At 44.8% G+C, this 170080-nt stretch carries 156 protein-coding genes and 1 tRNA gene; 120 read left to right on the top strand and 37 right to left on the bottom strand.

Going from position 1 to position 170080, the window contains the following annotated elements; genetic code table 11:
* The 7 genes from O3A65_04640 to O3A65_04610 form a co-directional block, all read left to right on the top strand.
* Nucleotides 1-873 (top strand): 2-isopropylmalate synthase (locus O3A65_04640; protein MDA1331759.1); only part of this gene is annotated, 873 nt, incomplete at its 5' end.
* 174 nt (nucleotides 874-1047) lie between these two features.
* Nucleotides 1048-2370, top strand: coding sequence for a TolC family protein (locus O3A65_04635; GenBank protein ID MDA1331758.1), 1323 nt, complete (start codon nucleotides 1048-1050; stop codon nucleotides 2368-2370).
* A gap of 10 nt (nucleotides 2371-2380) precedes the next feature.
* Entirely contained in the window at nucleotides 2381-3442 is a 1062-nt protein-coding gene (locus O3A65_04630; GenBank protein ID MDA1331757.1) for a hypothetical protein, read from the top strand.
* Nucleotides 3443-3514: 72 nt separating this feature from the next.
* Entirely contained in the window at nucleotides 3515-6625 is a 3111-nt protein-coding gene (locus O3A65_04625) for an efflux RND transporter permease subunit (GenBank protein MDA1331756.1), read from the top strand.
* Nucleotides 6626-6682: 57 nt separating this feature from the next.
* Complete coding sequence (trxA, locus tag O3A65_04620) at nucleotides 6683-7051, top strand: thioredoxin (GenBank protein MDA1331755.1); 369 nt, start codon at nucleotides 6683-6685, stop codon at nucleotides 7049-7051.
* A 186-nt stretch (nucleotides 7052-7237) separates the two neighbouring features.
* On the top strand, nucleotides 7238-8326 hold the full coding sequence (locus tag O3A65_04615; GenBank protein ID MDA1331754.1) for an efflux RND transporter periplasmic adaptor subunit: 1089 nt from the start codon (nucleotides 7238-7240) through the stop codon (nucleotides 8324-8326).
* A 56-nt stretch (nucleotides 8327-8382) separates the two neighbouring features.
* On the top strand, nucleotides 8383-11460 hold the full coding sequence (locus O3A65_04610) for an efflux RND transporter permease subunit (GenBank protein MDA1331753.1): 3078 nt from the start codon (nucleotides 8383-8385) through the stop codon (nucleotides 11458-11460).
* A 69-nt stretch (nucleotides 11461-11529) separates the two neighbouring features.
* Here the strand turns inward: O3A65_04610 and boxB are convergent, their stop codons facing one another.
* Genes boxB through O3A65_04595 form a run of 3 tightly spaced genes read right to left on the bottom strand, consistent with a single transcriptional unit; the run spans nucleotide 11530 to nucleotide 15623 of the window.
* Nucleotides 11530-12942 (bottom strand): benzoyl-CoA 2,3-epoxidase subunit BoxB, encoded by a 1413-nt coding sequence (gene boxB / locus O3A65_04605; protein ID MDA1331752.1) that lies wholly within the window; start codon nucleotides 12940-12942, stop codon nucleotides 11530-11532.
* A 44-nt stretch (nucleotides 12943-12986) separates the two neighbouring features.
* Complete coding sequence (gene boxC, locus O3A65_04600) at nucleotides 12987-14675, bottom strand: 2,3-epoxybenzoyl-CoA dihydrolase (protein MDA1331751.1); 1689 nt, start codon at nucleotides 14673-14675, stop codon at nucleotides 12987-12989.
* 12 nt (nucleotides 14676-14687) lie between these two features.
* Nucleotides 14688-15623 carry a helix-turn-helix transcriptional regulator gene (locus O3A65_04595; protein MDA1331750.1) on the bottom strand — a complete coding sequence of 312 codons (936 nt, stop codon included), beginning with the start codon at nucleotides 15621-15623 and terminating at the stop codon, nucleotides 14688-14690.
* A gap of 205 nt (nucleotides 15624-15828) precedes the next feature.
* Here O3A65_04595 and O3A65_04590 point away from each other — a divergent pair, with 205 nt between their 5' ends.
* From O3A65_04590 to O3A65_04540, 11 genes are all read left to right on the top strand, one after another.
* A complete protein-coding gene (locus O3A65_04590; GenBank protein ID MDA1331749.1) occupies nucleotides 15829-16302 on the top strand; it encodes a flavodoxin domain-containing protein in 474 nt (157 codons plus the stop codon).
* A gap of 115 nt (nucleotides 16303-16417) precedes the next feature.
* Nucleotides 16418-17956: a benzoate-CoA ligase family protein gene (locus O3A65_04585; protein MDA1331748.1), complete on the top strand. Its 1539-nt coding sequence runs from the start codon at nucleotides 16418-16420 to the stop codon at nucleotides 17954-17956.
* A gap of 30 nt (nucleotides 17957-17986) precedes the next feature.
* On the top strand, nucleotides 17987-19168 hold the full coding sequence (locus O3A65_04580; protein MDA1331747.1) for an ABC transporter substrate-binding protein: 1182 nt from the start codon (nucleotides 17987-17989) through the stop codon (nucleotides 19166-19168).
* Between the two features lie 131 nt (nucleotides 19169-19299).
* Nucleotides 19300-20568 (top strand): hypothetical protein, encoded by a 1269-nt coding sequence (locus tag O3A65_04575; protein ID MDA1331746.1) that lies wholly within the window; start codon nucleotides 19300-19302, stop codon nucleotides 20566-20568.
* Nucleotides 20569-20576: 8 nt separating this feature from the next.
* On the top strand, nucleotides 20577-21473 hold the full coding sequence (locus tag O3A65_04570) for a branched-chain amino acid ABC transporter permease (protein MDA1331745.1): 897 nt from the start codon (nucleotides 20577-20579) through the stop codon (nucleotides 21471-21473).
* Nucleotides 21474-22424 (top strand): branched-chain amino acid ABC transporter permease, encoded by a 951-nt coding sequence (locus O3A65_04565; GenBank protein ID MDA1331744.1) that lies wholly within the window; start codon nucleotides 21474-21476, stop codon nucleotides 22422-22424.
* Nucleotides 22421-23173 (top strand): ABC transporter ATP-binding protein, encoded by a 753-nt coding sequence (locus O3A65_04560; GenBank protein ID MDA1331743.1) that lies wholly within the window; start codon nucleotides 22421-22423, stop codon nucleotides 23171-23173. The genes O3A65_04565 and O3A65_04560 overlap by 4 nt, the downstream gene beginning before the upstream one ends.
* Entirely contained in the window at nucleotides 23166-23879 is a 714-nt protein-coding gene (locus tag O3A65_04555) for an ABC transporter ATP-binding protein (protein MDA1331742.1), read from the top strand. Before O3A65_04560 ends, O3A65_04555 begins: the two co-directional genes overlap by 8 nt.
* A gap of 42 nt (nucleotides 23880-23921) precedes the next feature.
* Nucleotides 23922-24719: an alpha/beta hydrolase gene (locus O3A65_04550; GenBank protein ID MDA1331741.1), complete on the top strand. Its 798-nt coding sequence runs from the start codon at nucleotides 23922-23924 to the stop codon at nucleotides 24717-24719.
* Nucleotides 24712-24840, top strand: a complete 129-nt coding sequence (locus O3A65_04545) for a hypothetical protein (GenBank protein MDA1331740.1) — start codon at nucleotides 24712-24714, stop codon at nucleotides 24838-24840. The genes O3A65_04550 and O3A65_04545 overlap by 8 nt, the downstream gene beginning before the upstream one ends.
* A 50-nt stretch (nucleotides 24841-24890) precedes the next feature.
* Nucleotides 24891-25325: a CDGSH iron-sulfur domain-containing protein gene (locus O3A65_04540; protein MDA1331739.1), complete on the top strand. Its 435-nt coding sequence runs from the start codon at nucleotides 24891-24893 to the stop codon at nucleotides 25323-25325.
* Nucleotides 25326-25332: 7 nt separating this feature from the next.
* Here the strand turns inward: O3A65_04540 and O3A65_04535 are convergent, their stop codons facing one another.
* The 5 genes from O3A65_04535 to O3A65_04515 are packed head-to-tail and all read right to left on the bottom strand — an operon-like array spanning nucleotide 25333 to nucleotide 30179.
* A complete protein-coding gene (locus O3A65_04535; protein ID MDA1331738.1) occupies nucleotides 25333-26313 on the bottom strand; it encodes a metal-dependent hydrolase in 981 nt (326 codons plus the stop codon).
* Nucleotides 26314-26331: 18 nt separating this feature from the next.
* Entirely contained in the window at nucleotides 26332-27717 is a 1386-nt protein-coding gene (locus O3A65_04530; protein MDA1331737.1) for an FAD-binding protein, read from the bottom strand.
* Nucleotides 27718-27744: 27 nt separating this feature from the next.
* Nucleotides 27745-28107 (bottom strand): ArsC family reductase, encoded by a 363-nt coding sequence (locus O3A65_04525; protein ID MDA1331736.1) that lies wholly within the window; start codon nucleotides 28105-28107, stop codon nucleotides 27745-27747.
* 14 nt (nucleotides 28108-28121) lie between these two features.
* Nucleotides 28122-29213 (bottom strand): mandelate racemase, encoded by a 1092-nt coding sequence (locus tag O3A65_04520; GenBank protein ID MDA1331735.1) that lies wholly within the window; start codon nucleotides 29211-29213, stop codon nucleotides 28122-28124.
* Nucleotides 29214-29243: 30 nt separating this feature from the next.
* Nucleotides 29244-30179, bottom strand: a complete 936-nt coding sequence (locus O3A65_04515; GenBank protein ID MDA1331734.1) for a 2-dehydropantoate 2-reductase — start codon at nucleotides 30177-30179, stop codon at nucleotides 29244-29246.
* 95 nt (nucleotides 30180-30274) lie between these two features.
* On the opposite strand from O3A65_04515, the gene O3A65_04510 reads away from it, so the two are divergent.
* From O3A65_04510 to O3A65_04440, 15 genes are all read left to right on the top strand, one after another.
* Nucleotides 30275-31468: an aminotransferase class I/II-fold pyridoxal phosphate-dependent enzyme gene (locus tag O3A65_04510; GenBank protein MDA1331733.1), complete on the top strand. Its 1194-nt coding sequence runs from the start codon at nucleotides 30275-30277 to the stop codon at nucleotides 31466-31468.
* A gap of 56 nt (nucleotides 31469-31524) precedes the next feature.
* Nucleotides 31525-32388, top strand: a complete 864-nt coding sequence (locus tag O3A65_04505; protein MDA1331732.1) for an alpha/beta hydrolase — start codon at nucleotides 31525-31527, stop codon at nucleotides 32386-32388.
* Nucleotides 32389-32431: 43 nt separating this feature from the next.
* Nucleotides 32432-33313, top strand: a complete 882-nt coding sequence (locus O3A65_04500) for a tetratricopeptide repeat protein (protein MDA1331731.1) — start codon at nucleotides 32432-32434, stop codon at nucleotides 33311-33313.
* A 30-nt stretch (nucleotides 33314-33343) separates the two neighbouring features.
* On the top strand, nucleotides 33344-33934 hold the full coding sequence (locus O3A65_04495) for a hypothetical protein (protein MDA1331730.1): 591 nt from the start codon (nucleotides 33344-33346) through the stop codon (nucleotides 33932-33934).
* 161 nt (nucleotides 33935-34095) lie between these two features.
* Nucleotides 34096-35253, top strand: coding sequence for an epoxide hydrolase (locus O3A65_04490; GenBank protein ID MDA1331729.1), 1158 nt, complete (start codon nucleotides 34096-34098; stop codon nucleotides 35251-35253).
* Between the two features lie 141 nt (nucleotides 35254-35394).
* Nucleotides 35395-36474: a TRAP transporter substrate-binding protein gene (locus O3A65_04485; GenBank protein ID MDA1331728.1), complete on the top strand. Its 1080-nt coding sequence runs from the start codon at nucleotides 35395-35397 to the stop codon at nucleotides 36472-36474.
* Between the two features lie 174 nt (nucleotides 36475-36648).
* The gene (locus tag O3A65_04480) at nucleotides 36649-37734 is read left to right on the top strand and encodes a TRAP transporter substrate-binding protein (GenBank protein MDA1331727.1); all 1086 of its coding nucleotides are present in this window, start codon (nucleotides 36649-36651) and stop codon (nucleotides 37732-37734) included.
* Between the two features lie 71 nt (nucleotides 37735-37805).
* Nucleotides 37806-38384, top strand: a complete 579-nt coding sequence (locus O3A65_04475) for a TRAP transporter small permease subunit (protein ID MDA1331726.1) — start codon at nucleotides 37806-37808, stop codon at nucleotides 38382-38384.
* Nucleotides 38381-39766, top strand: a complete 1386-nt coding sequence (locus tag O3A65_04470; GenBank protein ID MDA1331725.1) for a TRAP transporter large permease subunit — start codon at nucleotides 38381-38383, stop codon at nucleotides 39764-39766. The genes O3A65_04475 and O3A65_04470 overlap by 4 nt, the downstream gene beginning before the upstream one ends.
* Before the next feature lie 63 nt (nucleotides 39767-39829).
* Complete coding sequence (locus O3A65_04465; GenBank protein MDA1331724.1) at nucleotides 39830-39952, top strand: hypothetical protein; 123 nt, start codon at nucleotides 39830-39832, stop codon at nucleotides 39950-39952.
* 66 nt (nucleotides 39953-40018) lie between these two features.
* Complete coding sequence (locus O3A65_04460; GenBank protein ID MDA1331723.1) at nucleotides 40019-40231, top strand: acyloxyacyl hydrolase; 213 nt, start codon at nucleotides 40019-40021, stop codon at nucleotides 40229-40231.
* Nucleotides 40232-40321: 90 nt separating this feature from the next.
* Nucleotides 40322-41236, top strand: a complete 915-nt coding sequence (locus O3A65_04455) for a 3-hydroxyacyl-CoA dehydrogenase NAD-binding domain-containing protein (protein MDA1331722.1) — start codon at nucleotides 40322-40324, stop codon at nucleotides 41234-41236.
* 114 nt (nucleotides 41237-41350) lie between these two features.
* Nucleotides 41351-41833 carry a CoA-binding protein gene (locus O3A65_04450; protein ID MDA1331721.1) on the top strand — a complete coding sequence of 161 codons (483 nt, stop codon included), beginning with the start codon at nucleotides 41351-41353 and terminating at the stop codon, nucleotides 41831-41833.
* A 20-nt stretch (nucleotides 41834-41853) separates the two neighbouring features.
* Entirely contained in the window at nucleotides 41854-43146 is a 1293-nt protein-coding gene (locus tag O3A65_04445) for an O-acetylhomoserine aminocarboxypropyltransferase/cysteine synthase (protein MDA1331720.1), read from the top strand.
* A gap of 69 nt (nucleotides 43147-43215) precedes the next feature.
* A complete protein-coding gene (locus tag O3A65_04440; GenBank protein ID MDA1331719.1) occupies nucleotides 43216-44397 on the top strand; it encodes an MFS transporter in 1182 nt (393 codons plus the stop codon).
* A 21-nt stretch (nucleotides 44398-44418) separates the two neighbouring features.
* Here the strand turns inward: O3A65_04440 and O3A65_04435 are convergent, their stop codons facing one another.
* Entirely contained in the window at nucleotides 44419-45285 is an 867-nt protein-coding gene (locus O3A65_04435) for an alpha/beta hydrolase (protein MDA1331718.1), read from the bottom strand.
* Between the two features lie 86 nt (nucleotides 45286-45371).
* Here O3A65_04435 and dnaE point away from each other — a divergent pair, with 86 nt between their 5' ends.
* On the top strand, nucleotides 45372-48827 hold the full coding sequence (dnaE, locus tag O3A65_04430) for a DNA polymerase III subunit alpha (GenBank protein MDA1331717.1): 3456 nt from the start codon (nucleotides 45372-45374) through the stop codon (nucleotides 48825-48827).
* An 11-nt stretch (nucleotides 48828-48838) separates the two neighbouring features.
* Here dnaE and metG read toward each other — a convergent pair whose 3' ends face one another.
* Nucleotides 48839-50938, bottom strand: coding sequence for a methionine--tRNA ligase (metG, locus tag O3A65_04425; protein MDA1331716.1), 2100 nt, complete (start codon nucleotides 50936-50938; stop codon nucleotides 48839-48841).
* 126 nt (nucleotides 50939-51064) lie between these two features.
* On the opposite strand from metG, the gene apbC reads away from it, so the two are divergent.
* The 3 genes from apbC to O3A65_04410 all read left to right on the top strand — a co-directional run bounded on the left by apbC (nucleotide 51065) and on the right by O3A65_04410 (nucleotide 54195).
* Complete coding sequence (apbC, locus tag O3A65_04420; protein MDA1331715.1) at nucleotides 51065-52150, top strand: iron-sulfur cluster carrier protein ApbC; 1086 nt, start codon at nucleotides 51065-51067, stop codon at nucleotides 52148-52150.
* Nucleotides 52151-52209: 59 nt separating this feature from the next.
* Nucleotides 52210-52782, top strand: coding sequence for a dCTP deaminase (gene dcd, locus O3A65_04415; GenBank protein MDA1331714.1), 573 nt, complete (start codon nucleotides 52210-52212; stop codon nucleotides 52780-52782).
* 231 nt (nucleotides 52783-53013) lie between these two features.
* Nucleotides 53014-54195 carry a type III PLP-dependent enzyme gene (locus tag O3A65_04410; GenBank protein ID MDA1331713.1) on the top strand — a complete coding sequence of 394 codons (1182 nt, stop codon included), beginning with the start codon at nucleotides 53014-53016 and terminating at the stop codon, nucleotides 54193-54195.
* A 20-nt stretch (nucleotides 54196-54215) separates the two neighbouring features.
* Here O3A65_04410 and O3A65_04405 read toward each other — a convergent pair whose 3' ends face one another.
* Both O3A65_04405 and O3A65_04400 read right to left on the bottom strand, forming a co-directional pair.
* Nucleotides 54216-54707: a dihydrofolate reductase gene (locus O3A65_04405; GenBank protein MDA1331712.1), complete on the bottom strand. Its 492-nt coding sequence runs from the start codon at nucleotides 54705-54707 to the stop codon at nucleotides 54216-54218.
* 13 nt (nucleotides 54708-54720) lie between these two features.
* Nucleotides 54721-55515, bottom strand: a complete 795-nt coding sequence (locus O3A65_04400; protein MDA1331711.1) for a thymidylate synthase — start codon at nucleotides 55513-55515, stop codon at nucleotides 54721-54723.
* Between the two features lie 168 nt (nucleotides 55516-55683).
* On the opposite strand from O3A65_04400, the gene aroC reads away from it, so the two are divergent.
* The 16 genes from aroC to purF all read left to right on the top strand — a co-directional run bounded on the left by aroC (nucleotide 55684) and on the right by purF (nucleotide 72966).
* On the top strand, nucleotides 55684-56793 hold the full coding sequence (gene aroC / locus O3A65_04395) for a chorismate synthase (GenBank protein ID MDA1331710.1): 1110 nt from the start codon (nucleotides 55684-55686) through the stop codon (nucleotides 56791-56793).
* A gap of 81 nt (nucleotides 56794-56874) precedes the next feature.
* A complete protein-coding gene (locus O3A65_04390; GenBank protein MDA1331709.1) occupies nucleotides 56875-58020 on the top strand; it encodes an MFS transporter in 1146 nt (381 codons plus the stop codon).
* Between the two features lie 87 nt (nucleotides 58021-58107).
* On the top strand, nucleotides 58108-59520 hold the full coding sequence (leuC, locus tag O3A65_04385; GenBank protein ID MDA1331708.1) for a 3-isopropylmalate dehydratase large subunit: 1413 nt from the start codon (nucleotides 58108-58110) through the stop codon (nucleotides 59518-59520).
* 34 nt (nucleotides 59521-59554) lie between these two features.
* Complete coding sequence (gene leuD / locus O3A65_04380; GenBank protein ID MDA1331707.1) at nucleotides 59555-60196, top strand: 3-isopropylmalate dehydratase small subunit; 642 nt, start codon at nucleotides 59555-59557, stop codon at nucleotides 60194-60196.
* A 92-nt stretch (nucleotides 60197-60288) separates the two neighbouring features.
* Nucleotides 60289-61353, top strand: a complete 1065-nt coding sequence (gene leuB / locus O3A65_04375; protein ID MDA1331706.1) for a 3-isopropylmalate dehydrogenase — start codon at nucleotides 60289-60291, stop codon at nucleotides 61351-61353.
* A 59-nt stretch (nucleotides 61354-61412) separates the two neighbouring features.
* A complete protein-coding gene (asd, locus tag O3A65_04370; protein MDA1331705.1) occupies nucleotides 61413-62525 on the top strand; it encodes an aspartate-semialdehyde dehydrogenase in 1113 nt (370 codons plus the stop codon).
* Between the two features lie 71 nt (nucleotides 62526-62596).
* Nucleotides 62597-64489, top strand: coding sequence for a hypothetical protein (locus O3A65_04365; protein MDA1331704.1), 1893 nt, complete (start codon nucleotides 62597-62599; stop codon nucleotides 64487-64489).
* Nucleotides 64490-64591: 102 nt separating this feature from the next.
* Complete coding sequence (truA, locus tag O3A65_04360; GenBank protein MDA1331703.1) at nucleotides 64592-65395, top strand: tRNA pseudouridine(38-40) synthase TruA; 804 nt, start codon at nucleotides 64592-64594, stop codon at nucleotides 65393-65395.
* A 9-nt stretch (nucleotides 65396-65404) separates the two neighbouring features.
* A complete protein-coding gene (locus O3A65_04355; protein MDA1331702.1) occupies nucleotides 65405-66064 on the top strand; it encodes a phosphoribosylanthranilate isomerase in 660 nt (219 codons plus the stop codon).
* Nucleotides 66039-67250, top strand: coding sequence for a tryptophan synthase subunit beta (trpB, locus tag O3A65_04350; GenBank protein ID MDA1331701.1), 1212 nt, complete (start codon nucleotides 66039-66041; stop codon nucleotides 67248-67250). The genes O3A65_04355 and trpB overlap by 26 nt, the downstream gene beginning before the upstream one ends.
* A 56-nt stretch (nucleotides 67251-67306) precedes the next feature.
* Nucleotides 67307-68107 (top strand): tryptophan synthase subunit alpha, encoded by an 801-nt coding sequence (trpA, locus tag O3A65_04345; GenBank protein MDA1331700.1) that lies wholly within the window; start codon nucleotides 67307-67309, stop codon nucleotides 68105-68107.
* Nucleotides 68104-68976: an acetyl-CoA carboxylase, carboxyltransferase subunit beta gene (gene accD / locus O3A65_04340; GenBank protein ID MDA1331699.1), complete on the top strand. Its 873-nt coding sequence runs from the start codon at nucleotides 68104-68106 to the stop codon at nucleotides 68974-68976. The genes trpA and accD overlap by 4 nt, the downstream gene beginning before the upstream one ends.
* Nucleotides 68977-69019: 43 nt before the next feature.
* Nucleotides 69020-70306 (top strand): bifunctional folylpolyglutamate synthase/dihydrofolate synthase, encoded by a 1287-nt coding sequence (locus tag O3A65_04335; protein ID MDA1331698.1) that lies wholly within the window; start codon nucleotides 69020-69022, stop codon nucleotides 70304-70306.
* A 22-nt stretch (nucleotides 70307-70328) separates the two neighbouring features.
* Entirely contained in the window at nucleotides 70329-70901 is a 573-nt protein-coding gene (locus tag O3A65_04330; protein ID MDA1331697.1) for an SPOR domain-containing protein, read from the top strand.
* Nucleotides 70902-70916: 15 nt separating this feature from the next.
* Nucleotides 70917-71417 (top strand): CvpA family protein, encoded by a 501-nt coding sequence (locus tag O3A65_04325; protein MDA1331696.1) that lies wholly within the window; start codon nucleotides 70917-70919, stop codon nucleotides 71415-71417.
* 49 nt (nucleotides 71418-71466) lie between these two features.
* Nucleotides 71467-72966 (top strand): amidophosphoribosyltransferase, encoded by a 1500-nt coding sequence (gene purF / locus O3A65_04320; protein ID MDA1331695.1) that lies wholly within the window; start codon nucleotides 71467-71469, stop codon nucleotides 72964-72966.
* 48 nt (nucleotides 72967-73014) lie between these two features.
* On the opposite strand, the gene O3A65_04315 is transcribed toward purF, so the two are convergent.
* Both O3A65_04315 and O3A65_04310 read right to left on the bottom strand, forming a co-directional pair.
* Nucleotides 73015-73749, bottom strand: coding sequence for a UDP-2,3-diacylglucosamine diphosphatase (locus O3A65_04315; GenBank protein MDA1331694.1), 735 nt, complete (start codon nucleotides 73747-73749; stop codon nucleotides 73015-73017).
* A gap of 28 nt (nucleotides 73750-73777) precedes the next feature.
* Complete coding sequence (locus O3A65_04310; protein MDA1331693.1) at nucleotides 73778-74278, bottom strand: peptidylprolyl isomerase; 501 nt, start codon at nucleotides 74276-74278, stop codon at nucleotides 73778-73780.
* A gap of 265 nt (nucleotides 74279-74543) precedes the next feature.
* Here O3A65_04310 and cysS point away from each other — a divergent pair, with 265 nt between their 5' ends.
* Complete coding sequence (gene cysS, locus O3A65_04305) at nucleotides 74544-75917, top strand: cysteine--tRNA ligase (GenBank protein ID MDA1331692.1); 1374 nt, start codon at nucleotides 74544-74546, stop codon at nucleotides 75915-75917.
* Here the strand turns inward: cysS and dnaJ are convergent.
* The 3 genes from dnaJ to grpE form a co-directional block, all read right to left on the bottom strand.
* A complete protein-coding gene (gene dnaJ / locus O3A65_04300; protein ID MDA1331691.1) occupies nucleotides 75914-77035 on the bottom strand; it encodes a molecular chaperone DnaJ in 1122 nt (373 codons plus the stop codon). The two genes, cysS and dnaJ, sit on opposite strands and share 4 nt — an antisense overlap.
* 96 nt (nucleotides 77036-77131) lie before the next feature.
* Nucleotides 77132-79054: a molecular chaperone DnaK gene (dnaK, locus tag O3A65_04295; GenBank protein MDA1331690.1), complete on the bottom strand. Its 1923-nt coding sequence runs from the start codon at nucleotides 79052-79054 to the stop codon at nucleotides 77132-77134.
* A 67-nt stretch (nucleotides 79055-79121) separates the two neighbouring features.
* On the bottom strand, nucleotides 79122-79709 hold the full coding sequence (grpE, locus tag O3A65_04290; protein ID MDA1331689.1) for a nucleotide exchange factor GrpE: 588 nt from the start codon (nucleotides 79707-79709) through the stop codon (nucleotides 79122-79124).
* 135 nt (nucleotides 79710-79844) lie between these two features.
* Here grpE and O3A65_04285 point away from each other — a divergent pair, with 135 nt between their 5' ends.
* A complete protein-coding gene (locus tag O3A65_04285) occupies nucleotides 79845-80435 on the top strand; it encodes a DUF922 domain-containing protein (GenBank protein ID MDA1331688.1) in 591 nt (196 codons plus the stop codon).
* 25 nt (nucleotides 80436-80460) lie between these two features.
* On the opposite strand, the gene hemH is transcribed toward O3A65_04285, so the two are convergent.
* Together hemH and hrcA are read right to left on the bottom strand one after the other, a co-directional pair.
* A complete protein-coding gene (gene hemH / locus O3A65_04280; GenBank protein ID MDA1331687.1) occupies nucleotides 80461-81564 on the bottom strand; it encodes a ferrochelatase in 1104 nt (367 codons plus the stop codon).
* A gap of 30 nt (nucleotides 81565-81594) precedes the next feature.
* The gene (gene hrcA, locus O3A65_04275; GenBank protein MDA1331686.1) at nucleotides 81595-82611 is read right to left on the bottom strand and encodes a heat-inducible transcriptional repressor HrcA; all 1017 of its coding nucleotides are present in this window, start codon (nucleotides 82609-82611) and stop codon (nucleotides 81595-81597) included.
* Nucleotides 82612-82706: 95 nt separating this feature from the next.
* On the opposite strand from hrcA, the gene O3A65_04270 reads away from it, so the two are divergent.
* Both O3A65_04270 and recN read left to right on the top strand, forming a co-directional pair.
* Nucleotides 82707-83576, top strand: a complete 870-nt coding sequence (locus O3A65_04270; protein ID MDA1331685.1) for an NAD(+)/NADH kinase — start codon at nucleotides 82707-82709, stop codon at nucleotides 83574-83576.
* Nucleotides 83577-83595: 19 nt separating this feature from the next.
* Nucleotides 83596-85254, top strand: a complete 1659-nt coding sequence (gene recN / locus O3A65_04265) for a DNA repair protein RecN (GenBank protein MDA1331684.1) — start codon at nucleotides 83596-83598, stop codon at nucleotides 85252-85254.
* A gap of 20 nt (nucleotides 85255-85274) precedes the next feature.
* On the opposite strand, the gene fur is transcribed toward recN, so the two are convergent.
* Complete coding sequence (fur, locus tag O3A65_04260; GenBank protein MDA1331683.1) at nucleotides 85275-85706, bottom strand: ferric iron uptake transcriptional regulator; 432 nt, start codon at nucleotides 85704-85706, stop codon at nucleotides 85275-85277.
* 78 nt (nucleotides 85707-85784) lie between these two features.
* Between fur and O3A65_04255 the strand changes: the two genes are divergently transcribed.
* The 5 genes from O3A65_04255 to greA all read left to right on the top strand — a co-directional run bounded on the left by O3A65_04255 (nucleotide 85785) and on the right by greA (nucleotide 92106).
* Nucleotides 85785-86135, top strand: a complete 351-nt coding sequence (locus tag O3A65_04255; protein MDA1331682.1) for an outer membrane protein assembly factor BamE — start codon at nucleotides 85785-85787, stop codon at nucleotides 86133-86135.
* Between the two features lie 61 nt (nucleotides 86136-86196).
* Complete coding sequence (dapB, locus tag O3A65_04250) at nucleotides 86197-87000, top strand: 4-hydroxy-tetrahydrodipicolinate reductase (GenBank protein ID MDA1331681.1); 804 nt, start codon at nucleotides 86197-86199, stop codon at nucleotides 86998-87000.
* A 203-nt stretch (nucleotides 87001-87203) separates the two neighbouring features.
* The gene (gene carA, locus O3A65_04245; protein MDA1331680.1) at nucleotides 87204-88361 is read left to right on the top strand and encodes a glutamine-hydrolyzing carbamoyl-phosphate synthase small subunit; all 1158 of its coding nucleotides are present in this window, start codon (nucleotides 87204-87206) and stop codon (nucleotides 88359-88361) included.
* Nucleotides 88362-88380: 19 nt separating this feature from the next.
* Nucleotides 88381-91587, top strand: a complete 3207-nt coding sequence (gene carB / locus O3A65_04240) for a carbamoyl-phosphate synthase large subunit (GenBank protein ID MDA1331679.1) — start codon at nucleotides 88381-88383, stop codon at nucleotides 91585-91587.
* A gap of 42 nt (nucleotides 91588-91629) precedes the next feature.
* Nucleotides 91630-92106, top strand: a complete 477-nt coding sequence (greA, locus tag O3A65_04235) for a transcription elongation factor GreA (GenBank protein ID MDA1331678.1) — start codon at nucleotides 91630-91632, stop codon at nucleotides 92104-92106.
* Between the two features lie 46 nt (nucleotides 92107-92152).
* On the opposite strand, the gene yhbY is transcribed toward greA, so the two are convergent.
* Entirely contained in the window at nucleotides 92153-92437 is a 285-nt protein-coding gene (gene yhbY / locus O3A65_04230) for a ribosome assembly RNA-binding protein YhbY (GenBank protein ID MDA1331677.1), read from the bottom strand.
* Between the two features lie 71 nt (nucleotides 92438-92508).
* Here yhbY and O3A65_04225 point away from each other — a divergent pair, with 71 nt between their 5' ends.
* From O3A65_04225 to O3A65_04095, 27 genes are all read left to right on the top strand, one after another.
* Nucleotides 92509-93123, top strand: coding sequence for an RlmE family RNA methyltransferase (locus O3A65_04225; GenBank protein MDA1331676.1), 615 nt, complete (start codon nucleotides 92509-92511; stop codon nucleotides 93121-93123).
* A 91-nt stretch (nucleotides 93124-93214) separates the two neighbouring features.
* Nucleotides 93215-95104, top strand: a complete 1890-nt coding sequence (gene ftsH / locus O3A65_04220) for an ATP-dependent zinc metalloprotease FtsH (GenBank protein MDA1331675.1) — start codon at nucleotides 93215-93217, stop codon at nucleotides 95102-95104.
* Between the two features lie 18 nt (nucleotides 95105-95122).
* Entirely contained in the window at nucleotides 95123-95977 is an 855-nt protein-coding gene (gene folP, locus O3A65_04215) for a dihydropteroate synthase (GenBank protein MDA1331674.1), read from the top strand.
* A complete protein-coding gene (gene glmM / locus O3A65_04210; GenBank protein ID MDA1331673.1) occupies nucleotides 95974-97341 on the top strand; it encodes a phosphoglucosamine mutase in 1368 nt (455 codons plus the stop codon). The genes folP and glmM overlap by 4 nt, the downstream gene beginning before the upstream one ends.
* Nucleotides 97342-97570: 229 nt before the next feature.
* A complete protein-coding gene (locus tag O3A65_04205) occupies nucleotides 97571-98608 on the top strand; it encodes a substrate-binding domain-containing protein (protein ID MDA1331672.1) in 1038 nt (345 codons plus the stop codon).
* Nucleotides 98609-98687: 79 nt separating this feature from the next.
* Entirely contained in the window at nucleotides 98688-100073 is a 1386-nt protein-coding gene (pstC, locus tag O3A65_04200; GenBank protein ID MDA1331671.1) for a phosphate ABC transporter permease subunit PstC, read from the top strand.
* Nucleotides 100066-101379, top strand: a complete 1314-nt coding sequence (pstA, locus tag O3A65_04195; GenBank protein ID MDA1331670.1) for a phosphate ABC transporter permease PstA — start codon at nucleotides 100066-100068, stop codon at nucleotides 101377-101379. The genes pstC and pstA overlap by 8 nt, the downstream gene beginning before the upstream one ends.
* Before the next feature lie 21 nt (nucleotides 101380-101400).
* Nucleotides 101401-102243, top strand: coding sequence for a phosphate ABC transporter ATP-binding protein PstB (gene pstB, locus O3A65_04190; GenBank protein MDA1331669.1), 843 nt, complete (start codon nucleotides 101401-101403; stop codon nucleotides 102241-102243).
* Between the two features lie 159 nt (nucleotides 102244-102402).
* Nucleotides 102403-103167, top strand: coding sequence for a triose-phosphate isomerase (gene tpiA / locus O3A65_04185; protein MDA1331668.1), 765 nt, complete (start codon nucleotides 102403-102405; stop codon nucleotides 103165-103167).
* A gap of 16 nt (nucleotides 103168-103183) precedes the next feature.
* Nucleotides 103184-103543: a preprotein translocase subunit SecG gene (gene secG / locus O3A65_04180; protein ID MDA1331667.1), complete on the top strand. Its 360-nt coding sequence runs from the start codon at nucleotides 103184-103186 to the stop codon at nucleotides 103541-103543.
* 49 nt (nucleotides 103544-103592) lie between these two features.
* Nucleotides 103593-103677: transfer RNA gene (locus O3A65_04175), tRNA-Leu, on the top strand.
* A 104-nt stretch (nucleotides 103678-103781) separates the two neighbouring features.
* A complete protein-coding gene (locus tag O3A65_04170; protein MDA1331666.1) occupies nucleotides 103782-104150 on the top strand; it encodes an NADH-quinone oxidoreductase subunit A in 369 nt (122 codons plus the stop codon).
* 12 nt (nucleotides 104151-104162) lie between these two features.
* Nucleotides 104163-104639: an NADH-quinone oxidoreductase subunit B gene (locus O3A65_04165; GenBank protein MDA1331665.1), complete on the top strand. Its 477-nt coding sequence runs from the start codon at nucleotides 104163-104165 to the stop codon at nucleotides 104637-104639.
* Nucleotides 104640-104677: 38 nt separating this feature from the next.
* On the top strand, nucleotides 104678-105265 hold the full coding sequence (locus O3A65_04160) for an NADH-quinone oxidoreductase subunit C (protein MDA1331664.1): 588 nt from the start codon (nucleotides 104678-104680) through the stop codon (nucleotides 105263-105265).
* Nucleotides 105266-105303: 38 nt separating this feature from the next.
* A complete protein-coding gene (locus O3A65_04155; protein ID MDA1331663.1) occupies nucleotides 105304-106557 on the top strand; it encodes an NADH-quinone oxidoreductase subunit D in 1254 nt (417 codons plus the stop codon).
* Nucleotides 106554-107048 carry an NADH-quinone oxidoreductase subunit NuoE gene (nuoE, locus tag O3A65_04150; protein MDA1331662.1) on the top strand — a complete coding sequence of 165 codons (495 nt, stop codon included), beginning with the start codon at nucleotides 106554-106556 and terminating at the stop codon, nucleotides 107046-107048. Before O3A65_04155 ends, nuoE begins: the two co-directional genes overlap by 4 nt.
* A complete protein-coding gene (nuoF, locus tag O3A65_04145) occupies nucleotides 107045-108352 on the top strand; it encodes an NADH-quinone oxidoreductase subunit NuoF (GenBank protein MDA1331661.1) in 1308 nt (435 codons plus the stop codon). The genes nuoE and nuoF overlap by 4 nt, the downstream gene beginning before the upstream one ends.
* Nucleotides 108349-110697, top strand: a complete 2349-nt coding sequence (gene nuoG / locus O3A65_04140) for an NADH-quinone oxidoreductase subunit NuoG (protein MDA1331660.1) — start codon at nucleotides 108349-108351, stop codon at nucleotides 110695-110697. The genes nuoF and nuoG overlap by 4 nt, the downstream gene beginning before the upstream one ends.
* Nucleotides 110694-111719, top strand: a complete 1026-nt coding sequence (nuoH, locus tag O3A65_04135; protein MDA1331659.1) for an NADH-quinone oxidoreductase subunit NuoH — start codon at nucleotides 110694-110696, stop codon at nucleotides 111717-111719. Before nuoG ends, nuoH begins: the two co-directional genes overlap by 4 nt.
* A gap of 25 nt (nucleotides 111720-111744) precedes the next feature.
* Entirely contained in the window at nucleotides 111745-112236 is a 492-nt protein-coding gene (nuoI, locus tag O3A65_04130) for an NADH-quinone oxidoreductase subunit NuoI (GenBank protein MDA1331658.1), read from the top strand.
* A gap of 44 nt (nucleotides 112237-112280) precedes the next feature.
* Complete coding sequence (locus O3A65_04125; GenBank protein MDA1331657.1) at nucleotides 112281-112898, top strand: NADH-quinone oxidoreductase subunit J; 618 nt, start codon at nucleotides 112281-112283, stop codon at nucleotides 112896-112898.
* Nucleotides 112895-113200 carry an NADH-quinone oxidoreductase subunit NuoK gene (nuoK, locus tag O3A65_04120; protein ID MDA1331656.1) on the top strand — a complete coding sequence of 102 codons (306 nt, stop codon included), beginning with the start codon at nucleotides 112895-112897 and terminating at the stop codon, nucleotides 113198-113200. The genes O3A65_04125 and nuoK overlap by 4 nt, the downstream gene beginning before the upstream one ends.
* Nucleotides 113201-113207: 7 nt before the next feature.
* Complete coding sequence (gene nuoL, locus O3A65_04115; GenBank protein ID MDA1331655.1) at nucleotides 113208-115175, top strand: NADH-quinone oxidoreductase subunit L; 1968 nt, start codon at nucleotides 113208-113210, stop codon at nucleotides 115173-115175.
* 19 nt (nucleotides 115176-115194) lie between these two features.
* Nucleotides 115195-116682, top strand: coding sequence for an NADH-quinone oxidoreductase subunit M (locus O3A65_04110; GenBank protein MDA1331654.1), 1488 nt, complete (start codon nucleotides 115195-115197; stop codon nucleotides 116680-116682).
* 40 nt (nucleotides 116683-116722) lie between these two features.
* On the top strand, nucleotides 116723-118183 hold the full coding sequence (gene nuoN, locus O3A65_04105; protein MDA1331653.1) for an NADH-quinone oxidoreductase subunit NuoN: 1461 nt from the start codon (nucleotides 116723-116725) through the stop codon (nucleotides 118181-118183).
* 250 nt (nucleotides 118184-118433) lie between these two features.
* Nucleotides 118434-120347, top strand: coding sequence for a molecular chaperone HtpG (gene htpG / locus O3A65_04100; protein MDA1331652.1), 1914 nt, complete (start codon nucleotides 118434-118436; stop codon nucleotides 120345-120347).
* A gap of 91 nt (nucleotides 120348-120438) precedes the next feature.
* A complete protein-coding gene (locus O3A65_04095) occupies nucleotides 120439-120999 on the top strand; it encodes a CDP-alcohol phosphatidyltransferase family protein (GenBank protein MDA1331651.1) in 561 nt (186 codons plus the stop codon).
* A 43-nt stretch (nucleotides 121000-121042) separates the two neighbouring features.
* Here the strand turns inward: O3A65_04095 and O3A65_04090 are convergent, their stop codons facing one another.
* On the bottom strand, nucleotides 121043-121852 hold the full coding sequence (locus O3A65_04090) for an enoyl-CoA hydratase (GenBank protein ID MDA1331650.1): 810 nt from the start codon (nucleotides 121850-121852) through the stop codon (nucleotides 121043-121045).
* Nucleotides 121853-121974: 122 nt separating this feature from the next.
* Between O3A65_04090 and O3A65_04085 the strand changes: the two genes are divergently transcribed.
* Both O3A65_04085 and O3A65_04080 read left to right on the top strand, forming a co-directional pair.
* A complete protein-coding gene (locus O3A65_04085) occupies nucleotides 121975-122694 on the top strand; it encodes a DUF599 family protein (GenBank protein MDA1331649.1) in 720 nt (239 codons plus the stop codon).
* 36 nt (nucleotides 122695-122730) lie between these two features.
* On the top strand, nucleotides 122731-123111 hold the full coding sequence (locus O3A65_04080) for a cupin domain-containing protein (GenBank protein MDA1331648.1): 381 nt from the start codon (nucleotides 122731-122733) through the stop codon (nucleotides 123109-123111).
* 7 nt (nucleotides 123112-123118) lie between these two features.
* Here the strand turns inward: O3A65_04080 and O3A65_04075 are convergent, their stop codons facing one another.
* A complete protein-coding gene (locus O3A65_04075; protein MDA1331647.1) occupies nucleotides 123119-123637 on the bottom strand; it encodes an ACP phosphodiesterase in 519 nt (172 codons plus the stop codon).
* 248 nt (nucleotides 123638-123885) lie between these two features.
* On the opposite strand from O3A65_04075, the gene O3A65_04070 reads away from it, so the two are divergent.
* The 13 genes from O3A65_04070 (at nucleotide 123886) to O3A65_04010 (ending at nucleotide 136429) form a co-directional block, all read left to right on the top strand.
* Complete coding sequence (locus tag O3A65_04070) at nucleotides 123886-124935, top strand: hypothetical protein (protein ID MDA1331646.1); 1050 nt, start codon at nucleotides 123886-123888, stop codon at nucleotides 124933-124935.
* A gap of 38 nt (nucleotides 124936-124973) precedes the next feature.
* The gene (locus O3A65_04065; protein MDA1331645.1) at nucleotides 124974-125657 is read left to right on the top strand and encodes an SDR family NAD(P)-dependent oxidoreductase; all 684 of its coding nucleotides are present in this window, start codon (nucleotides 124974-124976) and stop codon (nucleotides 125655-125657) included.
* A gap of 55 nt (nucleotides 125658-125712) precedes the next feature.
* The gene (locus O3A65_04060) at nucleotides 125713-126708 is read left to right on the top strand and encodes a serine/threonine protein kinase (protein MDA1331644.1); all 996 of its coding nucleotides are present in this window, start codon (nucleotides 125713-125715) and stop codon (nucleotides 126706-126708) included.
* Between the two features lie 71 nt (nucleotides 126709-126779).
* Nucleotides 126780-127751, top strand: coding sequence for a quinone oxidoreductase (locus O3A65_04055; protein ID MDA1331643.1), 972 nt, complete (start codon nucleotides 126780-126782; stop codon nucleotides 127749-127751).
* 133 nt (nucleotides 127752-127884) lie between these two features.
* Nucleotides 127885-128640 (top strand): SDR family oxidoreductase, encoded by a 756-nt coding sequence (locus O3A65_04050; GenBank protein ID MDA1331642.1) that lies wholly within the window; start codon nucleotides 127885-127887, stop codon nucleotides 128638-128640.
* 78 nt (nucleotides 128641-128718) lie between these two features.
* Complete coding sequence (locus O3A65_04045) at nucleotides 128719-129741, top strand: NAD(P)-dependent oxidoreductase (GenBank protein ID MDA1331641.1); 1023 nt, start codon at nucleotides 128719-128721, stop codon at nucleotides 129739-129741.
* 49 nt (nucleotides 129742-129790) lie between these two features.
* The gene (locus O3A65_04040) at nucleotides 129791-130570 is read left to right on the top strand and encodes an aldolase/citrate lyase family protein (protein MDA1331640.1); all 780 of its coding nucleotides are present in this window, start codon (nucleotides 129791-129793) and stop codon (nucleotides 130568-130570) included.
* A 158-nt stretch (nucleotides 130571-130728) separates the two neighbouring features.
* Complete coding sequence (locus O3A65_04035) at nucleotides 130729-131502, top strand: ferredoxin--NADP reductase (protein MDA1331639.1); 774 nt, start codon at nucleotides 130729-130731, stop codon at nucleotides 131500-131502.
* 244 nt (nucleotides 131503-131746) lie between these two features.
* On the top strand, nucleotides 131747-133051 hold the full coding sequence (locus O3A65_04030) for a hypothetical protein (GenBank protein MDA1331638.1): 1305 nt from the start codon (nucleotides 131747-131749) through the stop codon (nucleotides 133049-133051).
* Nucleotides 133052-133289: 238 nt separating this feature from the next.
* Complete coding sequence (locus O3A65_04025; GenBank protein ID MDA1331637.1) at nucleotides 133290-134090, top strand: fumarylacetoacetate hydrolase family protein; 801 nt, start codon at nucleotides 133290-133292, stop codon at nucleotides 134088-134090.
* 133 nt (nucleotides 134091-134223) lie between these two features.
* Nucleotides 134224-135087 (top strand): phytanoyl-CoA dioxygenase family protein, encoded by an 864-nt coding sequence (locus O3A65_04020; GenBank protein MDA1331636.1) that lies wholly within the window; start codon nucleotides 134224-134226, stop codon nucleotides 135085-135087.
* Nucleotides 135088-135124: 37 nt separating this feature from the next.
* Nucleotides 135125-135952, top strand: coding sequence for a phytanoyl-CoA dioxygenase family protein (locus O3A65_04015; protein ID MDA1331635.1), 828 nt, complete (start codon nucleotides 135125-135127; stop codon nucleotides 135950-135952).
* A gap of 60 nt (nucleotides 135953-136012) precedes the next feature.
* A complete protein-coding gene (locus O3A65_04010; protein MDA1331634.1) occupies nucleotides 136013-136429 on the top strand; it encodes a hypothetical protein in 417 nt (138 codons plus the stop codon).
* A 137-nt stretch (nucleotides 136430-136566) separates the two neighbouring features.
* Here the strand turns inward: O3A65_04010 and O3A65_04005 are convergent, their stop codons facing one another.
* A complete protein-coding gene (locus tag O3A65_04005; GenBank protein MDA1331633.1) occupies nucleotides 136567-137271 on the bottom strand; it encodes a dienelactone hydrolase family protein in 705 nt (234 codons plus the stop codon).
* Nucleotides 137272-137784: 513 nt separating this feature from the next.
* Here O3A65_04005 and O3A65_04000 point away from each other — a divergent pair.
* From O3A65_04000 to O3A65_03985, 4 genes are all read left to right on the top strand, one after another.
* Nucleotides 137785-138888 (top strand): hypothetical protein, encoded by a 1104-nt coding sequence (locus tag O3A65_04000; GenBank protein ID MDA1331632.1) that lies wholly within the window; start codon nucleotides 137785-137787, stop codon nucleotides 138886-138888.
* A 116-nt stretch (nucleotides 138889-139004) separates the two neighbouring features.
* Nucleotides 139005-139772, top strand: coding sequence for an SDR family NAD(P)-dependent oxidoreductase (locus O3A65_03995; GenBank protein ID MDA1331631.1), 768 nt, complete (start codon nucleotides 139005-139007; stop codon nucleotides 139770-139772).
* Between the two features lie 33 nt (nucleotides 139773-139805).
* Nucleotides 139806-140648: a class I SAM-dependent methyltransferase gene (locus O3A65_03990; GenBank protein ID MDA1331630.1), complete on the top strand. Its 843-nt coding sequence runs from the start codon at nucleotides 139806-139808 to the stop codon at nucleotides 140646-140648.
* 24 nt (nucleotides 140649-140672) lie between these two features.
* On the top strand, nucleotides 140673-141461 hold the full coding sequence (locus O3A65_03985; GenBank protein ID MDA1331629.1) for a crotonase/enoyl-CoA hydratase family protein: 789 nt from the start codon (nucleotides 140673-140675) through the stop codon (nucleotides 141459-141461).
* A 3-nt stretch (nucleotides 141462-141464) separates the two neighbouring features.
* Here the strand turns inward: O3A65_03985 and O3A65_03980 are convergent, their stop codons facing one another.
* From O3A65_03980 to O3A65_03945, 8 genes are all read right to left on the bottom strand, one after another.
* The gene (locus O3A65_03980; GenBank protein MDA1331628.1) at nucleotides 141465-143570 is read right to left on the bottom strand and encodes a YgiQ family radical SAM protein; all 2106 of its coding nucleotides are present in this window, start codon (nucleotides 143568-143570) and stop codon (nucleotides 141465-141467) included.
* Nucleotides 143571-143613: 43 nt separating this feature from the next.
* Nucleotides 143614-144165, bottom strand: a complete 552-nt coding sequence (locus O3A65_03975) for a pseudouridine synthase (protein MDA1331627.1) — start codon at nucleotides 144163-144165, stop codon at nucleotides 143614-143616.
* A gap of 369 nt (nucleotides 144166-144534) precedes the next feature.
* Nucleotides 144535-145902, bottom strand: coding sequence for a hypothetical protein (locus tag O3A65_03970; GenBank protein MDA1331626.1), 1368 nt, complete (start codon nucleotides 145900-145902; stop codon nucleotides 144535-144537).
* Nucleotides 145903-145910: 8 nt separating this feature from the next.
* Nucleotides 145911-146726 carry an outer membrane lipoprotein-sorting protein gene (locus O3A65_03965; protein ID MDA1331625.1) on the bottom strand — a complete coding sequence of 272 codons (816 nt, stop codon included), beginning with the start codon at nucleotides 146724-146726 and terminating at the stop codon, nucleotides 145911-145913.
* Complete coding sequence (locus tag O3A65_03960; GenBank protein MDA1331624.1) at nucleotides 146723-149326, bottom strand: MMPL family transporter; 2604 nt, start codon at nucleotides 149324-149326, stop codon at nucleotides 146723-146725. The genes O3A65_03965 and O3A65_03960 overlap by 4 nt, the downstream gene beginning before the upstream one ends.
* 99 nt (nucleotides 149327-149425) lie before the next feature.
* Entirely contained in the window at nucleotides 149426-150079 is a 654-nt protein-coding gene (locus O3A65_03955) for an RraA family protein (GenBank protein ID MDA1331623.1), read from the bottom strand.
* 56 nt (nucleotides 150080-150135) lie between these two features.
* The gene (locus tag O3A65_03950; protein MDA1331622.1) at nucleotides 150136-151260 is read right to left on the bottom strand and encodes a zinc-dependent alcohol dehydrogenase family protein; all 1125 of its coding nucleotides are present in this window, start codon (nucleotides 151258-151260) and stop codon (nucleotides 150136-150138) included.
* Between the two features lie 26 nt (nucleotides 151261-151286).
* A complete protein-coding gene (locus O3A65_03945; GenBank protein MDA1331621.1) occupies nucleotides 151287-152021 on the bottom strand; it encodes an SDR family NAD(P)-dependent oxidoreductase in 735 nt (244 codons plus the stop codon).
* Between the two features lie 201 nt (nucleotides 152022-152222).
* Here O3A65_03945 and O3A65_03940 point away from each other — a divergent pair, with 201 nt between their 5' ends.
* Nucleotides 152223-153173: an acetaldehyde dehydrogenase (acetylating) gene (locus tag O3A65_03940; GenBank protein ID MDA1331620.1), complete on the top strand. Its 951-nt coding sequence runs from the start codon at nucleotides 152223-152225 to the stop codon at nucleotides 153171-153173.
* 16 nt (nucleotides 153174-153189) lie between these two features.
* Nucleotides 153190-154221: a 4-hydroxy-2-oxovalerate aldolase gene (dmpG, locus tag O3A65_03935; protein MDA1331619.1), complete on the top strand. Its 1032-nt coding sequence runs from the start codon at nucleotides 153190-153192 to the stop codon at nucleotides 154219-154221.
* A gap of 50 nt (nucleotides 154222-154271) precedes the next feature.
* On the opposite strand, the gene O3A65_03930 is transcribed toward dmpG, so the two are convergent.
* Nucleotides 154272-155384 carry an NAD(P)/FAD-dependent oxidoreductase gene (locus O3A65_03930; protein MDA1331618.1) on the bottom strand — a complete coding sequence of 371 codons (1113 nt, stop codon included), beginning with the start codon at nucleotides 155382-155384 and terminating at the stop codon, nucleotides 154272-154274.
* Between the two features lie 81 nt (nucleotides 155385-155465).
* Here O3A65_03930 and O3A65_03925 point away from each other — a divergent pair, with 81 nt between their 5' ends.
* The 5 genes from O3A65_03925 (at nucleotide 155466) to O3A65_03905 (ending at nucleotide 159852) form a co-directional block, all read left to right on the top strand.
* Nucleotides 155466-156290 (top strand): DUF3025 domain-containing protein, encoded by an 825-nt coding sequence (locus O3A65_03925; GenBank protein ID MDA1331617.1) that lies wholly within the window; start codon nucleotides 155466-155468, stop codon nucleotides 156288-156290.
* Nucleotides 156291-156549: 259 nt separating this feature from the next.
* Entirely contained in the window at nucleotides 156550-156972 is a 423-nt protein-coding gene (locus O3A65_03920) for a rubrerythrin family protein (GenBank protein ID MDA1331616.1), read from the top strand.
* Nucleotides 156973-157072: 100 nt separating this feature from the next.
* Nucleotides 157073-158407 (top strand): heterodisulfide reductase-related iron-sulfur binding cluster, encoded by a 1335-nt coding sequence (locus O3A65_03915; GenBank protein ID MDA1331615.1) that lies wholly within the window; start codon nucleotides 157073-157075, stop codon nucleotides 158405-158407.
* A 17-nt stretch (nucleotides 158408-158424) separates the two neighbouring features.
* Nucleotides 158425-159012: a DUF3501 family protein gene (locus O3A65_03910; protein MDA1331614.1), complete on the top strand. Its 588-nt coding sequence runs from the start codon at nucleotides 158425-158427 to the stop codon at nucleotides 159010-159012.
* 216 nt (nucleotides 159013-159228) lie between these two features.
* Nucleotides 159229-159852, top strand: coding sequence for a hypothetical protein (locus tag O3A65_03905; GenBank protein MDA1331613.1), 624 nt, complete (start codon nucleotides 159229-159231; stop codon nucleotides 159850-159852).
* Nucleotides 159853-159874: 22 nt separating this feature from the next.
* On the opposite strand, the gene proB is transcribed toward O3A65_03905, so the two are convergent.
* The 4 genes from proB to rplU all read right to left on the bottom strand — a co-directional run bounded on the left by proB (nucleotide 159875) and on the right by rplU (nucleotide 162741).
* Nucleotides 159875-160975 carry a glutamate 5-kinase gene (proB, locus tag O3A65_03900; GenBank protein MDA1331612.1) on the bottom strand — a complete coding sequence of 367 codons (1101 nt, stop codon included), beginning with the start codon at nucleotides 160973-160975 and terminating at the stop codon, nucleotides 159875-159877.
* Nucleotides 160976-161016: 41 nt separating this feature from the next.
* On the bottom strand, nucleotides 161017-162060 hold the full coding sequence (gene obgE / locus O3A65_03895; GenBank protein ID MDA1331611.1) for a GTPase ObgE: 1044 nt from the start codon (nucleotides 162058-162060) through the stop codon (nucleotides 161017-161019).
* A gap of 73 nt (nucleotides 162061-162133) precedes the next feature.
* Complete coding sequence (rpmA, locus tag O3A65_03890; GenBank protein ID MDA1331610.1) at nucleotides 162134-162391, bottom strand: 50S ribosomal protein L27; 258 nt, start codon at nucleotides 162389-162391, stop codon at nucleotides 162134-162136.
* Between the two features lie 35 nt (nucleotides 162392-162426).
* Nucleotides 162427-162741, bottom strand: a complete 315-nt coding sequence (gene rplU, locus O3A65_03885; protein MDA1331609.1) for a 50S ribosomal protein L21 — start codon at nucleotides 162739-162741, stop codon at nucleotides 162427-162429.
* Nucleotides 162742-162936: 195 nt separating this feature from the next.
* On the opposite strand from rplU, the gene O3A65_03880 reads away from it, so the two are divergent.
* The 5 genes from O3A65_03880 to O3A65_03860 form a co-directional block, all read left to right on the top strand.
* On the top strand, nucleotides 162937-163899 hold the full coding sequence (locus tag O3A65_03880) for a polyprenyl synthetase family protein (protein MDA1331608.1): 963 nt from the start codon (nucleotides 162937-162939) through the stop codon (nucleotides 163897-163899).
* Nucleotides 163900-164291: 392 nt separating this feature from the next.
* Entirely contained in the window at nucleotides 164292-164861 is a 570-nt protein-coding gene (gene ampD, locus O3A65_03875; GenBank protein MDA1331607.1) for a 1,6-anhydro-N-acetylmuramyl-L-alanine amidase AmpD, read from the top strand.
* Nucleotides 164862-165222: 361 nt separating this feature from the next.
* Nucleotides 165223-168069 carry a ribonucleoside-diphosphate reductase subunit alpha gene (locus O3A65_03870; protein ID MDA1331606.1) on the top strand — a complete coding sequence of 949 codons (2847 nt, stop codon included), beginning with the start codon at nucleotides 165223-165225 and terminating at the stop codon, nucleotides 168067-168069.
* Between the two features lie 231 nt (nucleotides 168070-168300).
* Entirely contained in the window at nucleotides 168301-169407 is a 1107-nt protein-coding gene (locus tag O3A65_03865) for a ribonucleotide-diphosphate reductase subunit beta (protein MDA1331605.1), read from the top strand.
* 475 nt (nucleotides 169408-169882) lie between these two features.
* A partial coding sequence (locus tag O3A65_03860) for a hypothetical protein (GenBank protein MDA1331604.1) occupies nucleotides 169883-170080 on the top strand: 198 nt, incomplete at its 3' end.

The raw sequence follows: 170080 nt of genomic DNA, 5'->3' as shown, positions 1-170080 counted from the left end.
CGTCAAATTGAGTGCACAGTCAATGGGCTTGGGGAGAGGGCAGGCAATGCGTCTTTAGAAGAAATCGTGATGGCTGTCCGGACAAGACAAGATTTTTTCCAATGTGACACTAGGATTGATGCGACTCAAATTGTTCCTGCCTCTAAATTGGTGTCTGCGATAACTGGGTTCCCGGTACAGCCGAATAAGGCAATTGTCGGTGCTAATGCATTTGCGCACGAGTCAGGGATTCATCAGGATGGGGTGCTTAAGCATCGCGAAACCTATGAAATTATGAAGGCCGAAGACGTTGGTTGGTCTAAGAATAAATTAGTACTCGGCAAACACTCTGGGCGTAATGCATTCAAGCAAAGATTGATCGAGCTCGGTATCGAAGTGAGTGGCGAAGAGGTTATGAATGCCGCATTCGCACGTTTTAAAGAATTGGCGGATAAGAAGCATGAAGTTTTTGATGAAGATCTGGTCATGTTGATCTCATCAGACGAGGCGATCAATGTGAACGATGAGCGTTTTAAGTTACTGTCTTTAAAGGCCTCTTTTGAGACTGGTGAGGCGCCTAAGGCAACAGTCTTTTTGTCAGAAGGCGACGAGGAAAAGAGTGCTCATGCATCTGGTAGCGGACAAGTGGATGCTACATTCAAGGCGATCGAGTCAATTGTTACTAGTGGAGCGGATCTTCAGCTATATTCTGTTAATGCCGTTACGAGTGGAACAGATTCTCAAGGTGAGGTAAGTGTACGGCTTGCTAAAAACGGTAAGATTGTGAACGGACATGGAGCTGATACAGACATCGTAGTTGCTTCAGCCAAAGCTTATTTGAATGCCATCAATAAGCTACAGTCTGGTGTCGAGAAAGTTAATCCACAAGTTTAGCGATGTCCATAGAGCCCGCGTCGATTGACGAGGAGCTGTGTTACGGACTTCGATCAACTTAAAAACAGCGAGTTTATTCACAAAATGCCCGGAGCCTGGATGCGCAGTTATTGTCATGTCGCGCCATATTTCTTTTTGGGTATTTTTTGCCTAGTTCTTTTTGGATGCGGGCACATGAAGAGCTATGTTCCCGATACGCCCAAAAAAGCGCAAATAACGCAAGATTTTGAGTCTAGGGAGGTAATGCTTAATAATTTGGCTAGTTTTGTGACTGAGTCGGGCTATGGCCGATCTTGGCCGCCTGACCGATGGGGGCTTGAGGAGCTCATGTATGCGGGGCTCTACCTCAGTCCGAGGCTTGAGGTTGCTCGAAAAAATATAGAGTTGTCTGAGGTTTCAGCCCAATCGTCGGGTCTAGGGGTGTGGCAAAAAGTCCAAGTGGCTACTGAGTACCATACAAAGGAAGTAAATGGGCAAGAGCCTTGGGGAGTGGGGTTCGCGGTAGATTTACCGTTTTTCTCGAAAAAAAAACGAGAGGCTTTGTCGCAAAAGTCATTGTTCTATTTGGATGGAGCAGCGCTCGAGCTTACTCAAGAAATATGGTCGCTGCATTCGTCCCTGCGCAATAATTTATTCCGTTTGGCTGCAAATGAGGCTAAACGAAAACTCTATGTTCAGAAAATAAAGTTAGCGGAAGAGTTAAATGGGCTTATTGAAGCTAGATTTTCTTATGGCTTCACAGATCGACAGGAGTTAGATAAAAGACGGTTTGATCTGGGACTATTTCGTGAGCTTGAGCTAGATCTTGAAATGGAAAGACTCGAGATTATTTCTTTGATGGCTGGCTTGATAGGCATTTCTGCGGCTGACTTGCAAAAACTTGATCTCGAGACGTCTGATTTTGATCAGATCTTCACAATGGAAGCTCTAGATTTTAGGGGTGCTGCGTTACGTAATCGTATTGATTTACAAAAATCTCTTATTGATTTCGGTATTGCCGATGTTGAATTGAAGCTGGCTCTTATCAAACAGTACCCCGAGATATCGATAGCTCCAGGCTATTTTTGGGATCAGGGAGACAATATTTGGAATTTTGCATTGGGATTGGTTTTACCAAATCATGCTGATGCATTCATTTCGCAGGCGGAGGCCTCGAGGTCGCTGAAACATCTGCAAGTTAAGGAAAAGCAAATTAATATTCTTGTTGAGATTGATCGAAATCATGCCGCTGCCCTGTCTGCTCAAGATAGGTTGCAACAGAGTAGCTTAAATTTACGCCGAGCCCATAGCATGTTTTCCGGTAAAGAAGACGGATTTAGCGCGGGAGATATCAGCCGAGTTGAACTCTACGATGCACGTTTAAATTATATTCAGATAGCAGAACGGTTTATTGACAATAAAGTTACCTTTTTTTCTGCAGTCGCTGAACTTGAGGATTCGTGTCAAACTCCATTAGTTTTTAAGTATCGGTTCCCGATGGTTATGAATAAACACTAGAGGCATTGACTTGAATACGCGTCAATATAATTTGGTCATTGGTGGCCTTACGCTATTTATCGCTGCACTTTTATTTGTCCTCGTGACATTTAATCGAGACGATTTCTTACTCAGCGAGTCTGATTATGACGAAGAGATAGAGACTAGGGATTTGACCGATTACGAAGATGGGGTCTCACTGGTTAGGCTGGCTCGCGAGGATCAGGATGCGGCTGGGATTGAATTGATAAAGCTGGAAGTCATGCATCATCAAGTTGAATATCAACTGTTCGGAGAGATTCTCGATATCTCTGGGCTGTTAGAAATCAAAGAGCGTTTGATTACTTTTTTAAATGAGGATCGTGCTAAAGCTATCGAAGAGGCGCATCTAGCAGAATCGTACAAGCGGGCTAATCTGTTATTTGAAGATCGCCAAAATATTTCAAGACGTGAGTTAATGGAAAGTGAGTATCAGCTCGATGCCGTTAGAATGCATCGACTTAATTTGCGTAGAAATTTAGCGTCATTAAGGCATTCTGCGAGCGCAATATGGGGCTCTGAAGTGATTGACTGGTTGCTTAATGACGATTCTTCTGATTTTAAAAGTTTGGTAACTCGAAAAGCGAGTCTTGTACGATTATTTGTCAGGGATGCTGCGCTATCTGCTGCAGGAACTGGTACTGTTGATATTGCTCCCGTGGGCTTCCCAACTCAGAAAATATCTGCGCGTTATGTCTCGGAGGCCCCAAGTGCACAATTTGGTACTGGGGCAGCAGATAAATTTTTTATGGTTGATGAGCAAATTCCAACCGGTACTCGAGTCGTTGTTTCATTATCTAAAAATTTAGAAGAGGTCTCAGGTGTTTTTATACCTGGTGAGGCGGTTTTATGGCATGCGGGTAAACCGTGGGTGTTCAAGCGGCTTAGTGATGGGGTTTTTGCTCGATTAAAAATTGAAGCCGATGTTGATTTGGGAATGGGTTGGTTCGAGGTTAATGCGTTTGTGCCGGGAGATCAGATCGTTGTGTCGGGCGCACAACTTCTGTTATCAGAAGAGTTGAAATACCAAATACGTAACGAGAATGAGGACTGAAACTCAGTCTCTGGGTCGCGTAGCGTGGGGGTGGCATCACGCTATTTCTATAGATGATGGAAACGAAACCTCATGATTGTCGGAATCGTTCGTAATTCGATCAAATATGCTGGGGTCGTTGTCACTCTCGCAATTACCGTTATCAGCTATGGTTTGTATACCATTTCTAATGCCAACTTAGATGTTTTTCCTGAGTTTTCGCCAAGCCAAGTTGTTCTTCAGATAGAGGCTCAAGGCTATTCTTCCGAATTAGTTGAGAAGTTAGTAACGCAGCCGATAGAAAATGCCTTAATGGGAATCCCGGAGCTAGCGAATATCCGTTCCCAGTCAATACCCGGATTGTCGGTTGTAACCGTAATTTTTAAGGACGGTAGCGATGTTTATCTCAACAGGCAGGTGGTTGGGGAGCGCATAGCGGCCCTAGCAATCGAAATGCCACGAGGGGTAGACGCCCCAACCATGACCCCTCTGACCTCTTCTGCCAGTACGGTTTTAGGTATTGGCGTGACCTCAGACAAACGTTCTCTTTCTGAGTTGAGGACTATAGTGGATTGGAGCATACGCCCTCATTTATTGGCTGTCCCTGGTGTCGCTGAAGTTAACGTTTTCGGTGGCGATGTTGAGCAGTGGCAAATTCAGGTGGACCTTCAAAAATTAGAACAGGCCAATGTTTCATTTCAACACTTAATAGATGCCGCAAAATCTGCGACAGGTATGGTGGGGACGGGTTTCATTAAGACACCTAACCAACATGTGAATATTCAAATGGATGGGCAGCCAAGAGATTTGGGGGATCTTGAGCATTTGATCGTTGAGTCGCGTGCTGGAGTCAATATTCATCTTGGAGATTTGACCAAGGTTATCGCTGGCCCTGCGCCATCTATTGGCGCTGCGTCCATTGATGCGCAGCCTGGTGTTTTTTTAATGATACAAGGGCAGCTAGGTGCCAATACGTACGCGGTCACGCAAGACCTAGAACGGGCGATATTAGAACTTGAACCATTAATTAAGAGAGAGGAAATTACTCTTCACAAGAATCTTTTTAGGCCAGCGAATTTTATAGAAACAGCAGTTGAAAATGTACAGCGTGACGTGCTAATTGGTTCGGTCCTTGTGATTGGTATTTTGTTCCTATTCCTCTATAACGTGCGTACAGCAATCATATGCGCCGTCGCTATGCCAGTATCTTTACTGTCCGCAGTGATTGTTCTCGATGCACTTGATGTGGCACTCAATGTGATGGTTATTGGAGGCTTAGCAATTGCTCTTGGAGAGGTGGTAGATGATGCCATTATTGATACAGAGAATATCTTTAGACGGCTGAGATTAAATCAAATTGCAGGCGGGGGACAAAGAGTATCTGACGTGGTTTTGGAAGCCTCAGTGGAGGTGAGGAGTTCGGTAGTTTATGCCACCTTTATTGTCGTTTTGGCGTTCGTACCACTTTTAACTTTGTCAGGTATTGCAGGCAAACTTTTTGCACCGCTTGGGCTCGCTTACATATTTGCCATATTGGCATCTTTAGTGACGGCAGTAACGCTCACTCCCGCTTTGTGTTATCTACTTTTAGGTAGCAGTAACTTATCAGCAGATGATCCTCCAGCAGTTTCATTTATTCGGCCTCAGTATGAGAAGCTTTTGGTTTGGTTTGAGGGGAAATTCGCGCGTAATCTTACGGTGGTTATCGTTCTCGTTATCTCTGGCATCTGTGTTTTCCCATTATTTTCTGGCGAGTTTATTCCCGCCTTGAAGGAGGGGCACTATATTGCTCATATGACGGCTGTTCCTGGCACATCAGAGAGAGAGTCGTTGAGAATTGGTGATCGAGTATCTGCGGCATTGGGTGAAATTGATGGGGTCGAATCTGTAGCACAATGGGTAGGGCGCTCTAAAAATGGTGCAGACACTTTTGGAACGCATTACAGTGAATTTGAGATAGAAGTTGGCGCTTTAGATGGAGACGAACAAGAACGAGTTCTCTCTGAAATACGGGATGTGCTTGGTGGGCAGAAAGTTGGACATTTTCCTGGATTAAGTTTTGGTGTTAATACATTTTTGACAGAGCGTATCGAAGAGACGATCACTGGTTTCGCTGCCCCGTTTGTCGCTACGATTTATGGGTCCAATCTCGATACTTTAGATCGTGATGCGCGTCAGGTTGCCGCTAGCTTAAATCAAGTCTATGGTTCAGAAGATGTTCAGATACAGGCGCCCGCTGGTACGCCGCAGCTGGATATTAGACTACGACACGCCCGTTTGTCGGCATTGGGCGTGACGCCAGGTGAGGTGCTTCAGGTGGTCAGTGCGGCATATGACGGTGAAGTAGTGGGCCAGATTAGAAAGGAAAACCGGGTTGTCGATATTGTCGTAATTCTTGAAGATTCACTCAGGCAGAACGTACGCTTGTTGTCTGACTTATTGATTAAGAAAATTGGGGATTCTGTCGTTCGGTTGTCAGATGTTGCCGATATTAGCTTGATTGGTGGTCGATATAAAATACTGCATTCTGATGGTCGCCGAGTACAAACGGTCACTGCGAGATTCTCGGGCCGAGACTTGGGTTCCTTTGGATTTAGAGCGAAAGAGAAAATTTTGGCTGATGTGGTGCTCTCACCCGGCAATTATGTTGTCTTTTCTGGGACTGCTGAATCCGAGCGGAAGGCAAAGGCGGATTTAGTGGTTCATTCGTTGTTAGCCGGAGTCGGCATCTTCATACTCCTTTATATTGCTTTTAATCAACTGCATAATATGGCGATCACCTTCTTGAATTTACCTTTTGCTCTTGTTGGTGGGGTAATTGCAGTGATATTCTCCGGAGGTTGGCTATCTCTAGGCTCCTTGGTGGGATTTGTGACTTTGTTTGGCATTACGCTCAGGAACTCCATCATGCTGGTATCTCATTATCAATACCTTGTTGAAGTTGAGAAAGTTGCTTGGAATTTCGATACAGTCGTAAGAGGGGCTTCTGAGCGACTAACTTCCATTCTGATGACCGCTCTAGTGACTGGTCTTGCCTTATTGCCGCTAGCCCTAGGGACTGGAGAGCCTGGTCGAGAAATTGAGGGGCCCATGGCGACCATTATTGTAGGTGGACTCTTTACGTCAACCCTTTTGAATCTTCTTGTGCTTCCTACCATTTTGTATCACTTTGGTAGGTTCCATCGCTCAAGCTCTTTAGTATAAATGTTTACAAAATGCTAACATGAGGAAATAAATGTTTAGCCTAATGGGTGTAGAAACATGTCAGTAGCTGACTTGACTGGTGATACGTTTGACCAAGCCGTTAAAGAAAACGAAATGGTTATTATCGATTTTTGGGCGCCCTGGTGTGGGCCATGCAAGACGTTTGCGCCAGTGTTTGAGGCTGCCTCGGAGAAATATACAGGGGTATATTTTGCCAAAGTGAATTCTGAAGAAGAGCAGGAGTTAACCTCTACCTTTGGGATCCGTTCCATCCCTACGTTGGTAGTTATTCGGGAGCAAGTTATCCTTTACTCAAAGCCAGGAGCTGTTCCAGCTTACTCGCTTGAAGGGCTGCTTGACCGAATGGGTAAGCTGGATATGGCTCAGGTACGTGATGAGATCGAAAGATCGCAGTCAAAATCTTAAGTGCTAATTGCAATATGGAGTTTTAGAATCTCCAATTATTCTGATTTTTTGAACAGTGTTAGTGGGCTTTATAAAATTTTGTACTGTGGGGTATATTATTTTTTTCTGATTAATGTGCATTATTAAAGATAATTTAGGATTCTATTGTCGGCTTTATGTAGTCTTTTAAAATTTTAAGGGGGTAAGTTGTTGAAAACAAAAAGTCGCTTAGCGTTTTGGGTAGTGATTCTGGCCGCAGTATTGGGCTTGTTTGTATATCTAAATTGGCCCTTTGGAGAGGTTGAGAACACGCCTGAAAAAGTTGAACAAGCCGCCCCAGCTAAACCTCAAGGTTTGCCCGTGCAGGCGGTGCCTGTAATTGTTAGTGATCTATTAGATGAGATTGCCGCTATTGGTACTGTAGAGGCGAACGAATCAGTTCGAATTAGGACGGAGATTAATGGTCGCCTCTTGAAATTGAATTTTGAAGAAGGACAGAAGGTTCAAAAAGGTCAGTTGCTCGTGGCCTTAGATGACGGAGAGCCCCGCGCCCAACTCGCAGCAATTAACGCGGAGCTTCGAACAGAGAAGCAAAGATTCTTGAGGTCTAAAGAACTGTATGAGCAAAAGTTCATCAGTAAGGAAGCTCTGGATTTACAAGCAGGTACAGTTGACCGTTTGGCTGCAATGGTTCAAGAGGCGGATGCGCGTCTGAAAAAAACAGTAGTTACGGCACCATTTTCGGGTGTAATAGGTCTGCGTAAAGTCAGTCTCGGGGCTTATCTGCAGGCTGGTGACGACATTGCAAGATTAGAGGATATTAGCTCGGTAAAAGTAGACTTTAGAGTTCCTGAAGTGTATCTCGCTAAAGTTAGTCCCGGTCAATCTATATCCGTAGTCGTTGACTCTTTTCCAAATGCTGTATTTGAAGGGAAAGTGTATGCAATTGAAGCTGGTATGGACACAGAGACAAGGACGGCGCTCGTGCGTGCGAAATTAAGTAACAAGGCAGGTCAATTACGCTCCGGGATGTTTGGGAGGGTATCCCTTATTATGGCCAAAAAGAAAGATGCGGTATCAGTTCCCGAGCAAGCGCTTTGGCCGCAAGGCGCGGAGAACTTTGTTTACAAGGTTATAGACGGCAAAGTGGCACTCACGAAGGTAGAGCTCGGGCAGAGAAGTCCTGGGCAGGTTGAGGTCCTCGAAGGATTAATGCCTGGTGACATTGTTGTGACCGAAGGGCAGATGAAAATTCAAGATGGTGCGCCAGTGACAGTATTAGGTGGTGCGAAATAATAATACGAGCGCCATTCGTTGCGTAAAGAAAAATTTATTTCTAGCTTTAGAGACTTATGATCCTTTCTGAGATTTCCATACGTAGACCGGTGCTGGCAACAGTACTTAGTTTGATGATTGTGCTGTTGGGCGTCGTATCGTTCGATCGCTTATCGGTTCGAGAATATCCAAAAATAGATCCGCCGGTTGTTTCTGTCAGAACTGTTTTTAAGGGGGCGACCGCTCAGGTGGTCGAGAGCGTTATCACCACGCCAATCGAGGATGTCTTGTCTGGCATTGAAGGCGTCAACACCATTAGATCCAAGAGTAAAGAGGAAGTCAGTGAGATTACGGTTACGTTTGTAACGGATCGAGATGTCGAGGCTGCTGCGAATGACGTTAGAGATAGAGTGGCTCGTATACAAACCTTGTTGCCAGAAACCGCCGCCGATCCAGTGGTGTCTAAAATTGAGGCTGATGCGTTTCCTGTGATGTGGCTCGCGTTGAAAAGCGATCGGCACACTCCAATGGAGTTGACCGATTATTCGGATCGGTATTTAACGGACCCCTTGAAAACTCTTCCTGGTGTCGCTACGGTGATTATCGGTGGCGAACGTCGTTATGCGATGCGGGTGTGGATTGACCGAGAAAAATTAGCAGCACGAGGATTGACAATTCAAGACGTGGAAGTCGCGTTAAGGCAGCAAAACTTAGACTCCCCAGGTGGGCGTATTGAGAGTAACGATAGAGAACTAACGGTCATGACTGAAACTGACCTTAAGAGTCCCGAAGCATTCAATAATATGATCATTCGGGAATCGGCGGGATATCCAATACGAATTAGAGATGTGGGGCGCGCTACACCGGCACCCTATGAGAATCGAAAAATCGTTAGGATTTCTGGTGAAGAAGCGCTTGGCCTGGGGATTGTCAAACAGTCTACAGGGAATACCGTTGCACTCGCCCAAGCAGTTAGAGATATTCTTCCTCGGCTTATTGCGGGTCTGCCTGAAGGGATGTCGTTGAAGGTTGCGGTTGATACGTCTGAGTTTATATCTGCTGCTATTGATTCGGTGTACCAGGTGCTCATTGAGGCGCTGATCTTGGTTGTTCTTGTAATTTTTGTCTTTCTGCGCAGTGTTCGTGCGACTTTAATTCCTATTGTCACGATACCGATTTCACTCATTGGTTCGTTCTTTTTCCTCTACGTACTTGGTTTCTCAATCAACGTTTTGACGCTTTTGGGAATCGTGCTTTCGATTGGACTGGTGGTTGACGATGCAATTGTTATGTTAGAAAACATTCACCGTCATATTGAATCTGGAATGAATCGATTTGAAGCTGCTATGAAGGGCGCAAAAGAAATTGGTTTTGCCGTTGTTGCGATGACAATCACACTGGTTGCGGTATTTGCGCCGCTCGTATTCATAACAGGTCGAGTAGGTCAACTATTTATTGAATTCGCACTAACTGTAGTTTCTGCAGTATTGGTTAGTGGTTTTGTTGCCTTAACGTTAACACCTATGATGTGTTCCATTTTGTTAAAGGGGCGAGAGAGTCATGGCCCTTTGTACAAAATGAGCGACTTGTTTTTTGAAAAAATGAATAATGGTTATGCGGCCATTTTAAGATTCATGCTAAGAGGTTGGTATGTTGTGCTCGGTGTTTTTGTCATCGCTATGTTTGCCATGGTCGGTTTGTTCCTTCAGTTGAAGCCAGAGCTGTCTCCCCTAGAGGATCGGGGCTTCTTAATGGCATTTGCGGTTGCCCCGGAAGGAGCAACAATGCAGTACACCGATCGTTATATGAAACAAATTGCAAGCGTTTTAGATCAAAATGTTCCTGAAATAGAGACCCTCTTTGAGGTGGTGGCGCCAGGCTTAGAGCGGCCGAATCCCGTGAATTTTGGGATTGGTTTTGCCGTACTTGAGCACTGGGATACACGGAAGAGAAATCAACTCGATATCGCTAAAGAAATCACACCCAAGTTGTATGGTGGCATTCCCGGTGTAATTGCTTTTGCGATGAATCCGCTGTCTTTAGGGCAGAGTTTTTTGTCTAAGGAAATCGAATATGTAATTTATGGAAATTCATATGAGGAATTGCAAGGTTACGTAGATAAAGTGAAGGCAAAGTTGAGTAGTTATAAGGGCATTACCGGACTTGATACCGACCTTAAGCTTAATAAGCCTCAACTCAGAGTCAACATTGATCGTGACAAAGCGGCCTCAATGGGCATATCAATGGCTGCAATTGGTAGGACGGTAGAGATGTTATTGGGTGGGGTTGACGTAACACGCTATAAGCGAGAAGGAAAGCAGTATGACGTTGTTTTACAAATGGAAGATGAAAAGCGGCGGCAACCAACGGATTTAACCTCTATTTATGTCAGAGCGAGGAGTGGTCAGCTGGTTCAGTTATCAAATCTTGTGACCATAGAGGAGACGGTTACGCCGAAAGAGTTGAATCACTTTAATAAATCCCGTGCTGCGATCATTAACGGAAACGTAGATCCCAGCGCTAGTCTAGGACAGGTGCTCGACCACATCGATTCCATTGTGGCTCAGGAGTTACCCAAAAATGTGGCAACTGATCTGAATGGAGCATCGAGAGAATTTAGGGAAAGTGGGGACGATATGAAAGTAACTTTGGTACTTGCCCTCATCTTTATTTACCTTGTTCTAGCTGCTCAGTTTGAGAGCTTTGTTGGACCGTTGGTTATTATGCTGACGGTGCCTTTGGGATTCCTCGGCGCTCTTTTTGTGATGTGGCTTAACGCTAAACTCGGAGATGGGGGCACCTTAAATATTTATAGTCAAATTGGCTTAGTCATGTTGGTTGGTTTGATTACTAAGAACGGGATTCTCATTGTGGAGTTTGCAAATCAACTGCGCAGAGCGGGAAAGGAAAAAGTAGAGGCAGTCTTAGAGGCATCAATTTTAAGATTGCGCCCTATTTTGATGACTGCATTGGCAACGTCACTGGGCGCCTTGCCATTAGCGCTATCTTCTGGTGCCGGGGCTGAATCCAGACGAGCGATTGGTTGGGTGATTGTTGGGGGTGTTTCTATTGGAACTTTGTTGACATTGTTTATTATCCCTGTGGCGTATTCTTTAATTGTTAGAAGTACACCTCGTATTAGGGATGGCACATAGCAGGCTATAGGGAATCACGCTTCTTTATTAGACGCACAAGTAAAAAAGGGAAGCTAGTGCTTCCTTTGTTTACTTAAGGCGAACATATTCATATTCAACTGGATTGTTATTAATTCCCCTATCGGGCGGTGCTATCCAACCGGCCATTTTCCCCGGTTCAGTGACGCGTTGCATTAAGCTGCGAATAAAGCCTCGGTCTTCTTCAGTCGGTAACCAGGTTGGAATTCCTTTATCGTATTCTGGTTGAGTGATCACATGTCCGAGAGGGTCGGTTGTTTGATTGGTCCAGCTTCCAATTGTTCTGTGGAATCGAGTGCTGGGTAGCGACAAGGTCACGTCAAAATTGGCTCTTTTAATCATCATGTTCCAACGTTTAATACCGATTTCACAATCTTTGACGTAAGCTTCACGGGTCACCTCATTCATCGCATTTCGGAGGCTGACTTTCTCGATTCCATCAGGTGTATCAATGTCGTAGATTGAATCAAGACACAGGTGATCTTCGAATCGGCTTTCATCAGGTCGTCCTTTGATCCCATTTGCGAAGGAAGTCGCCGCGTTAGAAGATATCTCAGAGCCAAAAAGATCAAGTGATGAGGTAAACCAAAAGTTTAAATATTTTTGAATTGTATCGAGGTCAACGGCACCTTGTTCTCGAATAGCGGTTGATTCGTCTGTCCCAATTTCATTCATTACCTCAAGGGTGCGCCTGACTACACGGCCTACTCCAGTTTCACCAACGAACATGTGATGGGCTTCTTCAGTAAGCATGAATCGACAAGTTCTCGCAAGAGGGTCAAAGCCTGATTCGCTAAGGCTTTTGAGTTGGAACTTACCATCTCGGTCGGTGAAATAGGTAAACATAAAAAAGGATAACCAATCAGTAATTGGTTCGTTGAATGTTCCCAAAATCCGTGGGTTGTCAATATCTCCAGAGTGTCTTGCGAGAAGCTCTTCAGCCTCTTCTCTGCCATCTCGGCCAAAGTAGCAATGAAGGAGATAAACCATTGCCCATAAATGGCGACCTTCTTCAACATTGACCTGGAATAGATTTCTTAGGTCATAGAGTGAGGGGCAGGTAAGCCCTAGTAATCTTTGTTGTTCTACTGAAGCTGGCTCGGTGTCCCCTTGGGTGACGATAATTCGACGAAATTGAGACCGCAATTCCCCGGGAACTTGTTGCCAAACAGGCTCTCCGAAGTGATCGCCAAAGCCAATTTTTCTATCAGGGATTTGGTCGGCAAGAAATATTCCCCAGCGATAATCAGGCATCTTTACGTGTCCGTAGCTCGCCCATCCTTTTGCGTCAACGCCTACGGCGGTTCGTAAATAAACATCGTTTGACTGAAAATCCTTTGGGCCTTGTTCGTCCCACCACTTAAGGAAGTGTGGCTGCCAGTGTTCAAGCGCTCTTTGAAGTTTTCTGTCCGTCGTGAGATTTACGTTATTTGGAATTTTTTCACTGTAGTTAATGTCCATGATTCATTCGCCTGTTATTTGTCTTTTGAAGTAGTTAAGTCTTATCCTTAAATTCTTTGCCAGTTGAAGTCTGGTTTTTTTCCGCTTCCGTATAACTTAAGGGCTCCCTGGTCTCCAACCGCATTAGGCCTTATGAATATCCAATTTTGCCAAGCAGATAATCTGGTAAAGATGCGCGTTTCCATCGTTTCAGGCCCAGAAAATCTGAGATTCGCTTCCATCCCTGTTAGGGCGTCTGGCGATAAGCTGTTACGTTCTTCTATCGCGAGGCGTAGCTCGTCATCCCAATCTATATCATCGGGAGTATATGTTACGAGCCCGATGTTGAGCGCCTCTTCCGCGTCTAATAACTTGCCCTCAAGGGATGTCACTTCTTGAAGTTGATGATCATGACCATAAAATCGGTTTTGTAATCGAGATAGATGATTGATCATTGGAAAGCTGCCAAAATTTAATTTCGATAGACCGATGGTAGGGTGCTCTCCGTCCTCCGTCTCTGAAAGCATAAAAATTCTGTCTGCAGCGAGAGCAATTTCAAAAAGTGTTCCCGCAAAGCATGAGCCTTCGCCGATGAGCGCAAACATCGTTCTTGAGGAAACATCTAGGCGCGCTAAAGTTCTGCGTAAATATCCGATTGTTTCCTTCACGAACCAATCTTCTTGATACTCTAAGATGATGGCATCCATTTTGAGGACGTCGCTACAATTTCCAACCGTTCGAAATATCCAGGTGCCAATCTCAAGTTCATTGGTTCGCAATAGCAAAATCCCGTCATCTAACTCTCGAGCGAATGTTAATGGCCACCAATCGCACCCTTGTTGGTGAATGGATTCTAGACTCTCTCCCGTTATCGTTGATGGCACGTTGATTACGATTGTTGCAGTTCGAGCCGAGCGATTAATAGCGATGTCTACAGTTGAGTAGTGCATGCCTGCACTATCTATTGTTCGTTTTAGTTGTGTTAGACCTACGCCGGTCGCCCCTTCTGGGCGCGAGCTTTTTGAGGACAGTTCTTTGACGATATTTTTTTCAACTGCACTAAAGTCATTTGGTTTGGCAATTACGTCTACAAGACCCCATGCCTGCGCACGGTCTGCTCTGACTCCTTCAGTTGTGGAGCAAAACACATCGGCTAAATCTCTCCGGACCTTTCTTTTATCGATAACGCGAGTAAGTCCTCCGGTTCCTGGTAGGACACCTAGAAGGGGCACCTCTGGGAGGCTTACACTGGAGGATCGATCGTCGATCATGAGGAGTTTGTCGCAGGCAAGCGCGAGTTCATAGCCTCCGCCGGCAACAGTGCCGTTAATTGAGGCAATAAATTTTAAGCCGTCGTACCGGCTCGAGTCTTCGATACCATTTCTGGTTTCATTGGTGAATTTACAAAAGTTAACTTTCCAAGAGTACGTTGACTGTCCGAGCATATAAATATTAGCGCCAGAACAAAACATTTTTTCTTTTGCTGATGTAATCACAACGCATTTGACATTGGGGTGTTCAAATCTGATTCTGTTGATGGCGTCATAGAGTTCGATGTCAACGCCGAGATCGTATGAGTTGAGTTTCAGTTTGTAGCCGGGCTTCAGGCCGGCATCTTCATTCACGTCCATATGCAGTGTCGCAGTACTTTCACTGACGGAGAGAGACCAATGCCTGTAGAGTGTTGGATGAGTATCAAAAAAAACCGTCTGAGCTTGGCTCGATTCTGTTTCTTGATGTGAAGGTTGGGCAGTCATAAGGAGTCTTGATCAGTGCGTATGTTGTATTAATTTTCGAAGGGTTCGATCCGCTAAGATTTGGCTTGCAATGACGTGAGGGGCTTTCCCGTCAGTCGCCAATGTCACATCCGCTTTTTCATAGCTGGATTGTCGTTTGGCAAGAATATCTTTAAGTTGCTCCATCGCTCTACTGTTACCAGCGATTGGCCGTAAGTCACCTTGAGCCACGACTCGATCCATGTGTTCTCTGGGGGAAGCTTTAAGCCACACTGTGTAACAAGTTGCCAGAAGTAAGTCATAAGTAGGCTGCTCTTGTACAATACTACCGCCAGTAGAAATGATGCAGTTATCCCCATTACTCAGTACATTTTCAAGGCACGTTTTTTCTAAATTTCGATAGCCTTCTTGGCCATAGGTAATAAAAATTTCTGATAGTGGAGCATTAACTAGTTTCTCTATTTCCCGATCAATCTCAACAAAAGGAATGCCTAAGATCGCGGACAGTCTCTGTCCCACCGTAGTTTTGCCAGCTCCCCGCAGGCCGATTAGAGCAATGCGGTAACTTCGGCTTGCCGGAGAATTGCGAAGCTCTCCTAGTAATTGATCTTTAAATCTAAGTCGGTCACTACTCGATAGGCCGGCTAACAGTCCCAGCAAGAGTCGTGACTCGGCGTTAATCGGTGCCGAATTTGATATGAGAGTCTCTGGCTCGACATCAAGGGATTGCGCTACTTGCCGTAGCAGAGCAATGGACACATTCCCTTGGCCCGATTCGAGCAGCGCAAGATATCGTTCCGACACGCCGGATTTCTCCGATACGAGCTTTCTGGTTATTTTCTTTTCTTTTCTAAGCTTTTTTAGTCTCGAACCGACTGATCGTAGAAATTCAGTGTTCATTGATTCTCGAGAGGGTTGTGGATCGGCTGATTTACTACTGATTTCATTAGGATGCGCTGTTTTAAGCATGCTTTAGGTCTTCCTTTTGCTGTAATTATTTACATTACCAGTGGTAGTAGACTCAGTTGATGTCATCAAGTTCATCATTATTAGAAATATATTTCTTAATACAATGAATCATACCGCATTATTGGTTTGTCTATATAATGGGCAAAAAAATAGTACATTATATGCAATATATTACACTTTAATACATTAGTTTGGAACTCAATAAATGACGAAGCAGATCAAGATCCTGATTGGCACCATGACCGGTAACGCTCAGTCAGTAGCAAAGGAATTAGAGTTGAGATTTGACGGTGAGGGGATTCAAGTCGATACGGTAGACATGGATAAGCTGACTACCGATATCTTTGATCCGGATAGCATCTATTTGATTTGCACATCGACTTATGGACAAGGCGATGTGCCTGACAATGCTAGGGGCCTTATAGCTGCACTTAAAGAATCGAAACCAAATTTGCAAAATATACGCTACGGCTTGATTGCTCTCGGTGATCGAACTTATGCGGAAACATTTTGTTTCGGCGGTAAGCACTTTGATGATGTCTTGCGTCAGTGCGGGGCTGAGCGAATCGGGGATATACTGATGCACGACGCCAGCTCTGGCACAATGCCGGAAGAGGAAGCGGCTGATTGGTCCGAGGGATGGCTGAAATTATGTGATCTTGTTTTTTCAGATGATTGAGCAAAAATAATCCGGTTAACAATCTACAGTGAAGAGAACTAGTGTGTCAAAAACCAATACAAGCGATGTGAACTTGTATACGTCCGATCACTCAACGAGTCCTCCGACCATCAATATGCCTCGACTGTTCAATGCGGCGCACGATTTGTTAGAGAGAAATATCGTAGAGGGGCGAGCGGCAAAAATTGCATACATTGACGATGGTGGACGCTACACATTTGCAGAACTGTGTGTACGTGCAAATCAGTCAGCGAACGCGTTACAAAAACTAGGCTTGGAGATGGAGGATCGAGTGATGGTTGTGCACTCTGACACCATCGATTTCCCATCAGTATTTCTCGGCGCTATAAAAGCAGGAATCATTCCTGTTGCTGTCAATACGCTACTGACTCCGGAAGATTACGAATTCATGATGGAGGATAGCCGGGCGAAGGCACTGATTGTGACCTCATCGTTATTGGAAAAGTTGGGTAGCGCAATTACGAAGTCTAAATATCTGCAACACGTTATTGTTTCAGGAGAGCTCAACTCAGAATATCATCACTTGCAAAGTCTTCAAAGCCAAGCTAGCAAAGATTGCGAGCCTGCACGCACCTCATGCGATGATGTTTGTTTTTGGCTTTATTCATCTGGCTCAACTGGTAAGCCTAAAGGAACAGTCCATATTCATTCGAGTCTGGCTTACACGGCGGAACTCTATGCCAAACCAATTTTAGGGATAAAGGAAGACGATATCGTTTTTTCTGCTGCCAAATTATTCTTTGCTTACGGGCTGGGTAATGGATTGACATTCCCGCTCTCTGTAGGGGCGACAACGATTTTAATGTCAGAGAGGCCAACACCTGATTCCGTGTTTAAAAGAATTAAAGATCATCAACCCACAATATTTTATGGGGTCCCAACGTTATTTGGAGCCATGTTAGCTAGTGATGACTTGCCCAGTAGGGACGAAGTTTCAGTTCGCATAGCGACCTCGGCTGGTGAGGCGCTTCCTCCACAAATTGGAGAACGTTGGACGTCTCATTTTAGCAGCGAAATATTAGATGGAATTGGATCAACTGAAATGTTGCATATCTTTTTATCAAATCGACCAGGAGAGGTGCGATACGGGACCACTGGCAAACCCGTCCCAGGCTATGAGATACGGTTGGTGGGCGAAGATGGTCGAGACGTTCCTATAGGGGAGCTAGGGGAGCTTCAAATTAAGGGTCCTTCAGCAGCAAATTTATATTGGAATCAAAGGCAGAAGTCTAGAGAGACCTTCTGTGGTGAGTGGACTCGAGCGGGAGATAAGTATAGTTGTGATGAGCAAGGGTTTTATACTTACGGTGGACGATCAGACGATATGCTTAAGGTGAGCGGATTGTATGTTTCCCCCTTTGAGGTTGAGGCGGTTTTAATGTCCCACCCTGCTGTGCTCGAAGCGGCAGTTGTCGGTGACGAAGACGAAGATAAGCTTACTAAACCGCGAGCTTTTGTTGTATTGACCAGTGGTTCAGATGCCAGCCAATCACTGGTTGATGAATTGAAAGATTATGTGAAATCTAAGCTTGCTTCATTCAAGTATCCGAGGTGGATTGAGTTCGTTGAAGTGCTACCAAAGACTGCGACTGGTAAAATTCAACGGTTCAAGTTACGTCAAAAAAACACATGAGCACAATAAAAAATTAACAAGGGGGGCAAGATGTCAATCATTAATCGTCGTGAATTTATGGCTGGAGCTTCGGCTTTAGCTGGCTTATCTTTTTTGTCATTAGCTGGATGTAACAAGACTGATAACGCTATTCGCGTGGGATTCATGCTTCCGTATACAGGGACATTTGCAGAGCTTGGGATGGCCATTGAAAATGGATTTAGGCTGGCTTTGGCTGAATTGGGGGATAAACCATACGGAAAATCTATCGAATTTTTCACCGTCGATGATGAATCAGATCCCGCAAAGGCGACCGATTATGCGAACAAGATTATGACGCGGGATAATGTCGACGTAGTCATTGGTACCGTACATTCAGGTGTCGCTATGGGAATGATCAAAGTAGCGAAGGAAACAGGAACTTTAGTGATCATTCCGAATGCTGGAGCGAACGCGGCTACGGGTTCGATGTGTGCACCTAATGTATTTCGTACCTCATTCTCTAATTGGCAACCTACTCACCCTTTGGGAAGAGTCATGGTTGAAAATGGACACAAAAAATCGGTTTTTGTGACTTGGAAGTACGGTGCAGGGGAAGAGGCATTAGCGTCATTTCGAGAGGGATTCGAAGCTGCGGGCGGTGAGGTCATTAAAGAATTATTCTGTCCCTTTCCTGACGTTGAGTTCCAAGCGATTCTTACCGAAATAGCTTCTCTAAAACCTGATGCGGTTGCTTGTTTCTTCGCTGGCGGTGGAGCTGTCAAGTTTGTTAAGGATTACACAGCAGCAGGACTCAAGTCTTCAATCCCGCTGTACGGATCAGGTTTCCTGACAGAGGGGGTGCTTGATGCTCAGGGGGAGGCTGCTGAGGGTATTACAACAACGCTTCACTATGCTGATGGACTTAAAAATGTTAAGAATCTCGCGTTCCGAGAGGCTTACCGAACAGCATACAATCAAGAGGCTGACGTTTATGCGGTTCAGGGCTATGACGCTGGTCTTTTGTTGATCAAGGCTCTTCAGGAAACATCCGGTGATTTATCTCTAAAGACCCAGGCAATTAAGGCTATGGAGGGTGCGGAGATTGACAGCCCACGTGGGCGTTGGAAAATGTCGAAGTCCCACAATCCCATACAAAATTTTTATACTTTGAGGGTGGAAAATGGTATCAATACTGTGATTGGTACGGCATGGGAGAGTTTAGAAGATCCTGGTGTCGGTTGTAGTCTCTAAGTTTTAGGCAGTGCTGATGACCAAAACTAGAAGGGGACCAAGAAGATTTTTCTTGGTTGTCATTTAGAATGATTGGCAATATTACTAGCCATATCTTATCTCCTATATATGTTTGGTCTTAGCGTGAATGTATGGTTTTTTCTCAGCTTGATTTAGCTAGTCAGATAAATACGCTCTTTGATCTGTGTGTCGACCTCGAATGTGATTCGTCAGGTGACTTGAGTGTTGTTCGCGGGAAGCTTGACGCAAACTCCGTGGTGATTGTTGGGTTTGATTTTAATCTTGTAGGAGGGTCCATTGGATCGTCGGAAGCGAGCCAGCTGCGAGTTGCTATAACGGCAGCCGAACAAATGACCTTGCCGCTGATTATGTTACTGAATACTGGAGGCGTTCGAGTTCCGGAAGGTGCTGATGCTCTAGGAGCCTTTCGTTTCGCCTTTAGAGATTTACTTGACGCCAAATTGAGAGGTTTACAAGTTATATCCCTAGTGACCCAGCACTGCTACGGAGGCGGTAGCATGCTCGCCGCAGTTAGTGACAGCGTGTTGGTGAATGTGGAGTCGCAATTTTCGATGTCTGGCTTGAGGCTGATTCAAGCATTGAGTCAATACGCGGGTGAGGGCGAGGTAACGACTGATCAGGCTAGGTTGATTTTGAGTGGGGAGAGTCGGGTTAGCACATCGAGTCGATTTCAATTGGTCAAAGACGAGGTAGAAGATTATCGACGAGGCTTGCAGCATTTGCTATCTTCTTCCGAAAATCTAAGGCCGTCTATCAATCAATCTCTCCTTGACTTGGAGCGCAGATTTGTTTCAAACGGAGTGATACGTAGCATTCCGTTTAGCGCTAAAGAGTCTATTCATCCGTTAATTGATAGGAGCAAGTTTGGTCGCGAGAATTCGTGGTCTGGAAAAGCTTCATTATATGTGCAGGACATTCAGGTTGGTTCTACAACAGCAGTTTATGCTTTAGTAGCAGATTATTTTGCGGACGCTGAGAGTATTTATGATTTAGTAAAAACTATTAATACTTTGCCCAACTCAGTCTTAAATATTAATATTTTTATTGACTGCCCTAGCCATTCCCCCAGCCTGATCGATGAAGCGTTACTCTTGTCAGAGCACCTTGCGATGTTGGCTCTTGTTGTGAGGTTAAAACACTTGAGTGGAGTTTACGTGCATGTTTTGGTGATAGGTTCTTCAGGAGGTGGAATTTTTGCTGCGTTATCTGCTGCGGCCTCACGGATGAGTGTGCTCTCGACGGGATCAGTCCAAGTATTACCGCGAGCGGCGCTCAACGTAATGCATCGTCCTAATGAGAGATTGATAAATACGAAGCAATTACTTGAGTCAGGAGCAGTTGACGATATGATTGAAGATCTCTCAAGTGTTTTGAGTTAGGAATTCGAATGGATGCGGCCACACTTCTCATACAGACCATGAATGGTATTCAATACGGCCTACTTTTATTTTTGGTGGCCAGTGGTTTGACGTTGATATTTGGCATTATGGGTGTAATCAATATTGCTCATGGTAGTTTTTACATGATTGGGGCTTATCTAGCCTGGTCATTAACGGGGTGGGTTGGAAATTTTTGGATTGGCCTTGTCGCTGGGGTCGCGGTCGCATTACTGCTCGGGTTGGTTTTAGAGTGGTTGTTTATAAGGTTTTTGTACGACCGGGACCATCTACAGCAAGTACTAGTTACGTATGGGTTAATACTTATTTTTTCTGAGTTGAGAAGCATGATCTGGGGAGATAGTGTGCATAGCGTTCCTATTCCGGAACTCTTGAATGGATCAATACAATTAACGGAAAATTTATCTTATCCGATCTATCGTCTTTGGTTGTCTTGTGTGTGTATTGTTATCGCGATACTGATGTTTTTCGGGATACAATATACGCGATTGGGAATGATGATTCGCGCTGGCGAATCAGATAGAGAAATGACAAAAGCTCTAGGCATAAATATTGGGTTGGTCTACCGATTTATATTTGCTTTAGGCGTGTCGCTAGCCGCTTTTTCGGGGATGATATCTGCTCCGATTTCGTCAGTATTTCCAGGGATGGGTAATCAAGTACTGATTGTTAGTTTTGTGGTCGTCGTCATAGGTGGTTTAGGCTCGATCAAGGGGGCAATGATTGCAGCTTTATTGGTTGGATTGATTGATACCTTTGGGAAAGTTATTCATTTGGATATTTTTGGAGTGAACATTTTTCCAGAGATGTCGGGAATGAGTATTTTCGCATTGATGGCGTTGATACTGATGTTACGTCCTAAAGGCCTATTCGGCAGGGAGCATTGATTGAACGCTGTATTTAGAAATGCTCTTTTGTTGGTACTGCTCCTAATGCTAATCTTGATTCCCGTCTTCGGAGAACGTTTTTACGTTCAATTCGCTTCGAAGATTTTAATCATGATTATATTCGTGAGTAGTCTTAATTTATTAGTTGGTTTCACTGGATTAGTGAGCTTAGGACACGCTGCATTTTTCGGTTCTTCTGGCTACGTTCTTGCTATTTTGAGCCCCATCGGGACATCAGTGAATTTATTTGTAGCACTTCTGGCTAGTATGCTGTGTGTAGGTGTTCTGGGTATTGTATTTGGAGCCTTAGTATTGCGTACAAAAGGCATATTTTTCATCATGTCTACGTTAGCTCTTGGTGAGATGCTGTTTTATTTCTTACACGATACAGCTTTTGCAGGTGGTTCGGATGGTATCTTCATTTACGACCGACCGAGTTTTGATCTGTTTGGTTGGTGGCAACTCGATTTATCTAATGCGAGCCATTTTTATTATCTGGCGTTGATACTGGTATGTTTGGTTTTAATGTTGATCAAGAGAATTATGAATTCACCATTTGGCCGAGTTATCTCTGGAATTCGTGTTAATGAACATAGAACTGAAGCTCTTGGATATCAAACCTATAAATTCAAGTTGGTGTGTTTTGTCATTGCGAGCATGATTGCGGCTATCAGTGGATTTTTAGCTGCGGTTCAGTTCGGTGTTGTTAACCCAGAAATGGTTGGGTGGCATGCGTCAGGGCACGCTCTTATGATGGTTATTCTTGGTGGTAAAGGATCGATATTAGGGCCTGTGCTCGGCACGACAACACTTATGCTTATTGAGGAAATCTTTCAGGCCGCAACCAAGCATTGGCAACTACTGACGGGAATCGTAGTGGTTTTGGTCGCCTTGTTTTTTCCGAATGGGTTAGCTGGATTGAAGTTTCCCAAAAAGAGACTTAAAACATGAGCGCGGTGATTGAGGCCAGAGGTTTGACAAAACGCTTTGCCGGATTGACGGCGGTGTCGGATGTTTCACTTTCCTGCGAGCGTGGGGTGATTCACGCCGTAATCGGCCCTAATGGAGCTGGGAAAAGTACGCTCATAGATTTGTTGTCAGGTGACTTAAAGCCAACAAGTGGAAAAATATTAATTGATGGGCTTGATGTTACGGGTTCTGGATCGTCGCAAATGAGTCTGCTGGGGGTGGGTCGGAGTTATCAGCGTAGTAATATTTATCCTAGCCTGACCGTCGTTGAGAATTGCAATATTGCCGTTCAGTCTCGTGCTGAAATTTCTATGCGCTTTTTGGGAGCTGTCAGCGCTTATCCTGAAGTTGAGGTTGGCACTAAGCGTGTCTTGGAACGAGTACGACTCGAATCTGTTGCGCATAAAAGAGTAAGCGAATTGTCCCATGGGGAGCAGAGGCAGGTCGAAATTGCCTTAGCGCTTGCAACAAAACCAAAGGTATTGCTTTTGGATGAGCCTTTATCGGGCATGGGGGCAGAAGAGTCATTAAGGATTGTCGAATTACTTAGGAGTATTCGATCGGAGTTTGCAGTTATATTGGTTGAGCATGAGATGGATGCGGTATTCGCTTTGGCGGACACGCTGACAGTGATGTTAAATGGCTGCGTGATTGAAGCCGGCTTACCTCAAGACATTCGTTCTAGTGTTCGGGTTCAAGCCGCCTATCTTGGAGAGGACTTTAGTGGCTGATGCGTTAGTGAACGTCACAGATCTTCACTCTCATTACGGATCAAGTCATGTACTTTATGGCGTGAGCTTGGAAATTAAACCTGGTGAAACAGTAGCGCTGATGGGTCGGAACGGAATGGGTAAAACGACGCTCCTTAAATGTCTTATGGGTTTGGTGCCTACTACTTCTGGCTCAATTCGGTTTCGAGGGCAGGATATCAAATTATTGGCCACTCACTTACTCGCTCTTCAAGGTATTGCGTATGTTCCAGAGGGGCGTGGTATTTTTGGGAACCTGTCCGTTAAAGAAAACTTACTTTTAGCTGCGCGATCGGGGTTTGAGGGTCGAATGGATTGGACTTATGATCGAGTGCTTGATAATTTTCCTCGACTTAAGGAGCGTTTGACCCATGGCGGGCAGCAGATCTCTGGGGGTGAGCAACAGATGTTAAGTATTGGTAGGGCGTTACTAACCAACCCGGATTTGTTGATATTAGATGAGGCAACAGAGGGGCTCGCACCGCTAATTGCTCAACATATCTGGAGCATAATTAACATCGTTAAAACGTCTGGTATCTCATGTTTAATTGTCGACAAAAACTTTAGCGCTCTTGCAAAAATATCGAACCGAAGTGTTGTAATGGTTAAAGGTGGCATTGTGTTTGATGACGTTCCGTCTAAATTAATAGAGCAGCCAAAAAAACTTAAACATTGGTTGGGAATTTAAGAATTCAAATGAGCCGAACATTTTTTTGAAAGAATTGCAGGCATGAGAATTACGAATAGCGTTTTTGATATCGATGACAAGCGGTTAGAGTATAGATGCATTGAGCCTAATAATTCGACTTCGACAACAGACGCACTTGTTATGCTGCATGAGGGCCTTGGTTCTATTGAATTATGGAAGAGCTTTCCTGAGGATCTGGCTAAAGCAACGGGATGTCGTGTTTTTGTATATTCGAGATATGGGTATGGTAGGTCCACACCTCTTTCTGAAAAGCGGCCGGTGGAATATATGCATTACGAAGCCTTAAATATTCTGCCTAATTTTTTAAAGCATATTGGAGTCGTGTGCCCCATATTGATTGGGCACAGCGATGGGGCTTCCATCGCACTCATTCATAATGGCGGTGGACATGACGTTAATGGTTTAGTATTAATGGCTCCTCATGTGTTTGTAGAGGATCGGGCGGTGCAAAGTATTGAGCAGGCTCGGGTAGCTTTTGAAAAAACGGAGTTGCCAAAAAAATTAGATCGCTATCACGATAATGTTGAATCCGCCTTTTGGGGTTGGAATGACGTTTGGTTATCGTCTGAATTCAAAAGTTGGAATATAGAAAAATACGTTGCAAATGTTAGTTGCGAATCGTTACTTATTCAAAGTGATACTGACCCTTATGGGACATTGGCTCAAATTGAAATCATCGAGAAGTTATCACCAGCACCCACTCAGAGAGTGCTGTTAGAAGATTGTGGACATTCCCCGCATGTTGATCAACCCAGGATCACCTTGGAGAACATTGTTCATTTTGTTGAAGATATTTTGAATGAGGCAAAGGATGAATAGACGAAAAGTCGTTGTGATTGCGGGCTCTACTTCAGGTATTGGTGCAGTAATTGCGAGGACTTTTGCATCGAATGGGTATGACATTGGCCTTAACGGATTTAGTAGCGAAGAAGATATTTAGGTGATTCCTATCGACAGCTGGACTGCTCATCAGTCATACCGTTATCGTCCATGCTGAAGATTAGAGTCATTAGAGATGGCCCCTTGTATTTTGATACTCCATTTACTTATATTGATGAGCGGGGAGTGTCGCGGAAATACGATGGCGCCCCATTGAGTCTATGTCGCTGTGGCAGGATGAGTAGAGCTCCATTTTGTGATCAATCTCACAGTTCTTTTCCATTTACAACAGATGATCACCTCAACGTCGAATATAAAGTCAGTCATGAGAATTCCGTTTCGTTAGAAGAACCCAGTCTTGTGAAGGCAATCGAGGATGGGCCTCTCTATATATCCGGGTCGGTATCCATCGTCGATGAAAGTCATGTAAGTTGGGAAGGGAATCGAGTGAAGTTATGTCGATGTGGCTACTCGCAGATAAAGCCGTTTTGCGATGGGGCGCACAAGAGTGTGTATTCAGTTTGTAAGGAACAGTTAAGTTTGTAGGTAAGAACTAAAGCATCTCGAAGATTTCTTTTAACCGTTCTTGGTTGTAGCGTGTCCCTTTCTTTACAGGTTTGATCGCTTGCCATGTGCCCGACGTTTTATCAGCAATTGCGAAACGAAAAACATAATCTGGCTCCGAGCCCATGCGTAAGTCGCTGATTATCAGTTCATCTTCGATGATCTCTGCTTTAAGAAATCCGTGTGAAAACCATTTGAGCTTTTCAAAACTTATGTAATTAGACGCAGCAGCTCGCGCTTCAGGCTCGATATTTACTTGTCGAAACTTAATCTCTTGTTCAGGTTTTCTTAAGGAGTAAAAGCCTTCGCGATATCCTTCGGCGTTAATCACAACGACACGCCAAAGTAATGTATTAAATGGCGTGGGGACAGTGAAGTATTTTTGTGTCTCAGTGATATTGAGGTTTAGCGCCAAGGCCACTTTATGATCTACTATGCTTTTCCCTACCCACGACCAAGCCAGATATCCGGAGCTTATTAGAAGTCCTATCGTCAGCGTTGTTTGGATGTGTTTCCATTGGGGTGCGTACATTACGAGAACGGTAGCGAGGACGAGTGGGAGCGTGTATGCCGGATCGATAATGAAAATTGTGGACCACATTATCGGTGGTGTATGGAGAGGCCAAAGTAGTTGTGTTCCGTAAATCGTATGGGCATCTAGAATCGCATGTGTTACCAGAACGAGCGTGATCGAGGCTAGCCAACGATAGGGGTCGCTTGAAACGCAATTACTGAGCTTCCTAGCAATAAACCAAATTAATAGTGCTAGCGAAACCAGTACGAGAAGCGAGTGACTGAACCCTCGATGCTTGATGAAGTTGTCGATGGGGTCAGCGTAGCGGATCAGTATATCTAAGTCTGGCAGTGTGCCTAGCGCTGCACCCGTCACCGCTGCGCGGCGCTTATCTTTTGGGGATACGCATACTGAGCCGACAGTAGCCCCAAGAGCCATTTGAGTCAGCGAGTCCAAAGAGGTAACTTCAGTGTGTTATACGGTGAAAATTTTTCCGGGATTCATGATGTTTTTTGGGTCAAGTGCCTTTTTAATAGTGCGCATTACAGACACACCTTCACCGTGCTCTGCAGTTAAAAATTTCATCTTCCCAAGTCCAATGCCATGCTCCCCGGTGCATGTGCCGTCCATAGCAATAGCGCGCATGACTAATCGGTCGTTCAATCTTTCTGCTTCTTTTAGCTCGTGCTCCTCTTCTCTCTTAATTACGAAGCCAAGATGAAAATTTCCATCTCCAACGTGACCGACGAGTGGTGCTATCAAAAAGCTATCCGCTAGATCTTTTTTGGTTTCTAAAATGCATTCGGCAAGTCTTGAAATGGGGACGCAGACATCGGTTGCCCACACTTCTGCTCCGGCTCTCAAGGCCTTAGTGGCATAAGTAACGTCGTGCCGTGCTGCCCACAATTTATTTCTATCTTCTGGTTTAGTAGCCCATTTGAATTCTCCACCAGAGTTCTCTGCTGCAATGCTTTGTACGGTTTCCGCGTACTCCTGAACACCAGCTTCACTGCCGTGAAATTCTAAAAATAAGGTATCTTTTACCGGATAGTCGAGTTGCGAATAAGCGTTCACCGCGCCCATTTGGACATCATCTAGTAATTCAATTCTAGCGACAGGGACGCCTAGTTGTATCGTTTGTATTACGGTATTAATTGCGCCCTCGAGTGAATCAAAAGAGCAGACGGCTGCTGCCATGGCTTCCGGAATGCCGTAAAGCTTTAAAGTAACTTCTGTAATAATTCCAAGGGTTCCTTCGGAGCCAACAAACAGACGAGTTAAGTCATAGCCAGCAGCAGATTTGCGTGCCCTTCTTGATGTGCGAATAACGCGCCCGTCTGCTAGGACGACGGTGAGCGCTAAAACATTCTCTCGCATCGTTCCATATCGAACGGCGTTTGTCCCTGATGCCCGTGTGGCCGCCATGCCGCCTAATGAAGCATCCGCCCCAGGATCAATTGGAAAAAACAGTCCTTGGTCTCTAATGAATTCATTCAGTTGCTTTCGTGTCACTCTTGCTTGCACAGTACAGTCCAAGTCCTCGGCATTGACACGTAATACTTGATTCATGTGCATGAGGTCTACGACGATGCCTCCGTTATGCGGAATGACGTTACCCTCAAGGCTGGTGCCTGTTCCATAGGCTATAACAGGGATCTCGAACTCAGAACATATCTTTACAATTTCTGATACTTCTTCAGTGGTTTTTGGAAAAACCACGACGTCAGGTCGGTGTGGATGGTGCCACGACTCGTCTTTTCCGTGGGTGTCTCTGACAGAAGTATTGGTTGAAATCCTATCGTTGAGTAAGTTGGATAATTTATCGAGTATGGTCTGCGAATCGTTTGCTGGAAGAGCCATTTTTTACACCTGTCACTAAGTTTTAAGTTAAGTCTTACGTACAAACTTTATCTGTTGGTATTGAGTTTCAGAAAATCCGACATAAACCTGGCCAGAGTCATCAATTAAAATCGGTCTTTTTATTAACGAAGGATATTGCTTCATTAGTGTACATGCTTTTTCTTTGACAACGTTGGCGCGTTCATCGTCACTTAGTTTACGCCAACTTGTACCATGATTATTGAGTAGGGTGTCCCAGGGCACTAGCTTACACCAGGCTTTGAGCCAAATCTCATTGACCCCCTCCTTTTTATAGTCGTGAAACTGGTACTTCACTTCATGTAGAGAAAGCCAATTCATAGCTTTTTTCATCGTGTTGCAGTTTTTAATACCAAAAATTTGGACGCCCATTTAATTTTCTATTGTTAAGGCACCAAATACTGCTTTACGACTTTTTCATCCCACGAGATTCCGATCCCTGGTCGATCTGGTGTTATCGCCATTCCGTTGACAATTTTGATGGGCTCTTGCATCACGCTAGCTCCCCAGTCCACGTATTCGAGCCAGTGTCGTGTGGGTGAGATAGAAAGAAGGTGGCAACTAATTTCAGGGAATAAATGACTGGAGAGGTCTAACGCGTTTACTTGGGCTAAGGCCGCAGCCCTAAGCCATCCAGTGACACCCCCGATTCTTTGCACATCAGGCATATAAAAATCCCCAGCCTCTGCATCGATTGCTTTTTTCATCTCTAGCGAGTTGAGTAGGTTCTCTCCAATTTGAATCGGGGTGTCAATCGATACGCGGACTTTCGCGCAACCTTCGTAGTCATCGTGACGAATAGGATCTTCTATCCAATAAAGTCCTTCATAATCAAGTGCTTGGCAACGTTTTATGGCTTCATTCAATGACAGTGATTGATTAATGTCAGCCATCAGGCCAATGTCATCACCAATTTCTTTTTTTACAGCTCGAATGGCAGCAAGATCTAGGTTGAAGTCAGGTCGTCCAATCCGCATTTTTACAGCTTTGTAATCCCCGCTGCGAATGAGTTCTTGTGCTTGTTTTGGCAGAGTGTCTGCAGTTTCATTGGTCCAAAGTCCACAGCTGTTGTAGGCTTGGATTGAGGTCGGGCTACCGCCGAGCGCGGCGGCCAACGGAAGCTCTAGGCTTTTTGCAAAAATGTCCCAAACTGCCATGTCAATGCCTGCAAGTACTTGACCTAAAATCCCGTGAGCATCGTATAACGTGAATTGTCTTCTGAGTTTACCTTCAATATCCAAGGGAGACACTGTATCTCCTACGATAAGCTCGCAAACGGCATTGAAGCAGTCCACAGTAGGTTTAAGCATACTCTTCGAGAAAGTGAATAAGTACGTGTGTCCCGTGATCCCTTCATTAGTTTCTATATCGATAAGAACAAGGCTGGCTGTATCGATCGAACCGCTCGCAGGACGAGGAGGGTATTTGATCGGGGTGGCTACGGGCCGAGCTCGGAACCCTGCAATCGTTATTGGCATGGTTATCTCCTGTGTTAATTTTATTAGGACTTAAATTTGAGCTTCTTCGGGTTTCCCGTTTTCAAAGAGTTTTAATGCTGTATATACGAATGCATTCGCAGGAGTTGGAACGTTGAGTACTTCTCCGAGTTTTGCCACCATCCCTGAGAACCAAGGTACTTCGAGTCGGTATCCTCTTCGTAAATCTCCACACATTGATGCCACCATGCTCGGTGGATAATTGTCGATGATGGATAATTGTTCGTCAACAATATTTTCGCCAAATGCTAATCCTTTAGCTTTGGCGACGTCGATAATTTCTGAGAGTATTTGAATGAGGAGATTCCGTGTCGCAGGGTCACTTCGTATTGGGCCGATGGGCATTCTGCAAAGTGTAGTTATGGCTGACATGGTGACTAAACGTATATATTTTTCCCAAATCGCGCGATTAATATCTTTAGGTATTTCTACATTGATATTCGCGGCCTTGCATGAGTTAAACAATTTTTTTGCCCGTTCTGATGAAGAGTTATCTAGTTCTCCAAAAACTAGACTGGCCATATTCCCGTTGTGTCGAATGACTCCCGGTTTTTCTATTAATGCGGCGATGTTGGCGACTCCGCCCATGACATATTTTCCCGGGTAGACTTCTTTTAATTTGTCTTCCGCTACGATGCCGTTTTGAAGCGAGATGATTCCCGTTTCAGGTTTCAGTAAAGGCTTGACAGCCTTTATGGCTTCATCAGTAGCCCATAATTTTACTGCGATTATTACAATGTCTACTGGTCCTATTTCGTGTGTGTCATCAGTGCATTGGACATTGGTCAAGTGCATGTCCCCGAGTGCTGAATAGACTTTGAGGCCTTTGCACCTGATTGCAGCTAGATGCTCACCTCGAGCTATAAATACAATATCTTCACCGGCTTCGCTGAGCCGCGCACCAAAATAACCACCAACGCCGCCTGCGCCAACCACTGCTATTCGCATTTTTTTCCCTCAAAAAATAGAGCAATATGTGTTTCAATCCGCATTACTTGTATCGACGAGTACAATTATATATTTGAAGCGTAAAGGTTATGAATATGGACCATGCACAAACGTTGCGCAATGAATTACAGTTAAAAAAGGCATCACGGTTGGGGCATATTGAACCGTTCCATGTCGTCCGTATCATTACGCGCGCAATGGAACTTCAGGCAGCAGGGGTGGATATAGTGAATCTGGCGGTTGGGGAGCCTGATTTTGCGACCCCTCCGTTGATTGTTGATGAGGCGGTTCGTTCGCTCCGGGCGGACAGTATGCGTTACTCGCCTTCTCTAGGAAGGGATGAATTACGCGCAGCAATATCGCAATGGTATCGGCAAAGATATGGCCTCGATATTTCTAAAAACCGCATTGCGGTCACGACGGGCTCGTCTGGCGCTTTATTGCTTACTATGGGTGTCCTTTTATCTCCAGGAGATGAAATTCTCATGCCGGATCCAAGCTACCCGTGTAATCGTTATTTTGTCGCGGCGATGGAGGGTCGATCTACGTTGGTCCCTGTTGGTCCCGATACTGATTATCAGTTAACCGCAGAATTAGTCGAACGGTATTGGACTGAGAGAACTGTAGGCGTGATGGTAGCAAGTCCCTCTAATCCGACCGGCACGTTGATTAAAAAAGACGTTTTGCGAGATATCCATCGTGTTGTGCAAGCAAATCAGGGGACCTTAATTGTTGACGAGATTTATCATGGACTTACCTACGGGGAGGAAATTTCATCTGCGCTTGAGCTGGCGGATGACTTGTTTGTTATCAACAGCTTTTCTAAATATTTCGCAATGACGGGATGGCGATTGGGTTGGGCTGTTTTGCCAGAAGGGTACGTCAATGATTTTGAGAAATTGGCGCAAAACTTATATATTTCAAATCCCGATATTGCGCAGAGAGCTGCAATCGCTGCTTTTCATCCTGAAACTATTAAAGCGTTGGAGGCGAATCGCTTAAGTTATCGAGAGCAGAGAGATTTTTTATTATTTGAATTGAAAAAGATTGGTTTTAATATTCCTGTTGACCCAATGGGTGCGATATACATTTACGCTGACTGTAGTAAATTCACGAAGGATAGTTTCGGTTTTTGTCAGGATTTACTTGAGAACGCGGGTGTGGCTGTTGCTCCCGGGCTAGACTTTGGTGTTAATCGGGCGAGTGAGCATATTCGTTTTTCTTATCCCAAGCCGATTGCCGTACTTGCTGAAGGAGTGCGTAGAATAAAGGATCATTTGGGTTGCTGAAATTTGATGAGGCGTGTGAGTACAATTAATTCTGATTAGTTGCGAGAGAGATAAGTATGTCTGATTTTATGGTGGGAATGAGGCGCTCAACAGTTCGTGCTAACGGTATTCGAATGAATGTTTGGACAGGTGGTGAGGGGCCTACCTTGGTTTTGCTGCACGGATGGCCACAAACAGGGCAGATGTGGCATAAGGTGTCGCCGCATTTGATGAGGCAATTTAATTTAATTATTCCTGATTTGAGAGGATACGGAGACTCAGAAAAAGCTCGTACCGGGTTTGATAAAAAAACCATGTCGAGAGATATTGCCTGTCTAGCCAGTGAGTTAGGCCACGAAAAATTTTATGTCATGGGTCATGACCGAGGCGCTCGAGTTGCTCATCGTTTAGCACTTGATTTTTCAGAGCGGGTTGAAAAACTGGCTGTTTTGGATGTCGTGCCAACCCACACTGTTTTCAGTCAGATGGGGCGAGAGTTAGCTACCGCCTATTGGCATTGGTTTTATTTTCAAGCGCCAGATCTTCCGGAAATTATGATCAGAAACAGTGCGGAACCGTTTCTGCAGACAATATTTCAGTCTCTCAGTTGGAGAACAGATGCGATCGATGATGCCTTATTTGCGGAGTATCTCCGAGCCTTCACTTTGCCTGGAACCATTCGTTGTAGTTTGGAGGATTATCGAGCAGCAGCAACGATCGATTATGAAGATGACGAAAAAGAGCTAGGAACTAAACTTTCCTGTCCGGTCTATACAATATGGGGCCAATTTGGCAAGCTGGACTCGTTGTTCAATGTTGTGGATACCTGGAAAGAAAAAGCTGATGACGTAATAGGTAAATCGCTGCCTTGTGGGCATTTTATTCCTGAGGAGGCTCCCGAAGAGTTGTTACAGGAGGTCGTACCATTCTTCCTTGGCTAGCTGTTGTGATTTGGTGTTCTGATTAGAATTTAATGAGGAAAGTATGACTACTAAATATTTTGTTATGGGTCTTCTGGGTGTTCTTTTTGGATTGAGTTTTGGAGTACATGCAGACGAGCCTTCCCGCCCACGAGCAGATACCTTCACGGACCTCGACTCCAATAAGGATATGCTTGACCCATATAACCTGGGCTTACTTGTGGAGCGCGGGGACGTGAAAGCGATGAATAACGTCGGATTGTTGTGGGCTACAGGATACAACGGAAAGCAAAGTTTTGAAGAAGCTGTGAAGTGGTGGACTGAGGCAGCTAAGCGAGGGTACCTCCTTGCGATGAATAATCTTGGTCTCGCATACGCTAATGGGCAGGGAGTTAAAAAAGATATCAAGCAGGCTTTTGATTGGTGGCTTAAGGCGGCAATAGGAGGTAGCGCCTGGGCGATGAACTCGGTTGGTGATTGCTATGAGACTGGAGATGGCGTTACGCAAGACTATATTTTGGCGATGACTTGGTATAAAACCGCAGCGGATGCCGGAGACCCGCTTGCTCATTACAATGTTGGAGCGCTTTATCAAAATGGTCGGGGGTTAGATAAAAATTTTGAATCCGCACACCAGTGGTTTTTGGCCGGCTCGGAGCTGGGAGATCCCTACTCAATGTTGTCTTTGTGTGGGTTGTATCGCGATGGTTTGGGTACTACAAAAAATCTTGTTGAGGCCTTGGCTTGGTGTCAGATTTCGAGCGTCAGGCTAGATCCTCAAGATGGGGATAGTCTTCATCTTGCTGAGAGGGAAACTCGTTCTATCGAGAGTGAGTTAACGGATGAGCAACGAACGGAGGCCGCGAGTCGTTTGGAATTCATGAAAAAGTTTACAGCACCTCAAGAGCCTCAGAAGAGTTTGGATGAAGGCGAGTCACGCATCTAGTGTTAAGACCGTAAACATCTTGTGGTAGCCATGTTGTATCGATGGCTTCTCGTCTGGGTGCTGACGGGCTTGTCTTTAATTGGTTGCGTGTTCTCTACTTTGGTGGTGGCACAGGAGGCGACTTCTAACAATCCGAGTGTATACAGTAATCATCCTTCCGATGGCGGTCGAAATCTGAGTCAAATATTAGGCGAAACGCACCACATACCGATGGAAAAGCTTTTGCCGTATCTCCTTGTGGCGCTTGATCAAATCACCAAATATCGGATACCTGATACGCCTCCTTTAATAAGAAAGGTACCGGGCTCTTTGGTGCAGCAATATGCGTGCCAGAAGCCATGCGGCGCTCTTGCGGTTTATCGGACGGGTGAAGGCGTTTATCTTGATGAATCAATGGAGCCTGAGACGAATGTCTTCGCACGTTCGGTGTTATTTCATGAACTTGTTCACTATGTGCAGGATATGGATAAAGAGCTGGTCGACATTAAGGAGTGTGAACGTTGGTACCGACGTGAGCAGGAAGCTTATGCGCTTCAAAAACGTTTCTTAGAAATTGTTGGTAGCCTAATAAGAGTGGCTTACACTCAAGGCCAAGCCTGTGATCCTGATAGGGACGAATAGCTTGTGGTGTCTTTGCCGCAACCTCTGAGGCATTGAGTTGGCTCAGCTTTAGCAATCCTCAGCATGTCGTGGTTGTTCGCCTCATCCTGACTTTCGTCAATTTTTTTGGGAAAGGATTTTCTGTTAAGGTAAATCTTTACTGAATCTTATGATGAATCCATATGCGCAATAAGCACCTGACACCATTCACACTTTCGGTCCCGGATGAGGTTTTAGTTGACTTGAGGCGGCGATTGGAGAATACGCGCTGGCCAGATGAAATTCCCGATAACAATTGGGCTTACGGGACGGATTTGGGATATTTAAAAGACCTTTGTGCGTACTGGGTGAATGAATATGACTGGCGAACACATGAGAGGGTCATCAATCGGTTTAAACAATACAAGGCTAAGGTCGCTGGTATCGACTTGCACTTCATATACGAGGAGGGTAAAGGGGCAAACCCCTTGCCATTACTGCTGTCGCACGGTTGGCCAGGGTCTGTGTATGAGTTCCATAAGATACTGCCGATGCTCACTGACCCTTTGTCTCATGGCGGATCTGCCGATGATTCCTTCACTGTTATCGCACCGTCTTTACCCGGTTATACGTTTTCTTACCAACCGGGCCAAGCTCGTTTTTCAGTAGAGCAGATTGCCGATGCGTTTGCCGAGCTGATGACTAAAGTCTTGGGTTTTGACTCTTTCGTTGCACAAGGAGGAGATTGGGGGGGCTTTGTGACCTCGCGTATGGGTTTTGTTTACCCCGAATTGTTAAAGGCGATACACCTAAATTTTCTTGCGGTTCGAAGAGATCCAAGCATTGTTGAGAACCCTTCGGCGGAAGAGGCTGATTTCTTAAAGCAGCTGAATAAGTTTTTGAAAGACGAAACTGGATATCAATGGATTCAGGGTACTAAGCCACAAACATTGGCTTATGGTTTGACTGATTCTCCGGTGGGTTTAGCGGCTTGGTTGGTAGAAAAATTTCATACTTGGACTGATCATCGGGGTGACCTAGATGGTTATTTTGGTCGTGACACAATGCTCACTGACATCATGCTCTACTGGATTACGGGCGCTATCGGTTCTTCGTTTTGGCCTTATTACGCCAGAATGCACAGTCCATGGCCGATCCCAATCGGTAAAACTGTTGATGTCCCGATGGGGTACATTCAATTCCCAAAAGAGCTTCTCTCCCCTCCGCGATCAGTTGCAGATTTGTTTTATTCTGATATTCAAAGTTGGACCAATTGCGATAAGGGTGGACATTTCGCAGCCTTAGAGCAACCAGATTTGTTAGTAGAGGATATGCGTCAATTTTTCAGGGCTTTCCGTTAGGAGAGTCCTGCAGGCATAAGTAATGTGCAACTTTCTTTATTGTTGGTCAGTGTGCTAGGATAAAGATGAACAATATAAAAAAAACAGGGCTATAACAACTTTAAGTTTTAAAAAAAATACAATACTTTTGGGGGAGAACCAATGAGAGTAAGTAATCGTTTGTCCGGTCTTTTGGCGCTTGTAATCGTACTCGCAATGAGTGGTTGTGGTGGCAGCGATGGAGATTCAGCTGAGTCCTCAAAAGCACAGCAAAAAGTCAAACTGAATATGGCTAGTGCGTTCCCAGGCTCTCTTGAACTCATTGGTGAGAGTGGAAAACGTGTATCAAAAACCATTGAGGAAATTTCTGCGGGGACTTTAGACATTAAGTTTTTTGAGCCGGGAGCGCTGGTTCCCCCGCTGGAGGCGATTCCAGCGGCGTCGAAAGGCTCTGTCGATGTCGCGTGGTCAACTTCCGGATTTTATGCGGGTAATGATTTAGCGTTTAGTTTTTTTACATCAGTCCCCTTTGGCGCCGCTGCCGATGAACTTATCGCTTGGCTTGATTATGGTGGCGGAAATGAGCTCGCTGATGAAATGTACGCGAAACACAACATAAAAGCGGTACTTTGTATGGCGACCCCACCAGAGGCTTCGGGTTGGTTCAAGGAAGAAATCAAGTCCCTAGATGATCTAAAGGGTTTGAAGATGCGCTTCTTCGGTTTAGGTGCCAAAGTGATGGATAAACTAGGTGTCTCGACACAGTTGATTGCGGGCGGCGAAATATTTCAGGCGCTGCAGTTAGGCACTATTGATGCAACCGAGTTCTCAGTACCTACAGTAGATGAGAGTTCGAACTTTTATCAAGTTGTGAAACATTATTATTTTCCTGGTTGGCACCAAGCCACAGCAGCTGGACACTTATTTTTCAACATGGATGTATGGAATTCTCTCTCCCCCTATCATAAACGGGTTGTAGAGGTTGCCTGTGGTGAAAATGTCAAACATATGATTGCAGAGGGGGAGGCTACTCAGGCGCCTGCACTCCGCAGAATGGTGGAAAAACATGGCGTCAAAATACATTATTGGAAACCTGAGTTTTTGGCAGCTTTTAAGGGTGCGTGGGATGAAGTTGTTAAAGAGGAGTCCGCAAAGAATCCAAATTTCAAAAAAGTACATGATTCCTACACAAAGTTTAGAGAGGAGTACAAACTTTGGGGTGAAAATGGTTATATGAAATAGCCCTTAGCTGGACAGGCGCTCTTTAGTATGGAGCCTCATGTTGCGGTCGAGAGGCTGGATCGCAATAAGGTATAAACAATTAGTGGTTTATTTGGTGTTAGTGGATCTTGTTTTAAAGTCTTGGAAATGATACTCGCAGCCAAAATATGACATTCGGTGTATGAGGAGGAGTTTATGATTAAGTTTAGAGCTGTTTTGGCTTTGGGTCTAGTTGGCTTGTTTGTTTTGGCTGGCTGTGGTGGAGATGGAGATGGGGTAGTTAACACTACTAGTAAAGGTGGTGAGGGATCAAAAAAAGTTAATTTAAAGATGGCAAGTGCATTCGTGGGTTCGTTACCACTATTGGGCGTTGCAGCTGTTGATTGGACGAAAAAAGTTGATAGCGTGTCTGGCGGCACGTTGGACATAGATTTTTTTGAACCTAATGCGTTAGTTCCAGGTTTAGAGGCTATACCAGCGGCGTCTAAAGGGTCAGTCGACATGGCGTGGGCTAGTTCCGGATATTTCCAGGGAATTAATACCGTGTTCAGCATGTTTACGACGCTACCGTTTGGAGCCAATGCGACTGAGTTTTTGGCCTGGTATTACTACGGAGATGGTTCTAAGTTCGCCGATGAACTGTATGGCGCACACAACATTAAGTACATACCGTGCCATATGATTCCACCGGAGGCCTCCGGATGGTTTAAAAAGGAGATTAAGAATCTAAACGACCTTAAAGGCCTTAAGATGAGGTTCTTTGGATTGGGCGCGAAGGTTATGGAGAAGCTTGGCGTTTCTACACAGCTCTTAGCCGGTGGTGAAATCTACCAAGCGTTGCAGTTGGGTACGATTGATGCAACTGAATTTGCTATGCCATCCGTTGACCAGGGCATGGGTCTTTATCAAGTGGCAAAACATTACTATTTCCCAGGCTGGCATCAACCGGCATCTTTTAATGGAGTGTTTATTAATCTCCCCGTCTGGAATAGTCTATCTAAGCAACATCAAGCGATAATTGAGGTCTCGTGTGGGGACACTATACGTGATGGTTTAGCCCTTGGGGAATTCTCTCAGCCAGCGGCAATAGATAAAATGGTTAAGCAAGGGGTTAAAGTGCATTATTGGAAACCTGAGTTTTTGGCAGCTTTTAAGGGTGCGTGGGATGAAGTTGCAGCAGAAGAGAGCGCGGTGAATCCTGAGTTTAAACGGGTATATGAAAATTACGTGGCATTTCGTAAACAGTTTGCTACTTGGCGAGACCTTGGATATCTCAAATAAGAGGTGGGAGGCTGAGTAGACGAACTCAGTTCCACTGTTCAAATTGGTTTTTCAATATTGTGTGGTGATTTATGAAATCTATGCTGGATGTCAGTGACCGTATCGATAAAGTGCTTGACCGTGTTGCAAACGCCTCGGGATGGCTATTTGTTCTTACAACTATCGTGATTGCTTTTGATGTTTTGACACGAAAAATTGGTTATCAAATACCTGGAGTAGGCTCTACCAAGTTACAAGAACTCGAATGGCACTTGCATACTGCGTTATTCGCGTTATGGCTTGGGGCGGCCTATATACACAATTCACATGTTCGTATCGATATTGCATACATAAATGCAAAACCAAGAACGCTTGTTATTGCGGAGTTTATAGGATGCTTATGCTTCGCGATTCCCTATTGCTTACTCGCAATATATTTTAGTGCTGATTATACTTGGGAAGCGTGGGTTGATAATGAGGGTTCATCGTCTTCGAATGGTTTACCTTTTAGGTGGATACCAAAGGGCTGCCTGACTTTGGGATTAATTTTGCTTTTTGCTGGCGTTATTTCGGTTTTGATGCGTTCGATAGTTTATTTGTTTGGTGATGCAAGTCTGCGTGAGCGAGCAACACCAGCCTTGATTGTCAAGCAAATGGAGGCTTCATCATGAGTTGGTTTGCACATCATATTTCTTTGTTTTTATTCCTCGTTTTAGCAGTCGCGCTATTTTGCGGTTTTCCAGTAGCATTTGTACTTGGCGGTGTAGCAATGTTGTTTGGTGGGATTGGCATATTGCTCGACATTTTTCATCCGATACAATTTTTTAACATGATGCCACGTATCTGGGGGACAGCCGCAGCGAACCCGATTATTGTTGCAGTACCTATGTTTATTTTCATGGGCACCATGCTAGAGCGAAGTGGTGTAGCAAAGGAATTGTTGTCGATACTTCAAATTTTGACCAGACGGATTCCTGGTGGTTTGGCGATGTCAGTCACATTGATGGGCACGATTATGGCAGCAACAACTGGAATCGTAGGCGCGTCTGTTGTCATGCTGACGCTGATTGCATTACCGACAATGATGGAGCGTGGATATTCTAAGGAATTGGCAACTGGTACGATCGCTTCCGCTGGAACCCTTGGAATTTTAATTCCGCCCTCAATCATGCTGGTGATTATGGGTGACCTGTTGTCTGTCTCAGTGGGAGCCTTATTCGCGGCAGCTATCGTGCCAGGATTTTTACTTGCGGTCCTTTATCTTGTTTATATAGGCTATGTTAGTTTTAAACATCCTGACAGAGCGCCACCATTGCCAGATGACATCGGGCCTGATTCTAATGCCGAGTTAATTGTTCTAGTTGCTAAGAGTTTTTTTCCGCCGTTATTGCTCATCACTTTAGTTTTAGGGTCTATTTTTGGTGGGTGGGCAACACCAACGGAAGCTGCAGGTATTGGTTGTATTGGTGCCATATTCCTCGCTTGGATGAATAAGAAACTCAGTATGCAGACCATGAGAGGCGTTATTCGTCTAGCAGGATTAACGAACGCGATGGTCTTCTTTATATTTTTTGGAGCGCAGTTATTCAGTTATGTGTTTCGGGCGCTTGGTGGAGATGATCTGATTGTCGAACTCCTGGGTGTCATCGGTATTGATACAGGATGGGAAATTTTGATATTCATGTTATTACTAACGTTTTTACTCGGGTTCTTTTTTGACTGGATTGAAATCTGCTTAATCGTATTGCCCGTTTTTGCGCCAATACTTCAACTGGTTGACTTTGGCCCACATATTGGGGAAGGCGGACCGATCGTATTCCTTGTTTGGTTCTGTGTGATGTTATCAGTGAATCTGCAAACGTCATTCTTGACACCACCTTTTGGCTTTGCGCTCTTCTACATGAAGGGTACTGTCCCGCCGTCGATTAATATGGGGCATATTTACCGAGGAATAATTCCTTTTGTGTTGCTACAAATATCGGGACTTGCTTTAATAATTTCGTTCCCCGAGCTGGTGCTTTGGTTACCGAGGGCCGCTGGATTCTTAATGTAGTCTCGTGCGGGAGCTTAACCACTCCCGTACGTCACTGAGTGCTTTTTGAAGGTTCGAGAGGCTATGTCGTCTCAATTAGTTCTAGCTCTGTCTCGCTGTCTTCTTAATGCTTTGCTTCCTCAAAATATTGTTGTTGTGGCTGGTTTCGATCCCGACGCTAAAGGTGGTCGTATGGTCTTCGAGTAACATAAAGCTGGTGAGTTTTCTGGTTAGGTAAAGAATTGGCGATGGGCGACAGCGATTTGAGTTATCGTGCCGATTTTTTTTGAGGCGAGTTTTATGTCTGGATATTACAACTTAGACGACACAGATTTGGGCAGAAATATTTATTTTCAACCATTGGCTGGGTTCGGTGTGCGGTTAGGCAGTGATTCTACCTCCTCAATGAGTGTCGATCATTTGTCTAGTGGTGGTTTAACAACCAGTAATCTGGGCTCGCAGCTAGTCACGGTTCGTTATACTTAGGCCTATTAGTCTTAGGAAATTGGCTTCTTTCATAGAGCCTTAAAAGGTTAAGTACAATTCGGCCGATGGGGCACCATTTAAAAAAATAAAGTGAATTTTAAACATATCGTAATTATCGGGGCGGGTACCATGGGTACCGACCTAGCCGTCAAGCTGTCGGCTTCAGGAGCCCGCGTCACTGTTGTCGGTCGACCCGGTGGGCGTGCAGAGACTTTTAGTGATCGTGCGCTCAGTGCAGCTCGGGATTTGGGTGTGTCGCTCGAGAGTCTAGAGTTGCAGTTGATATCAAACTTGGTGTCTGTAGCTTGGTCTTCAGCTGATCTCATTATTGAGAATGTCACTGAGGACCTAGCGATTAAACAGAGCATATTCAAACAGGTAGTTGCCCTGGCGAATGCGGAAGCCATCATTACGAGCAACTCATCCACGTTCGGCATCTCATTGATTGCGAATGGCTTAGGTCAACAGAGTCGTTTTTTTGGGCTACATTTTTTTATGCCTGCACATTTAGTACCACTAGTTGAGGTTGTCATGTCTGCAAACTCTGATTTAGCGATAGCTGAAGAAATAAAATTGTATTTGTCTTCTCGTGATTTTGTTCCAGTTATTGTTCGTAAAGATGTGCCAGGATTTTTGGCAAATCGTATTCAAGCGGCCTTGATGAGAGAGGTATGGCATATATTAGAGCGTGGCATTGCTACGCCTGAAGATGTAGATAAGGCAGTTATGTACGGGTTTGGATGTCGCTTTCTTGCCGCAGGGCCAGTCATGCAAAAAGAAATTTCAGGGTTAGATGTTACGTATTCAGTCAATACGAACTTATTCCCAGACTTGAGTAATGCAGATAAGCCACCGTCATTTTTAGCAGATAAAGTTAAGCGCGGTGAGATTGGCATGAAATCTGAGGTAGGGTTTTGGACTTGGAATCAAAAGTCGATTCGTGAAGCTCGTGATCGATATATGCAAAGACTAAAAGCTGCGATTAAGATACTTTCAGATAATTAATAAAGATCGATATTCTTGTGAAACAAAAGCTCATCAATTAGACAATGCTAGAATGCTGACTCAAAAATCTCTATTCCATTAATGAAGATTAAACTAAATCTGGATCAGAAACTGATGAGTGATGGCCACGGTATTAATGAGCTGAGACTAATTTTGAGGGAGTCTAAGACTATTGCAGTTGTTGGACTTTCAGCAAATTGGTACCGGCCTAGCTACTTTGCGGCGAAATATATGCAAGAACATGGGTACAAAATAATTCCTGTCAATCCTGCATACGAGGGGCAAGAGGTTCTTGGCGAACGTTGTTATGCATCGCTTAGTGATATTGACGGATCGGTTGATATAGTTGACTGTTTTAGAAAAAGCGAGGATATAGAGCCAATCGCTGAACAGGCGGTCGCTATTGGAGCTAAAGTGCTTTGGTTGCAGCTTGGGGTGAGGAATGAAGAAGCGAGTCGAATCGCAGAAAAAGCTGGCATGACCTATGTACATGATCGTTGTGTCAAGATTGAGCACGGCAGATTATTTGGAGGTTTAAATTGGGTGGGTGTTAATACTAAGGTGATCTCCTCTAAGCGACCTAGATGGTTACCTTAAAGAATGAGGAAGATTAGATAATGGCGGACCGAGAGTATGGGGTTGGAACCCTTTGTTTGCATGCAGGCCAAATTCCAGATGCGGTGACTGGGTCAAGGGCCGCCCCGATATATCAAACTACGTCTTACGTTTTTGATTCTGCGGAGCACGCGGCTAGCTTATTTAATTTACAAACATTTGGGAATGTTTATTCCAGATTATCCAATCCAACCGTGTCGGTTCTAGAAGAACGTGTGGCCGCACTTGAGGGTGGAAGAGCTGCACTTGCGGTGAGCTCTGGGCAGGCAGCACAAATGTGCGCGATTCTGACGCTACTTGGCGAGGGAGACGAATTGGTCTCTGCGAGTACCTTATACGGTGGAACATATTCGCAATTTGATGTTACGTTTAGGCGTTTTGGTATTAATACGATTTTTGTTGATCCCAGCGACCCGCAAAATTTTAAGGCGGCGATCAATCCTAAAACTAAAGCGATTTATGCGGAGACGATGGGGAACCCTCAGATCAATGTTCTCGATATTAGTGCGGTAGCAGATATCGCGCATGAGGCTGGAATACCTTTAGTTATCGACAATACGTTTGCGTCGCCTTATTTGTGCCAACCAATTAAGCATGGAGCAGATATTGTTGTGCAATCTGCCACAAAATTTATTGGAGGTCATGGTACGACAATGGGTGGTGTGATTGTGGAGTCTGGAAATTTCCCTTGGGATAATGGTAATTTCCCTTCGATTACAGAGCCATCTAAGGGGTACCATGGTGTTCGTTTCTACGAAACCTTTGGTGATTTTGGATTCACGATGAAGGCTCGAATGGAAACTTTAAGAACGCTCGGTCCCTCTCTGTCGCCTTTAAGCGCATGGCTTCTTTTACAGGGTCTAGAGACGCTACATGTGCGTATGGATCGTCACGTCTCCAATGCCCTTGCGGTGGCGAACTTCCTAGAGTCTCACGGTAGTGTTTCTTGGGTTAATTTTCCAGGTTTGGCTTCAAGCCCTTATGCCTCGCTTGGTAAAAAATATATGCCTAAAGGTTGTGGATCGATTATGACGTTTGGTATTAAAGGTGGTCTTAAGGCTGGTGAGCAATTCATTGAGGCACTTGAGTTTGTCTCTCATCTAGCCAATGTAGGTGATGCAAAGTCGCTTGTGATTCATCCTGCGTCAACGACGCACAGGCAATTGTCTGAGGAAGATCAACTGAAGGCAGGCATATTTCCAGACATGATTCGTCTATCGGTTGGCATTGAAGATATAGATGATGTCCTCTGGGATCTTGATCAAGCTTTACGCAAATCTACCGCTGTATCTTGATTTTTGAGCGCGTCAGCAATGCCGCTGTGGCGTTAATCTAGGGGCTTTTATTTACTCCGAATTGCATGCATGTCTTTATTCTTAGCCTCTTTGTTGGTTACTTTAGCGGTTCAAATTCAGGCTTCTTTAGTTGTTTTTACACCGCCAATCTTGGCGCCCGTTGCTCAGGGAGATGTTGGCGTCAATGCGGCATCGGTCGGTCTTGTAACTGCTCTGATCTACCTGTCATCTGTTCCATCTGCCCTATTTTCTGGTGTATTGATTAACCGTCTTGGTGCTATCCGAGTGAGTCAGTTGTGTGTGTTGTTCGCGTCTATAGGCATCGCCTTAATGTCAACGGGGGATGTTTTAATCATTGCTTTGGGCGCTCTTGTTGTTGGGTTAGGTTACGGCTCGGTAACGCCTTCGTCGTCAACCATACTCGCTGATCAAGCTCCAAATAATATGCGCTCTTTGATTTTTTCAATCAAGCAGTCAGGGGTGCCAATCGGCGGGGCGATTGCGGGGGCTCTCGTGCCATATTTAATGTATCGGTTTGGCTGGAGAGAGACCTCAATCATTATTGGTTTGATCGGTTTTGCGGTTATCTTATTCGCCCAACTCATACAGAAAAAGGTCGATTGCCAATCCCTTAGTACCTTGCATGAGGTGCAATCACTGAGCTTTCATGAGTCGTTGCGTCTTGTGTTTTCGCATACCAAGTTGCGAGAGCTGGCCATATCGTCGTTTGCATTTTCTGGCATGCAGATGAGCCTGGGTTCGTATCTGGTTGTCATGTTAACGGAGAAGGCTTTACTTACAGTCTCTGTTGCTGGATCGGCCCTTTCAATTGCAATGATCGCTGGTATTTTTGGGCGTTTGTTTTGGGGTGTGCTCGCTGATTATGGTGTCTCACCGCGTTCAGTCTTGGGTTTTCTTGGGCTGTTAATGGGCGTTTCAGCAGGCACTATGTGTTTCGTGCATGCATCATTTCCGATAACCTTTATTTATATTTTTTCTTTTTTCTTTGGTGCCTCTGCTGTCGGATGGAATGGGGTTTATCTGGCTGAGGTCGCTCGAATCGCTCCAGCGGGTCAAGCTGGAACAGCAACTGGAGCATCCCTCGCAATGACCTATTCTGGGGTTGTATTGTTGCCAACGTTATTTTGGCTCATCTATTTGGTTACAGAGAGTTATGTATGGGGATTTTTAGCCTTAGGTTTTATTACTGTGTGGCGCGGTTTATCATTTTTCAGAAAGACCGAGTCATAATAGGTGCACTAAAAAGTTGATTCAGGTAATGAACGATTCAATGGCCCAAGCAAATTTTTTCGGCTGCGCGTGATGCATCATGTGAGACGATTCAGTAATGGTCTCCTCCCTTAGATTTTGGTAGTTTGATCGATACTCATCGATTGTTGCGTAATCATTTTTCATGAAGCGACAAAGCCAACCGCTATCGCTGTGTAACCAAAGTGTGGGGCAGGAAATATGCTTCCAAAAATAAGACGCCTCGACTGACCGATAGATTATCGGGTTGACCATCTTATGCTTAGGGTCCGCTCGGAGGTTGAATTCGCCATTGGGTTGTTGAGCAGACCATTGCTCTGCTAGAAATAATGCCTGCTCCTCTGTTAGCGCAGGGGTGTTTTTGATGAGCCTTTGAGCTACTTCTTCGAGCGAATTGTAAGGCTTCAGGGATGGGCTTTTTTCCTTTTGCTCAAGCCATCTTTTGAGCCGATTAGGGGCTTCGCTTGCATCCCGAGGGGGCATGCCAAAACCTTCGGCCAAGATTAGTTTTTGTACTTTCTCTGGGTAAACGCCTGTGTAAAAGCCAGCAATATTTCCGCCCATGCTATGTCCAACCAGATTAATTTCTGCATCCGGTGAAAATATATTGATGATTCCTGATAGATCGGCAACATAATCTGGGAACCAATAACCTTGTGGGGCCCACTCGCTGAGCCCAAAACCTCTCCAGTCCGGAGCGATGACAAACCAGTCTTTAGTGAATTCATCTACTGTGAATTGAAAGGAGGCGGACATATCCATCCATCCGTGCATCAGATATAGGTGCTTAGATTTTGGATCGCCCCAGGTTCTAATATGATATTGCAGCCCGTTTATATCTGAAAAGTGGCTTTTTGATGCTGAGTGCAATGGTCTGCCTTCTTTAATTATGAATATTCGAAAGGGTGCTTTTCAATCTTTGGATATCATACCGATACACATCGTACAATAATGGCATGAGCATTTCTCAATTTATACATTTAAGAACGCACAGCGAATACTCGATTACTCAGGGTATGGTTCGTATACCTGAGTTATGCGACCGCGCTCTTGAGTATGGTATGCCTTCGGTTGCACTTACTGACCTTGATAACTTATTTGGGGTCGTTAAGTTTTATCGTGCAGCAAGAAAGCGGGGCCTCAAACCAATAGTAGGCTGTGATGTGTCGGTACTGACGCCGACCGGTAAAGCCCCTATGCGCTTATTGCTTTTGGTTCAGAACACTGAGGGATATTTGAGACTGAGTCGTTGGTTAACGCGTGCATATGTTGGTAGCGATAGGGGAGCTCGGGTGGCTATTCATAGTGAATGGATTGAAGCCGAAGGTTCCAAGGGGCTAATTGCCCTATCGGGTTGGAGGCAGGGAGATGTTGAACGGTCACTAATGGACGGCGATATTCATGAGGCTACTGAAAAGCTTAAGTATTGGGGCGCTTTGTTTGATGGGCGTTTTTATCTCGAAATACAACGGTCAAATGGCGAGATTAGAGGCTCATTGGAGACGGCCGTAATGCGTCTCGCAAAACAAGAAAATATTCCGGTGGTGGCGACTCATCCTGTGGAGTTTTTGGTGCAAACAGAATTCATGGCTCATGAAGTCCGATACTGTATTGCGGAGGGGTTTTTGCTTGCTGACCAGAATAGACGGAGCCCCTTCAATGAGGAGCAGTATTTTAAATCTGCGGTGCAGATGTGTGAGCTCTTTTCGGATTTGCCGGGCGCAATTGAAAACGCTTTAGAAATTGCTCAGCGATGTTCTTTGGAGTTTGATTTAGGCAATCCGCAACTGCCTAATTTCCCTACGCCTTCTGGGGTGTCGCTTGAACAGTTTTTGGAGGCTCAAGCTTCTGATGGTCTTGATAAGCGCATGAGGCGTATTCGTAGTGGTGACATTGAAGAGGCGATTGTTACTAAAGGGTATCGAGATAGATTGAAGTTTGAGATTGACACGATCGTAAATATGGGTTTCGCAGGATACTTCTTGATCGTTGCTGATTTCATTAACTGGGCCAAGAATAACGATGTGCCTGTTGGCCCCGGTAGAGGATCTGGCGCTGGATCCTTGGTTGCGTTCTCACTTGGTATTACTGATTTAGATCCTATTCAATATAACCTGCTCTTTGAGCGTTTCTTAAATCCAGAGCGGGTGTCAATGCCAGATTTTGATATTGATTTTTGTCAAGATGGACGAGATCGTGTCATTGACTATGTACGCGAAAAATATGGGTCAGAATCGGTGTCACAAATTGTGACGTTCGGAACAATGGCAGCAAAGGCTGTTGTGAGAGATGTGGCTCGAGTTATGGATTGGAGTTATGGCCGGGCTGACGAACTTGCAAAGTTAATCCCCTTTCAGCCAGGGCAACTCATCACGTTGGATCTCGCGAGGGAAATGGAGCCTCGTTTCAAAGAAAGAGAGGACTCGGATGAAGAGACTCGAGAGCTTCTTGCGTTAGCGAGGCAGTTGGAGGGCATCACCCGAAACGTTGGGATGCACGCTGGAGGTGTTTTGATTGCGCCTTCAGCACTTAGCGATTTCTGCCCGCTGTATTCGGCCGATGGTTCTCATAGCGTTATTTCTCAGCTGGACAAAGATGATGTTGAACATATCGGTCTGGTTAAGTTTGATTTTCTTGGTCTAACCACGCTAACAGTCATTGATTGGACTTTAAAATTTATCAAGAGATTAGATCCTGATAAGATCATTGATTTGGCTGAAATACCGCTTGATGATTTAGAGACGTATCGTATTTTTTCAAGTGGAAATAGTGCCGCCGTTTTTCAGTTTGAATCGCGAGGGATGACAGATTTAATTGAAAGGGCGCAGCCAGATCGCTTTGAGGATATTGTCGCGTTAGTGGCGCTCTTTAGGCCAGGTCCGATGGATCTGATTCCGGATTTCGTTGAGAGAAAACATGGCCGCCAACAGGTTAATTTCCCTGATGAGCGTGTCAAAGCCATTTTGGATGAGACCTATGGAATTATGGTTTACCAAGAGCAAGTAATGCAAATGGCCCAAATCATCGGAGGGTATTCACTTGGCGGAGCTGATCTTTTACGTCGTGCCATGGGTAAGAAAAAACCAGAAGAGATGGCGCAGCATCGTCAATTATTTTTGGAAGGGTCGAAGAGGAATGGATTGAGTGAGACTAAGTCAAATGAAATCTTTGATTTGATGGAAAAGTTTGCCGGGTATGGGTTCAATAAATCGCATGCGGCGGCGTACGCGTTAATAGCGTATCAAACGGCTTGGTTTAAATGTCACTATATTTCCGCGTTTATGGCGGCGAATATGTCTGCTTCGATGGACGATACTGATCGAATCCAACATTTGTTTGCAGACTGTATTAAAAATAATTTAACACTTTTGCCGCCGGATATTTATGAGTCAGAGTATCGATTTGTACCGGTATCAGACACGCAGATACGATACGGTCTAGGCGGAATTAGGGGGACAGGAGAGGCGGCTATTGAACATATCCTCCATATTCGAGCAAATGGTGCATTTGAGAGTTTCTTTGATTTTTGTTGCCGCGTGGATAGGCGCGTCGTTAATAAACGTAGCGTTGAGTCTTTAATAAGGGCTGGTGCGTTTGATAGCTTGGATGCTAATCGTGCCAAGTTGCTAGCTTCAGTGCACTCTGCCATAGCAGCAGCCGAGCAACAAGATAGAGATCTTTCTCAGGTGAGTTTGTTTGATGACGACATCAAGTCTGTGGGTGAGGCTGCAATGACTGAGGCGCGCCATTGGGCTGATTATGAGCAACTTCAGAACGAGAAAGTGGCCTTAGGTTTTTATTACAGCGGTCATCCCTTTAAGAGTTTTGAGCAAGAATTATCGTTAGTCGTGTCCAGTCGCCTCAATGCGATTTCTGTTCCGGTTCCAGGTGAAGGTGTCCGTCAAATGTTGCTAGCTGGGATTGTTGATTCGACCCGCATACAAAAGACCAACAATGGACGAATGATGGTTGTAACTATCTCGGATGGTTATGGTTCTGAAGAAGTTGTGCTTTATGATGAGTTCTTGGATCGATTCAGAGATCTTGTAAAAGAAGATGCAATCGTCGTTTTTGAGGCTAAGATTCGTTCCTATCGTCGAGGATCGGAGTTGAATGAGGCATCTATTTTTTCTAGAATTGCGGCAGAAAACGTTTTCAGTTTGGCGGCTGTACGAGAGCGGTTTGGTAAAATTCTGAAGTTGCGTATGAATCGAGGGGCTGATGCAGAACAACTTAAAACAATTCTCGCTCAGTATCGTGACGGTCCTATTCCGGTAAGAGTCTTGTATCAAGGTCCGAGTGGTGAGGCTGAAATTGATCTGGGAGAAGAATGGCGTGTTCGCCCAGAAGACTCGTTGTTTAGTGAGTTGAGTGAATGGCTGAGTCCAGAGGCTGTCAGTCTTACGTATTAGAGCGCTGCGGCTTATTTAACCCGCATACCCGGAACCGCACCTGATTCCGGGGAAATTAAAAAAATCCCTGAATCTTCCCCGCTGGCTGCTAGGACCATACCTTGAGATTCACCAAAACGCATTTTTCTAGCCTTTAAGTTTGCAACCACAACGACAAGCTTTTGCTTAAGGTCTTCTGGGTTGTATGCTGATTTGATTCCCGCGAATACTTGTCTTTGTTCTGTGCCAAGGTCAATTTGCAGACGTACTAATTTATCTGCGCCCTCAACATGTTCAGCTTCGATAATTCTTCCGACCCGGAGGTCTATGTTGTTAAATGCATCAATCGTAATCTCATTAGGTGCTTTATTTTCGGCTTCTTTTGTATTGTCATCAGTCATTTTATTTTTGTTTCTCTTCGTCGGTTTAGATGCGGCGTCAACAGGCTTCTGAATATTTACGGCTATTAATTTGTCAATCAGCTTGGGGTCGATGCGAGCTATTAAATGGTTATAAGCGTTGATGTGGTGTTTTGGAGGGAGACTTCTCTCGCTATCGGGCCACTGAAGTTCCTTGATATTGAGAAAGTCTTCGACTGCAGTTGCGACCTTCGGTAGCACAGGTTTCAGATACACAGTGAGTATTTTGAACAAATTAACGGCTACTGAGCATACCTCTTGAAGCTCTTTGGAATCAGATTCTGATTTGGCTAACTCCCAGGGTTTTTTTGCATCAATATAACTATTTGCCCGGTCCGCAAGCGACATAATCTCTCTAAGGCCCTTGCTGTATTCTCGCGCTTCATACGCATCAGAAATATTTTTCGATCGGCTGAAAAAATATTGTAATAGGTCGTGCTGATCCAGCGAAACGTCGCTTAAGTGCCCATCAAATTTTTTAGCGAGGAAGTTCGCTGCACGGCTAGCAATATTGATGTACTTGCCGACTAAATCACTGTTAACGCGCGCCATGAAATCAGTCAGATTAAGATCAATATCTTCCATTGAGGCGTTTAGCTTGGCCGCGTAATAATAACGGAGCCATTCCGGTTCGAGTCCGCTCTCTAAGAAGCTCCTCGCAGTAATGAATGTGCCGCGAGATTTAGACATTTTTTGTCCGTTTACGGTCAAGAATCCATGTGCATATATCTTCGTCGGAGTCCTGAATCCGGAGAACTCGAGTACGGCTGGAAAAAAAAGCGCATGGAAGTAAAGAATATCTTTGCCGATGAAGTGTATAAGCTCTGTGTCCCCTCCTGGTTTAAGAAAGTCACGAGTCAGGTTTGCTCTGTCTTCCGACTGGTAATTTGCAAGGTAGTTTAGAAAACTTCCAAAATATCCTATAGGAGCATCCAGCCAAACATAAAAGAATTTGGTTTGATTCGTTCCGGGTATCGGAAAGCCAAAGTATGGCGCGTCTCTAGAAATATCCCAGTCAGATAACTTACTTTGCCCGGCTTCCCCAAGCCATTCTTTCATTTTGTTGGCGGCTTCCGGCTGCAGTCTGTGTGCGTTTTGTGTGAACCCCCTTAAAAATTCTTCGCAGCGTGTATCCGAGAGTTTGAAAAATAGATGAGTAGATCTTTTTCGATCTGGTTTCGCACCAGAAATAGTTGAATAGGGTTCGATTAGTTCTGTAGGAGAGTATGTCGCACCGCAGACCTCACAAGAGTCGCCATATTGATCTGATGCGCTACATTTTGGACAGATTCCTTTGACATATCGGTCAGGGAGAAACATTTTTTTGATCGGATCATAGAATTGTTCGACCTCTTTTTCGACAATAAGACCAGCCTCAGATAATGAATTAAATATTTTTTCGCAAAGCTCCTGATTCTCAGGTGAGTTGGTGGTGTAATAGTTGTCAAAGCGGACACCAAAGTCATTGAAGTCTAAAGAGTGTTCTTGATGTACTCTTTGTATCAGTTGCTCGGGAGAGATATTCTCTTGTTCGGCTCTCAGCATTACTGGAGTACCGTGTGTATCGTCGGCACAGACGTAATGCACTTCATGCCCAAACATCTTTTTCGCTCTAACCCAAATGTCTGTTTGAATATATTCGACTAAGTGACCCAGGTGAATGCTGCCATTCGCATATGGGAGGGCTGATGTAACAAGGATTCTTCTGGTCATTTTTTTTGTTGGTTACGATTCTTAGTCTTCTACCTTCGGATTTTAACAAACCAAGCGGTAAAGGGCGTACAACTGCGACTAGGTTTTGGTTAGAATAGGTATTAAAGAATGAAAGTGTAAATCATAATGATAACTAACGAAGCTATTAAAGAAGAAGTTTTAAAAATTCAAAACCCTGCTACGGGTGAGATGATTGGTCAATGTGGCGAAAAAGTAGCCGTTGAAACTGACGAATCTCTGATTAAAATTACGCTTCTTGTGGGTTATCCTATGAGAAGTTTTGAGTCGATTCTGTCTCAACTTATCGTAGAAGACCTCGGTGAGCTTGCAGGTGAAAAACAAATTGAGGTGATTTTTGAACTGAGAATTGTCGCGCATGCTACTCAACCTGGATTGAAGCTGCTCCCAAACGTACGCAATGTGATTGCGATTGCATCAGGTAAGGGTGGGGTTGGTAAATCGACGACCACAACGAATCTTGCCCTTGCTTTATCTGCTGAAGGCGCTCGTGTCGGAGTCTTAGATGCTGACATTTACGGGCCTTCTCAACAAATCATGTTAGGGCTTAAGGGTAGGCCTGAATCTGCTGATGGTAAGACCATATCGCCAATGGAGGCTCATGGCGTACAAGCTATGTCGATTGGAGTGCTTGTTGATGTCGATCAACCGATGGTATGGCGAGGACCAATGGTTTCTCAAGCACTGGAGCAGTTATTAAGAGACACAATGTGGTCCGATTTAGATTATTTATTGATTGATTTACCCCCTGGTACTGGGGATATTCAGTTGACCTTATCTCAAAAAGTACCCCTTACAGGAGTTGTTATTGTTACCACTCCTCAGGACATTGCCTTGATTGATGCAAGGAAGGCGCTGAAGATGTTTGAAAAGGTCCACGTACCGATATTGGGCATTATCGAGAATATGAGTGTTCACGTATGTTCTCAGTGCGGCCACATTGAGCATATTTTTGGCCAAGGCGGAGGGGATGAAATGTCTAGAGACTATGATGTTGATGTGCTTGGCGCGTTGCCTCTAGACATAAAGATCCGACAAGCTTTGGACGCAGGGACGCCAACATTAATTTCTGATCCAGATGGGCCCGCTAGTGAGATTTATAAAAAGATTGCTCGAGATGTTGGGCTCAAGCTTGCTAAAAGAAAGCGCGATTATAGCCAGACGTTCCCAAAAATTAGAGTGGATAACAATTAAGGGTTGGTAATTGCGAGCGTGAAACTGATTGCAGTGAATATATAGGATGGAGTGAGCGAATGAGTATTAAGTCTGATCGATGGATTCGGCAAATGGCTAAAGAGAAGGGGATGATCGAACCCTTTGAGCCTGAACAAATAAAGTCTGTAAATGGAGAGCGGGTTGTTTCTTATGGAACTTCAAGCTACGGATATGATATTCGGTGTTCCAGTGAATTTAAGATTTTCACCAACATTAACTCGACAATTGTGGATCCTAAAAATTTTGATTCAGACTCTTTCGTAGATTTCCTAGGGGATGTTTGCATTATTCCGCCAAATTCATTTGCGCTTGCGCGGACTGTGGAATATTTTCGTATTCCGCGAGATGTTTTAACGATTTGTTTGGGTAAATCGACGTATGCGCGCTGCGGGATTATTGTCAATGTCACGCCGTTTGAGCCTGAGTGGGAGGGTTTTGTGACCTTAGAGTTCTCGAACACTACTACTTTGCCGGCAAAAATTTATGCCAATGAAGGTGTGGCCCAAGTGATATTTTTTCAGGCAGATGCTGCAGACGTTTGCGAAACGTCTTATCGCGACCGTGGTGGAAAGTATCAAGGACAGTCCGGAGTAACTTTGCCAAAGGTTTAACTGATTGTATATATGTTGTTTTTTTTAAAAATTTGGAGATTTGCTTTTTTAGGCGATTTTTCTTGATTCTTGGCCGAGAGTGCCTATAATTGCGCGCGTCAAATTGCATATTTTTATCCTCGATCGTCCGTACGATGATGTCTGGCTTGTGTGACTTGAAAAAGCTTTGATAGGAGCGGGGGCCTTGTCCTCTCTGGTGAATCACTGACGTGTATTTTTTTGGGGGATAAGATGACCATCCAAGCAGCGCTCAATCAGCAAGTTGAATTGGAAAGTTTATTTGATTCACATGAAGAGGTGAGTCTTGACGTCGCGCGCGTCGATGACCTGTTAAAGGTTGGATACGATCAACCTGTTCTGATTCTGGATCTTAATATTGTGCGCAAAAAATACCATCGGTTTCAGTCAGCAATGCCCCGTATCACACCTCACTACGCGGTTAAAGCCAATCCAGATATACGCGTGCTTCAAGCGCTAAAACACGAGGGGTGTCAATTTGAGATTGCATCGATAAAAGAGCTTGATTTGTTGTTATCCATTGGCGTAGATGCTTCCACGATTCAGTACAGCAACCCTGTAAAGCCGAGCTCATTCATTCAGTATGCGGCGTCTAAAGGGGTGCGGTGGTTCGTTTTAGATAGCGAAGAGGAGCTCGTAAAGATTCATACTATAGTCCCAGATGCAAAGTTATATTTACGTTTTGATACGCCTAATATTGGCAGTGACTGGCCTCTTTCGGGTAAGTTTGGAGTCAAACCTCGAGATATAGACAGTATTTTAGATGTGGCAGTTGAGAGGGGTGCTGATCTTTGTGGTCTGACTTTTCACGTGGGTTCTCAATGCCGGAACATTGAGAATTGGAATCAAGCAATTGAAACCTCAAAGCGTATTTTTAAAAGTATGCAGGCTAAAGGTTTAAAGCCTGAATTGTTGAATATCGGTGGCGGCTATCCGGTTCGTCTCACAAAGCCAATACCATCAATCGAGTACATTGGTCGTGCCATTGAAGATGCACTGGACGGCATTGGCGATGAAGTTCGAGTTACCGCTGAGCCTGGCCGATACATGGTGTCCGACGCAGCCTACTTTGTATGCCAAGTCATTGGAACGGCAACCAAGGGGGACGAGAGGTGGATGTATCTGGACGCTGGTATATTTGGTGGGCTTATGGAGTGCTCACAGGGTATTCAGTATCAGATTGAGGTTAATAACAAAGCAGGGAATGAAGTTCCATGGTATGTGGCAGGGCCGAGCTGCGACTCAGTGGATGTGCTGGCGCGGGAGCAAATGTTACCCGCGACAACTATTGAGGGCGATCTTTTGTATTTTCCTAATGCGGGCGCCTACACGACCGTGTATGCAAATGAGTTTAATGGCTTTCCACTACCTAAGGTGCTCGTGATTAACGAATAGGCTCATTCCAGCTCTTTCAGTTAGCGCGCAATTATTCGTTGGTATGTGACGAATGAGTAGGACAAATCAGATGTTTCATCATGATGTTGCGTGTTACTTAATTCATGCCAGCTCGTGAAATCAATATCTGGGAAAAAGGTGTCTCCCGGCACCTCTTTATGAATTAAAGTCATCTCGATTGTGCTGACGAGTGGTAGAGCGAGCTTATAAATTTCAGCGCCGCCTATGATGAATTTTTCTAATCCCTCGGGCGCCATGTGAATCGCCTCCTCGAGATTTGAGGCGGTTTGGGCTCCATTAAGAGCTATGTGTGCTGATCGGGTAATTATTATATTGTGCCTGTTAGGAAGTGGTTTCCCTATTGAATCCCAGGTCTTTCTTCCCATGATTACTGTGTTCCCGGTGGTTAACTGTTTGAAGCGTTTTAGGTCCGCTGACAGATGCCACGGCAGCGTGCCGTTATTACCAATAGTTCTATTTAGAGCCTTAGCTACAATGATTGTGATACCCATTGGATTATCCTAACTATACTGCGATGGGAGCTTTAATCAGGGGATATGGATCGTAGTTCTCAAGGGTGAAGTCGGCGTAACTGAAATCAAAAATATTTTTGATATTTTTGTTGATATTCATTTTTGGCAGTGTGCGAGGTGTGCGGGAAAGTTGTTCATTAGCTTGGTCTAAATGATTGATGTACAGGTGACAATCACCAAAAGTGTGCACGAAGTCACCCACTTGAAGGCCGCACACCTGAGCAACCATCATATTTAATAAAGCATACGACGCTATATTGAAGGGCACGCCAAGGAAAAAGTCTGCGCTTCGTTGGTAGAGTTGACACGATAGTTTACCGTCTGCAACATAAAACTGGAAAAAAGTATGGCAGGGTGCTAAAGCCATCTTATCGATCTCGCCGACGTTCCAAGCAGAAACTATGAGGCGACGTGAATTCGGGTTTCCCTTGATGTCTTGAACGACTTTTTTGATTTGATCAATATGCTTTCCGTTAGAAGTTGGCCAAGAGCGCCATTGTTGGCCATAGACTGGACCTAGATTCCCATGCTCGTCTGCCCATTCGTCCCAAATGGTTACGCCGTTGTCTTTGAGGTATTTGATGTTCGTGTCTCCACTTAAGAACCACAACAATTCATGGATGATCGATTTTAGATGAACCTTTTTCGTGGTAAGCAGTGGAAAACCCTCCTTGAGGTCGAAGCGCAATTGGGCCCCAAACACGCTTAATGTTCCCGTGCCGGTTCGATCCCCTTTTGGGGTTCCGTTATTACGAATGTGTTCCATGAGGTCAAGGTATGATCGCATCGATGTTCCTGGTGATTGGAGTTAAGCCACTTGATGCCTAGGCGCCTAAGTTTATCAACTAATTTCCAAGCCAGCACTCAATTTCTTGAGCCTCGGAAAGCGGGTGCTGTGTTAAACTGAAGCGTACAAATCTTTTTTTTATTAATTGATAACTGTGTTGAACTGATAATGGCTGGTAACACAATCGGAAAAGCTTTTTGCGTGACATCATTTGGAGAGAGCCATGGCCCCGCTATTGGATGCGTCGTCGATGGGTGTCCGCCTGGATTGAGTATTTGTGCAGAAGACATACAAAAAGAGCTGGATCGAAGAAGGCCCGGTACCTCGCGTCATGTCACGCAAAGAAGAGAACCTGATACTGTTGAGATTTTGTCTGGAGTTTTTGAAGGCCGTACAACTGGGGTTCCTATAGCGCTTCTTATTCGTAATGTTGACCAGCGATCAAAGGATTACGGCAATATAGCCGACCAGTTTCGTCCTGGCCACGCTGATTACACGTATTGGCAAAAATATGGTGAGCGTGATTTTAGAGGTGGTGGGCGATCGTCAGCTCGGGAGACTGCAGCTAGAGTTGCGGCTGGGGCAATTGCGAAAAAATGGTTGCGGGAACGTTACGGCGTAGAGGTACGGGGATACATGTCTCAAATTGGCCCTATCAAAATTGATTTTAAGACGTGGGATATTGTGGATCAAAACCCATTTTTTTCGCCTGATCCAGTAATTGTGCCGGAGCTGGAACAGCATATGGATCAATTGAGGAAATCCGGTGATTCTTGTGGTGCCAAGATAACAGTGGTGGCGACTGGGGTTCCGGTTGGTTGGGGTGAGCCAGTTTTTGATAAGCTTGATGCGGACCTTGCCGGAGCATTGATGGGAATCAATGCGGTAAAGGGAGTTGAGATTGGTGCTGGATTCGAGTCAGTAGTTCAATCAGGTACGACTCACAGCGATCAAATGACGCCAGACGGGTTTTTAAGTAATCATTCGGGTGGCGTGCTTGGTGGAATATCCACTGGTCAGGACGTGGTCGCCCGAATCGCGATAAAACCCACTTCGAGTATTCGTCTAGATCGCCAATCGATCGATAAAGATGGCTCTTCAGTTACTGTGAATACGTATGGACGTCATGACCCTTGTGTGGGTATAAGGGCAACGCCTATTGCAGAAGCTATGGTTGCTTTGGTCCTTATTGATCATGCGTTAAGACATCGAGGTCAGAACGCAGATGTTGAAACGACGACGCCAAAATTGTCTAGCCAAAATCGTGCACTAGATTGACGTTAAAAGGGTTGGTCTTCAGCTTCTCGGCTAGACTCATTAATTCCACGCAATAGGGTTGGTTACGGGATTTTATTGCCTATGACGTCTTTGTTTGGTCGATTATCAAATTTTTACTTTTGGTACTTTGCCTTTGTAGGCGCCTTCGGACCATTCTTTGCTTTGTATCTCCAAAGGCGAGGGTTTGCCCCTCTTGAAATAGCAGTCTTGTTGGGAATCAGTCCTACCTTAAGGATTATTGTTCCTTTTTTTTGGGCTTGGTTAGCCGATCATTGGGGGCACAAATATAAGCTTCTTAGGATTCTCGCATTCATTAGTCCGGTACTTTTCGCGCTCATGATCGCGAAGGGATCATTTTTTTCCGTCGCAGGCGTATTAATTATTTGGGGTCTGCTTTGGTCGGGAATTCTCCCCATTGCGGAGGCTCTCTGTGTTGAGGCTTTGGGAGAAGAAATATCAATCTATGGGCAGATTCGTGTTTGGGGCTCGATTGGTTTTATCTTGGTGGTGGTCAGTGGAGGCTACCTCTTTGAATGGTTAGATGTCCTTTATTTGGACTGGATTATTTGCGCTATGCTGCTGATTATCCTAAGCGCCGTTTTGATGCTTCCTCGTGATAACGAAGCACCAGTGTGTGCCAATGAGCTTGCAAAACCTATCTATTTTCTGAAAGATCAACGGATTATTGCGTTAATGGTTTGTTTTTTTATCATGCAGTTCGCTCATGGGGCATACAACACATTTTTTTCAATTTTTGTAGTTAGCCTTGGCCATAGCAACTCGACAGTTGGTTGGTTATGGGCGATTGCAGTCATCGCCGAAATTTTTATTTTCTTATTGATGCCTCGTCTTTTTAAGAGATTTAGCATCAATGATTTGTTTTTGTTTTGTTTTTTTATTGCGGCCTGTAGATTCTTTATCTTTCATGTTGGCCACGATAGCTTAATGTTGCTTGCCATCGCGCAAATGATGCATGCCATTACTTTCGGTTTGTTTCATGTCGCTGGTATTGTGGCGACAAACAAGTTGTTTACAGGAGCTTATAGATCGAGAGGCCAAGCGCTCTACTCTAGTATTGGTTTTGGCGCCGGAGGCGCATCAGGAACTCTTGTTTCTGGCGTTGTGTGGGAGAACTGGGGCGGCGCAGCTACCTTCGCTGTGTCTGCACTGACAAGCCTATTAGGGCTCATTTTGATACTTTGGCTTCGTAATAGATTTGATGGTTAGGGCTTTAAGCCCTCATGATTGAACTCAATCTGTGTGTCATAATCCTGTCATTAAGTCTTAATCAGTTAGCCGATAGGTGTAATCATAATGTTGAAAACCCTGTATGACAAACTTTGGGATAGTCACGTTGTTAGAATGGAAGACGACGGTACTGCGCTCATTTACATTGACAGACATTTGGTGCATGAGGTGACGAGCCCGCAGGCGTATGAAGGGTTGAAACTTGCTAAACGTCGCCCTTGGCGCATTGATTCAATAGTCGCTACGGCAGACCACAATACACCGACCACTGATTGGGATAAGGGTATAGAAGATCCTATTTCTAAGCTTCAGGTTGATACGCTCGACCAAAATATCAAGGAGTACGGATCCAAGGCTTACTTTCCTTTTCTTGATCCAAGGCAGGGTATTGTTCACGTCATAGGGCCAGAGCAGGGTGCAACATTGCCAGGAATGACCGTTGTTTGTGGAGACTCTCACACGAGCACACATGGCGCGCTAGCCTGCTTGGCGCACGGAATTGGCACGTCTGAAGTCGAGCACGTGCTGGCAAGTCAGTGTCTGGTTCAAAAGAAGATGAAGAACATGCTGGTCAGAGTGGAGGGAAAACTACAGGCTGGAGTGAGCGCAAAGGACATTGCGCTTTCTCTTATTGGAAAAATTGGGACTGCGGGTGGAACGGGCTATGCAATTGAGTTTGCTGGCCCAGCGATTGAATCGTTAACCGTCGAGGGGCGGATGACGTTGTGCAATATGGCGATTGAGGCGGGCGCGAGAGCTGGGATGATAGCTGTTGATCAAATTACGATCGATTATCTTCGGGGTCGTACTTTTGCGCCAACCGGCGATCTTTGGGATCGGGCCGTCTCGTACTGGAGAACTTTAAGATCTGATCCAGATGCGGTGTTTGATTTGGTCGTCACATTAGATGGTAGTGTGCTTATTCCGCAGGTTACTTGGGGAACTTCTCCTGAGATGGTGCTGGATGTGAATGGTCGCGTTCCAGACCCAGACCAAGAAAAAGATGCAGAAAAGCGAGAAGGTATTGAGCGTGCGCTTAAATATATGGGTCTGGAGCCTAATACCCGGATCACAGATATTCATGTTGATAAAATATTTATTGGCTCATGTACGAACTCACGTATTGAGGATCTGCGGATTGCGGCGAAGGTGGTAGCAGGAAAGCGTATCGCATCAAATGTTCGGTTGGCGATGGTAGTGCCAGGTTCTGGTCTTGTTAAGGCGCAAGCAGAACAGGAGGGGTTAGATAAGGTTTTTATTGCTGCAGGGTTTGAATGGAGACAACCGGGTTGCTCCATGTGTCTTGCGATGAATAATGATCGTTTGGAGTCCGGGGAGAGATGTGCTTCGACGTCTAATCGTAACTTTGAAGGCCGTCAAGGTGCAGGTGGACGGACCCATCTGGTGAGCCCTGCGATGGCAGCGAGCGCAGCCATAGAAGGTGCTTTCGTCGACGTGCGCAGCATGATGAGTGAGTAAATATTTAATATTTTACTTTTTAATGGATTAAGCCATGGAAAAATTTGTTGTATACCAAGGGCTCGTTGCTCCTCTAGATCGTGCCAATGTGGACACGGACGCTATTATTCCAAAACAGTTTCTTAAGTCGATCAAAAGATCTGGTTTTGGTGTGAATTTGTTTGACGCTTGGAGATTCTTGGACGTTGGACAGCCTGGCATCCCGCGGGCAAAAAGGCAGCCGAATCCCGACTTTATCTTGAATGAGACCAGATATCAGGGGGCATCCATTTTGCTTGGACGAAAGAATTTTGGTTGTGGTTCTTCACGCGAGCATGCGCCATGGGCTTTAATGGATTATGGGTTTAAGGCTGTCATTGCCCCTAGTTTTGGTGAAATATTCTTTAATAATTCATTGAAAAATGGACTCCTACCCATTGTGCTTTCAGAGACTGAGGTAGACACCTTGTTTCACGATGTGTTTGGTTTCCCTGGGTTTAAATTAACGGTTGATTTAGAAAATCAGCGAGTATCAAATATGGATGTGAGTAAAAACTTTGATTTCGACATGGATCCATTTCGTAAGCATTGTCTTTTAAATGGACTAGACGACATTGCCTTGACGTTGCAGCATGTTGATGAAATTAAAAAATTTGAAGCGCAGCATCAATTAAATCAGCCTTGGTTATTTGGCTAGGCATGAAAGTTGCGTCTGGGTCAATAGTCAAAAAATATAACCGGTCAAGATCTATTGATTGTTTAAATTAATAAAGAATTTTAAGGGTATACATGAAGATAGCAGTGCTTCCAGGGGATGGAATTGGTCCTGAGGTTATTGATCAAGCGTTGCGAGTACTTGACGCGTTAAAGGCCAATGGTATGGGTATAGAGTATGAGATGGGAGCCATTGGTGGTGCCGGATACGACGAGGCGGGAGACCCTTTGCCGGATCGAACTGTTGCGCTGGCTAAGAAAGCTGACGCAGTGCTTCTTGGTGCGGTTGGAGGCCCACAATATGACGTATTGCCTCGCGCAATGAGACCTGAGCAGGGATTGTTGCGTATCCGTAAAGAACTGGGTTTATTTGCCAACCTCCGTCCAGCCGTGGTTTATCCTGAATTGGCTGCAGCTTCCAGCTTAAAGTATGAATTGGTAGAGAACCTCGATCTCATGATCTTGCGGGAGTTGACGGGGGACATATACTTCGGACAACCGCGCGGCCGACGTCAAACTGAGTCCGGTGAGGATGAGGGATTTGATACGATGAAGTACTCGGTCTCTGAGATTGAGAGGATTGCTCGAGTTGCTTTTGACATAGCTGAAAAACGTAGTCGTAAGTTGTGTTCGGTAGATAAAGCGAATGTCCTGGACACAAGTATTCTTTGGAGAGAAGTTGTTACAAAAGTTTCTGCTGAGTATCCAACGGTTGAATTGAGTCACATGTATGTTGACAATGCGGCGATGCAATTAGTCCGAGAGCCTAAGCAATTCGATGTGATTTTAACGGGCAACATCTTTGGCGATATTTTGTCCGATGAGGCTTCAATGTTAACCGGATCAATTGGGATGCTTCCTTCAGCCTCTATGGATGTCAACCGCAAAGGACTATTCGAACCTATCCATGGGTCTGCGCCAGATATCTCGGGCAGAAATGTCGCCAATCCGTTAGCAACAATCTTGTCGGTATCAATGATGCTGAAATACACTTTCAATGAAATTGAGGCGTCGGAGCGTGTTGAATTGGCTGTAAAGTCTGTGCTTGCGCAAGGTTTCAGGACGGCAGACATCTTCCAAGACGGCACACAGCGCGTGGGTACACGTGAGATGGGTGATGCGGTTATTCGAGCGATGTAGTATTTATAATTGTCTTTTTTTGAGTATGTTTTTTCTCTGAGTTTCAAGGGTTGACTAAAATGCAAGTAGGGTTGGTTGGTTGGAGAGGAATGGTAGGGTCTGTGCTCATGCAACGTATGAATGTGGAGAAGGATTTCGATAAGATAACCCCCGCATTTTTCAGCACGTCTCAGGTGGGGCAGCTAGCTGTTCCGTTGGACGGCGCAGAGGTTGTTTTGCGCGATGCTAACAGCCTGAGTCAGTTGTCAGAGATGGATGTAATTATTTCTTGTCAGGGTGGTAATTACACGAAACAGGTACACGGGCCCCTTCGAGAATCAGGCTGGTCGGGTTATTGGATAGATGCCGCCTCGACGCTTCGCATGTCACTAGACTCTATCATTATCCTGGATCCGATCAATGGCGGTGATATCGATGTCGCATTAGGTAACGGAAAAAAAGATTTCATTGGTGGTAATTGTACGACGAGTCTCATGATGCTCGCGATGCACGGATTATTTCGAGAAGGATTGGTTGACTGGATTTCTACGATGACGTATCAGGCTGCTTCTGGTGCGGGGGCGCAAAACATGCGCGAATTAATACAGCAGATGGGCTCGATTTACGATGCTGCTGAAAATGAGTTGGCCTTATCGTCAGGGCAAATATTGAACATTGATGCGCTCGTACTTGATCGGATGAGGGCCCAAGAGTTTCCCACTGAGCATTTTGGCGTTCCCTTAGCCGGAAGCCTTATTCCATGGATAGATTCTGACTTAGGCAATGGGCAGAGTAGAGAGGAGTGGAAGGCGCAAGCGGAGGCTAACAAAATATTAAATAGAGAAGAAAATCCAATTCCTATTGAGGGTATTTGTGTGAGAGTGGGAGCAATGAGATGTCATAGCCAAGCCCTGACTTTTAAGCTCTCTAAATCAATCTTAGAGTCTGAGATAGAAATGATTTTAGAGCAAGCCAACGATTGGGTGTCAGTGGTTCCAAATCAAAAAGCGCACACGATTTCGATGCTTTCACCGACTAATGTTACCCGGACTTTGAATATTCCAATCGGACGAATTCGAAAATTAAATCTTGCTGATAATGTCTATTCAGCGTTCACTGTGGGCGATCAATTGCTTTGGGGGGCCGCTGAGCCTCTGAGAAGGATGCTACGTATTTTGATTGCGCGAAGGTAATAGAGATCCAGAACTCGGCATGCTATTGTGCGGTTATTAAGAATATGGAATGATTAGAGAGGTTAGTAAGTTTGTTTAAGAAGATCATATATGTTGCCCCAGTACTTGTTGCATTAGTCCTTGTTTTGCAGGGCTTAACGGCCCATGCGGTCCGCATGGGCCCTTTATCGGTGGACTCAGCTCTTGGCGAGCCATTAAAAGCATCCATTGTGATTTACGATGCCGCAGAGCTCGATGCGCAGATGATTACTGTTTCAATGGCATCGCCGTCGTCCTACGATCTGCTGGGCTTAATTTACAATGATCTAATCTCAAGAATTAGTCTCCGCTTCGAAAACACTGCGAATAAGGCAGTAGTTCATTTGTCAACGGAAGATGCCGTTAACGAAGTGGTTATTGATCTGCAAGTTGATCTTGTTGGTCCACAAGGAAAAGTCAGCCGAACCTATGTCGCGTTTATAGATCCTCCACTTCTCGTTGTGGAGCGTCTTTCTCTGTCCCCGTTGGAGAAGGTCCCCTTCATTGACGAGCCTACTTTTGCGAAGGTGAAGCCTGAGATTATTAAAAATGAGGTTGCGAGAACGAAGGATGTAGGTGGTCCTGTGGGTAATGAAGTTGTTTCATTACCAACGGACGTAGAGGGCCTGCCTGAATTCGTTGATCCAAAGCAAAATTCTAAGGTAGATGAAGAAGTTGTTAATGCCGTGATCGAGCCGAAATCCGTGCGGCAGATTGTTACGCGTCCGGGGGATACGTTGATAAAAATTGCTCAGCAAGAGCGGTTATCTGGATTTTCACTTGAGCAAATGCTAGTCGGTATTTTTCGTAAGAATAGAGAGGCATTTTTAGGCGACAACATGAACCGTCTTCGAGCAGGAAATGTGATTCGGATACCCGGCGACAATGAATTGCAAACCATTTCTTCTTCGGAGGCGAGCAATGAGATCCGTATACAAATGGCGGACTGGCGCGCCTACCGAGATAATCTGGCCGCTCGGGCTAGCGACCAGGGCCAAAGTATAGTCGATCAAGCAGACCGAACTGAGTCGGGTCGAGTTGAATCTTCTACTGATAGAGTCAATATCCAAGACAGTTCTCAGAGTTCTCATGTGGTTAAAATTTCCAAAGGCAATGTTTCTGAAAATGCGGCGGCGGAAGGTTTACAAGAGAGGCTGCTTGCCACAGAGAAGGCCCTAGAAGAGCAAAAGAGGCGAGCCGATGATCTTGCAAAAATAATTGCTAACCTTAAGTTGTTGACACAAAAGCAAGAGGCAGGTGGCTCAGCACTCAATGTTGAAGATTCTCCCAAGGCGATCTCGGTACAGGATGCTCCTGTTACCCAAAAAGTCGAGGTGGACTCCTGGGAGGCTAAGCTCATTGAGACGATTTGGGCTCAGCCGTTATACCTTTTTATCCCAGTTGCACTTTTACTCATCATTGGCTTATGGGGTTCTAAACGTTTGAAGCAGATGGAGAGCGTAAATGATTTACATGAAGCGCATCATCAATTCGAGGGCGCCGTGAATAAAGTGAATCCAATAAGAGTTGCTGATGTCGATGGGCGTACAGATGTGGAGGTCAGTAGTGTGCCTCTTAATCAGGATTGTATTGAGGATGCTGATATTTTTCTTGCCTATGGGCGGTACCGCCAGGCGGAAAAAATTCTCAAGGAAGTTTTGGTGCTTGAGCCGGAGAGACTCGATGTCTTACTCAAACTGGCAGAGGTTTATTCGGGGCAAAAAGATTTACTGTCTTTTGATGATGTCGCGCAGATTGTTTCTGAGATTACCAATAAAACGGGCGCCGCTTGGGAGCGGTTATTAGCACTTGGCTACTTGATTAATCCGATTGATGAGCGGTACGCTGATGGTAAGTTTGCGAGCAAGGGGCAGCCTGTGACTAAGCCACTTGACCTTTCATCGATTGATTTAAATCTCGGGAATTCGCCGCCATCGAAGCCCTAACTCATTCGAGAAGTACACCCTATTATCACGTTTGACACCGGTTTAACAGTCTTTTTAATATAGAGCTTCTTAGGCAAAGTCCTAGAAGTTTTTGAAGAGGTCATTGTGAGATTAGCTTTGGGTATTGAATACGATGGTTCATCTTTTTCCGGTTGGCAGATACAACCCGAGACGTCCACAATACAGGGGGAAATTGAAAGAGGATTGAGTCAGATTGCTGCAGCGCCGATTCATATTTTTTGTGCCGGACGCACCGATACGGGAGTTCACGCGACATATCAGATTGTTCACTTTGACACCGAGGTTGTTCGTCCTGACGGAGCCTGGGTGCGCGGATTAAATGCATTAATATCAGACGATATTGCGGCACTTTGGGTTGCAGAGGTAGCCCCAGATTTCCATGCCCGATTCTCGGCTTTGCGACGAACCTACCGTTATTTTTTATTGAATAGGGAGCAGCGTCCCGCATTGCTTGCGAAAAAAGTCGGTTGGTACCATAGAAAATTGGATGTTGATGCGATGAATCGCGCCGCGCCAGCGTTGATCGGCCAACACGATTTTTCGGCATTCCGGTCATCTGAATGTCGGGCTAAGAGTCCTGTTAGGACGGTTGAGGCCTTTTCCGTTCGCTCATTTGGAGATATCATTATTTTCGACATCACGGCAAATGCTTTTTTGCATCACATGGTGCGGAATATTATCGGCACTCTGGTTTATATTGGAGCGGGGAAGCATTCAGTCAGCTGGATGGAGGAGGTGCTCAACTCGAGAGATCGTAGTGTCGCGGCGCCAACATTTAGTCCCAATGGACTATACTTGATATCAGTTGATTATGATCCTCAGTGGAAGCTTCCAAGCTCTCGAATGTTATCTAGTTGCGCCGTTGATATTGCTTACTTTGTTTAAAGTGTATTTATGATAATTAAGAATGATATTACGGGGATCAAGATTTGTGGTTTAACCTCATTGGAGAATGCCCTTGGCGTGGCGAGCCTTGGTGTTGATGCGATCGGGCTGATATTTTATTCCCAAAGCCCTCGGAAAGTTGATCTTGAAGTGGCTCGAAAAATAGTCACGAACTTACCTCCATTTGTTTCTTCGGTCGGGCTCTTTGTGAATCCTACTCGAGATCAGGTGTTGCAGACCTTGGAATCTGTAGATTTGACTCTATTACAGTTTCATGGAGATGAAGAGCCAGAGTTCTGTTCAGGGTTTCACAAGCCGTATATAAAGGCTGTGCGTGTTACCGATGACGTTGATTTGATAGAATGTGGCAGAATGTATGCAGAGGCATCCGGACTGTTGCTGGATGCTTATTCTCAAGGATCAGCGGGAGGCACCGGAGAAACGTTTGACTGGGGTCTCATACCCTCTGAATTAGGGATTCCAATTGTCTTGGCGGGAGGATTGAAGCCAGATAACGTTGCTGCAGCAATCGACTGCGTTGAACCTTGGGCGGTTGATGTGAGCTCTGGGGTAGAAGGTGCACAGAAAGGTTTAAAGGAACTTGCATTCGTGCGGGATTTTATTAATGAGGTAAAAAATGCAGATGCACGAAGAATTACGAAATTATAATTTTCCTGATGATAAAGGCCACTTCGGTCCCTATGGCGGCGTGTTTGTGCCCGAGACGTTAATACACGCACTCGAGGACTTAAAAGATAATTATGAAAAGTTGAAGAACACTCCAAGTTTTATCAAGGAATTGCATAATGATTTGAAACATTTTGTTGGGCGGCCAAGCCCAGTTTATTATGCTAAGCGTTTATCTGAAATGCTCGGAGGTGCGCAGATCTGGTTCAAGCGTGAAGACCTTAACCATACTGGCGCTCATAAGGTTAACAATACGGTCGGTCAGGCATTGTTGGCTCGTCATATGGGTAAAAAGCGCATCATCGCTGAAACGGGTGCTGGTCAGCATGGAGTAGCAGCCGCGACAGTTGCAGCGAGGTATGGCATGGATTGTGTCGTATACATGGGATCGAAAGATGTTAAACGTCAAGCCAGTAATGTTTACCGAATGCGGTTGCTTGGCGCAGAGGTTGTTCCGGTAGAAAGTGGTTCGAAGACGCTTAAGGATGCGCTCAACGAAGCCATGCGGGACTGGGTAACCAATGTAGAGAACACCTTTTACATCATAGGTACGGTAGCAGGACCACATCCTTATCCGATGATCGTACGGGATTTTAATTCGGTAGTCGGAGAAGAGTTAAGAACCCAAATGCCAGAAATGATTGGTCGCCAGCCGGACGCTGTCATCGCGTGCGTCGGGGGAGGGTCCAACGCGTTAGGTGTTTTCTATCCGTACATTAAAGATTTAGGTGTTCGTCTTATTGGCGTAGAGGCTGGCGGAGCCGGCATTCATACTGGGAAACACGCAGCGCCACTTGCCTCGGGTACGCCAGGTGTTTTGCATGGAAATCGTACGTATCTGATGCAAGATGATAATGGACAGATTATCGAGACGCATTCTATTTCCGCAGGATTAGATTACCCGGGTGTCGGACCAGAGCATTCCTGGCTGAAAGATATAGGGCGAGCTGAATATGTTTCGGCTAATGATGATGAGGCCTTAGAGGCGTTCCATAAGTTGACAAAGATTGAGGGCATAATGCCGGCACTGGAAACTGCCCATGCAGTAGCTCATGCTATGAAAATAGCCCCTGAAATGAGTGCCGACCAAGTGTTACTTGTTAATCTTTCTGGTCGAGGCGATAAGGACATGGAAACGGTCGCAACGGCTTCAAATATTAGCTTTTAGCCACACATCGATTCAGATGTTTAACTAGCTTTTTATTCAGTTCTCTACTTCACCTAATGTCACGAATCTCAAAAAAATTTCAAGAGTTATCAATAACTGGTCGCAAAGCGCTTATTCCCTTTATAACAGCAGGAGATCCTGATTTAGAAACAACTCTGAGTTTGCTGTCCGCCTTGGTTCGTAGTGGCTCAGATATTATCGAATTGGGTATTCCTTTTTCAGATCCGATTGCTGATGGCCCAACCATTCAAAGGGCGAGTGAGCGCGCTCTAGCCGGAGGCGCTAGTTTGAGCAAAGCGCTAGATTTGGTTCAAAGGTTTCGTGAGACAAATCAAGATACGCCGATCGTTCTAATGGGGTATGCAAACCCAATAGAAGCCCTTGGTATTGACCAATTTGTAGGTCGAGTAGTTGAAGCGGGCGTGGATGGTGTTCTTGTGGTTGATTATCCCCCAGAGGAGAGTGGTCCCTTAAACGTCGCACTTAAAGAGAGGCAGATTGATTCTATTTTTCTTTTAGCCCCAACCACGCTTGAGTCAAGGATTTTGGAAGTGGCACGTTTGGCCACTGGTTATGTTTACTACGTTTCACTCAAGGGAGTTACGGGAGCTGGCCATTTAGACTTAGATGATGTTTCGATGCGAGTTAGGGAAATAAAGAAGCATGTAAAGGTTCCCGTTGGTGTTGGTTTTGGTATCAGAGATGGTAAGACGGCCAGCGCGGTGGCGCAGCTATCGGATGCCGTGGTGATTGGTAGTCGGTTGGTGGAGGAAATTGAAAAATCGAATCCCAATAATGTGGTAACTAATGTTGAAAATTTTATTCGTTCTATTCGTGTGGCTATAGATAAAAAATGAGCTGGCTTCAAAAAATATTACCACCAAAAATTAATACGCTTGATACTTTTAAGACTCCTCGTAAGTTGGTTCCAGAGGGGTTGTGGAGTAAGTGCCCTGCGTGTGAGGCTGTTCTCTATCAATCTGAATTAGAGGAAAATCTACAGGTATGCCCTAAATGCTCACATCATGGTCGATTGAATGCGCGGCAAAGGCTAGACTCAATTTTTGATGAGGGTCAGCGTATCGAGGTTGGACGGAATATACAACCTGTAGATTTTCTTAAGTTTGTTGATATTAAAAAATACAAAAATCGACTCACTGAGGCTCAAAAATCCACATCTGAAGCGGATGCTCTCGTCGTCGAGCAAGGATCCATAAAAGGAATTGCTGTAGTCTGTGCGGCGTTTGAGTTTTCGTTTTTAGGGGGTTCAATGGGCTCCGTAGTTGGAGAGCGCTTCGCCGCTGGAGTGCGACACAGTTGTGATAAAAAAATTCCTTTTGTTTGTTTTTCAGCAAGCGGTGGCGCCCGTATGCAGGAAGGTTTGACCTCTCTGATGCAAATGGTGAAAACGACAGCAGCCATCTCACAATTATCTGCTCAAAGTTTACCTTTCATATCGGTGTTAACGGATCCTACAATGGGTGGTGTCTCAGCTAGTTTTGCTATGATTGGTGATGTTGTTATCGCTGAGCCCGACGCTTTGATCGGCTTTGCCGGGCCGCGAGTGATAGAGCAAACTGTAAGACAGACCTTGCCGGATGGGTTTCAGCGCTCGGAGTTTTTATTGGAACACGGTGCGATAGATATAATCATTGATCGTCGAGAAATGAAGGATCGATTAGGCAACCTACTGTCATTGTTCACACGTATTCGAACATCAGAATAGCCTTATTAATTTGTATGTCTATTAATTTTCTATTTTATAGGCCTTGAGTAAGTCGCTCGCAGATTGGTTGTGCCGCATCAACTCGGTACATCACAAAGAGATCGATTTAAGTCTGGATCGACTTCAAAAAGTTATCCAAGATCTGTCGCTTCGTCCGCGATGCCCTGTCATTACTGTTGGGGGTACTAACGGAAAGGGGTCTACGTGTGCAATGCTGGAAGCGATTTATACGAAAGCAGGTTACCGCGCGGGTGTGTTTGCATCACCGCATTTATTACGTTTCAATGAAAGAATAAGATTGGCTAATGCCGAGGTTGATGATGACGCCATTATTTCTTCATTTGTAAGAATAGATTGTGCCCGAGGCGATGTTAGTCTTACATATTTTGAATTTTCATTTCTTGCGGCTTTGGACATTTTTCTTGCACAAGACGTTGATTTAATTATTTTAGAGGTCGGTCTTGGAGGACGTTTCGATGCGACGAACGTTTTGGACCCTATTTGTGCCATTGTTACGAACGTGGGACTCGATCATATGGAGTATTTAGGGGAGACTCGAGAGAAGATCGGTGCTGAGAAAGCTGCAATTTTTCGAGGCGGTGACGCGTACTCAATATGTGGAGATGAAGACCCGCCTCAATCGATCTTAGATACTGCTTCTGCTATAGACACAGACTTGCAATTGATTGACAGAGATTTTGGTTTTGTAAGAGATTCATCTAGTTGGAAATTTTGGTCTACAGATGGATCTCGGATGAATTTAGCCTTTCCGCTGATGCAAGGCGAGCATCAATTAGCAAATGCGAGTGTGTCAATTCAAGCGGCTACTCTCCTCAAAAATATGCTGCCTATCGATGCTGCTGCAATCCGAGAAGGGCTATTAACAGCGAAAAGATTGGGACGGTTTCAAGCGCTGCCGTCACGCCCATTGGTCGTGTTGGATGTGGCGCATAATGTGGCATCTATAACCATTTTAGTCAGAGAGTTGAAGCGCGCGCCCTTTAAGGGTAAGACAAGAGTCATTTTTGGAGTGATGGCGGATAAGCAATACGTCGAAATGATAACTTTGTTAACTTCTGTTGCTGATCAGTTATTCGTGTGTGCGCTTGAGGGAGAACGGTCGGCTGATCCAGATGTTGTTGTAGCTCGGGCGACTATAAGTCTAGGTAGCGATCAATTAATATCATGGAGCTCGGTAGCTAAGGCTATGGATAAGCTACTGGAGATCAGTGGCTCGGATGATAGAATTGTGATTTGCGGGTCATTTTTGACTGTATCGGCTGCGTTAAATCACCCATTTGTTTCCGGCTTAGTACATAATAGAATCTAAAGGAAGGTGCTTAACACGAATTATGCTGGCAGGAGAAGAAGCGGGTGAATTGGAACTCAAGAAGCAAGCGAGACGGAGGCTAGTTGGAGCCATTGCGTTGGTTCTTCTTGTGGTCACGCTGGTTCCATTATTGTTAGATAATGAGCCCAAAAAAATTTCTGACGACGTGGAAATAAATATAATTTCTACATCTGGATCAGTGAAATCATCGGAGGTTGCAAGTTTGAGCCGAAACGCTGGGCTTGATCGCGGTCACCAATCGCCAGATCTGCCGAAGTCTATTGCCTCTGCGCAGGATGGGGGTGTTAATTCAAAAAATTCAAGTTTGTCTCAAGCGAATGTTGAGACGGATTCGGGGTATGTCGTGCAGTTGGGAGCATTTTCAAAGGAAAAAAAAGCCCTAAGTCTTGTGAAGAAGCTTCAGGATAATGGGTTTTCGGTAATTTCTGAAAGATTCGAGGGTTCGAGCGGCCCTATGACTCGTGTGTCAGTGGGTGTTTTATCGTCGATGGAGGAAGCGGAGAACACCCGCAAGCGTTTGGAGTTTAGAAAGCTGACAGTCGGTGACACCAAAATTACTCGAAGTAAACCGTAGGCTTAATATTTGGGCATGGAACTAAACCTCAATTGGTTTGATTATGGATTCATAGCTGTTTTACTCATTTCAACTATTTATGGGTTTTATCGCGGCTTTACACTTGAGATTTTTTCTCTTTTAACTTGGGTTTTAGCCGTTTGGACAGCTAAAGTTTCTGTTGCTCCTATCTCTGGATTATTTGATCAAGTAATTATTAGTCCAAGGCTTAGGCTAATTGTTATTTTTGTCGTAGTTCTAATTTTAGCGTTGTTTTTATTTCATTTTCTTACGGTTAAGCTTTGCAGATTGATTAAAGCATCGGCGCTCACAGGAATGGATCGGGCGTTAGGGGCTTTATTCGGACTGACTCGGGGAGTTTTAATTTCAGCACTAGCAGTTATTATTTTTAGTTCGACGGAGTTCTCTCGCAAGCATGCGTGGCAGGACGCTCAGCTCCGATTTCCATTGGAGGTCGTTGCTTCGTTTCTTCAAGTAAAAATGCCTGAGCTTGACTGGGATATCTCACCAAAGTAATAGGCACGGTGTATATAATCGCTTTAGAACTTACATAGGGAGATTTTTGATGTGCGGTTTGCTTGGAGCAGTAGCAAAGTCACCAGTTAACCAACTGCTCTACGATGGATTACAGGTGCTCCAACATCGAGGTCAAGATGCGGCGGGCATTGTGACTGCCGATGGACCTAATTTTCATATGCATAAGGGTGGTGGGCTGGTCCGCGATGTGTTCAGAACTCGAAATATGCTGCTGTTAGTCGGAAATTCTGGTATTGGACATTGTCGGTATCCTACAGCGGGATCCGCTAATGCTTTTGAAGAAGCGCAGCCTATGTACGTAAACTCGCCGTTTGGCATTGTTCTTGGGCACAATGGAAATTTAACAAACTCTCAGAGGTTGAAGGTCGAGCTTTTTCGACAAGATCTCAGGCACGTCAATACGAACTCCGATTCTGAGGTTTTATTGAATGTTTTTGCTCATGAATTACAGAAATCTAGTGTTGGCGTTAACTTAACTACCAAGGCTATTTTTGAAGCTGTCAAAGGGGTTCATAAGCGGGTACAAGGTGCGTATGCGGTTGTTGCTATGATTTCTGGCTATGGACTGCTTGCTTTTCGCGACCCGTTCGGAATTAGGCCACTTGTTTATGGCATGAGACAAAAAGGCGCAGATAAAGAGTATCTGGTTGCCTCGGAAACGGTAGCATTAGATACGCTCGGTTTTAAGTATGTCAGAGATGTTGAGCCTGGCGAGGCCATATTTTTTTCAAATGATGGAGTGGTTAGTGAGCAACAATGTGCCTCAAATCCGCAGCGCTATCCTTGTATTTTTGAATTTGTCTACCTAGCCAGGCCTGATTCGGTCATTGATGGCATTTCTGTACACGAGACCAGGATGAGGATGGGGGAGACACTAGCGAAAAAGATTAAATATCAATATTCGGACTTGAAAATAGATGTAGTAATCCCGATTCCGGATTCAAGCCGACCATCGGCAATGGAGATTGCTGATGGGATTGGAGTGCCCTATCGAGAGGGGTTTATAAAAAATCGTTATATTGGCCGTACCTTTATCATGCCGGGTAGAGAAGTTAGAGAAAAATCAGTCCGACAAAAACTCAACGCAATCGGATCTGAATTCCAAGGTAAAAATGTACTGCTTGTTGACGACTCCATCGTGCGAGGGACTACTAGTCGGGAAATTGTGCAAATGGCAAGGGATGCTGGGGCAACTAAGGTATACTTCGCGTCTGCCGCTCCTCCAGTTCGTTTTCCCAACGTGTATGGTATTGATATGCCAAGCTCAAAGGAGCTGATAGCGCATGGTCGGGACGAGGAGGCTATAGCAGCCGAAATTGGAGTTGACCGTATTATCTATCAAACCGTTGAAGACTTGATAGCCGCTTGCGCTTCGTTCAACCCGAAAATTACACAGTTTGAAGCTTCGTGTTTCACTGGGCAGTATGTGACCGGAGACGTATCGGCAGACTATTTAGTTTCTTTAGAGAGTGATCGGAACGATGAGAAGCTCTCATCAGTTTTTCAAGCAACTGCTGACTTAGAGTAGGATGTGATCAGTAGGTGGCGTGAATCGTAAATTGGTTGTGAGCCATCTTCAATATAAGAATTGGTCTAAGCAGCCTGCTTCATTTATCACCAAGGCTTGTCCTCGAGTGTGCCAATCTGCGAGCACGAATCTTTCTAGAATTTGCTCATTAACCAACTGTTTATGATGGGCATGGCGGTGCGTGTGCCCATGAATAATTCTGCGACAGTTGTACATTTCAAATGCCTCTTTTACGCTTTCAATTGAAACATCCATGATTTCAGCAGCTTTGTTTCTTTTTGAGGCCTCACTTTTTTCCCGATAATTTTCTGCTCGTTTGTTCCTCTCGTTAATTGGTAGCTTTAAAACATCATCGATCCACTGCTTAGATCTAATAACTGAACGTATTGCTTGATACTCTTTGTCATCAGTGCACCATTGGTCTCCGTGGCTTAGCAGTGTTTTTTCGCCATGAATCTCAATCAGATACGGATCTGAAAGTATCTCCCCACGCGTCAGCTTGGCTAACTGCTCGCCTATCAAAAAATCTCTATTACCTCGCATGATGCTGAGCTTGGCTCCTGTATTTGTCATATCTCTTAAAGCTGGCACGACAGTCGAAAATAGAGGATTGTTGATGTCATCATCTCCAACCCAGTAGTCGAATAGGTCGCCGAGAATAAATAAGTGATTGGCTGGAGTTGCATATCTCTCTAGTAACCGCAAAAATATATTTGTTTTTTCGGTTGCCAAAGCGGATAAATGTAGGTCCGAAATGAAAATGAAATTTGTATTAGATTTCATTTACTTAGGCAGGGTGTGTCGCATTCCGTCAGATTCGCGCCACATTTTCTATGATGACGGCCTCATTAGGCACATCTTGATGGAATCCACTGGTTCCTGTTGAGACGCCTTTAATTTTATCGACTGTTTGCTCCCCTCCGACGACCTTAGCAAATACACAGTAGCCGTGTCCTTGGGGTGTTTCAGATGAGAAGTTAAGAAAGTTGTTATTAGATACATTAATGAAGAACTGCGAAGTGGCTGAGTGAACGTCGTTGGTTCGAGCCATTGCAAGGGTATAAGTGTCATTCTTCAACCCGTTATTAGCCTCATTTTTGATGGGCGCTTGAGTCTCCTTCTCTTTCATGTTGGCGTCCATACCGCCACCTTGGATCATGAATCCGTTGATAACCCGATGAAAGATTGTGCCGTCATAGAAGCCAGAATCGACATAATGCAGAAAGTTTTCTACTGTTTTCGGGGCTTTTTCTTCATTTAGTTCAATGACGATATCTCCCATTGAGGTTTTTACTTTTACTTGTAGTGCCATTAATTTCTCTCTTTAATGTGGTGTGAATGCGCGTTATTTAATTCACGAACTGGTTTAATACTTCAAAACTTGATGCTGTTCAATGAAATAGTCTGTCTAACGATATCAGAAATGGTACCGGCAAGTCCATGTGAGCTACAATCTGAAGGTATTTTCGAGGCTCAAAAGAGGTGCTCTGCTATACTTCACAGCTCTAAATTATGCATTAGACAAAAGCTTAGTCGATTTTTTTATGTAGTTTTGAGACGTCACTTGTTATCGCAATATGTTAAAAATTTTTAATACCTTGACTCGTAATAAAGAAGTTTTTGAGTCGATTCAAGAAAATACAGTGCGTATGTACGTTTGTGGAATGACGGTTTATGATTTCTGTCATTTGGGCCATGCGCGGGTAATGGTTGTTTTCGATATGGTGCGAAGTTGGCTTCGCTCATCTGGTTACGAGGTGATTTATGTTCGGAATATCACTGATATAGATGACAAGATTATAAATAGGGCGAATGAGAATCAAGAGACGTTCTTAGATTTGACGCAGCGCTATATTCAAGCCATGAATGATGATGCCGCCGCACTTGGCGTCTCCTCACCAGATTTTGAGCCAAAGGCTTCCGATAATATCTCGCAGATGATCGGGCTGATTGAACAGTTGTTTGCAAAAGGACTTGCTTATGCGGGCTCTGCTGGCGATGTCTATTACTCGGTTAATAAATTCAAGGGCTACGGGAGGCTGTCGGGAAAATCACTAGACGATCTTCGAGCTGGCGAGCGAGTGGATGTTAATGTCGATAAGAAATATCCCATGGATTTTGTGCTCTGGAAGGCAGTAAAACCAGGGGAGCCATCTTGGCCATCTCCTTGGGGTGAGGGGAGGCCAGGTTGGCACATTGAGTGCTCAGCAATGAGTGAGAGATATTTGGGCGCATATTTTGATATTCATGGTGGAGGGCAGGATCTTCAATTTCCTCATCATGAGAATGAGATTGCTCAGTCTGAGGGGGCGCATGGTCATAAGTTTGTGAATTATTGGATGCATAACGGGTTCGTCCGTGTCGACGATCAAAAGATGTCTAAATCACTGGGCAATTTTTTTACTGTTCGGGAGCTATTGGCCAAGTATGATGCAGAGGTGATTCGATTTTTCATTCTTCGAGCGCATTATCGAAGCCCATTAAAGTATTCTGACTACCATTTGGATGATGCTAAGTTAGGCTTGACTCGGCTCTATACATCGCTAAAGGATATCACTTTCGACTCTGTTCCTGATGAGGTTGATTGGGACGATTCTCGAGCTAAGAAATTTCGAGACGCATTAGATGATGACCTCAATACGCCTGAGGCGATGTCAGTACTATTTGACTTGGTGAGTGACTTGAATCGAGAGCGGAGTGTTGCTACCGCAAAACTATTGAGGAGTTTAGCGGGAATTTTAGGTCTCCTAGTGCGAGAACCATCTGAGTTCCTCCAGTCCCGAGGGAATTCTGTGTTTTCAGCCGTTGAGATTGAGGCCATGATCAAGCAAAGGGACGAGGCTCGCGCAAACAAAAATTTTAATGACGCAGATGAATTAAGAGATCGACTATTGAAGGCTGGCATTATCCTAGAAGATGCGTCGGGAAAAACCACTTGGCGGAGACCTTAATCTTCAAAAAAACTTTTTACTTTATCCATCCATGATTTTGCCTTTGGGCTGTGTAAATGAGAGTTAGATTGATTGATTTCTTCAAGATCAGCGAGTAATTCCTTCTGCCTGTCAGTTAAATTGACCGGAGTCTCGACAAGGACGTGACACATAAGATCGCCATATCCGCTGCTACGTACTCCTTTTATTCCTTTTCCGCGCAACCTAAAAGTCTTGCCTGTTTGCGTTTCAGAGGAGATTTTTATTTTGGCAGAACCATCAAGCGTAGGAACTTGAATCTCTCCTCCTAAAGCCGCTGTGGTAAAACTGATCGGCATCTCGCAGTGAAGATTATTCCCATCTCGCGTGAAGACTTCGTGCGCCAGCGTGTTAACGACGACATAGAGGTCCCCTGGAGGGCCTCCGTTAACACCGGCCTCACCTTCTCCTGAAAGCCGTATACGGTCGCCTTGGTCTACTCCCGCAGGGATTTTAACTGATAGTGTTTTGTTGTCTCTAATCCTACCTTGCCCGGCACAATCACTGCATGGTGTCCCAATGACTTTTCCAGATCCTTGACAATTAGGACACGTCTGAGCAATGGAGAAGAATCCTTGAGTTACGCGAACCTGGCCCTGGCCTTGACATGTTGAACAGGTGGTCGGTGAGGTTCCTGGTTTGGCACCGGTTCCCTTACAAGGGCTACATTCTTTGTAGGATGGGATCCTGATTTTTGTTTCAGTACCTCTTGCCGCTTCTTCAAGTGAAATTTCAAGGTTATATTTTAAGTCCGACCCACGATAAACATTTGAGCGTCTATCTCCGCGCCCACTACCAAATACATCGCCAAAAATGTCACCGAATGAGTCGGAGAATCCTCCGAAGCCGCTCCCGCCACCCATGCCTGAAGACCCATCAACACCAGCATGACCATATTGGTCATAGGCAGCTCTTTTTTGAGGATCTGATAAAACCTCATAGGCTTCCTTCACTTCCGTAAACTGTCCTTCAGCTTTCGGATTGTCTGGGTTTTTATCGGGATGGTACTTCATAGCAAGCCGTCGATAGATCTTCTTGAGGTCGCTATCGCTTGTATCCCGATTGGTTCCAAGTACTTCGTAATAATCTCGTTTGGCCATATTAATTTTTTGCGGCAAGTAGCTTTTAAAAAAGCAAAATGGTCGAGAGAGATGCCTTCTCGACCATTGCTTTACTACATGATCTAAAATTCACAATTAAGATGTTTTGTTATCGTCTTGAACTTCCTCAAACTCTGCGTCGACAACATCTCTATCACCATCCCGGTTTCCGTCTTGACCTTCACCAGTTGGTGATTTAGCCTGACTCGCATACATTTTTTCAGCTAAGGATTGAGCTAAGCCTGACAACACTTGCGATTTAGCTTCAATATCGTCTTTACCACCATTTTTCAACGCCTCTTCAGCATCCTTTGCCGCTTCCTCAACCTTTGTTTTTTCCTCTTCGGAAATTTTGTCCGCGCTTTCGTTGAGTGTTTTGCGGACACTGTGTATCAGAGAGTCACACTGGTTTCTAACATCGACTAATTCCCTAGCTTTCCGGTCGTCTTCAGCATGGGCTTCCGCGTCTTTTATCATTTTTTCGACTTCCTCATCAGATAGGCCAGAGTTAGCCTTGATGGTGATTTTATTTTCTTTTCCCGTTGCTTTATCTTTGGCTGAGACATGTAATATGCCGTTGGCATCAATGTCAAAATTGACCTCAATTTGCGGCATCCCCCGCGAAGCTACTGGAATGTCGGTCAAATTAAATTGACCTAAGGATTTATTATCTTTCGACATTTCACGCTCTCCTTGAAGGACATGGATCGTGACGGCTGTTTGGTTATCCTCGGCTGTTGAGAACACTTGATTTGCTTTTGTTGGTATGGTCGTATTCTTTTGGATAATCTTTGTCAAGACACCACCTAAAGTCTCGATTCCAAGTGACAGTGGTGTTACGTCGAGCAATAAGACATCCTTAACATCACCTCGTAAAACACCACCTTGGATTGCCGCGCCTACCGCAACGGCCTCATCTGGATTGACGTCTTTGCGTGGTTCTTTGTTAAAGAAGTTCTTAACTGTTTCCTGAACTTTGGGCATTCTTGTCATGCCGCCAACAAGGATTATGTCATCGATATCAGACGTTTTAACTCCCGCATCTTTGATTGCGACGCGACAAGGCTCAACTGTTCGGCTGATTAAGTCCTCTACTAAACTTTCGAGCTTGGCCCGCGTTATTTTGATATTAAGATGTTTGGGCCCTGACGCGTCAGCAGTGATGTAAGGTAAGTTCACATCGGTCTGTTGACTAGAGGACAGTTCAATTTTAGCTTTCTCTGCCGCTTCTTTAAGACGCTGTAATGCTAAGACATCGCCACGAAGGTTTACCCCTTGATCTTTCTTAAATTCGTCCGCTAGGTAATCTATGATCCGCTGGTCGAAATCTTCACCTCCTAAGAATGTATCTCCATTTGTAGAGAGCACCTCAAATTGATGTTCACCATCCACTTCAGCGATTTCGATAATTGAAACATCGAAGGTTCCACCCCCCAAGTCGTAAATGGCAATTTTTCGGTCACCTCGTTTCTTGTCCATGCCGAATGCAAGTGCTGCAGCAGTTGGTTCATTGATAATCCGTTTCACTTCTAATCCGGCAATTTTCCCGGCGTCTTTGGTAGCTTGACGCTGTGAGTCGTTAAAGTATGCGGGGACCGTAATGACGGCCTCGGTGACTTCCTCGCCCAGATAGTCCTCTGCCGTTTTCTTCATTTTGATGAGCACTTGGGCTGAAATTTCTGGAGGTGCACTTTGCTTTCCTCGTACCTCTACCCAGGCATCACCATTTTTAGCGCTGACAATCGTGAATGGAGAGTTTCCCTTTGCTTTTACAACCTCCTCATCTTGAAAGCGGCGGCCAATTAATCGTTTGACTGCAAACAATGTATTTTTAGGGTTTGTGACCGCCTGTCTTTTTGCTGGTGCACCCACAAGGACTTCACCATCTTCCGTATAGGCAATAATCGAAGGCGTGGTGCGTCCCCCTTCGGCGTTTTCAAGCACCTTGGCTTCACCGCCATCCATGACTGCTACGCAGGAGTTTGTGGTTCCTAGATCAATACCAATGATTCTGCCCATGTCTGTAATCCTCAATTCTATAAGTGTTTGTTATTAAGTTGGGCCGATTAACTGCTTTTCAACCCTTTTATTCCTTGGATTTTGCTACGCTGACCAAAGCCGGTCTGATCAAGCGGTCGTTAAGAAGATATCCTTTTTGAAAAACGCTAAGAATGGTATTCGTAGCCTTGTCTGAATCTACAGCGCTCATCGCCTGATGTTTGTGAGGATCGAGGGTTTCTCCGAGAGGGGTGATTTCATTAATCCCGAAGGACTCAAAGACTTTCGTTAATTGTTTTAGAGTTAACTCGACCCCATTATAGGTGGCGCCAAAAGTCAAATTGTCATTTTCTAGGGCTGCTTCGAGACTATCTTTTACAACAAGCAGTTCCGTAGAAAAACGCTCTAATGCATATTTATGTGCCGCAGCGACATCTATCTGTGCTCGTTTACGAACGTTGTCTAATTCTGCCGTTGCGCGTAACCACGCATCTTTGTGTTTTTCAGCTTCAGCAAAAGCTAGTTGGAGTTGCTCTAATATGTTTTCTGATGGTTCGGAATCTTGAGGGAGAGGCGCTATAGGCGCCTCAGCGATCTCTTGGTTCATTTTGGTATCCGTGACTGGCTCTTCTATTTTTTGGTTTTCAATTGATTTGTCAATTTCTTTTTCAGACATTACACAACCGCTCCAATATATCTAAGTCGACTAATTGAGGGCGAATTTTTTAATTTCAAGCCCTGCATTAAGGAAATATTGGTCTTTATTCTGCTAATCTACCGCCTTAGCTGGTTATGACCTAATGGAGAAAATATGTGGCAACTGACTGGTTTTAGGATTTTTACTTTAATACTGCTCGTTATTTACTTTGGGCCTGTTAATCCAGCGTTATCAGCGACTTCGGTCCATGTTGGGGCTAGTTCATATAGTATTTCTGGGCAGTCTGCGCTTATTTTAACTGCTGAAATGGAATCCAAAGGACCTGTAGGCGATGATGGGAAGCGTCATCCGGCCAAAACAAAATGGGATTTGCAGTGGCGGTTTAAACAAAAAGAGTCCAATGCCGAGTGTATCGTCGAATCTATAGGGATTTCTCTGGGTATCACGCATACGAAGCCAATTTGGCGAGATCGAAGCCAAGCCAGCCAGGCTTTAATTGACCGGTGGGCCTTATTTGAGAGTGCGTTGGTAAAGATTCAGAAGTATCACGCTGACCTTGCCCTGCAGGCTGCCTCAGAAATTGAGAAAAGGGTGCTCAAGGTAACACCTCAAAAGAGTTGTAAGGAGTTAGAGGTGATGATTGGTGCAATAGTGCATAACGTCAAAGAGAAGTACCGACAACGAAAAGCTGATTACGAAGCCAGCACTAGTTATGGTCGTCGATCGGGGTTGCGTTTAATGTGATCGAATCGTGACACAGGAACTTTTATTAATTCATTGCTCCTCTTTTTAAGGCTTCCGATCGGCTTACATTTGCCTCGTTTTTAGCTTCTACCAGGTTTTTTTCCTGAGTTAGCCAACCGCCAAGATTGTCAACGACAATTTGATGTAAGCCCTCAATCCAAATGGTACTGTCATTTAGGCACGGAATATAGTGAAAATTTGCGCCACCATGCGTGAGAAACTCTTCTCGGTTTTCTATATTGATTTCTTCAAGCGTCTCTAAGCAGTCTGCAACAAACCCTGGGCAAAAAACGTCAATTCGGCGCAACTTGTTTCTGCCTAAATCCTTCATGACCTCTATGGTGTATGGCTTTAGCCATTCAGCTCTACCGAATCGTGATTGAAACGTTGTAACAATATTTTTAGGCTCAAAATCTAATCGTTCAGCGAGAAGTCGGCTCGATTTGTAACACTCGCAGTGATAGGGGTCCCCTTTGGTCAGGCTAAATTTTGGCACGCCATGGTACGACAGTACTAATTTATCCGGTTTGCCATGAGCTACCCAGTACTGCTGTATCCGTTGTGATAGGGCCTCGATATAGCCATTGTGATCGTGGAAGTGTTTCAGTAAGCGTAGGCTTGGCACGTTCCGAACATTTTTAAGGCTGTTAAAAACCGCATCAAAGATGCTGCCCGTGGTACTCGAATTATATTGAGGGTAGAGCGGAATGACTAATATTCGGTCGCAGCCCTCAGATTTAAGTTTGATTAATTCACCGTCGACAGATGGTTTCCCGTAACGCATTGCTGATTTGACAATAACTTTGGGAAATGTGTCGCCAGTAAATGTTGACTGTAGGAGGTCAGCTTGTTTTTCGGTATAGATTCTTAATGGAGACCCTTGATCGGACCAAATTGAAGCATATTTTTTTGCAGAAGCTTTGGGCCTCGTTCTCAGAATGATGCCGTTTAGGATCAGCCACCAAATCGGTCTTGGAATTTCAACAACCCTGCGATCCCACAAAAATTCACTAAGGTACTCTCTAACCGCTTCTTTGGTGGGCGCCTTAGGAGTTCCTAAATTTACTAATAAGATGCCTATATTAGTAATCGAGCCGTGGCTGTATTCAGGTTCTTTTTGGAGTTTCATTTGGTTTGTCGGTTACTAGTGAATCAAAAGTTAGAGGTGAGAAAGCGCTCCTGATAGAAGCTTCGCCGTGATATCTACGATGGGAATAACCCGTTCATAAGCCATACGGGTGGGCCCGATGACGCCGACCGTGCCGACAACTTTCCCATCAATTTCATAGGGCGCTGTCACGACACTGCATTCGTCTAAGGGAACTAAACCAGATTCTCCGCCAATATAAATTTGGATGCCGCCGGCTCGATCGCTGGTATCGAGTAGTTGGAGAATCCCAGTTTTTTTGTCAAACATGTCAAATAGCGTTCTCAGACTGTCTATATTGATTGAAAGATCACGAACGCTCAGCAGATTTTTTTCGCCCGAGACGATATATTCTTCAGCTTTGAACGAGTTTTCTTCTCCCGCTGATATCGCCAATGTCATCAGTTGAGAAATGTCTTCCTTGAGTTTTTTTAATTCAGTTTGAATGCGTGACTTAATCGCATCAAAAGACATGCCTGCATAGCTTTGGTTTAGATAGTTAGTTGCCTCTGTGAGTTCAGAATCCGAAAATTTACGTGATGCCTCTAAGACCTTATTCTGCACGTCTCCATCAGGGGTAACCACGATCAGTAAGATGCGTTTATCGGATAACGAAACAAATTCGATACGTCGAAAAGAGGTGCTATGCCTGGAAGGCGATTTGACTACGCCGGCAAATTGAGTCAGGTTTGAGAGTAGTTGAGACGCTGTTGTGATCAGTCGGTCCGCGCTATCTGGTCGGAACTGGTCCTTAATCTGGTGCAGCTCAATTGAATCCAAAGGTTGCACGGTAAGCAATGAGTCGACGAAAAATCGATAGCCGCGTGGAGTTGGTATTCTGCCTGCAGAGGCATGTGGGCTGGCGATGAATCCCGTTTCTTCAAGGTCAGCCATGATATTGCGGATGCTGGCGGGGCTCAGCTCCAGTCCAGATGATTTAGCGAGTTGCCGAGAACTGGTGGGTTGGCCATCAGAAATATGCTTTTCTATGAGTGATTTGAGTAAAATTCGCGATCTTTCATTCATCATATCTTCATTTTACAAAGTTTTTGCCTAAGATTTAGGTTTTTTTATGCCTTAGAATTTGCGATGATGAAATCCATCTCTCGTGTATAACGTAAATTATGAATAAATTTAATCGAGTTTGCATAGTCGGCAAGTATAAAAGTCCTGAGGTCGCGCGCCCTGTATCCCAGCTTATTGATTTCCTACAAGGGGAAGGGGTTCATTGTTTGGTCGATGATTTGACTGCCCAGCAATTATTTGGAGTTAAGGTCGACTCGGGGACCATAGATGAAGTGGTTGGCCGCAGTGATCTCGTCGTGGTTTTAGGTGGGGATGGGACGTTGCTGGGTCTTGCGAGAACCGTCGCTACGCATAACGTACCCCTTCTGGGGATCAATCTGGGACGGTTAGGGTTTCTGGCAGATATATCCCTGAAAAAAATGGTCGCTAGTTTGCGTGCGGTTTTGCAAGGGGAATATGTCATTGATGAGCGAATCATGCTTGAAGTGAGCGCTGAAAATGAGCCTGGAACTGGCGTTTGGGCCCTCAACGACATTTCAGTGGGTAAGGGGCAGAGTGGTAGCCTTATTCACATGGCGGTTACTATTGATGGAGAGTTCGCTTACGATCTTCGATCTGATGGGTTGGTGGTGTCAACTCCGACGGGGTCTACGGCTTATGCGCTTTCTGCGGGCGGCCCTATTATTGTGCCATCGGTGGACTGTATCTTGCTGGTCCCGGTGTGCCCTCACTCACTTTCAAATCGACCTATTGTTGTTCCAGGGAGCTCAAAAATTGAAATCGAAATAATGGAAGCAGTTGATGCGCGCGTGCATGTAGACAGTCATACCCATTTGAGTATCCGAGAAGGTGGGAGACTGATGATTCAAGTGGCAACCTCCAAGGTTCGATTGGTTCATTCAAAGGGGCACGAGTACTTCGGCACACTGCGCGAGAAGCTGCATTGGGCAAGAACGATGGGATCCTAACGTTGCAGAAAGTTTATTTATGTTGAACCGCTTAACGGTGAAAGATTACGTCCTGATCGATTCGGTTGAGCTCGAATTAGGCCGCGGTTTTACTGTCCTTACGGGGGAAACGGGAGCAGGAAAATCGATTGTGTTAGGGGCAATCAGCCTTATCTTGGGTGGTCGCTCTGATGTGGGCAGCATAAGAGCGGGTGCGAACCGAGCTGATATTGTTGCAGAGTTTGATGTATCGAGTCTGCCTCATGTTTTTTCTTTTTTGGAAGAATCTGATCTAGGTAGTGAGGATTGCGTGCTTAGGCGTGTTATTGATACTGTAGGTCGTTCACGGGCTTGGATCAATGGCGTACCTGTGACGGTAAAGCAACTCAAAGACCTTGGTGCTTTGCTAGTTGATATCCATGGACAGCATGAGCATTATTCTTTGGTTGATGTATCGTCACACTATAAGGTCTTGGATCGTTTTGGTCATCTATCTGAGTCAGTACGGTTAGTAGAAGAGCGTTGGCAATATTGGCGGTCTGTGAAGGCGCAATTATCTGAATATCTAGAGCAGGCCGATGCATTAAAGCAAAAAGTAGAGGGATTGCTGGATACACAAAAAGATTTATATGCGTTAGATTTTTCTCCACAAGAGTGGTGTCACACGGTTGATCAACACCGTAAATTGAGTAACCTCAGCGAGCTAATCAGTGCGGCTAGCGAATCTGTTCATTTGCTCGGCAATGGTGACCAAAATATTCTCTCCATTCTCGCCGACGTTCGATCGAAGCTTGATCGGGTGGCTGAAGTTGATATTCAGATTGGTGAGATGTTAAAAGATCTTGATAGCTTAGAGATTCAGCTGTCCGAGTTTAATCGGGATCTTCGTCGATACGCGGAATCCTTAGATGTTGACCCGGGTATGGCCGAGCTTTTAGAGAAAAGGATTGCTGACGTCCAAAGATGTGCTCGTAAATATGGCGTTTCTCCAGAAGAATTGTTTCAGCTGAGATCGAACGTAGAGCTTGAGCTTAAGCAGTTAGCTGTGATTACGGATGCTGATGAACTTCAAAAAGCAGAAACTATTGCTCAAGAGGATTACCTCAAAGTGGCTCGAAAGTTGAGCTCGGATCGAGCAAAGGCAGCAGCCGAAATGACGCAAAAGGTTAATGCTGCGCTCACGGATTTGGCCATGTCTGGTGTTCGGTTTGAGGCTCGGCTCATCCCCAAAAGCGAGCCTGGTTTGGCTGGTCTTGAACAGGTTGAGTTTTACGTATCGACTAATCCAGGCTTAGAGGCCAAGCCTGTGGGTAAGGTCGCGTCTGGGGGGGAACTTTCTCGAATATCGCTTGCGATACAATCGGTCATTTACCAAGATTCTGCTGTGCCTACGGTGATATTTGATGAGGTTGATTCTGGAGTTGGGGGAGCGGTTGCTGAAATTGTTGGTCGAATGTTGAAGGCTGTCGGAGAAAACGCACAAGTTTTATGCGTAACGCATTTGCCTCAAGTGGCGGCTCTTGCTGATACTCATTGGAGAGTCACAAAAGTCCAGTCAGAATCTGTGTCCAGCACACTTTTGCAAAGGCTTCAGCGTAAGGAGTGCGTTGATGAGATTGCGAGAATGTTGGCGGGTGAAGTAATTTCAGAACACGCTAAAGCGCATGCTCGTGAGTTGATTAAATTAGGAGTAAGGTAAAGTCGTTTCTCTCTGAATCTTTAGCTTTTATCTTTGTGTGGGCAGTTTGACTTGGTGCAGTCGGCGTAAATGTGCAGTGAGTGTCCGAGAATCTCAAAACCTTTATCTTTCGCGATTTTTGTTTGTCGGAGCTCAATCTCTTCGTCATAGAATTCCTCTACTCGGCCGCATTGGTTACATACCAAATGATCGTGGTGCTCCCCTTGATTAAGCTCATAAACGGCTTTGCCTGATTCGAAGTGGTGTCGAATAAGAATGCCAGCTTGCTCGAATTGTGTGAGCACCCGATAGACCGTGGCTAGCCCGACGTCCATATCGTCTTCCAACAGATGGCGATAAATGTCCTCTGCTGACAGGTGTCGCGCAGTCGATATTTCAAACACGTTAATTATCTTTAAGCGGGGAAGTGTTGCCTTTAGCCCCATGTTTTTGAGATTTAATGGTGTTTTCATGACGGTGTAATTTCTTTGACTTTAGCCTATCATAACGGTTTCGTTACATCTTGACTAACCTTCAGGTTGAAATTTGGCATGACTGGATTCTTTATTCGTATTTTCAAGGGCTTGAGCGCCATCGCGCTTACATTTTTTTTATCCTCATGTTTCCTGTCTCCCTACAAAATGGAAGTCAGGCAGGGAAACTATGTCGAGCAAGATATGTTAATGAAGCTTAAGCCAGGCATGTCGAAGGATCAGGTGACTTTTATTTTGGGGACACCTTTAGTCATTGATCCCCTCACGCCGAATCATTGGAACTACGTTTACTTGTCTGGCTCTGCTGGAGATGTCAAAAGAGCGAGAACGATAGTCGTTATCTTTGAGGAGGATGTTTTGAAGAGGTTAGAGGGTGACGTGGCATTAGGAAGCTCGGGGAATAAGTGAGGGGATGTATCATGGGCCGAGAATTAATAGATCTCAGAATTAGCCAACTGAAAATATCGTTATGAATAAAATAAAAATTGCTGTATGCGGGGCTTCAGGAAAGATGGGGCGTGCGTTAATTGGTGCCATTCGAGATGATGACGCGCTAAACCTTTCCGGGGCTTTGGAGCTGCCAGGCAATCCTCATTTAGGTAAGGATGCTGGTGCGTTACTCGGATTTGTGTCGGGAGTGAACATATCGTCAGATATTGCGTTTGTCGCTGATGGGGCAGAAGTTTTGATTGATTTTACAAGGCCTGAGGGAACGCTTCGACATTTGGAGGCATGTGTGTCGAATAAGACTGCTCTGGTTATTGGCACAACAGGTTTTTCAGATCAGGAAAAGGCAGCTATAAAGCGTGGCGCCGAGACTATTGCTATTGTGATGGCTCCAAATATGAGTGTTGGAGTTAACGTTTTGTTGCGGTTATTAAAAACGGCCGCTCAAGCGCTTGACGAGGGTTATGACATTGAGATTGTTGAGGCGCATCATAAACACAAAGTTGATGCTCCATCTGGAACTGCATTGCGAATGGGGGAAGTTATCGCGGAGTCTCTGGGAAGAGATCTATCGGATTGTGCTGTTTATGGACGAGCAGGTACTACGGGTGAGCGCAATCAGAAGGCGATTGGATTTTCCGCTGTGCGTGCAGGAGATATCGTAGGAGAGCATACGGCTATATTCGCGGGGACGGGAGAGCGAATCGAAATTACTCATAAAGCCTCGGACAGGAGTAACTTTGCGGTCGGAGCTATTAGGGCAGCAAAGTTTTTGTCAGGTAAGAGTAGGGGCCTATTTGATATGGAAGATGTTCTTGGCAACTAGCCGTTCTTAGGATTGCAGTCTCTTTTTGTGTTCTATGGTTTTCTCATTTAGCGTAGTTAGTGCGTTGTAGCGATTGATCGATCGTTCCATCCGATTGTATAATGCCGTAAAGGCGGGAGGAACCCAAAGCGATTCCTCCCGCTTTTTGCAAGTGTCGTAAGGGCACTGCGTCCCCCTCACATAAATTTGTCCATGGAGGTCGATTGTCGTATCAAAAATGTGATTCAGCGATCTTGGTGCTCGAGGACGGGGCTGAATTTCAAGGTTTTTCAATAGGATCGGCGGAGTCCGCCGTTGGTGAGGTGGTTTTTAATACCTCAATGACTGGATACCAGGAGATCCTGACCGATCCTTCGTATCAAAATCAAATTGTCACATTGACATACCCGCATATAGGTAGTGTTGGGTGTAACGAAGAGGATTTTGAATCAGTTGCTGCTAGAGCCGCGGGACTTGTGATTCGTGACTTACCATTAGTGGCGAGTAATTTTCGTTCGACAAGCTGTTTGAGTGATTGGTTGAAGGAACAACAGGTCCCAGCTATTGCCGGTATCGATACGCGAAGGCTAACGAGGTTGCTGCGGGAGAAGGGTGCGCTATCGGGTGCAATAGGGGTGGGCGATCTTGGGCGGAGTGAGTTGTTGGAGCGTGTGCGTGCCTTTCCTGGGTTGGCAGGTAGTGATTTGGCAAGTCAGGTGTCTTGTGACCATGTGTACGAGTGGAGCGAGCCAGAGTGGCTGCTTGAGCCTGAGATACGACAAAAGACGATGGACGCGGTACGACATGTTGTTGCTTATGATTTTGGGGTGAAACGCAACATCCTCAGGATATTGGTCTCTCGAGATTGCCGCGTTACCGTAGTCCCCGCGACTACCTCAGCTAAAGACGTACTTGGCATGAGGCCTGATGGCGTCTTCTTGTCAAATGGCCCTGGAGATCCTGAGCCCTGTACTTATGCCATTGAGGCGATTCAACAATTATTGGGTCAAAGGGTTCCTATTTTTGGTATTTGTTTGGGACATCAGCTGCTCGCTCTCGCCAGTGGAGCCAAAACGCGAAAAATGAAATTTGGACATCACGGGGCTAATCATCCAGTGAAGGATTTAGACACCGGTCAGGTATTAATCACGAGTCAAAATCATGGTTTTGAAGTTGACCAAACTTCTTTGCCAAGTTCAGTCCGAACTACTCATACTTCTCTGTTTGATGGGAGTTTGCAGGGTATTGAACGGATAGATTTGCCCGCATTTTCTTTCCAAGGTCACCCTGAGGCGAGTCCGGGCCCCCATGATGTGGGTTATTTGTTTGATCGTTTTATAAGCAATATCGATCGAGAAAAAAGAATTAGAAACAAGCCTTAGGTAACGCGGGGACAACTTCATGCCGAAAAGAGAAGATATTCAATCGATACTGATCATAGGCGCCGGTCCGATTGTTATCGGACAAGCTTGTGAGTTTGACTATTCCGGCGCTCAGGCGTGTAAAGCTCTGCGTGAAGAGGGGTATCGAGTTATTCTCGTGAACTCTAACCCCGCGACAATTATGACCGATCCGGAGTTGGCGGACGTGACTTACATCGAGCCCATCACCTGGCAAATATTAGAAAACATTATTGCGGCCGAGAAACCTGATGCTTTGCTGCCTACGATGGGTGGGCAGACCGCTCTAAATTGCGCACTGGACTTAGCTAAGCATGGAGTTTTAGAAAAATATTCGGTAGAAATGATTGGCGCGAGTAAAGAGGCTATTGATAAGGCTGAGGATCGCGAAAAGTTTAAAGCTGCAATGACTAAAATTGGGCTCGATAGCCCGAAATCGATGATAGCGCGTAGTCTCGAAGAAGCGATTCAGGTTCAGGTTTTGATTGGCTACCCCACCATCATAAGACCTTCGTTTACGATGGGAGGGGCTGGTGGCGGTATCGCTTACAACAAAGAGGAGTTCGTTGAGATTATCGAAAGGGGTTTGGACGCGTCTCCGACCAAAGAGGTTTTAATTGAAGAGTCGGTTATTGGGTGGAAGGAATTTGAGATGGAGGTTGTTCGTGATCGAGCGGATAACTGCATTATTATATGTTCCATCGAAAATTTAGATGCTATGGGGGTTCATACGGGAGACTCAATTACCGTAGCGCCAGCCCAGACGCTGACTGATAAAGAATACCAAATCATGCGTAATGCCTCGATAGCGGTTTTGCGTGAAATTGGCGTGGATACCGGTGGCTCAAACGTGCAATTTGCGATCAACCCGGATAACGGTCGTATGACCGTTATCGAGATGAATCCTAGAGTATCCCGTTCTTCAGCGCTTGCTTCAAAAGCGACTGGTTTTCCAATTGCGAAGGTGGCAGCAAAGCTCGCAGTGGGGTTTACGCTTGATGAGCTTAAGAATGACATAACGGGTGGACAGACTCCTGCTTCGTTTGAGCCTACCATCGATTATGTGGTAACCAAGATCCCGCGTTTTGCATTTGAGAAATTTCCACGAGCGAATTCACGACTCACAACGCAGATGAAATCTGTGGGTGAGGTTATGGCCATTGGGCGAACGTTTCAGGAGTCCTTCCAGAAGGCACTCCGCGGTCTGGAAACCGGAATCGATGGGTTGGATGAGCGCTCTTCAGATCTCGAAACGGTACGCGCAGAAATTGTGGATCCAGGGCCCGAACGCATATTGTATGTGGCGGACGCATTTCGTCTCGGCTTGCGCGTAGAGGAAATCCATCACATGACGAATATTGATCCTTGGTTTCTTGCGTTTATCGAAGATTTAGTCTTTGAGGAGCAGGAGATTTCGAGTGCTTCGCTGAAGGATTTTGATCAACTGACATTAAGGCGAATTAAGCAAAAGGGTTTTTCTGATCGAAGAATAGCGAAATTACTGGGTGTCGATGAAAGTGAAGTGCGCGATTTGCGGCACGCGCTCTCGATTCGCCCAGTTTTCAAAAGGGTAGATACCTGCGCTGCAGAATTTGATACGAATACGGCATATATGTACTCAACCTATGAAGAAGAATGTGAGTCTCGACCATCGAGTCGTGAAAAAATAATGGTGTTAGGCGGTGGGCCAAATCGAATTGGTCAGGGTATTGAATTTGATTATTGCTGTGTTCATGCTTCTTTAGCTCTTCGTGAGGATGGCTTTGAAACTATTATGGTGAATTGTAATCCAGAGACTGTCTCTACTGATTACGATATTTCCGATCGACTTTATTTTGAACCATTGACCCTCGAAGATGTATTGGAAATTGTCGAAGTGGAAAAACCTAAAGGGGTCATTGTCCAATACGGGGGTCAAACGCCTCTTAAATTAGCTGCTGGATTGCATGCGGCTGGTGTTCCCATCATTGGTACGAGTCCAGAGATGATTGACATTGCAGAGGATCGAGAAAAGTTTCGCAACTTACTTTCTGATATTGATTTGAAACAACCTCCAAATCGAACGGCCAGAAACCCTGAAGAGGCGATAAGCTTAGCCAAGGAGATTGGTTACCCGCTCGTCGTGCGTCCATCTTATGTTTTGGGCGGCAGAGCGATGGAAATTGTTCATCAGCAATCGGATCTTGAGCGCTATATGAGGGAGGCTGTAAAAGTCAGTAATGATAGCCCTGTGCTGTTAGATCGCTTTTTAAATGATGCCATAGAGGTTGACGTTGATGCGATCTGCGATGGTTCAGATGTCGTGATTGGTGGGATTATGGAGCATATTGAACAAGCAGGTGTCCATAGTGGGGATTCCGCCTGCTCACTTCCGCCATTTAGTTTGTCTGCAGCGCTTCAAGACGATTTGAGGCGTCAAACTGTTAAACTCGCTAGAGGGCTGAACGTAGTTGGGCTGATGAATATACAGTTTGCCATCCAGGGTGAAGAGGTTTATGTGTTGGAAGTTAATCCTCGGGCATCTCGCACGGTTCCCTATGTTTCGAAGGCTACTGGTCGGCCTTTGGCCAAGGTGGCGGCGAGTTGCATGGCAGGAAAAACACTCGCACAAATGGGCGTTACGTCAGAGATAGTTCCTCCCTATTACTCAGTAAAAGAGGCGGTTTTTCCGTTTATTAAGTTTCCTGGTGTAGATACCATTTTAGGCCCAGAGATGCGGTCAACCGGTGAGGTGATGGGTATTGGTCAATCCTTCTCAGAAGCTTTTGTTAAGTCGCAATTGGCAGCTGGGGTGCTGTTGCCGACTTCGGGCAAAGTGTTTATGAGTGTTCGAGATCAAGACAAGGATAAGATTATTGATCTTGCTCGAGAATTGTCTGAACATGGGTTTGAGTTAATTGCCACGCAAGGAACGGCACACGCCCTTTCTGAACATGGTTTGCGAGCACACCGGGTAAATAAAGTCGCAGAGGGACGGCCTCACGTTGTTGATATGATCAAGAATGGCGAGATTGTAATGATTATTAATACGGTAGATGATAGTCAGGCTTCCATTAGGGATTCATATTCGATAAGGAGAACCGCTTTGCAAGGAAGAGTCACCTACTTCACCACGATTGCTGGAGCAAGAGCCGCGAGTCACGGTATCAGTCAAATGACCGATCTGCATTTACGCTCGTTACAAAGTGCTCATAGTCTGCTTAGCTGATTCTTTACTACACACTCATTTAAATTTTTAAGGATTTTTGGTATGTCAAAAGTTCCTCTCACGACGTTAGGGGCAGAGAAGCTCCGTGAAGAGTTGCATCACTTAAAAACCGAGGAGCGACCGTCTGTAATTAGAGCTATTCAAGAGGCTAGAGCTCACGGTGATTTATCCGAAAACGCAGAATATGACGCAGCTAAGGAGCGTCAGAGCTTTGTCGAAGGACGTATCATTGAATTAGAGGGGAAGCTGTCCAACGCCCAAATTATTGATCCTGCGAAACTTAATGCTGAGGGACGCTGCGTTTTTGGCGCAACCGCTCACCTCTGTGATTTAGAAACTGATCAAGAGGTTACCTATCAAATTGTAGGTGAGGATGAGGCTGATATTAAAGGTGGAAAAATTTCTGTTAATTCGCCAATCGCGCGAGCCCTCATCGGTAAGGAAAAGGGTGATGTGGCGGAAGTCGATGCGCCTGGTGGTGTTAGAGAGTATGAAATTTTGACTGTGCAATATATTTGAGTGTTGTTCAAAGAACTTTGCGCTTAATCAAGATTTATATTGATTCTCAGTCAGCATTCTTTTCGTTTCTGCGGTAAACGATAAGTACCTTACCAATATGATTAATGGAGGTCGCTCCCAGTGATGTGACAATCTCAGACATGATTTTTTCGCGTTCTTCTCGGTCGTCCGAATGAATGCGTACTTTAATTAATTCGTGGGCATCTAGGGCGATGCTGAGTTCTTTTAAAACCGGCTTGCTCAGCCCCTTGTCACCGATTGTTACAACAGGATTGAGGTGGTGTGCTTTCGCCCTAAGTTCGCGTTTAATTTTGTCTGATATTGGATTCACTTTTTTCCCTGGGCAAGTATGTTTTGAAGTCAGGTATTGTAATCACAATGGAGTAAACAAGTTGCGACGTTATGTCAAAATGTAAAAAAACTTGGATGCAGGAGCACGTATCTGACCCGTTTGTAAAAAAAGCAAACTTAGAGGGTTGGCGATCACGTGCTTCGTTTAAATTGTTGGAGATACTCGAACAAGATGATTTAGTCACTCCTGGTATGGTCGTTGTTGATTTGGGCGCCGCCCCTGGAGGCTGGAGCCAGGTGGTGTCAAGGCGCGTGACACACCATGGGTTAGTGATCGCAGTAGATTTGCTGGAAATGTCAGCTTTGCCCCAAGTGCATTTTATCCAGGGAGATTTTGCGGATAAGCATACGTTAGATGCAGTGGAGGCGGAATTGTCAGATCGCGAAGTGGGTCTTGTAATTTCTGATATGGCCCCCAATATTAGTGGGGTAAAGTCTTTAGATCAGGCTCGCTGGTTACATTTAGCTGAATTGGCATTTGGATTTTCGCAGCAGTATTTAAAACAAGGTGGGAGCATGGTCATCAAATGCTTTGAGGGCGAGGGGGCTAAGGAATTTCGCGAAAGCGTTAAGGCAAGCTTCCAAAAGATCCACATTAAAAAGCCGAAAGCATCTAGGGATCGCTCCAGTGAATTTTTCATCGTTGGGTTGAACAAAATTGGTTAATTGAGGCCTAACGTAGGTAAATTTGGTCTAGAATAGTAGGATAATTGAAGTTCGGAAGTGATCCGAGCATTTGGCAGGGCAGGAGTAAAATTTGAATAATACGATGAAAAACATAGCGATATGGGTGGTAACCGCGTTTGTCCTAATGACGGTCTTTAATCAATTTAGTGGGCGTCAACGCGAGCAGACGTCGGTGCCTTATTCTAAGTTTATGCAGGACGTTAAATCCGGCGGCGTCGCCTCGGTCGCCATTGACGGTCGAAATCTCAAGGTTCAAAAGTCAGATGGGCAACTATACAGTGTGTATTCCCCTTCTGATCCATGGTTAGTTTCTGATTTACTCAAGGCCGGAGTTGTGGTTGAAGCAACGCCGGAGGAAAGTCCTTCGTTGCTTATGAATATTTTCGTGTCCTGGTTCCCTATGCTGCTACTCATAGGGGTTTGGGTTTTCTTCATGCGCCAAATGCAAGGCGGGGGGCGAGGTGGTGTGTTCTCGTTCGGAAAAAGTAAAGCCAAATTGGTGGACGATAACAACAATGGTGTGACGTTTGCTGATGTGGCAGGGTGCGATGAGGCTAAGGAAGAAGTTTCTGAGTTAGTCGATTTTCTTCGGGACCCTGGAAAATATCAAAAGTTAGGCGGTCGAATTCCCAGGGGTGTGCTCATGGTGGGTTCGCCTGGTACCGGTAAAACCTTGCTTGCAAAAGCAATTGCTGGTGAGGCGAAGGTCCCATTTTTTTCTATATCTGGTTCGGACTTTGTGGAGATGTTCGTCGGTGTTGGTGCCGCTCGAGTGCGTGACATGTTTGAGAACGCTAAGAAAAACTCGCCTTGTATCGTGTTTATCGATGAAATCGATGCTGTCGGTCGTCAGCGTGGGGCTGGTCTTGGTGGCGGTAACGATGAGCGGGAGCAAACGCTCAACCAATTGTTGGTGGAGATGGATGGTTTTGAAACTGGATTGGGCGTGATTGTTATTGCTGCGACTAACCGGCCTGATGTGCTTGATCCTGCGCTATTGCGTCCTGGTCGGTTTGATCGCCAAGTTGTTGTGCCGCTCCCTGACATTAGAGGCAGGGAACAAATATTGATGGTTCATATGCGTAAAGTACCTATTGCGCCAGATGTGAAGGCGGATATTCTCGCCCGCGGAACACCGGGATTTTCCGGCGCTGATTTGGCTAACTTGGTAAATGAGGCAGCGTTGTTTGCGGCCAGAGCGAGTAAGCGCTTAGTGGATATGACGGATTTTGAAAGCGCCAAAGATAAAATCATGATGGGGGCGGAGCGTCGCTCGATGGTGATGCCAGAGCAGGAGCGCAGGAATACGGCCTATCATGAGTCTGGCCACGCTGTTGTAGCGAGACTCTTACCCAAAACCGATCCAGTACATAAGGTGACGATTATCCCTAGAGGTCAAGCGTTGGGCTTGACTATGCAGCTTCCACAGGAGGATCGCTACAGCATGGATAAGGAGCAAATTCTTCAAAATATATCCGTATTGTTTGGTGGACGCATTGCGGAAGAAATTTTCATGAAACAAATGACAACCGGTGCATCGAATGATTTTGAGCGGGCAACTGATATGGCGCGCAGGATGGTTACTCGATGGGGTATGAGTGATGAGCTCGGACCGATAGTTTACGGTGAGAATGAGGGCGAAATATTCCTTGGTAGGTCAGTCACGACGACTAAGAATATATCTGAAGCGACCATGCAAAGGGTAGATGCTGAAATCAAGAAAATCATTGATGAACGATATGGATTGGCTCGTAGTTTAATAGAGAAAAATCGAGAAAAAGTCGAGTTGATGGCTCAGACATTACTTGAATGGGAAACTATTGATGCTGATCAGGTTAACGACATCATGGATGGTCGTCAGCCAAGGCCACCTAAACCAACGCAAAGGTCGGAGGAGCCTAAGAGCTCGCTTGATGTGACGAATCCAGAACCAACAACACGCCCAGTAGAGGAAATCTAGGTCGCATTTATTTAGCCGATGAATCTTAATTTTGTTTGGGGTAACTCTAGCTTTAAGTTAACCCGACCGATGGTGATGGGAGTGGTGAATGTCACCCCCGATTCCTTCTCAGATGGCGGAGCGTATCTTGACCCTAAGATAGCGGTTGAGCGGGCGAAAGTCCTATTTGAATCTGGAGCCGATATCATTGACGTTGGCGCGGAGTCCACCCGGCCGGGGTCAGAGCCTGCAAGTTTGGAGATGGAGCGGGATCGAGTGATTCCGGTGATTCAGGAGTTATCGCGTTTGGGAGTTCCGATCTCTATTGATACGCAAAAGCCAGCTTTGATGGAAGAGGCGATTGAGTGTGGCGCGTGTCTCATCAACGACATCTCTGGCGCTCAAAATCTCGAGGTTGCGGCTATTGTGGCACGTACTAATGTGGGGGTTTGCGTGATGCACATGAAAGGCTCGCCTCGAACTATGCAGCAGAATCCGAGTTATGGAGATGTTACTCAAGAAGTCTTCACGTTTTTGCAGGAAAGGGCCGCATCTTTGATTCAAGCGGGGGTGAATCCTTCTAACATTGTGGTTGATCCTGGTTTTGGTTTTGGTAAGACGCTTGACCATAACTTAGCGTTGCTCAGAAATTTAAATAAATTTAAAGAGCTAGGGCATCCGATTTTGGTCGGTCTTTCGCGCAAGGCGATGTTGGGAGTTATTACAAATAAAAAAGATGCTTTAGATCGATTGGGTTCGAGTATCGCTGCGGCTATCTTTGCGATGACAAAGGGTGCAGACATCGTTAGAGTGCATGATGTGAATGAAACAAGAGATGCGCTTTTAGCTTGGCAGTTCTTTTCCGAGGCAGCACTTGCGGAGCCAGATCGGTGACCAAACTTAGGAAGTATTTTGGTACCGATGGGATCAGGGGGGTAGTTGGCAAAGATCCGATAACTCCTAATTTTATGTTGCGTTTAGGTTATGCCGCAGGAAAGGTTTTCTCGAAAATACATGGCTTAGGGGCCTCAGGTCGTGCAAAGGTGCTGATCGGGAAAGACACTCGGTTATCGGGGTATATGCTTGAGTCGGCACTTCAGTCTGGTTTGGCAGCAGCAGGAGTGGACGTGTTGCTGGCAGGGCCGCTTCCCACTCCGGGGGTTGCGTATTTAACGCGTGTGCTGCGATTGAGTGCGGGAATCGTAATATCAGCTTCTCATAATCCATACCAAGATAACGGAGTCAAATTTTTTTGTGCTCAGGGTAATAAATTATCGGACACCCTTGAAGTAGAGATTGAGCAATATCTCGCAGAAGGCCTTGATGCGGTTATTTCAGGTGATATTGGCAAAGCAAAACGAGTTGTGGATGCGGTAGGTCGATACACAGAATTTTGTAAGAGCACATTCCCTCAGGCACTTGATTTGTCCGGGATGCGTGTGGTCTTAGACTGTGCGCACGGAGCGACCTACCAGGTTGCGCCTGCCGTATTTAGAGAGCTTGGTGCGACAGTGATTGTCATGGGTGATGAGCCCGATGGGGTTAATATCAATCTTAATTGCGGGGCATTGTACCCGGAGGCTGTTCGCGAGCGTGTGCTTCATGAGAAAGCGGATATTGGTATCAGTTTTGATGGTGACGGCGATAGACTGATGATGGTTGATGCTGGGGGGCTGATTTACGATGGCGATCAGCTCTTATATGTGATTGCAAGTCATCGAAAGGTAGGCGGCCAAGATGGAGTCGTAGGTACTTTAATGACTAATCTGGCGATCGAAAATGAATTTAAGAAGTTAAATATTCCATTTTTGCGCTCAGCTGTTGGTGATCGATACGTCCATGAAAAACTGATCGAGAACAATTGGGTGCTTGGTGGGGAGGGGTCTGGACACATTATCTGCCTTGATAAGCACACGACTGGCGACGGCATTGTTTCTGCCCTCCAAGTGCTCGCAGCCTTAAGACAGTCACAGCAGACTTTAGCGCAATGCTTGGCAGCGGTGCGGCTCTATCCCCAGTTGCTTCATAGTATTCGGCTTGCGCGCAAATTGAATGATGGTGAGCTTGTGCAGATCCAAGAGGTGGCAGGCGTTATCTCGGAGCAGCTGGGACTGAAGTACCGCGTGCTAGTTCGAGAATCAGGTACTGAGCCGTTGCTTCGTATCATGGTCGAGGGCGAGAGCAAAATGGTCGTTAAAAAGGCTGTCAAAGGATTGACTGATTCGATTCAGACGCTTATTCCTCAAAAAACTCACTAGCATTATCAGCGTTACGGGTCTTGTTTTGCGGAAACATCCGCATACGTAAGGAATTTGTGCCCCAAATGACAATAGAGCCATATGCACGTTTTAGATTAATTAACCAAGTTGCGGCCCAGAGGCTTTGTAATGTAACTGTAACACTCAGTAGGTATAAAGGCTGTGCGTAAAAGTAATTTGACATTACCTGATAACCGCACTCGTGATTTAACCTTCAAAGGAGTCTTCAATGTTTTTTCGTCTTTTAACCGCATTTGTTGTTACTGGCGTCATGACTGCACCAGCTGTCGCGCGTGATTATATATCGTTAGCTGGTTCGTCTACGGTCTTCCCTTTTGCGACGATTGTTGCAGAAAAATTTGGTCAAAAACCTGGCCTCAAAACCCCAGTTGTTGAATCGGGTGGATCTTCGGTAGGAAAAAAGAGTGTCTGTGATGGGATCGGGACACAGTTTGTTGATATTGGTAATGCCTCATCTCGAATGAAGGCTAGTGAGCTTAAATACTGCGATAAGAATGGTGTTGCATTGACCGAAATTAAAATAGGTTACGATGGGATTGTTTTAGCTAACTCAAAGAAGGCTCCGGTATTAAAAATCTCTCTCGCCGACTTAGGTAAGGCATTAACTGCTGAGGTGCCAGATGCATCGGGTAAAAAGTGGATTCCAAACCCTTATAAGAAGTGGTCTGAATTAAATCCAAATTACCCAGATAGTGCTATTCGAGTTTATGGGCCACCAACTACATCAGGAACGCGTGCGTCATTTGCCGAAATGGTTAACGAAAAGGGTTATTGTGGTAAGGACAAGGTGGCGAAAGCGCTTTCAGTTGAGCGTGGTGATGCAAAAGGTAAAAAATGCCGTGCGATGCGCACTGATGGTGCATACATTGAGGCTGGTGAACAGGATAACTTGATCGTTCAAAAGATTTCAGAGGATAAAACGTCATTTGGTATTTTCGGATACTCCTATTTAGATCAAAATACCGATACCATTCAAGGTTCTGAGCTTGATGGCGTTGCGCCAACATTCGATGCAATCAGATCAGGAAAGTATGTGGCTTCTCGAGGGTTATATTTTTATGTGAAGCACGCGCATATTGGAGTCATCCCAGGTATCAAACAATACATGGCAGAATGGACAAAGCATTGGGGTGCAGATGGTGTTCTCGCGGATGCTGGTATGATTCCGATGGGTAAGGCTGAGCGTAAAGAAATGATGGATCGTATGAATAATCTGTCAGTTCTTAAGAAGGATGCCCTTAAGTAGTAACAGTCAAAAGCGTTTGGCCGAGGAGCCAGCTTTTGGCTAAAAGCTGGCTCTCTCTCATTTTAAGGGACATATTACGGTGTCATTAACTAGTCTAATTTTTGCGGTCCTCGTTATTGGTGGGATTTATTTTTGTTTAGGGCAATACTGGGGTACGAGACAATGGGCGCTCGGTTCAGTTAAGTTGCACTCACTGCCGCGGTATTACGGATTCTGGGCAGGTTTGGTCGCCACGGTGCCCGCGATTCTTCTCCTCTTTTCCTTGTCCTTAGGGGATGATTTTCTTTTTAAGTCGATGTTAAACAATTTCTATCCGTCTGATGTGGTTGATGGAGATGTTGTCGAGCGCGCGATAGCCTTTGCCAAGGTGATGAATGCGGTTGAAGGTGTTCGTTTTGGAGTTGTAGAGCCCTGGGTCGAGGCAGCCGCTAAAGCATGGATTGGCTGGCAAAAAGTCTCTGACCAGGTACTCACTCTAATCACTATTGGGTGTGCCGTAATAGCGGGATTTTTTGCGTTCAGACAGATAGGTCCAACGTTCCGAGCTCGGAATGGGGTGGAGCGCATTATTTTATGGGCCCTAATCGCTTGCTCTTCCATTGCGATATTTACGACTCTTGGAATAATACTGTCTGTATTATTTGAGTCCATACGATTTTTTAAATTAATTCCGATTCAAGATTTTATTTTTGGTCTTGAGTGGAACCCTCAATTCGAGGGTGCGGAGCGGGCTGGGTCTGGTAGCGGTACTGCAACATATGGGATGTTGCCAATGTTTGCGGGTACGTTCTTGATTTCAGTCGTTGCAATCATGGTTGCAGTGCCCGTCGGTTTGTTCAGTGCTATATATCTTGCTGAGTACGCCAGCTTGAAAACACGCTCTATTATTAAGCCCTTACTTGAGATTTTGGCGGGTATTCCAACTGTGGTGTATGGGTTTTTCGCTGCACTCACGGTCGCTCCTCTCGTTAGGGCTGTTGGGGCGTCGATGGGTATAGAGGTCGCCTCAGAATCGGCTCTTGCGGCTGGGTTGGTGATGGGTATCATGATTATTCCGTTTGTGTCTTCATTGTCTGACGACGTGATCAATGCGGTCCCACAATCTCTGCGAGATGCGGCCTATGGCTTAGGGGCAACAAAAAGTGAGGCTATTCGTCAGGTTGTGTTACCCGCTGCTCTGTCTGGAATTGTGGCTGCTGTGATTCTCGCTGTATCCCGTGCGATTGGGGAAACTATGATCGTGGTGATGGCGGCCGGCTTAGCGGCAAATTTGTCCTTTAATCCTCTAGATGCTGTCACAACTGTGACAACACAAATTGTTACTATTTTGAGCGGTGATCAGGAGTTTGAATCTGCAAAAACGCTTTCGGCTTTTGCGCTGGCTTTGGTGTTAATTATTATTACTTTGGCGCTTAATCTTTTCGCGCTACAAATTGTAAAGAAATATCGAGAACAATATGACTAGTCCGGTTAAGAATGGTCCGTTGAGTCCGGAAGAGGCTGCTCTTCGAGTGGCAGCATCGCTTAAAAAACGCAGAAGTAGTGAACGACGTTTTAAGTTCCTGGGCATTGCGGCTGTAACGCTCTCGATTTTGTTTTTGGTACTTTTATTCGCGGGTATTTTTTCCAATGGTATACCCGGCATGTTCCAACATTATGTGACGCTAGAGGTCGTACTAGATAAAGACCGAATGGATCCTCAGGGCGACATGAGTAGCGCATCTCTGTACGCCGGTGATGCGCATGGGTTGGTCAATGAGTCATTGATGAATGCTCTTGGTAATCCTGAGGGTCGTGAGGTTAAACGTGCTGCACGGTCAATATTGTCTTCAGGTTCAGCAAGCCGACTGACGGAGTTTACGTTAAAACATCCTGAGCTGATCGGCAAAAAGGTGTCGGTGAAATTTGCTGTGGATGACGACATTGATTCATTGATGCGCGGGTTTATTACAAGGGAAACCCCAGAGTCTGATCGACGTATTAATGATCAAACGATTGAGCTTGTAGATGCCTTAGACCAAGCCTCTCGGATTTCTTATGAATTCAGCGATTATCTCTTTACGGGCTCTGCTTCGCGAGATGCTGAAATAGCTGGCATTAAAGGAGCATTGATGGGATCTATATGGACCTTAGGTGTTTGTCTCTTGCTGGCTTTTCCTTTAGGTTTAGCGACAGCCGTTTATCTAGAAGAAATCGCACCTAAAAATCTAATAACAGAAATTATTGAAATAAATATCAATAATTTGGCGGCTGTTCCATCGGTTGTTTTTGGCATCATGGGGCTTGCAATCTTCATAATAGCTTTTGGGTTGCCGCGTTCAGTGCCTCTAGTGGGTGGTATTGTTCTGGCATTGATGACGTTACCGACTATTATCATCTCTTCTCGTGCGGCTATTCGAGCGGTGCCGCCGAGCATTCGAGATGCAGCGTTGGCGGTTGGTGCTTCAAAGATGCAGACAATACTGCATCATGTGATTCCACCGGCGATGCCGGGCGTGTTGACGGGTGCCATTATTGGTATGGCTCAGGTTCTTGGCGAGTCAGCACCGCTTCTAATGATTGGTATGATTGCCTTTATCGTTGACGTGCCTGGTGGAATTACAGAGCCGGCGACCGCGCTTCCAGTTCAGATCTTTATGTGGGCGGATTTCGCCGAGCGTATGTTTATTCAAAAAACCAGCGCAGCGATTATTGTTCTGTTAGCCTTTTTGATTACCATGAACGCAGGTGCAATTATTCTTCGACAAAAACTTGAACGACGATGGGTATGATTACAAAACAATTGACAGCGCATGACTGATTCATTGACGAAGACGGAAGAGGTGAAATTCCAAGATCGCGAGATTCCTGAAAAAACGGTTGGGGAAGTCTACGTCGAAAATGCCAGGATGACTGCTCGCGATGTAAGTGTTTACTACGCTGACAAGCTCGCGGTTGATAATGTGACTTTGGATGTTGGTCACAGTGAGGTTATTGCATTTGTGGGGCCTTCTGGTTGTGGTAAGTCGACTTTGCTTCGATGCTTCAATCGGATGAATGACACGATCGACATTTGTCGTATGGACGGCATGATAACGATTGATGGTGGCGATATTTTTGATCCTAAAATTGATGTGGTCTCTTTGCGGGCTAGAGTGGGTATGGTTTTTCAAAAACCAAATCCATTTCCGAAATCAATTTTTGACAATATTGCTTATGGTCCACGGATTCATGGCCTTGCGAAGGACAGCATAGAGTTAGATGAAATTGTAGAGTGCTCACTCGAAAGGGCGGGCCTGTGGGGTGAGGTCAAAGATCGTCTTGATCAACCGGGTACCAGTTTGTCAGGAGGTCAGCAGCAGCGTTTATGTATCGCGCGGGCAATTGCCGTGGGTCCAGATGTCATATTAATGGATGAGCCGTGTTCAGCCCTGGATCCGATTGCCACGGCGAAGGTGGAGGAGTTAATCTCTGAGTTGCGTGAGCAATATTCCATCGTGATCGTGACACATTCCATGCAACAGGCGGCACGCGTATCGGATCGAACGGCTTATTTTCATTTGGGGAAGCTGATTGAGGTTGGTGAAACGAAGCAAATATTTACAAATCCCATCCATCGATTGACTGAGGACTACATTACCGGCCGATTCGGTTGATTCCTAGCGCAGCCTGGCGTGATGGGCCTTGCCTTGTTTCTCTGTTGTTTCTGTCTTGTTTCTATGTTGTTTCTCTGTTGAAGTTACCCCCGGAACATTGACCTAAAAGCGTTTAAAAAGGTAAAATCACAAGGTTTTACTTTAGTGGTTTAGCGGATGATTCGGAAAAAAATGGTTGTCGGTAATTGGAAGATGAATGGATCCCTTGCTGATAACGAGGCTCTGTTAAGCGGTTTGTCTGCCGCAGGTGGGCTATCTAGTTTGGATGTTGCGGTATGCGTCCCCAGTCTATATCTCTATCAGGTGCGAGATTGTTTGGCCGCGGGCGCTATAGCCTGGGGAGCTCAGAATGTTAGTGAGCATGATGCTGGAGCGTACACTGGTGAGGTTTCAGCGAGGATGCTCTCTGAATTTGGAGTGTCATATGGGCTTGTTGGACATTCAGAGCGCCGGGCTTTGTATAACGAAGCCAATGAACTTGTTGGGCAGAAAGCCCAAAAGTTGTTGGGGGTTGGAATTACGCCCATTATTTGCCTTGGAGAGACGCTTGGGCAGAGGGGCGCTGGAGAGACTTTTGAGGTTGTTTTGGGACAGCTTGAAGCAGCGATTGAGTGTATAGGGATAGGGAAATTAGAGAAGATTGTTTTGGCGTATGAACCAGTTTGGGCTATTGGAACCGGCTTGACCGCATCTCCTGAGCAGGCACAGGAAGTGCATGGTTATCTCAGGGACCAAGTGGCTCTAATGGATGCAAATGCAGCGATATCTATAAAAATTCTTTATGGTGGAAGTGTTAAGCCTGATAATGCTGAGGCTTTGTTTCAGCAAGAGGATGTTGATGGTGGGTTAATCGGGGGGGCTTCACTTAGCCTGGTTGATTTTTTGACAATTTGTCGCTCGGCGATTTCGGCGACAACACATTAATGGTTGACTGAATATTATGAGTTTTATTGTTTTGGTGATACACGTGCTGGCAGCCCTAGGTGTGATCGGGTTGGTTTTGATGCAGCATGGTAAAGGGGCGGATATGGGTGCTGCTTTTGGAGGTGGATCGTCTGGGAGTTTGTTCGGATCGAGTGGATCAGCAAACTTCTTAAGTCGGTTGACTGCTATTTTTACAGCTATATTTTTTATAACGAGTATGAGCTTGAGTTATCTCCAGTTTGAGGAATCGCGATCGGTTGGGGTGATGTCTGGAGCTACGATTACCTCTCCTGCCACTGTGCCGAGCGCCGTTGAGGAGCTCGATTCAGTTGTTGAAGACGGCGAAGGTTCTAAAGTTGATGAGATTCCTAAGTGAATACCTCAGTAATGGTATTGACGAGCTGTTGTAGGTGAGCATGTTTATTGCCGACGTGGTGGAACTGGTAGACACGCCGTCTTGAGGGGGCGGTGGCTTAGGTCGTGCGAGTTCGAGTCTCGCCGTCGGCACCAAAACTGGATTTTAAGTCGTTAATTATTGAGCGGCTCGAACTATTAGGTAAAAGCAGGTCGGATAATTAGGAAAATCAGATTTGATCGTGGCACGGAGTAATTGAATGATAGCTGAATACTTCCCAATTTTATTGTTTATCGCTGTCGGTGTCGCCGTGGGAGTAGTGTTGCCCTTATTGGGGGCTGTTCTCAGTAGGGCTCTCCGGTCTCATAAACCGGATGCGGCAAAATTATCCGCGTACGAATGTGGTTTTGATGCATTCGAGGATGCTCGAACAAAGTTTGATGTTAGATACTATCTTGTGGCTATTTTATTTATTATTTTTGATCTTGAAATTGCCTTCTTGTTCCCTTGGGCGGTTGCGCTTGACCAGATTGGTTTAACTGGTTTTGTCGCTATGATGATTTTTCTCACTTTGTTGGTTGTTGGGTTTATTTACGAATGGAAAAAAGGGGCTCTGGATTGGGATTAAGTTGCGGCAGATATGATTATTGAGGAAATTCGAGAGAAGGGTTTTGTAACAACAAGCGTTGATGCTGTCGTCAATTGGACGCGTACCGGATCGCTGTGGCCGATGACTTTTGGCTTGGCTTGTTGTGCCGTTGAAATGATGCATGCAGGTGCCGCTCGTTATGATTTGGACCGGTTTGGTATTGTCTTTCGACCGAGCCCGCGACAAGCTGATCTGATGATTGTGGCGGGGACGCTTTGTAATAAGATGGCTCCAGCGCTTAGGAGGGTATACGACCAAATGGCTGAGCCGCGGTGGGTTATTTCTATGGGGTCCTGTGCCAATGGCGGTGGATACTATCACTATTCGTATTCCGTCGTACGTGGATGCGACCGTATTGTTCCTGTTGATGTGTATGTTCCAGGATGCCCACCAACGGCGGAGGCGTTGCTGTACGGTATTGTGCAGCTTCAAAATAAGATTAAAAGGACAAATACGATTGCACGTTAAACAGTGTGGCTGGATGGCTTAGGGATTAAGTGAATCAAGTGCGTCAAAATTTGGCAGAGGAGTTAAAGTCTAACCTGGAGCTAACGGAGGCTGCTGTTCGTTATGAGCTTGGCGAAGTTACGCTTACGTTGGCGGCATTGGGCCTGCCTGCGAAGATGACCTTATTGAGGGATGCTCCAGATTTAAGGTTCAATCAACTTGTAGATGTCTGTGGTGTGGACTATAGAGATTACCCATCGAAAGATCGGTGTTCTAGCAGGTTTGCAGTTGTTTATCATTTGTTATCTATCGATTTGAATCATCGTGTGCGGGTGCGGGTTTTTTGCGATGACGATGAGCAGCCTACAGTTTCTTCAGTAGTTGATATTTGGCCTGCTGCCAATTGGTTTGAGCGTGAGGCATTTGATCTTTTTGGTATCGTTTTTGAAGGCCATCCTGACCTGAGGCGACTCTTAACTGATTACGGTTTTGTAGGGCATCCACTTAGGAAAGATTTCCCATTATCAGGTCATATTGAGATGCGTTATGACCCTATAGAAAAACGCGTGGTGTACCAGCCCGTGACGATTGAACCCAGGGAGATTGTGCCGCGAGTTATACGAGAGGACTCTTATGGCGATGTTTAGTACGATGTTGTGTCGTCGATGCGGAAAGAGATTTCTGCGTGGCTGAAATTAAAAATTACACAATGAATTTTGGTCCGCAGCATCCGGCCGCGCATGGGGTGCTTCGGCTCGTGCTCGAGCTCGATGGGGAGGTGATTGAACGCATTGATCCCCATATTGGGTTACTTCATCGTGGAACTGAAAAATTAGCAGAACATAAAACGTTCTTGCAGTCAGTCCCATATATGGATCGATTAGATTATGTGTCAATGATGTGTAACGAGCACGCTTACGTTATGGCAATCGAAAAATTGCTTGGCGTGGAGGTGCCTATTCGAGCGCAATACATTCGTGTCATGTTTGATGAAATTACACGGATATTGAATCATTTGTTGTGGCTTGGTGCGCATGCGCTGGATGTTGGGGCCATGACAGTTTTCCTCTATTGTTTTCGCGAGCGCGAGGACCTAATGGATTGTTATGAAGCGGTGTCTGGCGCGCGTCTGCATTCGGCCTATTACCGGCCGGGTGGTGTTTATCGTGATTTGCCTGATGTCATGCCTCAATACGAAGCATCGAAGTTTCGTAATCAAAAGGAAATTAATAGGCTGAACGAAAATCGACAAGGATCTCTTCTCGATTTTATTGACCACTTCACGAGCCATTTTCCTAGCAAGGTAGATGAATATGAAACCTTGTTAACTGACAACCGTATCTGGAAGCAACGGACCGTGGATATTGGTGTGGTGACGCCTGAAAGGGCTGTTGCATTAGGATTTACTGGGCCGATGCTTCGGGGCTCGGGCATTGCTTGGGACTTGCGAAAAAAACAACCTTACGACGCTTATGATTTGGTTGATTTCGATGTTCCTGTGGGTACGAACGGAGACTGTTACGACCGCTATTTAGTGCGTGTTGAAGAGATGCGCCAGTCGAATCACATCATCAAGCAATGTATTGAGTGGCTTAGAAAAAACCCAGGACCAATTATTACGACAAATACTAAAATTGCCCCACCTTCACGTGAAGATATGAAGGTGAATATGGAAGATCTCATCCATCACTTTAAGTTGTTTACAGAAGGGATGCATGTTCCGCTTGGTGAGACTTACTGTGCCGTCGAAGCGCCAAAGGGGGAGTTTGGAATTTATTTGATCTCGGACGGGGCCAATAAGCCCTACCGGTTAAAAATAAGAGCGCCAGGGTTCGCGCATTTATCGGCAATAGACGAAATGACTAGGGGACATATGATCGCTGACCTTGTGGCCATAATTGGTACACAGGATGTGGTGTTCGGAGAGATTGATCGATGAGAGGTGTCAGGCTATTGAGTGCAGAGGCTTATCGCACAATTGATAAGGAGATCTCGAAGTATCCTGCGGATCGCAAGTCTTCCGCAGTTATGGCCGCTTTAGCGATAGCGCAAAATGAATTAGGTTGGGTTTCCGAATCGGTTGTAGAAGATATCGCGGCGTACCTAGAGATGCGCGCTATAGCGGTATGGGAAGTGGTAACGTTTTATGGCATGTACAACTTAGAGAAACCTGGGCGTTTTAAATTAGCGATTTGCACGAGCTTACCTTGTGCATTACGGGGTGCCAATCAAACGGCCGATCGGTTGAAAGCAACCCTTGGCATTTACTTCAATGAGACCGCCTCGGATGGCTCTGTAACTTTAAAAGAGGCGGAGTGTATGGGAGCCTGTGGAGATGCGCCGGTGGTCATTATTAATGATCGCGAGATGCGCGGTAAGGTAAGCGTTGAAGACGTTGATGGATTGGTAGAGGAGTTAAAAGCCCGATGATTACATCAAATCCTCCATTTCCCACCACCAGTTATGGTCCGGATGCCGTCATTATGAAGGGTATCGACGGCCTGAACTGGAATCTTGCAGATTATGCAAAGAGGGGTGGATATCAAGCGCTCCGAAAAATTCTCACGGAAGGTATCTCTCCTGCGGAGGTGATTACGGAAGTGAAGAATTCAGCGCTCAGGGGTAGAGGCGGAGCTGGATTCCCCACTGGGCTTAAGTGGAGTTTTATGCCCAAAGGAGAAGGTCAAAAGTATGTGATTTGCAATTCTGATGAGGGAGAGCCTGGCACATTTAAAGATCGAGATCTTCTCAGATATAACCCGCATGTTGTGATTGAAGGTATGGCTATCGCTGCTTATGCCATAGGGGCATCTGTAGGGTACAACTACATCCACGGGGAAATTTGGGAAGTTTACGAGCGCTTTGAGAAAGCATTAGGCGAGGCAAGTGCGGCAGGATATTTGGGTAAAGGAATTTTGGGGTCACAGTTCTCGTTTGATCTGCATGCGCATCATGGGTTTGGTGCTTACATATGTGGCGAGGAGACCGCATTACTCGAGTCGATAGAAGGGAAGAGAGGTCAGCCACGATTTAAGCCACCATTTCCTGCGTCCTACGGACTTTATGGGTGTCCCACGACCATAAATAACACAGAAACTTTTGCTGCCATACCATCGTTAATTTTAGATGGGGCCAATGCGTTTTTGGCTTTAGGAAAACCTAACAACGGTGGCACGAAAATATTTTCTGTTTCCGGTGATGTTGAAAATCCAGGTAACTATGAAGTTCGTCTCGGTACCCCATTTGCTGAGTTGTTACGAATGGCGGGCGGGGTGCGTGATGGTAACCGCTTAAAAGCAGTTATTCCTGGTGGTTCGTCAATTCCTGTTTTACCTGCTGACGTCATGATGGCGACTGATATGGATTATGATTCGATCGCTAAAGCTGGTTCTATGCTTGGCTCGGGAGCGGTCATTGTTATGGATGAAACGCGATGCATGGTGAGTTGTTTATTGCGCCTCTCGTATTTTTATCATGAGGAATCTTGCGGCCAGTGCACGCCATGTAGGGAGGGTACAGGATGGTTGTACCGATTGGTTAAACGTATTCAAAATGGATTAGGGGAAGAGGGCGACATCGAACAACTGCTGTCAATATCGGACAATATTGCAGGTAGAACAATTTGTGCGTTAGGGGAAGCGGCTGCTCTTCCAGTTAAGAGTTTCATAAAACACTTCCGGCCTGAGTTTGAGTACCTGATTAAACATAAAAAAAGTCAGGTTGAATCAATATGATCACTCTTGAGATAAATGGTAAAACCGTAGAGGTGGATCACGGCAGTACGGTTATGGATGCCGCGAATAAGCTTGGAATTCACGTTCCGCATTTTTGTTACCACAAGAAATTATCCATTGCAGCAAACTGCCGTATGTGTTTGGTTGAGGTTGAAAAGGCGTCAAAGCCGCTACCCGCCTGCGCGACCCAAGCGGTACAAGATATGAAAGTTCATACCTTATCGGAGCAAGCAAAAACTGCTCAAAAAGGGGTAATGGAGTTTTTGCTCATTAATCATCCGCTTGATTGTCCGATATGTGATCAAGGCGGCGAGTGTCAATTACAAGATTTGGCAGTCGGTTACGGAAGATCAGGGTCGCGTTTTAAAGAATCGAAACGCATCGTGAGCACGAAAGAACTTGGCCCATTAGTTTCGGCCGCAGAGATGTCTAGATGTATTCACTGCACGCGCTGTGTCAGGTTTGGTCAGGAAATTGCTGGGGTTATGGAATTGGGAATGGCGGGTCGAGGAGAGCACTCAGAAATTATGGCCTTTGTTGGCTCGACAGTAGATTCCGAATTATCTGGGAATATGATTGATGTTTGTCCGGTTGGAGCTTTAACATCTAAGCCGTTTAGGTATGCTGCGCGAACATGGGAGTTGGCTCGTCGAAAAACGATCAGTCCACACGATGCACTCGGATCTAATTTAACCGCTCAAATTAAAGGGGATATGGTTATTCGTGTCGTCCCTCATGAAAATATAGAAATTAATGAATGTTGGATTTCTGATCGAGATCGCTTCTCATACGAAGGATTGAATGCAACGGATCGTTTACTTTCTCCCATGATAAAAGTTGACAGTCGTTGGGAGGAAGTTGATTGGGCTACAGCTCTAGACCACATTAAAACCAAATTAGCGTCTCCGAATATTAAACGAGAGCGTATTGGCGCACTAGCAACTTCTCAGGCGACGACTGAAGAATGCTATTTATTTCAAAAATTGATTCGAGCTCTAGGCTCAGAAAATATTGATTATCGATTGAGACAAGCTGACTGTGAGGTATCCGCTCAGGTACCGTGGTTGGGCATGAGTATTTCCGATGTTGAGAAGTTGGACCGTATTCTGGTGATTGGTTCCAACATACGTAAAGAACAACCACTTCTAGCGCATAGAATTCGACAGGCGACAAAAATAAATCATGCCTTACTCGCATTTATCAATCCAATAAATAGTGATTCCTTGGTTCCGATGGCCAAGGATTACCTTGTCGCACCTAGCCGTGTGACGGGATTATTGCTACAAGTCGTTAAGGCTGTATGTCTTGGGCTTGGTCGACCTGTTGCAGATGCGTTGGCTGATATTTTGGTTGAATCCAATGCTGAGCAAATCGCGCAGCTTTTAGTTTCTGGGCAGCAGAAGTTGATATTAGTCGGATCTTTTTCCCGACATCATCCAGATCGATCAAAAATAGAGCAAATCAGTCATCTGCTAGGGGAATTAGTGGGTGCGAAAGTAGGGTTGCTCTCGGACGGACCTAATTCATTAGGTGCAGAATGTACTAATGTGTTGCCTGGCCCTAGCGGACTTAATGCGATTCAAATGATTGATACACCGCTAGATGCATACTTTTTATTGCATGCTGAGATGGGCGGTGACTCATGTGTGCCAGGTGCGGCCATTGAGGCTATGAAGTCTGCTCAGCTGGTCGTGGCCATGTGTGCATTCAAAGATGAGGTTGCTGAGTACGCAACGGTATTGCTGCCAATTAGTCCATTTTCTGAAACTGCGGGTACGTTTATCAATATGGAGGGTGTGGCGCAATCATTTGGTCCGGTTGCTCCAACAAAGGGACTTAGCCGTCCCGGATGGAGGCTGCTCGTTGCGCTTGGAAAATTATTTGAATTTTCTAATTTTGAGTATGAATCCATAGAGGCCGTTCGCAGTGCATTGAAAGACTGCTTTGATGGTTTGTCCCGTCGACTGCAATCGCTGCCTAATATGTCAAATGAAATTCCGGTCGCATCTGCGGAATCTTTGTTGATTGAAAGACTGTCAGATGTGCCTATGTATAGCGTCGACTCGATTGTTCGTCGCGCGCAGGCATTACAGTTGACTAAAGACGCGTTGTCCAACTATGTATGGTTGGGTTCAGATCTTGCCCAAGAACTTGATGTCGTGAATGAAGATATGGTTAGGGTTAAGCAAGGAGGTCATTTCTTTGAGCTGCCTGCTCGAATTGATCCAAACCTTGCGCGCGCTGTCATTCGAATACCTATGACCAGTGATGCCTCAAAGGTGCTTGGTGGTATCGGTGGTTCAGTTCAAGTCGCTAAGCTCCAATCTGTAGGGGCGGTTGCATGATCGTTGATTTTTTAAGTACTTATATTGGTGAAGACTTTGCGTACTTTAGTTGGACTTTGATTAAAGTTTTGGCGATTCTGATTCCAGTGACACTCTGTGTTGCCTACCTTACTCTCGCTGAGAGAAAGGTGATAGGGTACATGCAACTTCGTTTGGGCCCCAATCGTGTCGGTCCTAAGGGCTTGTTGCAACCCTTTGCTGACGTTTTGAAGTTACTGACAAAAGAAATTATCATCCCTAACGGAGCGAACAAATTTTTATTTGTCATCGCTCCCATGTTGTCCTTGATGCCGGCGTTAGCTGCTTGGGCGGTAATTCCTTTTGCTGACGGCTTAGTGTTGTCTAATATTGACGCCGGACTACTTTACATCTTGGCTATTACTTCCATGGGCGTTTATGGCGTCATTGTGGCAGGCTGGGCTTCTAATTCGAAGTACGCGTTGCTCGGCGCCATGAGAAGTGGTGCGCAAATTGTGGCGTATGAAATTGCTATGGGTTTTGCCTTAGTGTGTGTCTTGATGATGTCAGGAAGCTTGAATTTAACGACGATAGTCGATACGCAGCGAACTGGAATGGGGTTTCTCGGCTGGAATTTAATCCCATTATTTCCTATGTTTGTCGTGTACTTTATATCAGGCGTTGCTGAGACTAACCGGGCGCCATTTGATGTGGCAGAGGGTGAGTCAGAGATTGTTGCTGGATTCCACGTCGAATATTCGGGAACAACATTTGCGGTATTTTTTTTGGCTGAGTATGCCAACATGATTTTGATTGCAGCATTAGCGTCGATCATGTTTTTAGGTGGTTGGCTCTCGCCAGTACCCGGTATACCGCATGGGTTCGGTTGGCTAGCGGCTAAAGTCGCATTCATGCTCTTTTTCTTTCTATGGTTTCGGGCCACATTCCCGCGTTACCGATACGATCAGATTATGCGTTTAGGTTGGAAGGTATTCATTCCCGTAACCATTGTTTGGCTTGTTCTCATTGGTTTGCTCATGAGAATGGATTGGTGGCCTTGGTAGTTTTGACATAAAGGAATTAATAAAAATGTTTGGGTTTATTCGTGATGCATCAAAGACCTTTCTACTTACGGAGCTACGTAAGGGGTTGATGCTCACATTAAAATACTTGTTTGCACCAAAGATTACTGTGCAGTTCCCAGAGGAGAAGACTCCTCAGAGCGCTCGGTTTCGTGGACTGCATGCATTGAGACGATATCCGAATGGCGAAGAGCGCTGCATCGCTTGCAAATTGTGTGAGGCGGTATGTCCTGCGGTGGCTATCACTATTGAGTCCGAGCAAAGAGATGATGGTAGTCGGCGTACGACGCGCTATGACATTGATCTGACTAAATGTATATTTTGCGGTTTTTGTGAAGAATCTTGTCCAGTCGACGCTATCGTCGAAACAAGAATTTTTGAGTATCACGGCGAGCAGCGTGGAGATTTGGTGTACACGAAGGACATTTTGTTAGCCATCGGTGATCGATACGAAGATCAGATTTCTAAGGACCGAGAGTCTGATGCCAAATATCGATAATGTATGAATATGGGTCAATATTCAAAAAATAACATACAACCTAAATGAACTTTGAGTATTTCACCTTCTACTTATTTTCCTCCGTCCTTGTTGGGGCAGGGCTGAGTGTTATTTTTTCGCGTAATCCGGTACATGCAGCCCTCTCTTTAGTATTGGCGTTTTTCACCTCTGCGGGTATGTGGCTCATTCTTGAGGCAGAATTTTTGGCGGTCTCCCTTATATTGGTTTACGTGGGTGCAGTAATGGTTCTTTTTTTATTCGTTGTGATGATGTTGGATATCAACTTGAATCGCATGAAAGAGGGGTACTGGAATTATTTGTTACCAGCATTAGTTGTATCTGGAATTTTTATGGCAGAAATCATTGTCCTTGTCGGGGGGCGGGTAGTGTTTGACAAACCGTCAGAGGTTGCCGCGGCGATTTCCAGTGAGGGTAATACGCTTCAATTAGGTCGTTTGCTGTATACGGAATATTTATATGCGTTTGAGTTAGCTGCGGTGATATTGCTTGTGGCTATTGTGGCTGCTATCGCATTAACCCTCAGGCGCCGCAATGACATAAAGCGTCTGGATACGAACCAACAGCTCTCAGCGACCCGGGCTAATCGACTGAAAATAATCTCTATGCCGGTTGAAAATAAACGTAGCGAGGATAATCCATGATTACCCTATCTCATTACCTAGTGTTGGGTGCGATTCTTTTTTCAATCAGTATCGCGGGAATATTTTTGAATCGTAAAAACATCATCATTATTTTGATGTCGATTGAGCTGATGTTGCTCGCGGTCAATATTAACTTTCTGGCGTTCTCACATTATTTAGGCGATTTATCGGGTCAAATTTTTGTCTTTTTTATACTGACGGTGGCGGCTGCTGAATCAGCAATCGGGCTTGCTATTTTGGTGGTGTTATTTAGAAACTTGAAGACAATTAATGTTGATGATATCGGTGTGTTAAGAGGCTAGTGATTCTATGAATGGCATGAATATATACCTCCTTGCTGCGCTATCCCCATTGTTTTTTGCGCTAATTGCCGGTCTTTTTGGTAAACAAATTGGTCGGTCGGCTGCACATTTTTTGACGATTTTTGGGGTCTTCATCTCGTTGGTCGCGTCGATCATGATTTTTATCGACGTTTTAGATGGGCATGTTTTTAATGGGGCGGTTTACACTTGGGCATTAATTGGAGACGTTCGTTTTGAAGTAGGATTTTTGATTGATCGTTTGTCTTCACTCATGATGATTGTCGTCACTAGTGTGTCGTTTCTGGTTCACATTTATACGATAGGGTATATGCAGAAAGATCCTGGATATCAGAGGTTTTTCAGTTATATATCTTTGTTTACATTTGCCATGCTGATGTTGGTCATGAGCAATAATTTTCTTCAGCTGTTCTTTGGATGGGAAGCGGTTGGATTGGTTTCCTATCTGTTGATAGGTTTTTGGTATAAAAAAGATTCTGCGATTTACGCAAATCTTAAAGCATTCCTCGTTAATCGAGTAGGTGATTTTGGATTTTTACTAGGTATTGCGCTGATTCTACATTACGCTGGAACGTTAGATTATGCTGCGGTATTTGATCAAAGCGATAACCTCGCTGCTCAAGAAATTGAGTTGTTCGCAGGCCTTGACTGGTCTTTGGTGACAGTAATTTGTATCTGCCTGTTCATTGGCGCGATGGCAAAATCAGCACAATTTCCCCTTCACGTTTGGTTGCCAGATTCAATGGAGGGTCCAACACCAATTTCTGCGCTCATTCATGCGGCGACCATGGTCACCGCCGGCATATTCATGGTGGCTCGTATGTCCCCCTTATTCGAACTGTCAGAAGCAGCGCTGTCTTTCGTGCTGGTTATCGGTTCTATTACTGCGCTGTTTATGGGGCTTTTAGGTTTAGTTCAAAATGATATCAAGCGTGTGGTTGCGTATTCGACATTATCCCAACTTGGATACATGACCGTTGCGTTAGGTGTTTCCGCATATTCTGCTGCGATGTTCCATCTGATGACCCATGCTTTCTTCAAGGCTTTGCTCTTCCTCGCGGCTGGCTCTGTGATTATCGGTATGCATCATGAGCAAGATATGCGCTTTATGGGCGGATTGAGACGAAAAATGCCCATTACTTGGTTGGTGTCATTAGTTGGGTCTTTGGCATTGATTGGATTCCCGTTCCTATCTGGTTTTTACTCAAAAGATAGCATCATTGAAAGTACCCATTTGTCAACAATACCTGGTGCTGGTTTTGCGTACTTTGCCTTGCTGGTAGGGGTTTTTGTTACCGCTCTCTATAGTTTCCGGATGTACTTTTTGGTGTTTGAGGGTAAATATCGAGGAGGGGCGCACCATCATGATAATGGCATCGAAGGAAAGCATGAGCCTCACGAATCACCAATGGTGGTTTGGGCCCCTTTGGTCGTCTTAGCAGTTTTGTCAGTTTTTAGTGGGGCGATCGCAATACAACCTATTCTGTTCGGAAATTATTTTGAGGATGTCATATTTGTTACTGGATCTCATGATGTGGTCCGGCAATTTGGGGAGCACTTCTATGGATGGTTTGCAATGGGGTTGCATGGGTTCCAAACGTTGCCCTTTTGGTTGGCGGTTACTGGTGTCTTTGTCGCATGGTTTCTTTTTGTGTATTCACCGAACTCCAGAAAAAAACTGGTCATATTTTCACCGCTTACCAAATTATTCGATGAGAAATACTTCCTAGATAAATTTAATGAGTGGTTTTTTGCGCAAGGAGCGAAGTCTCTAGGTGGTTTACTTTGGAGGATTGGTGATCAAAAAATCATTGATGGGCTCATGGTTAATGGCTCTGCTAAGTTAGTCGGTCGGATAGGGATGAAGCTCCGCCGGGTACAAACAGGTTTTGTGTCTCATTATGCGTTTGTGATGATATTAGGGGCTTTCACTCTCGTCACAATTTGGCTTTTTTAAAAATAAGATAGATAAAAACATGTTGACCCACGTAATCGGTTCTTTGTCACTCATTGTTTGGTTACCCATAATCTTTGGCATTGCCGTATTGCTAGTTGGTCGAGATGGACGAGAGTGCGTCGCTCGCTGGATGTCCTTAGTCGGCTCTATTCTGAGCGCTCTGGTTGTGATCCCCGTATGGAGACAATTTGATGCGACGCAATCTGAATTTCAATTTATTGAGTTCATCCCTTGGATTGAGATCTTCAATATCAATTATCACTTGGGTATAGATGGCATATCTCTAGTACTTATTTTGTTGAACGTATTGACCACCGTCTTTGTTGTTGTTGCAGGCTGGGAAGTAATCACTAAGAAAGTATCTCATTATTTCGCCTCATTTTTAATTTTGTCTGGGATTATTAATGGGGTTTTTTGTTCGCTAGATGCAATGTTGTTCTATGTTTTTTTTGAGGCAACGCTTATCCCAATGTTTCTCATTATCGGAGTATGGGGTGGGCCAAATCGAGTTTATGCAGCAATTAAGTTTTTTCTCTACACGTTAGCAGGGTCGTTATTAACGCTAGTTGCACTCATTTATCTCTATCGGTCCACTGGGGGCAGTTTTGCGATCGAGAATTTTTATGCGGTATCAATTCCACAGAGTGCTCAGGTTTTAATTTTTTTAGCGCTCTTTGCCGCTTTTGCCGTGAAGATACCGATGTGGCCAGTTCACACTTGGTTGCCCGACGCGCACGTTGAGGCACCTACTGGTGGATCGGTTGTTTTGGCGGCGGTTATGCTCAAGCTCGGTGGGTACGGATTTTTAAGATTGTCGTTGCCGATTGTGCCCGATGCGGCGAGAGAATTGGCACCCTTCGTAATTGGACTCTCTTTAATTGCTATTGTTTATATTGGATTTGTTGCGCTTGTTCAGCGAGACATGAAAAAGCTAATTGCCTATTCATCGATATCTCATATGGGCTTTGTGACTCTAGGTATTTTTATATTTAATGTCGAAGGAATGCAGGGTGCTGTTATCCAAATGGTGTCGCACGGCTTTATCTCTACGGCATTATTCCTGTGTGTTGGGGTCTTGTATGACCGAATGCACTCAAGGGAAATTTCTGCATATGGAGGCGTCGTTAATTCGATGCCAATGTTCGCAGCGCTGTTTCTCGTATTTGCGATGGCTAACGCTGGCTTACCTGGAACAAGTGGGTTTGTGGGTGAGTTTCTTGTCATCATGGGTGCGATGGCGACTAATTTTTGGTATGCGTTTGCAGCGGCTATGACCCTTATCTTAGGTGCCGCGTATACGCTTTGGATGTATAAGCGAGTTGTTTTTGGAGATTCCGGTAGCGAACGGGTAATAGGATTAAAGGATGTTAATGTGCGCGAATTCGCAATGTTGCTTGTCCTAGCACTAATGGTAATTGGTGTGGGCTTGTACCCCAAGCCGTTTACAGATGTGATTGATGTTTCGGTGACTACAGTATTAGAACTCGCCTCGGTGATTAAGAACTAAATAAAGCGATAGTCCATTATAAAAGGTATTTAAGTCACATATGTATTTTCAATTATCAGATCTATGCACGCTCTTGCCTGAGATTTTTTTGCTCGTCGGGGTTAGCGTTATTTTATTACTCGACTTATTTTTAAGTAAGGAGCAGCGTGGTATTACGTACGCACTATCTCTTATAGTTTTAATTGTGACGAGTGTTCTGCCGTGGTTTTTTTATGACGCAGACCCTAGAGTCATTATGAGCGGATTTATTGTCTCCGACGCACTAGGAGCGGCTCTTAAGTCGATGGTGTGTGTGCTCATTACGGCTGGTCTTGTGTATTCAAAGAACTACCTATTATCGCGCGGGTTATATCGAGGGGAGTACTTTTCACTGACGTTGTTTGCGACCCTAGGGATGATGGTTATGATCTCATCCAACCATTTCCTAAGTCTATATCTGGGTCTTGAGCTATTAAGTTTAAGTTTGTATGCGATGGTGGCTCTCCAGCGTGATTCTGGCCGTAGTTCTGAGGCGGCTATTAAGTACTTTGTTTTAGGGGCGATTGCTTCGGGTATGCTACTTTATGGTATGTCTATGATCTACGGTGCCACCGGACATCTGAACATTGAAGCAATTGTATCTTCCATACTTTCTGGACATAGTGATTCTAATCTGCTTCGGCTCGGAGTGGTGTTTGTTATCGTAGGAATCGGCTTCAAACTCGGGGCTGTTCCATTTCATATGTGGATACCTGATGTTTACCAAGGCTCTCCCACCTCAGTGACTCTACTTATTGGTACTGCGCCTAAAGTAGCCGCCTTTGCGTTTGTGTTACGTTTGCTCGCTGAAGCTCTTGGGCATCCATCGTTACATCAGGATTGGAGTCAAATGCTAACCGTTCTTGCCGTCGCTTCACTGATCATTGGTAACGTTGTGGCGATTGCTCAAACTAACTTTAAGCGCATGTTGGCGTATTCGACGATTGCCCATATGGGGTTTTTGTTGGTTGGTTTCATGACGGGCTCCATTAATGGGTATAGCGCGTCATTATTTTATGTTTTAACGTACGTTGTTATGGCGTTGGGTGGTTTTGGTGTAATTTTGCTTCTATCTAGGGATGGATTTGAGGCAGAAGAACTTAGCGATTTGAGGGGGTTGAGTCAGACAAATCCTTGGTGTGCATTTCTTTTAATGATTATTTTATTTTCTATGGCGGGCATACCGCCAACAGTAGGTTTTTGGTCTAAGTTATTTGTGATTCAGTCAATTATGGATTTAGGTTATGTAGGTCTTGCTGTGACTGCCGTAATGACGTCTCTCATTGGGGCTTATTATTATTTGCGAGTTGTTAAAATTATGTACTTTGATGCGAGTGAGTCGGCAATCAATACCGTCAAATATTCGGTGGGAATGGCAGTCTTCGCAGTCAATGGTTTGTTGCTGCTTGGTCTGGGTTTGTTCCCCGGTTGGCTCCTGTCCCTTTGTGAATCGTTAATTGTTAGTTCAGTCCGAACTTTTTGATTAATGAGTTAGGACTTTACTGAAAATTAGTTAGATTCGCGCATAGCATACAGGGTCGGAATGCTTGAGGAAAGATAAAGGATGCTACGACAATCATTGCATTACTCTGATCTGAGAATTTCCGGAAAGGGATCCGTCTTAAATAAGATCCTGAATAGTGTTGGGTTTTTTAAACCCTTGAATTTTCAGTTCTTGCCCCCATCTCGTTGATCTATAGGTAATACAATCCATTTAAATAGGGTGAAATTTAATGTCAGATGCTGCTGCTAAAGAGACGCTCGGGTTTCAAACGGAAGTAAGCCAATTACTTAAATTGATGATTCATTCCTTGTATTCAAACAAGGAAATTTTTCTAAGAGAGTTGATTTCAAATGCTTCTGACGCTTGCGATAAACTCAGATTTGAGTCACTCACAGATGCTTCGCTCATGGGTGACGATGTAGTTCTTAAGATTGACATCTCGGTTGATCGTGAAAATAGAACTATTTCTATCTCGGACAACGGGATCGGAATGTCTCGAGAGGAAGTGATACAGAACATCGGGACGATTGCAAAATCCGGAACTAAAGAGTTTTTCAGTAAGCTCACGGGAGATCAGGCTCAAGATGCTACGCTTATTGGGCAATTTGGAGTCGGTTTTTATTCCTCCTTTATTGTCGCAGATAAGGTGACGCTTATTTCTAGACGGATTGGATTGGAGGAGTCTGAATCGGTGCTCTGGGAGTCTGAGGGTAAGGGGGAGTTCACGGTCGAAAGTACGTCCAAGCTGAGTCGAGGCACACAAGTTATTCTGCATTTGAGGGCGGATGAAGACGATTTGCTGGAAGGGTATCGCCTAAAAACAATTGCTCAGCGTTACTCAGACCATATTAATCTCCCTATTTTTATGCCTAAAGAAGAATGGGATGCCAAAGAAAATAAGTACGTTCTTCAGAATGAATCTGAACAAATTAATCAAGCATCAGCGATATGGGCTCGACCGAAAACCGATGTAACTGATGAGCAATATGAGGATTTTTACAAGCATATCTCTCACAATTTTGAGAAGCCGTTAGCATGGGCTCATGCTCGAGTTGAGGGGAAAAGTGAATATACCCACTTGTTGTATCTTCCGAGTAAAGCTCCTTTTGACCTCTGGAACAGGGATCATAGACGAGGGTTAAAGCTCTATGTTCGCCGTGTATTTATTATGGAGGATGCAGAGCAGTTATTACCTGGGTATCTTCGTTTCGTCAGAGGTGTTGTAGATTCCTCAGATCTACCGTTAAATGTTTCCAGGGAAATATTGCAAGAATCTAGAGATGTTGATGCCATTCGTAAGGGGTGTATTAATCGAGTTCTGGCCATGCTTGAGGATATGGCTGAAAATCAACAGGATAAATTTAAGGAATTTTGGAAAGAATTTGGTCGCGTTCTCAAAGAAGGTCTTGGGGAAGATTGGAGCAATAAAGAGCGCATTGCTAAGTTACTTCGATTCTCAACGACTGCTCAAATTGATAAGGGTGAAGTTGTTACCCTAAGTGATTATATTGCACGTATGAAAGAGGGGCAGGATAAGATCTACTACATTACCGCTGAGACGCATGCTGCGGCGAAATCAAGTCCTCATCTGGAAATATTTAAGAAAAAAGATATTGAGGTTCTTTTGCTCTCTGACCGGGTTGATGAGTGGGTAGTCTCTAATCTCCAAGAGTTCGATGAAAAAAAACTCGTCTCAGTAGCTAAAGGTTCTCTTGATTTAGGTCCAATTGATGATAAGAAACTTGATGGTAAGTCTGATGAGGTAGATGCTGACGGTGGTGACTTAGTGAAGCGTATTAAGGAGGCGTTAGCGGGGAAAGTCAAAGATGTTCGTGTGTCGACTCGACTAGTCGATTCTCCTTCATGTTTGGTATCTGATGAGGATGAAATGAGTATGAATCTTTCAAGAATGTTGAAGGCTGCAGGACAAGAATCGCCTTTAATTGAACCGATTCTGGAAATTAATATTCATCATCCGATTGTGAAGAAAATGGCGGCCGAGAAAGAAGTCGCCCGCTTTTCGGACTGGAGCTCAATTATCTTTGATCAGGCTATGTTGGCTGATGGCGGCTCACTTGAGGATCCTGCGGCGTTTATCGTCAAATTGAATAATTTAATCTTGAGTCTGCCTCAAAGTACTTGATTCCATGACGTTCTGAAGATACATTTCAGAGCGAGGGTGGTTAAAGGGCTCTCATTTAGCGGTGTTATGTAGTTATTGGTTAGGAGTCGCGATGATTAGTGTGCTTCCGAATACCATTACCCTTGGTCGATTGTTGTCAGTTCCGTTTTTGGCAATCATATTGTCAAGCCACGACTATCAACTGGCTTTTTGGTTTTTTTTAGTTTTAAGCTTTTCGGACGGTTTGGATGGGTATATTGCTCGTCGATTCAATGCAATCACAACGGCAGGAACGATACTGGATCCTGTTGCCGATAAGTTGTTGGTCATTACCTGTGCATCGATCTTAGCCTGGGACGGGTTATTACCTCTGTGGATTGGCATTCCTCTAGTTTTAAGAGACATTGTGATGCTGAGTGTTGGACTGCTTGACAGCACATTAAGAGATATTCGAGTGTTACCTAATCTATGGGGTAAGTCACATGCGGCACTCGCGTTTCTAGCTATTGCACTTGCTATTGCGCAAGAGGCCAAATTATTCGTGGGCGATTTAATCCTAGACGTGATGCTACCAGCATTATTAGTAACTTTATCTATTTCTACCGTCGTATATTTTGTCGAGTGGCGGCGTGTTCGCCTTAATGGTCGCGCCACATCAGCAGCATCTATGTAGTTTTATCTTCTTGTTATTTGGGCAATCAAAGGGTAGCTTAGACTTACACATGCTTCCAGGTTGCCGACCTTTTTTCAATAAATGCATCTATCCCTTCGCTGACATCAAGAGCCATCATATTGCAGGCCATAGTCTCGGCCGCGAATTTGTAGGCGTCATCGATGCCCATTTCAATTTGCCGATAGAGCATTCGTTTTCCCGTTGAAACGGCAACCGCCGACTTGCGAATAATTAAATTAGCCATCTGGAGCACTTCGGCATTCAGTTGTTTTGCAGGAACAGCTTTGTTGATTAGTCCGAGTGACTCTGCGGTACGCGCGTCAATGAATTCACCAGTAAATAGTAATTCTGCAGCTTTTTTCCGATGAATGTTTCGAGATACGGCAACTGCCGGTGTTGAACAAAATAAGCCGTAATTAACTCCAGAAGTTGCAAATTTCGCTTCTTCTGATGCAATAGCAAGATCGCAGGCCCCAACGAGTTGACAGCCAGCAGCTGTCGCAATGCCATGTACTTTAGCGATGACAGGTTGAGGGATCCTCATTAGGGTGAGCATGAATTGACTGCAGGTTTTGAACAGCGCGTCATAATACTCTTGGCTTCGGTTTGCCCGCATTTGTTTAAGGTCATGGCCAGCACAAAATGCGTCTCCGCTCCCCTCAATGATGACGACTCGAACTGATGAATCATTGCTGATGGTATCTAATTGCATTTGAAGTGTTGCCAGAAGTTCCTCAGAGAGCGCGTTGTATGCTTTTGGGCGGTTAAGTCTCAGTGTGGCAACGCCACCTTCATCTGTTCTAAGCAATACGGTTTCGTTGACGTTTACTTTCGCCGTGTTTGTAACAGTCATATTAAGCCCTTTTTGACACGCATTTTTAGAGTAGTATAACGTAAATAATTCCATCAAATTAAATTATGAAGAGCATTGTTTTCAATGTTATACGATGACACGACAACGGATCGCAACCTTTTATGACAATGGATAACACATCGTTTACCGTCATTGACTATTTGGCAATTGCCATATTCTATTTCGGTTGGGTTGGCTATGCCAAATTCGCAAGGCGTGCTGCTGACAAGGGAATGCCTAGTTTGATGAGTGTTATGGTGCGTTACCGAGAGCAATGGTGGCGCGGGACTATTCGGAGAGATCTAAAGATCGTTGATGCAAACATTATTCTCACCTTAGCAAATGGCGCTACGTTTTTTGCTTCAACGACTATTTTGATCTTGGGTGCGCTACTGGCGCTATTGGGTAACGCCGACCGAGTGATAATGATTCTTGCTGATTTGCCATTTGCGGTTGAGAACGACACCTTGGCATGGAACTGTAAAATAGTATTACTGCTCGCTATATTTATATATGCTTTCTTTAAGTTTACCTGGTCTCTAAGGCAGCATTTTTTTTGTTCGGTAATGGTGGGCGCAGCACCGGATACTGATGCCACACCTGATGTGCACGAACAATTCATTCAGCGTGGCTCGAAAATGGCGAGTATTGCTTCTAATACCTTTAACGACGGATTGCGTGCTTATTACTTTGGCCTATCAGTCTTGCCTTGGTTTTTAAATGCCTGGCTCTTTATTTTGTCTAACATGATGGTGATAGGCATTCTTTACCATCGAGAATTTAAGTCTGATGCGTTAAAAGCAATGCTTGGAAATGATTTAAGTAAAGGCTCATGTAATTAAGTAAGTCGCAGCGACTTGACATTTAATGGGGGGATTATGAGCGATAAAAAGAAATTTTCTTGTAATCATTTAGATGACAGAGAATTCAAAAAAGATGGTTTGCGCCCTTTTTTTGAGTACAGGGATTTAGGCATAAAAGAGGCGACCAATGGGGCTGTTGTTGCGCACGTTATTCGAGCGGTTCCCGGCGAGCATACAGTCCCTCGCCAACATTATCATGATGTCACATTTCAAATGATCTACATTTTAAAAGGTTGGGTAGAGTTCGATTATGCGGGGGTCGGACGAAAGCGGTTAACGGCTGGAACATGTGTACATCAGCCGCCCGGGATTCATCATAAAGAGATCGAACATAGTGACGACTTAGAGTTGATAGAGATTGTTATGCCAGGGGTCTTTGAGACAATGGAGAGTTAATTTTTAGCTATGCTTTATCGTTGTTGAATGTGAGTTTTTTCGCGTAATCATCTGAGAACTCTTCGGCCTCTTCAATGAACTGAAAAAAATCTAACTCAAATGAGTTCAGGTGCCTCACGAGATCTATCGCGCCGCCTAAAAGTGCGTTTCCTCGCTTTAACCTAGAACCCAATCGCTCGATTTGCTGAGCAATACCATCTATTGATGTGTATGTTCTGAACCAGTCTTGTTCAACAATTAATCGAGAGACTTTTCTAAAATTTTGTGTATTTTCAGGTCGATCTTTGAGGACTACTTGGTAAATGTGTTGGCTGAAATCTATCAATTTTTTGGAATGTAACTGCGACCAGTGCCTAGCAGGAATATGATCGAAATACATATCGATCAGTATCCGAGAAAATCGTCTTTGCTCGGGCTTAATGCTTTTGCAGCTTTTCCTGAAAATGTCTGACTGGTCCGAAAAAAGATCAATTTTCCTGTGAAGTTTGATCCCATTAACGACGTTATAGTGGTTAACCGCTAGCATCCGCTCATCTATAGGACCGTTTACAAAGGCCCCAAGGATGCTGCCTAGTTGTCAGTCCTCATCATTTGGGGATAAAAAAAGATGTGCGAGGTAATTCACGGCTAATATACTTCTTACCTAAAGATTTACTGTCTTATTTGTCATGGTCGCAACACAAGTATAGTGCTTACTTTGAGCCCACTATGATTTTATCTGAAGATGCAGTCGTTATAATCAGGGCTACACACCAAAAGGAAAATCTACCTTTAATGAACGATAGTCGAATACCAAATATGAGTTCTTATGAACAATTGATGGCTCTTGCTAACGATTTAGCGTCGAAGGCACCTCTAGATCACGTGTCTGTGGACCAAACACCGTTGTATAAATTGGTTGATGCGTTCGTCGATTCCGGACTGAGTGATGCCGTGAAACAGGCGTGTTGGCATCCTAATTCTATCTTGGCTGGGCGTATGGCAAGACAGGTGGCGGACGCAGCGATAACAGCGGACCGAAAAGGAAGTGCATTTCGATTAGATTTATTTGTCATGCCGATCATTTTGGTTATTGGTGCCCAGAAAAGAAACACTATTTCGACCGTATTGAATGATGTAGCCGCCTTGACTGGCATTTTAGAAAGTCTGGGTGTCCTGGGTCATTGTAAGAACTTTGGGTTGGCTAATTGTTTAACGGACTATGAGGCCTTGCATCAATATCCTCTTGATTCGTGGAGGCTGGCTGGTCAATACGACGAATTAAAAAATATAGTGGTGTTAGATTTTCCGGATGATCCAATCGACGTTTTAGCTGGAGTAGAAGCTGCTCATTTGCGATTTCTCTGTGGTGTAGCACTCAGTCCTACCTCTGCGCCTTCGGTTTTTGAATCGGCGGGGGATATTGGTAGATGGGGAATTAAATTTTCCGAGGCGGTAAGTGCTCAGTTATCTACGGCGGATTGTTCGGTGTTGGCGTTACCTCGGCTACCGAGACCTCTTATCAGATCTCTAGAGGAGGGATATTGGGCAGTGAGAGAAGTTGGTTTTCAGTTGTTCGCTAGCAATGCGATCAATCATGCTCGCCTAAAATTTGGAGAGCCAGATATATCAATTGATTCAAGTGCGGGTGGTAAAGTATTGACGCGATTATCGTCTTTGTTTGATGAGTCGTTCGATAGGACGTACGATTTCCCTGTTGCACCTTATGAGTCACATGATCAAGCGCTTGCGACGATTGATCAGTTTTTTAGAGACATAGGTATTCAGCGTTACCAGTTAAAAGTATCTGAAGGCGAAGAGAAATATGTTAACTGCGAAACGTAACGTTTGTTTCTGCGCTTAATTTTCATTAAAAGGTTTTTATGAAAACAGTATTGGTCACTGGTGCTGGTAGAGGCATAGGTTTGGCTGTCGCTAAAAAATTCTCATCGATGGGTTGGATTGTGTTATCTCTAGATAAAGAGTTCCAAGCCATCTGTATTGGGGAACGTATTGTATTCGACTTGAGATCTCTCGATAAAATTCCGTATTTAATAGATCAATTAGGGCCAATTGATACGTTGGTTAATAATGCAGCAGTACTATTTTGTGACCCGATGGATTTAATACCTCAGGATCATATACAGGAGATTCTAGAGGTTAATCTTTTAGCCCCTGCGAGATTGATTGAGTCTGTCTCATTGGGTATGAGATCTCGAGGCGGTGGCCGTATTGTTTCGGTTGGTTCAGTTTCGGCATTTACCGGGCATCCTGATCTTTGGTATGGCGCGACGAAGGCGGCGTTACTAAATCTTACAAAGAGTTATGCTTCGCATCTCGGCCGAGATAATATATTTGTGAATGCGGTTGCACCTGGACCAACTTTGACAATGATGTATGAGCAATTACCTGATTCCAGAAAAGAATCGGTAATGAGCAGTGTGCATAGCGGACGACCTTGTTTGCCAGAGGAGGTCGCGGAGGCTATTTTTTGGTTGGGAGCGGAAAGTCCGGCTTATGTTTCTGGAACTACTGTTGACGTAAATGGTGGTTCCTACTCTCGATGATGAATACTTCCGATTTTGCAGTTGCTGTTATTTCGTCCGCTAGGGTTTTTACTCCTTGAAGTTTCAGGCTGAGGAGACACCATATTTCGGTCTAGGCCCAGACCTGATTCTTAATGCGCTTGACCATGTTGGGTGGAAAACCACAGGAAAGTTAATTCCTCTAAATAGTTTCGAGAACCGGGTTTATCAAATTGGCGTTTATGATGACGATTTGGAATTCGATGTAGTCGCAAAATTTTATCGTCCTGGTAGGTGGTCCAAAAATCAATTGCTGGAGGAGCACAGATTTACGTTTGATTTGTCCGATGTTGAGCTTCCGGTGATTGCTCCTATTAGGATCAATAAAGAGTCTCTTTTTAAGGCTGAGCAATTTCAATTTGCCGTATTTGAAAAAAAAGGTGGACGAGCGCCTAATCTAGAGGATGACTTTGTATTGGGGTGGATTGGTCGATTGATCGGTCGTATTCATGCGGTATCCGCGACGCAATCGTTCCGGTATCGTCCTACTATAAGCACGGACCAGTTCGGTAGGGATCCCGTTAACTTCATAATAAGTAAAGGGTTCATTCCTGTTGAATTACGTAAGACGTACGAAGATCTTGTGGATCTCGCTTTAACGGCGATTGATGAGGCTTTAAAAGGAGTACAAGGCTTATCCTTCATTCGTTTGTTGGGAGACTGCCACCCAGGGAATATTTTGTGGATGGAAGATGGCCCGAGTTTTGTTGACTTGGATGATGCTGTTATGGGTCCGGCCGTTCAGGATTTATGGATGTTGTTGTCGGGAGATCGGGAATCTATGGCGCAGCAGTTGCGGAAAGTCTTAATAGGCTATGAGCAATTTATGACCTTCGACTACCAACAGATCGCCTTAATCGAGCCCCTTCGAACGCTACGCATGATCAACTACTCTGGCTGGTTGGCTCAGCGATGGAAAGATCCTGCGTTCCAGGTCGCTTTTCCATGGTTTGGATCACAGCGATATTGGGAAGAGCATTTAGGCCATATGCGAGAGCAAATTGGTTTGATGCAGGAGAGGTTTTCTGTTTAAGTTTTTGATTCCTAGTAAACTAAATAAGGCATCATTATTTTTATTCAGCGATTGTTACATTGGAGATATGAATGACAAAAGTAGTTAAGTTTCACAAGACGGGTGGTCCTCAGGTTTTGTCACTAGAGAATATGATTGTTGGCAAGCCTAAACTAGGAGAGGCTCGTGTTCGACACACGGCGATCGGCTTAAACTTTATCGATACTTATCATCGATCTGGCCTTTATCCGCTTCCATTACCTAGTGGTGTTGGTTTAGAGGGCGCAGGCGTGGTTGAGGCGATTGGAGCTGGGGTAACGCACATCAAGCCCGGTGACCGAGTGGTATATGCTGGAGGCCCTCCTGGAGCTTATGCGCAGGAAAGAGTGATGCCCGCTACTAAGTTGGTTAAAGTGCCTGCTGGAGTCTCTGATGAGGATGCGGCAGCAATGATGCTCAAGGGTCTGACAGTACAAATGCTCATACGTCGTGTCTACCGTGTACAAAAAGGTGAGACAGTTTTATTCCATGCGGCCGCTGGTGGGGTTGGTTTGATTGCTTGTCAGTGGCTCAATGCCCTAGGTGTCAAGGTGATTGGTACGGTTGGTTCAGATGCAAAAGCGAAAATTGCTAAAGCGCATGGATGTCACTACACGATTAATTACACTAATGAAAATTTTGCTGAGCGTGTTCGGGAAATTACTAAAGGTCGAGGAGTGCCGGTGGTGTTCGACTCAGTGGGCAAGGATACATTTCACGGCTCGTTGGATTGTCTCCAGCCGAGAGGACTGTTGACTGTATTTGGTAATGGTTCAGGCCCGGTGAGGGACATTGATGTGAATATACTCGCGAAAGGTTCTTTTTACCTTACTAGACCCTCCATCATGATTTATACGGCGATGCGTTCAGATCTGGAAGCCGGGGCGAAAGAACTTTTTAGTATGGTCAAGTCCGGTAAAGTAAAAATAGATATTAATCAGCGATATGCATTAGCCGATGCTGCTAACGCGCACAGAGATCTTGAAGCTCGGAAAACTACGGGTTCAACGATTTTGATGCCTTGATCGTTTATGTTGAAAAAAATGCCGCGTTTAGCGGCTTTTTTTTGTCTGCTTTATCTAGATCTGAGTATGGGCTAACTTAGAGGTGTATGTAAGGGTAACATTGACGTTTGATTGGCTAATCTAAGGAGTGCATATGTTTCGTTTGGACGGAAAAATCGCGCTGGTTTCTGGAGCCTCGCGTGGACTTGGTTGGGGTATGGCAAAGGCGCTAGCAAGTCAGGGAGCTCATGTATTTTTGAATGGTCGAGATCCTGTCAGTTTAGGTAAACGTGTTTTGGAGTTAACTGAGAACAGATTATTGGCAACGGCGATGGCTTTTGATGTTACCCAATCTGCAAAGATTAAGCGAGCTGTTGCCCAAATTGTTAGCGAGCAGGGGCGCATAGATATTCTTGTTGCGAATGCAGGCATACAGCATCGTGCACCGATCAGTGAGTTTGATGAAGACGATTTCCGGCGCGTTATGGATACTAATTTGATCGGTGTATGGGCATTAGCCAAAGAAGTGTCGAAGTCTATGGTTCAGGCTCGCTCTGGACGAATTATTTTTACCGGTTCCATTACGGCGCAACTAGGTCGACCGACTATATCCGCATATATTGCGTCAAAAGGAGGTGTGCATTCGCTTGCGAGACAGTTGGCGGTTGAGTTGGGTGATAAAGGCATTACTGCCAACGTGATAGCACCTGGATATTTTGCGACAGAAATGAACGAAGCCCTTATAGAGGATAAAGATTTTAACCATTGGGTATGCTCGCGCGTGCCCGTAAGGCGTTGGGGTGAGGTTGATGAAATAGGGTCTGCGGCTGTATTTTTAGCCTCTGACGAGTCCGCCTACGTGAATGGTCATGTGTTGACGGTAGATGGCGGGTTCAGCATCTCCATGTGACTTTCGTTTACTCCATTCCTTTTATATTAGAGATAGAGTTGTTTTATGTTTGAGGCTGTTAGTGTGTGAGGGCGGTGTATGATAAATAAATTTCGAATTGGCGTCAGCAGAGAAGCTATTACGAAAGATGGCAGAACGATTTTTGGTGAAGAAGCAACCCAGATTCTTGAGGATGCTAATGTAGAGTGGGCAATTCTTGAGGATCAGTCTGCGGCTGTCACGCCAGACCATGCGGCGGAATTTGATGCGATTTGTTTGATGAGTGCGCCGGTGACACGCCAAACCCTGAGTCGGAAAGACCGAAAATTGAAGCTCATCGCTAGATTTGGGGTGGGTTATGACTCTGTTGATGTGTCCGCTTGTAATAATTTTGGCGTGTTACTTACGATTACCCCCGATGGGGTTAGAAGGCCTGTAGCTGCATCGGTGATGGCGTATGTGCTTGCATTGGCTCATCGTATGTTTCTTAAAGACAGATTGGTTAGAGAAGGGCGATGGCTCGATAAAGGAAATTTTCTTGGAATGGGTTTAATAGGCCGAACTTTGGGGGTGATTGGCGTAGGTAATATCGGCGCAGAAGTTCTGCGTTTAGCAAAGCCATTTAATTTGAATTTGCTCGGGTGCGATCCTAATGTGTCTCAATCAGACATTGAGGCACTGGGTGCTACCAAGGCTGATTTGACAACATTACTTAAAGAATCTGATTTTGTTTCCGTCAATTGTTTATTAAACGAAAAGACCAAGGGTTTAATCAGTCACGAACAATTTAGGCTGATGAAGGCTTCAGCTTATTTTATCAATACCTCTCGTGGCCCGGTAGTTGACGAGAGCGCACTCATCGCTGCGTTAGAGAACGATTTGATATCGGGTGCGGCAATTGATGTGTTTGAGCACGAGCCTGTTGATCTGAATAATCCACTACTTCAGTTTGATAATGTGATTGTTGCGCCCCATGCTATTTGTCACACCGATGAGTGTATGCGTCTCCTTGGGGAGCAATCGTTTCAAGCTGCCGTTGATCTTTCTTATGGACGTAAGCCAGGCGATTTGGTTAATCCTGAGGTTTTAACGCATCCATCGTGGGTCGATCAATGGTCGTAAATGGATAGCTTTAATTTTTGAAGACATAATTTTCGAGTGATGTAAAAATATGCGAGATAACATTATAAAGAAAAAAGTTCTTGCCGGAGAGCCTGTATTCGGAACCTTCGGGTGGGAGTTCTTAGTCCCTGGTTTACCTCAAATCGTTAAGTCCTCAGGTGCCGATTTTTTGCTGATTGATATGGAGCATTCAGGTGTCAGTTACGAAACTTTAAAAACACAGATTGCACTGTGTCGTGGGCTTGATTTAGTTCCGATGTGCCGTATTCCATCAAATCAATATCACTATATTTCTCGCGCTCTAGATTTGGGTGCGCTCGGCATCATGGCACCCATGGTGGGTAGTGCACAAGAAGCGGAGTTTATTGTCTCCTGTACTCAGTACCCTCCAAAAGGCAGGAGAGGGGCTGCATTTGGATTTGCATCTGATGATTATTTGGGTGGAAATGTCAGCGAAAAAATTGAAATAGCTAATCAGCGCACTTTGGTCATGGCGTTAATTGAAACAAAGGATGGTATTGAAAACATCAATGAGATTGCGGCGGTGCCTGGCATTGATGTTCTATGGTTGGGTCATTTTGATTTGACGAACTTTTTAGGCATCCCAGGAGAGTTTTCTAATCCAAAGTATTTGGATGCAGTTGAGCGTCTTCGTGATGCTGCAAGGCGGTATGGCAAGGTGCTCGCGTGTATGTCAGCAAATGACGAGTGGAGTAGGGAATATTGGTTAAAAGATTTTCGATTATTTGCTGTTGGGGTTGACTCAACGTTGCTGCAGTCGGCCCTTAAGGCGGGTATCGATGTTTTGAGAGACTTGTCTGATAAGTAATCAAGAGGTGCAATTCGTCGAGTTTCGATCAAACTCACAATTCGATGTAATTTGTCAGTTTTATTCCCTATACCCTATCCGGATGAGTTAAACTTGAAGAACGTGAATACGAACGCGGTTGCCACGTTTCAGCGGATCACGATAAATTGACCCATTCAATGCCAAAAGAAGACAAATATACTGCGGAAAAAATCATCGAAATTACAACTTGGGCGCCAAATTTATTCAGCTTCAAGTTGACTCGATATACTGGATATCGATTTATTCCTGGACAATTCTCGCGGCTTGGCCTTAAGAAAGATGATGGGTCTATCGTTTGGCGCGCTTACTCAATTGTGTCGGCAAGCTATGACGAATATTTAGAATATTTTTCAATTGTGGTTCCTGATGGTGACTTTACCAGTCGCTTGTCACAATTGAAGGTTGGTGATGAAGTGCTTGTTGAGAAAATGAATTATGGTCTCCTGACGACTGCACGTTTCGAGGAGGGTAAAGATCTGTGGATGCTTGCGACAGGCACGGGGTTAGCACCATTTATCAGCATTTTGTATGAGCTCGAAACATGGGATAAGTACGAAAACATAATTCTGGTGTATAGCGTTAGAGAAACTAAAGAGCTGGCATATATGGAGATGATCGAGGGTCTCAAAGATCATGAGTATTTTGGGGGGTTTTCCCACAAATTTAGATTTCTCCCCATTGTGACACGAGAGAAACTCGAGGGTGCTTTAAGCAAGCGTATTCCCGTTCTTTTGGAAAGTGGCGAGCTCGAGAAAAAAATAGGCTTATTACTTGATCCGCATCGAAGTCGGATCATGATTTGTGGAAATCCGGAGATGGTGGATGACACTCGGGCATGGTTTACCGATAACGGCTATACGGTCAGTCGTCGATCGCAACCGGGGCATCTCGCACTCGAGAATCTTTGGTAGGTAAAATGATTTGCCTGTTTTCTATGGCTTGAGCTTGGATAATTGCATCGCTCGCCAGCGTCATTGAAGATTATTTTGGGAATATTTCACCGTATTTCTTTTCATTTTATATCAATTAATCATATATTTAAGTCTTTTCTTTAGCTCCTATCAAAAAAGTAATTGCGAATCATTCTCATTTGCGTTTATACTTCTTCCAATGGTTTGTAAAACACTCAGACCTTAACTATTGGAGGCAGCACAAATGTCAAAATCATTTACGTTTCGTTATTTTCTGACAACATTTTTCGCGTTATCGATAATGCTAATGGCAATGCCTAGCTGGAGCGATGAGGATGTTAACGAGCGGATCGACACACTTGAGCAGGAATTGCTAGAGCTTAAAAAACTGCTCAAAGCTCAGAGTGAGGCCCAAGAGGCAACATTAGAGAAACTAGAGGTTCAAAAACAAGCTGTCCAGCATATAGAACAAAAAACCTCTGGGGTGTCAGACACCTACGTGGGTGGATACGGTGAGATTAATTACCTCAACTATGACGGCAGTACGGCGGACGAGTTTGATATGCAGCGTTTTATCCTGTTTCTTGGGCATAAGTTTGATGATAAAACTCGCCTATATTCTGAGATCGAGTTTGAACACGCGCAAGTGAAGGGGGGAGAGTCCGGCGGTGAAGTCGCGATCGAACAGGCTTATATTGAGCATGCTTTGGGAGAGGGCATTAACTTTAGAGCTGGTATGCAAATCATTCCGATAGGTTTACTCAATGAGTACCATGAGCCACCAGTATTTTATGGTGTTGAAAGAAATGAAATCGAAACCCGTATTATTCCTTCAACATGGAGAGAGATTGTATTCGGACTGAACGGTAAAACAGTCGGTGGGCTAGGTTATTTCGCCGGCATTTCTACAACGCCAGACGCGAGTAAGTTTAAAACTACCAGTAGCTCTACTGGTTTTAAAGATATGAGAGTAAGCGGTAAGCAAGTTACTGCAAATGATATGGGGTATTTTGCTGGTTTTAACTACACAGGAATTCCGGGATTGAAGGCTGGAGCAACTGTTTGGGCAGGAAATACGGCGCAAAATGGGCAAGGCAAGACGGTTAAGGCTCAGCTGGCAAATGTTGACGCCCCGCTTACAATATGGGATGCCCATGCCCGTTATTCGGCAGATCGTTTTCAGGTGAGTGTACTCTACGCCGCAGGAACACTCGGAGATACCTCGGAGATTAATGCGGCGACAGGGATAAGCGCAGGATCTGATGATGCGGCTCCGGAGGAGTTTAGCGGTTGGTACGTTGAAGCCGCGTATGAGGCTTATCGAGATGGTGATTATGCCGTTGCCCCATTTGTGAGGTACGAGGACTATAACACCCAAGAGAAAGTGGCATCGGGGTTCACTATTGACCCGTTGAATTCAGATGTGGCGATTACGTACGGCCTCAGTTGGCGCATTCATCCGGACGTTGTTTTTAAATTCGACCATCAGGCCTACGATATCAATAGTAATAATGATCGAACAAATATTGGTATAGGTTGGATGTTCTAAATATAGTCTTCCATCTTCCTCGTCGTTGCGTTCAATATAGTTACGAAAACTCAAACGGCGCGTATAGGATGTATTTTTCGATCGGCACCAGATAGGGTTCGAAGCTCAGATATCTGGTGCCACCGAAAAATACATCCTATACGCGCCGTTGATTACTTGCAATATGATTGGGGTTAGGTATGCATGATTTGGTGTACCCTCTCGTAAATTATTGAACTTTTGACTAAAAATCGACGTAATGCCATTGAAAAATTCTCTAAGTTTGGCTCAGGCGGCTGTTATTGTGACGTCACAACGTAAAAGCCTGATGCCGATACAGGCACTGCCGCAACGGTTGCAGCCAGCCAATGAGGCAGAGGGTTATCTGTTGCAAGGGCACGTCAATCGTCTACTTCAGCGGCAACTGGGGCCGATCGTCGGGCATAAGATCGGGTGTACAACTCCCGTGATGCAGCAATTCCTCGGGATTCCAACCCCTTGCGCTGGAGAAATTTTTTCTCGCACAGTTCTGACCGGTCACGGGAGGGTCCCTAGAAATGGCTTCAGAAGAATTGGGGTGGAGTGTGAAATTGTGGTTTCGATTTCTGAAACCCTTTCTCCCGCTGATTATTCTGAGGCAAATTTTTCACCTATGGATGTCATTGGATCCATGATGGTAGGGATGGAAATTGTTGATGATCGGTACGAAAATTACAAGGCTTTAGGGGTGCCGACGTTGATCGCTGATAATTTTTTCAACAGTGGTTGCGTACTCGGGGACGCAGTTACGCGTTGGGATAAATTAGATCTTAATAATTTATCGGGTGTTACCAGAGTTAACGGAGTTGTTTTGGGGGAAGGACGCGGTGCGCTGATTATGGGAGCTCCATTAAATGCGCTTCGTTGGTTCGTGAAATGCATGATGAGTCGTGGTTTGACATTGAAAAAAGGTCAATTTGTCATGCTCGGTAGCGTCGTTGAGACCAAATGGCTGGAGGCGGGAGATGTGGCTGGGGTCGCGATCGACTCACTGGGCTCGGTAAGCCTCGTGGTTGAATAGCTGCGGCGCTTATTAAACCTGATTCCTTGTATCCTTGACTTTGAGTCGGAATAGTTATTATTCTGTAGAGTTGGTATTACCTTGGTGTTTTAAACTGAGACATCCCACTAATTTTTTTTAATAAGGATCTCAGATGTTAAGCGACGAACAAATCAGCCAATATCATTCAGACGGATATGTCATCGCCCGCTCCTTGATCGATGACGACTTGCTTAAACGTCTACGTGGCGTGGTGGTTGAGATGCTCAACGAAGCGCAAGGCCTGCTTGACCATAATGATAAGTTCGATTTAGAGCCGTCTCATACTGCAAAAGTACCTAATGTCAGAAGGATTAAAACACCACATAAGTGGCATCCGATTTTCTGGGAGTTAATCCAATCTCCTAAAATGATTGCTTGTTTGACTCGTCTTCTTGGTAAAGACGTGAGACTGCACGGTTCAAAGCTGAACCTCAAATCAGCAGGTGATGGCTCAGCTGTTGAGTGGCATCAAGATTGGGCTTTTTACCCACATTCAAATGATCACGTGCTTGCCGTGGGTCTGATGTTAGATGACATGACGCTGGAGAATGGGCCTTTGCTTTTGGTTCCTGGGAGCCACCGCATTGAAAAAGTGTGGGATCATCATCAGGATGGACAATTTTGTGGGGCGATATCACCCAGTGTGAATACAGATATCGATTTTAAAAATGCAATTCCATGTTTGGGTCAGGCCGGGGATTGTTCTTTTCATCATGTCCGTCTGGTGCATGGGTCTGCCCAGAATCGATCACAAAATACGCGTCGACTTATGTTGTATGAGTGTGCTGCTGCAGATGCGTGGCCTTATCTCAGGTTTTCAGATTTGGCAGAATTTAACAGTCGGATGATCGTAGGGAGCCCAACCGTCGAGCCTCGCGCTGAAAATGTGCCTATTCGCATGCCGTTTCCACTCGCTAAAAGACAGGGTTCGATTTATGAGAACCAGACTATTTTAGTTGATCGTTTCTTTAATTGAGGTAGTCACTTTGAGTATTCATTCGGACGGTAAGTTTATGAATCAGGCACAGTTAAATTGTTATCGGAAGGACGGATTTTTATCCCCGATTAAAGTTTTTTCAGAGGAGAAAGCGGGATTATTGCGTGCGCAGCTCGAAGATTATGAATCAATGCACGGGCCCGTAATGAAAACCCCTTACCGAAATAAGCCGCATCTTATCTTTCCTTGGGTAGCTGAAGTCATTAGGGACCCCAAAATTTCAGATATTGTTGAAAGCATACTTGGACCAAACTTACTCGTATGGGGTACAAATTTTTTCATCAAAGAGCCAAATGACGGCACATTTGTTTCTTGGCATCAAGATTCGACTTATTGGGGCTTGTCGCGTCCTGATGTTCTAACTGTTTGGATTGCTTTAAGTCCGAGTCGACGCGCAAACGGTGCGATGAAAATGGTTTCAGGGAGTCACAAGCTGGAGCAGTTGGCACATACCGACACCTTTGAGCCGGGAAATTTATTGACCCGTGGACAAAAGATTGATCAGCAGATCGCAGATGAAAATGTGGCTTGGATTGAATTAGAACCAGGGGAAGTTTCCCTGCATCATGTGCGTATTATTCATGGCTCTGAGGCCAACACTAGTTCAGATCGGCGTATTGGCTTAGCCATTCGTTTTATCCCGACAGACTTGAGTCAAGTGAACGGCGTTAAAGATTATGCAACGCTTGTTCGAGGACATGACGAATACAACCATTTTGAACACGAGCCTTGTCCTAAAGTATCTTTAGGTGATTCGGAAATTGCAACGCATACACGGATTGTGGAAGAGTCGTTTAAGTTGTTTTATCAGGGCACCGGTCGAGAGCCTAAGTTTGGTGAGTAAATTTTATTTTGTTCTAGTGAAACTTTTATAGCGGCTTTGGTCGAAGATAAGTAGTTACGTATGCTCAACAGAGAGAAAATTGTAATGATGCGATGTTTAGTCTGGATCTTTGGGATGTTTCTGTGTTCGGCTCCTTATGCTCTTGAATATGCAGTGGATACAATTGCTGTCGTGCGAGAAGGGGAAATTGCCAAATTTTATCCGCAGAGCGTTAGGGATAAGTTCGGTGAGCGACATTTTGAGGTGATGATTAGGTTGGTTGATACCGAATCGGTAGCCCCCCAAGCCCTTTTTTCGAGAAGAATAACCTACCGAGCACGATGTGACGTTAAAGAGCTAGCCCCTTACGTCATCGATCTTCGAAATTTTGAGGGCAAATCATTAAAAATGATCATGATACCCCCCGGAGCAGAGGATTTTCATAAGCCGCCTCTTGGCAGTCAAGAAGATGATTGGCTCTGGCAGGCTTGTCGCTAGAGATCCCTAAGCAACGCCATCTGTCATTGCGGGGATATAGTTGACGCAAGGCTCACTGACCATGGTCGCCATAGTGGCGCCACATCCCTTGTCGCAAATTCATATTCACAATGTTTGTTCCGTGAGTGAGAGAAATTTTAGTGCGGCCCCATTGTTTTACGAAATAAGGCAATGGATCGTTGATGAGCTAGCTGCGCTGTTGGTTTATGAAAGTGTTTAGACTCGGTTCTTGAAAACCCGTGATCAACGCCTGGATAGACAAAGATCTCGGTCTCAATATGATCTTTAAAAGCAGATTGAATGTTAGTCACCGAAGCCATAGGAGCATATTGATCGTTCTCGGCAAAGTGTAAGGCCATTGGGACGTTGATATTTTTTGCTTCATGCAGATATTCATCAATGGTCACGCCATAATAGGCAACTGCGCAATCAACACCTGATCGAGCGGCCGCCAAGTAAGCAAGCCTGCCACCTAAACAAAATCCGAGTGCCCCAAGTTGACCCACAACTTCGGGTTTGGCTCGTAGCGCTTTAACAGACGCACTGATGTCATGCATGCCTTGATCCGTATCAAATTGCGCAAAGAGTTCAAAGGCTCTTTCGAAGTCTTTCTCGGTATAGCCAAGCTGAACGCCCGGTTCAATGCGCCAGAAAAGGTCCGGTGCGAATACCACGTAACCTTCCTCAGCATAATAGTCCGCTACAGATTGGATGTACGGATTAACCCCAAATATTTCTTGGCATAGGATAATGCCTGGTCCTTTGCCGATTCTTGGAATGGAGAGGTACCCACTAAATGATGCACCGTCGTTTGCTTCGATATCAATCCAGTGCCCCGCCATTGTCTTGCTCCTCTATTTTCATTCGAAACTTTTTAGCTTTGAGATCATAGAAATGATAGCTTATCTTTTTTCACGCCGCCCATATCTTTGACAAATACGCAGTCGAGCCCTAGATTGAATATACTGTCCGGAGGATTTGCTCCCGTATTAAAACATAATGGGGGAGTAATACTATTGTTAATATTTTATTGATCCTTTCATCTGGTTAATCTTCCAGTGAGTGGCTTGTATAGTGTATCTAAGACCACAGAATTAGGGCATTAGAGCGGAATTTTCATCGCAAAAAAAGCTACATTAAGAGGATAAAGTATGAAATCAATAATATATTTGCACTACAATTTTCGCCCTGCCTTTAATGACGTATGCTTGTTTTTCGAAGTTTTAAGAGATGCGATTTGTACAGCGTGAGCAAGTAGAGAATAAAATGCATGTAAAATGGTCCAGGCGTTAAAAAATGGAGAGTCATAAATTTTTTGTTGATCCTAATTCTGAATAACTTAAGGAGTAATTGCAGTGGTAATTCGATTTAAAGTTTCAATGTTGTTATTGGTAGGTTTTAGTTTTTTGATCGTTGGATGTTCCAATGAATCGTCGGAGTCATCGGCAACTGGCTCAGCTGCTCCGATGGCGTATGTTACAAATCAAAAAGGTAATATTACGGTTATCGATTTAGTGAGTTTAGAGATTGTTTCTGAAATTAATGTTGACGGCAAAGGGCCGCGTGGAATCGGTATTACGTCAGATGGAAAAACAATAGTTGTTGCTAATTTAGACGGTGGTGACATTACTTTAATTGATCGTGAAAGCCGTAAGATCAATAAACATATCGAGATCGGAGAAAATCCTGAGTTTGTTCGGGTCATCGGTAATCGAGCTTATATTTCGTTTGAGCCTGCCTCGCTAGGAGGTCCTCCGCCAACGCCTGGATCGGAAGAGGCTCAGAAACTGGAGGCGGATCGAGAAAAAGAGGATGCGGAGCCTGCAAAAATAGCCGTAGTGAATATCGCCTCCGGCATCGTTGAAAAAGTAATTACAGGAGGGATGGAGACTGAAGGTATTGAACTGTCTCCCGATCAATCTAATTTGATTATTACAAATGAGGCGGATGAGAATATTACGGTGCATGATTTACAGACAGGAGAGCTGATTAAAACAATCAGCACGCGAGATTATGGCTATAGACCCAGAGGTATCAAGGTCTCTCCTGATGGCGGTGTGTATGTCGCTAGTGTTGAGTACGGTAATAAATTGGTTGTGATGAATAGTGATTTTGAAATCATTAAAACTATTAAAACGGGAGAGGTTCCGTATGGTTTATCTTTTAGTCGTGACGGAAGCAAGCTTTATGTCGCGCTAGCAAAGGGACAGGCGATACAAGTTTTTGATACCAAGAGTTGGGAAGAGGTAGGCCGCGGAGAAATTGGAAAACGATGTTGGCATTTTACGTTTACTCCGGATGATTCAAAAATTCTTGTAGCGTGCGGAAAATCAGATGAGGTAGTGGTACTTGATGCCTCTAATATGTCAGTGTTAAAAAGATTGACTGGCTTCGCTATGCCATGGGGCATTGTGACCTATCCTAAGTCTGTGGGAAGTCTTGATTCTGTTTGGCAGTAAATATTTTGTAATCGGAAACCCCGCCATGGTGGTGGGGTTTTTTTTCGGGGTTTGTAAAGCATTTAGAATTATTCAGATAAAACGTTTATTTTGAGGTTAGATAACCAGGGGGATAGATGTCTCGATTAAGTCATAAGGTTGCGATTATTACTGGTGCCAGTAATGGTATTGGAGCTGCAGCTGCTCGGCGTTTCGTTGCTGAGGGCGCAAAAGTTTTTTTGATTGGAAGAAATGAGAAGGCTCTGCAGGATTTACTGACGGAGCTCACGGCTGAGAAAAGTGATGTGATGGTTGGCGATGTTGCTCTTGAGAGCACGAATAAAAATATGGTTGAGGCGTGTCGTAGTCGATTTGGCGAGCCTGATATTGCTTTAATTAATGCAGGTATTGAGGGGGCTGCAGCGCTCATACCTGATTACCCTACAAACGTTTTTGATGACGTTATCGCGATTAATGTGCGCGGCGTTTTTCTCGGGCTCAAGCATACGATTCCACTCATGACTTCGAAGGGAGGAAGTATTATTATCACTTCTTCTGTTGCTGGACTTAAGGCACGTGGACTTGGAAACTCTGCCTATGTAGCCAGTAAGCATGCTGAAATAGGGCTAATGAGGACCGCAGCGATAGAAAATGCGTCGAGTAATATTCGAGTCAATTGTGTTTTGCCTGGACCAACTGAAACGAGAATGATGCGCTCTATTGAAGAAAATCGGTCTCCCGGATCTGCTGAGCTAGCAAAGAAAGATGTTTTGAAGGGTATCCCATTGGGCCGTTACGGAACGCCGGAAGAAGTCGTGAACATGATTACATTTTTGGCATCGGATGAGTCAAGCGCTTGTACTGGCGGAGTTTATACCGTTGACGGCGGAGTATCGGCCTACTGACATTAGGCAGGATGCGTAAAATTAAGGAATTTTATGGTTAATCAAACGTTACATACGTTGGTGAATGAGCATTATGGTAATGAAGGGCTTCTGGATAGAATTCTTGCCGCAGCGCTTGATGCTGGAATTGTGTTGAATGAAGCTCGCTCTAGTGATTTTTCCTCTGTTTCTGAGTTTCACATTGGTGGTCGAGGAGCAACAATCGAGTTAGCAACAATGGCTCAATTACGAACTGGAGACAAAGTCCTTGATATTGGTTCTGGGTTGGGTGGTCCGGCTCGGACGCTAGCAGAGGAATTTGGAGCTATTGTTGAAGGCGTCGATTTAACGCACGAATTTTGTGTGGTTGCGAATGAATTAACTCGAATGACAGGTCTTACGGAGAAAGCAAAATTTTTCCAAGGTGATGCCCTTAATTTGCCAGGTGAACCGAATAGTTACGATGTGGTTTGGACACAACAATCTTGCATGAACATCGACGATAAAGATCGAATGTTGTCCGAGGCATTTCGAGTGCTCAAGCCTGGTGGTACTTATGTCTTTCAGGAGGTGCTCGCTGGTGCTCAAGGCAGCGCCATCCAGTTCCCAGTCCCTTGGGCGCGAGAAACGAACATGAGTTTCCTTTGGGCGCCAGAGGCAATTAGAAATTCGATTTTGAACTGCGGGTTTATCGAACAGATATGGAAGAATGCGACGAGCCAATACATGGAGGAGTACCGAGCGCTTGCAAAGAATACTAGTGATGTCTTGAAACGTCCAATTATGGGCGTACACCTTATGCTGGGAGGGCAGTCTTCAGTGATGAGACAAAACGTAGTTGAAAATATAGATCAGGGATTGATTGCTGTTTATCAGGGTGTATTTAAAAAATTGTAATGATGGACACAACATGGAGGTCCAATGGGTTCTGAGGAAGGATATATCCACACGCGACGTGAAGGTAGCGTGTTTGAAATGATTATTGATCGCCCACTTAAATTGAACGGGTTTACGCCTAAAATGTTTCGGGAATTAATTGAAGCCTATCAAGCGTATGAGTGGGACCCTACATCCCGATGTGCAGTCGTGACCGCGAACGGAGAGCATTTTACTGCGGGCCTTGATCTTCAAAAAATGGTCCCGCATCTGTCGGATGATTATATCCTGACTAAAAAAGAGGAAATCGATCTTTTTGGGTTACGACCACCATACCGCACAAAACCGATTATTTATGCGGTTAAAGGTATTTGTTTCACACTAGGTATTGAGCTGATGTTGGCGGCCGATATCGTCGTTGCTGCATCAAATTCTCGATTTGCACAGATTGAAGTAAAGCGAGGAATTATGCCAACTGGTGGTGCAACAACCCGTATGGTTTCTAGGTCAGGTTGGGGTAATGCGATGCGTTATTTACTCACTGGAGAGGAGTTTGATGTTGATACCGCTAAGTCGCTCGGATTTGTTCAGGAGGTGGTGAATTCAGGTGAGGAACGTTTACGTGCATTATCTCTGGCGCAAAGTTTATGTAATTGCGCACCTCTCGCGATTAAAGCGATCATCCAGAATGCCCAAGCTGGACTTATGCATGGGCAGTCCTACGCGCACGCTGGGCTCGGTTCTGCCCAAAGAGAGTTAGTCAACACAAAGGATTTTAAAGAGGGGGTCAGTAGCTTTCGAGAGAAGCGTGATCCAAAATTCTGCGGTGAGTAAGGATTAATTGGACTTTGGATTTCTAGGCAGTCCAGTATGAGTTGTACGAAACGCCAGATATTTTTTAGGTCGTCTTGATCCCTCAGGATTAAATCCAGTCCCCTTGGGTTGATATTGTGGAATGAGATGTTTTTTTCCAGGCCCAATCAAATCCGTTCTACCCATCTTTTTTAAAGCATCACGTAATAACGGCCAGTTCTCAGGATCGTGGTATCTCAGAAAGGCTTTATGAAGTCTCCGTTGTCTCAGGCCCTTTGGAACAATGACATCTTCGCTGTCACTTGTAACTTTTCGAAGAGGGTTTTTTTCCGAGTGGTACATTGCCGTTGCCAGCGCCATAGGCGAGGGTAAAAATGATTGCACTTGATCTGCTCGAAAACCGTTCGCTTTCAGCCAGACTGCGAGTTCCAGCATGTCTTTGTCTGTTGTCCCTGGGTGTGCGGCAATGAAATAAGGGATTAAGTATTGTTCTTTCCCTACTTGCTTTGAATACCGATCAAAAAGTTCTTTGAACCGATAATAAGTCCCGACTCCGGGTTTCATCATTTTGGATAGTGGACCTTCTCCAATAGCTTCAGGAGCTATTTTGAGATAGCCGCCCACATGGTGTTGGGCCAGCTCCTTGACATAGTCAGGAGATTCAATTGCAAGATCGTAACGAACTCCAGATCCAATCAATACCTTTTTGATGCCTGAAAGTGATCGAACTTTTCGGTATAAGTTAATGAGGGAAGAATGATTGGTGTCTAAATTTGGACAAATACGCGGATAGACACATGATAGTTTCCTGCATGACGACTCTATGGTTTTGCTTTTGCAAGCCAATCGATACATGTTAGCTGTTGGGCCACCGAGATCGGAAATGACACCCGTGAAATCAGAGGCATTGTCACGGATGTGTTCCACTTCTCGAACAATAGAACCTTCAGATCTATTTTGGATGATTCGTCCCTCATGCTCTGTGATAGAGCAAAACGTACACCCACCAAAACATCCTCGTTGGATCGTGACAGAGAATCTAATCATGTCAAATGCGGGTATCTTTTGTTTTCCATAGCTTGGGTGAGGCTCCCGTGCATAGGGTAATTCATATAGCTGATCCATCTCATCCATCTCAAGAGGAATTGGTGGTGGATTAATCCAGAGGTCGCGATCACCGAACCGTTGCACAAGAATTCGTGCGTTACCAGGATTGGACTCTAGGTGTAATACGCGTGATGTATGTGCATACATAATTGGATCGTCACATACTGATTCATATGACGGTAGTCGCACTACAATTTTTTCTCGAGAATAATTTTTTGATTGGGCGATACTCGCTGTAGCATCGACTTGTTTTGTCCTCTCTGGAGTAAGCATTTGATACGGATTAACGGGCAGAGATAGCTGTCCAGGTTTATCAAGCGTGGTTGAGTCTTGCTCAATCCAATCAGACCCAATTGAGTCGACCGTAAATGCGGTGCCTCTAATATCAGTAATGTCTTTAATGGTTGTACCAGAAGCAATCCGGTGTGCCACATCAACTAGTGCGCGCTCGGCATTCCCAAAGAGTAAGAGATCTGCCTTTGCATCCATAAGTACAGAGCGTCGAACTTTCTCTGACCAGTAATCATAATGAGCAATACGTCTAAGGCTGGCTTCAATACCGCCGAGAATAATGGGAACGTTTTTGTATGCTTGTCGAACTTTTTGGCTATACACAATGACACTGCGGTCTGGCCTTTTCCCTGGTGCTGCATTGGGTGTATAAGCATCATCTGTTCTTATTTTTTTATCAGAGGTGTACCGGTTGACCATGGAATCCATGTTACCAGCGGTCACACCAAAAAATAATTTTGGTTCACCGAGCACCTTAAATGCACTGACGTCGTGCCATTCTGGCTGCGCGATGATTCCCACTCTGAAACCTTGGTGCTCTAAAAGTCGACCAACAATGGCCATACCAAAGCTAGGGTGATCAACGTAGGCATCGCCTGTGACTAAAATTATGTCGCACTGATCCCATCCCAAATTTTCCATTTCTTCTTTTGACATGGGGAGGAATTGAGCTGTGCCAAAACGTTTGGCCCAATACTTCTTATATTGAAAAATACTCTGAGGAGCGTTCATTATTAAAGATGTGTGATTGAGAGATTGGCGATAGTCTAATGTATCACAGTGAATATCTCGAATGATTCTCAATGAGTCGCCATTCTCCAGGAGACAGTCCGTTGATGGAGAATTCTCCAATTGAATGGCGGATAAGTCTGAGGGTGGGGTGACCAACGGCTGCGGTCATCTTGCGTACCTGTCTATTGCGGCCCTCAGTTAAGCCTAGTTCTATCCATGAGGTTGATATGGACTGTCGGTAGCGAATGGGCGGCTCCCTATCCCATAACCGAGGTTCAGCGATTCGTTTTGCCGTCGCCGGGCGTGTCATCCGTTTCTCAATCAAGACCCCATGTTCCAGTCGAATGATTGCTGCGTCCGATGGTTCGCCTTCAATTTGCGCCCAATAGATTTTCTTTTTTTTAAATTTGGGGTTGGACAGGCGTTGTTGTAGTCGTCTGTCGTCAGTGAGAATGAGCAGTCCTTCGCTGTCTAAATCTAAGCGCCCAGCTGGGTACACTTGTTTCATGCAGATGAAATCCGACAATGTTTTTCGGTCATGGTTATCTGTGAATTGGGAGAGAACTCCAAAGGGTTTATTAAAAAGAATGATCAAAATCTTTCCAGTTTAATCTTCAAGCTAATAGGCATCGCTTTTTGTCCTACCGTGGGAGACTGCTTATAGCGGCGCTGGGTACAATATAGAAACATAAATTTAACCCATAAATTGTTATCAATTTACTTTTTAGAAATATAAATTTTTATGACTTATAGGTTCTTTTCTTCTAAAACCCTGATCTTCGGTTTGATCCATGTGGAGTCGTTAAGTGTTTTAATATGAGAATCACGGGTGTGGCAGGGTTGGTATCAATGTAAGTCTCAAACTCTGATTTGGAAAAAGCTTGTTGGGTGATGACTGCCGCTCAGCTATATAAACATATGTTTTTAATTAAATTATTTTAGAATAATGCGTTGAAGGGTTGACTTAAAAGAAATATCTCAGCTCTGAGAATATGGTTTTATTTTTATTTTGAAGTGAAAAAATAGTGTCAGCAGCCCCATCAAAATATTCCAACCCAGTGGTTGCTTTGAAATGATCGTTGATGGAATAGGTCATCTTTGGACGAACAGCATAACCATGTCGTTTAAACAGCGTGCTTGCAGCAAACTCTACCTCAAGAGTATCGTTAAGCCACTTTTTTCCGACACGAATGCTCATGCCGTATTCGTCCTTGTCGAGTTGATGGTTTGTTAGCGCGCTCAAAGATGCTACTTTCCTACGAGATTCATCAGCGATCTCTCTAGGGTCTTGATAATCATAAACTCTGCGATAAAAACCTTGACCGATAGCACTTAAATTTTTTCCAAAGTCTCGCTCAACACCAACAACAATATGGGTAAATGAGTTTTTTATAGAAGCATCTACCCCTGATGTATCTTTCGTTTGGGTATGCGCAGCTTCGATCGCGTACCGATTAGAGCCTACGACCGTCGCTAGATCGGCGCCAATAATATTCACCTCGTTGTACTTTTTGCTGACTAAGATATCAGCGCCGGATGTTCCCGTAAAAGTTAAATCAGTATTCAGGTCAATCCCAGAAAAATAAGAAATTGACCAATCAATATTTCCTCCAGATTGATCAAATTTTAGCGCGTATTGTTGATGATTAGTAGGAGTGCTATCAACAAACTGTAACCCAGATGTATTTGCAGGAGGAAGTTTATTAGGCTCAAAGTTTATGAGCCAAATAGCTGTAAGACTTGATTGCAAGCCAAACACCTTGCTGATTTTTACAGCCTCTGTCCCCATCCGTTCTTCATCAGCTTCTGGTGATAATAGCGTGAAATCTCGGGGTGTAAGATTGTCAGTGGGGTTTATTCGATCCGCTCTGCCCCAAGCAATGATTTGACGCCCAAGTCGGTAATCCCAATTTCCCGTTCGAAAGTGAAGGTAGATTTCCTTGACGCGATCATCGCTACTTTCAATCCCCAAAGAGTCTTTGTTGTACACATATCCATCTGTATATAGCTTGAGGCCATGTGTTAGATGCTTTTCGAGTGTAAACCATACCGAACTCGTAATTAGGTCTTTATCATTATTATTTAAACGATTTGATGACCAGTACCCGCCTCTTAATGAGCCTGTGACTCCAAGTTTATTAAGTGGCGAAGACCAATCTTTACTCTCTGCTCCGCGTTCGCTTTCGAAGCTCATTTCTGGAATAAACGGTGGCTCATTAGCCACAACCAGGTCATTATCCTGCGATAATGCTGCTTGATTACTTAGAATTACAAGGGATATTAAAAAAGCGATCCCGGAAACTTTAAGTTGCTCCGATTTGGAAACTAACAATTACCGAATCACTCACTTTCCATATATCGCGTTGTGAAATAAGTATCTTTAACTCCGACATTCACTTTTAGTTTGTCTACTTTAATAATCGTTGAATGGCCTGATATCACATCAGTTGCTCTTAGCTCCCGTGCAACCCACCTATTCTGTTCTGAATCGACAAGCTGTAAATTTTTAAAGCTCATCTGCTTATACAGCGCGCCCGATAGGTTATACATTTCCGCCTTGCGAGTGACGTAAGCTTCTTTTTGAATCCAAGAGACACGTTTCGAGTAACCGGTATTTTTTGCTGTGGTCTTATTTTTTGGCGTTGACTCAATGACGTAGCACTTAAAACCGTCAATGAGTTCTTCTCCCATAATGGCATGGTCCCAATCTTGAACCTTGTGCCCAATTACGTCTCCATATGAAAAGTCAGTGCCAACAAAGCTGTCTTTTTTGTTACTGGAAACAAGTCTCCTGATTTTTTTCATACTAGGCAGATAGAGCCAAATATCATCATCCGTCTCAGATTGTTCTATCAAGAGAGATACCATACCCCGAACGTCATTTGGTTCGATAAATCGCGTCATTCGCATATTATCAATTCCATTTTTTCTTAGTTTGGTAGTTCCGAAAGTCTTACGCACTCGCTCTATCCCTGACTTATTTCGTAGAATGAATGTGCTCTCAGATTCTGAATCCGTAACTTTAGTTATAACGAAATTCTTTTCCATGATCTCAACTGCAGACTGAGCAAAACTTGCGAGGGGCGTAAGGCAGATGATCGTTCCAAGCGTCGCAAACATCACATTCCAGGTAAACGTTGTCGCATTTATTTTCATTTCTTTACTCCATCAAAGATAAATTTTGGTCTGAATTTGAGTATTAGAGACGGCATTATTGTTAAAGCTGCTGTAACACTTACAATCATCGCCGTGCCTATTAATAATGCCGTCCAAGTGTGTGGGTAGTATCCACGCGAGAATGCTTGCACTGCATATCCTCCAGCCACAGCTGTTGCTACAAATAAACAAGCCTTCCCAGCGGTACGAAGCACTTTATGAAAGGCTTCATCGATTCCCGTGCCTTCCGCCAGCTCCTCCCTAAGGCGGAAAAGCATATAGATCGCATAGTCTGCGCCAATTCCGATAGCTAGTGATGATACCAATGCGGTAGGGATATTTAAACTCAGTCCAAGTATGCCCATTAGACCCATATTAGTTAAAACTGAGAGTAGCAATGGCGTGACGACGAGTAACCCAGCCACCGGGGTTCTGAATATTATCGAAGCAAATAAAAATACCACTCCCGCAATTTGAGCAATATTAAGCAGTTTATCCTTCACGATAACTTCTGCTAGAGCAGCACTTTGAGCAACGCTTCCTCCAACATTTACAGTTATCGTTGGTGGGAAGTTTTCATCAACGAAATTCTGAATCTTACCCCACAGATTAAGCATATCTGTGGTGTTATCGCTGTGAGTAAACACTACCATGTTAGCTAACTTGTAGTCATAGTCTACGTAAGGATCAAAGTCCCCGGGGGAACCAGACATAGAGTAGATCAATAGGTACTCAGCTATCGTGTTTCTGTCGTCTGGTATCCGGTAATAACTAGGATCATCAGCATTCATTGACTTGTTCATCTGTTTAATAAAGCCAGCTATCGACATGACCTTACCGATATTGGGTTCAGTCTCGATAAATTGAGCCAATTTATCCATCGCTTTTAGAACAGCCGGATCTTTAATAGCGTCTTGGTCCTTGCCTTCAATCATGAGATAAATGCTATTGGTGCCTGCCATTCGTGCATTCAGCGAACGATCGTTCTTCATCACTTCTAAGTCTGGTGAAAAATAGCCTTTTAAAGAGCTATCGATACTCAATTTTGACATTCCATAAATAGACACGACAATTAGAACCGCAGTAATACTAAAGATATGTTTTCTATTCGGCCCGAGAATAGTTTTTGCATAAAAACCAGTGATTCTGTCCCAGATTCTTTCTTCCTTCTCTAATTTAGTTTCGCCTTGACTTGGGGGTGGAAGAATGGCTCTTAGCGCTGGAATGAATGTCATTTCAACTACCAAGATGCTAAGAATGCCGACGCCAGAAAATACACCAAAAACTCTGATTGACACTATGTCAAAAACGATTAATGAGAAAAATCCGCAAGATGCTATGATCCCTGCTGTCAGCATGACGGGACCAATTTTTACGATAGAGTCGATCACAGCTTGGCGATTTGCAAAAATGCTGGCATCATCTGAAACAATACTCTTCGGTTTAAAAATATAAATAATTAACCGTATTGATGCCCAGAGGAAAAATAGCCAAACCGGTATAAGTGAAACCGAGCCTACCTGGAGAGTTGCGGACACTCCGTCACTGAATTCACCTGTTTGAAATCCTTTGTAAAGTCCCCATAAGATCGGAACGCCAAGCATAATGGGCGATAGCTTGCCGAGAACACGGCTCACATCGAAGAATTTTGTTTTTGTATATTCAGCTCCATTTGGTTGGGCATTATTGTATTCCTCGTAGTACCTCTTGAGCAGCTGTACTGCGTGTCCGGCCCCTACCGCCAGTACTAAGGTCGGCGTTAAAGTATTAAATATATCCAATGGAACATTCGCCAGCCCCATGAAACCCAGCGCCCAGATCACTGCGATTATAGGAGTCACCAATGGAAGTATTAATCCTTGCAGAGTTCGAAATGCTTCAAAATGAATAATTCCGATAATGATTATCGCAAGCATCAATAAGAAGGGAGTTCTTTTAGCAAATTTTTCAATTAATGCTATGAAAGGGGGATACCCCGTAACTTCGATGGTAACTGAGTCATCTCGCTCCGGATCAACGGCTTCACTGATGCGATCCGAGACATACGTAAATCCGACGCGGCCTTCCTTTTTGTCTGTGGGAGAGGCATCTCTAACCTCAGCGAGGATTGTAAGGGTTTTGAAGTCCTCTGAGACAACCGTATTCATATACGAATCATTGCGAATTAATGCCTCTTTTAATGCCGCTAAACCTTCAGGTGTGGTCGGCACTTCCTCCATCATCTGTTGGACTTGCATTCCATCCACGGTACCTTTTATATCCTTGACTCTATTGGCCGCCACCGATAACAGATTTGTTTGAACAACTCGCGGTGTCTCGCTTAGCCTCTGCGTAATTCGCTGGACTTTGGCAAGAATCTCTGGCTGGAAGACATCCCCATTTTTTGGACTTACGCCTATCGCTGCAACGTATCGCGATCCAAACACTTCTTCAATCTTAAGAGTAGTTGATACGAAAGGATGAGATTGGGGAACAATAGTATTCGGGTCAATGATGACGGTTAGATTTCCGAGGTTCTTTACGAAAAAAACCGTTAATCCAAAAATGACCGCAATAACGAGCCACCGAAACTGGACGATTAATTCAATATATTTCCGCATGACTCCTCCAATAATTTAAATTATTGCGACGGATTTTACCTTTTATATTTGTTTATTTAATATTTGATGTGATTCAAGTGGTTCTATGGATCTCATCAATTAAAACTTGCCAAATTTTAAGTAAGCTTCTTTTGGGTCGATTCCTGACATGATGGCTTCTCTTACAGCATTTTCCGTACGCAACACTAATTCGGCCTGAGTGATTGTTGCCTCTAAATGCTTGTTTGGGATCACTACGGCACCATCTAAGTCCGCCAGAATATAGTCCTCTTTTTCAATCCAGCAATCACCGATGACGATCGGATTGCCGAGTTTAGTTGGGATCCAACGGCCAACAACATCTTTTGGTGTGTTGAAGGAATAGAAAACAGGAAAATTGAGCGCGTTGATAATCGCTACATCGCGACAACCACCATCCACCAGGTATCCGATGACACCGCGTTTTTGCAGTGTTTCAGCTGACAGCTCACCCATTAGCGCAACTTCAGTGGTATTTGGTTGACACACCGCAACATAATTTGGTGGAATGCTTGAGAGTAAAGATGTCCACTCGATCAAGGTCTCGTGTGGGGTATGAGACGCGGTAATTTGCCCCTCAATTGTGAAGATTGGCCCTGCTAATTTTTGTTGCTTATTTAATGGTCTGATCGTGGCTGGCAGTACAAAGTTCTCGCATCCCAACTGTCTTAGTACGTCATGGACGGCTGAAGCATGTAGTCGAGAAAGTCTGCTTGTCAGTGTTTGCATTTCCATAAACCTTGCACTTAGTGAGAGTTATTCATGCGAATGTTAAAAGGGATGAATCCGCGCTACATCATGATGATTTGTCGAACGGTATGCCCTGATTGCAATCTGTCAAACCCTTCATTAATGTCTTCTATTTTTATATGGTCACTCAAAAGTTGGTCGACAGGCAACATGCCCCGTTTGTATAAGTCAATGTAGCGAGGCACATCTCTAGTGGGTACGCATGACCCCATGTAACTTCCTTTCACGGTGCGCTCTTCCGCAGTTAAGTTCACGTGTTGCAACTCCCAACGCGCTTTTGGGTGAGGAAGTCCCGCTGTAACCGTCGTACCACCTCTTCGTGTGATTCGGTACGCTAATTCCATGGCTTGTACAGATCCAGCCATTTCGAAACCGAAATTAACCCCGCCCTGAGTCAATTCCTTGACTTTTTCAATGGCTTTGTCATCTTTGGCATTTACGGTTGCGGTTGCGCCGAGTCTCTTTGCGATGTCGAGTTTGTCGTCATGTACATCGATAGCAATAATTTGACTCGCTCCAGCGACTTTTGCGCCAAGTAATGTATTAAGGCCGACACCGCCTAAGCCGACAACACCTACGGTGGCACCTGGAAATACGCCCGCCGTATTTAATGCTGCCCCAACCCCAGTTAGTACAGCACACCCAAATAATGCGGCTTCATTAAACGGAAGGCTTTTGTCAATTTTTATGAGAGACCCGCGGTTGACCACGCAGTATTCGGCAAATGCGGACACCCCGACATGGTGGTAAATCGGTTCGCCATTTTGGCTCAGGCGAATGCCTCCTCCAAGCAGTGTGCCGGCGCCGTTGGCTTGCTGTCCAGGCTCACATTGCCCGGGGCGGCCCTCTTTGCATGAAATGCACTCTCCACAACTGGGGGCGAAGACCAACGCTACGTGATCTCCAGTCACTATGTCTGTGATTCCAGGGCCGCACTCAACGACAATGCCGGCAGCTTCGTGACCCAGAATCATGGGTGTCGGCCTCGGTCTGGTACCGTTCACGCTCGATAGATCTGAATGACAGAGGCTAGCGGCTTTGATTTTTACGAGCAGTTCTCGTTCTTGGGGAGAGGCGATGTCTACTTCCTCAATGGTTAACGGTTTTGAGTCCGCGTAGGGTTGTTCTACTCCCATTTGACGAATGACCGCCGCTTTCATTTTCATGGAATTTCCTTAAGTTTATAAAATAGTTAGTATGTTGTTCGGCCTCCGGAGGCATCAAATACGGCAGCTGTGCTGAATGAACAGTCTTCAGTGCACAGCCACGTAATTAAGGACGCGAGTTCTTCCGCCGTTCCGAGCCGCTCCATGGGAATTTTTGATTTCATATAATCGATATGACTCTGTGGCACTTGCTTGAGAATTGGTGTGTCGACAGTCGTTGGCGTTACGGCATTTACGAGCACACCTGATGTTGCGAGCTCTTTGCCCAAGGACCGCGTCAGCGCAATAACGGCAGCTTTTGATGCGGAGTAAGCCGAAGCGGTTGGGTTCCCTTCTTTACCCGCCACGGAAGACAGGTTGACGATTCGTCCATAAGAGTTTTCAATCATGTGGGGTACGATTGCTTTGCAAGCTAGGAAAACACCGGTTAGATTAACGTCAATCACTTGTTTCCAAATATCAGTAGGGTACTTGTGTAACAGCTCATTGACGCCATTAATACCAGCTGAGTTAACCAGAACGTCGATCTTGGGGTGAGATTTAAGTGTTTCCTCAAGAGCGCGATATACGTCGGTCTCTTCAGCAATATTGACTTTGATGCACTGTGATTCTTTCTCGAATTTTTTAAACTTGTCCGTCTGCAAATCCCAAATGATCACGGTTGCGCCAGAGGAGATCATTCTATGAACTGTTGCCTCGCCAATGCCAGAGGCGCCTCCAGTCACAATTGCGGTTCTTCCCTTCATGTCTAACTGATTCATGATGTTATCCTTAAGTCTTTAATTGATAGAAGATATTGTGTTCTAACTCTATATTTGATTCTTTGAGGCGAAGTTACAGAAACGCGTATAGGTGATTATAATGACTCAAAAAGTACGTTTTTGCAGGGTACCTAAGATAAGCGATCTTCGATGCTATTTCTTAGCGTAATGTTTTGCAAAGAAATTACGGGAGTATAGATGATGGCAAAAGTCAAAGCAGCGATTATTGGATCCGGCAATATCGGTACAGATTTGATGATGAAGATCATGAGGCATGGTCAGTTTATCGAGATGGCAGCACTGGTCGGTATAGATCCCAAGTCGGATGGCCTAGAGCGAGCGAGACAACTTGGTGTAATGACGATTTCTGAAGGTGTCACCGGGTTGATAGGCGACGACATTATGCCGGAGATCGAGTTAGTGTTTGATGCGACTTCAGCCAGCGTACACATTGAGAATGATCGACTTATTCGGACTGTTAAACCTGATGTAAAGATGGTGGATTTGACGCCGGCGGCAATTGGTAAATATTGCGTGCCGGTAGTAAATTTAACACAACACCTGGATGAGCTGAACGTGAATATGGTGACGTGCGGTGGGCAGGCCACGATTCCGATTGTGGCTGCGGTATCGAGTGTGGCCGAGGTTCACTACGCTGAAATTATTGCATCAATTTCCAGTCGTTCGGCAGGGCCTGGGACTCGTGCCAATATCGACGAATTCACGGAAACCACCTCTCGAGGAATCGAGGTCATTGGCGGGGCTAGGAAAGGAAAGGCAATTATTGTTCTGAATCCAGCTGAGCCGCCGATGCTCATGCGAGATACAGTTTATGTTTTGTCTTCGAAAGTTGATACTTCAAAAATTGAGCAAGCCATTGAGGACATGGTCGCTAAGGTTCATGCATACGTCCCTGGGTATCGTCTCAAACAGCGTATTCAATTCGAAGAATTTGGTCTCGATAATCCCTGCCACATTGCTGGCATTGGGCAATTCAGTGGCATTAAGACCACGGTGTTTCTTCAAGTTGAAGGAGCGGCTCATTATTTACCTTCTTATGCGGGTAATCTTGACATCATGACGTCAGCAGCGCTAGCGACAGGTGAAAAACTTGCTGAGAGATTATTGCAGTTGTCGCCAGCTGTTGCTTGAACGGGGGGATCCTAATATGAATAAGAAAATATATATTTCCGACGTTACGCTGCGGGATGGTTCGCACGCAATACGTCATCAGTACAGCATTGAGCACGTAAAAAAAATTGCTAGAGCCTTAGATGAAGCGAACGTGGATTCAATTGAGGTGGCGCATGGTGACGGGCTACAAGGATCATCATTCAACTATGGATTTGGGCGTCATACGGATGTCGAGTGGATTGCAGCTGCTGCTGAAGAATTATCTGTCGCCAAAGTGGCAACCTTATTGATTCCTGGAATAGGTACCGTTCATGATTTAAAGGCTGCCTTTGATGCTGGGGCACGGGTTGTTCGCGTGGCGACTCACTGCACAGAGGCCGACATTTCGCGACAGCATCTTGAATATGCTCGAGAGATTGGAATGGAACCGGTTGGTTTCCTGATGATGAGTCATATGAATAGTCCTTCCGGTCTTGCTCAGCAAGCTAAGCTCATGGAAAGCTATGGGGCAGTATGTGTGTATGTGGTTGATTCGGGAGGGGCGCTAAACATGAATGATGTCCGCGATCGTTTCAAAGCAATTAAGGACGTCCTTAAGCCTGAGACGCAAACTGGTATGCACGCTCATCATAATCTAAGTCTCGGAGTCGCCAATTCAATCGTGGCCGTTGAGGAGGGGTGTGACCGAGTCGATGCGAGTTTGGCGGGCATGGGTGCTGGGGCTGGAAATGCACCATTAGAAGTTTTTATTGCGGCTGCGGATCGTCTTGGCTGGAACCACGGTTGTGATCTTTACAAATTAATTGATGCGGCAGAGGATATCGTGCGGCCTCTACAAGATCGTCCGGTCAGGGTTGATCGCGAAACGTTGGCTCTGGGTTATGCTGGGGTATATTCAAGCTTTTTATTACATGCTGAGAAAGCTGCGAAACAGTACGGATTGAAAACAATCGATATCTTGGTGGAGCTTGGGCGAAGGCGAATGGTCGGTGGTCAAGAGGATATGATCGTTGACGTCGCGCTGGACCTATTGAGCGCGCAGCAAAAAAAAGCGGTGACTTCCTAGTCTGGGTGCCGATACTGATTGATATTGATCTGGGGTTGGTGCCTATGCCCCTATGAGGTGTTCCTGCTTAATAGCTTTTTGACCAATTCAGCTATCGCTAAGCTAGAGGTTAGCCCTGGAGATTCGATACCAAATAGATTAACGAGTCCTCTCAGGCCGTGGTCCTTTTCAGATTGAATCATAAAATCCGCAGCAGGCTCTCCAGGGCCAGATATTTTTGGCCTTATGCCGGTGTATCCTGGCTGTAGTTGTTTTTGATTTGCTGTAGGCCAGTAGCGGCGAATAGCATCATAAAACAGTGCTTCACGAGAATTATCAAATGTGTAATCGATGTTTGGTATCCAATCGATATCTGGACCAAATCGTGCATTTCCTCCCATATCGACTGTGACATGGACGCCGAGGCCATGCTTACGAGCGATCGGGTAAATAAGGTGTTTGAACGGACTTCGCATGGAGAGTGAATAATAGTGGGCCTTCGCATAGTAGGAAATCGGAACCAATGTTTTGTCCAAACCCGTCATTGAGTTGGCTACATCGCATGCCCGTAACCCTGCAGCGTTAATTAAGAGTTTGGTATGAATCTCATGGGCGTTCGACCCACCCGTCTTTAGGATGAATCCATGCTTGTCGGACGCAATAGATTCAATTGACGTGTGATAGGCGACGATGCCACCTGCATTTTCTGCATCTCCTAAAAGGCTCAGCATGTAAGCATGCGAGTCAATGATGCCGGTCGAGGGAGAGAAGACAGCGCCAACGCATCGGATTTCTGGCTCAAGTTCTAGAGCTTCTTTTTGGTTGAGCCATGTGAGGTCATTCACTCCATTTTCAGCTGCTTTGGAGATATATTGTTTAACCGTTTCAATTTCCGAATCGTCTGTTGCTACAATTAATTTCCCAATACGTTTAAACGGAATGTCACGAAGCTCACAGTACTCGTAGAGCAGTTTTTTCCCAGAGACACATAGAGTTGCTTTGAGTGAGTCTTTTGGGTAATAAATGCCCGCATGAATAACCTCAGAATTTCTCGAGCTTGTATGCATGCCAAATGTATCCTCGGCTTCTATAATGAGCACTTCCTTGCCTTCTAGCGCTAATGCACGAGCAATCGAGAGACCAATTACTCCTGCACCAATGACTACACATTCAATTCGATCCACTTAGCGTATCAATCCTTAATTTTTTTGTTATAACTCTATCTGAGCTACTATTATGGCAATCTATTTTAACGCCGTCAGACAGTGGATTACCCAGAGGGTCGAAAAAAATTATTGGAAGGTAAATTTTGTGAAGATATCAAAGTTTATCTTTTAAGCTTGAATGCATCAAATTGGCCCACGTGTGAGGAATTGAATCGACTCGTTACACAGCAATCTGAAGCTATTTTGAATCTGAACGGAACTGAAATTCAATTTGTGCCTCAATTAAAGAGGCCAAAGATTTTTGAGGCAGGATTTGAGCAGCGTACTTTTTTGACTGGCGAGGTGCAAGTTAGATCTCAAAATTGGCACGACTTATTGAATGCATTGGTGTGGTTCTTATTTCCCAAGTCAAAGGCGGCACTTAATGCGCGACATTTCGCGGTCCTCCAGCATGATGCGGCGAGAGGGCGATCACCTCAAGGGGACGCGCTTACGATTTTTGATGAAGACGGGGTGATCGTTGTGTCCAGAAACCCCGGTTTGACCCGGTTGCTGAAAGAGCTTAAGTGGGTTGATATTTTTTATGAATCTCGCGGTGAGGTGATGCAAGATATGTCGTTCAGAATTTTTGGACATGCCTTACTGGAAAAATCGATGAATCCATATGTAGGGATGACGGGTAAGGCCTTGATAATCGAGGACCCAAAGGGTGAGGCTGCGACTTGCTCAGTGCTTTCGACAGCAGCCATCGACGCTGAGTTATCTCAAATAATTCCGAATCTGGAATTGTTTGGTTCTGGGCGCAACTTTTCACCATTACCGATGCTTGGATTGCCTGGTTGTTGGGAAGACAATGAGAAATTAGAATTTTTTCTCAACGATTCGTATTTTCGCCCCAAAAGGTCTGAGAACAAAAAAGCTTGAAAATAAACACAGCATATAGCTCATTTCTTATTGCCTCTGACGGTTTTAAGCTAATGATAATCATGAGAACGATTTGCTGAATTTTCTGCAGAGTATAAATTGACAGAAAGAGCCTGAAAAAATACACTACCTAGATCAAAAATTTAGAACTTGTCTAAAGTTTGATAGTCCACATATCAAAGATTAGTTGTTTTCGCGGCACGAAAAGCGCTGGAAGGTAATAATCATTGGTAAATGAAAAACGAAAGGGAGCTTATAAATGGCTGGTTTAAAAGGATCAAAGACTGAAAAAAGTCTCAAAGATGCGTTTGCAGGCGAGTCTCAAGCAAACCGAAGATATTTGTATTTTGCGAACAAGGCGGACGTTGAGGGTCAAAACGACGTAGCGGCAGTATTCCGCTCTACTGCTGAAGGTGAGACTGGGCATGCTCATGGGCATCTTGAATATTTGGAGCAGGTTGGTGATCCGGCTACCGGCTTACCGATTGGTGGCACAAGAGACAATCTGACCGCTTCCGTAGCTGGCGAGACACATGAGTACACGGATATGTATCCTGGTATGGCAAAAACTGCTCGCGATGAGGGTTTTGATGAAATCGCAGATTGGTTTGAGACGCTCGCTAAAGCAGAGCGATCCCATGCGAACCGATTCCAAAAAGCTCTTGATGCACTAGAAGATTAATTCTTAGCTGATCAGTTTAATTGAGTAGTAGTAAGCGTGAGCATTAGATAACTCTTGCTCACGCTTTTTTGTTGGACGAGTATTTTACGGTAGATGTTTTATGCGAGAAGGTAGTCTAGAAGCACCAACGCGTCACCCTCTGAACTGGGAGGATGAGGAGTTCTACAAGGAAGAGCCGCTTTATGAAGAGATGGAGCGTGTATTTGATATTTGTCATGGGTGTCGGCGTTGCGTCAATTTATGCACGACTTTCCCAACGCTCTTCGATTTAATTGATGAAAGCTCCACGATGGAGGTGGACGGTGTTGCTAAAGAGGATTATTCAAAAGTAGTTGATAAGTGCTATTTGTGCGACATGTGTTACATGAGTAAATGTCCGTATGTGCCACCGCACGAATGGAATGTTGATTTCCCCCATTTAATGTTGCGTGCGAAGGCACAAAAATTCAAAAACGGTCAGACAAAGTTTAGGGATAAATTATTGTCCAATACGGATGTACTGGGAAAACTCTCGTCCATTCCTGTGGTTGTTCAGACGATTAATGCTGTTAACACGAACAAGGTGACGCGCTCGATAATGGACAAAACGCTTGGTATTCACAAGGATCGCAAGTTACCAAAATACGCGGGTAAAACCTTTAGATCCCACTTACCCAAAGCGGGTACAGTCTCGTCTCAAGAAGGTCAGAGAACTCCTGGAAGGGTGGCCGTGTTCGTTACGTGTTACGTGAACTACAACGAACCGAATATTGGTGACGACCTATTTAAGGTGCTCGACCATAATCAAATTTTGGCTGTCGCGGTTCAAAAAGAGGCTTGTTGCGGGATGCCTAAGTTAGAGCTGGGTGACCTCGAAGCAGTTAAAAAATTAAAAGAAAAAAATATCCCTCAAATGGTTAAGTACGCCCGGCAGGGCTATGCACTCATGACCGCTGTGCCATCATGCACTTTAATGTTTAAGCAGGAATTACCACTTCTTTTCGCCGATGATGAGGATGTGCAGTTGGTAGCGAAGGCTATGTTCGATCCATTTGAATATTTTGTGATGCGTGATCGTGATGGCCTTCTCAATACCGACTTTAAAGAATCTTTGGGGCAAGTTTCGTATCACGTACCCTGTCATTTGCGCGTGCAAAATATTGGGCTAAAGACAAAAGAAATGTTGGAACGGGTTCCAGGTACCACCGTGAATACGGTGGAGCGGTGCTCCGGACATGACGGCACATGGGGCGTTAAGAAGGAATACTTCGCCGATTCGATGAAAATTGGTCGGCCAGTTTTCCATCAGATGATTGAGAAAACTCCGCATTACATCAGCTCGGATTGTGCTATTGCTGCGACGCATATCGTACAAGGTATAGAAGAGAAGCACGATGTGAGTGACGTCAAAAAACGTCACCCCATTACGTTATTGCGTATTGCTTATGGTTTATAAGAATTGGAGAGAAAAAAATGTTGAATAGAGCAAGCTTGATGTCGCTAGAAGAATATGCCAAGCGTAGATCCTCGTTTCGTACCGAAGTTATGGAGCATAAAAAAACTAGGAAGGTCCATTTAGGTGAGCATGTGACTCTGTTGTTTGAGAATGCTTTAACCGTGCAATATCAAGTTCAGGAAATGCTTCGGGTAGAGCGCATTTTTGAAGAAGAAGCCATCCATGAGGAATTACACGCTTATCTGCCTCTAGTTCCAGATGGAAGTAACTGGAAGGCAACGCTGTTAATTGAGTACCCTAATGAGGATGAAAGAAAAATCGCCCTGTCGAAGCTCATTGATCTTGAAGATCGTGTTTGGGTGCAGGTTCCTGGGTTTGATAAGGTTTTCCCTTTTGCGGATGAAGACTTAAACCGGGAAAATGCTGAGAAAACCTCTGCGGTACATTTTCTTCGATTTGAGCTCTCGAGTGATATGAAGAAGTCGCTTCTTCATGGCTCCTCGCTGCGTATTGGAATAGATCATCCCAACTACAAGGTAGACATTGAAGAGGTGCCTGAAAGCTTTCGCGACTCTTTGGTAAGCGATCTGGTAGCGGATAGCTGAGAACGACTTTAAAAGTTACACCACAGCTCTAATTTGAGAAGGGCGTTACCGAATTGGGGAATTTATATGGCTGGAACTGCTTATGCCTTTGATCGCGGATGGCTTTTATTTTGCAGATATTAGGCACAAAAGCCTCTGCTTCAGGTAAGGTTTCCCATCCACAGACCCGTCAGTACATATATTCTTAAAGTTAGATGTGTTTTTAAGAAAGTTGATATGCACCTTTTTTTAGAGATATTGAGTTTGCGAGTCCGGAGCCTCGTAGGCTTGACCTTGTTCTTGGTTTGTGCCGCGTTCGGATCCACTATGCACCTTGAAGCACATGCTCAGACCGATTCATCAGGACGAAGCCTTAATCGGGACGGAGCTATAAATACGTTAAACAAATACGAGAAACCACGAGTTTGGAATGAGTTGGATGTTGATTTGCCACTACTGCCTCAAAAAACCAGGTTTAGTCAATTCCAGACCACAAGCCAGTCTAGCTTTCAATTTTTTGTTGACATCTCTTCAATCCGGCTTGGGGAGGATGGGGTAGTAAGTATAGTTTTACGTGCGGTCTCTCCCAAAGGCAGTGAGAATATTACCTATGAGGGGTTTCGCTGTGAAACCGGTGAATACAAATTGTATGCATCGAGTTTTGGATTTGATGAGGCATGGATGCCTGTTAAAAATCCCCAATGGCGCGCAGCACAATACCAAACTGCCAATAGTTACCGGGGTGATTTGTTGAAATACTATATTTGTAGCGATGGCATTAATATCCCAAATGAGCGGCAATTGCAGGCATACTTCAGGAAAGGAAAAATGCGCTTGAAAGCCGGCCGATTGAGGCAATGATTATAGGTGACGAGTCGAACGTCTATTCGTCAAGCGCCAGATTATCTCTGTTTATGAGTTCGAGATCATCCACGTAGCCTAGTACATCTGCTATTTTTTCTGACGGCAACCCCTTAATACTGTTAATTTCTGTGAAGTTGTAGTTGATGAGCCCGTACGCAATGATCTGTCCCGATGCGTTAGTGCAGGCGACAACATCTCCTCGGTCGAAGTGTCCTTTAATGGCTGTCACACCTATTGGTAACAAACTTTTATGATTTATGGTTATGGCGCGTATTGCACCTTCATCAAGAGTGAGTGAGCCACGAACTTGTAAATGATTGCTCAGCCATTGTTTTCTGGCTGTCATCACAGGTTTGGAAGCGTTTAGCCTGCTCCCAATGTTTTCACCAGACAGTATGCGTAATAAGACATCCACCTCTTTCCCGTTGGCTATTACGGTATGCGTTCCGCTACGGGCAGCTCGTTTTGCCGCACGCAATTTCGTGAGCATTCCGCCGCTACCTAAGTTGGAGCCATTACCTGTCGCCATTTGTTCTAGTGAGGGATCGCCTGCTTCGGCAACATCAATTTTTTTAACATCCTGAGACGTTCTTGGGTCGCCAGTAAAGAGTCCATCTTGATCGGTAAGAATAATGAGCGTATCTGCCTCAACCAAGTTCGCGACAAGTGCGGCTAAAGTGTCATTATCGCCAAACTTAATTTCTTCTGTTGCGATTGAGTCGTTCTCGTTCACAATAGGCACAATGCCCAGGTCGACCAATGTGCGAAGTGTGGATCGAGCATTTAAGTATCGTGTTCTGTTCGCTAGATCATCATGAGTGAGTAAAATTTGAGCGGTGTGTAAACCCAAGACCTGAAAGGCGTCTTCATAGGCCCTGATTAAGCCCATCTGCCCGACTGCGGCTGCGGCTTGAAGATCATGAATCATGGTAGGGCGCACTTTCCAGCCTAAACGGAGCATCCCTTCGGCGACGGCTCCACTAGAAACAAGAATGATTTCAGACCCCTCTTTTTTGATCTGTGCAACTTGTCGCGTCCACTCTTTGAGGGCGGACAAGTCTAGCCCTTGGCCATTAGCCGTAATCAGGCTACTGCCAATCTTAACGACGATTCGTTTCATGTGATGCGCCTTAGCGTTCATCTCTCGTCAGGACCCAGTTATTAGGATTTTTTGTATTCTTCTAATTTACTCATGTATTCCATAATGCTATTCATGAGTGCTGGAGTGCCTTCCGCGGACAGCGATGAGATAGGGAAAATCTGCTCGCTATTTGCGAGTCCTTTTTTAAGGGCGGCGGATATCTCCGCAATGCATGCTCCTTGTTCCTCATGAGGAATTAAGTCCATTTTATTTAATGCGATCCATCTTGGTTTTTTAAATAGTGCCTCATCATATTTTTGTAATTCCAGACAGATATCGTTAGCTCCTTGCACGATTGATTCTGTATTTGCGTATTCAGTGCCAATATCGATTACATGAACTAATAATTTCGTTCGTTGTAGATGCTTTAGGAACTGATGTCCCAGCCCTGCTCCCTCTGAGGCCCCAGCAATAAGCCCAGGGATGTCGGCGATAACAAAGCTGCCTCTAAACCCAGAACGAACAACGCCTAAATGAGGATGTAATGTCGTAAAAGGATAGTCGGCTATTTTGGGCTTCGCAGCGGATACCGACGTGATGAGAGTCGATTTCCCTGCATTTGGAAATCCCAATAACCCAACGTCCGCAAGCACGCTGAGCTCCATGCGAATCGATCTGTCCTCACCGAGCTCGCCACTGGTGAACTGTCTAGGTGCGCGGTTCGTGCTCGATTTGAAGTGTATATTGCCCAGCCCCCCCTTGCCTCCTTTGCATATTTGTTCCGTTTGCCCATCTTGGCTTAAATCAAAAATTATAGAATTGTCTGAGTCATCGTAAATGATCGTGCCCATGGGAACTTCTAGATAGAGGTCATCGCCTGATTTACCATAACAGTCTTTACCCTGACCATTCTCGCCATTTTTAGCGTGAAAAATTCTTTTAAAACGGTAATCTAAAAGGGTATTGATATCCCTGGAGGCGCGAACATAAATAGATCCACCTCGGCCTCCATCTCCGCCGCTGGGCCCCCCGTTAGGAACAAATTTTTCGCGACGAAAGGCGGCAACGCCATTGCCTCCTTTGCCTGCATGCACTTCTATATTTGCTTCATCAACAAACTTCATTGTTTTGTTTTTATATAGTCAGGTAAAAAAAAACCCCGCCTCGTAGGCAGGGTTTTTTGAAATAAGTTAAACCCTACGCTGGAACAATACTAACGATTTTCTTATTTAACGGGCCGGTTTTTCCGAATAAAACGTGCCCATGCACTTTTGCAAACAAGGTGTGGTCTCGACCTATACCGACATTCTCGCCAGGATGAACCACTGTGCCGCGTTGTCGAATGATAATGCTACCTGCAGAGATCAGTTCTCCGCCAAAGCGTTTGACGCCAAGTCGTTTGGCGTTTGAGTCGCGTCCGTTTCTAGAACTACCGCCCGCTTTTTTATGTGCCATAAATTAATTGCCTTTCAAAACGTAAAGTCGCGTGGTTACTGGCTTGTAATGTCGCCGATAACGACCTCAGTAAAATTTTGACGATGACCCTGCTGCCTTTTATAGTGCTTTCGTCTTCGCAGTTTAAATATTCTAACTTTTTTGCCGCGGCCATGGCCTAAAACTGTTGCCGCAACACTCGCGCCATCAATAATGGGGGTGCCTATTGAGACGTTGGCGCCGTCAACAACCATCAGGACTTGGTCGAGCGTGATATTTTCGCCAACCTCAGCGCCCAACGTTTCAATCTTTAATTTTTCTCCAGTGGCGACTTTGTACTGCTTCCCACCAGTTTTAATTACAGCATACATGGCTTTATTTTATCCTGAGTTCAAGCGGCTATTAACCGTTATTTCTTACCAAAAAGGGAGCGTAGCATACAAGATTTCGTCAAATTACGCAATAATTCAGAAACTTATTTGACACCTAAGAGAGAGGCTCATAACATCAACCCACCTAGTTGTTAACCGCCAATACCTTACCCGATTCATTATCTTTCGTGGCTCATGAAATCCTCCAACTCCATTACCAGTGACCTTTTGGCGCGCCTGAGTGAAGAGATCGGCACCCAACTCGTGTCACAAGTACCCTTGGTGGGAGAGGTCGCTCGGTACACAATTAATAATGGTGGCAAGAGACTGAGGCCTATTTTATTATTATTGTCCGCTGCTAGCTTAGGTTATGAGGAGCGACCTGCGATTCAGTTGGCTGCCGCGATAGAGTTTGTTCATACGGCAACACTATTGCATGATGATGTGGTGGATAGATCTGCGGTTCGCAGGGGATTGCAAACGGCGAATGAGCGCTTTGGCAATGCGGCTGCAGTGTTGGTTGGTGATTTCTTGTATTCTAGGGCGTTTCAAATCATGGTAGATGTTGGTGAGGGGGATGTCTTCAGGGTAATGGCTGATGCAACAAACGCTATCTCTGAGGGTGAAGTACTTCAGCTCTCAAATATCCAGAACCTCGAACTTACTGTGGACTCCTATTTTGAAATGATTCGCGCAAAAACCTCTAGGTTGTTTGAGGCGGCGGCTATGTTGGGCGGTATTGTTTCTGGGGGCAGTAAAGAAATCATTGAAGATTTGGGGCGATATGGAGTTCACATTGGCACCGCTTTCCAGATTGTCGACGACATATTGGATTATGATGGGGTTGAGAGCGAGATTGGAAAAAAACCGGGGGATGATTTGGCGGAAGGTAAAGTTACCTTGCCAGTCATACACGCGTTAGAACGCGGTTCGGAAGATGATGTCAAAGTTATTCGAGAGGCGATTCTCACGGGTGGGGTCAGAGGTTTAGGTGGTGTAGTCGATATTTTTCGTAAGTTAGATTCGCTCGATTATTCGCGCAGGCTCGCCCGTAGGGAGATAGCGTCAGCGGAGCAAAGTATTTCAAGTTTGCCGCATTCACCTTTTAAAGATTGCATGATTGATTTAGCCCGAAACTCGTTGTCTCGCATAAATTAAGCCCGTAAGTTGTTTATTGCTCAAGGTATTGTATTTATTTGCTATTGGTTGCAAGCTTTTTAATATCAGAATGTGATTTTTGGGGTTAAGGCTAGTATTCGGGCAGTTTTGATGGGTAAACACCTACGGTTATGAGTGGGTTCATTGGAGACGCGTGTGGTTAAGTATCTATTATTGCTATTATTGTGTGTTCTGGCCTATGTCTTCATTAAGACGAAGGGGCGAAAAACAAGCACGAGGTCTTCTGATGGGGTGCGTTCAGCGCCTGCTGTTGAAGACATGGCTCGTTGTGCTCATTGTGGTGTACATTTTCCTTTAAGTGAAGGTTTTCGGTCGAGCGGTCGAATCTTTTGCTCCAGTGAGCATCTCGAATTGAGGGATAAGACGCCCTCATGACTGACCCTCGCTGTCGAATTGAGGATGGTTATCTAATAGACGCTGAGAGGTGTTATTCACCCAACTACGATGACAGGCCAAGTAATGTTCGGCCGAGTCTCATCGTTATTCATTCCATTAGTCTGCCTCCTGGAGAGTTTGGCGGGGCTGATATCCGCCGCTTATTCACGAACCAACTTGATACCAATGCCCACCCGTTCTATCAGCAGCTTCGCGGCTTAAAAGTTTCAACACATTTTTTGATTGATCGTGTTGGTTGCATTACACAGTTTGTGTCTTGTTTGCATAGGGCTTGGCACGCTGGAGAGTCGCGCTGGAGAGGTGAGCTAAACTGCAACAATTATTCGATCGGAATTGAGCTTGAAGGTACTGAAACGGATGACTTTGAGCTGAGGCAGTACGTCAGCTTGAGAAAGCTTTGTCAATCGTTAGTTGTGTCTTATCCGATCGAGGCCTGCGTGGGGCACTCACATATCGCGTTGCCAATGGGCCGTAAAAAAGATCCTGGGGTTGGATTTGATTGGAGCGAGCTCTCATCGGTAAAAAATATCGACCTGCCAAAATAGCGTGCTCGGTCGATTTTAATTTAATACCTTTAAGATTGAAAAACATTGATTTAGAGATGAAAAAAAATCTGAAATCGAAGTATTTATCATAAGATCGTTAAACCCCCCCACCAAAATTCGTATAAGAAAACCTTGACACTGGGCGCGCCAACACTAGAATTAGTGTTATGTTCTGAGTCATAGCACAATATGTTGTGTGTTACGTGTGCATAACTTGTGGGTGGTTTGTAAGAATTTAGTCATTATTCATTGTCCCATGTCCGTTATGGCCAGAGTTGGTCTGTGTAGAAGGCTTTGATTGAAATTGCAATAAAACAGCGATGCGTCAAAGAAGCAATAGGATGAAAATTGAGGAGACTAAATGCAATTGATGGCTAATGTGAGTGAAGCAACTAATTTGAGCTTAGAAAATATAAGAGAAATTCAAAGTGAGGCCGCGCGCATGGATTCAGGAATGATGAAGGTTCTTCGTCGAAATGGGTCGGTAGTAGGCTTCGAGCCGTCAAAGATATCAATAGCAATGACCAAAGCTTTCCTCGCGGTGAGCGGAGGGCAAGGCGCCGCATCAGCTCGTGTTCGGGAGCTGGTATCACAGTTGACGCAACATGTAATTGTCGCGCTCAAACGAAGGAATCCAACGGGCGGCACGGTCCATATTGAGGACATTCAGGATCAGGTAGAGCTGGCGTTAATGAGGCACGGCGAGCAAGGGGTTGCTAGATCATATGTGCTCTATAGGGAAGAGAGAAACCAGGAGCGAGTCCGAGCTAAGAAAGAGGCTGCAATTGATCAAAGCGAAGCTCCTTTTGCATTGAATATGTTAGTCGATGGGGTGTCTCAGCCACTTGATTTAAATAACTTAAAGAGATTGATCGAGGATGCCTGTTCAGGACTCGGTACGGAAGTGAAAGCAGACAAGGTTTTGTCGTTAACGGTCCGGGATCTTTATGATGGTGTGCCTGTTAATGAGGTTAACAAGAGTTTGATCTTGTCGGCAAGATCTTTAATCGAAAAGGATCCTGCCTATAGTTTTGTTACTGCTAGATTGCTACTTAATGATTTGCGTCGTGAAGCTGTAGGAACAGAGCTGACTAGAGAAGAAATGGTAGTTCGCTATCCGACGTATTTTCCTGAGTTTATCAAAAGGGGGGTAGACGCAGAGCTCCTGGATGAGCGCATGCTTCAATTCGATTTGGTATTACTAGGTGCTGCGCTAAAGCCTGAGCGGGATGAACAATTTGGTTATTTAGGGCTCCAAACACTTTATGATCGTTACTTTCTGCACGTAGAAGATCGTCGTATAGAGTTGCCGCAAGCGTTTTTTATGCGCGTTGCGATGGGCTTATCTTTGGGGGAGGCACAGAGAGAGGCGAGAGCTGTAGAGTTTTATAACATATTGTCGTCATTCGATTTTATGAGCTCTACACCAACGTTATTTAATTCTGGGACCACGCGACCACAGCTATCGAGTTGTTATTTGACTACTGTTGATGACGACTTGGACGGAATCTACGAGGCAATTAAAGAAAATGCGTTGCTCTCAAAATATGCGGGAGGCTTGGGTAATGACTGGACTCCTGTTCGATCCATGGGCTCTCATATTAAAGGCACAAACGGTAAGTCCCAAGGTGTTGTGCCATTCCTAAAAGTAGTTAACGATACCGCTGTTGCTGTTAATCAAGGTGGCAAGCGCAAGGGGGCCGTGTGTGCTTACCTCGAAACCTGGCATATGGATATAGAGGAGTTTCTGGAGTTAAGAAAAAACACAGGGGACGATCGTCGCAGAACCCACGACATGAATACGGCGAATTGGATACCAGATTTATTCATGAAGCGGGTGATGCAAAATAAACCATGGACACTCTTCACTCCTTCAGAAGTGCCAGATTTGCATGATCTCTACGGAGAGCCTTTTGAGCAAGCCTATACTCGGTATGAGCAGATGGCGTTAGCGGGTGAAATTAAACTGTTCAAGCAGCTCCCGGCCATACAGATTTGGAGAAAGATGCTCTCTATGTTGTTTGAGACAGGGCACCCATGGATCACGTTTAAGGATCCATGCAATATTCGCTCGCCTCAAAAACATATTGGATCTGTACACAGCTCTAATTTGTGTACAGAAATTACGTTGAACACCTCTGAAAGTGAGATCGCTGTTTGTAACCTGGGATCGGTTAATCTTATTGCGCACCTAAAAGATGGGAAGTTAGATCATGAAAAATTAAAGAGAACAATCTCTACCGCGATCAGGATGTTGGATAACGTAGTTGATATTAACTTTTATGCTGTGGATAAAGCTCGGAATTCTAATCTAAAGCACCGACCGGTTGGGATGGGAATGATGGGGTTTCAGGACTGTCTTCATGAGCTAAAAATCCCATACGGATCGGATGAGGCGGTTTCGTTTGCCGATGAGTCCACTGAGGCGGTATGTTACTACGCGTACTGGTCCTCAACGAATTTGGCAGAGGAGCGGGGTCGATACGCAACGTTTGATGGATCGCTATGGTCCAAGGGCATTCTGCCGATCGATTCGATTGAACTTTTAGAGCAACAGAGAGGCGGATACCTAGAGGTTGATCGAAAGAAATCGCTTGATTGGGACTGGCTTCGAGACCGCATTCAATCAGTGGGCATGCGGAATTCAAACTGTGTGGCGATCGCACCCACGGCAACGATAGCAAATATTATTGGGGTTTCAGCATCAATCGAACCAACGTATCAAAATCTATATGTGAAGTCCAATCTGTCAGGTGAGTTCACAGTGACCAACAGTTATTTAGTTAATGATCTAAAAAAACGTGGTCTTTGGGATGAAGTTATGATTTCAGATCTCAAATACTTTGATGGTGCGCTTTCAAAAATAGACCGCATACCGGAGGAGCTGAGATCAGTGTACGCAACTGCTTTTGAAATGGATCCTGTTTGGTTGGTTGAGTGTGCTGCGCGGCGCCAGAAGTGGATCGATCAAGCGCAGTCTCTAAACATTTACATGGCAGGAGCTTCAGGTAAGAAATTGGATGATATATACAAGCTGGCCTGGCATCGAGGCCTGAAGACAACTTACTACTTGAGAACTATGGCGGCTACATCAGCGGAGAAATCTACCGTGGCTGCGGGGCAACTGAATGCTGTGTCTTCATCAATGGAGTCTGTTGAGCCAAAGTTCTGCGTAATCGATGATCCTGAGTGCGAGGTTTGTCAATGACGTTATTGAAAAAAATTCATTCTGCACTTAGGCGAAGGAAGAAATTTTTTCGGGGCTAACTCTAACCCTATAGATAAGCTGAATGGCGACACTAAAGTTAAAAACATCGTTAATAGAAAAAATCGTTTTAGATTTTTGTTTTGAGCTAAATAGACAATATCGCTAACGAATATGTCGGTATTATTTTAATAAGATTTAATAAACTTTAATAAGTATTGATAAGGAAATAGCATGCTCCAGTTTGAAGATACACCAGTGACCATTACCAATACCGTTAGAAAGGTGGTGGAAGAATCTGATCCATTGGTTGAAGCGACAAATAAAAGGGTTCGTGTTGAGGATAAGCGGGTCATCAATGGTTCGGCAGACGTAAACCAGCTTGTTCCTTTTAAATACAATTGGGCTTGGGATAAGTATCTGGCTGGGTGCGCGAACCATTGGATGCCACAGGAGATCAACATGACCCGGGATATCGCGACTTGGAAGGATCCTGTCGGGCTGACTGACGATGAACGTCTTATCGTAAAACGTAATCTGGGTTTTTTTGTGACTGCGGATTCCTTGGCGGCGAATAATATTGTCTTGGGCACCTACCGGCACATCACAGCGCCTGAATGCAGACAATATTTATTGAGGCAGGCCTTCGAGGAGGCAATTCATACGCATGCGTATCAGTATATTGTTGAAAGCCTAGGTCTTGATGAGAGCGAAATCTTTAATGCTTATAACGAGATAAAGAGTATTAGAGATAAAGATCAATTCCTAATTCCATTCATTGAAGTATTGTCAGATCCGAATTTCAAAACAGGAACACCTGAGTCAGATAGAGATTTTTTGAGAAGCCTGATCGTGTTCGCTTGCATTATGGAGGGCTTATTTTTCTATGTAGGATTCGTGCAAATACTGGCCCTAGGGAGACAAAATAAAATGATGGGTGCAGCAGAACAATATCAATACATTCTGCGTGATGAGTCAATGCACTGTAATTTTGGAATAGATATGATCAATCAAATTAAGCAGGAAAATCCCCATCTATGGACCGAAGAGTTTAAGAAGGATATTCAAGGTCTCATGAAAAAAGGTGTGGAGTTAGAGTACCGGTATGCGGAAGATACGATGCCGAGAGGTGTGCTTGGATTAAACGCTCCAATGTTTAAAGAGTATTTGCGTTACGTTGCGAATCGACGTTGTCAGCAAATTGGTATAGACATGATTTTCGAAAATGCAAATAATCCGTTTCCTTGGATGTCTGAGATGATTGATCTTAAAAAAGAGAAAAACTTTTTTGAAACACGCGTTACTGAATATCAAACAGGTGGTGCTCTTAATTGGGACTGAAAATATTGAGTGGTAAAAAACATACACATTTTAAAAAAAATATAAGAATAATTTGCGGGATACTCTTTAAATGATAATAATCTCGCCACAAAGTGATTAAGTAATATTAATTGTCGAATTCGGAATGACGCAAGACGGAGCTGAATGACTAGAACTACGTGTTCTCAATGTTTGAGAAAAAAGCGTACTCACCAAATGGCGAGCCAATAAGCAAGATTATTATGACCTCTTGTTTATCTTACATCGGGGATGATTCGAATCCCTCACTGCCGAGCGGCGTTAATTTTTTGCACGCTCATTGGCCTTCTACCCTTACAAATAAAAAAAGAGTGTACAAGAGTAAATGCTTGTGTGCCCTTTTGTCATGGACTGACCAGAGCGCGGACTTAGGTACGCGTTTTTCATCAGTAACGGCATATTAATACCCAATATGTAGTTATGCCGAGTTTTTTAACCTTAGAAGGAGGTAATTCCAATGGCAGTTAAAAAGAAACCTGTAGCTAAGAAAAAGCCAGCAGCTAAGAAAGTAGCAGCTAAGAAAAAGCCAGCAGCTAAGAAAAAGCCAGCAGCTAAGAAAAAGCCAGCAGCTAAGAAAGTAGCAGCTAAAAAGCCAGCAGCTAAGAAAAAGCCAGCAGCTAAGAAAAAGCCAGCAGCTAAGAAAAAGCCAGCAGCT

The sequence above is a fragment of the Pseudomonadota bacterium genome (assembly GCA_027624715.1).
Classification (GTDB): domain Bacteria; phylum Pseudomonadota; class Gammaproteobacteria; order Burkholderiales; family Eutrophovitaceae; genus Eutrophovita.
The sequence above is the reverse complement of the archived record's forward strand: the minus strand, read 5'-3'. Positions and strand labels throughout refer to the sequence as shown.

What these genes read in the sequence shown, in the direction of transcription:
- O3A65_04355 (MDA1331702.1), top strand. Translation starts at nt 65,405, where the DNA reads ATGATAATTAAGAATGATATTACGGGGATCAAGATTTGTGGTTTAACC.
- O3A65_04500 (MDA1331731.1), top strand. Translation starts at nt 32,432, where the DNA reads ATGACTACTAAATATTTTGTTATGGGTCTTCTGGGTGTTCTTTTTGGA.
- O3A65_04045 (MDA1331641.1), top strand. Translation starts at nt 128,719, where the DNA reads ATGATAAATAAATTTCGAATTGGCGTCAGCAGAGAAGCTATTACGAAA.
- O3A65_04635 (MDA1331758.1), top strand. Translation starts at nt 1,048, where the DNA reads ATGAAGAGCTATGTTCCCGATACGCCCAAAAAAGCGCAAATAACGCAA.
- O3A65_04485 (MDA1331728.1), top strand. Translation starts at nt 35,395, where the DNA reads ATGAGAGTAAGTAATCGTTTGTCCGGTCTTTTGGCGCTTGTAATCGTA.
- O3A65_04225 (MDA1331676.1), top strand. Translation starts at nt 92,509, where the DNA reads ATGTCAAAATGTAAAAAAACTTGGATGCAGGAGCACGTATCTGACCCG.
- O3A65_04025 (MDA1331637.1), top strand. Translation starts at nt 133,290, where the DNA reads ATGCCATTGAAAAATTCTCTAAGTTTGGCTCAGGCGGCTGTTATTGTG.
- proB (MDA1331612.1), bottom strand. Translation starts at nt 160,975, where the DNA reads ATGAAACGAATCGTCGTTAAGATTGGCAGTAGCCTGATTACGGCTAAT.
- O3A65_04390 (MDA1331709.1), top strand. Translation starts at nt 56,875, where the DNA reads ATGACGTCTTTGTTTGGTCGATTATCAAATTTTTACTTTTGGTACTTT.
- O3A65_04270 (MDA1331685.1), top strand. Translation starts at nt 82,707, where the DNA reads ATGAATAAATTTAATCGAGTTTGCATAGTCGGCAAGTATAAAAGTCCT.
- O3A65_04510 (MDA1331733.1), top strand. Translation starts at nt 30,275, where the DNA reads ATGGACCATGCACAAACGTTGCGCAATGAATTACAGTTAAAAAAGGCA.
- fur (MDA1331683.1), bottom strand. Translation starts at nt 85,706, where the DNA reads ATGAAAACACCATTAAATCTCAAAAACATGGGGCTAAAGGCAACACTT.
- O3A65_04575 (MDA1331746.1), top strand. Translation starts at nt 19,300, where the DNA reads ATGGTTTTTTCTCAGCTTGATTTAGCTAGTCAGATAAATACGCTCTTT.
- O3A65_03960 (MDA1331624.1), bottom strand. Translation starts at nt 149,326, where the DNA reads ATGCGGAAATATATTGAATTAATCGTCCAGTTTCGGTGGCTCGTTATT.
- O3A65_03955 (MDA1331623.1), bottom strand. Translation starts at nt 150,079, where the DNA reads ATGGAAATGCAAACACTGACAAGCAGACTTTCTCGACTACATGCTTCA.
- apbC (MDA1331715.1), top strand. Translation starts at nt 51,065, where the DNA reads ATGATAACTAACGAAGCTATTAAAGAAGAAGTTTTAAAAATTCAAAAC.
- O3A65_03985 (MDA1331629.1), top strand. Translation starts at nt 140,673, where the DNA reads ATGGGTTCTGAGGAAGGATATATCCACACGCGACGTGAAGGTAGCGTG.
- O3A65_04495 (MDA1331730.1), top strand. Translation starts at nt 33,344, where the DNA reads ATGTTGTATCGATGGCTTCTCGTCTGGGTGCTGACGGGCTTGTCTTTA.
- recN (MDA1331684.1), top strand. Translation starts at nt 83,596, where the DNA reads ATGTTGAACCGCTTAACGGTGAAAGATTACGTCCTGATCGATTCGGTT.
- leuD (MDA1331707.1), top strand. Translation starts at nt 59,555, where the DNA reads ATGGAAAAATTTGTTGTATACCAAGGGCTCGTTGCTCCTCTAGATCGT.
- nuoN (MDA1331653.1), top strand. Translation starts at nt 116,723, where the DNA reads ATGTATTTTCAATTATCAGATCTATGCACGCTCTTGCCTGAGATTTTT.
- O3A65_03950 (MDA1331622.1), bottom strand. Translation starts at nt 151,260, where the DNA reads ATGAAAATGAAAGCGGCGGTCATTCGTCAAATGGGAGTAGAACAACCC.
- O3A65_04400 (MDA1331711.1), bottom strand. Translation starts at nt 55,515, where the DNA reads ATGCGATCATACCTTGACCTCATGGAACACATTCGTAATAACGGAACC.
- O3A65_04445 (MDA1331720.1), top strand. Translation starts at nt 41,854, where the DNA reads ATGGCGGACCGAGAGTATGGGGTTGGAACCCTTTGTTTGCATGCAGGC.
- grpE (MDA1331689.1), bottom strand. Translation starts at nt 79,709, where the DNA reads ATGTCTGAAAAAGAAATTGACAAATCAATTGAAAACCAAAAAATAGAA.
- greA (MDA1331678.1), top strand. Translation starts at nt 91,630, where the DNA reads ATGTCAAAAGTTCCTCTCACGACGTTAGGGGCAGAGAAGCTCCGTGAA.
- O3A65_04475 (MDA1331726.1), top strand. Translation starts at nt 37,806, where the DNA reads ATGAAATCTATGCTGGATGTCAGTGACCGTATCGATAAAGTGCTTGAC.
- O3A65_03980 (MDA1331628.1), bottom strand. Translation starts at nt 143,570, where the DNA reads ATGAACGCTCCTCAGAGTATTTTTCAATATAAGAAGTATTGGGCCAAA.
- O3A65_04610 (MDA1331753.1), top strand. Translation starts at nt 8,383, where the DNA reads ATGATCCTTTCTGAGATTTCCATACGTAGACCGGTGCTGGCAACAGTA.
- O3A65_04070 (MDA1331646.1), top strand. Translation starts at nt 123,886, where the DNA reads ATGAACGATAGTCGAATACCAAATATGAGTTCTTATGAACAATTGATG.
- dnaJ (MDA1331691.1), bottom strand. Translation starts at nt 77,035, where the DNA reads ATGGCCAAACGAGATTATTACGAAGTACTTGGAACCAATCGGGATACA.
- O3A65_04125 (MDA1331657.1), top strand. Translation starts at nt 112,281, where the DNA reads ATGAACTTTGAGTATTTCACCTTCTACTTATTTTCCTCCGTCCTTGTT.
- O3A65_04570 (MDA1331745.1), top strand. Translation starts at nt 20,577, where the DNA reads ATGGATGCGGCCACACTTCTCATACAGACCATGAATGGTATTCAATAC.
- dcd (MDA1331714.1), top strand. Translation starts at nt 52,210, where the DNA reads ATGAGTATTAAGTCTGATCGATGGATTCGGCAAATGGCTAAAGAGAAG.
- O3A65_04585 (MDA1331748.1), top strand. Translation starts at nt 16,418, where the DNA reads ATGCCTCGACTGTTCAATGCGGCGCACGATTTGTTAGAGAGAAATATC.
- hrcA (MDA1331686.1), bottom strand. Translation starts at nt 82,611, where the DNA reads ATGATGAATGAAAGATCGCGAATTTTACTCAAATCACTCATAGAAAAG.
- O3A65_04625 (MDA1331756.1), top strand. Translation starts at nt 3,515, where the DNA reads ATGATTGTCGGAATCGTTCGTAATTCGATCAAATATGCTGGGGTCGTT.
- rplU (MDA1331609.1), bottom strand. Translation starts at nt 162,741, where the DNA reads ATGTATGCTGTAATTAAAACTGGTGGGAAGCAGTACAAAGTCGCCACT.
- O3A65_03990 (MDA1331630.1), top strand. Translation starts at nt 139,806, where the DNA reads ATGGTTAATCAAACGTTACATACGTTGGTGAATGAGCATTATGGTAAT.
- O3A65_04080 (MDA1331648.1), top strand. Translation starts at nt 122,731, where the DNA reads ATGAGCGATAAAAAGAAATTTTCTTGTAATCATTTAGATGACAGAGAA.
- O3A65_04030 (MDA1331638.1), top strand. Translation starts at nt 131,747, where the DNA reads ATGTCAAAATCATTTACGTTTCGTTATTTTCTGACAACATTTTTCGCG.
- O3A65_04595 (MDA1331750.1), bottom strand. Translation starts at nt 15,623, where the DNA reads ATGCTTAAAACAGCGCATCCTAATGAAATCAGTAGTAAATCAGCCGAT.
- O3A65_04470 (MDA1331725.1), top strand. Translation starts at nt 38,381, where the DNA reads ATGAGTTGGTTTGCACATCATATTTCTTTGTTTTTATTCCTCGTTTTA.
- O3A65_04170 (MDA1331666.1), top strand. Translation starts at nt 103,782, where the DNA reads ATGATAGCTGAATACTTCCCAATTTTATTGTTTATCGCTGTCGGTGTC.
- O3A65_04550 (MDA1331741.1), top strand. Translation starts at nt 23,922, where the DNA reads ATGAGAATTACGAATAGCGTTTTTGATATCGATGACAAGCGGTTAGAG.
- dnaK (MDA1331690.1), bottom strand. Translation starts at nt 79,054, where the DNA reads ATGGGCAGAATCATTGGTATTGATCTAGGAACCACAAACTCCTGCGTA.
- O3A65_04405 (MDA1331712.1), bottom strand. Translation starts at nt 54,707, where the DNA reads ATGGGTATCACAATCATTGTAGCTAAGGCTCTAAATAGAACTATTGGT.
- O3A65_04010 (MDA1331634.1), top strand. Translation starts at nt 136,013, where the DNA reads ATGCTCAACAGAGAGAAAATTGTAATGATGCGATGTTTAGTCTGGATC.
- O3A65_04255 (MDA1331682.1), top strand. Translation starts at nt 85,785, where the DNA reads ATGACTGGATTCTTTATTCGTATTTTCAAGGGCTTGAGCGCCATCGCG.
- O3A65_03905 (MDA1331613.1), top strand. Translation starts at nt 159,229, where the DNA reads ATGCACCTTTTTTTAGAGATATTGAGTTTGCGAGTCCGGAGCCTCGTA.
- nuoL (MDA1331655.1), top strand. Translation starts at nt 113,208, where the DNA reads ATGAATGGCATGAATATATACCTCCTTGCTGCGCTATCCCCATTGTTT.
- O3A65_03945 (MDA1331621.1), bottom strand. Translation starts at nt 152,021, where the DNA reads ATGAATCAGTTAGACATGAAGGGAAGAACCGCAATTGTGACTGGAGGC.
- hemH (MDA1331687.1), bottom strand. Translation starts at nt 81,564, where the DNA reads ATGAAACTCCAAAAAGAACCTGAATACAGCCACGGCTCGATTACTAAT.
- dmpG (MDA1331619.1), top strand. Translation starts at nt 153,190, where the DNA reads ATGAATAAGAAAATATATATTTCCGACGTTACGCTGCGGGATGGTTCG.
- rpmA (MDA1331610.1), bottom strand. Translation starts at nt 162,391, where the DNA reads ATGGCACATAAAAAAGCGGGCGGTAGTTCTAGAAACGGACGCGACTCA.
- O3A65_04065 (MDA1331645.1), top strand. Translation starts at nt 124,974, where the DNA reads ATGAAAACAGTATTGGTCACTGGTGCTGGTAGAGGCATAGGTTTGGCT.
- nuoI (MDA1331658.1), top strand. Translation starts at nt 111,745, where the DNA reads ATGTTTGGGTTTATTCGTGATGCATCAAAGACCTTTCTACTTACGGAG.
- O3A65_04515 (MDA1331734.1), bottom strand. Translation starts at nt 30,179, where the DNA reads ATGCGAATAGCAGTGGTTGGCGCAGGCGGCGTTGGTGGTTATTTTGGT.
- boxC (MDA1331751.1), bottom strand. Translation starts at nt 14,675, where the DNA reads ATGACTGCCCAACCTTCACATCAAGAAACAGAATCGAGCCAAGCTCAG.
- trpB (MDA1331701.1), top strand. Translation starts at nt 66,039, where the DNA reads ATGCACGAAGAATTACGAAATTATAATTTTCCTGATGATAAAGGCCAC.
- O3A65_04055 (MDA1331643.1), top strand. Translation starts at nt 126,780, where the DNA reads ATGACAAAAGTAGTTAAGTTTCACAAGACGGGTGGTCCTCAGGTTTTG.
- O3A65_04480 (MDA1331727.1), top strand. Translation starts at nt 36,649, where the DNA reads ATGATTAAGTTTAGAGCTGTTTTGGCTTTGGGTCTAGTTGGCTTGTTT.
- O3A65_04520 (MDA1331735.1), bottom strand. Translation starts at nt 29,213, where the DNA reads ATGCCAATAACGATTGCAGGGTTCCGAGCTCGGCCCGTAGCCACCCCG.
- O3A65_04040 (MDA1331640.1), top strand. Translation starts at nt 129,791, where the DNA reads ATGCGAGATAACATTATAAAGAAAAAAGTTCTTGCCGGAGAGCCTGTA.
- O3A65_04165 (MDA1331665.1), top strand. Translation starts at nt 104,163, where the DNA reads ATGATTATTGAGGAAATTCGAGAGAAGGGTTTTGTAACAACAAGCGTT.
- O3A65_04490 (MDA1331729.1), top strand. Translation starts at nt 34,096, where the DNA reads ATGCGCAATAAGCACCTGACACCATTCACACTTTCGGTCCCGGATGAG.
- O3A65_04580 (MDA1331747.1), top strand. Translation starts at nt 17,987, where the DNA reads ATGTCAATCATTAATCGTCGTGAATTTATGGCTGGAGCTTCGGCTTTA.
- O3A65_04020 (MDA1331636.1), top strand. Translation starts at nt 134,224, where the DNA reads ATGTTAAGCGACGAACAAATCAGCCAATATCATTCAGACGGATATGTC.
- O3A65_03995 (MDA1331631.1), top strand. Translation starts at nt 139,005, where the DNA reads ATGTCTCGATTAAGTCATAAGGTTGCGATTATTACTGGTGCCAGTAAT.
- leuC (MDA1331708.1), top strand. Translation starts at nt 58,108, where the DNA reads ATGTTGAAAACCCTGTATGACAAACTTTGGGATAGTCACGTTGTTAGA.
- ampD (MDA1331607.1), top strand. Translation starts at nt 164,292, where the DNA reads ATGACTGACCCTCGCTGTCGAATTGAGGATGGTTATCTAATAGACGCT.
- O3A65_04310 (MDA1331693.1), bottom strand. Translation starts at nt 74,278, where the DNA reads ATGGCACTACAAGTAAAAGTAAAAACCTCAATGGGAGATATCGTCATT.
- O3A65_04075 (MDA1331647.1), bottom strand. Translation starts at nt 123,637, where the DNA reads ATGCTAGCGGTTAACCACTATAACGTCGTTAATGGGATCAAACTTCAC.
- O3A65_04465 (MDA1331724.1), top strand. Translation starts at nt 39,830, where the DNA reads ATGTCGTCTCAATTAGTTCTAGCTCTGTCTCGCTGTCTTCTTAATGCT.
- O3A65_03880 (MDA1331608.1), top strand. Translation starts at nt 162,937, where the DNA reads ATGAAATCCTCCAACTCCATTACCAGTGACCTTTTGGCGCGCCTGAGT.
- O3A65_03920 (MDA1331616.1), top strand. Translation starts at nt 156,550, where the DNA reads ATGGCTGGTTTAAAAGGATCAAAGACTGAAAAAAGTCTCAAAGATGCG.
- trpA (MDA1331700.1), top strand. Translation starts at nt 67,307, where the DNA reads ATGTCACGAATCTCAAAAAAATTTCAAGAGTTATCAATAACTGGTCGC.
- O3A65_04035 (MDA1331639.1), top strand. Translation starts at nt 130,729, where the DNA reads ATGCCAAAAGAAGACAAATATACTGCGGAAAAAATCATCGAAATTACA.
- O3A65_04330 (MDA1331697.1), top strand. Translation starts at nt 70,329, where the DNA reads ATGCTGGCAGGAGAAGAAGCGGGTGAATTGGAACTCAAGAAGCAAGCG.
- O3A65_03910 (MDA1331614.1), top strand. Translation starts at nt 158,425, where the DNA reads ATGTTGAATAGAGCAAGCTTGATGTCGCTAGAAGAATATGCCAAGCGT.
- nuoK (MDA1331656.1), top strand. Translation starts at nt 112,895, where the DNA reads ATGATTACCCTATCTCATTACCTAGTGTTGGGTGCGATTCTTTTTTCA.
- cysS (MDA1331692.1), top strand. Translation starts at nt 74,544, where the DNA reads ATGTTAAAAATTTTTAATACCTTGACTCGTAATAAAGAAGTTTTTGAG.
- pstB (MDA1331669.1), top strand. Translation starts at nt 101,401, where the DNA reads ATGACTGATTCATTGACGAAGACGGAAGAGGTGAAATTCCAAGATCGC.
- O3A65_04440 (MDA1331719.1), top strand. Translation starts at nt 43,216, where the DNA reads ATGTCTTTATTCTTAGCCTCTTTGTTGGTTACTTTAGCGGTTCAAATT.
- O3A65_04540 (MDA1331739.1), top strand. Translation starts at nt 24,891, where the DNA reads ATGCTGAAGATTAGAGTCATTAGAGATGGCCCCTTGTATTTTGATACT.
- asd (MDA1331705.1), top strand. Translation starts at nt 61,413, where the DNA reads ATGCAAGTAGGGTTGGTTGGTTGGAGAGGAATGGTAGGGTCTGTGCTC.
- accD (MDA1331699.1), top strand. Translation starts at nt 68,104, where the DNA reads ATGAGCTGGCTTCAAAAAATATTACCACCAAAAATTAATACGCTTGAT.
- carB (MDA1331679.1), top strand. Translation starts at nt 88,381, where the DNA reads ATGCCGAAAAGAGAAGATATTCAATCGATACTGATCATAGGCGCCGGT.
- O3A65_03965 (MDA1331625.1), bottom strand. Translation starts at nt 146,726, where the DNA reads ATGAAAATAAATGCGACAACGTTTACCTGGAATGTGATGTTTGCGACG.
- O3A65_03865 (MDA1331605.1), top strand. Translation starts at nt 168,301, where the DNA reads ATGCTCCAGTTTGAAGATACACCAGTGACCATTACCAATACCGTTAGA.
- O3A65_04095 (MDA1331651.1), top strand. Translation starts at nt 120,439, where the DNA reads ATGATTAGTGTGCTTCCGAATACCATTACCCTTGGTCGATTGTTGTCA.
- htpG (MDA1331652.1), top strand. Translation starts at nt 118,434, where the DNA reads ATGTCAGATGCTGCTGCTAAAGAGACGCTCGGGTTTCAAACGGAAGTA.
- O3A65_04590 (MDA1331749.1), top strand. Translation starts at nt 15,829, where the DNA reads ATGACGAAGCAGATCAAGATCCTGATTGGCACCATGACCGGTAACGCT.
- O3A65_04205 (MDA1331672.1), top strand. Translation starts at nt 97,571, where the DNA reads ATGTTTTTTCGTCTTTTAACCGCATTTGTTGTTACTGGCGTCATGACT.
- O3A65_04325 (MDA1331696.1), top strand. Translation starts at nt 70,917, where the DNA reads ATGGAACTAAACCTCAATTGGTTTGATTATGGATTCATAGCTGTTTTA.
- folP (MDA1331674.1), top strand. Translation starts at nt 95,123, where the DNA reads ATGAATCTTAATTTTGTTTGGGGTAACTCTAGCTTTAAGTTAACCCGA.
- trxA (MDA1331755.1), top strand. Translation starts at nt 6,683, where the DNA reads ATGTCAGTAGCTGACTTGACTGGTGATACGTTTGACCAAGCCGTTAAA.
- O3A65_04050 (MDA1331642.1), top strand. Translation starts at nt 127,885, where the DNA reads ATGTTTCGTTTGGACGGAAAAATCGCGCTGGTTTCTGGAGCCTCGCGT.
- nuoH (MDA1331659.1), top strand. Translation starts at nt 110,694, where the DNA reads ATGATCGTTGATTTTTTAAGTACTTATATTGGTGAAGACTTTGCGTAC.
- metG (MDA1331716.1), bottom strand. Translation starts at nt 50,938, where the DNA reads ATGACCAGAAGAATCCTTGTTACATCAGCCCTCCCATATGCGAATGGC.
- O3A65_04545 (MDA1331740.1), top strand. Translation starts at nt 24,712, where the DNA reads ATGAATAGACGAAAAGTCGTTGTGATTGCGGGCTCTACTTCAGGTATT.
- obgE (MDA1331611.1), bottom strand. Translation starts at nt 162,060, where the DNA reads ATGAAGTTTGTTGATGAAGCAAATATAGAAGTGCATGCAGGCAAAGGA.
- O3A65_03915 (MDA1331615.1), top strand. Translation starts at nt 157,073, where the DNA reads ATGCGAGAAGGTAGTCTAGAAGCACCAACGCGTCACCCTCTGAACTGG.
- O3A65_03940 (MDA1331620.1), top strand. Translation starts at nt 152,223, where the DNA reads ATGGCAAAAGTCAAAGCAGCGATTATTGGATCCGGCAATATCGGTACA.
- leuB (MDA1331706.1), top strand. Translation starts at nt 60,289, where the DNA reads ATGAAGATAGCAGTGCTTCCAGGGGATGGAATTGGTCCTGAGGTTATT.
- O3A65_04285 (MDA1331688.1), top strand. Translation starts at nt 79,845, where the DNA reads ATGTGGCAACTGACTGGTTTTAGGATTTTTACTTTAATACTGCTCGTT.
- O3A65_04110 (MDA1331654.1), top strand. Translation starts at nt 115,195, where the DNA reads ATGTTGACCCACGTAATCGGTTCTTTGTCACTCATTGTTTGGTTACCC.
- O3A65_04530 (MDA1331737.1), bottom strand. Translation starts at nt 27,717, where the DNA reads ATGGCTCTTCCAGCAAACGATTCGCAGACCATACTCGATAAATTATCC.
- dapB (MDA1331681.1), top strand. Translation starts at nt 86,197, where the DNA reads ATGAATAAAATAAAAATTGCTGTATGCGGGGCTTCAGGAAAGATGGGG.
- O3A65_04015 (MDA1331635.1), top strand. Translation starts at nt 135,125, where the DNA reads ATGAATCAGGCACAGTTAAATTGTTATCGGAAGGACGGATTTTTATCC.
- secG (MDA1331667.1), top strand. Translation starts at nt 103,184, where the DNA reads ATGAGTTTTATTGTTTTGGTGATACACGTGCTGGCAGCCCTAGGTGTG.
- nuoE (MDA1331662.1), top strand. Translation starts at nt 106,554, where the DNA reads ATGAGAGGTGTCAGGCTATTGAGTGCAGAGGCTTATCGCACAATTGAT.
- O3A65_04410 (MDA1331713.1), top strand. Translation starts at nt 53,014, where the DNA reads ATGACCATCCAAGCAGCGCTCAATCAGCAAGTTGAATTGGAAAGTTTA.
- O3A65_04090 (MDA1331650.1), bottom strand. Translation starts at nt 121,852, where the DNA reads ATGACTGTTACAAACACGGCGAAAGTAAACGTCAACGAAACCGTATTG.
- O3A65_04315 (MDA1331694.1), bottom strand. Translation starts at nt 73,749, where the DNA reads ATGAAATCTAATACAAATTTCATTTTCATTTCGGACCTACATTTATCC.
- O3A65_04505 (MDA1331732.1), top strand. Translation starts at nt 31,525, where the DNA reads ATGTCTGATTTTATGGTGGGAATGAGGCGCTCAACAGTTCGTGCTAAC.
- O3A65_04560 (MDA1331743.1), top strand. Translation starts at nt 22,421, where the DNA reads ATGAGCGCGGTGATTGAGGCCAGAGGTTTGACAAAACGCTTTGCCGGA.
- O3A65_04450 (MDA1331721.1), top strand. Translation starts at nt 41,351, where the DNA reads ATGAGTGATGGCCACGGTATTAATGAGCTGAGACTAATTTTGAGGGAG.
- nuoG (MDA1331660.1), top strand. Translation starts at nt 108,349, where the DNA reads ATGATCACTCTTGAGATAAATGGTAAAACCGTAGAGGTGGATCACGGC.
- pstA (MDA1331670.1), top strand. Translation starts at nt 100,066, where the DNA reads ATGACTAGTCCGGTTAAGAATGGTCCGTTGAGTCCGGAAGAGGCTGCT.
- O3A65_03870 (MDA1331606.1), top strand. Translation starts at nt 165,223, where the DNA reads ATGCAATTGATGGCTAATGTGAGTGAAGCAACTAATTTGAGCTTAGAA.
- O3A65_04525 (MDA1331736.1), bottom strand. Translation starts at nt 28,107, where the DNA reads ATGGGCGTCCAAATTTTTGGTATTAAAAACTGCAACACGATGAAAAAA.
- O3A65_04005 (MDA1331633.1), bottom strand. Translation starts at nt 137,271, where the DNA reads ATGGCGGGGCACTGGATTGATATCGAAGCAAACGACGGTGCATCATTT.
- O3A65_04085 (MDA1331649.1), top strand. Translation starts at nt 121,975, where the DNA reads ATGACAATGGATAACACATCGTTTACCGTCATTGACTATTTGGCAATT.
- purF (MDA1331695.1), top strand. Translation starts at nt 71,467, where the DNA reads ATGTGCGGTTTGCTTGGAGCAGTAGCAAAGTCACCAGTTAACCAACTG.
- nuoF (MDA1331661.1), top strand. Translation starts at nt 107,045, where the DNA reads ATGATTACATCAAATCCTCCATTTCCCACCACCAGTTATGGTCCGGAT.
- dnaE (MDA1331717.1), top strand. Translation starts at nt 45,372, where the DNA reads ATGAGCATTTCTCAATTTATACATTTAAGAACGCACAGCGAATACTCG.
- aroC (MDA1331710.1), top strand. Translation starts at nt 55,684, where the DNA reads ATGGCTGGTAACACAATCGGAAAAGCTTTTTGCGTGACATCATTTGGA.